This window comes from Pseudomonas sp. TE3911 (assembly GCF_054062775.1).
Window position 1 is genome coordinate 5607061 of the sequence record NZ_JBSSFP010000001.1, and the last position, 226460, is coordinate 5833520.

Annotated in this window: 209 protein-coding genes, 1 tRNA gene, 1 other RNA gene and 9 pseudogenes (1 of these 220 running past the window's edge); 118 read left to right on the plus strand and 102 right to left on the minus strand. The window is 59.0% G+C overall.

What is annotated here, in order from left to right:
* Positions 1-78 precede the first annotated feature (78 nt).
* From ACVWXD_RS25400 to ACVWXD_RS25410, 3 genes are all read left to right on the plus strand, one after another.
* Positions 79-246 (plus strand): rubredoxin, encoded by a 168-nt coding sequence (locus tag ACVWXD_RS25400; RefSeq protein WP_032884447.1) that lies wholly within the window; start codon positions 79-81, stop codon positions 244-246.
* A 36-nt stretch (positions 247-282) separates the two neighbouring features.
* Complete coding sequence (locus tag ACVWXD_RS25405; protein ID WP_032884446.1) at positions 283-1431, plus strand: NAD(P)/FAD-dependent oxidoreductase; 1149 nt, start codon at positions 283-285, stop codon at positions 1429-1431.
* Positions 1432-1622: 191 nt separating this feature from the next.
* The gene (locus ACVWXD_RS25410; RefSeq protein WP_003176958.1) at positions 1623-1898 is read left to right on the plus strand and encodes an HU family DNA-binding protein; all 276 of its coding nucleotides are present in this window, start codon (positions 1623-1625) and stop codon (positions 1896-1898) included.
* A 156-nt stretch (positions 1899-2054) separates the two neighbouring features.
* On the opposite strand, the gene ACVWXD_RS25415 is transcribed toward ACVWXD_RS25410, so the two are convergent.
* Both ACVWXD_RS25415 and ACVWXD_RS25420 read right to left on the minus strand, forming a co-directional pair.
* On the minus strand, positions 2055-2465 hold the full coding sequence (locus ACVWXD_RS25415) for an SMI1/KNR4 family protein (protein ID WP_032884445.1): 411 nt from the start codon (positions 2463-2465) through the stop codon (positions 2055-2057).
* Positions 2456-4252, minus strand: a pseudogene (locus ACVWXD_RS25420) (RHS repeat-associated core domain-containing protein); the annotation flags it as partial. The gene ACVWXD_RS25415 and the pseudogene ACVWXD_RS25420, both read right to left, overlap by 10 nt.
* Before the next feature lie 15 nt (positions 4253-4267).
* Between ACVWXD_RS25420 and ACVWXD_RS25425 the strand changes: the two are divergent.
* Positions 4268-4513 (plus strand): HU family DNA-binding protein, encoded by a 246-nt coding sequence (locus ACVWXD_RS25425; RefSeq protein ID WP_401380696.1) that lies wholly within the window; start codon positions 4268-4270, stop codon positions 4511-4513.
* A gap of 106 nt (positions 4514-4619) precedes the next feature.
* On the opposite strand, the gene ACVWXD_RS25430 is transcribed toward ACVWXD_RS25425, so the two are convergent.
* The 14 genes from ACVWXD_RS25430 to tssA all read right to left on the minus strand — a co-directional run bounded on the left by ACVWXD_RS25430 (position 4620) and on the right by tssA (position 27723).
* The gene (locus tag ACVWXD_RS25430) at positions 4620-5207 is read right to left on the minus strand and encodes a hypothetical protein (protein ID WP_401380698.1); all 588 of its coding nucleotides are present in this window, start codon (positions 5205-5207) and stop codon (positions 4620-4622) included.
* 35 nt (positions 5208-5242) lie between these two features.
* A complete protein-coding gene (locus ACVWXD_RS25435; protein ID WP_457371459.1) occupies positions 5243-9706 on the minus strand; it encodes an RHS repeat-associated core domain-containing protein in 4464 nt (1487 codons plus the stop codon).
* A gap of 152 nt (positions 9707-9858) precedes the next feature.
* Positions 9859-10869 carry a hypothetical protein gene (locus ACVWXD_RS25440; protein ID WP_339482861.1) on the minus strand — a complete coding sequence of 337 codons (1011 nt, stop codon included), beginning with the start codon at positions 10867-10869 and terminating at the stop codon, positions 9859-9861.
* A gap of 6 nt (positions 10870-10875) precedes the next feature.
* Positions 10876-15285, minus strand: a complete 4410-nt coding sequence (locus ACVWXD_RS25445) for an RHS repeat-associated core domain-containing protein (protein WP_401380704.1) — start codon at positions 15283-15285, stop codon at positions 10876-10878.
* A gap of 12 nt (positions 15286-15297) precedes the next feature.
* Positions 15298-15729 carry a DcrB-related protein gene (locus tag ACVWXD_RS25450; RefSeq protein ID WP_032884442.1) on the minus strand — a complete coding sequence of 144 codons (432 nt, stop codon included), beginning with the start codon at positions 15727-15729 and terminating at the stop codon, positions 15298-15300.
* A 15-nt stretch (positions 15730-15744) separates the two neighbouring features.
* Positions 15745-17685, minus strand: coding sequence for a type VI secretion system Vgr family protein (locus tag ACVWXD_RS25455; protein WP_122681902.1), 1941 nt, complete (start codon positions 17683-17685; stop codon positions 15745-15747).
* A gap of 159 nt (positions 17686-17844) precedes the next feature.
* Positions 17845-20520 carry a type VI secretion system ATPase TssH gene (gene tssH, locus ACVWXD_RS25460; RefSeq protein WP_032884440.1) on the minus strand — a complete coding sequence of 892 codons (2676 nt, stop codon included), beginning with the start codon at positions 20518-20520 and terminating at the stop codon, positions 17845-17847.
* Positions 20513-21556 (minus strand): type VI secretion system baseplate subunit TssG, encoded by a 1044-nt coding sequence (gene tssG / locus ACVWXD_RS25465; protein ID WP_032884439.1) that lies wholly within the window; start codon positions 21554-21556, stop codon positions 20513-20515. The genes tssH and tssG overlap by 8 nt, the downstream gene beginning before the upstream one ends.
* On the minus strand, positions 21520-23379 hold the full coding sequence (gene tssF, locus ACVWXD_RS25470; protein WP_095185221.1) for a type VI secretion system baseplate subunit TssF: 1860 nt from the start codon (positions 23377-23379) through the stop codon (positions 21520-21522). Before tssF ends, tssG begins: the two co-directional genes overlap by 37 nt.
* Positions 23376-23891: a type VI secretion system baseplate subunit TssE gene (tssE, locus tag ACVWXD_RS25475; RefSeq protein ID WP_005792513.1), complete on the minus strand. Its 516-nt coding sequence runs from the start codon at positions 23889-23891 to the stop codon at positions 23376-23378. The genes tssF and tssE overlap by 4 nt, the downstream gene beginning before the upstream one ends.
* Positions 23892-23983: 92 nt before the next feature.
* Positions 23984-24472 carry an Hcp family type VI secretion system effector gene (locus tag ACVWXD_RS25480; protein ID WP_017735732.1) on the minus strand — a complete coding sequence of 163 codons (489 nt, stop codon included), beginning with the start codon at positions 24470-24472 and terminating at the stop codon, positions 23984-23986.
* 171 nt (positions 24473-24643) lie between these two features.
* A complete protein-coding gene (tssC, locus tag ACVWXD_RS25485) occupies positions 24644-26140 on the minus strand; it encodes a type VI secretion system contractile sheath large subunit (protein ID WP_032884437.1) in 1497 nt (498 codons plus the stop codon).
* 2 nt (positions 26141-26142) lie between these two features.
* Positions 26143-26649, minus strand: coding sequence for a type VI secretion system contractile sheath small subunit (gene tssB, locus ACVWXD_RS25490; RefSeq protein WP_010207547.1), 507 nt, complete (start codon positions 26647-26649; stop codon positions 26143-26145).
* A gap of 54 nt (positions 26650-26703) precedes the next feature.
* The gene (tssA, locus tag ACVWXD_RS25495; protein ID WP_099601763.1) at positions 26704-27723 is read right to left on the minus strand and encodes a type VI secretion system protein TssA; all 1020 of its coding nucleotides are present in this window, start codon (positions 27721-27723) and stop codon (positions 26704-26706) included.
* 394 nt (positions 27724-28117) lie between these two features.
* Between tssA and tagH the strand changes: the two genes are divergently transcribed.
* The 12 genes from tagH to tagQ all read left to right on the plus strand — a co-directional run bounded on the left by tagH (position 28118) and on the right by tagQ (position 45105).
* Positions 28118-29449, plus strand: a complete 1332-nt coding sequence (gene tagH / locus ACVWXD_RS25500; protein WP_179179744.1) for a type VI secretion system-associated FHA domain protein TagH — start codon at positions 28118-28120, stop codon at positions 29447-29449.
* Between the two features lie 57 nt (positions 29450-29506).
* A complete protein-coding gene (tssJ, locus tag ACVWXD_RS25505; RefSeq protein WP_122681905.1) occupies positions 29507-30016 on the plus strand; it encodes a type VI secretion system lipoprotein TssJ in 510 nt (169 codons plus the stop codon).
* Positions 30017-30034: 18 nt separating this feature from the next.
* Positions 30035-31369: a type VI secretion system baseplate subunit TssK gene (gene tssK / locus ACVWXD_RS25510; RefSeq protein ID WP_095185217.1), complete on the plus strand. Its 1335-nt coding sequence runs from the start codon at positions 30035-30037 to the stop codon at positions 31367-31369.
* 6 nt (positions 31370-31375) lie between these two features.
* Complete coding sequence (locus ACVWXD_RS25515; protein ID WP_032884432.1) at positions 31376-32665, plus strand: DotU family type VI secretion system protein; 1290 nt, start codon at positions 31376-31378, stop codon at positions 32663-32665.
* Positions 32662-36162, plus strand: a complete 3501-nt coding sequence (gene tssM / locus ACVWXD_RS25520; protein WP_260367014.1) for a type VI secretion system membrane subunit TssM — start codon at positions 32662-32664, stop codon at positions 36160-36162. The genes ACVWXD_RS25515 and tssM overlap by 4 nt, the downstream gene beginning before the upstream one ends.
* The gene (tagF, locus tag ACVWXD_RS25525) at positions 36159-36812 is read left to right on the plus strand and encodes a type VI secretion system-associated protein TagF (protein WP_095185215.1); all 654 of its coding nucleotides are present in this window, start codon (positions 36159-36161) and stop codon (positions 36810-36812) included. The genes tssM and tagF overlap by 4 nt, the downstream gene beginning before the upstream one ends.
* A complete protein-coding gene (locus ACVWXD_RS25530; RefSeq protein ID WP_032884427.1) occupies positions 36813-37532 on the plus strand; it encodes a PP2C family protein-serine/threonine phosphatase in 720 nt (239 codons plus the stop codon).
* A complete protein-coding gene (locus ACVWXD_RS25535; RefSeq protein ID WP_457371460.1) occupies positions 37529-40501 on the plus strand; it encodes a serine/threonine-protein kinase in 2973 nt (990 codons plus the stop codon). The genes ACVWXD_RS25530 and ACVWXD_RS25535 overlap by 4 nt, the downstream gene beginning before the upstream one ends.
* A complete protein-coding gene (locus ACVWXD_RS25540; protein WP_032884425.1) occupies positions 40501-41205 on the plus strand; it encodes an ABC transporter ATP-binding protein in 705 nt (234 codons plus the stop codon). The genes ACVWXD_RS25535 and ACVWXD_RS25540 overlap by 1 nt, the downstream gene beginning before the upstream one ends.
* Positions 41205-42389: an ABC transporter permease gene (locus ACVWXD_RS25545; RefSeq protein ID WP_457371461.1), complete on the plus strand. Its 1185-nt coding sequence runs from the start codon at positions 41205-41207 to the stop codon at positions 42387-42389. The genes ACVWXD_RS25540 and ACVWXD_RS25545 overlap by 1 nt, the downstream gene beginning before the upstream one ends.
* Entirely contained in the window at positions 42382-44094 is a 1713-nt protein-coding gene (locus ACVWXD_RS25550) for a formylglycine-generating enzyme family protein (RefSeq protein ID WP_032884423.1), read from the plus strand. The genes ACVWXD_RS25545 and ACVWXD_RS25550 overlap by 8 nt, the downstream gene beginning before the upstream one ends.
* Before the next feature lie 84 nt (positions 44095-44178).
* Positions 44179-45105 (plus strand): type VI secretion system-associated lipoprotein TagQ, encoded by a 927-nt coding sequence (gene tagQ, locus ACVWXD_RS25555; RefSeq protein WP_457371462.1) that lies wholly within the window; start codon positions 44179-44181, stop codon positions 45103-45105.
* A gap of 98 nt (positions 45106-45203) precedes the next feature.
* Here the strand turns inward: tagQ and ACVWXD_RS25560 are convergent, their stop codons facing one another.
* Complete coding sequence (locus ACVWXD_RS25560) at positions 45204-46055, minus strand: hypothetical protein (protein WP_181643015.1); 852 nt, start codon at positions 46053-46055, stop codon at positions 45204-45206.
* Between the two features lie 274 nt (positions 46056-46329).
* On the opposite strand from ACVWXD_RS25560, the gene ACVWXD_RS25565 reads away from it, so the two are divergent.
* Entirely contained in the window at positions 46330-46704 is a 375-nt protein-coding gene (locus ACVWXD_RS25565; protein ID WP_069077358.1) for a helicase, read from the plus strand.
* A 76-nt stretch (positions 46705-46780) separates the two neighbouring features.
* Here ACVWXD_RS25565 and ACVWXD_RS25570 read toward each other — a convergent pair whose 3' ends face one another.
* The 6 genes from ACVWXD_RS25570 to exbB form a co-directional block, all read right to left on the minus strand.
* Positions 46781-48181 (minus strand): aminoacyl-tRNA deacylase and HDOD domain-containing protein, encoded by a 1401-nt coding sequence (locus tag ACVWXD_RS25570; protein ID WP_181643014.1) that lies wholly within the window; start codon positions 48179-48181, stop codon positions 46781-46783.
* Between the two features lie 77 nt (positions 48182-48258).
* On the minus strand, positions 48259-50334 hold the full coding sequence (gene recG / locus ACVWXD_RS25575; RefSeq protein WP_032884418.1) for an ATP-dependent DNA helicase RecG: 2076 nt from the start codon (positions 50332-50334) through the stop codon (positions 48259-48261).
* 8 nt (positions 50335-50342) lie between these two features.
* A complete protein-coding gene (locus ACVWXD_RS25580) occupies positions 50343-51263 on the minus strand; it encodes a hydrogen peroxide-inducible genes activator (RefSeq protein ID WP_003213305.1) in 921 nt (306 codons plus the stop codon).
* Positions 51264-51402: 139 nt separating this feature from the next.
* Positions 51403-52152, minus strand: a complete 750-nt coding sequence (locus ACVWXD_RS25585; protein ID WP_032884417.1) for a TonB family protein — start codon at positions 52150-52152, stop codon at positions 51403-51405.
* A complete protein-coding gene (exbD, locus tag ACVWXD_RS25590; protein ID WP_032884416.1) occupies positions 52149-52574 on the minus strand; it encodes a TonB system transport protein ExbD in 426 nt (141 codons plus the stop codon). The genes ACVWXD_RS25585 and exbD overlap by 4 nt, the downstream gene beginning before the upstream one ends.
* A gap of 6 nt (positions 52575-52580) precedes the next feature.
* A complete protein-coding gene (exbB, locus tag ACVWXD_RS25595) occupies positions 52581-53549 on the minus strand; it encodes a tonB-system energizer ExbB (protein ID WP_032884415.1) in 969 nt (322 codons plus the stop codon).
* A gap of 189 nt (positions 53550-53738) precedes the next feature.
* Between exbB and ACVWXD_RS25600 the strand changes: the two genes are divergently transcribed.
* The gene (locus ACVWXD_RS25600) at positions 53739-54590 is read left to right on the plus strand and encodes an SDR family oxidoreductase (RefSeq protein WP_122822538.1); all 852 of its coding nucleotides are present in this window, start codon (positions 53739-53741) and stop codon (positions 54588-54590) included.
* Positions 54591-54616: 26 nt separating this feature from the next.
* On the opposite strand, the gene ACVWXD_RS25605 is transcribed toward ACVWXD_RS25600, so the two are convergent.
* The 7 genes from ACVWXD_RS25605 to ACVWXD_RS25635 all read right to left on the minus strand — a co-directional run bounded on the left by ACVWXD_RS25605 (position 54617) and on the right by ACVWXD_RS25635 (position 60726).
* Positions 54617-55339, minus strand: a complete 723-nt coding sequence (locus ACVWXD_RS25605) for a hypothetical protein (protein ID WP_181643012.1) — start codon at positions 55337-55339, stop codon at positions 54617-54619.
* Positions 55340-55416: 77 nt separating this feature from the next.
* Entirely contained in the window at positions 55417-56157 is a 741-nt protein-coding gene (locus ACVWXD_RS25610) for a hypothetical protein (protein WP_099601755.1), read from the minus strand.
* Between the two features lie 56 nt (positions 56158-56213).
* A complete protein-coding gene (locus ACVWXD_RS25615) occupies positions 56214-56594 on the minus strand; it encodes a RidA family protein (protein ID WP_003176922.1) in 381 nt (126 codons plus the stop codon).
* Between the two features lie 40 nt (positions 56595-56634).
* The gene (spoT, locus tag ACVWXD_RS25620; RefSeq protein WP_457371463.1) at positions 56635-58740 is read right to left on the minus strand and encodes a bifunctional GTP diphosphokinase/guanosine-3',5'-bis pyrophosphate 3'-pyrophosphohydrolase; all 2106 of its coding nucleotides are present in this window, start codon (positions 58738-58740) and stop codon (positions 56635-56637) included.
* A 60-nt stretch (positions 58741-58800) separates the two neighbouring features.
* Positions 58801-59064 carry a DNA-directed RNA polymerase subunit omega gene (gene rpoZ, locus ACVWXD_RS25625; RefSeq protein WP_017735757.1) on the minus strand — a complete coding sequence of 88 codons (264 nt, stop codon included), beginning with the start codon at positions 59062-59064 and terminating at the stop codon, positions 58801-58803.
* Between the two features lie 167 nt (positions 59065-59231).
* On the minus strand, positions 59232-59852 hold the full coding sequence (gene gmk / locus ACVWXD_RS25630; protein ID WP_032884410.1) for a guanylate kinase: 621 nt from the start codon (positions 59850-59852) through the stop codon (positions 59232-59234).
* 10 nt (positions 59853-59862) lie between these two features.
* Positions 59863-60726 (minus strand): YicC/YloC family endoribonuclease, encoded by an 864-nt coding sequence (locus tag ACVWXD_RS25635; protein ID WP_095185208.1) that lies wholly within the window; start codon positions 60724-60726, stop codon positions 59863-59865.
* Between the two features lie 216 nt (positions 60727-60942).
* Here ACVWXD_RS25635 and rph point away from each other — a divergent pair, with 216 nt between their 5' ends.
* Both rph and ACVWXD_RS25645 read left to right on the plus strand, forming a co-directional pair.
* Positions 60943-61665 carry a ribonuclease PH gene (gene rph / locus ACVWXD_RS25640; protein ID WP_017735760.1) on the plus strand — a complete coding sequence of 241 codons (723 nt, stop codon included), beginning with the start codon at positions 60943-60945 and terminating at the stop codon, positions 61663-61665.
* Positions 61666-61687: 22 nt separating this feature from the next.
* Complete coding sequence (locus tag ACVWXD_RS25645; RefSeq protein ID WP_032884406.1) at positions 61688-62056, plus strand: DUF4870 domain-containing protein; 369 nt, start codon at positions 61688-61690, stop codon at positions 62054-62056.
* A gap of 58 nt (positions 62057-62114) precedes the next feature.
* Here ACVWXD_RS25645 and ACVWXD_RS25650 read toward each other — a convergent pair whose 3' ends face one another.
* The gene (locus ACVWXD_RS25650; protein WP_003195493.1) at positions 62115-62894 is read right to left on the minus strand and encodes an exodeoxyribonuclease III; all 780 of its coding nucleotides are present in this window, start codon (positions 62892-62894) and stop codon (positions 62115-62117) included.
* Positions 62895-62976: 82 nt separating this feature from the next.
* Between ACVWXD_RS25650 and pyrE the strand changes: the two genes are divergently transcribed.
* A complete protein-coding gene (gene pyrE, locus ACVWXD_RS25655; RefSeq protein ID WP_027608288.1) occupies positions 62977-63624 on the plus strand; it encodes an orotate phosphoribosyltransferase in 648 nt (215 codons plus the stop codon).
* Positions 63625-63686: 62 nt separating this feature from the next.
* Here pyrE and argB read toward each other — a convergent pair whose 3' ends face one another.
* From argB to coaBC, 4 genes and pseudogenes are all read right to left on the minus strand, one after another.
* Entirely contained in the window at positions 63687-64592 is a 906-nt protein-coding gene (argB, locus tag ACVWXD_RS25660) for an acetylglutamate kinase (RefSeq protein WP_017735763.1), read from the minus strand.
* A 19-nt stretch (positions 64593-64611) separates the two neighbouring features.
* Positions 64612-66033, minus strand: a pseudogene (locus tag ACVWXD_RS25665) (phosphomannomutase/phosphoglucomutase); the annotation flags it as partial.
* Between the two features lie 240 nt (positions 66034-66273).
* Positions 66274-66729, minus strand: coding sequence for a dUTP diphosphatase (gene dut / locus ACVWXD_RS25670; RefSeq protein WP_032884403.1), 456 nt, complete (start codon positions 66727-66729; stop codon positions 66274-66276).
* Between the two features lie 5 nt (positions 66730-66734).
* The gene (gene coaBC / locus ACVWXD_RS25675) at positions 66735-67943 is read right to left on the minus strand and encodes a bifunctional phosphopantothenoylcysteine decarboxylase/phosphopantothenate--cysteine ligase CoaBC (protein WP_016970585.1); all 1209 of its coding nucleotides are present in this window, start codon (positions 67941-67943) and stop codon (positions 66735-66737) included.
* A gap of 143 nt (positions 67944-68086) precedes the next feature.
* On the opposite strand from coaBC, the gene radC reads away from it, so the two are divergent.
* Positions 68087-68761, plus strand: coding sequence for a RadC family protein (gene radC, locus ACVWXD_RS25680; RefSeq protein WP_457371464.1), 675 nt, complete (start codon positions 68087-68089; stop codon positions 68759-68761).
* 27 nt (positions 68762-68788) lie between these two features.
* Here the strand turns inward: radC and ACVWXD_RS25685 are convergent, their stop codons facing one another.
* Positions 68789-70381 carry an ABC transporter substrate-binding protein gene (locus ACVWXD_RS25685; RefSeq protein ID WP_032884399.1) on the minus strand — a complete coding sequence of 531 codons (1593 nt, stop codon included), beginning with the start codon at positions 70379-70381 and terminating at the stop codon, positions 68789-68791.
* A 458-nt stretch (positions 70382-70839) separates the two neighbouring features.
* Between ACVWXD_RS25685 and rpmB the strand changes: the two genes are divergently transcribed.
* Both rpmB and rpmG read left to right on the plus strand, forming a co-directional pair.
* On the plus strand, positions 70840-71073 hold the full coding sequence (rpmB, locus tag ACVWXD_RS25690; RefSeq protein WP_003176907.1) for a 50S ribosomal protein L28: 234 nt from the start codon (positions 70840-70842) through the stop codon (positions 71071-71073).
* 11 nt (positions 71074-71084) lie between these two features.
* Positions 71085-71240 carry a 50S ribosomal protein L33 gene (gene rpmG, locus ACVWXD_RS25695; protein ID WP_003176906.1) on the plus strand — a complete coding sequence of 52 codons (156 nt, stop codon included), beginning with the start codon at positions 71085-71087 and terminating at the stop codon, positions 71238-71240.
* A gap of 72 nt (positions 71241-71312) precedes the next feature.
* Here rpmG and ACVWXD_RS25700 read toward each other — a convergent pair whose 3' ends face one another.
* Positions 71313-71675: a cupin domain-containing protein gene (locus ACVWXD_RS25700; protein WP_032884397.1), complete on the minus strand. Its 363-nt coding sequence runs from the start codon at positions 71673-71675 to the stop codon at positions 71313-71315.
* Between the two features lie 230 nt (positions 71676-71905).
* On the opposite strand from ACVWXD_RS25700, the gene ACVWXD_RS25705 reads away from it, so the two are divergent.
* On the plus strand, positions 71906-73399 hold the full coding sequence (locus ACVWXD_RS25705) for an aldehyde dehydrogenase (RefSeq protein WP_032884395.1): 1494 nt from the start codon (positions 71906-71908) through the stop codon (positions 73397-73399).
* A 150-nt stretch (positions 73400-73549) separates the two neighbouring features.
* Positions 73550-74692 (plus strand): MFS transporter, encoded by a 1143-nt coding sequence (locus tag ACVWXD_RS25710; RefSeq protein WP_095185205.1) that lies wholly within the window; start codon positions 73550-73552, stop codon positions 74690-74692.
* A gap of 63 nt (positions 74693-74755) precedes the next feature.
* On the opposite strand, the gene ACVWXD_RS25715 is transcribed toward ACVWXD_RS25710, so the two are convergent.
* On the minus strand, positions 74756-76321 hold the full coding sequence (locus ACVWXD_RS25715) for a phospholipase D family protein (protein ID WP_095185204.1): 1566 nt from the start codon (positions 76319-76321) through the stop codon (positions 74756-74758).
* A 62-nt stretch (positions 76322-76383) separates the two neighbouring features.
* Positions 76384-77808, minus strand: coding sequence for an aminotransferase-like domain-containing protein (locus tag ACVWXD_RS25720; protein WP_032884391.1), 1425 nt, complete (start codon positions 77806-77808; stop codon positions 76384-76386).
* 166 nt (positions 77809-77974) lie between these two features.
* Between ACVWXD_RS25720 and ACVWXD_RS25725 the strand changes: the two genes are divergently transcribed.
* On the plus strand, positions 77975-78199 hold the full coding sequence (locus tag ACVWXD_RS25725) for a DUF1127 domain-containing protein (RefSeq protein WP_457371465.1): 225 nt from the start codon (positions 77975-77977) through the stop codon (positions 78197-78199).
* Here the strand turns inward: ACVWXD_RS25725 and ACVWXD_RS25730 are convergent, their stop codons facing one another.
* A complete protein-coding gene (locus tag ACVWXD_RS25730) occupies positions 78200-79492 on the minus strand; it encodes an NAD(P)/FAD-dependent oxidoreductase (protein ID WP_457371466.1) in 1293 nt (430 codons plus the stop codon).
* A gap of 115 nt (positions 79493-79607) precedes the next feature.
* Here ACVWXD_RS25730 and ACVWXD_RS25735 point away from each other — a divergent pair, with 115 nt between their 5' ends.
* The gene (locus ACVWXD_RS25735; protein ID WP_032884386.1) at positions 79608-79961 is read left to right on the plus strand and encodes a YkgJ family cysteine cluster protein; all 354 of its coding nucleotides are present in this window, start codon (positions 79608-79610) and stop codon (positions 79959-79961) included.
* A 40-nt stretch (positions 79962-80001) separates the two neighbouring features.
* On the opposite strand, the gene ACVWXD_RS25740 is transcribed toward ACVWXD_RS25735, so the two are convergent.
* A complete protein-coding gene (locus ACVWXD_RS25740) occupies positions 80002-80490 on the minus strand; it encodes an Lrp/AsnC ligand binding domain-containing protein (protein WP_003176896.1) in 489 nt (162 codons plus the stop codon).
* Between the two features lie 156 nt (positions 80491-80646).
* Here ACVWXD_RS25740 and dadA point away from each other — a divergent pair, with 156 nt between their 5' ends.
* The 6 genes from dadA (at position 80647) to ACVWXD_RS25770 (ending at position 86747) form a co-directional block, all read left to right on the plus strand.
* Positions 80647-81948, plus strand: a complete 1302-nt coding sequence (dadA, locus tag ACVWXD_RS25745) for a D-amino acid dehydrogenase (protein ID WP_032884384.1) — start codon at positions 80647-80649, stop codon at positions 81946-81948.
* Positions 81920-82273, plus strand: coding sequence for a RidA family protein (locus ACVWXD_RS25750; protein WP_017135862.1), 354 nt, complete (start codon positions 81920-81922; stop codon positions 82271-82273). Before dadA ends, ACVWXD_RS25750 begins: the two co-directional genes overlap by 29 nt.
* An 80-nt stretch (positions 82274-82353) precedes the next feature.
* Positions 82354-83427 (plus strand): alanine racemase, encoded by a 1074-nt coding sequence (gene alr / locus ACVWXD_RS25755; RefSeq protein WP_457371467.1) that lies wholly within the window; start codon positions 82354-82356, stop codon positions 83425-83427.
* Positions 83428-83543: 116 nt separating this feature from the next.
* Positions 83544-84092: a cupin domain-containing protein gene (locus tag ACVWXD_RS25760; protein WP_003176893.1), complete on the plus strand. Its 549-nt coding sequence runs from the start codon at positions 83544-83546 to the stop codon at positions 84090-84092.
* A 181-nt stretch (positions 84093-84273) separates the two neighbouring features.
* Positions 84274-84687: a c-type cytochrome gene (locus tag ACVWXD_RS25765; protein WP_032884380.1), complete on the plus strand. Its 414-nt coding sequence runs from the start codon at positions 84274-84276 to the stop codon at positions 84685-84687.
* Positions 84688-84824: 137 nt separating this feature from the next.
* Positions 84825-86747, plus strand: coding sequence for an acetyl-CoA hydrolase/transferase C-terminal domain-containing protein (locus ACVWXD_RS25770; RefSeq protein WP_457371468.1), 1923 nt, complete (start codon positions 84825-84827; stop codon positions 86745-86747).
* 126 nt (positions 86748-86873) lie between these two features.
* Here the strand turns inward: ACVWXD_RS25770 and ACVWXD_RS25775 are convergent, their stop codons facing one another.
* Entirely contained in the window at positions 86874-87443 is a 570-nt protein-coding gene (locus ACVWXD_RS25775; RefSeq protein WP_003176890.1) for a xanthine phosphoribosyltransferase, read from the minus strand.
* Positions 87444-87501: 58 nt separating this feature from the next.
* On the minus strand, positions 87502-89511 hold the full coding sequence (gene rep / locus ACVWXD_RS25780; protein WP_095185200.1) for a DNA helicase Rep: 2010 nt from the start codon (positions 89509-89511) through the stop codon (positions 87502-87504).
* A gap of 267 nt (positions 89512-89778) precedes the next feature.
* Here rep and ACVWXD_RS25785 point away from each other — a divergent pair, with 267 nt between their 5' ends.
* A complete protein-coding gene (locus tag ACVWXD_RS25785) occupies positions 89779-91452 on the plus strand; it encodes a putative bifunctional diguanylate cyclase/phosphodiesterase (protein WP_032884377.1) in 1674 nt (557 codons plus the stop codon).
* Here the strand turns inward: ACVWXD_RS25785 and ACVWXD_RS25790 are convergent.
* Positions 91449-92861: a NorM family multidrug efflux MATE transporter gene (locus ACVWXD_RS25790; protein WP_032884376.1), complete on the minus strand. Its 1413-nt coding sequence runs from the start codon at positions 92859-92861 to the stop codon at positions 91449-91451. The genes ACVWXD_RS25785 and ACVWXD_RS25790 overlap by 4 nt on opposite strands.
* A 152-nt stretch (positions 92862-93013) precedes the next feature.
* Here ACVWXD_RS25790 and ACVWXD_RS25795 point away from each other — a divergent pair, with 152 nt between their 5' ends.
* The 3 genes and pseudogenes from ACVWXD_RS25795 to ACVWXD_RS25805 all read left to right on the plus strand — a co-directional run bounded on the left by ACVWXD_RS25795 (position 93014) and on the right by ACVWXD_RS25805 (position 96043).
* Complete coding sequence (locus tag ACVWXD_RS25795; RefSeq protein WP_032884375.1) at positions 93014-93934, plus strand: LysR substrate-binding domain-containing protein; 921 nt, start codon at positions 93014-93016, stop codon at positions 93932-93934.
* 177 nt (positions 93935-94111) lie between these two features.
* Positions 94112-95185: pseudogene (locus ACVWXD_RS25800) on the plus strand (Cache 3/Cache 2 fusion domain-containing protein); the annotation flags it as partial.
* 180 nt (positions 95186-95365) lie between these two features.
* Entirely contained in the window at positions 95366-96043 is a 678-nt protein-coding gene (locus ACVWXD_RS25805; protein ID WP_457371602.1) for a methyl-accepting chemotaxis protein, read from the plus strand.
* A gap of 50 nt (positions 96044-96093) precedes the next feature.
* Here the strand turns inward: ACVWXD_RS25805 and ACVWXD_RS25810 are convergent.
* A pseudogene (locus ACVWXD_RS25810) lies at positions 96094-96747 on the minus strand (ATP-binding protein); the annotation flags it as partial.
* 259 nt (positions 96748-97006) lie between these two features.
* Between ACVWXD_RS25810 and ACVWXD_RS25815 the strand changes: the two are divergent.
* The 7 genes and pseudogenes from ACVWXD_RS25815 to ACVWXD_RS25845 all read left to right on the plus strand — a co-directional run.
* A pseudogene (locus ACVWXD_RS25815) lies at positions 97007-97252 on the plus strand (Tn7 transposase TnsA N-terminal domain-containing protein); the annotation flags it as partial.
* A gap of 33 nt (positions 97253-97285) precedes the next feature.
* The gene (locus ACVWXD_RS25820) at positions 97286-97531 is read left to right on the plus strand and encodes a hypothetical protein (RefSeq protein ID WP_457371607.1); all 246 of its coding nucleotides are present in this window, start codon (positions 97286-97288) and stop codon (positions 97529-97531) included.
* Positions 97528-99441 carry a Mu transposase C-terminal domain-containing protein gene (locus ACVWXD_RS25825; protein ID WP_457371469.1) on the plus strand — a complete coding sequence of 638 codons (1914 nt, stop codon included), beginning with the start codon at positions 97528-97530 and terminating at the stop codon, positions 99439-99441. The genes ACVWXD_RS25820 and ACVWXD_RS25825 overlap by 4 nt, the downstream gene beginning before the upstream one ends.
* Positions 99438-100331: a TniB family NTP-binding protein gene (locus ACVWXD_RS25830; RefSeq protein ID WP_457371470.1), complete on the plus strand. Its 894-nt coding sequence runs from the start codon at positions 99438-99440 to the stop codon at positions 100329-100331. The genes ACVWXD_RS25825 and ACVWXD_RS25830 overlap by 4 nt, the downstream gene beginning before the upstream one ends.
* On the plus strand, positions 100283-101401 hold the full coding sequence (locus ACVWXD_RS25835) for a TniQ family protein (protein ID WP_457371471.1): 1119 nt from the start codon (positions 100283-100285) through the stop codon (positions 101399-101401). The genes ACVWXD_RS25830 and ACVWXD_RS25835 overlap by 49 nt, the downstream gene beginning before the upstream one ends.
* A 596-nt stretch (positions 101402-101997) precedes the next feature.
* A complete protein-coding gene (locus ACVWXD_RS25840; RefSeq protein ID WP_457371472.1) occupies positions 101998-102864 on the plus strand; it encodes a hypothetical protein in 867 nt (288 codons plus the stop codon).
* A 432-nt stretch (positions 102865-103296) separates the two neighbouring features.
* A complete protein-coding gene (locus ACVWXD_RS25845; protein WP_457371473.1) occupies positions 103297-104043 on the plus strand; it encodes a hypothetical protein in 747 nt (248 codons plus the stop codon).
* Positions 104044-104078: 35 nt separating this feature from the next.
* Here ACVWXD_RS25845 and ACVWXD_RS25850 read toward each other — a convergent pair whose 3' ends face one another.
* From ACVWXD_RS25850 to ACVWXD_RS25860, 3 genes are all read right to left on the minus strand, one after another.
* A complete protein-coding gene (locus ACVWXD_RS25850; RefSeq protein ID WP_457371474.1) occupies positions 104079-105839 on the minus strand; it encodes a hypothetical protein in 1761 nt (586 codons plus the stop codon).
* 187 nt (positions 105840-106026) lie between these two features.
* Positions 106027-106647 carry a DUF6037 family protein gene (locus tag ACVWXD_RS25855; protein WP_457371475.1) on the minus strand — a complete coding sequence of 207 codons (621 nt, stop codon included), beginning with the start codon at positions 106645-106647 and terminating at the stop codon, positions 106027-106029.
* Positions 106648-106728: 81 nt separating this feature from the next.
* Positions 106729-107076: a hypothetical protein gene (locus ACVWXD_RS25860; protein ID WP_457371476.1), complete on the minus strand. Its 348-nt coding sequence runs from the start codon at positions 107074-107076 to the stop codon at positions 106729-106731.
* 245 nt (positions 107077-107321) lie between these two features.
* Here ACVWXD_RS25860 and ACVWXD_RS25865 point away from each other — a divergent pair, with 245 nt between their 5' ends.
* The 5 genes from ACVWXD_RS25865 to ACVWXD_RS25885 are packed head-to-tail and all read left to right on the plus strand — an operon-like array spanning position 107322 to position 110392.
* Positions 107322-107594 (plus strand): hypothetical protein, encoded by a 273-nt coding sequence (locus ACVWXD_RS25865; protein ID WP_330724226.1) that lies wholly within the window; start codon positions 107322-107324, stop codon positions 107592-107594.
* Positions 107591-107947, plus strand: coding sequence for a helix-turn-helix transcriptional regulator (locus ACVWXD_RS25870; RefSeq protein WP_330724227.1), 357 nt, complete (start codon positions 107591-107593; stop codon positions 107945-107947). The genes ACVWXD_RS25865 and ACVWXD_RS25870 overlap by 4 nt, the downstream gene beginning before the upstream one ends.
* A gap of 3 nt (positions 107948-107950) precedes the next feature.
* Positions 107951-108970: an ImmA/IrrE family metallo-endopeptidase gene (locus ACVWXD_RS25875; RefSeq protein WP_457371477.1), complete on the plus strand. Its 1020-nt coding sequence runs from the start codon at positions 107951-107953 to the stop codon at positions 108968-108970.
* Positions 108967-109617, plus strand: a complete 651-nt coding sequence (locus tag ACVWXD_RS25880; RefSeq protein ID WP_457371478.1) for a C1 family peptidase — start codon at positions 108967-108969, stop codon at positions 109615-109617. Before ACVWXD_RS25875 ends, ACVWXD_RS25880 begins: the two co-directional genes overlap by 4 nt.
* Entirely contained in the window at positions 109595-110392 is a 798-nt protein-coding gene (locus ACVWXD_RS25885; RefSeq protein ID WP_457371479.1) for a hypothetical protein, read from the plus strand. Before ACVWXD_RS25880 ends, ACVWXD_RS25885 begins: the two co-directional genes overlap by 23 nt.
* On the opposite strand, the gene ACVWXD_RS25890 is transcribed toward ACVWXD_RS25885, so the two are convergent.
* Both ACVWXD_RS25890 and ACVWXD_RS25895 read right to left on the minus strand, forming a co-directional pair.
* A complete protein-coding gene (locus tag ACVWXD_RS25890) occupies positions 110389-111060 on the minus strand; it encodes a uracil-DNA glycosylase (protein ID WP_330724231.1) in 672 nt (223 codons plus the stop codon). The two genes, ACVWXD_RS25885 and ACVWXD_RS25890, sit on opposite strands and share 4 nt — an antisense overlap.
* Entirely contained in the window at positions 111057-112271 is a 1215-nt protein-coding gene (locus ACVWXD_RS25895; protein ID WP_457371480.1) for a nucleoside triphosphate pyrophosphohydrolase family protein, read from the minus strand. The genes ACVWXD_RS25890 and ACVWXD_RS25895 overlap by 4 nt, the downstream gene beginning before the upstream one ends.
* Here ACVWXD_RS25895 and ACVWXD_RS25900 point away from each other — a divergent pair.
* The 4 genes from ACVWXD_RS25900 to ACVWXD_RS25915 all read left to right on the plus strand — a co-directional run bounded on the left by ACVWXD_RS25900 (position 112270) and on the right by ACVWXD_RS25915 (position 115529).
* Positions 112270-112974, plus strand: coding sequence for a helix-turn-helix domain-containing protein (locus tag ACVWXD_RS25900; RefSeq protein ID WP_457371481.1), 705 nt, complete (start codon positions 112270-112272; stop codon positions 112972-112974). The two genes, ACVWXD_RS25895 and ACVWXD_RS25900, sit on opposite strands and share 2 nt — an antisense overlap.
* A gap of 293 nt (positions 112975-113267) precedes the next feature.
* Positions 113268-114197: a hypothetical protein gene (locus tag ACVWXD_RS25905; RefSeq protein ID WP_457371482.1), complete on the plus strand. Its 930-nt coding sequence runs from the start codon at positions 113268-113270 to the stop codon at positions 114195-114197.
* Positions 114194-114949, plus strand: coding sequence for a hypothetical protein (locus ACVWXD_RS25910; protein ID WP_457371483.1), 756 nt, complete (start codon positions 114194-114196; stop codon positions 114947-114949). Before ACVWXD_RS25905 ends, ACVWXD_RS25910 begins: the two co-directional genes overlap by 4 nt.
* 16 nt (positions 114950-114965) lie before the next feature.
* Entirely contained in the window at positions 114966-115529 is a 564-nt protein-coding gene (locus ACVWXD_RS25915; RefSeq protein ID WP_330724237.1) for a hypothetical protein, read from the plus strand.
* Positions 115530-115610: 81 nt separating this feature from the next.
* Here ACVWXD_RS25915 and ACVWXD_RS25920 read toward each other — a convergent pair whose 3' ends face one another.
* From ACVWXD_RS25920 to ACVWXD_RS25935, 4 genes are all read right to left on the minus strand, one after another.
* Positions 115611-116222, minus strand: a complete 612-nt coding sequence (locus tag ACVWXD_RS25920) for an Nmad2 family putative nucleotide modification protein (RefSeq protein ID WP_457371484.1) — start codon at positions 116220-116222, stop codon at positions 115611-115613.
* The gene (locus ACVWXD_RS25925) at positions 116219-116668 is read right to left on the minus strand and encodes a hypothetical protein (RefSeq protein ID WP_457371485.1); all 450 of its coding nucleotides are present in this window, start codon (positions 116666-116668) and stop codon (positions 116219-116221) included. The genes ACVWXD_RS25920 and ACVWXD_RS25925 overlap by 4 nt, the downstream gene beginning before the upstream one ends.
* Before the next feature lie 87 nt (positions 116669-116755).
* Positions 116756-118012, minus strand: a complete 1257-nt coding sequence (locus ACVWXD_RS25930; protein ID WP_457371486.1) for a nucleoside triphosphate pyrophosphohydrolase family protein — start codon at positions 118010-118012, stop codon at positions 116756-116758.
* Between the two features lie 243 nt (positions 118013-118255).
* Positions 118256-118834, minus strand: a complete 579-nt coding sequence (locus ACVWXD_RS25935; protein ID WP_457371487.1) for a hypothetical protein — start codon at positions 118832-118834, stop codon at positions 118256-118258.
* Between the two features lie 298 nt (positions 118835-119132).
* On the opposite strand from ACVWXD_RS25935, the gene ACVWXD_RS25940 reads away from it, so the two are divergent.
* Both ACVWXD_RS25940 and ACVWXD_RS25945 read left to right on the plus strand, forming a co-directional pair.
* Positions 119133-120848: a hypothetical protein gene (locus ACVWXD_RS25940; RefSeq protein WP_457371488.1), complete on the plus strand. Its 1716-nt coding sequence runs from the start codon at positions 119133-119135 to the stop codon at positions 120846-120848.
* Positions 120849-121169: 321 nt separating this feature from the next.
* Complete coding sequence (locus tag ACVWXD_RS25945) at positions 121170-122147, plus strand: hypothetical protein (RefSeq protein ID WP_457371489.1); 978 nt, start codon at positions 121170-121172, stop codon at positions 122145-122147.
* 44 nt (positions 122148-122191) lie between these two features.
* Here ACVWXD_RS25945 and ACVWXD_RS25950 read toward each other — a convergent pair whose 3' ends face one another.
* The 4 genes from ACVWXD_RS25950 to ACVWXD_RS25965 form a co-directional block, all read right to left on the minus strand.
* The gene (locus ACVWXD_RS25950) at positions 122192-122953 is read right to left on the minus strand and encodes an SIR2 family NAD-dependent protein deacylase (RefSeq protein WP_457371490.1); all 762 of its coding nucleotides are present in this window, start codon (positions 122951-122953) and stop codon (positions 122192-122194) included.
* Positions 122937-123269 (minus strand): BPSL0761 family protein, encoded by a 333-nt coding sequence (locus ACVWXD_RS25955; protein ID WP_457371491.1) that lies wholly within the window; start codon positions 123267-123269, stop codon positions 122937-122939. The genes ACVWXD_RS25950 and ACVWXD_RS25955 overlap by 17 nt, the downstream gene beginning before the upstream one ends.
* 467 nt (positions 123270-123736) lie before the next feature.
* Positions 123737-123838 (minus strand) — tRNA-OTHER (locus ACVWXD_RS25960).
* A complete protein-coding gene (locus ACVWXD_RS25965) occupies positions 123829-124623 on the minus strand; it encodes a hypothetical protein (RefSeq protein ID WP_457371492.1) in 795 nt (264 codons plus the stop codon). Before ACVWXD_RS25965 ends, ACVWXD_RS25960 begins: the two co-directional genes overlap by 10 nt.
* A 407-nt stretch (positions 124624-125030) precedes the next feature.
* On the opposite strand from ACVWXD_RS25965, the gene ACVWXD_RS25970 reads away from it, so the two are divergent.
* Entirely contained in the window at positions 125031-125399 is a 369-nt protein-coding gene (locus ACVWXD_RS25970; RefSeq protein ID WP_457371493.1) for a hypothetical protein, read from the plus strand.
* A gap of 398 nt (positions 125400-125797) precedes the next feature.
* The gene (locus tag ACVWXD_RS25975; protein WP_457371494.1) at positions 125798-126916 is read left to right on the plus strand and encodes a hypothetical protein; all 1119 of its coding nucleotides are present in this window, start codon (positions 125798-125800) and stop codon (positions 126914-126916) included.
* Between the two features lie 274 nt (positions 126917-127190).
* Here the strand turns inward: ACVWXD_RS25975 and ACVWXD_RS25980 are convergent.
* Both ACVWXD_RS25980 and ACVWXD_RS25985 read right to left on the minus strand, forming a co-directional pair.
* Positions 127191-128036, minus strand: a pseudogene (locus ACVWXD_RS25980) (YifB family Mg chelatase-like AAA ATPase); the annotation flags it as partial.
* A gap of 225 nt (positions 128037-128261) precedes the next feature.
* Positions 128262-128522, minus strand: coding sequence for an accessory factor UbiK family protein (locus tag ACVWXD_RS25985; protein WP_095185195.1), 261 nt, complete (start codon positions 128520-128522; stop codon positions 128262-128264).
* Positions 128523-128943: 421 nt separating this feature from the next.
* On the opposite strand from ACVWXD_RS25985, the gene glnK reads away from it, so the two are divergent.
* From glnK to sutA, 4 genes are all read left to right on the plus strand, one after another.
* The gene (glnK, locus tag ACVWXD_RS25990; RefSeq protein WP_002555808.1) at positions 128944-129282 is read left to right on the plus strand and encodes a P-II family nitrogen regulator; all 339 of its coding nucleotides are present in this window, start codon (positions 128944-128946) and stop codon (positions 129280-129282) included.
* Between the two features lie 34 nt (positions 129283-129316).
* On the plus strand, positions 129317-130654 hold the full coding sequence (locus ACVWXD_RS25995; RefSeq protein WP_032884369.1) for an ammonium transporter: 1338 nt from the start codon (positions 129317-129319) through the stop codon (positions 130652-130654).
* A 211-nt stretch (positions 130655-130865) separates the two neighbouring features.
* Entirely contained in the window at positions 130866-131291 is a 426-nt protein-coding gene (locus ACVWXD_RS26000) for a secondary thiamine-phosphate synthase enzyme YjbQ (protein ID WP_032884368.1), read from the plus strand.
* 102 nt (positions 131292-131393) lie between these two features.
* Entirely contained in the window at positions 131394-131720 is a 327-nt protein-coding gene (sutA, locus tag ACVWXD_RS26005) for a transcriptional regulator SutA (protein ID WP_032884367.1), read from the plus strand.
* Between the two features lie 106 nt (positions 131721-131826).
* Here the strand turns inward: sutA and ACVWXD_RS26010 are convergent, their stop codons facing one another.
* Genes ACVWXD_RS26010 through lptM form a run of 6 tightly spaced genes read right to left on the minus strand, consistent with a single transcriptional unit; the run spans position 131827 to position 136412 of the window.
* A complete protein-coding gene (locus ACVWXD_RS26010; RefSeq protein WP_032884366.1) occupies positions 131827-132522 on the minus strand; it encodes an HAD family hydrolase in 696 nt (231 codons plus the stop codon).
* Positions 132519-133418 carry a tyrosine recombinase XerC gene (xerC, locus tag ACVWXD_RS26015; RefSeq protein ID WP_032884365.1) on the minus strand — a complete coding sequence of 300 codons (900 nt, stop codon included), beginning with the start codon at positions 133416-133418 and terminating at the stop codon, positions 132519-132521. Before xerC ends, ACVWXD_RS26010 begins: the two co-directional genes overlap by 4 nt.
* 2 nt (positions 133419-133420) lie before the next feature.
* Entirely contained in the window at positions 133421-134137 is a 717-nt protein-coding gene (locus ACVWXD_RS26020; RefSeq protein WP_457371495.1) for a DUF484 family protein, read from the minus strand.
* Positions 134138-134150: 13 nt separating this feature from the next.
* Complete coding sequence (dapF, locus tag ACVWXD_RS26025; RefSeq protein ID WP_032884362.1) at positions 134151-134981, minus strand: diaminopimelate epimerase; 831 nt, start codon at positions 134979-134981, stop codon at positions 134151-134153.
* 3 nt (positions 134982-134984) lie between these two features.
* On the minus strand, positions 134985-136232 hold the full coding sequence (gene lysA, locus ACVWXD_RS26030; RefSeq protein WP_032884361.1) for a diaminopimelate decarboxylase: 1248 nt from the start codon (positions 136230-136232) through the stop codon (positions 134985-134987).
* Positions 136233-136241: 9 nt separating this feature from the next.
* Positions 136242-136412, minus strand: coding sequence for an LPS translocon maturation chaperone LptM (gene lptM, locus ACVWXD_RS26035; RefSeq protein ID WP_010207449.1), 171 nt, complete (start codon positions 136410-136412; stop codon positions 136242-136244).
* Positions 136413-136650: 238 nt separating this feature from the next.
* Here lptM and cyaY point away from each other — a divergent pair, with 238 nt between their 5' ends.
* The 3 genes from cyaY to rnk all read left to right on the plus strand — a co-directional run bounded on the left by cyaY (position 136651) and on the right by rnk (position 137749).
* A complete protein-coding gene (gene cyaY, locus ACVWXD_RS26040; RefSeq protein ID WP_032884360.1) occupies positions 136651-136983 on the plus strand; it encodes an iron donor protein CyaY in 333 nt (110 codons plus the stop codon).
* A gap of 2 nt (positions 136984-136985) precedes the next feature.
* Entirely contained in the window at positions 136986-137204 is a 219-nt protein-coding gene (locus ACVWXD_RS26045; RefSeq protein WP_081797581.1) for a DUF1289 domain-containing protein, read from the plus strand.
* Positions 137205-137335: 131 nt separating this feature from the next.
* Complete coding sequence (gene rnk, locus ACVWXD_RS26050) at positions 137336-137749, plus strand: nucleoside diphosphate kinase regulator (RefSeq protein WP_032884359.1); 414 nt, start codon at positions 137336-137338, stop codon at positions 137747-137749.
* On the opposite strand, the gene ACVWXD_RS26055 is transcribed toward rnk, so the two are convergent.
* From ACVWXD_RS26055 to ACVWXD_RS26065, 3 genes are all read right to left on the minus strand, one after another.
* Positions 137746-140586 carry a class I adenylate cyclase gene (locus tag ACVWXD_RS26055; protein WP_457371496.1) on the minus strand — a complete coding sequence of 947 codons (2841 nt, stop codon included), beginning with the start codon at positions 140584-140586 and terminating at the stop codon, positions 137746-137748. The two genes, rnk and ACVWXD_RS26055, sit on opposite strands and share 4 nt — an antisense overlap.
* Before the next feature lie 168 nt (positions 140587-140754).
* A complete protein-coding gene (locus tag ACVWXD_RS26060; RefSeq protein ID WP_003195403.1) occupies positions 140755-141009 on the minus strand; it encodes a TIGR02647 family protein in 255 nt (84 codons plus the stop codon).
* A 95-nt stretch (positions 141010-141104) separates the two neighbouring features.
* The gene (locus ACVWXD_RS26065) at positions 141105-141389 is read right to left on the minus strand and encodes a hypothetical protein (protein ID WP_032884356.1); all 285 of its coding nucleotides are present in this window, start codon (positions 141387-141389) and stop codon (positions 141105-141107) included.
* A 125-nt stretch (positions 141390-141514) separates the two neighbouring features.
* Here ACVWXD_RS26065 and ACVWXD_RS26070 point away from each other — a divergent pair, with 125 nt between their 5' ends.
* Complete coding sequence (locus tag ACVWXD_RS26070; RefSeq protein WP_095185191.1) at positions 141515-142174, plus strand: glutathione S-transferase family protein; 660 nt, start codon at positions 141515-141517, stop codon at positions 142172-142174.
* Between the two features lie 36 nt (positions 142175-142210).
* On the opposite strand, the gene argH is transcribed toward ACVWXD_RS26070, so the two are convergent.
* Positions 142211-143605: an argininosuccinate lyase gene (gene argH / locus ACVWXD_RS26075; RefSeq protein ID WP_032884354.1), complete on the minus strand. Its 1395-nt coding sequence runs from the start codon at positions 143603-143605 to the stop codon at positions 142211-142213.
* Between the two features lie 390 nt (positions 143606-143995).
* On the opposite strand from argH, the pseudogene ACVWXD_RS26080 reads away from it, so the two are divergent.
* The 8 genes and pseudogenes from ACVWXD_RS26080 to ACVWXD_RS26115 all read left to right on the plus strand — a co-directional run.
* Positions 143996-144112, plus strand: a pseudogene (locus tag ACVWXD_RS26080) (sensor histidine kinase); the annotation flags it as partial.
* The gene (locus ACVWXD_RS26085; RefSeq protein WP_095185190.1) at positions 144109-144855 is read left to right on the plus strand and encodes a LytR/AlgR family response regulator transcription factor; all 747 of its coding nucleotides are present in this window, start codon (positions 144109-144111) and stop codon (positions 144853-144855) included. The pseudogene ACVWXD_RS26080 and the gene ACVWXD_RS26085, both read left to right, overlap by 4 nt.
* Before the next feature lie 138 nt (positions 144856-144993).
* Entirely contained in the window at positions 144994-145935 is a 942-nt protein-coding gene (hemC, locus tag ACVWXD_RS26090; RefSeq protein ID WP_032884352.1) for a hydroxymethylbilane synthase, read from the plus strand.
* Positions 145932-146693 carry a uroporphyrinogen-III synthase gene (locus ACVWXD_RS26095; RefSeq protein ID WP_122754200.1) on the plus strand — a complete coding sequence of 254 codons (762 nt, stop codon included), beginning with the start codon at positions 145932-145934 and terminating at the stop codon, positions 146691-146693. Before hemC ends, ACVWXD_RS26095 begins: the two co-directional genes overlap by 4 nt.
* A gap of 18 nt (positions 146694-146711) precedes the next feature.
* Positions 146712-147827 (plus strand): uroporphyrinogen-III C-methyltransferase, encoded by a 1116-nt coding sequence (locus ACVWXD_RS26100; protein WP_457371497.1) that lies wholly within the window; start codon positions 146712-146714, stop codon positions 147825-147827.
* Between the two features lie 5 nt (positions 147828-147832).
* Complete coding sequence (locus ACVWXD_RS26105; protein WP_122754201.1) at positions 147833-149074, plus strand: heme biosynthesis protein HemY; 1242 nt, start codon at positions 147833-147835, stop codon at positions 149072-149074.
* Between the two features lie 237 nt (positions 149075-149311).
* Positions 149312-149833 carry a disulfide bond formation protein B gene (locus ACVWXD_RS26110; protein ID WP_095185188.1) on the plus strand — a complete coding sequence of 174 codons (522 nt, stop codon included), beginning with the start codon at positions 149312-149314 and terminating at the stop codon, positions 149831-149833.
* A 213-nt stretch (positions 149834-150046) separates the two neighbouring features.
* The gene (locus tag ACVWXD_RS26115) at positions 150047-150505 is read left to right on the plus strand and encodes an Rsd/AlgQ family anti-sigma factor (protein ID WP_032884346.1); all 459 of its coding nucleotides are present in this window, start codon (positions 150047-150049) and stop codon (positions 150503-150505) included.
* A gap of 54 nt (positions 150506-150559) precedes the next feature.
* Here the strand turns inward: ACVWXD_RS26115 and ACVWXD_RS26120 are convergent, their stop codons facing one another.
* Positions 150560-151237 (minus strand): FKBP-type peptidyl-prolyl cis-trans isomerase, encoded by a 678-nt coding sequence (locus tag ACVWXD_RS26120; protein WP_457371498.1) that lies wholly within the window; start codon positions 151235-151237, stop codon positions 150560-150562.
* 192 nt (positions 151238-151429) lie between these two features.
* On the opposite strand from ACVWXD_RS26120, the pseudogene ACVWXD_RS26125 reads away from it, so the two are divergent.
* A pseudogene (locus ACVWXD_RS26125) lies at positions 151430-152456 on the plus strand (AlgP family protein).
* Here ACVWXD_RS26125 and ACVWXD_RS26130 read toward each other — a convergent pair.
* On the minus strand, positions 152453-152920 hold the full coding sequence (locus tag ACVWXD_RS26130; RefSeq protein WP_095185185.1) for a TIGR02444 family protein: 468 nt from the start codon (positions 152918-152920) through the stop codon (positions 152453-152455). The pseudogene ACVWXD_RS26125 and the gene ACVWXD_RS26130 overlap by 4 nt on opposite strands.
* Positions 152921-152970: 50 nt before the next feature.
* On the opposite strand from ACVWXD_RS26130, the gene ACVWXD_RS26135 reads away from it, so the two are divergent.
* From ACVWXD_RS26135 to ACVWXD_RS26145, 3 genes are all read left to right on the plus strand, one after another.
* The gene (locus ACVWXD_RS26135; RefSeq protein WP_457371499.1) at positions 152971-154881 is read left to right on the plus strand and encodes an ATP-binding cassette domain-containing protein; all 1911 of its coding nucleotides are present in this window, start codon (positions 152971-152973) and stop codon (positions 154879-154881) included.
* A complete protein-coding gene (locus ACVWXD_RS26140; protein WP_032884339.1) occupies positions 154881-155453 on the plus strand; it encodes a mechanosensitive ion channel family protein in 573 nt (190 codons plus the stop codon). The genes ACVWXD_RS26135 and ACVWXD_RS26140 overlap by 1 nt, the downstream gene beginning before the upstream one ends.
* 91 nt (positions 155454-155544) lie before the next feature.
* Positions 155545-156177: a LysE family transporter gene (locus tag ACVWXD_RS26145; protein ID WP_032884337.1), complete on the plus strand. Its 633-nt coding sequence runs from the start codon at positions 155545-155547 to the stop codon at positions 156175-156177.
* Positions 156178-156320: 143 nt separating this feature from the next.
* On the opposite strand, the pseudogene ACVWXD_RS26150 reads toward ACVWXD_RS26145, so the two are convergent.
* A pseudogene (locus tag ACVWXD_RS26150) lies at positions 156321-156618 on the minus strand (penicillin-binding protein activator LpoB); the annotation flags it as partial.
* Between the two features lie 218 nt (positions 156619-156836).
* Here ACVWXD_RS26150 and ACVWXD_RS26155 point away from each other — a divergent pair.
* Positions 156837-158732, plus strand: a complete 1896-nt coding sequence (locus tag ACVWXD_RS26155) for an FTR1 family protein (RefSeq protein WP_457371500.1) — start codon at positions 156837-156839, stop codon at positions 158730-158732.
* Positions 158733-158734: 2 nt separating this feature from the next.
* The gene (locus ACVWXD_RS26160; protein ID WP_032884331.1) at positions 158735-159190 is read left to right on the plus strand and encodes a YaiI/YqxD family protein; all 456 of its coding nucleotides are present in this window, start codon (positions 158735-158737) and stop codon (positions 159188-159190) included.
* 58 nt (positions 159191-159248) lie between these two features.
* Here the strand turns inward: ACVWXD_RS26160 and elbB are convergent, their stop codons facing one another.
* Positions 159249-159914, minus strand: a complete 666-nt coding sequence (gene elbB, locus ACVWXD_RS26165; protein ID WP_122681933.1) for an isoprenoid biosynthesis glyoxalase ElbB — start codon at positions 159912-159914, stop codon at positions 159249-159251.
* A gap of 116 nt (positions 159915-160030) precedes the next feature.
* Here elbB and ACVWXD_RS26170 point away from each other — a divergent pair, with 116 nt between their 5' ends.
* Positions 160031-161266 carry a sterol desaturase family protein gene (locus ACVWXD_RS26170; RefSeq protein ID WP_032884328.1) on the plus strand — a complete coding sequence of 412 codons (1236 nt, stop codon included), beginning with the start codon at positions 160031-160033 and terminating at the stop codon, positions 161264-161266.
* On the opposite strand, the gene ACVWXD_RS26175 is transcribed toward ACVWXD_RS26170, so the two are convergent.
* Positions 161247-161882: a DedA family protein gene (locus ACVWXD_RS26175; RefSeq protein ID WP_032884326.1), complete on the minus strand. Its 636-nt coding sequence runs from the start codon at positions 161880-161882 to the stop codon at positions 161247-161249. The two genes, ACVWXD_RS26170 and ACVWXD_RS26175, sit on opposite strands and share 20 nt — an antisense overlap.
* 207 nt (positions 161883-162089) lie before the next feature.
* On the opposite strand from ACVWXD_RS26175, the gene hemB reads away from it, so the two are divergent.
* Both hemB and ppk1 read left to right on the plus strand, forming a co-directional pair.
* Positions 162090-163103, plus strand: a complete 1014-nt coding sequence (gene hemB / locus ACVWXD_RS26180; protein ID WP_457371501.1) for a porphobilinogen synthase — start codon at positions 162090-162092, stop codon at positions 163101-163103.
* Positions 163104-163121: 18 nt separating this feature from the next.
* Positions 163122-165344 (plus strand): polyphosphate kinase 1, encoded by a 2223-nt coding sequence (ppk1, locus tag ACVWXD_RS26185; protein WP_032884322.1) that lies wholly within the window; start codon positions 163122-163124, stop codon positions 165342-165344.
* A 127-nt stretch (positions 165345-165471) separates the two neighbouring features.
* Here the strand turns inward: ppk1 and ppx are convergent, their stop codons facing one another.
* Positions 165472-166974, minus strand: coding sequence for an exopolyphosphatase (gene ppx / locus ACVWXD_RS26190; RefSeq protein WP_032884523.1), 1503 nt, complete (start codon positions 166972-166974; stop codon positions 165472-165474).
* A gap of 504 nt (positions 166975-167478) precedes the next feature.
* Between ppx and ACVWXD_RS26195 the strand changes: the two genes are divergently transcribed.
* The 5 genes from ACVWXD_RS26195 to ACVWXD_RS26215 all read left to right on the plus strand — a co-directional run bounded on the left by ACVWXD_RS26195 (position 167479) and on the right by ACVWXD_RS26215 (position 172764).
* Positions 167479-168123 (plus strand): DUF1120 domain-containing protein, encoded by a 645-nt coding sequence (locus ACVWXD_RS26195; RefSeq protein ID WP_122681935.1) that lies wholly within the window; start codon positions 167479-167481, stop codon positions 168121-168123.
* A 63-nt stretch (positions 168124-168186) separates the two neighbouring features.
* Complete coding sequence (locus ACVWXD_RS26200) at positions 168187-168909, plus strand: DUF1120 domain-containing protein (RefSeq protein ID WP_155989931.1); 723 nt, start codon at positions 168187-168189, stop codon at positions 168907-168909.
* Between the two features lie 98 nt (positions 168910-169007).
* Positions 169008-169724, plus strand: coding sequence for a fimbria/pilus chaperone family protein (locus ACVWXD_RS26205; protein WP_081797568.1), 717 nt, complete (start codon positions 169008-169010; stop codon positions 169722-169724).
* Positions 169725-169841: 117 nt separating this feature from the next.
* Positions 169842-172235 carry a fimbria/pilus outer membrane usher protein gene (locus ACVWXD_RS26210; RefSeq protein ID WP_457371502.1) on the plus strand — a complete coding sequence of 798 codons (2394 nt, stop codon included), beginning with the start codon at positions 169842-169844 and terminating at the stop codon, positions 172233-172235.
* Complete coding sequence (locus tag ACVWXD_RS26215) at positions 172192-172764, plus strand: hypothetical protein (protein ID WP_457371503.1); 573 nt, start codon at positions 172192-172194, stop codon at positions 172762-172764. The genes ACVWXD_RS26210 and ACVWXD_RS26215 overlap by 44 nt, the downstream gene beginning before the upstream one ends.
* Positions 172765-172768: 4 nt before the next feature.
* Here the strand turns inward: ACVWXD_RS26215 and ACVWXD_RS26220 are convergent, their stop codons facing one another.
* The 4 genes from ACVWXD_RS26220 to ACVWXD_RS26235 are packed head-to-tail and all read right to left on the minus strand — an operon-like array spanning position 172769 to position 175611.
* Positions 172769-173506 (minus strand): amino acid ABC transporter ATP-binding protein, encoded by a 738-nt coding sequence (locus ACVWXD_RS26220; RefSeq protein WP_032884313.1) that lies wholly within the window; start codon positions 173504-173506, stop codon positions 172769-172771.
* Positions 173493-174143 carry an amino acid ABC transporter permease gene (locus ACVWXD_RS26225; protein WP_095185177.1) on the minus strand — a complete coding sequence of 217 codons (651 nt, stop codon included), beginning with the start codon at positions 174141-174143 and terminating at the stop codon, positions 173493-173495. The genes ACVWXD_RS26220 and ACVWXD_RS26225 overlap by 14 nt, the downstream gene beginning before the upstream one ends.
* A complete protein-coding gene (locus ACVWXD_RS26230; RefSeq protein WP_017736949.1) occupies positions 174140-174808 on the minus strand; it encodes an amino acid ABC transporter permease in 669 nt (222 codons plus the stop codon). The genes ACVWXD_RS26225 and ACVWXD_RS26230 overlap by 4 nt, the downstream gene beginning before the upstream one ends.
* A 17-nt stretch (positions 174809-174825) precedes the next feature.
* Positions 174826-175611: a transporter substrate-binding domain-containing protein gene (locus ACVWXD_RS26235; protein WP_017530859.1), complete on the minus strand. Its 786-nt coding sequence runs from the start codon at positions 175609-175611 to the stop codon at positions 174826-174828.
* 265 nt (positions 175612-175876) lie between these two features.
* On the opposite strand from ACVWXD_RS26235, the gene ACVWXD_RS26240 reads away from it, so the two are divergent.
* The 5 genes from ACVWXD_RS26240 to ACVWXD_RS26260 all read left to right on the plus strand — a co-directional run bounded on the left by ACVWXD_RS26240 (position 175877) and on the right by ACVWXD_RS26260 (position 181106).
* Positions 175877-176572 carry a FadR/GntR family transcriptional regulator gene (locus tag ACVWXD_RS26240; protein ID WP_032884308.1) on the plus strand — a complete coding sequence of 232 codons (696 nt, stop codon included), beginning with the start codon at positions 175877-175879 and terminating at the stop codon, positions 176570-176572.
* A 121-nt stretch (positions 176573-176693) separates the two neighbouring features.
* On the plus strand, positions 176694-177023 hold the full coding sequence (gene trxA, locus ACVWXD_RS26245; RefSeq protein ID WP_015886460.1) for a thioredoxin TrxA: 330 nt from the start codon (positions 176694-176696) through the stop codon (positions 177021-177023).
* 235 nt (positions 177024-177258) lie between these two features.
* Positions 177259-178518 (plus strand): transcription termination factor Rho, encoded by a 1260-nt coding sequence (rho, locus tag ACVWXD_RS26250; protein ID WP_003176825.1) that lies wholly within the window; start codon positions 177259-177261, stop codon positions 178516-178518.
* 156 nt (positions 178519-178674) lie between these two features.
* Entirely contained in the window at positions 178675-180141 is a 1467-nt protein-coding gene (gene ubiD / locus ACVWXD_RS26255) for a 4-hydroxy-3-polyprenylbenzoate decarboxylase (protein WP_032884305.1), read from the plus strand.
* Positions 180141-181106: a CDP-6-deoxy-delta-3,4-glucoseen reductase gene (locus tag ACVWXD_RS26260; RefSeq protein WP_032884304.1), complete on the plus strand. Its 966-nt coding sequence runs from the start codon at positions 180141-180143 to the stop codon at positions 181104-181106. The genes ubiD and ACVWXD_RS26260 overlap by 1 nt, the downstream gene beginning before the upstream one ends.
* A 76-nt stretch (positions 181107-181182) precedes the next feature.
* Here ACVWXD_RS26260 and ACVWXD_RS26265 read toward each other — a convergent pair whose 3' ends face one another.
* On the minus strand, positions 181183-181665 hold the full coding sequence (locus tag ACVWXD_RS26265; protein ID WP_032884303.1) for a hypothetical protein: 483 nt from the start codon (positions 181663-181665) through the stop codon (positions 181183-181185).
* Positions 181666-182008: 343 nt separating this feature from the next.
* Between ACVWXD_RS26265 and ACVWXD_RS26270 the strand changes: the two genes are divergently transcribed.
* Together ACVWXD_RS26270 and ACVWXD_RS26275 are read left to right on the plus strand one after the other, a co-directional pair.
* Positions 182009-184396, plus strand: a complete 2388-nt coding sequence (locus tag ACVWXD_RS26270) for a TonB-dependent receptor plug domain-containing protein (RefSeq protein WP_457371504.1) — start codon at positions 182009-182011, stop codon at positions 184394-184396.
* Positions 184397-184423: 27 nt separating this feature from the next.
* A complete protein-coding gene (locus ACVWXD_RS26275) occupies positions 184424-185077 on the plus strand; it encodes a gamma-glutamylcyclotransferase (protein ID WP_032884300.1) in 654 nt (217 codons plus the stop codon).
* Here ACVWXD_RS26275 and glpT read toward each other — a convergent pair.
* Together glpT and ACVWXD_RS26285 are read right to left on the minus strand one after the other, a co-directional pair.
* Positions 185074-186411, minus strand: coding sequence for a glycerol-3-phosphate transporter (gene glpT, locus ACVWXD_RS26280; protein ID WP_032884299.1), 1338 nt, complete (start codon positions 186409-186411; stop codon positions 185074-185076). The two genes, ACVWXD_RS26275 and glpT, sit on opposite strands and share 4 nt — an antisense overlap.
* A 290-nt stretch (positions 186412-186701) precedes the next feature.
* Complete coding sequence (locus ACVWXD_RS26285; protein ID WP_122681940.1) at positions 186702-187679, minus strand: NADPH:quinone oxidoreductase family protein; 978 nt, start codon at positions 187677-187679, stop codon at positions 186702-186704.
* Positions 187680-187829: 150 nt separating this feature from the next.
* On the opposite strand from ACVWXD_RS26285, the gene ACVWXD_RS26290 reads away from it, so the two are divergent.
* Positions 187830-188237, plus strand: coding sequence for a flagellar basal body-associated protein FliL (locus ACVWXD_RS26290; RefSeq protein ID WP_093120488.1), 408 nt, complete (start codon positions 187830-187832; stop codon positions 188235-188237).
* A gap of 17 nt (positions 188238-188254) precedes the next feature.
* Here ACVWXD_RS26290 and ACVWXD_RS26295 read toward each other — a convergent pair whose 3' ends face one another.
* From ACVWXD_RS26295 to ACVWXD_RS26310, 4 genes are all read right to left on the minus strand, one after another.
* Complete coding sequence (locus tag ACVWXD_RS26295) at positions 188255-189373, minus strand: ABC transporter permease (RefSeq protein ID WP_457371505.1); 1119 nt, start codon at positions 189371-189373, stop codon at positions 188255-188257.
* A complete protein-coding gene (rbbA, locus tag ACVWXD_RS26300; protein WP_122756255.1) occupies positions 189373-192090 on the minus strand; it encodes a ribosome-associated ATPase/putative transporter RbbA in 2718 nt (905 codons plus the stop codon). The genes ACVWXD_RS26295 and rbbA overlap by 1 nt, the downstream gene beginning before the upstream one ends.
* Positions 192087-193052: an HlyD family secretion protein gene (locus tag ACVWXD_RS26305; RefSeq protein ID WP_095185174.1), complete on the minus strand. Its 966-nt coding sequence runs from the start codon at positions 193050-193052 to the stop codon at positions 192087-192089. The genes rbbA and ACVWXD_RS26305 overlap by 4 nt, the downstream gene beginning before the upstream one ends.
* Before the next feature lie 136 nt (positions 193053-193188).
* Positions 193189-193638 carry an EVE domain-containing protein gene (locus tag ACVWXD_RS26310; protein WP_095185173.1) on the minus strand — a complete coding sequence of 150 codons (450 nt, stop codon included), beginning with the start codon at positions 193636-193638 and terminating at the stop codon, positions 193189-193191.
* Between the two features lie 194 nt (positions 193639-193832).
* On the opposite strand from ACVWXD_RS26310, the gene ACVWXD_RS26315 reads away from it, so the two are divergent.
* Positions 193833-193982 carry a hypothetical protein gene (locus tag ACVWXD_RS26315; RefSeq protein ID WP_010207387.1) on the plus strand — a complete coding sequence of 50 codons (150 nt, stop codon included), beginning with the start codon at positions 193833-193835 and terminating at the stop codon, positions 193980-193982.
* 7 nt (positions 193983-193989) lie between these two features.
* On the opposite strand, the gene ACVWXD_RS26320 is transcribed toward ACVWXD_RS26315, so the two are convergent.
* The 4 genes from ACVWXD_RS26320 to ACVWXD_RS26335 all read right to left on the minus strand — a co-directional run bounded on the left by ACVWXD_RS26320 (position 193990) and on the right by ACVWXD_RS26335 (position 195410).
* On the minus strand, positions 193990-194619 hold the full coding sequence (locus ACVWXD_RS26320) for a 5-formyltetrahydrofolate cyclo-ligase (protein WP_457371603.1): 630 nt from the start codon (positions 194617-194619) through the stop codon (positions 193990-193992).
* Positions 194620-194677: 58 nt separating this feature from the next.
* A non-coding RNA gene (gene ssrS / locus ACVWXD_RS26325) (6S RNA) lies at positions 194678-194856 on the minus strand.
* A 30-nt stretch (positions 194857-194886) separates the two neighbouring features.
* The gene (locus ACVWXD_RS26330; RefSeq protein WP_027608375.1) at positions 194887-195204 is read right to left on the minus strand and encodes a cell division protein ZapA; all 318 of its coding nucleotides are present in this window, start codon (positions 195202-195204) and stop codon (positions 194887-194889) included.
* On the minus strand, positions 195201-195410 hold the full coding sequence (locus ACVWXD_RS26335; protein ID WP_007982902.1) for a TIGR02449 family protein: 210 nt from the start codon (positions 195408-195410) through the stop codon (positions 195201-195203). The genes ACVWXD_RS26330 and ACVWXD_RS26335 overlap by 4 nt, the downstream gene beginning before the upstream one ends.
* Positions 195411-195549: 139 nt before the next feature.
* Here ACVWXD_RS26335 and ACVWXD_RS26340 point away from each other — a divergent pair, with 139 nt between their 5' ends.
* From ACVWXD_RS26340 to gcvH, 9 genes are all read left to right on the plus strand, one after another.
* Positions 195550-196107, plus strand: coding sequence for a YecA/YgfB family protein (locus ACVWXD_RS26340; RefSeq protein WP_032884286.1), 558 nt, complete (start codon positions 195550-195552; stop codon positions 196105-196107).
* A gap of 20 nt (positions 196108-196127) precedes the next feature.
* Entirely contained in the window at positions 196128-197450 is a 1323-nt protein-coding gene (pepP, locus tag ACVWXD_RS26345; protein WP_032884285.1) for a Xaa-Pro aminopeptidase, read from the plus strand.
* Positions 197447-198634, plus strand: a complete 1188-nt coding sequence (ubiH, locus tag ACVWXD_RS26350; protein WP_099601730.1) for a 2-octaprenyl-6-methoxyphenyl hydroxylase — start codon at positions 197447-197449, stop codon at positions 198632-198634. Before pepP ends, ubiH begins: the two co-directional genes overlap by 4 nt.
* Positions 198627-199112 carry a DUF4442 domain-containing protein gene (locus ACVWXD_RS26355; protein ID WP_032884283.1) on the plus strand — a complete coding sequence of 162 codons (486 nt, stop codon included), beginning with the start codon at positions 198627-198629 and terminating at the stop codon, positions 199110-199112. The genes ubiH and ACVWXD_RS26355 overlap by 8 nt, the downstream gene beginning before the upstream one ends.
* A gap of 9 nt (positions 199113-199121) precedes the next feature.
* Positions 199122-200339, plus strand: a complete 1218-nt coding sequence (locus ACVWXD_RS26360) for a 2-octaprenyl-3-methyl-6-methoxy-1,4-benzoquinol hydroxylase (RefSeq protein WP_163033280.1) — start codon at positions 199122-199124, stop codon at positions 200337-200339.
* A gap of 95 nt (positions 200340-200434) precedes the next feature.
* A complete protein-coding gene (locus ACVWXD_RS26365) occupies positions 200435-201439 on the plus strand; it encodes an extracellular solute-binding protein (RefSeq protein WP_032884279.1) in 1005 nt (334 codons plus the stop codon).
* Positions 201440-201603: 164 nt separating this feature from the next.
* Positions 201604-203220, plus strand: a complete 1617-nt coding sequence (locus tag ACVWXD_RS26370; protein ID WP_122754214.1) for an ABC transporter permease — start codon at positions 201604-201606, stop codon at positions 203218-203220.
* A gap of 156 nt (positions 203221-203376) precedes the next feature.
* Complete coding sequence (gcvT, locus tag ACVWXD_RS26375; protein ID WP_032884277.1) at positions 203377-204459, plus strand: glycine cleavage system aminomethyltransferase GcvT; 1083 nt, start codon at positions 203377-203379, stop codon at positions 204457-204459.
* A gap of 51 nt (positions 204460-204510) precedes the next feature.
* Positions 204511-204894, plus strand: coding sequence for a glycine cleavage system protein GcvH (gene gcvH / locus ACVWXD_RS26380; RefSeq protein WP_032884276.1), 384 nt, complete (start codon positions 204511-204513; stop codon positions 204892-204894).
* Positions 204895-204940: 46 nt separating this feature from the next.
* Here gcvH and ACVWXD_RS26385 read toward each other — a convergent pair whose 3' ends face one another.
* From ACVWXD_RS26385 to ACVWXD_RS26410, 6 genes are all read right to left on the minus strand, one after another.
* A complete protein-coding gene (locus ACVWXD_RS26385; RefSeq protein WP_032884274.1) occupies positions 204941-206080 on the minus strand; it encodes a DegT/DnrJ/EryC1/StrS family aminotransferase in 1140 nt (379 codons plus the stop codon).
* Between the two features lie 164 nt (positions 206081-206244).
* On the minus strand, positions 206245-206559 hold the full coding sequence (locus ACVWXD_RS26390) for a DUF2388 domain-containing protein (RefSeq protein WP_003176799.1): 315 nt from the start codon (positions 206557-206559) through the stop codon (positions 206245-206247).
* A gap of 69 nt (positions 206560-206628) precedes the next feature.
* Positions 206629-207075 carry an NfeD family protein gene (locus ACVWXD_RS26395; RefSeq protein ID WP_095185168.1) on the minus strand — a complete coding sequence of 149 codons (447 nt, stop codon included), beginning with the start codon at positions 207073-207075 and terminating at the stop codon, positions 206629-206631.
* A 10-nt stretch (positions 207076-207085) separates the two neighbouring features.
* On the minus strand, positions 207086-208006 hold the full coding sequence (locus ACVWXD_RS26400) for an SPFH domain-containing protein (protein WP_032884271.1): 921 nt from the start codon (positions 208004-208006) through the stop codon (positions 207086-207088).
* Between the two features lie 77 nt (positions 208007-208083).
* A complete protein-coding gene (locus ACVWXD_RS26405; RefSeq protein ID WP_260367062.1) occupies positions 208084-209763 on the minus strand; it encodes a GspE/PulE family protein in 1680 nt (559 codons plus the stop codon).
* An 83-nt stretch (positions 209764-209846) separates the two neighbouring features.
* Positions 209847-210185, minus strand: coding sequence for a hypothetical protein (locus ACVWXD_RS26410; protein WP_032884268.1), 339 nt, complete (start codon positions 210183-210185; stop codon positions 209847-209849).
* 127 nt (positions 210186-210312) lie between these two features.
* Between ACVWXD_RS26410 and ACVWXD_RS26415 the strand changes: the two genes are divergently transcribed.
* Positions 210313-210777: an Lrp/AsnC family transcriptional regulator gene (locus tag ACVWXD_RS26415; RefSeq protein WP_032884266.1), complete on the plus strand. Its 465-nt coding sequence runs from the start codon at positions 210313-210315 to the stop codon at positions 210775-210777.
* Positions 210778-210867: 90 nt separating this feature from the next.
* Here the strand turns inward: ACVWXD_RS26415 and ACVWXD_RS26420 are convergent, their stop codons facing one another.
* Positions 210868-212235, minus strand: a complete 1368-nt coding sequence (locus ACVWXD_RS26420; RefSeq protein WP_032884264.1) for a CYTH domain-containing protein — start codon at positions 212233-212235, stop codon at positions 210868-210870.
* 158 nt (positions 212236-212393) lie between these two features.
* Between ACVWXD_RS26420 and argE the strand changes: the two genes are divergently transcribed.
* Both argE and argA read left to right on the plus strand, forming a co-directional pair.
* Positions 212394-213542, plus strand: coding sequence for an acetylornithine deacetylase (gene argE / locus ACVWXD_RS26425; protein ID WP_032884262.1), 1149 nt, complete (start codon positions 212394-212396; stop codon positions 213540-213542).
* Positions 213543-213677: 135 nt separating this feature from the next.
* A complete protein-coding gene (gene argA, locus ACVWXD_RS26430) occupies positions 213678-214979 on the plus strand; it encodes an amino-acid N-acetyltransferase (RefSeq protein WP_032884260.1) in 1302 nt (433 codons plus the stop codon).
* Between the two features lie 132 nt (positions 214980-215111).
* Here argA and tauA read toward each other — a convergent pair whose 3' ends face one another.
* Complete coding sequence (gene tauA, locus ACVWXD_RS26435) at positions 215112-216098, minus strand: taurine ABC transporter substrate-binding protein (RefSeq protein WP_181642985.1); 987 nt, start codon at positions 216096-216098, stop codon at positions 215112-215114.
* 370 nt (positions 216099-216468) lie between these two features.
* Here tauA and ACVWXD_RS26440 point away from each other — a divergent pair, with 370 nt between their 5' ends.
* Both ACVWXD_RS26440 and ACVWXD_RS26445 read left to right on the plus strand, forming a co-directional pair.
* Complete coding sequence (locus ACVWXD_RS26440) at positions 216469-217869, plus strand: OprD family porin (RefSeq protein WP_260367066.1); 1401 nt, start codon at positions 216469-216471, stop codon at positions 217867-217869.
* Positions 217870-218162: 293 nt separating this feature from the next.
* Positions 218163-218801 (plus strand): peroxiredoxin, encoded by a 639-nt coding sequence (locus ACVWXD_RS26445; RefSeq protein WP_032884255.1) that lies wholly within the window; start codon positions 218163-218165, stop codon positions 218799-218801.
* A 124-nt stretch (positions 218802-218925) separates the two neighbouring features.
* Here the strand turns inward: ACVWXD_RS26445 and ACVWXD_RS26450 are convergent, their stop codons facing one another.
* Positions 218926-219123, minus strand: coding sequence for a hypothetical protein (locus tag ACVWXD_RS26450; protein ID WP_143499368.1), 198 nt, complete (start codon positions 219121-219123; stop codon positions 218926-218928).
* Here ACVWXD_RS26450 and ssuE point away from each other — a divergent pair.
* From ssuE to ACVWXD_RS26480, 6 genes are all read left to right on the plus strand, one after another.
* The gene (gene ssuE, locus ACVWXD_RS26455; protein WP_032884253.1) at positions 219122-219715 is read left to right on the plus strand and encodes an NADPH-dependent FMN reductase; all 594 of its coding nucleotides are present in this window, start codon (positions 219122-219124) and stop codon (positions 219713-219715) included. The genes ACVWXD_RS26450 and ssuE overlap by 2 nt on opposite strands.
* A gap of 92 nt (positions 219716-219807) precedes the next feature.
* The gene (locus ACVWXD_RS26460) at positions 219808-220776 is read left to right on the plus strand and encodes a sulfonate ABC transporter substrate-binding protein (protein ID WP_032884251.1); all 969 of its coding nucleotides are present in this window, start codon (positions 219808-219810) and stop codon (positions 220774-220776) included.
* A 25-nt stretch (positions 220777-220801) separates the two neighbouring features.
* Positions 220802-221950, plus strand: coding sequence for an FMNH2-dependent alkanesulfonate monooxygenase (gene ssuD, locus ACVWXD_RS26465; protein ID WP_003176786.1), 1149 nt, complete (start codon positions 220802-220804; stop codon positions 221948-221950).
* A 9-nt stretch (positions 221951-221959) separates the two neighbouring features.
* Positions 221960-222748, plus strand: a complete 789-nt coding sequence (ssuC, locus tag ACVWXD_RS26470; protein WP_032884249.1) for an aliphatic sulfonate ABC transporter permease SsuC — start codon at positions 221960-221962, stop codon at positions 222746-222748.
* The gene (ssuB, locus tag ACVWXD_RS26475; protein WP_032884247.1) at positions 222745-223551 is read left to right on the plus strand and encodes an aliphatic sulfonates ABC transporter ATP-binding protein; all 807 of its coding nucleotides are present in this window, start codon (positions 222745-222747) and stop codon (positions 223549-223551) included. The genes ssuC and ssuB overlap by 4 nt, the downstream gene beginning before the upstream one ends.
* A 28-nt stretch (positions 223552-223579) precedes the next feature.
* Entirely contained in the window at positions 223580-223795 is a 216-nt protein-coding gene (locus ACVWXD_RS26480; RefSeq protein ID WP_003176783.1) for a TOBE domain-containing protein, read from the plus strand.
* 128 nt (positions 223796-223923) lie between these two features.
* On the opposite strand, the gene ACVWXD_RS26485 is transcribed toward ACVWXD_RS26480, so the two are convergent.
* Together ACVWXD_RS26485 and ACVWXD_RS26490 are read right to left on the minus strand one after the other, a co-directional pair.
* Entirely contained in the window at positions 223924-224553 is a 630-nt protein-coding gene (locus ACVWXD_RS26485) for a TetR/AcrR family transcriptional regulator (RefSeq protein ID WP_032884245.1), read from the minus strand.
* 220 nt (positions 224554-224773) lie between these two features.
* Positions 224774-226150, minus strand: a complete 1377-nt coding sequence (locus ACVWXD_RS26490) for a glutamine synthetase family protein (protein ID WP_003213894.1) — start codon at positions 226148-226150, stop codon at positions 224774-224776.
* Between the two features lie 278 nt (positions 226151-226428).
* On the opposite strand from ACVWXD_RS26490, the gene ACVWXD_RS26495 reads away from it, so the two are divergent.
* Positions 226429-226460: the 5' portion of a hypothetical protein gene (locus tag ACVWXD_RS26495; RefSeq protein WP_032884242.1), read on the plus strand. It continues 208 nt past the right edge of the window; 32 of the gene's 240 nt are visible here — the first part of the coding sequence; the start codon lies at positions 226429-226431; the stop codon falls past the right edge of the window.

Consider the following 226460-nt stretch of genomic DNA (forward strand, 5'->3'; position numbering starts at 1 on the left):
ACAAAACGCCCTGAGCCGCGCGGCAACGCTGGATCCAACGACCGCCGGCCAAGACGCCTGAACCTGAGGAAGCAAGTAATGAAGAAGTGGCAATGTATCGTCTGTGGCCTTATCTACAACGAAGCCGACGGCTGGCCGGATGACGGCATTGCGCCCGGCACTCGTTGGGAAGATGTCCCTGCAGACTGGCTGTGCCCGGATTGCGGCGTGGGCAAAATGGATTTCGAAATGATCGAAATCGCTTAATCCCGAATTTAAGAAACGTACTACAAGGAGAATGGAATGAACGCACCTGTCGTGATCATCGGCACAGGATTGGCCGGTTATAACGTGGCCCGGGAGTTTCGCAAGCTCGACAGCGAAACCCCCTTGCTGCTGATCACCGCAGATGACGGGCGCTCCTACTCCAAGCCCATGCTCTCCACCGGCTTTGGCAAAAACAAGGAGGCCGACGGCCTTAGCATGGCTGAGCCGGGCGCCATGGCCGAGCAACTCAAGGCCGAAGTGCGAACTCACACCCGTGTCAGCGGCATCGACCCGGGCCACAAACGCCTGTGGATCGGCGAGGAAGCGGTGGTTTACCGTGACCTCATCCTGGCCTGGGGTGCAGAAACCGTACGCGTCCCGGTTGAAGGCGACGCGGCGGAACTGATTTTCCCGATCAACGACCTTGAAGACTACGCACGCTTTCGCGCTGCCGCTGCTGGCAAACGCCGCGTGCTGCTGCTCGGCGCCGGCCTGATCGGCTGTGAATTCGCCAATGACCTGATCCTTGGCGGGTATGAAATCGACCTGGTCGCTCCGTGCGAGCAAGTGATGCCAACCCTGCTGCACCCGGCAGCCGCTGCCGCTGTACAAGCTGGCTTGGAAGGCCTGGGGGCGCGTTTCCACCTGGGGCCGGTGCTCAACCGCCTGCAGCGCACGGCGGACGGGCTGGAAGCGCACCTTTCTGACGGTGAAGTGATCCCCTGCGATCTGGTCGTTTCGGCCATCGGCCTGCGCCCACGTATCGACCTGGCTGCCGCCGCGGGCCTGCAAATCAACCGTGGGATCATGGTGGACCGTCACCTCAAGACCTCCCACGCCAACATCTACGCCCTGGGCGACTGCGCTGAGGTCGACGGCCTGAACCTGCTGTACGTCATGCCTCTGATGACCTGCGCCCGCGCTCTGGCCCAAACCCTGGCCGGCAATGCCACCGCCGTCAGCTACGGCCCGATGCCCGTCACCGTGAAAACCCCGGTCTGCCCGCTGGTGGTTTCGCCGCCGCCAAGGGGCACCGAAGGCGTCTGGAGCGTCGAAGGCCAGGGCGCCGACATCAAGGCCCTGTGCCGCGACGCCAGCGGTCGCCTGCTGGGTTATGCGCTGACGGGCACGGCGGTGATGGAAAAACTGGCCCTCAACAAAGAACTTCCGCCTTTACTGGCGTAAATGCCGGTCGTTCTGTCGGAATTAGCACATTCCTACCCTCAGAAAGGTCGCCGCGAGACTGGCGGAGCGTGCGAGGGCATGCCATCCTCACTCCCGTCTGCCGCAGAGTAGAGCCTGCGGCGCTTTGGGCGCTGCTCCAGAAGAGAGCAGCACGGACATAACAACAAAAAACCGTCAAAGAGGCTTCACACATGCGTAAACCAGAACTCGCAGCCGCCATCGCTGAAAAAGCAGATCTCACCAAAGAACAGGCCAACCGCGTCCTCAACGCCGTTCTCGAAGAAATCACCGGCGCCCTGCACCGCAAGGACAGCGTCACCCTGGTTGGCTTCGGCACCTTCCTGCAACGCCATCGTGGCGCCCGCACCGGCAAAAACCCGCAAACCGGTGAGCCTGTGAAAATCAAGGCGAGCAATACCGTTGCATTCAAGCCGGGTAAATCGCTTAAAGACACCGTTAACGCGTAATTGCAGTACCGTCTCGACAGGGGGCGGGGTGGTATAAAAAATGGGCACGCCGACTGGGTTGGGTGCCCATTTTTTGTGGGGACGTACCATCCGGCTATGTTGAACAGCGCCAGCATACGGGGCGCGGACCTATCTACCCGAACAAGTGCAACGCTTCTATCCGTTTGTGAGCTCACTCATAAACTCTTCAAATGATTCGCAAACAAATGCAAGCTCCTCTTCGTCCATCAAGTAAATATAAATGTATCCAAAGTCATTCTCCTTTACTGACAGGAGAAATGAGTTTCCGACCCTGTCATAAGCAAAGGGGATCATTTGTTTTAGCGATGGAATATCGTCAGTTAAATCTCTATAGATCGTTTCGACAGGTGCGTCACCATATTTGATAGGTGTAAAACCGCCCAAAAAAAAATCATTGTCGTCATTGCTGTCGGATAGATCACCGCCATTATGCTTTAGATAAAACTGTCTAAAGGCCGTCGGTAATTGCACGTGGAATATTTCTTGGAACTCGTTCAGTTCCTGTACAGAAAGAGCCTGTTTGGAGTCTTCAAGTTTCAGCCGCATTTGGGCGCTCCCTTTGTTCTACTCTTAAAGCGACCTGGGTGGGTGTAAGCCTTGCCTGTCGCTGCTTTGTATTGGGCGGCACCACCTTTATGGGTTATGCCGTTATGAGCATCTTTTTTAATTAGTTGCATAGTGCCTTTGTTGGTCTCCGGGTCGTAATCATCCAGGTGGTGCCAGACATGCCCGGCCGGTGCGCGCTTTTGATTCAATTTTGCCGCTTTGTTGGCGAGCTCTTCGTCTTTTTGATAGTCACCAGTGTATTCAATTCTGACAATTGGATTAACACCGGGTTTTTTATTGTAAAGCGCATTGCTGTTTGAATAGTCGAGCCCTCCGCCGGGGGTCTTCGTAACGCCTGTGTAGCCGCGATCTTTCAGTTTTACCAGCGGGTCAACTGCGAGTCCCAGAGGGTCAGCATAGCCGACAGGGTTAGGTGCATAAGTGTAGAAATTGAGGCCTCCAGCCAAACCTATCGGGTCGGGAGTGGTAAAGCGGCCTATGTCGGGATCGTAGAAGCGTCGGGTGTTGTAGTGCAATCCGATCTCACGATCCAGATACTGCCCCTGAAACCTTAGGTTCTGCTCTTCAATAAAGTAAGGCTCCCGCACCTCCTCCACGGTATTGCCCCACACCCGATAAGTCGCCTGCCACAGGGTGTGCCCATCAGCCTCTGTCAGTTGCTCCGGCAGGCCGTTGAGATCGTTGTGGTAGTAGCGAATTTTTTGCAGCTCCCCGATGCCATCGACGCGGGCCAGGGGTTGGTAGCCTTCGTCTTCATAGACGTAAAGGCTGGTCTGGCTGTGCTTTTGCTCCTGTAACAGACGCAAGCCGTCCCACAGGAACTGGGTTTCGCTCAGTGGATAACCATTGCTGCCGTGTTCGGTCTTGCCGATGCGCCGGCCCAGTGGGTCGTAGGCCATGCGCACTACGCTGCCGCCTTCATTACGCACTTCAATCAGCCGGCTTTCGGCGTCGTACGCAAAGTGTTGTACGCCTCGGGCGCCGCTGCGTTTTTCGATCATCCGCCCAAACGCGTCATAGCGATAACGTTTGTCCTGATAGGTCAGCAGCTTGTTATGCGCCACCAACCCGGCAGCGGCCTGCGGGCCGTCGAGCAGGTTGGCGGCGGCGTCGTAGGCGAAGGTTTCGCGTTGGCCGTGCAGGCTGTCCTGGCTGGCGATGATGCGGCCGGTGGCGTCGTAATGCAGCAGTTGGCGATGCTGCGTGGTGGGTTGCTGGTCGAGTTTGCCAATCAGGTTGTCGGCGGGGTCGTATTCGAAGTGCTTCTGTATCGCCGCCGGTACCAACGCCGGCTGGCTGGTGTGGCGGCGTTGGCGTGAGCGCAGGCGGCCGCTGCGGTCGTACTCGCTGCGGGTGCTGATCTGGCCTTGGGTGCGCAGTACTTCACGGTGCAGGCGGTCGCGCTCAAAGTCACTGATGACGTGGCCGTCGAGGTTGATCTGATGCAGATGACCACTGTCGTAATGTAGGCGATTGATCCAGCGCCCATCGGGCAGTTTGCTTTGGATCAGGTTCCCCAGTTCGTCGTAGTGATTTTGCAACGAGCCCGCTTGGCTCCGTTCTTCCAGCATTTACCCGAGAGCGTCGTACGAGACCCCCAGTGTCTGTGAATGACCGCTCGTGTCCATGAAGTGGACGCCAGTCAGTTGGTCCAACACATCGTAGGTGTATTGGGTGTGACCATCATCTGTCACCTTGGCGCTCAAGCGCCCCATTGCATCACGCTTGAGTCGATGAATAATGGGTTTTACAGCTATTTCCGGTACCAGCCCAATGGTGCTATGGCCGGCAGGATCCGTGTCAAAGAACAGGCCAACCGCGTCCTCAACGCCGTTCTCGAAGAAATCACCGGCGCCCTGCACCGCAAGGACAGCGTCACCCTGGTTGGCTTTGGCACCTTCCTGCGACGCCGTCGTGGCGCCCGCACCGGCAAAAACCCGCAAACCGGTGAGCCTGTGAAAATCAAGGCGAGCAATACCGTTGCATTCAAACCGGGTAAATCGCTGAAAGACACTGTTAACGCGTAATTGCAGTACCGTCTCGACAGGGGGCGGGGGTGGTAGAAAAAATGGGCACGCCGACTGGGTTGGGTGCCCATTTTTTAATGCTTCAAACCACCTAAACACTGCTTGTCTATCTCAACGGCAAAGGCAGTCGTCGGGTTAAAGGCCTGAGGCTTTCACGATCGTTCCAGAGCCCCGGAAAGACTTCATATTTCAAATCATCCCGGTTAACACCGGTATCGAAGTAGCGACACAGTCTGTCGCTGAGGTCCTCATCTCCCCACATATTGGTCAACTCATACTTTTCGATAATGTCGCGACTGTCCGAAAGTTGCAGATCTTCCTTTAGTGCAGGTACCAGGCTGTAGTCAGCATCGCAGTCGATGCCGAGGTCAACAAGATCAGCATCTCGAAACGGAAAGCCACCCTCAAAGCTGACGTGGGGCCTGAGCCAATAACGCTCATGATCCGAAAGGCTAAATGGCGTGACGGAAATTAGTTTTTCCGTTGCCAATCTCTGGGTCACCACCTTGCCGACAAAACCACTGAACAGGATCATACTGTTGTCCAGCGCAAGATCGGTCCAGACGCCGTCCACGCTTCTCACATCGTAGAAGCGCATGACGGAGTTCTTGATCATCTGGCCTACGGTGTATAAGTCATCTCGCAATTTGAGGCTGACTAGATCGCCTTCCTTCCAGAGGATGCGCTTGGCCATGGGCCCACTCCATTTTCAATAGTCATTGATGATATTCACGAGCAGCGGCCTGCTCGCGCACCTCTGCTTTTGCCGGCGACTTTGACAGGGGCTTTGCCCTTGGTTTTATTCGCGGCTTTTATGCGTTTATCCAGTGCTTTGCCTGAGTCTGTCTGAGACAAATGTTTATCCGCCGCAGCCAGGTATTCTTTCCTTCGGCCATTTCCTTTGCCGACCGGGTTTTGTGCGTTGGCGGTTCCATCTTTTCCTCCCAAGCCTTCATACACTCGTTGTTCCAGCCCTCGTGTAGTGTCCTTGCCATCCTGGCCGTAGGCGGTATGCAGGACTTGAGGTGCTTGGCCGCCAAAGCGATCGAAATTTGACCCGTAGCGATAGTTCAATACGTCTGAACCTACCTGTTTGCCTTGCATGCTGGCATAACCGACATAAGGTTTGCCGGTCGCTTTGTCGACGCCCAGGTAGGTGATATGAGTCGCTGTGGTTGGACTGCCTGCCAGCCCCCACGCATCACACCAGCCCATCGGATTAGGCCCGTACTGATAGAGGTTCAAGCCACCGGCGAGTCCTATGGGGTCCGGCGTGATAAACCGACCTATATCGGGGTCGTAAAACCTGAACGTGTTGTAGTGCAAACCGGTTTCCCGGTCCAAGTATTGCCCCTGAAACCTCAAGTTCTGTTCTTCGATGTAAGAAGACTCTCTGGTTTCCTCAGCAGTATTACCCCAAGCGTAATAACTGGCCTGCCATACGCGGTGCCCATCGTGGTCCGTCAATTCGTGCGGCAGTCCGTTAGGATCGTTGTGGTAGTACCTGATTCTTTGCAGTGGGCCGAGGCCATCAACACGTGCCAGTGCTTCATAGCTCCCATCTTCATAAAGATAAAGGCTGGTCTGGTTATTACGGTGCTCTTGTATCAGTTGCAACCCGTCCCAGACAAAACGAGTGGTACCAAGCGTATTACCGTTGCTGTTTTGTTCGGTTTTTGTAATCCGACGACCTAAAGGGTCGTAGGTCATTGTGATGACAGTTTCATTGGCGGCGTGCTGATTTCGTATTTCGATCACTCTGCTTTCAGCGTCGTACTTGAATAGTTGAACGGCGCGACGAGCACTACGTTTTTCAACCAGCCGACCGAAACTGTCATACCGGTAACGCTTGTCTTGGTAGGTTATTAATTTGTTATGTACCACCAGGCCTACACCCGGCCGGGGACCATCCAGAAGGTTGGCCGCTGCGTCATAAGCAAAGCTTTCCTGCGTCCCATGTATTGGATTCTGGCTGGCAATGATGCGATCAGTGGCGTCGTAGTGAAACGACTTTTGGTGTGCAATTCCTGTTTTTTGTTCGTGGCGGGCGATCAGGTTGTCGCTGGGATCAAAGTCGAAGTATGTCGAGCTCATTCCCGTCAGTGGTCGCGGCAGGGTACTTGGATACCGTACACGAGCGCGCAACCGCCCGCCCCGATCATATTCAGTGCGGGTGCTGATCTGACCTTGTGTGCGAAGTACTTCACGATGCAGGCGGTCCCGCTCGAAGTCACTGATGACTTGGCCATCGAGGTTGATCTGGTGCAAATGACCACTGCCGTAGTACAGACGGTTGATCCAGCGACCATCGGGTAATTGGGTCTGGGTCAGATTGCCCAATTCGTCATAGCGATGTTTCAAACTGCCGGCCGAGCTTTGCTCTTCGAGTGGCTGGCCGAGGGCGTCATAGCGATAACTCAATTTTTGTTCGTTGCCCTGGGCGTCCTTGAACGTGATTGCGATCAATTGATCCAGGAGATCGTATAAATAATCCGTGCGGCCATCGTCGGTGATTTTGACAACCAGGCGCCCGGCAGCGTCACGCTCCAAACAGTGAACAATAGGCTGTTCAGGGAGACCTGGCGCATTGCTGTCGTGAGTTGGTAAAGCAGTGACGCTGGTGATGCTGTTCAATGCATCGTAGTCATAGCGATGGGCGCTGCCATCTAGGTCGCGCTGCTCGACCAGGCGATCATTGGCATTCCACGTGAAACGATAACATTCGCCATTCTCGTTGGTCAGTGCTTGCAGCCGTGCGTAGCTGTCATAGCTGAATTGCACTTTGCGGCCGTGCGCATCCGTGCGCTGGCGAATGCGCCCGCGAGGGTTGTACTGATAATGAGTCGAGTGGCCTGACGGGTCGGTATGGACCGTCAATTGTCCACAGGCGTTGCGTTGAAAATACTCGATACGACCATCTGGCAACTGCTGGCTGAGCATCCTGCCCATCGTGTCGTATGTGAAGGTTGTTCGTTCCCCTAGCGGGTCGGTAATGACCTGCAAATAACCGCGCTCGTCATAACTGAAACGCGTCGGGTAACCCGAACAATCAATATGCTCAACCAACTGCCCGAACGGGTTCCAGCGCATCTTCTTGCTTTTGCCGGTGGCGTCGATGATCTCCACGACCTGGCCGTGATCGTCATAGCGGTAGCGGGTGACGTAGCCCAGCGGATCGGTTTCGGCGATGCAGTTGCCGCGCTGATCGTAGCGATACGCCCAGCTATTATCGGCGGCGTCGGTCTCCACCAGCGGCAGTGCCCAGTGCTCAAGCCACAAGGTCGAGTCGCTGCGGCCCAGCGGGTCGGTCTCGCCGATCAGGTTGCCGGCGTCGTCGTAGCTGTATGCAAAGCGCCCGCCCAGCGGGTCGGTGGCGCTGAGCAATTGGCGCTCGTCGTTCCACTCGAACCGCCAGGTTTGCCCGAGGTTATCGCAGTAGCGAACAATCTGGTGCTGGGTGTTCCAGTGGCGGCTACTGACGCGTTGCAAGCCGTCGGTAATCCGCGTGATACCGGCCTGCAAGTCATAGTCGAACTGGTAGGCGTCGCCTTCGTCGGTCCAGTGCCGGACCACGCGCCATTCCACGTCTTCAACCAAGGCCCATTCGTAGAAACAGCGCAGACCGGTCGGCAACTGGTGCTCGACCATGCGCCGGCCGGCATCGTAGCTGAAGCGCCGCTGCACCTGGCCGGTGGCGTCGCGTACTTCAGCCAGATTACCGGCGGCATCATAGCCATAGCTGACCAGTACTTCGCGGCGTTGATCGGGGTAAAGACGTTCGAGCCGCATCACGTGGCCTTGATCGCGGATCAACTCCACTTGCACCAAGTCGAACGTATCGCGCAGCCGGATCAGCCGCCCGGCTTCGTCGTAATCAACATGGATGCGGTTGTTGTTGCGGTTGCCGAGCTGCCTGAGGCGCAGCAAAGCCGGGTTGGCGGAAAGCTCAAATAAGCGATACAGACCGTCATCGCTTTCGATCAGCAACTGCCCGTTGAGGTGTCGCCGCACGGCCAGCCCTTCACCGGCGCTGAACACCGCGCCGCCCAGCGGAATACTGCCCATGTCGATAGGCCGGCCCTGTTCATCGGTGTAGACCAGCGTTTCGCCGCCCTCGGGATGGGGACGAATTTCGACGCACACCTCATACGGCACGCTCCAACCCGCACCGAACAAACCGCCCGTGCGTTCGTCACGGCTGTTGTAGAAACGCTGCCAATCAATCGGCAGGATGCCAGGCAGTACGAAATCCAGCTCATCATCGCCGCCCAACACCTTGGCGCCGGTGGCCGCATGCACCGGGTTCGACGAGCCCATCGCCGCGTTGGCCATGGCCCCCATCGCACTGCTCACGGCCATCGAGGTCGCGCCGCCGATCAACATGCACGGCAGCTTGCTGAAGAACTTGCCCTTGCCACCCTTGAGCATCAACAACGCCGTCACCGCCAGCCCCACACCCGGGGTCTTGCCGCTGCGAATCTCGCGCACCACCACCGAGCCGCCGCCGATGGTCACGTTCGATGAAATCAACCCGGACGACACCACGGTCGCATCGCACGTACTGCGATCACCACTGCGCACCGCCGGCTGGCCGTTGATCGTGACCTTGTTCGAGCCCTCGGCAAGGAACTGCGGTGGCATAGGTGGGTGCTTCATGCACACCACCAGGTCCAGCGGCTTGGGCACGGCGCCGGGAGCGGGGGTTGCCACTGTAGGACGCCACGTCTGCGAGAAGAAACTCTCGGCCATGTCCAGGTAGCTGGCTTCTGGCTCAGGCTCGGGTTCTTCCAGCTCGGTGCCGGCCGGCGCGACGTGGGAGCTGATCGCCCCGGCGGCACGGGCGGCGGGGATGTTGTTGGTGAGGGTGTCGGTGGAGCCCGTGAGAATGTTCGCCTGCACCGTGGGCGGGAACAGCGCATTGCTGAAGCTATCGCATAAATTCGTCAGACCTTTATCTGCCCCCGTCTTGCTCATGGCCAGGCCGACAATCGTGCCCACCACCGCGCCCAGCAGGAAGCAACCCAGCCCGCCAGTGGCGACGGTAATGCCGGTGGCCGCAACCACGGCCGCGGTCGCCACGGCGGTGATCGCGATATTGGCCGCCACCTCCAGCACACCGCCAAGGATGTCGGCCATCATCGAAGTGTGGGAAAGCGCATCCCCCATCCGGGCCGCCCATAGGGCATCAGACATAGGCTGCTCTGCTGGGCCAATCGGTGTTTAGCACGTTACCTTCCATAGTCACAGGATCCTTGTGTTTTAAGGCATACAGGTCAATGCGGTCTTCAGGCGCTTGATCAGGATAGGGTTGCCCAGACAATCCAATGGCCTTGACGGCGTAGCGGCTATAGCGAATATAAAATGTTGTAGAACACGGTTGGGCTATCGTTTATCGAGGAAAGATCGTGATCTGTCAGAATATTCCTGAAGCATTCTTTTTTGACAGACATCCGGCGAGAGACGATTGCTTGCACCACTTTTTCGAACACGGCTTTATCACGGGTATGCTTTTTAAGTCTCAATATTTCTTGAGGTTTATTTTTAATAATATAAAAGGCGTAGTTCATTAGGATGATGTTGGAAACAAAAAGATTGTGTGTGGATTGAAGTGGGTTGACCGTATCAACGATAGCGTCAAATAACGTTTGCCTGTCGTTAGCGTAAGCATGCAGAAATACATCTGGATACATGAATTCGCTGTGGCAATCATTAAATCGGAAACGATAATTCGTGTCGTTGGGTTTTGTCAGTAGTGTAATAATACTTTTTTGGTAGTCTTTTAAGACGCTAAAGATTACATTTTCTTTTCGGTCGTCGGCCTTGATTGCCTGATAAATCAGGTCAATAACGTCCAGTAGTGGGGTTGGCCCTAGAATATCTGCGTTTAGTATCAGTTTATTATTTTTGATGCTGAAACGCTTATAAATTTCGTCTTCAATGCTCAGTTCGAAAAGTAGGGATTTGAGTATGTGGTTTTTGAACTGTTCATTCGCATCGATCTGATTGTTTTTCAAAGTGATCAATTGAATTATATAGAAGAAGATAAAGTAGTCTTTATTGGTCCGTTGACGGTTGTCTATTTCAAGTAAATAACCGAAGCGTGACAGGACTGACAGGAGGGCATAACAGTCCGGTTCTGTGAAGCCGAGCTTCGACATGGCTTTTTCGAAGGTACTGATGGAAAACAGGTCATGCCAGCGGCTCACATAAAGCGTAGTCCCATTGAGCTTTCTGGCGGCGACAGAGAGTAGAGAAGGCTCATCTTCTTGGTAAAAAACATCACCGAACTCTGTCGGACATGGCCGGATGTTCAGGAAATTTTCAAGCTTGTATGAAAGGAGGTTGAACAGGTCCATTTTCCGCTATCCGCATGTCTTCCACTTTCCGTTCGGGCCTTTTTTCTCGACTCGAAAGGAGGTAATGGTTTTGTTAAATTTGTCGAGTAATCGGTTACCGATTCCTTTTGCCTTGGGTTCATTCGTTTTTGACAGCACGCCATCTTTCAACCCTGTCTCTTTATAGTCAACGTCAGAAATATCCTTATGATTGTTGAGCATGCTGACCCCTTCATTGTTGACTGTGGCCACTACCCGATACTGTTCCTTTCCAGGGTTGAAGCCGGGGTTGCTGTCATGATTGACCCAGATGGCTTTCTCACCCCTAATATTCGGAACCAAGCCCCCCTTACCGCCGTTGGCAGCCTTAGAGGCGACAGTTTCGCTTTTGCCCATGTAGCGAATGATTTCGTCCTCTTTTAGTCCGAGCGGATCGATCCAGGTGAATGGATTCGGTGCATAGCGATAAAGATTGAGGCTTCCTGTCAGACCCAACGGGTCGGGGCTGGTGAAGCGTCCTATGTCTGGGTCATAGAAACGAAAGGTGTTGTAGTGCAAGCCTGTTTCCCGGTCTAGGTACTGCCCCTGGAAACGCAGGTTCTGTTCCTCAATAAAGTAGGGCTCGCGGGTCTCATCGACTGTGTTGCCCCAAACCTGAAACTCTGCATGCCATAGCGGGTGACCGTCACTTTCCGTCAACGCGTGGGGCAGTCCATTGGGATCGTTGTGGTAGTAACGAATTCGTTGACCTTCACCAATACCATCGACCCTAGCCAGGGGCTCGTGACCATTATTGAGGTAGAGGTACAGGCTGATTTGACTATTTTTATGCTCTTTCAGTAATTGCAGGCCGTCCCAGTCGAAGCGGGTGTGGCCTATGAGCTGCCCTTTGCTGTTATGTTCGGTTTTCTCAATCCGTCGTCCCAGCGGGTCATAGCGCATTCTGACTACGCTTTCTCCCTCTGGTTTTTGCGTTCGGACTTCGATCAGCCGGTGATCAGTGTCATAGCTAAAATGCTGTAAACCGTGTCGTCTGCTGGATTTTTCAATCACTCTCCCGAACCCGTCGTAGCAGTACCGCTTATCCTGATAAGTGATCAGTTGGTTATGCGCTACCTGCTCTGTAGAACCGGATGAGCTGTCGAGAAGATTGGCAGCGGCATCGAAGCAAAATGATTCGTTCTGAGTTTGGCGGCCTCCCTGGGTTGCACGGATCCGCCCTGTCATATCGTAGTGCAGCAGTTGGCGTTGTTGTCCTTGTGGGCCCCGTTCGAGACGACCCACAAGATGGTCGCTGGGATCGAACTCAAAATGTATTTGTTCGGGCGCTGGCATCAAGGCCGCTAGGCTGGCATGCCGATGTTGGCGAGTGCGTAAGCGGCCGCTGCGGTCATATTCGCTTCGCGTACTGATGTGGCCTTGTGTCCGGATGACCTCTCGATACAGTCGATCATGCTCGAAGTCGCTTATTACATGGCCGTCGAGATTTAGCTGATGCAAATGGCCACTGCCATAGTGCAAGCGGTTAATCCGGCGGCCATCAGGCAATTGCGTCTGGATTAGATTGCCGAGTTCATCATAGTGATGCTTCAGGTTCCCGGCGGTGCTCTTTTCTTCGGTGAGATAACCCCGCGCGTCATAAGTGAAGCCCACTCGTTGTTGGTTGCCGTCGTTATCGATAGCGATTGCTTCGACTAACTGGTTCAACGGACTGTAGCGGAAGCAGGAGTGTCCATCTGGTGTGATTCGGGTTGTCAGTCGGCCCATCGCATCCCGTTGCAGATGCTGGACGATAGTTTTTTCATTGGTCTGCTGACCTGTTCGCATCGCCGCGATGGTCTCGACTCTGTTTACGTTATCGAGGGCATCGTATGTATAACGTTTCGCGCTGCCATCAAGGTTACGCTGCTCCGTCAACCGATCCCCATCATCCCAGGCAAACCGGTAACGTTCCCCGTTCTCGTTGACCAGCGCTTGCAGCCGACCAAAGTTGTCATACCCGAACTGCACTTGCCGGCCATGGGCATCGGTGCGTTGGCGCACCTGGCCCCGGCGGTTGTGTTGATAGCGCGTGGTGTGGCCGGCCGGGTCGGTATAAGCGGTCAGTTGGCCGCTGATATCTCGTTGGTACTGCTCGCTACGGCCGTCGGGTAATTGGCTGCTGAGCAAGCGGCCTTGGGCGTCGTAGTGGAATTGGGTACGTTCGCCGAGGGCGTCGGTGATGACTTGCAAAAAGCCCTGCTCGTTGTAGCTGAACCGGGTCGGGTACCCCGAGCAATCGATGTGCTCGATCAGTTGCCCGAACGGGTTCCAACGCAGCTTTTTGCTTTTACCCGTGGCGTCGATGATCTCGACGACCTGGCCATGGTCGTCATAGCGATAGCGGGTGACATGGCCCAGCGGGTCAATGGCGGCGGTGCAGTTGCCGCGCTGATCATAGCGGTAGCGCCAACTGTTGCCGGCGGCGTCGGTTTGCGCCAACGGCAGGGCCCAGTGCTCCAGCCATAACGTCGAGTCGCTGCGCCCCAGGGGGTCGGTTTCGCCGATGAGGTTGCCTGCCTCGTCGTAGCTGTATTCATAGCGGCCGCCCTGTGGGTCGGTGGCGTTGAGCAGTTGGCGCTCGTCGTTCCATTCGAACAGCCAGGTCTGGCCGAGGTTGTCGCTGTAGAGGGTGATCTGGTGTTGGCTGTTCCAGTGCCGGGTGCTGACACGCTGCAAGCTGTCGGTAATGCGTGTGGTGCCGGCCTGCAAGTCATAGTCGAACCGGTAGGCATCACCTTCATTGGTCCAATGTTTGACCACGCGCCATTCCAGACCATCTATCAGGGCCCACTCATAAAAGCAGTGCAAGCCGCTGGGCAGCTGGTGCTCCACCATGCGTTGCCCGGTGTCATAGGCAAAGCGCCTTTGCACTTGGCCGCTGGCATCGCGTACCTCGGCCAGGTTGCCGATGGCGTCGTAATCGTAGCTTGCGAGTACTTCTCGGCGTTGATCGGGGTAGACGCGCTCGATGCGGGTCACGTGGAGTGGGTCGCGAATCAGTTCGACCTGAGTCAGGTCGAAGGTGTCGCGCAGCCGCACCAGGCCGTCGGCCTCGTCATAATCGAGATAGATGCGGTTGTCGTTACGGTCACCCAATTGGCTCAGGCGCAGCAGCGACGGGTTTGTCGGGGTGGGCTCGAACAAGCGGTACGCACCGTCGTCGCTTTCGATCAACAACTGCCCATTGCGGTTGCGCCGTACAGCAAGCCCCTCACCGGCGCTGAACACCGCGCCGCCCAAAGGAATGGTGCCCATATCGATGGGGCGCCCCTGTTCGTCGGTGTAGACCAGGGTGTCGCCGCCTTCGGGATGGGGCCGGATTTCGACGCACACTTCGTAGGCAACGCTCCAGCCCTTGCCGAACAGCGTGTTACGGCGTTCATCGCGGCTGTTGTAGAAGCGCTGCCAGTCAATCGGCAACAGGCCGGGTAGGACGAAATCCAGTTCGTCATCGCCGCCGAGCACCTTGGCCCCAGTGGCCGCATGGACCGGGTTCGACGAGCCCATGGCGGCGTTGGCCGCCGCGCCCATCGCACTGCTCACAGCCATCGACGCCGCCGCGCCAGCCAACATGCACGGCAATTTGCTGAAGAACTTGCCCTTGCCGCCCTTGAGCATCAGCAGCACAGTCACTGCCAACCCGACCCCCGGGGTTTTGCCGCTGCGAATCTCACGCACCACCACCGAGCCGCCGCCGATGGTGACGTCGGGGGAGATCAGGCCGGAGGACACCACTTTCGCATCGCAGGTGCTGCGATCGCCGCTGCGCACCGCGGGCTGGCCGTTGATGGTCACCTTGTCCGAGCCTTCGGCCATGAACTGCGGCGGCATCGGTGGGTGCTTCATGCAAAGCACCAGGTCTTCGGGCTTAGTTTCTGTACCTGGCGCAGGCGAAGCCACGGTGGGGCGCCACATCTGTGAGAAGAACTCGCCGGCCATGTCCAGGTAACTGGCTTCGGCTTCAGGCTCTTCTTCCGGAGCCTGCATTTCCAACTCCGTGCCGGCCGGTGCTACATGGGAAACAACCGCCCCGGCAGCACGGGCAGAGGGGATGTTATTGGTAAAGGTATCGAGGGATCCTGTGAGGATATTGGCCTGTACCGTCGGTGGGAACAGCGCGTTGCCGATGCCCTCGCATAAATTGCTCAGGCCCTTGTCGGCTCCGGTCTTGCTCATCGCGAGGCCCACCACCACGCCGACTACTGCGCCCAGCAGGAAGCACCCCAACCCGCCCGTGACAACGGTGATCCCGGTGGCGGCCACCACCGCCGCCGTGGCCAGTGCGGTAATCGCGATGTTCGCCGCCACCTCCAGCACGCCGCCGAGAATGTCGGCCATCATCGAGGTATGGTCGAGCGCATCGCCCATCCGGGCCGCCCAAAGTGCGTCAGACATGCAGGCCGCTCATCAAAGCGCGTCGAACGACAGCGAGTTCTTGATCAACGCCCAATGCGCCGCCTCGGCATCACCCAGCTTATCCGCCTTCACATAACTCAACGCGAGCATCTTGCGTGTGCCCGGTATCACCAGGGCCAACTGATACTGGAACACCTTGTCATTGCCCTTGTTGAACTGGCTGCGCAGCTCGATGCCTTCGACCTCTTGCGCGGCGCCCAGGCGCACATCGACACCCGGTTGGTAGCGCAAGTCCTGCACCTGTTTTTCCAGGCGCTGGAGTTGGTCGTTGAAGTTGCTGTGCAGGGTTTCGCCTTCGGCCAGCAGGCTGCGGCTGACGATCAGGGACGTGCCCAGTTCGGGGAACTTGAGGATGTTGATCGTCGCGTCCTGCAACTCACTGGCGGGCAGTTGAAACTGGAATTCGTTGATTCGGTACGTCATGGCAAACAGGTCTCGTCAGGAGCTTTTAGGTGCGGGGAACGCTGCCTTGATATTGGCGTCAATGGCGCCTTTCTGGCCTTGGCCATCGGGCGTGGCGCCGGGGCCGCCGCCGTTGTTCAGGTGCAGCACGCCGCCGGTGTTGAACTCGGCATCGCCGCTGGCGTGGAAGCTGATATTGACGCCGCTCAGGTTGATCTGCCCGCTGGCGTTCAACTCCAGAATGCTTTTACCGCAGACCAGACGTAGGTTTTCGCCCACTTCAATCACGTAGCTCTGGCTGATACTGTCGGTTTTCCTCTTGCCCACAGAAAGGATGTCTTCCTGCTTGACGATGCGCACACGGTTATTCCCAATCGTCACCGTCTCGTTGTGCCCAATGCTCTTATTGCGGTCATGCCCTACTGAGTGACTTTCGTCCACTTCGACGACGATGTCCTGGTTACGCTCGGCATGGATGTACAACTGCTCCAATCCCTTCTTGTCCTCCATGCGGATTTCATTGAAGTTGGCCGGCGTGCCGCCCTTGCTCGAACGGCTTTTCATGCCGCTCTGGGTCGCGTTTTCCGGCAGATCGTAGGGTACGGTCTGCTCAGCGTTATACACGCGCCCCGTAATGATCGGCCGGTCGGGGTCGCCTTCGAGGAAGCTGACAATCACTTCCTGGCCAATCCGTGGAATCTGCATCGAGCCCCAGTTCTTGCCAGCCCAGGACTGCGATACGCGAATCCAGCACGAGCTGTTTTCGTTGGATTGGTCGTGGCGGTCCCAGTAGAAGTGCACCTTTACGCGGCCGTACTGGTCGGTCCAGATCTCCTCGCCTTTGGGGCCCACAACCAAGGCGGTCTGCGGGCCTTTGACGATGGGGCGGTGGGTGTTGGCCAGCGGGCGGAAGCTTTGTTGGGCGTCGATGCAGGTCAGGCTGCTTTCGAACTGCGCCGAGCCCGAGCCGCCGCCGCTTTCCAGGCTTTCCTGGACGATGTAATAGCGACAGCCGACGATCAGGTATTCGCGGTTCTGGTCCTGGCGGCTGAAGCCGGTGAGGCTGAACAGGTGGCCAGAACCTAGCCCGCGCGCGTTGCCGGCGAACTCGATTTGCTCATGCAGGGTTTGCAGGGCTTCGATGCGGGTGCGCGCGTAGTGTTCGCCGTCGGCGCTTTGCACGTAGGTGCCGGGGTAGTCGTACAGCGGGTAGTCGCCGGCAGTATGCGGGCGCGGCATGGCCGAGCGCACGTCGATGCTGGCGCTGGGGCGCTGGAAGTCGTAGTCGTTGAGCTCCAGGGAGCCCGGTTGCACTTCCTGCGCCAGGTGCCAGTTGTGCATGTGGTCGCGTTCGCGCTGCTGCTCGTCCTTGGGGTAATACGGGATAGACGCGTAGCCTGGCACCGTGGTGTGGGCGCCATAGGCGTCGGCCAGCACCAGCACGTGACGGTCCTGTTCATGGCGGAAGAAGTAGTAGATGCCTTCCTGCTCCATCAAGCGGCTGACGAAATCGAAGCTGGTCTCGCGGTACTGCACGCAGTACTCCCACTCGCGGTACGGCCGGCTCAGGGCGTCTTCGAAGTCGGAAAAACCCAGGTCGCGGAACACCTGCTTGATGATCTGCGGGATGCTCAGGTTCTGGAAGATCCGGCAATCGGAGGTGCGGCTGAGCAGCCAGAACCACGGGCGCAGCGTCACCTGATAACTGGCGAACTGACCCTGATCGATGTTCTGGCTGCAACGCGCGACGATTCCGTGGAAGTGCCGCTCACCACCGTCCGCCAGTTGCACGCCGACGCTCATCGGCTTGCCCAGCAACTGGTTGAGGTCGATGTTGGCGTCCAGGGACGTCAGTTGCAGCTCATAGTTGAACAGTCGGCCCAGCTCTTCGCCGCCGCCCATTTCATTGAGCAGCAGCACATCCGGCCCGAGGGGGCTGGTGATCTTGGCCAGGCGTGAGGCTTGGTTGAATAGCATCGGGCGTCTCGAAAATGACTAAATAACTGAAGAAACTGAGTTCAAATGTGGGAGGGGCTTGCCCCCCGATAGCAGTGTGTCAGTTGAGGTATCAGGCGACTGATTCACCGCCATCGGGGGCAAGCCCCCTCCCACACTTAAACCGCATTCCAACAGTCGTTATTCGGCGTCGCTGAAGTCGTAGTGCAATTCATTATCCCGGCTGCTGATGCGCACACCCGCCAGCGCCTTGCCCTCAAGCATGCGCGTGAGGAACTCACGGCTCATGTCCGGCAGCAGGCTGTTGGTGAGGATGGTGTCGATCATGCGTCCGCCGCTTTCGGTTTCGGTGCAGCGCGAGACGATCAGGTCGACCACCGCGTCGTCGTAGTCGAAGGCGACCTTGTGGGTATTCTCCACGCGCTTCTTGATGCGGTTGAGTTGCAGGCGGGTGATCGCCTTGAGCATCTCGTCGCTCAGCGGGTAGTAGGGGATCGTCACCAGGCGGCCGAGCAAGGCAGGAGGGAAGATCTCCAGCAATGGCTGACGCAGGGCCTTGGCGATTTCTTCCGGCTCGGGGATGTTCGCCGGGTCTTTGCAGACGCGGGAAATCAGCTCTGTACCGGCGTTGGTGGTCAGCAGGATCAGGGTGTTCTTGAAGTCGATCACCCGGCCTTCGCCGTCTTCCATCACGCCTTTGTCGAACACCTGGAAGAAAATTTCATGCACGTCCGGGTGGGCTTTCTCCACCTCGTCCAGCAGCACCACGCTGTAGGGTTTACGCCGCACTGCTTCGGTCAGCACGCCGCCTTCGCCGTAGCCGATATAGCCCGGTGGCGCGCCCTTGAGGGTCGACACCGTGTGAGCTTCCTGGAACTCGCTCATGTTGATGGTGATCACGTTCTGCTCACCGCCATACATGGCCTCGGCCAAGGCCAGGGCGGTTTCGGTCTTGCCCACGCCGGAGGTGCCGGCGAGCATGAACACGCCAATCGGCTTGCTCGGGTTATCGAGGCCGGCTCGGGAGGTCTGGATGCGCTTGGCGATCATCTGCAGGGCGTGGTCCTGGCCGATGATGCGTTTCTTCAGGTGCTGGTCGAGGTTAAGCACCGTCTCCAGTTCATTGCGAGCCATGCGGCCCACCGGGATACCGGTCCAATCAGCGACCACCGAGGCCACGGCTTGGTAATCCACGGTCGGTAGGATCAGCGGAGTTTCGCCTTGCAGCGCGGTCAGTCGCTGTTGCAGATCGACCAGTTTCGCACGCAACTCATCGCTCTCGTTGTTACCCGCATCGCTGTCCACAACCCCGGCCTTTTCACGCAGGGTGGCACGGGTGGCGAGCAATTCATCCACCAGGGTTTTCTCTTCGGCCCAGCGGCTTTCCAGGGTCGCCAGGCGCTCACGCTCGGCGCTTAACAGGGTTTCGCTGTTGCTCTGGCGCGCACCAATGTCGATGCCGATGGCATGCTCGCGGGCGATGATTTGCAGCTCGGTTTCCAGGGCTTCGATGCGGCGGCGGCTGTCGTCCACTTCGGCCGGTACGGCGTGCAGGCTGATGGCGACGCGGGCGCAGGCGGTGTCCAGCAGGCTTACGGATTTATCGGGCAACTGGCGCGCCGGGATATAGCGGTGAGACAGCTTTACCGAGGCTTCAAGGGCTTCGTCGAGGATCTGCACCTGGTGGTGTTTCTCCATGGTCGATGCCACGCCGCGCATCATCAGCAGAGCTTTGTCTTCCGACGGTTCAGCAACTTGCACGACCTGGAAGCGGCGGGTCAGCGCTGGGTCTTTCTCGATGTGCTTCTTGTACTCGGCCCAGGTGGTGGCTGCCACGGTACGCAAGGTGCCACGGGCGAGGGCAGGCTTGAGCAGGTTGGCTGCATCACCCGTCCCGGCGGCGCCACCGGCACCTACCAGGGTATGGGCTTCGTCGATAAACAGGATGATCGGCTTGGGCGAGGCCTGGACGTCTTCGATGACCTGGCGCAGGCGCTGTTCAAACTCGCCTTTCATGCTGGCGCCGGCTTGCAGTAGGCCTACATCGAGGCTGCGCAGTTCTACGTCTTTCAGTGCAGGCGGCACGTCACCGGCGACGATGCGAAGGGCGAAACCTTCGACCACGGCCGTCTTGCCGACGCCGGCTTCACCGGTGAGGATCGGGTTGTTCTGGCGGCGGCGCATGAGGATGTCCACCAGTTGGCGGATCTCTTCGTCACGGCCGACGATAGGGTCGAGCTTGCCGCTGCGAGCCTGTTCGGTCAGGTCGACGGTGAAACGCTTGAGGGCTTCCTGTTTGCCCATCGCACTCGGTGCCATGGCGCCGCTGGCCTCGCCTGGAACACCGGCGTTAAAGCCGTCGCTGGCGCTCAAGGCGTTTTCCGGCGAGTCGCCGACGTATTCGTCAAAGCGTTCGCTCAGGGCTTCGGCCTTGATCTTGTCGAACTCAGACGACAGGCCGAGCAACGCATGGCGCAGGCTTGGGGTCTTGAGGATGCCCAGCACCAGGTAACCGGTGCGCACCTGGCTTTCGCCGAACATCAGGCTGCCGTATACCCAGCCGCGCTCCACGGCTTCTTCCACATGGGACGACAGGTCGGTGATCGACGTCGAGCCACGCGGCAGGCGGTCCAGGGCTTCGGTGAGGTCACGGGCCAGGCGCGCCGGCTCGACGTTGAACTGGCGGATGATGCGGTGCAGGTCCGAGTCCTGCAGTTGCAGCAACTGGTGAAACCAGTGGGCCAGCTCCACATACGGATTGCCCCGCAACTTGCAGAACACGGTGGCGGCTTCGATGGCCTTGTAGGCCACGCTGTTGAGTTTGCCGAACAGTGCGGCGCGACTGATTTCACCCATGCTCTGGATTCCTTGAGGTAGTGGCTTGATCGGCGTAATGCCGGGCCAGGATTAGGTCGTTGGCGTCATGCTCGGGATTGCCGAGCCAGGTGTTAAAGCCCAGGCGGAACTGGCCATTGAGTTGCAGCGCCGGTACTTCGGGTTGTTGCAAAACCAGGTTCAAGTCCCAGTCCAATTCATGGCCCAGGTACTCGGCCACCCACGCCACCAGCTCGTTGAACGGCTGACTGCCGGGCAGCATGCCCATGTAGTCGTCCAGCTTGAGCGGGCCCAGGCGGATACGGAATTTGTGCTGGCGGTCCCACACATGGCTGCCCAGGCAAAAGTCCACACCCAGCCGGTTGGCGCTGACACTCACACGGCTGCGCTCTGGCAGTTCCAGCCATTGGCCGACGTATTCTTCAATCTCCACCGGCAGGCCGAAATACTCGCCGAGGATTGCCTTCAAACCGTCTGGGTAACGGGTTTGCGCTGATAAGTGACCGCTGTAATGCAGCTTCGCCGTGTCGGGAATCAGCCCTTGGTTGAGCAGACTCGGCATGCCTCGACCACTTAAGGCGGCGAGGCGTGCAGACCAGTAGTCATCATCCGGTCGGTCATGGCTGACCGTCGGCCGCGCCTCGGCCCAAGCCCGATAAAACAGGCTTAGCAGGCGGTGGTGGAAGACGTCCAGGAACTGCTTGCTGGTGCTGTCAGCATTGTTGCGCTGGCGCTCGCGTACGTACTCGGTGATGTGCAGCGGCAACGGACCGTTCGGGCCGCCGAGGCCAAAGAAGAATTGCTCCAGGCGTGCGGGTTTGCCATCGCCGCCGGGGTCGACCGACGCCAGGGTGGCCGGGGCGAACGTGCAATCGGCCTGTTGCCCCAAGCGTAGCGGGTCGTCTGCCAGGCGCAGGGAATGGCCCAGGCGCGGCAGGTCCGGCGATTCGCACTCGATACGCCGCAGCGCCTGGAAGAAATCGTATTCCCAGGGCTCCTGATGCATCGCATCCAAAGTACTCACAGGGTCGGACGACGCCCGGGCTTGGCTTTCCATCGCATGATCTCGCCGCGTTCGGTGGTACGGATCACCGTCTCGGTAAAACTGTTGATCGACACATAGCGTGCCAGGAAGCGTTCCAGCACCGCACCGAGCAGGAACACGCCGGTACCGCGAAACGCGTTTTCATCGAACTCCAATGTGATCTCAAGACCGCGGCCAAATACGATCGGTCCGGGCATCGGCAGGCGCCGGGTGACGGCCTTGCTGCTGACGTCGCGCAGACCTTCGATCTGCAATTGCAGGGCGGCGTCATTGCTGTCGCCATACAGGCGCAGTAATTCGCGCAAGGCACCCGCGCCCTGGCCTTGTTCGCTCAGGGACAAATAGTTGAGCGACAACTGGCTGATCAGGCGCCAGGCCTTGGCGTCATGGGCATGGCTGGCGCGCGGGCGACTTGGGCCGGCGACGCAACGCACGGATAAAACCGGCGCGCTGTCGGAGAGGGTGAAGTCGGTCTTGCCATTGCCCACGCTCATGAACAACGGCAAATCGCGATTCGTGCACAGCGCCGTCACGCCCAGTTGGCGCAGGTCGTGGCCGTAGGGCGCCTGGCGGCTGTCCACCAGGCTGACGAAGGTTTCGCTGCCCACGTAGGTAGAGCGTGGGCCATTGCGGCGTTGGTCGCTGGATAGCACGCGCGGCTCGCGACGCACTGTGTAGTACGCCTGGTCGCGGCCATAACGGGATGGATCGCGTACTGCATAGAACGGCAAAAATGGCTGCTCTGGCCCAGTACCGTGGCCGGTGATGCCGCTCAGCGAGTGAATCTCGAAATCCATTGGCCGTGTGCGGTCGGCGATCACGTGGTGCTCGTTGACCCGGTCGGACAAGTGGATGCGGTCCACGCGCTTCGGGAACAGGTTGATCGCCGGGGTGCAGAACGGCAGGAATTGCGCCGCGCCGACGCTGCCTTCCAGGCTCGGTTCGTGACGGTCGAACAGCACGATCAGCTCCAGCTCCTGGCCGTCGCAACGTTTGACCGCGCGGCTCAGTTCGGCGAATTCGACGAACAGGAAACGGTGGGGCAGGGCGAAGTATTCCTGCAACAACCGATAGCCCTGGAATGCGCGCGCAACGACCGGCATAGCCGCGTCGGCATCGTCGAAACCCCGGGAGCGCAGTGCGTCCTGGGGCAACCGCTCAACCCAATCGCCACCGGGCTTGCGCGCAAACACCGCGCAGGCGTTGCCCAGCAGTTGTTCGTAAAGGCGGAACGGCTGCTCGTCGGCGCCGCTGAGGTACAGCGGCAGGTTGTCCAGGTCGAGGCTGTTGAACGGCAATTCGGCGCCGGTGCGTAGGGTCAGGCGCAGGCCGGCCTTGGCTTTCGGCTCACTGGCGGCCAGCCGACCGAGTACGGCGGCGGGGTTGCCGAAGTACTCGGCATTGCTGACCTGCAACGGCCACAACGTCACCGGGTGTGCGGTGCGGTACTCGCAGCAGGTCTGGGTTTCGCGGCCCAGGGCGGCACGCAACACGGTATCGCGCGGCAGCGGGAAGCCGCTGGCCAGGGAGCCTTCGTCGGGGTCGGTCTGCAATTGCACCACGGTCATCGACGGCGTCGGCGCCAGGTAGTGCGGGTAAGCGATTTCCAGCAGGTTGTGGGTGAAGGTCGGGTACTCGGCGTCGAGTTTGAGCTGTACGCGGGCGGTGAGGTAAGCGAAGCCCTCAAGCAAACGTTCGACATACGGGTCGGCGCAGTCCATGCCAGACAACGTCAGCCGACTGGCGATCTTCGGGTATTCCTTGGCGAACTCGGCGGCGCTCTCGCGCACGTGATGCAGTTCTTGGTTGTACAGCTCCAGCAGGCGCGGATTCATGGGCGTCTCCGCTGGTCGGCATTGACCACGCGCACGTGGCCGGATTCAAGGTCGAGGTCGGTTTGCAGCAACAGGCGCAACGGCACTGGCTGCGCCCACAGGTCGCCTTCGATCTCGAAACTCAGGGCGTTGTGATTCATCTCGCCATGGCCGACGCGGGCCTTCACCCGCAGGGTATGGCGAAGGATGCGCGGTTCAAAGGTGGCAATCGCCTGGTAGATCAGGGCTTCCAGAGCCTTGATGTCGACACTGGAAACGCTGTTGCCCGCCAATGCAGGTAGGCCGTAATTGACCACCGAGGTACCGGCCGGGGTGTGCAGCGTGGCGTCGGCATCGAGCAACGACGTGGTATTGAGCAGCCACGCCAGGTCGCGCAGCACCGAGGCTTTCAATTGGGTCAGGGACAGCACGCGTTTGTCGGCGCTTTCCTTGGGATTGGTTGGGTCGTCGTCAGTCAGCCGGTCCAGCAAGGACGGTTGCAGACGGTCGCGGGAAGCGATTTCAGTTACCACCAAAGCAGCTCCACGGACGGGTTGTGAGAGGGACGATTGTTCTGAGGGGCAGGGCTAGTGGCCGTGGCATGAGACCACGGCCACCAGGGCTATCAGCGCTTGGTGTTGGAACGGATGTTCCAGCCAAACTTGATTGCACCGCCGTCTTTGGTGCCGTCAGCTTTCTGCGGCTGGTAGTCAACCATCACTTGGGCGAAGTTCAGGGTAACGTTCTCGGTCAGGCGGTCATCGGAGCCCGAACCGCCGGTGCTCAGGGACGTGACCAGCACTTCTTCCAGGTTGATCACCATGTACTCGACCTGGCTTTCACCACCGGCCTTGCGCACAGTCAGCTTGACCTTGTCGATGTGCTTGCCGCTGGCGCAGTGCATCATCAGGTTCGGCGAAGCTTTGTCGACGTACTTGGTCAGCGACAGGTCCTGGATATTCACCTTGCCTGCACCACCACCACCGCCCACGTGCATGTTGCCGGACTGGGCCATGCCCCAGCTCCAGTTCAGTACGTCGATTTCGTCCTTGTGGGCCTTGTCCATGGACTCGCCCTTGATGTCGCCGATCTTGATGAAAATATCAACAGCCATGTTTTCTCCCTGTGTGGCGCTTGCCACTGAATTTGAGTAACTCCAAATGGGCAGTGCCTTTGTGTGGGAGGGGGCTTGCCCCCGATGCAGGCACCTTGGTGTGTCAGTCACACCCCAGTGATGCTATCGGGGGCAAGCCCCCTCCCACAGAAGAGCCAGCTCATCCGTGGGTTAGGCGCTTTTCGCCGAAGGCAGTTTCGATACCAGGCGCAGCGACACGGTCAGCCCTTCGAGCTGGTAGTGCGGGCGCAGGTAGAACTTGGAGTTGTAGTACCCCGGATTGCCTTCGACGTCTTCCACGATCACTTCGGCGGCAGCCAATGGGTGCTGGGCCTTGGTGGTTTCGGTGGAGTGCGCCGGGTCACCGTCGACGTAGTTGAGGATCCAGTCCTGCAACCAGCGCTGCATCTCGTCCTTCTCTTTGAAGGAACCGATTTTGTCGCGCACGATGCACTTCAAGTAATGCGCGAAACGGCAGGTGGCGAACAGGTACGGCAGGCGCGCGGCCAGGTTGGCGTTGGCGGTGGCGTCCGGGTCGTCGTATTCGGCCGGTTTCTGCAACGACTGAGCGCCGATGAACGCGGCGAAGTCGGTGTTTTTCTTGTGCAGCAGCGGCATGAAACCGTTCTTCGCCAGCTCCGCTTCACGGCGGTCGCTGATGGCGATTTCGGTCGGGCACTTCATGTCCACACCACCGTCGTCGGTAGGGAACGTGTGGGCCGGCAGGTTTTCCACTTCACCACCGGACTCCACGCCACGGATGCGTGAGCACCAGCCGTAGTGCTTGAACGAACGGTTGATGTTCACCGCCATCGCGTATGCGGCGTTGGCCCAGGTGTACTTGGAGCTGTCGGCGCCGTCGGTATTTTCTTCGAAGGCGAAAGCTTCGACCGGGTCGGTCTTGGCGCCATACGGCAGACGCGCCAGGAAGCGCGGCATGGTCAGGCCGATGTAGCGCGAATCTTCCGATTCACGCAGCGAGCGCCAGCCGGCGTATTCCGGGGTGGTGAAGATCTTGGTCAGGTCGCGCGGGTTCGACAGTTCCTGCCACGAGCCCATGCCCATCACGGTCGGCGAGGCCGCAGCGATGAACGGGGAGTGCATGGCCGCGCAGACTTTCGACAGCTCGCCCAGCAACTCGACGTCCGGAGGCGACTGATCGAAGTAGTAGTCGCCGACCAGGCAACCATACGGTTCGCCGCCGAACTGGCCGTATTCTTCTTCGTACATTTTCTTGAAGATCGGGCTCTGGTCCCACGCGGTGCCCTTGAATTTCTTCAGGGTCTTGTGCAGGTCCGGCTTGGAGATGTTGAGCACGCGGATCTTGAGCTGCTCATCGCTCTCGGTGTTGTTGACCAGGTAGTGCAAGCCACGCCAGGCGCTTTCCAGCTGCTGGAAGTCCTGATGGTGGATGATCTGATTGACCTGGGCGGTGAGCTTGGCGTCGATGGCGGCGATGATCGATTCGATCGACTTGATCGCGTCGTTGGACACCAGGTCTGTTTGCGCCAGAGCCTGTTCGGCCAAGGTGCGCACAGCGGTTTCCACGGCTTCGCGGGCACGCTCGGTCTTGGGTTTGAACTCTTGCAGCAGCAGGTTGGCGAACTCGCTGGCTTCTTCGGTGGCACCCAGGATCTGGCTGCCTTCGCGGGCGGTATTGTCAGTCATGATTATTGGTCCCCTGCAGGCTTAGGCGCGCTGGCAAGTGCCTGAAGCAGTGCCGGGTCCTTGATTGCCTTCATGATGATTTCTTCAGCGCCGGTCTTGCCGTCCATGTAGGTCAGCAGGTTGGCCAGCTGGGTGCGGGCTTCGAGCAACTGGTTCAGCGAGTCGACTTTGCGCGCCACGGCGGCCGGGCTGAAGTCGTCCATGCTTTCGAACGTGATATCCAGGCTCAGGTTGCCTTCGCCGGTCAATTCGTTCGGTACGTGGAACGCTACGCGCGGCTGCATGGCCTTGAGGCGCGAGTCGAAGTTGTCGACGTCCACTTCAAGGAACTTGCGATCAGCCACTGGCGCCAGAGGCTCGGCAGGTTTGCCGGCGAGGTCGGCCATCACACCCATCACGAAGGGCAGCTGGACCTTTTTCTCGGCGCCGTAGAGCTCGACGTCGTACTCGATCTGCACCCGAGGCGCGCGGTTGCGCGCGATGAATTTCTGAGAACTTTGCTTCGCCACGTTGCTGCTCCTGGTCGCTTGAGCGACGGTGTTGTTACTGCGCAGTCGGGCGGCTTACTCGCCGTCCGGCCCACGCAGGTTTTCAAATTGGGACATGCCATCGGGAATCAGATTGCGCACGATCGCGGCAAAGTCGGCATGCACCAGATTCTTCGCTCGGTTCAACAGCACCGGCAGCGGGCTCGAAGGCTCGTGACGGGTGTAGTACGCAAGGATCTTGTCCAGGCTGCGCAGTACATCATCGCGGCTGGCGATATCGCCGGCCGGGCGCGATGCCGCAGGGGCAGCGGCGTACTCGACCGAGGGGGCATTGTCGTCACTGACGGCCTCGGGTTCGCTGCTGCCTTGGGTGTCTGGAACCGCTTGATTAAGCACTTGCAGCGCCTGCTTGAGCGGTTGTTTCAAGAGGGTCAGGTCCACGCCTTGGGCTGAACCGACCTGGTCGCTGACCTGCTGCTCGATGGCTTCGCAAGCCGCACGCGCGGCGCTCAAGGCGTCGCGGGTGGCTTGCAGGTGTTCGGGGTCGCTGTCGAGGAACGCGGCGTTCAGTTGCTGGGCGCCGAGCTGTTCGTCGGGGAAATTCATCAGGCCGCTGGCATTCAGCGCGGCGCGCAGGCTCACGGGGCCGAAGGTGCGCGAGCGCGTGAGGATGCTTTCGCGCAGCAGGCGAATGGTCGCGTCACTGGTCAGGCCAGACAGGGCGTTGATGCGCACGGTCGGGTCGTTGTCGTCGTCGGCATCCAGGCGCGGGTGCAGGTCGGACCAGTATTCGCGCAACAGGGCGTCGATCAGTTTCAGAACGTCGGCCAGCCCGGCCACACCCTGGAGGGCGAGGGAACTTTGCAGGAGGAAATGGGTGATGCGCAGGTCTTTGCTGCGCTGCAGCAGGTCGAGGCTCTGCTGCTGGATGCTGCGCCAGTCCGGCGGCTCGGCGGGCAGGATGGAATCACCCATGCTGCGCTCAGGCTGGCCCTTGGCATCACGCTCCAGTTGGAGAAATTGCGCGTCATATTCCATGTCTTCGCCACAAGGCGAAGTCGCGGAAACGGCGGTGAGCAGCAACGGCACATCCACTGAAATTGATCTCCCTATCAGCCCGTTATATGGCGGGCAATTCATGCATTAGTTGCGCGAGGAACTTTGCATGTTTTCTTGGTCATATAAGCACGGTGCTACTAATGTGCCATCATTGGTGTTCAAGAAGTTGTGCATTTTTGGTGTAGTAGTTAGGGCTTGTCAAGGTAAGCTATTCGCCCTCTGTGACAGATGTGCGGTGCTTAACAACCTGCGCGACTGGCGGGTCGAACGGCGCACCGGGACAGGATTTTTGTCATAGAGCCCAGTTAAGATCAGCGATCATGCTGGCATCGGCCGGTTGTAGACGGTCGGAGGCACGATCTGATGGGGAACTCGCGGGATTCTCTGTCCCGTGAATCGCTCGCGCGCGAAGTATCAGCAAGGAGGCAAGATGTCGCTGTGTTTGACTATCACTAGTTATCACAAGATTACCCCAGGGCAGTGCGCCGAAAAGTCCATGAACCAGGGCTCGATGGCGATCGGCCGCAGTTCGGATAATGACTGGGTATTGCCTGATCCTGAGCGGCTGGTGTCTTCACAACATTGCGTAATTCAATACAAAGATGGCCGTTATTATTTAACCGATAACAGCACAAACGGTGTGGAGTTGGTTAACGCCGGTGTTCGCATGCGCCGGGGTAATAGCGAGCTGCTGCAAAATGGCGAGCTGATCCGCATCGGCGATTACGAGATTCAAGCGCGTATCGACTTCAACGTTCAGGTCGCCGATAGCCAGCCGTTTGCCGGTGAATCGCCGAATAGCTTTGAAGCACTGATGGGGGCCGTGGTGAACGCTCCGCTGGCGACCCCAGTAATTGCGCCGCAGTTTCAGGGCGCCTCGTCGATGGACACCTTGCCGGACTTGTTCGACTTCCTCAGCCCCACCGCCGTGCCGCCGCCGACCGTGCCGGACCACGTGCCCTGCGAACAACACGACTTCCGTCCGCCGACACCTGTGGCTGTACCGGTGGTCGAAGCGCCCCCAGTGTCGGGCTCGGTGATTCCTGAAGACTGGGACTTGTTCGGCGACGCGCCAGCGCCGTTGGTCAGCGCGCCGCCACCCCCACCTCCAAGCGCGCCGATCATCCCGCCGCCACCCGTGGTCGAGCCTATGCTCCCCGTGGCCGACAGCCAACAACCCGACCTCTTGCAAGCCTTCCTGCGCGGCGCTGGCCTCGACCAGTTGCGTCTGGACAAAGCCCAAGCAGAAGCCCAGATGGAAAGCATCGGCCGCAGCTACCGGCTGATGGTCGAAGGCTTGATCGATGTGTTGCGCGCACGCGCCAGCCTCAAGGGCGAATTCCGCATGCAGCAGACGATGATCCAGCCTGCTGAAAACAATCCGTTGAAATTTGCCCCGAATGCCGAGGAAGCGTTACTGCTTTTGCTTCGTCATGGAAACCAAGCGTTTATGGCGCCGGACCTTGCCGTGCGGGACAGTTTCGACGACTTGCGTGCCCATCAGTTGGCCGTGATGGCCGGGGTGGAAGCCGCAATCAAACACCTGCTCACGCGCTTCGAACCGGCCCAGCTGGAGGAACGCATGGGCAAGCCCGGCGGGCTATCGAGCATTTTCAACGGCTCGCGCCAGGCCCAGTACTGGCAGCAGTTCACCGAGCTCTACAGCAATATTTCCCGCGAGGCCCAGGAAGACTTCCAGGACCTGTTCGGCCGCGAATTCAGCCGAGCCTACGAAGAACACAGCGCACGACAGCGTCGCTAATCGCGGCGCCGCAACAATGGATCAACGGATAGCTAAGTACGTCATTGAGGACGCAGGATGATTCCCAGGTTTTTACTCGCAGTCGCCACCGCGCTGCTGCTGACGGCGTGTGCCAATGACGCCGTCAAACCCGAAGCGGCGGCCGAGGAGCAAGCGGATACTGCTGCGGTCGAGTTGCACTTCCATGCGATTTCCGGGCTTAACCCCGGCCCCAACGGCCAGGCCGCGCCGGTTCGGGTGCGCATTTTCGAGCTGAAAAACGCCGCCACCTTCGGCCGCTCCGACTACTTCGCCCTGGCGGACCGCGCCCAATCTACCCTCGGCCTGGACCTGCTGGACCAAGACGAAGTGATGGTCCAGCCCGGCCAGCAACTGAGTATCCAGCGCGATCTCGACCCGTCCACGCGCCAGATCGGCTTGCTGGTGGGTTACCGCGAGTTGGACCGCGCGCAATGGCGCACGGTGATCAACGTGCCGGCGCGCCAGTACACCGAATACCAGATCAGCCTCGATGTGCGTGCCGTGCGCGCCGACGTCGTGGTTTCCCCATCCAGCCCTGCCCAATAACAAGCAATCGGAGCCCCCATGTCCTGGAACAATCGCGTGGTCTGGTCGGAAGGCATGTTCATCGGAACGCAGCACTTTCAGCAGCATGACCGTTACCTGGAAAACCTGATCGACGCCCGCAGCCGCCCGTTGGCCGCTGGTGCCTGGGGCTTTTCCGAGTTGCTGATCGACCAGGGCCTGCTGGCCCAGGGCAAGCTGGCCATCGTCTCGGCGCGTGGCCTTTTGCCCGACGGCACGCCGTTCAATATCCCCCAGGACGACCTGGCACCAAGCCCGCTGAACATCGACGACAACCTGCGCGATGGCCTGGTCTACCTGGCCTTGCCGCTCAAACGCGCGGGTGCGCGGGACACGGTTGACGAAGGTGAAGCGCTGGAAGCCGCACGTTACGTGAGCCAGGTGCGCGAAGTGCGCGACGACAACGCCCCGTTCGAAAACCGTGCGCCCGTGGCCGTGGGGTCCCGTGCCCTGCGCCTGCTCACTGCCCAGGATGGCATCAGCGATTACGCCGCCATCGGCCTGGTGCGTATCAAGGAAAAACGTGCAGACCGTGCCCTGGTGCTCGACGATACCTACATCCCTCCGGTACTGGACGTGGCCGCGAGCAAGCCGCTGACCGCGTTTCGCAGCGAACTGCTGGGCCTGTTGCACCAGCGCGGCGAAGCCCTGGCCGGCCGCGTGGTCGCCTCGGGCGCCGGTGGTGCGTCGGAGATTGCTGACTTCATGCTGCTGCAATTGGTCAACCGCGCCCAACCGCTTATCCAGCATTTCAGCCAGTTGAGCCCACTGCATCCGGAGCGCTTCTTCAGCGAACTGGTGAGCCTGGCCGGTGAGTTCTCGACCTTTTCCACCTCGGGTCGTCGTCCCCAGGAATACCCGCAGTACCAGCACGATGACTTGGCCCTGAGCTACGCCCCGGTGATGGCGGCTCTGCGTGAAGCGCTGTCGATGTTGATCGATAGCAAGGCCACGCCGATCCCGATTGTCGAGAAAGCCTACGGCATCCACGTGGCGATGCTCGCCGACAAAACCCTGCTCGACAACGCCAGTTTCATCCTGGTGGTGCGTGCCGATGTGCCTGGCGAAACCCTGCGCGGCCGCTTCGGCCAGCAGAGCAAGGTCGGTGCGGTGGAGCACATCCGCGACATGGTCAACCTGCAACTGCCGGGCATTGGCCTGGTGCCGTTGCCGGTGGCGCCGCGCCAACTGCCGTACCACGCGGGCAGCACTTATTACGAGCTGGACCGGGGCAGTGAGCATTGGCAGCAACTAAGCAACTCCGGCGGCTTTGCCTTCCATATCGCCGGGCAGTTCCCGGGCTTGAACTTGGCCTTCTGGGCGATCCGAGGATAATCCGCGATGCATCCCAATGATGACGACCGCACCCAGTTCATGCCCCGCCCAGGTGGCCGCGCGCCTGAACCTGTGCGCGCAGAGCCGGCTCCGCTGTCGATGCCGGCAGCACCGATGCTCACCGGCAAAAGCCAGGGCCTCAACCCGCTGGAAAGCGCCGCCGGCCCGCTGCTGGCTTTGCTGACGCGCCTGCGCAACACCATCGCCCACCCCGCGCCAGCCAGCCTGCGTGCGCAGTTGCTGGCCTACCTGCGTCAGTTCGAAGAGCGCGCCGAAGCCGCCGGCGTGGCGCGCAACGAAGTGCTGCTGGCCCGTTATGCGCTGTGTACCGCCCTGGATGAAGCCGTATTGAGCACGCCGTGGGGCAGCACCAGCGATTGGGGTAAGCAAAGCCTGCTGATCACTGTGCACAACGAAGCCTGGGGCGGCGAAAAAGTCTTCCAGTTGCTCGACCACTGCCTGCAAAGCCCACGGGAACGTCTGTACCTGCTGGAGCTGTTGTACCTGTGCATGTGCCTGGGTTTCGAAGGCCGCTACCGCGTGATGAACGACGGTCGCAGCCAGTTGGAAGCCCTGCGCGAGCGCACCGCTGCGGCGATTCGCAGTGCTCGTGGCGAGCATGAGCGCGAGCTGTCGCCGCACTGGCGTGGTGTGACCGTGGCCCGTGATCGCCTGGCGCAGTTCATGCCGCCGTGGATCGCCGTAGCCATTGGCGTGGCGCTGTTGTTGGCGTTGCTGTTCACCTTGCGCATGCTCCTGGCGTCGCAGGCGGAGCCGGTGTTCAAGAATATCCATGCCCTGGGCGAGATCCCGGTGCAGGCCATCGACCGTCCGGTGGCGCAGCCTAAAGTCATCGAGCGGCCGCGTTTGGCGGGGTTCCTGGCTGAAGACATCAAGGCCGGTCGCGTTGCCGTTGAAGATAAAGTCGACCGTTCCGTGGTCACCATTCGTGGCGATGAACTGTTCGCATCGGCCAGCTCCAGCATTGTCGATGACTACCAGCCGCTGATGCTGCGCATCGCCGATGCCATTCGCAAAGTGAAGGGCCAGGTGCGCGTGACCGGCCACAGCGACAATCGTCCGATTGCCACGCTGCGCTTCCCGTCCAACTGGGCGCTGTCCGAAGCACGGGCCAAGTCGGTGCTGGAAATCCTCGCGGCCAAGACTGGCCAAGCGGATCGCTTCAGTGCCGAGGGCAGAAGCGACACCGAGCCGTTGGCCACCAACAGCACAGCCGAAGGCCGCGCCCGCAATCGTCGGGTTGAAATCACCGTATTGGCGGAGGGCGTCGAGTGAAGGCGTTTTTCAGTTTTATGATTCGCTGGGTGATCCCGCTGCTGGGCCTGATCGCCTTGAGCCTGATCATCTGGTTTGTCGGGCCGTTGCTCGACGTGCTGGTGCCGGAAGGGCGCCGTTGGGCGCTGATCATCCTGGTGTTCGCGGTGTGGATCGCCTACCGCGTGTTCCGCATCATCCAGGCGCGGCGCCAAGCGGCCGAAGTGATGCGCAGCCTGGCTGCCGAAACCCCGGCCGACCCCAACAGCGTGGCCACTGCCGAAGAGCTCACCACCCTGCGCCAGCGCATGGACGAAGCCCTGGCGCTGCTGAAAAAAGCCAAGCTCGGCGGTGACGAGCGCCGCAATCTCTATGAGCTGCCGTGGTACGTGATCATCGGCCCGCCGGGTTCGGGCAAGACCACCGCGCTGGTCAATTCCGGTTTGCACTTCCCGTTGGCTGCGCAGTTGGGCGCCGGTGCGGTGCGTGGCGTCGGCGGTACGCGCAACTGCGATTGGTGGTTCACCGATCAAGCAGTATTGCTCGACACCGCTGGCCGCTACACCACTCAGGACAGCAACTCCACGGTGGATAAAGCCGCGTGGCTGGGCTTCCTTGACCTGCTGAAAAAGCAGCGTTCACGCCGCCCTATCGACGGCGCATTTATCGCCATCAGCCTCTCGGATTTGCTGCTCGGCACTGATGCCGAGCGCGCTGCCCATGCTGCCGCGATTCGCCTGCGCATCCAGGAGCTGTACACCCAATTGGGCGTGCGTTTCCCGATCTACCTGATGCTGACCAAGCTCGACCTGGTGCCGGGTTTCATGGAGTACTTCGACAACCTGAGCAAGGAAGAGCGCGCCCAGGTGTGGGGCATGACCTTTGCCCTGGACGACGGTAAAAACAGCGACAGCCCTCTGGCCCATCTGCAAAGCGAATTCGCGGGTCTGGAGCAGCGCCTCAATGAGCGTTTGGTTGAGCGTCTGCAACAGGAGCGCGACCCGGCGCGGCGCGACCTGATCTACGGCTTCCCGCAGCAGTTCGGCGCGTTGAAGGATTGCCTGCAAAGCTTCCTCGAAGGCGTGTTCAAACCCAACGCCTTTGAAGAGCGCGTGTTGCTGCGCGGTGTGTATTTCACCAGCGGTACCCAAGAAGGCAGCCCGATTGACCGCCTGATCGGCGCCATGGCCCAGAGCATGAACCTGGACCGCCAGCACCTGGCACGGCAGAGCGGCACCGGGCGCAGTTACTTCATCGAAAAACTCTTCACCGCGGTGGCGTTTGCCGAGCGTGGCTTGGTGGGGGTGAACCCGAAGGTCGAGCGGCGGCGCAAGTGGATTGCGCGCGGCGTGCTGGCGGCCACCGTGGCGTTGGTGGTGGTGGTCAGCGGCCTGTGGTGGGTGAGTTATCGCGCCAACCAGGCGTATATCGCTCAGGTCGACCAAAAGGTCGCGCCGTTGGGCCAGACGGTGCAGAACCTAAGCCCGGCGCAGCGTGAAGTCCTCGCCGTGCTGCCGTTGCTCAACGCGGTGAAGAACCTCGCGGGCGACTCGCCGAGCTGGTCCGAAGGTCTTGGCTTGTATCAGGGCGACATGCTCGAAGCCGAATCCGCCAGCGTGTACCGCAAGTTGTTGATCGCGGTCTTCGCGCCACGCTTGGTGACGCGCATCGAGGAGCAGCTGCACGGCGGTGGCAATTCCGATTTCCTCTACGAAGGCCTCAAGGCCTACCTGATGCTCGCCGACAGCGAGCATTACGACCCGGACTTCATCAAGGCCTGGATCGCCCTCGATTGGGACCGCAACCTGCCGCGCGACCTGCCGGCCGATCAGCGCCAGGCGCTGACCGGGCACTTGCAGGCGCTGTTTGATCGTCACCCTCCGAGCGCACGCCTCGATCCGCGCTTGATTGATGACCTGCGTCGCCAGTTGCAACAGCTGCCGGTGGCCCAGCGCGTCTACGACCGGGTCAAACGCCAGAAACTGCCTGAAGGCATCCCGGACTTCCGTATCAACGAAGCCGCTGGCCGAGATGCCGCGCTGGTGTTCAGCCGTAAAAGCGGCAAGCCGTTGGGCGAGCCGTTGAGTGGTTTTTTCACCGCCAAGGGCTATCGCCAGGCATTCCTGCTGAGCAGCCTGAACCAGACCGGCACCTTGGCTGAAGAGCAGTGGGTGTTGGGCCGCGAGCAGGCCGATCAGCAGAACGTGGTCAGCCTCGCCGCCGATGTGCGTCGCCTGTACTTCCAGGACTACCAGCGCCAGTGGGATGCCTTGCTCGCCGACATCGACTTTGTGCCGATCACCAGCGTGGCCCAGGCGGCCGATGTCCTGCGGGTAATTTCCGGGCCGACTTCACCGCTGAAAAAGCTGCTGGTGGCGGTGGCCAAGGAAACCGATCTGCAAACTGAAGAGCGCCAATTGGCCGCCAAAGGCGTGCCGGTGGAAGGCAGCGTCGACAAGCTCAAGGAGCGCCTCGGCAGCCTGCTCGGCCAGGAGCAACCGACGGCCAATGCGCCGGCGGCAGCGGATGATCCGGTCACCGCGCACTTTGCTGAACTCAACAGCATCGTCAGTAAAAATGAAGGCGAGCCAGCCGCTATTGATGGCTTGTTGTCGGACATGAACGCGCTGTATGTGCAGGTCAGCGCCATGGTCGGTGCCAGTGGCGACGCGTTGCTCGGTGAGGCGAAGAACCAGGCGGCCGCTGCTGCCACGCGGGTCAGCCTGAACGCCGAACGCCAGCCGCCGCTGGTGCAGGGCATGGTCAAGTCGGTGGTCAACTCCACCACCAACAGCATGATGGGCGGGGTGCGTAACCAACTGAACGCGGCATGGGTCAGCGAAGTGGTCAACGTGTATCGCCAGTCCCTGGCAGGGCGTTATCCGATGTCGCCGGGCAGTGCGCGGGACGCCACGCTGGATGACTTCGGGCAGTTCTTTGGTGTGGGCGGGGTGATGGATAACTACTTCCGCAAATACCTGCAGCCGTATGTGGACACGTCCGCGCAGACTTGGCGCTGGCAGCCGGGCGCGGCGCAGAAGCTGGGGATCGCACCGGGTGTGCTGCAAACCTTCCAGCGCGCCGCGACGATTCGCGATGCGTTTTTCCGCTCCGGGGGCACGCAGCCCATCGTCCGCTTCGAACTCAAACCGGTGTCGATGGACCCGACCATCACCCAGTTCCTGCTCGACCTCGACGGCCAGCAGCTGAGCTACGACCACGGTCCAAGCCGCCCGGTGGCGATGCAATGGCCGAACCCCGGCAGCATTGGCGTGGTGCGCATTTCCATCATGCCGCCATCGGCCAGCGGCCGTTCGGGCGTGACACTTGACGGCCCTTGGGCGTGGTTCCGCCTGTTGGAGCAATCTGACCTCACCGCTGGCAACTCGCCGGACCGCTTCAACCTGCGGCTGCGGGTCGACGGCGCGAGCATCGCCTACGAGTTGCGCGCCAACAGTGCTTTCAACCCGTTCAAGAGCCGCGTGCTCAGTGGCTTCAGCCTGCCGGAGCGGCTATGACGACACTGGGTTTCTACGGCAAGTTGGCCAGTCGCGGGGATTTTGTCAGCCGCGCCTTGCCCCAGAGTTTTGTCGGTCCGTGGGACAGTTGGCTGGCCGCGGGTTTGCTGGCCAGCCAGAACAGCCTGGGCGGTGATTGGCTCAACGTTTACCTGGTCAGTCCGCTTTGGCGTTTTGTACTGGCGCCGGGCGTGTGCGGGCCGGATGCGGCGGCGGGTGTGGTGATGCCGAGTATCGATCGGGTCGGGCGCTATTTTCCGTTGGCGGTGGTGGCCTTGCTTGATCACGACACCAATCCCGCCTCATTGGTAGGCGGGCCGGACACGTGGTTCGAGCATGCCGAAGAGCTCTTGCTCAGCACGCTGGACACCGGCGCGACCTTTGAAAGCTTCAACGATGGCCTCGATACCCTCGGCTTTCCAGCCAGTGAGCCGCGCGCGGTCGATAGCCGTTTCGCGGGCCTGCAAAGGGTGTCCGCCACCGTGCCCCATGGGCGCATGACCGCGCTCGCCGAACAGGCCTGCGAAGGCGCAAGTCTGTGGTGGGGCCGAGGCTCGGAACGTATTTCCCCTGGTTTATTACGGTGTCAGGGCTTACCTGCCGCCGGTGATTTTGCGCAGTTTTTGCTCGGACAAGAAGGTGTGGTGTAGATGGGGGCGACGTACAAATCCGCGAGCAAAAGCCATGTGGGCATGGTGCGCCAAGTTAACGAAGACGCGTGCCTGGACCTGCCGGAAAACCGCCTGTGGGTGGTGGCCGATGGCATGGGCGGGCATGCGGCAGGGGACTATGTCAGCAGCCTTATCGTCGACAGCCTGCGCAGTGTGCCGTTGGGCCGCTCCCTGGACGAATACTCGGCGGCCCTGCGCAATGACCTGATCCGCATCAACGCCGCCGTGCGCGAAGAAACCGCCAATCGTGGCGTGACCATGATGGGCAGCACCGTGGTCGTACTCGCCACGCGTGGCTTGCGCGGTGTATGCCTGTGGGCTGGTGACAGTCGCCTGTACCGCCTGCGCGATGGCGTGCTCGAAGGTATTTCCCGCGACCACAGCTACGTGCAAGACCTGCAAGACAGCGGCCTGCTCAGCGAAGCCGACGCTCGCGTGCATCCGCGCGCCAATATCGTCACTCGCGCCATTGGCGTGGAAGCCCAGCTTGAAGTGGCGGTGGTCGACCTGTTGATCGCCCCCGGCGACAGCTACCTGCTGTGCAGCGATGGCCTGAACAAGACCGTCGAAGACCATGAAATTCGCGAAGTGCTCAGCCACGACGCGCCGGATGAAATCGTGCGCAGCCTGGTGCACCTGGGGCTCAATCGCGGCGCGCCGGACAACATCACCGCCATCGTTGTGAAGGTATCGGCATGAACATTGTGATTCCTGGCTACGACATCGAGGGCGAGATCGGCGAAGGCGCCATGGCCAGCGTGTACCTGGCGACCCAGCGCTCGCTGGAGCGCAAGGTGGCATTGAAGGTGATGGCGGCGGCATTGGCAGCCGACCCGAGCTTCTGCGAGCGCTTTCTGCGCGAGGGCAAGACCCTGGCGCGCCTGTCGCACCCGCATACGGTGACCATCCATGACATCGGCAATGTCGGTGAGCTGTATTACATGGCCATGGAGTTCCTGCCCAACGGTACGCTCAAGGAGCGTATCGCCGCGGGTATGACGCCGGAACAGGGCGTGACATTGATCCGCCAGATCGCTTCGGCGCTGGGGTATGCCCACGCTCAAGGATTGGTACACCGGGACGTCAAGCCGGCGAACATCCTGTTCCGCGCTGACGGTACGGCGGTGCTCTCGGACTTTGGCATCGCCAAGTCCCTGGACGATCGCACCCAGTTCACTCAGGCCGGTTTCGCCGTTGGTACGCCGAGCTACATGAGCCCGGAACAGGCGCGGGGCCAGGAGATTGACGGGCGCGCCGACCTGTATGCGTTGGGCGTGGTGCTCTATGAAATTCTCGTCGGCAAGCTGCCGTATAGCGGCACCGACGCGCTCTCCACCGCGCTGGCGCACCTGACCGAGCCGTTGCCGGAATTGCCGGTGCACCACGGTCGTTATCAGGGCGTGTTGCGTAAGTTGTTGGCCAAGGATCCGGCCGAGCGGTTCCCGGATGCAGCGGCGTTGCTGCTGGCCCTGGACCAACTGCCGGCGGATTCGCCGGAAGCCACGCTGGTGCGACCACTCCCGATCCCGGTGAGTTTTGACCTGGCGGGTATCACGCCGGAGTCCATCGAAATCCCGACAGCCAAACCCGAGCCAGTGCGCCAACCGGTGGTGCCGCCGACGCAGCACAGCGAGCAGCGTCGGGGGCCTGTGTTGGCGCTGGCAGCGGTGGCTGTGGCGGTTGCCCTGGCGATTGGCAGCGCTTCCTATTGGTGGCTGAGTGGCGATGATGAACCGGCCAAACCACCGGCCGCCGTAGTCCCCGCAGCAACACCCCCAGCAACACCTGCAGCGGCAGTGGTTGAGGCGGATGGCGGTCAACGTCCGCTGTTGATGGCGGGCAAGAAAACCCTGTTCCAGCGCGTCCTCAGCAAGCCGGGCGCGAAGCTTTCGGATGAGGCAGGCAGCGCGGCTGGCAAGGCGCTGCCGGCGTTCTCGGTGCTTTACGTGTACCAACGCAAAGACATTGAGGGTCAACCGTGGGTACGCGTCGGCACCGCCACCGATGGGCGCAGCGACGGTTGGTTGCCGGCCTCGCAAGTCAGCGACTGGAAACAAAGCCTGGTGCTCAAGTTCACCGAGCGCTCGGGCCGTGCGCCGGTGATGTTCCTGCGGCAATCGGGGGAAGTGGAAAAGCTGCTCGCCGACCCGGCCGCCGCCAAGAGCGCGCTGGCCAAAGCGCAGAAAAACAGCGAAGACAACGGGCAAATTCTTGCCCTGGAACCGACGGCCAGCGCCGTGCCGCAGAACCAGTTTTACCTGTTGCCGATCTTTGACTCCAAAGAGAGCTTCGACGAAAACGGTCAGCCGGTGCAGTTGCTCAATGTCGCTTCCATCGACCCCGGCAGCAGCGCCGTGGCCAAGCCCGCCACGCCGGTGATCAACGCCAATGCCGATGCCTTCCGCACTGCGGTGGTGCTGGTAGTGGATACCACCGTGTCGATGCAGCCGTATATCGACCAGATCCGTGACGTGGTTCATGAGCTGCAAACCCGCATCGCCGAACGCGGCGAACTCGATAGCGTCAGCTTCGGTATGGTCGGTTTTCGCAGCAGCATCAAGAAAACCCCTGGCCTGGAATACGTGGCCAAAACCCTGATCAGCCTCGACCAGGGGCGTGATCCACAACGCTTCCTCGACATGGCGCGGCAAGTCAAAGCGTCCAGCGTTTCCAGCCATTCGTTCAACGAAGACGCGTTTGCCGGGGTGATGCAGGCTGTGGACGGCATGGACTGGTCCGGTTATGGCGGGCGCATCATTCTGCTGGTCACCGATGCTGGCGCGCTGCGCAAGAACGACCCGTTCGCCGCCACCCAGATGAACGAAGCCGAAGTGCGCCAAGCCGCGCTGGGCAAGCAGATCAAGATTTACGCTCTGCACCTGCGCACCGACGCCGGCAAGAAAACCCACGCTGGCGCCGAGAGCCAGTACCGCATCCTCACCGCCGACGCCAACCCGCAGATCGGCGACTTGTATACACCGGTGCCCGGTGGTGATGTGCGCAAGTTGGGTGAGCGCGTCGATGAGATCGGCAGCGTATTCGCCAACCTGGTGCATCAAGTGCGCAGCAACACGCCGCAACCGGTCCCGCTGCTCAGTTCGGCACCGACCTTGGCGGATAAATCTGCCGCCGTTGGTTACGCCATGCACATGGACTTCCTCGGCCGCAAAACCGCGAGCCAGGCGCCGCAGCTGGTTAGCGCCTGGACTGCCGATCGCGACCTGACCAACCCGGCGCTGCCGGCGTTCCAGGTGTGCGTGATGCTGACCAAGTTGCAGCTCAACGATTTGCAGCAGTCGCTGAAACTGATCGTCGACGCGGCGCGCAAGACCCAGACGTCACCCAAGGATTTCTTCCAGGAAATTGCCAGCGCCTCTGCCTACATGAGCCGCGACCCGCAAGCCCTGCGCAAGGGCGGCAACTTGGCCGATGGCGGCATTCTCGGCGAATACCTGGAAGGCCTGCCGTACCGCAGCAAGTCGCTGAACATGACCCAGGACTTGTGGTTGTCGTTGAGCGTGGCCGAGCAGGAAGACTTTATCGACGAGCTGGATTCGAAAATCCGCCTCTACGAAACCTTCCATAACGACGTGGCCAACTGGGTCCGTTTCGGCGATGCCGAGCCGGGCGATGCGTTGTACCGCGTGCCGTTGTCGACGCTGCCGTAATGCTGACCCTGAGCGCGGTGCACAAGAGCCGGGGCGTCGGTAGCCAGCGCTATAGCCTGGTGATCCCGGCGCTGGCGCTGCGCGCGGGTGAGCAAGTGGCGATTGTTGGGCCCAGCGGTTGCGGCAAGAGCACCTTGCTGGATTTGCTGGCGTTGGTCCTGGCGCCGGATCAGGTGGGGCACTTCGAATTTAATGCGATCGACATTGGCAGTCTGTGGCGTGCGGATCAGCAATCGCGGCTGGCGCAGTTGCGCAGCCAGCACTTGGGCTACGTGCTGCAAACCGGTGGCCTGCTTGGCTTTCTCGATGTGCGCGGCAACATCGCCCTGTCCCGGCAACTGCTGGGCTTGAAAGACGATGGCAGTGTGGCGCGCCTGGCCGAGCAGTTGGAAATCAGTGACCAGTTGGCGAAGAAACCCTCGGCGCTGTCGGTGGGCCAGCGCCAGCGCGTGAGCTGCGCCCGAGCCCTGGCCCATGCACCGCAACTGGTGCTGGCGGATGAGCCGACCGCGTCCCTTGACCCGCTGAATGCCGAGCGCGTGATGCACGCCCTGTTGGCCCAGGCCCATGAGCACCGCGCCGCCTGTGTGATCGCCACCCATGACGAACCTCTGGCCCGTGCCAGTGGCTTGCAGATTCGGCGTATCAGTTGCCGCCGCGATGCTGACGGTGGCGTCACCGCCACCCTTGGGGAGGCGTGCTGATGCGCATCCCCTTGATCGCTTCCCTGGCCTGGCAGGATTACCGCAACGACACGTGGCTGTCGGCCTGTTCGGTGCTGGCATTGGTGGCGGTGATCGCGCCGTTGCTGGTGTTATTCGGCCTGAAATTTGGACTGGTTAGCAGTTTGACCGAACGTTTACAGACCGACCCGGCCACCCGTGAAATTATTCCGTTGGGCGGTGGTCGATTCAGCAGCGCATTGATTGAGCAGCTTGCCCAGCGCCCCGATGTGGCGTTTGCCATACCGCGTACGCGGCAGATTGCGGCGACGGCGCAGGTGGGCGCGCTGACGTTGGAGATGCTGCCCACAGCGCCGGGTGATCCGTTGTTGGGTGCGCTGGTGCTGCCGCATGGCCTGAACCAGATCGTGCTGAGCCACACCGCTGCCGAGAAGCTTGCAGCGCGGCCTGGGGATCTATTGGAAACCCGCTTTGCCCGCCAGGTAGCAGGACGTGTCGAGGAGCAGCGCACAAAGGTACAGGTGGTTGCGGTACTGCCGCTGGAAGCCTTCGCGCGGGACGCTTTGTTCGCCGATCTGGCCCTGCTGGAAGCGGCGGAAGATTACCGCGATGGTCGCGCCGTCACGGCGTTGGGATGGACGGGCGAAGAGGTGGCGGTGGGTGAGCAGCGGGTGTACCCGGCGTTTCGCCTGTACGCGCGCAATCTCACTGATGTAGAAACCTTGCGGGTGTATTTCGCTGGGCAGAACGTGTTGGTATCGACCCAGGCGAACACCATCGCCCAGGTGCAGTCGTTGAGCCGCAACCTGTCGATCGTATTCTGGGTTATCGCCGGGCTGGCGTTGGCGGGGGCGTTTGCGGCGATCTTCGCTGGGGCCTTGGCTGCCGTGGCGCGCAAGCGACGGGAATTGTCAGTGCTGCGCCTGTTGGGGTTTTCCACCGGCGGGCTGTTGTTGTTTGTAGTGGTGCAGGCGCTGTATAGCGCAGGGTTTGCGGCCTTGCTCAGCGCCGGGCTGTATGGCTTGGCCGAAGCAGCGTTGAACAAATTATTTGCGCAGGTGCCGGGCGAGTACGCCAGTCATCTGCTGGCGCGTCATTACGGCCTGGCCCTGGTTGCAGTCCTCGGCGTCAGCGCCGTGGCGGCGGCGTGTGGTGGCTGGCGAGTGGCGCGTATCCAGGCTTCTGAAGGAATCAGAGATGTATAAGTTACTGGGCGCCGTCGTGGCGCTGAGCCTGGCCTCGATGGCCTGGGCCGATGAAGCAAGCGATAAACTGGACAACCCCAAACCGTTGCCGGATGACGTGAGCCTGCCGCTGCCATGCGAGGGCAACATGGTGTTCCGCTACGCCTACGTGCTGGCCCAAGGCACGCTGGATGACCGCGAAATCAGCCTCGGCTACCCCTTCGCCGAAGGCGAGGCCGGTTACCAGCAGTCGTTTATTTCCGGCTATCGCCGCGACTTTATCAACGGCCAGTTCACCCTCAAGGATTTGCCGAAAGACTGGAACAAAGTCATCGCGCCGTTGATGCCGAAGACAGACGCCAAGACCCCACTCAAGCCGATGCTGTACTTCATCGGCAAGTATGAAGTGACCGCTCGCCAATACGCCCAAGTGATGGCCCAGGCGCAGTCCCTGGCCAGTGGCGAGCCGGCGCCGGCCTGCGATGCGCCGACCGGTATGGCCGGGCGTTTGCCCAAGGTGAAACTGTCGCGGTTTGAGGCCGAGCGTTTCTCTGCGGTGTACAGCGCCTGGCTGATGAAGTACCACCGCGACTTGCTACCGGTGAGCGGGCGCGGTTCGTCGGCGGAAGACGGCGGCCTTGGCTTTGTGCGCTTGCCCACTGAAGTGGAGTGGGAGTTTGCCGCACGCGGTGGCCAGGCGGTGAGCCGTCAGGATCTGGAAGGGCGCCTGTTTCCTCGTCGCACTGAAGGCAGCGAAAGCGATGGCCCTCTGGGTGATTACGCCGTGTTCAACCAAGTTGCTGGCGGTACTGGCCAGGCGGCGCGCCTGATGCCCATTGGCACCAAATTACCCAACCCAATTGGCATGTTCGACGTGATCGGCAACGCGGCGGAAATGGTCCAGGAGTCTTTCCAATTGGTCCATGCCGGTCGACGCCAGGGCACTTACGGCGGCTTTGTGGTCAAGGGCGGCAACTACCTGGAAGGCGAGGGCACGCTGTTCACCGGCATGCGCCGCGAATACCCGCTTTTCGCCGCCGACGGCACCGAGCAAAGCAATGAAACCACCGGTTTCCGCGTGGCGATTGGTGCGTTGTCGGCCCCGCGTTCACGTTACAAGGAGTTGTTTGCGCAGTGGCAAAAGGAAGGGCGCCTGGCCGCGCTGACCGACGCCATCGATGACGCCCAAGACCCGACCAAACGCTTGGACAGCATCATCGCCGCCAGCGTCGACCCCAAGCTGCAAGCCGAATTGGGGCTGGTCAACGAAGAGCTCAAGCGCAACGTCTCGCTGATCGCCCAGCAACGCGAAGAAGCGGCGGGCAACCTGATTCAGTCGGCTGCATTGGTGGCTGAGACCATCAGCAACTACAACATCCGCCTGGCCAACCTGCAGAAGAGCCGCCAACAGTCTCTGGACAATAAGGATGAGGCCAGCGCGAAGCTGTTTGATATGGCCATTGCCAACGGCCGTAGCGCCCTCGACGGCGCGGTCGCGATTTACATCGACAACTTGGCGACGGGCACGCGCTACACCGATGCGGTGATCCAGGCGCAGTTTCAAAGGATCAAGGAAGAGTTGGATCGCAAGCCAGTGCTCGGCAAGAGCCTGGTGACGCGCGCGACACTGTTCGTCCGCCATGTCGGCAACTACCGCAAACAACAGCGGGCTGACCCGGCGACGATCTTGAAGGAATTGCTCGCAGCGAGCGGTCAGCGGTCTTGATCGTTGGCTGTATAGCGAGCTTGGAAGGGACTCAGGCGGCAGTTGCCGCGCTGGGCAAGTCAAACTTAGAAGAGAACACAACCTATGCTTTTTTCCCGTAAGGCGGTTTCCAAGCGTCACCTGTTGCTGATTGCCGCTGGCTTCACCACCGTGCTGACAGGCTGCGCCACATCGCCGGCCTCCAAGGTGGCGTCCAGCACCAAGGTCGAGTACTACCCCAACTGCTACGAGCCGGTGCAGCACTTGCGCGCCACCGATTCGAACATGACCAAGTCGGTTGTCACCGGCGCGGCCATCGGCGCGGCCGGCGGTGCACTGCTGGGCGCCCTGACCGGCGACTCCGAAAAGCGCGGCCGTAATGCTGCCATTGGCGCAGCGGGCGGCGCCCTCGCCGGCGGCGCGGCGGGTTACTACACCGAGCGTCAGAAGCAGATCGCCGACGACAACCAGCGCATTGCTTCGTATGCGGCTGACGTAAACAAAAGCGCCTCCGACATCGACCGCAGCACCGCGTATGCCAAAGCGTCGCAACAGTGCTATCAGAGCGCGTTCACCAAGCTGGTGGCTGACCGTAAGGCCAAGACCGTCAACGACACCGAAGGCCGCAAGCGCCTGGCGGAAATCGTCTCGGGCTTGAAGGAATCCAATGACCTGATCGTTGCAGTCAACGGCAAGGCCAGCGAAGACCTGAACAACTACACCCAGGCTTACGAGAAAGACCTGCAGCAGGTTGGCGTACAGCGTGCCGACGTGGTCACCGTGGCCCAGGCCGATTCAAAACCCGTTGTGACACCGGGCAAGAAGAAAGGTACAGGTACTAAACCGCCGAAGAAGCCGCCTCTTCCAACCGTCCCAACAGAAGCAGTGAGCACCGAAAAAACCTTCCAGACTGCCCAGACCAAGCAAGATGAGAGCAAGAAGGTCGCCAGCGCCGGTAAAGCGCAGATCGAAGGCACTTGCCGCGATCCAAACCTGGCCGACTGGGCGCCGGTGCCTTGCCCTAACGTTTAAGTCACAGCCTTAGGTTACGCTGAGCATTGAAAACGGCCGCCTCACTTAACAGTGGTGGCGGCCGGTATTCAGGCTGACTTATTGATGTTGCATTCTGTTTAAACGTCTAAGCCAGTGACTTTGAAAGCCTTACTGGAAAACGTTATCTTTGTTGGGATTGCGTTAGTTCCCGTGGCTTGGAAAATAATATCACCGGTGAGCGTTTGGGTGCGCTCGTTGTAGTTGAATGTGATTTCACCTGACTCTGCATGATATACATCACCATAAAGTAGGGTTGATAGCGCGGACTTCCCACTTTCGTCCTTATTGATGGGTAGCGTTTGCGTGGTGCCGTCGCCAAGTTTTGCTTTAGGGATATAAACTAACAGGAGCTGGTTACCTACCGCTGCATCAAGCGTAAGGAAGCCAGGGTGGTCGGGTACCTCGACGAACTTCATGGAAAAAGTCTTTGGCGTAAAACTGGAGTTGCCAGGTTCAATAGTTCCCGTCAGCTCGCCGGTTGTTGTAACTTCAAGCGGCTGATGGAACGCTATTTTACCTAGACTTAGGTACGCTTCTTCCGTGATCAGGGGATTTACGTTTTTCGCCACACAGTTGAACGTAGCGTCAATGCGTTCAATAGTAGCAGTTGTGTTCAGATAAAATGAGCCGCTCTCTGAGTGGAACGAGTTCAATATGTTAGTCTTTGGTGCTATGTAAACTAGATCTACGAGATTGTTTGATCCATTATCCAAACTGTAGTTTCCTGGGCTCAAGCCATCGGTAATTCTTGCTTCAAAAGTATGCAGTCCACCTGCTGGGCCGCCACCCAATACCAATCTGGAGCCATTAATTAATAGTTTTCCATTTTTCAAGGTTATGCTTGGGGAAATGACAATTGTGTGATCTATTTCGCCGAGCTTTATATGAAATTCTATCTCTTTGACGCGTGCATTTTGTTCGGGCTTCATGGCGCGGGTCCTGTTTCAATATAGACAGATGTAGGGGTGATAATCTTGGCTTTCAGCAGGTCTTTTAAATACTGTTAGGATTCACAGTCTTTTATATTGATTTCGAATACTTATTATTCCGTTAGTGAGCACGTCAGGTGTGTAGCGTTTAAAGTGACTCATTAGTCAGCACTTAAGAGGCGTGTTGAGTTGTCCACTCTGCTATGACGAAGTGGCGTTCTCCCGGCGAATCGCTAAACTGCGCCAGTCCTTATTATTCCGAGGCTGTGCATTTATGAAATTTCGTCTTCTCCTCTGGGTGCTGGGCCTGATGATGGGCAAAGCCAGCCGAACCAATCCCGCCTTCCAGCAACAGTTGGGTGATAAAGACCTGGCGTTCCAGTTGCAGACCCTCGACGGCAAGGTTGCCCGTCACTTCATCGTCAAAGACCAACGTATTACCAGCCGCTCAGGGGTTCATCCTGCGCCGGCGTTCGCCATTGCGTTTAAAGATGCCGCGTACGGCTTCGCCACGCTGCAGGCAAAGAACAAGCAACTGGCGTTCATGACGGGGATTCAGGACAAGTCGATCCAGATCAAGGGCAACCCGGCGCTGGTGATCTGGTTCCAGGGGTTGACCAAGTATTTGAAGCCGAAGAAAAAGAAGTAGGCGTTCAGGGAAACCAAGTTGGATTCATCGGGGGCAAGTCGCACCGCCCCCGATAGCTATCTGAGAGGCGACAGATTCAGTTTTGAGTGAACTGGGACGCCAACTCACGCAACAGCACTTCTGCATCCAGCACCTTGCCCACCACTTCTTCAGCCTTGTCACGGCTCAACCCCAGGCGCTCCAGCAACGCATCCGGGATCGCCTCATCCGGCCCAGAACCAATCCCTCGGCTGCGCAATAGGCGCACGGCCAGGCAAACCAGATTCGGGTATTCGGCATATTGGCCGTCGTAGGTTGGGTCGTGCTGAAAGCGCAGGGCGGTGGACAGTTCGTCCGGCATGTCCCAGTAGCGCATTAACCAGGCACCGATCTGCTCGCGACTGATGCCCAGCAAATGTTGCTCCACGTAGCTGTGGCACAGGTGCGGGTTGACCTCCAGGTGGCGGCAGATCAGCGAGAAGTGCGGCGGGAACACGTGGGCCAACAGCAGGTAACCGAAGTTATGCAGCAGGCCGGCCAGGTAGGTCAGGCCTGCTTCCGGGCGCTGTGCGCGGGGCATGGCACGGGTCAGGCCTTCGATCACGGCGGCGGTGTAGATCGACTGGTGCCAGTACGGCGTGGCCTGGTGAGGGTGGTCTTTGGGCAGGCTCAAGGTCTTGCCGAGGGCCAAGCCCAGTGCCAGGTTGATCACCAGATCGAAACCCAGTACGCGCACGATGGCGTCTTCTACTGAACGGATCTTGCCGGGCGACGCGTAGTACGGCGACGCGGCCCAACTGACTACTTGGGCCGCCAAGGCCGGGTCGGTCTCGACCACGCCGGTGATGTCGTCGATGGTGGCGTTAGGGTCGACGCGCAGCTTGATGATCTTCTGCGCGGTGTCAGCCAGTGGTGGAATCTCGATAGTCGCTTCCAGGCGCTGCTGGATACGGCGAGCGGTGAACGCCTGCATCGCCTGGGTGATTTCCTCTCGGTCATCATTGGGGCGGTCGAGGTTCGGTCGGATATTACTCAGCGGCTCGCCGAAGTTTGCAGCGCTGGCTTTGGTGAGCATGGTCTTGAACGCATCGCTGGCGATCTCCAGCAGCAGCCCTGGCTCGCCCGAATGCACCAGCAGGCTCGGCTCGTCGAGCAGGCTGCCTTCGTACAGGCACGGCGAGCTGGTGAGTGCCGGCAGGCCTGGCAGCAGGCTCAGCTCATGCTTGTCCAGCATACGCTTGACGCGATCCGGCGACACCGCGATGAGGCGGCGACCGGTGAGTTCTGCGAGGCGGTTGAGGTCGAGCAACTGGTTTTGGGGGAACAGCACCATCAGTGCACCCACCGCATCTTCCAGCAGCACAGCCTGCACCTTTTGCGCAGGATTCAGGCCAGGGTGTTCAGCAACTTCCGTGTAGGGGATGGCGAGCTTTGCGAGCAGAGCCCGGATGACCGGTGGGGCGGTCAGCGGGGCTGTGGCGAGGGCAACTTCTGACATGGCCTGATCCAATTTCTTACAGTCATCGGAGTATAACCAGCTTGATACATTTGTAGGTCGCTTAAGTGAGTCAGGCGTCACACTTGGCCGTATTGCTGCCCATGGCGTAGCCAGCGATCCAACAGCGGGCTGACGTGATCCGGCCAGCGCTCCATCAGGGCCTGTGCCGCATCGCGCACGGCGGGCAGCAGGTCGGCGTCGCGCATGAGGTCGGCGACTTTGAATTGCAGCAGGCCGGTCTGGCGGGTGCCGAGCATTTCGCCGGGACCGCGCAGTTCGAGGTCTTTTTCGGCAATGACGAACCCGTCGTTGGTCTCGCGCATGATGCCCAGACGCTGGCGACCGATCTGCGACAGCGGCGGGTGATACAGCAGCACGCAGTGGCTGGCCGCGCTGCCCCGGCCGACGCGGCCGCGCAGTTGGTGCAGTTGCGCCAGGCCCAGGCGCTCGGGGTTTTCGATGATCATCAGGCTGGCGTTGGGCACGTCCACACCGACTTCGATCACCGTGGTGGCCACCAGCAGTTGAAGGTTGCCGGCCTTGAAATCGGCCATCACGGCGGCTTTTTCGGCGGGCTTCATGCGCCCGTGGATCAGCCCGACCTTGAGTTCGCCGAGGGCGCTGGTGAGGTCTTCATAGGTGGTCTCGGCGGCCTGGCAGGTCAGTTCTTCAGACTCTTCGATCAGCGTGCACACCCAGTAAGCCTGGCGCCCTTCGGCACAAGCGCCGCGTACCCGTTCGATCACTTCGACACGCCGGGTATCGGTGACCAGCACGGTGTTGACCGGGGTGCGGCCGGGCGGCAGTTCGTCGAGGATCGAGGTGTCGAGGTCAGCGTAGGCACTCATGGCCAGCGTGCGCGGGATCGGCGTGGCGGTCATGATCAACTGGTGCGGGTTCATGCGACCGCCCACGCCTTTCTGGCGCAGGGCCAGGCGCTGCTGCACGCCGAAGCGGTGTTGTTCGTCGATGATCACCAGGGCCAGGTTCTTGAACTTCACCTCCTCCTGGAACAGCGCATGGGTGCCCACCACCATCGGGGCGCCGCCGGCGATCTGCTCCAGTGCCGCTGCGCGGTTCTTGCCCTTGAGCTTGCCCGCCAGCCACGCGACTTCCAGGCCCAAGGGTTCGAGCCAGCGCTTGAAGGTGATGAAGTGCTGCTCGGCGAGAATCTCGGTGGGTGCCATCAGCGCCACTTGGTAACCGGCTTCCAGCGCCTGCAAGGCGGCGAGGGCGGCGACCACTGTTTTGCCTGCACCCACGTCACCCTGAATCAACCGGAGCATGGGCTCTTTTTGGCTGAGGTCGTAGGCGATTTCATTGCCTACACGTTGCTGGGCACCGGTCGGCGCGAAGCCAAGATTGGCCAGGTATTGCGCAGGCAGGCGCGTGGCCTTGGGCATCGCTGGGGCGCGCAGGGAACGCATGCTTTCGCGCAGGCGCTGCTGGGACAGTTGATGAGTGAGCAGTTCTTCGAAGGCCAGGCGGTGCTGGGCCCAGTGGTGACCCAGGGCCAACTCGTCGACGTCGGCGTCGGCCGGCGGGTGATGCAGGTAGCGAATTGCGTCGTCCAGCGGCGCCAGTTGGTAGTCGCGAGCCAGCTCCAGTGGGAGCCAGTCGGGCAGGCTTTTCGGGCCGAGCATGGTCAGGGTCTGCGTGCACAGTTGGCGCAGGCGTTGCTGGGTCAGGCCTTCGGTGAGTGGGTAGATCGGCGTGAGGGTGGTGTCCACCGGAGGCGGTTCGTCGCCGGTGATCGCGCGGTATTCCGGATGGTAAATCTCCAGGCCCGAGGCACCGGGTCGCGCCTCGCCATAGCAGCGCACGCGTGTGCCGCGTTTGAGGCCTTCCTTCTGCGCGTTGCTGAAATGGTAGAAGCGCAGGCTCAGACCGCCGGTGCCGTCCTGCAGGCGCACGACCAGGCTGCGGCGCTTGCCCATAACCACGTCGGCCCCGCTGACGGTGCCTTCCACGACGGCGTCTTGCCCTGGGCGCAACTGGCCGATGGGCACCACGCGGGTGCGGTCCTGATACCGCAAGGGCAGGTGGAACAATACGTCCTGGAGATTTTCCAGCCCGACCTTGGCCAGCTTCTCGGCCATGGCTTCACCGACACCCTTGAGTGCCGTCACCGACACCTGCGACAGCTCAGTCATACGGCTACTTAGCTCGCAGCAGGCGGCTTGGCCACCGAACACAGGCGGATCGAGTCGGCGAGGATCTCAATGGCTTTAGGCCGTGGGAAGCTGGCACGCCAGGCGATTGCCACGGTGCGGAAGGGCACCGGAGGTGTGAGCGGGCGTACTGCAATAACGCCGGGGGCGTAGTGATGGCTATCCACCGCTGACAGCGGCAGGATCGAAATGCCCAGGCCGGAAGCGACCATATGGCGAATGGTTTCCAGGGAGCTGGATTCCACGGTGGTGTGCTTGGCGCCGTCGTTGCCTTTGGTCAGCGTCGGGCAGGCTTCCAGCACTTGGTCGCGGAAGCAGTGGCCCTCGCCAAGCAGCAGCAGGCTCTTGTCATTGAGCAGGCCGGCGTCGATGGTGTCTTTCTGCGTCCACGGGTGGGAGGCGGGCATCAGCACGTAGAACGGCTCGTCGTAGAGCGGCAGCGTGAGCACGTCGGCCTCGTTGAACGGCAGGGCGATGATGATCGCGTCCAGCTCGCCGTTGCGCAGTTTGTCGCGCAGCACGTGGGTGAAGTTTTCTTCGATATACAGCGGCATCTGCGGTGCGACGCGGTGCAGTTGCGGGATCAGGTGCGGGAACAGGTACGGGCCGACGGTGTAGATGGCGCCGACTTTCAGCGGAGCGGTCAGCTGGTTCTTACCGGCCTGTGCCAGCTCGCGAATGCTTTGCGCTTGTTCCAGGACTTTCTGGGCCTGGGCAACAATGCCTTCACCCACCGGGGTAAGGCGCACGGCGCTTTTGCTGCGCTCGAAAATCAGCACACCGAGTTCGTCTTCAAGCTTTTTCACGCCCACCGACAACGTCGGCTGGCTGACGTGGCAACGCTCGGCCGCATGGCCGAAGTGCTGCTCTTGGGCGAGGGTAACGATGTAGCGTAATTCTGTAAGAGTCATAGCAGGCGTCCATGAAGTTGCGGGCCAAGCATACCGGCTGCAATCGATAGACGCACGTTATCAGAAGTTTGTTGGGGATTGAGCGGGGGATTTTGCTGTTTGCTGAGAATGGCAAGGGTTGCCCCTTGCCACAGTCATATCAGCGGCGACGCTTTTCGATGTTGTACACGAATGGTGCAACGATCTCGACACTGCCGCTTTTCACCATGTCGGCCGGTGGCTTGGGCAGCGGTTGGGCACGACGGATCATGTCCAGGGTTGCACGGTCCAGGTCAGCGTTGCCGGAACGGCCCACCAACTCGTAGGACAGCACGTTGCCTTCGGCATCGACCACGAAGCGCAAGCGGTTCAGGCCTTCCTTGCCACGGGCCTGGGCGCCTGGCGGGTACTTTTTGTACTTCTGCAAATGCGCCAGCAGGGTGCCTTCCCAAGAGGCCTTGGCTGCAAGCTGCTGCGGCGACGGGCCTGGAGCCGGCTGCGCCGATTTTTCGGCCGGCGCTTTGGTCGGCGGAGCATCGCTCGGCGGATCCTCGGAAGGTTTCTCCTTGGGTGGCTCGATCTTTTTCTCTACCGGCTTGGGCGGCTGAGGTTTGGGCTTGGGCTTGACCGGCTTGGGCACCTGGATCGTTGGCTTGGGTGCCTCGGCCAGTTTCGGCAAAGGCAACTCTTCCACCGGTGCGGGCGGTTGCGGTGGCGTGACCACTTTCGGTGGAGCCGGTGGCGGCGGTGCTGGCATCGGCGCCAGGTCAATGACCATGGCGGCCGGCGGCAGCTGCACAGTGCGCGGCGCCGACCAATGGAGCGCGATAGCAATCGCGACGGCGTGCACGCCCAGCACGACGGCAAGGCTGGTGCCATAACGCGTCAGTTTGTGGCGCGTCGTGATCATTTCTTGGCTGCCGTCTCAAGTCCGACCAAGCCTACCTTGAGGTAGCCGGCTGCCCGCAGGGCATCCATCACGCTCATCAGGTCGCCGTAGTCCACGCCCTTGTCGGCCTGGAAGAAGATCGTCGTGTCTTTCTTGCCTTGGGTCTTGGCGTCGAGGACCTGGCCCAAGGTTTCAGCTTTGACTTCTTCTTCGCCCAGGAACAGGCGTTGGTCCGCCTTGACGCTGAGAAACACCGGTTTCTCGGGCCGCGGCGCAGGCTTGGCGCTGGACGCGGGCAGGTCGACCTTGATATCCACGGTTGCCAAGGGAGCGGCCACCATGAAGATGATCAGCAGTACCAGCATTACGTCGATAAACGGCGTGACGTTGATTTCGTGGTTCTCGACGAGTTCATCATCGCCTTGATTCAAATGCAGGCCCATGGCCGATTACCCCACTTTCACCATGTGCGGTTGCGAGCTGCGCTCGGTAGGCAGGTGATCGAGGTCGCGGCTGACCAGCAGCAGGACTTCTGCCGACGCGTCGGATACCTGGGCTTTATAGCCGGCAATCGAACGGGCGAAGACGTTGTAGATCACCACCGCAGGAATTGCAGCAACCAGGCCCAGGGCGGTTGCCAGCAGGGCTTCGGCGATGCCCGGGGCAACGACGGCGAGGTTGGTGGTCTGGGTTTTGGCGATGCCGATAAAGCTGTTCATGATGCCCCACACGGTACCGAACAGACCGACGAACGGCGCGGTGGAACCGATGGTGGCGAGTACGCCGGTGCCGCTGCTCATGTTACGGCCGCAGGCTGCTACCAGTCGCTCCAGGCGGAACGCCACGCGCTCTTTGATGCCTTCCTTTTCACGGGTGTTGGCCGACAGGCGCATTTCTTCCAGTGCGTCATGCACTAAGGTATTGGCCAGGGTGCCCTTTTTGGTCGCGCTCTCGCTGGCTTCCTTGAGGGTAGTGGCCTTTTTCAGGTGGACGATTTCAGTACGCAGACGGCGCTTGGCACCCAGCAACTCGAAGCCTTTGGCGATCCAGATGGTCCACGTGATGATCGAAGCGATGGCCAGACCGATCATCACGGCCTTCACCACGACGTCTGCGTTCTGGTACATGCCCCACGGCGACAGGTCATGGGCCATGCCCAGGGTGTTGTCTTCTTCCAGCACGACGCCAGTTTCGTCAGTGGCGGCTGGGGCAGCAGCCTGGGCTGGATCGGTGGCGGCTGGAGCGGCCGGGGCAGCAGCGTTTTGCTCGACGGCCGCCGGCGTGGCTGGGGCGTTGGCATCAGCGAATGCGGCGGTCGGCGCCAGCAGCACGCTGAACAGCATCGCAGCAATCGCGCGCCAGGCGCGGGACGGGCTGTGAAGCTTGGTTGGCGAAGCGGGGGTGGTATTACGTGTCATGCTGGCCGGACCTGAGAAGAAAAAATGAGTGATCGTCCTACCAGACCCTAGGCGGCCGAGGACAAATGGGCGGTCATTATTGCAAGTAATTCTTGTTAACAAAAGTAATACAGTAACTTTATTTGTGCTTTTTCTGGCCGCTGGTCAGCCGAGAAGGCTAACCTAGACCTTTGAGAATGGAGTTTTGTGATGTCTGCACCTTCTGTTGTGATTGCCGGATGCGGCGATGTGGGTGGTCGCCTGGCTAGCCAATTGCTGGCCTCGGAATGGGAGGTTTATGGCCTGCGACGCGACATTTCGCGTTTGCCCAACGGCGTGATCGGCATTGCCGGCGACCTCTTCAACAAGGATTGCCCCGACACCTGGCCTATTGGCGGGGTGGATTACCTGGTGTATTGCGCTGCCGCGACGGATCACGATGAGGCCGGTTATCGCGCGGCCTACGTGCAAGGATTGCAGCATGTGTTGGAGTGGCTAAAAGATTACGGTCAGGAACCCAAGCATTTGTTGTTTGTATCCAGCAGTAGCGTATATGGGCAACTGAATGGCGAGTGGGTCGACGAAACCTCTGAAACCAAGGCGAAGGGCTATTCCGGGCAGGTCATGCTGGAGGCCGAACAGGTCGCACTCAATAGCGGCATTCCTGCGAGCATTGTGCGTCTGACCGGCATTTACGGTCCGGGCCGCGAGTGGCTTCTGACCCAGGTACGCCAGGGTTATCGCGTGGCGATCGATCCACCTTTATATGGCAACCGCATTCACGCGGACGACGCGGCGGGTTTGCTGGCCTTCTTGTTGCGCCATGTGGAGCAGGGTGGTTCGCTGGATAAAATCTATATCGGCGTCGACGATGCGCCGGCTCCCTTGGCCGAGGTGGTGGCCTGGTTGCGTGACTACCTGGGCGTAACGGAGTGGTCCGATGACGCCAGCGTGCGGCGTGCTGGTAGCAAGCAATGCAGCAATGCTCGCATCAAAGCGCTGGGTTGGGTGCCGACGTATCCGAGCTATCGAGAAGGGTATGCGGCCATTCTAAAAGGCTGAAGCCCCTCCCCACCGTTGGATCTGTGTTATTGCTGTTCTAGCAGCCATTGGCGCGGGCCGGGCGTGAACGTGGGTATTTCGTCGTTTTGCGCGCCGTTGATTGCCTGGAGGATTTCCATCTGCTTGCCCTTGCGCACGAAGATCCAGGTATTACCGACGTCTCCATTGGTCAGGAAAAGGGTGTTATTGCCTGCGCCTTGGGAGGCGCAGTCACCGTCCAGGCATAGTTCGTATCTGTCCGTTTTTGCAAGCCCTGAGACCTGGCCATCCGCGGTGAACGTTACAGTTTCACCTGTTCCTGGCCCCTCGATGATGCGCCATTTTCCACCCATGTAAGCTGCGTTCAGGGCCCTCCTGAAAGTGCTGCCCCACCTTTCTTCGGTTTTAGCGGTGTCGATAGGGCGGCTGAACACCTGTTCCTTCATATGCTCTTTGCCCAGTTGGATGAGCTGTTTGCCGTCGAGGCGCAGTGCGTCACTGCTATAGCCGCCATAGTCGACGGTCCAGGCGTCAGGGGATGTTTGCAACAGGTTGCCTTCGGCCATTTCGAAGCCGCTGCTCACCTGCGCCTTGCCGGCGTGGATATCGATATTCCATTCCAGATTTGAGCCCTGAGTGTTCAGCGATTGGCTCAACGCAGCGGCATCAAGGATTGTCTGGTTGATCCAGATGCCGCTGATATCCGTTTTCGGCGACGTATGGGTGCATCCGCCAAGCAGTAGCAGGCCGAAGGTAAGCAATGCGCGCATGGAGCCATCTCTGAGGGTAAGAAACCGTGGCGCAGGCTAAAGAAAAAGGAGCCTTTGGGCTCCTTTGTTCTGTATCACTATTTTTCCAGCAACCACTGACGTGGCCCAGGCGTAAACGAAGGCACCTCATCGGTCTGTGCAGTGTTGATCGCCTGGAAAATTTCCAGCTGTTTGCCTTTGCGGGCAAAAATCCATGGGTTACCCACGCCGTTGAGTTGCAGCCACATGCTGTCGTAGCCGCCGCTCATGGATGCGCAATCACCTGCCAGGCACAGTGAGTACCGATCGACGCCAGGTAAGCCGGCGACTTTGCCGTCAGACTGGAATTGCACCGTGGCCCCGCTGCCGAAGCCGTCGGTGATCTTCCAGTCGCCGCCCATATAGGCCGCATACAGCGCGCGTTCGAAGTTCGCGCCCAGTGGCGCGCCTTCCGGGGCTGGATCTTTGGCGCGAGCAAACAGCTGTTCGGGCTCATTGTCGTTCGCCACTTGCAGCAGTTGTTTGCCTTTGCGCTTGAGCTCAGTGGCGGAGCTGCCGTAGAAATCCACGCTCCAGGCGCCGGATTGCTCGCCGAGCAGCTTGCCTTCGGCAACCTCAAAACCGTTGTAGTAGCGCGCCTGCGCCGCCTTGGAGTTGACCTCCCACTCGAGGTTCGGGCCAAAGCTCTGCAGTGCTTCGCGCAAAGGGCCGCCTTTGGCTGCCGCATCGATGGCGACCTGGTTGATCCAGGTGCCGCTCACATCCAGGTCGGCCGGGTTGCTGGCGCAGCCGCCGAGCATCAGGGCGAGCAACGAAGTGGCTACAAGCGCTTTGCGCATCATGAAATCCTTTTAAAACGAAGTCGGCGCGGCCTGTGAGGGCTGCGCCGGGTGTTTTACTCGATGACCAGAATCGCGTCCATCTCAACCTGCGCGCCCTTTGGCAGAGCAGCAACGCCGATGGCGGCGCGGGCTGGGTAAGGCTGTTCGAAGTACTTGCCCATGATCTCGTTGACCTTGGCGAAATGGCTCAGGTCGGTAAGAAAGATGTTCAGCTTGACGATGTCCTTGAACGAACCGCCGGCAGCTTCGGCGACGGACTTGAGGTTCTCGAAAACTTGCACGGTCTGTGCTTCGAAGCCTTCCACCAGTTCCATGGTCTTCGGGTCCAGGGGGATCTGGCCGGACATGTAGACAGTGTTGCCCGCCTTGATTGCCTGGGAGTAAGTACCGATGGCGGCCGGGGCCTTGTCGCTGGTGATAACAGTCTTGGTCATGAATGACTCCTTGTAATGGGGCGATGACTTATCTGAACAGCTATGCGCGCATGCGGGTGATGCGGATCACGCCGGTCAAGGCACGCAGCTTCTTGATCACACGGGCCAGGTGCACGCGGTCGTGCACGCTGACCACCAGTTGGACAACGCTGATGCGACCATCGCGTTCGTCCATGCTGATTTTCTCGATATTGCCGTCGGCCGCGTTGACGCTGCTGGCCAGCAAGGCGATCAGGCCGCGCTGGTGTTCCAGCTCCACCCGCAGCTCAACGTTGAATTCGCCGGTGACATCCTTGGCCCACGAGAGCTGGATGCATTTTTCCGGGTTGTGGCGGATTTCGGTGATGTTGCGGCAGTTGTCCAGGTGCACGACCATGCCTTTGCCTGCGGACAGGTGGCCGACAATAGGGTCGCCCGGGATCGGCGTGCAGCACTTGGCGTAGCTGAGTACCAGGCCCTCGGTGCCGCGAATTGCCAGTGGGCCTTCGGGGCTTGGCAATTGCTCGCCTTCGCCAAGCAGGCGGCGGGCGACCACATAAGCCATGCGGTTGCCCAGGCCGATATCTTCCAGTAAGTCTTCGACGGTTTCCTGGCGATACTCGTGGAGCATCGCTTGCACACGCTCCTGCGGGATCTTATCCAGAGCGCTGTCGAAACCGTTGAGCACCTTGTTCAGTAGGCGTTCGCCGAGGCTGATGGACTCGGAGCGGCGCTGCAGTTTGAGGGCGTGACGGATGTGCGTACGCGCCTTGCCGGTGACCACGAAGTTGAGCCACGCCGGGTTCGGGCGTGCGCCAGGCGCGCTGACAATCTCCACGGTTGAGCCGCTTTGCAGCGGCTCGGACAGTGGAGCCAGGCGACGGTTGATCCGGCAGGCGATGCAGCTGTTGCCCACGTCGGTATGCACCGCGTAAGCGAAGTCGACCGCCGTGGAGCCTTTGGGCAGCTCCATGATCCGGCCTTTGGGTGTGAACACGTAGACCTCGTCCGGGAACAGGTCAATCTTCACGCTTTCAATGAATTCCAGGGAGTTGCCAGCACGTTGCTGCATTTCCAGCACGCCTTTGACCCATTGGCGGGCGCGGGCATGGGTTCCTTTTGGCTGCTCGTCGCCACTGGACTTGTACAGCCAGTGGGCGGCGATGCCGTTGTTGGCCATCTCTTCCATTTCGCGGGTGCGGATCTGGATTTCTATCGGCACGCCATGCATACCGAACAGCGTGGTATGCAGTGACTGATAGCCGTTGGCCTTGGGAATCGCGATGTAGTCTTTGAAGCGGCCCGGCAGGGGTTTGTACAAATTATGTACAGCGCCCAGCACGCGGTAACAGGTATCAACCTTGTCGACGATGATCCGGAACGCGTACACGTCCATTATCTCGTTGAAGGCCCGACGCTTGCCGCGCATCTTCTTGTAGATGCCGTAGATGTGCTTCTGCCGCCCGCTGACTTCGCCCTCGATTTCGTCGATCGCCAGGCAATGGCTTAGCGAGTCTTCGATCTTGTTGACGATTTCCTTGCGGTTGCCACGGGCACGCTTGACCGCTTGGTAGATGCGCGCCGAACGCATCGGGTGCATGGCCTTGAAGCCGAGGTCTTCGAACTCGATACGAATGGCGTGCATGCCCAGCCGGTTGGCGATGGGCGCATAGATTTCCAGGGTTTCCTTGGCGATGCGCCGACGTTTTTCGCCGGACAGCACTTCCAGCGTGCGCATGTTGTGCAGCCGGTCGGCCAGCTTGACCAAGATCACTCGGATGTCCCGGGCCATGGCCATGGCCATCTTCTGGAAGTTTTCCGCCTGGGCTTCAGCCTTGGTTTCGAAGTTCATCTGGGTCAGTTTGCTGACCCCGTCGACCAGTTCGGCCACGGTTTCGCCAAATTGCGCGCTGAGCGCTTCCTTGGCAATACCGGTGTCTTCGATCACGTCATGCAGCATCGCGGCCATCAGGCTCTGATGGTCCATGTGCATGTCGGCCAGGATATTCGCCACCGCAAGAGGATGGGTGACGTACGCCTCACCGCTTCGGCGGCGTTGGCCGTCGTGGGCTTGTTCGGCGTAGAAATACGCTCGGCGGACCAGGTTAACCTGGTCGGGGCCGAGGTAGGTCGATAAGCGATCGGCGAGGGCGTCTATGCTCGGCAAAGTGTGAACTCCTGCCGAAGGCTGTGACTCCGCGCCGTGCTACGTCGACCAGGCATAGGCTTAGACGGCCTCGTTGGACTCGTCCTCGAACGCTGCAAACAGCGGTTCGTCTTCAACGATCTCAGCGTTGGCGATGAACTCGTAGCTCATCAGGCCTTCAGCGATTTCACGCAGGGCTACAACGGTAGGTTTGTCGTTTTCCCACTGGACCAGGGGCTCTTTGCCGCCAGTGGCCAGTTGACGGGCACGCTTGGTAGAGAGCATGACCAGCTCAAAGCGGTTTGCCACGTGGTCTAGGCAGTCTTCAACGGTTACGCGGGCCATGATATTCCTCGGAGCGAATGCAAGATGCGCGCTGCCCGGTTGGGCGAGCGGACTGAGCAGTTTAAAAAATCACCAGCGTTTAGGGAAGCGCTGATTTTTCGCAGGCCCTCGCAAAACCGCTACAAGGGCCAATGTAAAGCCCTTACAGCCGTTTTGGGAAGACCCAATCAGCCAAGCAGTTCGGCCAGTAATTTGCCGAAACGCTGCTGTTGACGCTTTTGCTGGAGCTGATTCGTGCGAAAAATCGCCTTCAGGTCGTCCAGTGCGTGGGAAAAATCGTCGTTAATGATCAGGTAGTCGTAGTCGACGTAGTGACTCATTTCACTGACGGCTTCACGCATGCGGCCTTCGATGATCTCGTCACTGTCCTGACCACGATTGGTCAGGCGCTGATGCAAGGCTTCGAGCGACGGCGGCAGGATGAAGATCGAGCGTGCCTTGGGCATCAGCTGGCGAACTTGCTCGGCGCCCTGCCAGTCGATTTCCAGGATCAGGTCGTGGCCTTCGTCCAAGGTCTGCTGCAGATGGCTCTGCGAAGTGCCATAGAGGTTGCCGAACACTTCGGCACGCTCCAGGAAGTCGCCGTGCTCAATCATTTTGACGAACTCGGTACGCTCGACGAAGTGGTAGTGCACGCCGTTCACCTCGCCCGGGCGCATGGCACGGGTGGTGTGGGAGACCGAGATGCGAATCTGCTCGTCAGCGTCGGTCAGGGCCTTGACCAGGCTGCTCTTGCCCGCGCCCGAAGGGGCGGAAATGATGTAAAGGGTGCCGGTGCTGTGGGTCATGTAGGTTGCCTTACTCAATATTCTGTACTTGTTCGCGCATTTGCTCGATCAACACTTTGAGGTTGACGGCAGCCGTGGTGCTGCGCGGGTCAAATGCCTTGGAGCCGAGTGTATTGGCTTCGCGGTTGAGTTCCTGCATCAGGAAGTCCAGGCGCCGACCGGCGGCGCCGCCGGATTTGAGCACGCGACGCACTTCGAGGATGTGGGTGCTCAAGCGGTCCAGCTCTTCGGCGACGTCGCTCTTTTGGGCCAGCAGGACCATTTCCTGCTCCAGGCGCGTCGGGTCGAGGTCGGCCTTCATGTCGGTGAAGCGGTCGAGAACCTTCTGACGTTGGGTGGCGAGCATCTGCGGCACCAGCTCGCGCAAGATGACCACGTCTGCTTCGATCGAAGTCAGGCGCTCGTTGATCAGGCGTGCCAGTTCGGCACCTTCGCGTTCGCGGCCGGCCTTGAGCTCCTTCAAGCCCTGATTAAACAGGGCGAGGGCTTCGGCATTGAGGGCTTGCGGATCGGAGGCGTCGGCCACCAGCACGCCGGGCCAAGCCAGCACTTCCAGAGGGTTCAGCGCTGCGGGCTGCTTGATCAGGCCGGCGATGGTTTCGGCGGCAGCGACCAGTTGCGCGGCGCGCTCGCGGTCTACCTGCAGCGGCTTGCCGGTGGTTTCTTCGGTAAAGCGCAGGGTGCATTCCAGCTTGCCGCGGGAGATGCCCTGGCGCAGTGCCTCACGCACGGCGCCTTCGAGGTCGCGGAAGGATTCCGGCAGGCGCAGGTGCGGCTCCAGGTAGCGGCTGTTGACCGAGCGCAGTTCCCAGCTCAGGGTGCCTTGGGCGCCTGCTTTTTCGACGCGGGCGAAGGCGGTCATGCTGTGCACCATGGAGGTACCTCGCGATGCAGTCCCGCAAACACGGGCTGATGGGTAAATTGAAGCCGACAGGCTGCGAAGGCGCAGGATTGTAGCGCAGTGGGGCGAGTGCGCCCAAACAATGGGCGATAGGCTGACCATTCGTAACCAGATTTTTAGAAGTGCCCCGAATCGGCTCGCGGCTCTATAATGCTCGGCAGTTTTTCGTCCTCAGTACAGGTATCCCCTATGAAACGTCCAAGTGGTCGCGTTGCCGATCAGCTCCGCTCGATCCGCATCACCCGCAACTACACCAAACACGCCGAGGGATCTGTACTGGTCGAGTTTGGCGATACCAAGGTTATCTGCACCGTCAGCGTTGAAAATGGCGTGCCGCGTTTCCTTAAAGGCCAGGGCCAGGGTTGGTTGACCGCCGAATACGGCATGCTGCCGCGCGCCACCGGCGAACGTAACCAGCGTGAAGCCAGCCGTGGCAAGCAAGGCGGCCGCACCCTGGAAATCCAGCGCCTGATCGGTCGCTCCCTGCGTGCAGCCCTGGACATGTCCAAGCTGGGCGACGTGACCCTTTACGTCGACTGCGACGTGATCCAGGCCGATGGCGGCACCCGCACTGCATCCATCACTGGCGCGATGGTGGCCTTGGTCGACGCACTGAAAGTGATCAAGAAACGTGGCGGCCTGAAAGGCGGCGACCCGCTCAAGCAAATGATTGCCGCTGTATCGGTGGGTATGTACCAGGGCGAGCCTGTGCTGGACCTGGACTATCTGGAAGATTCGGCTGCCGAGACTGACCTGAACGTCGTGATGACCAGCACCGGTGGTTTCATCGAAGTGCAGGGCACCGCTGAAGGCGCGCCATTCCAGCCGGCCGAGCTGAACGCCATGCTGGCCCTAGCCCAGAAAGGCATGACCGAGATCTTCGAACTGCAGAACGCCGCACTGGCTGACTAAGCTGACTTCAAGGAGAAGCGCCATGAGTGACAGTCAATTGCCGGTTCCGGCACCGACCAAGGAAGTTCGCCAATGGGCGATGTTGTGTCACTTCGCGGCGTTTCTGGGGTTGGTATTCCCCTTTGGTAGCCTGTTGGGGCCGTTGATCGTGTGGCAGATCAAGAAGGATATGGACCCGCTTATCGATGATCAGGGCAAGGAAGCCCTGAATTTCCAGATCACAGTGGCCATCGCCTGGCTGGTCTGCATGGTGCTGGGGTTTGTGGTGATCGGCTTTGTGTTGATGCTGGTGCTCGTGGTTGCGGCGCTGGTGCTGACGATCATTGGCGGCGTTAAAGCCAACAACGGCACAGCCTACCGATACCCATGGACCTGGCGTTTGGTCAAATAGTGATCGCCCACAAAAAAACCGACAGCGATGTCGGTTTTTTTGTGCCTGGAGAAAGACCTTAGATGGTCAGTGTCCAGTCGTAGTCCACGATCAGCGGCGCGTGCTGCGAGAAACGCGGCTGGCGCGGCAAACGTGCACTGCGTACGAACCGGCGCAGACCTGGGGTCAGCAACTGGTAGTCGAAGCGCCAGCCCAGGTTGAGCATTTCAGCCTGTTCATTGTCTGGCCACCAGCTGTACTGGTCGCCTTCGCGGCTGACTTCACGAAGGGCATCCACATAGCCCATGTTGCCGACAATCTCGTCCATCCAGGCCCGTTCCGGCGCCAGGAAACCTGGGGATTGCTGGCTGTCGCGCCAGTTCTTGATATCCAGCTTTTGTTGCGCCACGTACAGCGAGCCACAGTAAATGTACTCGCGACGTTTACGCCGCTGTTTATCCAGATAACGGGCGAAATCGTCCATTAGCTTGAACTTCTGGTTCAAGTCTTCATCGCCGTTCTGCCCCGAAGGAAGCAGCAAGGTCGCGATGCTGACCTTGTCGAAATCGGCTTGCAGGTAGCGCCCGTAGCGGTCGGCTGTCTCGAAGCCGAGGCCGCTGATGACCGCCTTGGGTTGCAACCGCGAGTACAAAGCCACGCCACCTTGGGTGGGCACTTCGGCATCGCAGGCATAAAGGAAGTAGCCATCCAGTTGGAAGGCTGGGTCGTCCAGTTCAAAGGCGGAGGCGCGGGTGTCCTGCAGGCAGATGACGTCGGCATTCTGAGCTTGCAGCCAACTGAGCAAACCACGCTCGACTGCAGCCTGAATACCATTAACGTTCACACTGATGATCCGCATAAATGGCCCCAAAAATCGCGTGCGTGTATGATACACGCCGTCTACCTAATTAGCTAAATCCGTGGTATCTGAGGCTTTTTTCATGCAGGCGTATCAACGCGATTTCATTCGTTTTGCCATCGATCGCGGGGTTTTGCGCTTCGGTGAGTTCACCCTCAAGTCCGGGCGCACCAGTCCGTACTTCTTCAATGCGGGCTTGTTCAACTCGGGTTCGGCCCTGGCTCAGTTGGGGCGTTTCTACGCGGCAGCCATTGTTGAAAGCGGTATTTCCTTCGACGTGCTGTTTGGCCCGGCCTACAAGGGTATCCCCCTGGCAGCTGCAACAGCCGTGGCCCTGGCGGAACACCATGGGCGCGATCTGCCATGGTGCTTCAACCGCAAGGAAGCCAAGGCTCATGGCGAAGGCGGCAGCCTGGTGGGCGCGCCGCTGACCGGCGACGTGCTGATCATTGACGACGTAATCACCGCCGGCACCGCCATCCGTGAAGTGATGCAGATTATCGCTTCCCAAGACGGCGCCAAGGCTGCTGGCGTGCTGATCGCGCTGAACCGCCAGGAGCGCGGCAACGGTGAGTTGTCGGCGATCCAGGAAGTGGAGCGTGATTTCGGTATTCCGGTGGTAAGCATCGTTTCGTTGAACCAGGTGTTGCAGTTCCTGGAAGATGATCCGCAGCTCAAGCAGCACTTGCCGGCAGTTAAGGCGTATCGCGAGCAGTTCGGCGTTCAGTAATCGCCGAACCATAAAAAAGCCCCGCTCAACCAAGTTGAGCGGGGCTTTTTGTTTTTAGCGTTTTAAGGGCGCTTGCGGTTGCTGATCAGCGTACCCACACCTGTATCGGTAAAGATTTCCAGCAGGATTGCATTCGGTACACGGCCATCAAGGATCAGCGAGCTGCCAACGCCGCCTTGCACTGCTTCCAGCGCGCAACGGATCTTCGGCAGCATGCCGCCGTAGATGGTGCCGTCGGCGATCAGTTCGTCCACCTGTTGGGTGGTCAAGCCGGTCAGCACCTTGCCTTCCTTGTCCATCAGGCCGGCGATGTTGGTCAGCAGCATCAGCTTTTCAGCCTTCAGCGCCTCGGCGACCTTGCCGGCGACCAGGTCAGCGTTGATGTTGTAGGACTCACCGTTCGCACCCACGCCGATCGGCGCGATCACCGGGATGAAGTCACCCTTGACCAGCAGGTTCAGCAGGTCGGTGTTGATGCCGATCACTTCGCCTACCTGGCCGATATCGATGATTTCCGGCTGGGTCATTTCCGGCGTCTGACGGGTAACGGTCAGTTTTTTCGCGCGGATCAGCTCGGCGTCCTTGCCGGTCAGGCCGATGGCGCTGCCGCCGTGGCGGTTGATCAGGTTGACGATGTCTTTGTTCACCTGGCCGCCGAGGACCATCTCCACCACGTCCATGGTCTGCGCGTCAGTGACACGCATGCCATCGATGAAGTGACTCTCGATCGACAAGCGCTTGAGCAGGTCGCCGATCTGCGGGCCGCCACCGTGCACCACCACAGGGTTGATCCCCACGGCTTTCATCAACACGATGTCGCGGGCAAAGCCGGTTTTCAGCTCTTCGCTTTCCATGGCATTGCCGCCGTACTTGATCACCAGCGTCTTGCCGACGTAGCGTCGAATGTAAGGCAACGCTTCGGACAGGACCTTGGCGGTGTTGGCAGCGGCTTCGCGTTCGAGGGTCATTCAGGGCTCCGGTAAAAAATCAGAACGGTAATTGGAGATCAGGGGCAACACGTTTCAACTGGGCGTGGAACACGTCCTTGATGCGCTGCAACTCAGCCTCGGTATCCGCCTCGAAACGCAGCACCAGCACCGGCGTGGTGTTGGACGCGCGAACCAGGCCCCAGCCTTTGGCGTAATCGACTCGCACACCATCAATGGTGGTCAGGTTGGCGCCTTCGCCCCATTGCGCGTCGTGCAGTGCGTCAATGATGCTGAATTTGCTCTCCTCGGTCACATGGATATTGATCTCTGGCGTAGAAATATCATTCGGGAAGGTCTGAAACAGCTCTTCGGCAGTGGATTTTTCCTTGCTGAGGATCTCCAGCAGACGAGCGGCGCTGTAGATACCGTCGTCAAAACCGAACCAGCGCTCTTTGAAGAACACGTGACCGCTCATTTCACCGGCCAACAGCGCGCCGGTTTCCTTCATTTTCTTTTTGATCAACGAGTGACCGGTCTTCCACATTAGCGGGCGGCCGCCGTATTCCTTGATCAGCGGCGTGAGGCGGCGGGTGCACTTCACGTCGAAGATGATTTCTGCGTTGGGATTGCGCGCCACTACGTCACGTGCGAACAGCATCAGCAGGCGGTCGGGGAATACGATCTCGCCGGTCTCGGTCACCACACCTACGCGGTCACCGTCACCGTCGAAGGCCAGGCCGACATCGGCGCCGGTTTCCTTGACCTTGGCGATCAGGTCCACCAGATTTTCTGGCTTGCCTGGATCCGGGTGGTGGTTGGGGAAGTTGCCGTCAACCTCGCAGAACAACGGGATTACTTCGCAGTTCAAGGCTTCGAGCAGTTGCGGCGCGATCACACCGGCCGCGCCGTTGCCGCAGTCCACTACCACTTTGAGGCGGCGGGCGAGCTTGACGTCGCGGGTGATTTCGTCGGAGTAGCGCTGCAGGATGTCGACTTTGGTGATGCTGCCTTTGCCTCTGGTCAGGTCGTTGGTTTTCAGGCGGGTATGCAAGGCCTGGATCTGTTCGTTAGCCAGGGTGTCGCCAGCGATGACGATCTTGAAACCGTTGTAATCCGATGGGTTATGGCTGCCAGTGAGCATCACCCCGGACTTGCCGGCCAGGACGTTGGCGGCGTAGTACAGAGCTGGCGTTGGTACCAGGCCGACGTCGCTGACATGGCAGCCGGCGTCGGCCAGGCCTTGGATCAGTTGCTCCACCAGCTCCGGGCCGGACAAACGACCGTCACGGCCTACCGATACGTTGGGCTCACCCTGAGCCAGGCTCTGGGCGCCGATGGCGCGGCCGATCCAGTAGGCCGTTTCGGCAGTCAGGGTCTTGGGCACCACGCCACGGATGTCATAGGCGCGAAAGATGCTGTCGGGGAATGTCGGGGCTACTCGGGCTGCGGTACTCATCGCGGGGGGAAACTCCATCTGAAGGGGGCAAGGCTGGCCTTAAAGTGGCTGACCGGCAGGCTCAAACTGAAGGGTATGACGGTGTTTTCGGCAGAGAGTTCGTGGTGCAAAAATGCCATCGGCGTTTGGAAGTCAGGCTTATTTCTGCGTAATACGTTGATTTAGCTAGGGAAATCTCGCTGATAAATTCCGCGCATTCTTCATCCTGAAAAGCCATGCGGTGGCGTCTGGCCGGGCAAAAGCACCCGGCCACGTTCAGCTTAGTCAGAGACTGCCTGAATGCCCAAAGCCGCCTGCACCACGTTGGGTTTCGTCGAATTCCTGCACCAGTTCGAAGTGCGCCTGTACCACCGGCACAAGAACAAGCTGGGCAATGCGCTCGCCGACCACGATGTTGAATGCGGTTTGGCCGCGGTTCCAGCACGACACCATCAACTCGCCTTGGTAGTCCGAGTCGATCAGGCCTACCAGGTTGCCCAGCACGATGCCGTGTTTGTGGCCCAGGCCGGAGCGCGGCAGGATCAGCGCAGCCAGACCAGGGTCGCCCACGTAGATCGACAGGCCGGTAGGGATCAGGACGGTCTGTCCCGGCTCAAGCAGGGTGTCTTGCTTGAGCATGGCACGCAGGTCCAGGCCGGCAGAGCCTGGGGTGGCGTAGGCCGGCAGTGGGAATTCGGTGCCGATGCGTGGGTCGAGGATCTTGGCTTGCAAAGCGTGCATGGAAATTAAACCTGGTTCAGCCGTTGGGCGATAAAAGAGATCAGTTGGCGGGCAATCTTGCCCTTGCTGGTCTGGGCGAAAAGTGTCGCGTGCAGGTCGCGGTCAATCACGCTGCAGGCGTTTTCCTCGCTGTTGAAGCCGATGCTCGGGTTGGCGACATCATTGGCAACGATCAGGTCGAGGTTTTTGTCTTTCAATTTGCGTGCGGCGTAGTCCAGCAGATGCTCGGTCTCGGCGGCGAAGCCGACGCTGAACGGGCGGTCAGGACGTGTGGCGATGGTGGCCAGGATGTCCGGGTTGCGCACCATTTGCAGGAGCAGGCCGTCGCCGCTTGTAGGGTCTTTCTTGAGCTTTTGCGGGGCGACGACTTCCGGGCGGTAGTCCGCAACCGCTGCCGAGGCGATAAAAAGGTCGCAGGGAATAGCCGCTTCGCAGGCCGCGAGCATGTCTCGGGCGCTGACTACATCGATTCGCGTGACGCGATCAGGGGTCGGTAGATGTACCGGTCCGGTGATCAGCGTGACGCGGGCGCCTGCCTCGACCGCGGCTTCTGCCAGCGCAAAGCCCATTTTTCCTGAGCTATGGTTGGTGATGTAACGCACCGGGTCGATGTTTTCCTGGGTCGGGCCGGCGGTGATCAACACGTGCTTGCCGGTCAGGGCCAAGTGCTGGAAGCACTCGGCGGCACACAGGGCCAGGTCGGTGGCTTCGAGCATGCGGCCCATGCCCACGTCGCCACATGCCTGGCTGCCCGATGCCGGGCCGAACACCTTGAGGCCACGGCTTTGCAGGAGTTGGGTATTGGCCTGAGTGGCCGGATCGCGCCACATGGCCTGGTTCATCGCGGGGGCAATGGCAACGGTGGCGTCGGTGGCCAGTACCAAGGTAGTCAGCAGGTCATCGGCGATACCTTGGGCCAGGCGGGCGATCAGGTCGGCAGTGGCCGGGGCGATCAGCACCAGGTCGGCCCATTTGGCCAGTTCGATGTGGCCCATGGCGGCTTCGGCCGCCGGGTCCAGCAGGTCCAGATGAACCGGGTGGCCGGACAGGGCCTGCATGGTCAGGGGTGTGATGAACTCGCTCCCGCCACGGGTCATGACCACGCGCACTTCGGCCCCTTGGTCCAGGAGCCTGCGAACCAACTCTGCGCTCTTGTAGGCGGCAATGCCGCCGCCGACGCCGAGAACGATGCGTTTCCGATACAGACGCTGCATTGGTTTGCCTTTCCAGTTCAGTGAAGCCAGTTCAGTGGTGCGTGCGATCTCCCCTCCCCAGGTGAAATCGCACGCAAAAAAGAGGGCCTACGATAACACAGCGTCTGCCCCGCAACAGCGGCGCACATGTACAGGGAGGTGGGATGAGTATTCGTGATTGGCCGGCGGCAGAGCGGCCCAGGGAGAAGCTTTTGGCGTGGGGCGCGGCGAGTCTGTCGGATGCTGAACTGCTGGCAATCTTCCTGCGCACCGGTGTCGCAGGTCGGAGCGCGGTGGACCTGGCGCGCCATCTGCTGGCGCAATTTGGCGGCTTACGCCCGCTGCTGGAAGCAAGCCAGGCGCTGTTCAATCAGCAACTGGGCTTGGGGCCGGCGAAGTTTGCCCAGTTGCAGGCGGTACTAGAGATGTCCCGGCGGCATATGGCCGAACAGTTGCGCAATGAATCGGCACTGGAAAGTCCGGAAGTCGTGCGGGGATACCTCAAGGCGCTGTTGCGTCATGAGCCCCACGAGATCTTTGGCTGCCTGTTTCTCGATTCAAAGCATCGGGTGTTGGGCTTCGAGGCGTTATCCCAGGGCACCATCGACGCTGCTGTGGTGTACCCCCGGCAAGTGGTCAAGCGCGCGTTGGCTTACAACGCGGCGGCGTTGATCCTTTGTCATAACCATCCTTCGGGAAGCGTGGAGCCGAGTGCAGCTGATCGAAAATTGACCAAAGTCCTGCAAAAAGCGCTGGAGATGGTGGATGTGCGGGTGCTGGATCACATCATCGTGGGAGATGGTGATCCGTTATCGATGGCGGAATACGGATGGATGTAACCCCACCCTTTCAGGTGGGGTTACGGTTCAGGGCTTGACGCTGACCTTCGAGAAATCCTGGCGCCCGAACGGACTTACTTGATAGCCGTCGACACTCTTGCGCGCGAGGGCGAACGCCGTCGGATGCGCCAGTGGCAGCCACAGCGCCTGCTGCTGGATTTGCGCCTGGGCCTGTTGATACAGCTTGCTGCGCACCCCTTGCTCGCTGGTGGTTTTGCCTGCACTGATCAGTTTGTCCAGCGCCGGGTCGCAGTAGCGAGCGAAGTTGGTGCCTGACTTCACTGCTGCGCAGGAAAACTGCGGGGTCAGGAAGTTATCCGGGTCACCGTTGTCGCCGGCCCAGCCCATGAACAGCAGGTCATGCTCGCCGGCTTTGGCGCGGCGAATCAGTTCGCCCCATTCGATCACTCGGATCTCGGCCTGGATGCCGACTTTGGCCAGGTCGGCTTGCAGCAATTGCGCGCCGAGGTTTGGGTTAGGGTTCAGCAGGCTGCCAGTGGGACGTGTCCAGATGGTGGTCTTGAAGCCGTCCTTGAGCCCGGCGCGATTCAGCAGGGCCTTGGCCTTGGCGAGGTCCTGTGGATAACCCGGCAAGTCCTTGGCGTAGCTCCAGGTGTTGGGCGGATAAGGGCCGTTGGCGGCTTCGGCGGTGCCTTCAAATACGGCTTTGAGGTAGCTGGCCTTATCGAAGGCCAGATTGATCGCTTGACGTACTTCGGGTTTATCCAGGGGAGGGTGCTGGCTGTTGATCGCCACGAATGCAGTCATGAATGCAGCGGTCTTTTCCACCTTGAGGGCTGGGTCTTTCTCTGCCTCGCCTACATCCAGGGGCTTGGGCGACAGGGCGATCTGGCACTCATCGCGGTGCAGCTTCTGCAGGCGCACGTTGGCATCCGGCGTGATGGCGAAGATCAAGTTATCCACAGCCGGTTTGCCGCCGAAGTAGTCCGGGTTGGCTTTGTAACGAACCACAGCGTCTTTCTGGAAACGGCTGAAAATGAACGGGCCGGTACCAATCGGTTGGCTGTTGAGTTTCTCCGGCGTGCCAGCCTTGAGCAATTTGTCGGCGTATTCGGCCGGGTAAATCGAGGCGAAGCCCATGCTCAGGGCTGCGAGGAAGGTGGAGTCGGCATGATCCAGAGTGAAGCGCACCGTCAGCGGGTCGAGGGCATCGATCTTCTTGACCAGTGTTGGCAGTTGCAGAGACTGGGCGTGAGGGAAGCCGCTTTGGGCGATCTTGTGCCACGGGTTGGCCGGGTCGAGCATGCGTTCAAAGCTGAAGCGCACGTCTTCGGCGGTCAGGCTGCGGCTTGGGGTGAAATACTCGGTGCGGTGGAACTTCACATCCGGGTGCAGCTTGAAGGTGTAGGTCAGGCCGTCCGGCGACACTTCCCAGCTGTCCGCCAGACTTGGCACCAGCTTGCCGCTGGCGGCATCGAAGTCCACCAGGCGGTTCATCAGTACGTCGGCGGAGGCGTTGGTGGTGGTCAGCGAGTTGTATTGCACCACATCAAACCCTTCAGGGCTGGCCTCGGTGCACACGCTCAGGTTGGTGGCGGCAGAGGCCAGCGGCGCGATAAAGAGAGGGGCAAGCAACAGCGGTAGGGCAGCGAGGCGCATATTCGGTTTCCTTTGCAGATCGAAGGCCCATCTGCGAGTGCAGTCTGGAAAAGTCCTACCGTAGTGCTCTGATTGATAAATGACTAGCCCATTTTTGCCTGTGCTTTTGGCTCAAATGCTGTTTTGATGGCGCCTCAGATTGTTTCGCCGTGCACTTTACGGTGCGTGCGGGCGCTGAAAATCATTCTGTGCGACGAGCGGTCGGCTGTTGTATCGGCCCCTCCTGGCAACGGTTCAGGCGTCAATGGTCGAGATTTACTCCGGTAAAAACACACTCGCTGTTGTTGCACCAAGGTCTTTCTGGTATAAAGCAGCGCTCTTTTCTAGGGGCCCGGTTCCTTCGCTTGTAGGTGTAGCCGGTAAGACCCTAAAGAAACGCGGCGCCTGGCGCCAAATGACTGAGAGATTAAGCGGCCAACCCATGCCGGGTTGGGCATGTGGTTTTAGAGGGCTGAGGCATGTCGAGAGTCTGTCAAGTTACCGGTAAGGGTCCGGTGACTGGGAATAACATTTCCCACGCAAATAACAAAACCCGTCGTCGTTTCCTGCCGAACCTGCAGCATCACCGCTTCTGGGTTGAAGAAGAGAAACGTTTTGTTCGCCTGCGTGTATCTGCTAAAGGCATGCGTATCATCGACAAGCGTGGCATCACTGTCGTGCTGGCCGAAATCCGTGCCGCTGGCAAGATCTAAGGAGCTCTATCATGCGTGAATTGATTCGAATGATCTCTAGCGCCGGTACTGGTCACTTCTACACTACCGACAAGAACAAGCGTACTACCCCGGACAAGCTCGAAAAGAAAATGTTCGACCCGCGCGTTCGCAAGCACGTGATCTACAAAGAAGGCAAAATCAAGTAATTGATTTTCTTCCTTGTGAAAAAAAGCCCGTCTCTCACGAGTCGGGCTTTTTTTTGCGTGGAATTTGGTTGATCAGGTCTTCTGTTCAAACACCACGTAGATCTTGCGGCATGGTTCCAGTACTTCCCAGGTGCCGCTGAAGCCAGCAGGAATCACAAAGCGGTCGCCGGCGCGCAAGGTCTTGGCATTTCCCTCGGCGTCGCGCAGCACGGACACACCCTGCACGATTTCGCAGTACTCATGCTCGGTGTAGCTGACCGTCCACTGCCCGACATCACCTTCCCAGACCCCGGCGCTCATCTGGCCGCATGGGCTGTTGTAGTGGTTGTAGACCGTTTGTTCGGGATCGCCCTTGAGGATTTTTTCGGCGGCAGGGCGATAGCGGTCGGGGGCGGTGGTGGCTTGGCTGAAGTCGACGATGTCCTGGATGCTCATGTGCGTGTCCCGTCTGGCCTGGGGTTGAAGTGCCCAAAGTCTATGTTTATTAAAATGAACATCGCAAGGGCGTTTACCCGCGTTATGTCAAATATATTGAAACATCCCCAGCCGCTGGTTTAGGGTGGCAGCTGCCTTTGAGCCGAACAGCTGGTTGGCGGGCAAGCATTCTTTGAGGCTGCCGGGGGACATCGCCTGGCCCTTGTATTCAATAAGAGGAGGACACTCGCATGACCACCCTGACCCGTGCCGATTGGGAACAACGCGCCAAGGATCTGAAGATCGAAGGCCGCGCCTACATCAATGGCGAGTACACCGACGCTGCTTCCGGCGACACCTTCGAATGCATCAGCCCGGTCGATGGCCGTCTGTTGGCCACTGTCGCCAGCTGTGACGCCGCCGACGCCCAGAGCGCAGTGGAAAATGCCCGCGCCACCTTCAATTCCGGTGTCTGGTCGCGCCTTGCGCCGGCCAAACGCAAAGCCACCATGATCCGTTTCGCTGCGCTGCTCAAGGCCAATGCCGAAGAGCTGGCACTGCTTGAAACCCTGGACATGGGAAAGCCAATCAGCGATTCCCTGAACATTGACGTACCCGGCGCGGCGAATGCCCTGAGCTGGAGCGGCGAGGCCATCGACAAGATCTATGACGAAGTCGCCGCCACGCCGCACGATCAACTGGGCCTGGTGACCCGCGAGCCGGTCGGCGTGGTTGGCGCCATTGTGCCGTGGAACTTTCCGCTGATGATGGCGTGCTGGAAACTCGGCCCGGCGCTGTCCACCGGTAACTCGGTGATCCTCAAGCCTTCCGAAAAATCTCCCCTGACGGCCATCCGCATCGCGGCCCTGGCTGTTGAGGCCGGTATTCCGAAAGGCGTTTTCAACGTGCTGCCGGGCTACGGCCACACCGTCGGAAATGCCCTGGCGCTGCACATGGACGTCGACACGCTGGTATTCACCGGTTCGACCAAGATCGCCAAGCAACTGTTGATCCGCTCCGGCGAGTCGAACATGAAGCGCGTATGGCTGGAAGCTGGCGGCAAGAGCCCTAATATCGTGTTCGCCGATGCGCCGGACCTGCAAGCTGCCGCCAACTCCGCAGCCAGCGCCATTGCCTTCAACCAGGGCGAAGTCTGTACCGCGGGTTCGCGCTTGCTGGTGGAGCGCTCGATCAAAGATACATTTCTGCCGCTGGTTATCGAGGCCCTCAAGGCCTGGAAACCTGGCAACCCGCTGGACCCGGCGACTACCGTCGGCGCGGTGGTGGATACCCAGCAGATGAACACCGTGCTGTCTTACATCGAAGCGGGTCACACCGATGGCGCCAAACTGGTGGCCGGTGGTAAGCGCATCTTGGAGGAAACCGGCGGTACTTACGTGGAACCAACGATTTTCGATGGTGTGACCAACGCCATGAAGATCGCCCAGGAAGAGATCTTCGGCCCAGTCCTGTCGGTAATTACGTTCGACAGCGCCGAAGAGGCTATCAAGATCGCCAACGACACGGTGTATGGTCTGGCCGCAGCCGTGTGGACTGCTGATATTTCCAAAGCGCACCTGACCGCCAAGGCCCTGCGCGCAGGCAGCGTGTGGGTCAACCAATACGACGGCGGTGATATGACCGCGCCGTTCGGTGGCTTCAAGCAGTCGGGTAATGGTCGCGACAAGTCGCTGCACGCGTTCGACAAATACACCGAGCTGAAGTCGACCTGGATCAAGCTCTAAGCAACACCGCAGGCCAAATGTGGGAGGGGGCTTGCCCCCGATAGCCGTGTGTCAGGCACTAAAAGTGCCCAATGATTCACCGCGATCGGGGGCAATCCCCCTCCCACACTGCTTTGTGTGTCCTCAAGAATTATCCACAGGAGTGTGGCAATGCGTTGGGCGACCTATTTCGCCGTGTTGGCCTCGGTACTCAGTGTCGGTCTGGCCCTGGGGGTGAGCATGCCGCTGGTGTCCCTGCGCCTGGAAGGCTGGGGTTACGGCAGTTTCGCCATTGGCGTGATGGCCGCCATGCCGGCCTTCGGCGTATTGCTCGGTGCCAAGGTCTCCAGTCGGCTGGCCTCCTGGCTCGGCACTGCCAACCTGATGCGCCTGTGCCTGTGGGCGGGGGCTGTGTCCATCGGTTTGCTGGCGATTCTGCCCAGTTACCCCGTATGGCTGGTGCTGCGGCTGATGATCGGGGTGATTCTGACCATTGTGTTTATCCTCGGCGAAAGCTGGATCAACCAACTGGTGGTGGAGCAGTGGCGCGGCCGCCTGGTGGCGTTATATGGCTGCAGTTATGCCCTGAGCCAGCTCTCGGGCCCATTGCTGCTAGGCCTGATTGGCACCGACCATGACTACGGCTTCTGGGTCGGCGTTGGCCTGTTGCTGGTGGCGCCGCTGTTGCTGCTGGGACGCTCAGGTGCGCCCACCGCTGACTCGTTCAGCGTGACCTTCGCTGACCTGTGGCGCTTCTGTAAGAGCCTGCCGGCGATCGCCTGGGCGGTGGCGCTGTTCGCCGCGTTTGAGGCAATGATCCTGACGCTGCTGCCGGTGTATTGCCTGCAACAGGGTTTTACTGCCGAGATCGCCTTGGCGATGGTCAGCACGGTGGTGGTCGGCGATGCGCTGCTGCAATTGCCCATCGGTGCGCTGGCCGACTACCTGCCTCGACGTACGCTGTTTCTGAGTTGCGCGGTGCTGTTACTGGCGTCCAGCCTGGCGATCCCATTGACGTTGCACACGCTGTTGATCTGGCCGATATGGGTAGTGTTCGGCGCCAGTGCTGGCGGGTTGTTTACCCTCTCGTTGATCCTGATTGGCGAGCGCTATCGTGACGATGCGCTGGTGCGCGCCAATGCCCATATCGCTCAGTTGTGGGGCATCGGGTGCCTGGTTGGCCCGCTGGTGGCCGGTGCGGGCAGCCAGTGGATCAACGGGCATGCGCTGCCGCTGTTAATGGCAGCCGGGGCGTTGGGGTTGGTGGTGCTGTTGCTGCGCCAGGGCGCATTCGGTACCGCACAGCCAGCCTGATTTGAAAGGCGATCGAATGTGGGAGGGGGGCAAGCCCTCTCCCGCATTGGATCTTCATTGTGCTTAGAGCATGCGTTCCAGGCCGACCGAAGTGGCAAACCAGGCATTGAAGCGCCGCCACCAACTGCCAGGTTCGCGGGTCAGGGTGTGCAGTTGACCGTTATCTTCGGTCACCCACACCACGTTGCCGTCCTGCAGTTTCGCCTCATAACTCAAGGCGGGCGCCATGCCTTGCAGCGCCAGTTTGCGCACGTGTTCCGCCAGTTCGGGGCTGTCCACCAGGACACCGACTTCGGTGTTCCACAGCACAGAGCGTGGGTCGAAGTTGAACGAGCCGATAAACGATTTCGTCCGATCAAAGATCATTGCCTTGCTGTGCAGGCTGGAATCCGAACCTCGGAAGGTGCCCCGGCGAAACAAGTGCGGGCCGCTGCCACCCCCGTCGCCCGGTTGGCGGCGCAGTTCATAGAGTTTGACTCCGTGCTCCAGCAGCGCCTTGCGATACGGCGCATAGCCACCGTGCACCGCCGGCACGTCGGTGGCTTCAAGGGAGTTGGTCAGCAGGCTCACGGACACACCCGCGTCGGCGCGCCCCGTTAGGTACACCAGTCCTGGCTGCCCCGGTACGAAGTACGCCGAGATCATTATCAGCTCTTGGTTGACACCCTCCAGCTCCGGCGCCAGCTGGGTGGTCAGCAGCAGGCGTGGGTCTGGGTCGGCCTTGGACAGCACCTTGCTCGGCGCGTCCCACAACGCCTGATTCCAGGCCCAGATCAACTCGCGACGCCAGATGTCCATGCGCGGTTGGGTCTGGTAGGCGCGCAGGCGGTTGTACAGCGCGTGATTCTGCTGGCGCGACTCGGCCAACGACGCCTCCAGGCGCACGCGCGCGACGGCCAGGTCGCCTTTGGAGGGGCTGTTTGAGACGAAGTCGTCGATGGGTTTGCTCAGGGCGCTGTTCCAGTACTGATCGAAACTGTGCCCGAGCTGCTCGGCCACCGGCCCGACGCTGAGCATGTCGATATCGGTGAAGTTCAGATTGGGCTCGGCGTCGAAATACTCATCCCCCAAATTTCGCCCGCCGACGATGGCCACGCTGTTGTCCGCCAGCCACAACTTGTTGTGCATGCGCCGGTGTTGCAGCGACAGGTCGAACAGGCGACCCATGGCCCGCGTCACACCCGTGCTGCGCCCCAGGTGCAGGGGGTTGAACAGGCGAATTTCGATCTTGGGGTGGGCGGCGAGGGTGGCGATGATTTGGTCGAGGCCGTCGCTGGTGGTGTCGTCCAGCAGGATGCGCACGCGCACGCCACGGTCGGCGGCTTTGAGCAGTTCATCTACCAGCATGCGCGTACTGATGCCGTCGTGGACGATGTAGTACTGCAGATCGAGGCTGGTCTGGGCGTTACGGATCAGCTCGGCGCGGGCCATGAAGGCTTCGCTGCTGTTGGGCAGCAGGCGGAAACCGGAGCGCCCCTGGTAAGGCGCGGCCTGTGCCTGGATCGAGCGGCCGAACGACGACTGTGCAGCCGGCAGTGCGTCGCTGGGGATGCGCTCAGTGCTCACCGTGGCGCAGCCACCCAGGCTCAGTGCTCCCAGCAGGAAAAGCGGTAAAAGCCGTCGAATCATCAAGGGAGGCGCTTCCAGATCAGAGCAGTTGTTGGCATATGACGGCAATTTCCCGCGAAAGGTCAGTCGGTCGACTCGGCCAACATCTTTATCGCGGCGGCACCGACCTTGCGTACCGCTTCTTCAATCTGCGGGGTTGGCTTGGCACCGTAGTTCATGCGCAGGCAGTTGCGGTACTTGCCCGACGCAGAAAAGATACTCCCTACCGCAATCTGCACACCCTGTTCCACCAGCACCCGGTTGAGCTTGAGGGTATCGAAGCCTTCCGGCAATTCCACCCAGAGCATGAAGCTGCCTTGGGGGCGGCTGGCGCGGGTGCCCGCCGGGAAATAGCGGCTGACCCAATCGAGCATCAAGTCGCGATTACGCTGGTATTGAGTGCGCATTCGCCGCAAATGCGGTTCGAAATGCCCGCCTTTGAGAAATTCGGCAATCGCGATCTGCGGTTGGGTCGCGGTGGAGCCGGTGCTGATGTATTTCATGTGCAGTACCCGCTCAAGGTAGCGCCCCGGTGCTACCCAGCCAATACGCAGGCCCGGCGCGAGGGTTTTCGAGAAGGAGCTGCAGAGCAGCACTCGGCCGTCTTCGTCGAAGGATTTGATAGTGCGCGGGCGCGGGTAGCTGTAGGCCAATTCGCCATAGACGTCGTCTTCGATGATTGCCACGTCAAAGCGTTGGGCCAGGGTCAGCAGTGCGCGTTTGCGTGCCTCCGGCATGATGTAGCCCAAGGGGTTATTGCAGTTGGGGGTCAACTGGATGACCTTGATCGGCCACTGCTCCAAGGCTAGTTCCAGTGCTTCAAGGCTGATGCCGGTGATGGGGTCGGTGGGAATCTCCAAGGCTTTCATGCCCAGCCCCTTGAGGGTCTGCATGGCGCCGTGAAAGCTCGGCGAGTCCACCGCGACGATATCGCCAGGATCACAGATAGCGTGGATGCTGGCGGACAGCGCCTCATGGCAGCCAGTGGTGATTACGATGTCTTCGGCGGTCAGTTGGCAGCCGGAATCCAATGACAGCCGTGCGATTTGCTCACGTAATTCCATACAGCCGAGGATGTTGTCGTAGTACAGCCCGGGCAGATCCTGACGCCGGCTTACGCGGGCGAGGCTGCGCAACAAGGGCTTCAGGGTGGGCGACAATACATCCGGCATGCCCCGGCCCATCTGTATGACGTCTTTGCGTGGCACGGCGCGAATCAGTTCCAGCACTTGGTCCCACTGAGAGATTTCCACCGGCCGCTGTGCTGGCCGGCCCACCTCCGGCAATGCCGGCAGCTCGCGGCCGACGGGTACAAAGTAGCCGGACTTGGGCTTGGGCATCGCCAGACCGTTGTCTTCCAGCACGCGATAGGCCTGTTGCACGGTGCTCAGGCTGACCCCGTGTTCCACGCTCAAGGCCCGTACAGATGGCAATCGATCACCGGGGCGATAGAAGCCCTGTTCGATACGAGTGCCCAGCAATTCGGCGAGGTTGACATAGAGGGTCATGACGGTCGCTCCCAATGGACCAGTACAGATAGGGGGAAAATACAGGATTCAGCCGCTCGGAGGCAGTGTCTGTATGGATTTAATAAAGGTGGGTTGAATCTGTAATGGTTTTTGCCGATCGCCCATTCTTGTCACTCAAGGCAACACGCCACTGAGGGGCAACAAAATGAACGGCATGAGCGATGTGAGGCTGGCGTTACACAGTCAGGAACTGGAAGCAGGGCAGCAGCGGGTACTGTCTGCGCTCACGGGTAACCGCTGGAGCCTGTTCTGGCATCGTCGCCATACCCGCAAGGCCCTGCTGACGCTGACCTGCGAGCAATTGCAGGATATCGGGCTGACTGTCGAACAGGCACGCCAGGAAGGCTTGAAGCCTTTCTGGCGCGGTTGATCACACCAGCTCTTTGAGGCGGTGCCAGAGCATCCCCAGCGCCAGCAGCGGCGAGCGCAGGTGCTTGCCGCCGGGGAAGGTGATGTGCGGCACCTTTGCGAACAGATCGAAACGCCCGTGCTGCTGGCCGCTGATGGCTTCGGCCAGCAGCTTGCCTGCCAGGTGCGTGGCGTTTAGGCCATGGCCCGCGTAGGCCTGGGCGTAATACACGTTGGGTTGATCCGCCAACCGGCCGATCTGCGGCAAGCGATTGGCGCCGATGCCGATCATGCCGCCCCACTGATAGTCGATTTTTGCGTCGGCCAACTGTGGGAACACCTGTAGCATTTTCGGCCGCATGTAGGCGCTGATGTCCTGGGGATCACGACCGGAGTAGTGGCACGCCCCCCCGAACAGCAGGCGACGGTCGGCGGACAGGCGGAAGTAGTCCACCGTCACTCGTTGGTCGCACACCGCCATGTTTTGCGGTAACAGGCTGGCGGCCTGAGCTTCGCTCAAAGGTTCGGTGGCGATGATGTAGCTTCCGGCGGGCAGCACTTTGCCGCTGAGGTGCGGGTTGAGGCCGTTGAGGTAGGCGTTGCAGGCCAGCACCAGAGTCTTGGCACGCACATGGCCATTGGCGGTATACACCTTGACCTCGGGGCCGTAGTCGATGCGCGTCACTTCGGACTGCTCAAACAACTGTACGCCCAACCCCTGTGCGGCGGCCGCTTCGCCGAGCGCCAGGTTCAGCGGGTGCAGGTGGCCTGAACCCATGTCGATCATGCCGCCCACATAGCGGTCGGAACCGATCACACTGCCCATCTCGGCGGCTTGCAGCAGGCGCACCTCATGGCGATAGCCCAGGCTGCGCAGTTCTTCGGCGTCTTCGGCCAGGCCGTGCAGGTCACGAGGCCTGTTGGCAAGGTCGCAGTAGCCCCACGTCAGGTCGCAGGGGATCTGGTAGCGCTCGACACGCTCGCGCACGATCTCCACAGCCTCCAAGCCCATCAACTTCATCTCGCGCACGCCATCGGCGCCGATCACGTTGGTGAACTGGTCCAGGCCGTGGCCGACGCCGCGAATCAGTTGCCCGCCATTACGCCCGCTGGCGCCCCAGGCGATCTTGCGCGCTTCCAGCAACACCACGCGCAAGCCGCGCTCGGCCAGTTCCAGGGCGGTGTTAAGCCCGGAAAACCCCCCGCCGATCACACACACGTCGGCAGTCACTTCGCCTGTCAACGCCGGGTAATCGGGTTGCGGCACGCTGCTGGCGGCGTAGTAGGAAGCGGTGTGCCGGGCGCTGGCGATCATGGGCGGAATCCCTGTTTGGAAAATTTGACGCAGGATACAACGGTCGGGCGAAGCTGTCTGCGCAGGGCGTTTTGCGTCAGAATCCACGCCTATTTGCCGTTCGGTACGTGTTTCGATGAGTTGCAACAGTCAGAAAGTCAGCGCATTGCGCCGTCAGATTCCTTCGTTCGAGTGCGTCCCCGGTTGTCACGACTGCTGTGGGCCGGTGACCACATCGCCCGAGGAAATGTCGCGCCTGCCGCGTAAGACCGCCGCCGAGCAGGACGCGGCCATGGACGAACTGAACTGCGTGCACCTAGGGCCCAACGGCTGCACGGTGTATGACGAACGGCCGCTGATCTGCCGGTTGTTCGGTACCACTTCGACCTTGCCGTGCCCCAATGGGCGGCGGCCGGTGGAGCTGATTCATCCTCGGGTGGAGAAGCAAATCCATGAGTACATGGCGAGCACCCGGCAAGTACTCGTCTAGCGGGTGTACTCGATCAAAATGCGGGAGGGCGTTGCGTCGGTTAGTCAGGAATCGGCAGGTTCAGGCTCTCTTTCACCTCTTCCATCACGATATAGCTCTTGGACTCCCGCACATGGGGCAGCTTGAGCAGAATGTCCCCCAGCAATTTGCGGTACGACGCCATCTCGGAAATCCGCGCTTTCACCAGGTAATCGAAGTCGCCGGACACCAGGTGGCATTCCAGCACATGGGGCAGTTTCAGTACGGCGCGGCGGAACTCTTCAAAGGTGTCGCCGGATTTGTAATCGAGGCTGATCTCGACAAATACCAGCAAACTGCCCTTCAAATGCTGGGGATTGAGCCGCGCGTTATAGCCCATGATGATCCCTTCACGCTCCAGCCGGCGGACCCGTTCGGTGCATGGCGTGGTCGACAACCCGACCTTTTCCCCCAGCTCTGTGAACGAGATACGCCCGTCGGTCTGCAGGATGCGCAGAATGTTGCGGTCGATCTTGTCCAGTTCCCGTTTGGTCTGGGTGTTGGTACGCATAGGGGATACGCCTCTGTGAAAAGGGTTTTTGCCGAGAATTGTCGCCAAATATAGGCATTTATATAGTGAAATGCACTGGTGATTGCTTTTTATACTGCGCCCATCATTGCTCGAATAACACACGTCAGCGGCTAAGCCCGCGATGAGGATATAAAAATGCGCGTTCTGGTTTTGGGTAGCGGCGTCATTGGTGTGACCAGTGCCTACTATTTGGCTCGGGCTGGCTTTGAAGTCGTTGTGGTCGACCGTCAGCCCGCTGCTGCCATGGAAACCAGTTTCGCCAACGCCGGCCAAGTGTCCCCAGGCTACGCTTCGCCATGGGCCGCGCCAGGTGTGCCGCTCAAGGCCATCAAATGGCTGCTGCAACGCCACGCACCGCTGGCGATCAAGGCCACGGCCGATATCGATCAATACCTGTGGATGGCGCAGATGTTGCGCAACTGCACCGCCAGCCGTTATGCGGTGAACAAGGAGCGGATGGTGCGCTTGTCCGAGTACAGCCGTGACTGCCTCGACGAGTTGCGCGCCGAGACCGGCATTGCCTACGAAGGTCGCAGCCTGGGGACTACTCAACTGTTCCGCACTCAGGCCCAGTTGGATGGCGCCGCCAAAGACATCGCGGTATTGAAAGAATCCGGCGTGCCCTTCGAACTGCTCGACCGCGCCGGCATTGCCCGCGTTGAGCCGGCCCTGGCCAATGTCACCGATATCCTTGCAGGTGCCTTGCGCCTGCCGAACGACCAGACTGGCGACTGCCAGATGTTCACCACCCGCCTGGCCGAGATGTGCAAGCAGTTGGGCGTGGAGTTTCGCTTTGAACAGGACATCCAGCGCCTCGACCGCGCCGGTGACCGCATCAACGGCGTGTGGATCGACGGCAAGCTGGAAACCGCCGACCGCTACGTGCTCGCCCTCGGCAGCTACTCGCCGAAGCTGCTCAAACCGCTGGGAATCAAGGCGCCGGTTTACCCGCTCAAGGGCTACTCGCTGACAGTGCCGATCACTAACCCTGCGATGGCGCCAACTTCGACCATTCTCGACGAGACCTACAAGGTCGCGATCACCCGTTTCGACAACCGCATTCGCGTCGGAGGCATGGCTGAAATAGCCGGTTTTGACCTGTCGCTTAACCCGCGTCGGCGTGAAACCCTGGAGATGATCGTCAACGACCTTTATCCTCAGGGCGGCGATCTGGCAACCGCCGAGTTCTGGACCGGCCTGCGCCCGACTACACCCGATGGCACACCAATTGTCGGTGCCACCCCGTTCAAGAATCTGTTCCTGAACACCGGCCACGGCACCCTCGGTTGGACCATGGCCTGCGGTTCCGGTCGTTTGCTGGCTGATCTGATGGCCAAGAAAACCCCGCAGATCAGCGCCGCAGGCCTCGATATTTCCCGTTACGGCAACCACCAGGAGTCCGCACAACATGTCAATCCAGCGCCAGCTCACCAATGAGCGCATGAGCCAGATCGTAGTCCACAGCGGTACCGTGTATCTGGCCGGGCAAGTCGGCGACGACATGAACGCCGGGATTGAACAGCAGACCCGTGAAACCCTCGCCAATATCGAGCGTTTGCTGGACCTGGCCGGCACCGACAAGACCAAGCTGCTGTCGGTGACGATCTACCTGAAAGACATCGACGCCGATTTCGCCGGCATGAACGCGGTGTGGGACAAGTGGCTGCCAAAAGGCGTCGCTCCGGCCCGCGCCACTGTCGAGGCCAAATTGTGCGAACCAGAAATCCTGGTAGAGCTGTCCGTCGTGGCCGCGCTGCCTTAAACAACGATCCCTCTCCCGGTGCCGAAGCTGTTGGTCGGTACCGGTTTTTTCTTCACTTAGCCGCCTAGAAGCCTGCCGCCATGCGTCCTGCCCGTGCCCTGATCGACCTCCAAGCCCTGCGCCACAACTACCAACTGGCCCGTGAAATTACGGGGGCCAAGGCCCTTGCCGTGGTCAAGGCCGACGCCTACGGCCATGGTGCCGTGCGTGTGGCCCAGGCGCTGGAAGCCGAGGCAGATGGGTTTGCCGTGGCATGCATCGAGGAAGCCCTGGAGCTACGTGCCGCCGGTATTCGGGCGCCGGTGCTGCTGCTGGAAGGTTTCTTCGAAGCCGACGAGTTGCCGCTGATCATCGAGCATGATTTGTGGTGCGTAGTGCATTCTTTGTGGCAACTGGAGGCGATCGAACAGGCCAAACTGAGCAAACCCCTGACCATCTGGCTCAAGCTGGATTCGGGCATGCATCGCGTCGGCCTGCATCCAAAGGATTATCACGAGGCCTACCAGCGCCTGCTGGCCAGCGGCAAAGTCGCGAAAATCGTGTTGATGAGCCACTTTGCTCGCGCCGATGAACTCGATTGCGTCAGCAGCAACGAGCAAGTCGCGGTGTTTGAGGCGGCGCGACAAGGCCTGGCGGCCGAGGTCAGCCTGCGCAATTCGCCGTCGGTGCTGGGCTGGCCGAGCATGACCAGCGACTGGGTGCGCCCCGGCATCATGCTTTATGGCGCGACGCCGTTTGGCGAAGACCATTCCATTGCCGCACGTCTGCAGCCGGTGATGACCCTGGAATCGAAAGTGATCTGCGTACGCGAACTGCCGGCCGGCGAGCCAGTGGGCTACGGCGCCCGGTTTATCACGCCTAAACCGATGCGTATCGGCGTGGTTGCCATGGGTTATGCCGACGGCTACCCGCGCCACGCGCCTACCGGCACGCCTGTGTTGGTGGCGGGGCAGCGCAGCCAATTGCTGGGACGCGTGTCCATGGACATGCTGTGCATCGATCTGACCGACGTCCCTGAGGCAGGTCTTGGCTCTACGGTGGAGCTGTGGGGCAAGAACATCCTCGCCAGTGACGTCGCGGTTGCCGCTGAGACCATTCCCTACCAGATCTTCTGCAACCTGCGCCGGGTGCCAAGGCTCTATTCCGGCGCTTGACGGTCAGGCACGAACACAGCTTCCTGGGATTTAGGCCCAAGTGTTGTAAATACTGAACGCTGTCGCCATGATAACGCTCAATTACAACAAAGCCTGAATCCTAGGAGGCTCCCGCATTGGACGTCGGCGAACGACTGCAATCCATCCGCAAGCTGAAGGGTCTTTCCCAGCGTGAACTCGCCAAGCGCGCGGGCGTCACCAACAGCACCATTTCGATGATCGAAAAAAATAGTGTCAGCCCCTCGATCAGCTCCTTGCGCAAGGTGCTGGGCGGCATCCCCATGTCCATGGTCGAGTTCTTTTCCGAAGAGATCCTCCAGGAAATACCGACACAGATCGTCTATAAAGCCAATGAGCTGATCGACATCTCTGACGGCGCCGTCACCATGAAACTGGTGGGTCGAGCGCACCCGAGCCGGGCCATCGCGTTTCTCAACGAGATCTACCCACCGGGCGCCGACACTGGCGAAGAAATGCTCACCCACGAAGGCGAAGAAACCGGGATTCTGGTGGAAGGTCGCCTTGAATTGGTGGTCGGTCTTGAAACTTTTGTGCTCGAAGCTGGCGATAGCTACTACTTTGAAAGTACCAAGCCCCATCGTTTTCGAAATCCGTTCGACGTACCGGCGCGACTAATCAGCGCAGCCACACCCGCGAACTTTTAAGAATAGAGGCGTCCTGCCAGCGTTGCAGAGACACCCGAGCTGTATTCCGCGAGGCTGAATCTCCCTTTATTTAATAGGGTTGTTTCGGCCCGGCGGGCTAACCGTTATACTTTCGCCGCCTGCGAAACCGTGGCCGCAGGCGTGAATAGCCACCATTGAGGGTGAACGCGTGAACCTAATTATGAAAATGCTGGCTGCACCAGCAACCGTATTGGCCCTATGGGCTGTGAGCGCACAAGCTGCGACCAATGATGATATTGCCAAGCGTCTGGAGCCGGTGGGCCAGGTCTGCGTCCAGGGCGAGGAATGCAAAGGCATGGAAGTCGCCGTGGCAGCGGGCGGCGGCGGCGGCGCGAAAACGCCGGATGACATCATCGCCAAACACTGCAACGCGTGCCACGGTACCGGCCTGCTGAACGCGCCGAAAATCGGCGACACCGCCGCCTGGAAAGAACGCGCCGACCACCAGGGCGGTCTCGACGGCATCCTGGCCAAGGCGATCACCGGCATCAACGCCATGCCACCTAAAGGCACCTGTGCTGATTGCTCGGATGAAGAGCTTAAAGGCGCGATCAAGAAGATGTCCGGCCTGTAACCTGCCGATCTTCGCCAAAAAAGCCGCTTACGAGCGGCTTTTTTGTGCCTGTGATTTACCCGTCGAGGCTGTTCTTTGCAGCAAAGACCCGGCAAGCTCGGTCCAACCCCTAATCATGGAATGTTCAGGAGGGTCGGATGGTGCAGTTGTGTTCAATCGAGCAAGCAGTTGACGACGTATTGGCGCGTTTGCCAGCGCATATTCACATGGGCATGCCGCTGGGCCTGGGCAAGCCCAATCTGTTCGTTAATGCGCTGTACCGGCGTATCGCCAAGCTGCCGGAGCGGGCGCTGACGATCTATACCGCGTTGAGCCTGGGCCGTCCGACAATGGGTGATGGCTTGCAGAAGCGCTTTCTTGAACCCTTTATCGAGCGGGTGTTTGGGGATTACCCGGAGTTGGAGTTTCTCGCCGCGCTGCATTCAGACAGCTTGCCGAAGAATATCCACGTGCAGCAGTTCTTCATGCAGCCCGGTAGTCTGCTGCACAGCACGTCGGCCCAGCAGGATTACGTCAGCAGCAACTACAGCCACGCCGCCCGCGATATCAACGCCGCTGGCCTGAACCTGGTGGCACAACTGGTCGCGAGCAGCGCGGAACACCCGGACCGCCTGAGCCTGAGCTGCAACCCCGACATCACCCTCGACCTGCTGCCCATGATCGCCAAGCGCCGTGAAGCGGGCGAAACCGTTTTGATCGTTGGGCAGGTTCACACCGATTTGCCCTACATGCCCGGCGATTCCGAGTTGGGCATGGACGCGTTCGACTACCTGATCGATGCAAAGGACAGCACCACACTGTTCTCCACGCCGAACATGCCGGTGGGGTTTCAGGACCATTTCATCGGCCTGCATGCCAGCACTTTGGTGCGCGATGGCGGCACCTTGCAGATCGGTATTGGCTCCATGGGCGATGCGTTGACCGCCGCCTTGCTGGCGCGTCAAGCCGATAACGAAGCTTACCGCCTGCTGCTGACGGATCTGGATGTGTATCAGTGGGCACCGCTGATCAGCCATGAAGGCGGTGTCGATCCCTTTGCCCGTGGCCTTTACGGTTGCAGCGAAATGTTCGTCAACGGCTTGCTGGTGCTGGCGGATGCGGGGATTATCCGGCGCAAGGTCTACCCGGATGTGGCCACTCAGGAACAAGCCAACGCCGGTTTGCTGGACGATGCGGCGCAGCCCGATGGGGTATCAATCCACGGTGGCTTCTTCCTCGGGCCACGCAGTTTTTACCAGCGTTTGCAGGAGATGACCCACGCCAAACGCCTTGAATTCAACATGACCCGCATCAGCTATATCAACGAGCTGTACGGCCAGGAAGAACTCAAGCGTTTGCAGCGCCAGGATGCACGGTTTATCAACAGCGCGATCACGGTGACGTTGCTGGGCGCAGGCGTGGCCGACCAGTTGGAGGACGGCCGCGTGCTCAGCGGTGTGGGCGGACAATACAACTTTGTGGCTCAGGGGCATGCGCTGGAAGGCGCGCGCTCCATCCTGATCCTGCGCAGTTGGCGTGAGTCGGCGGGGGAGGTCAGTTCCAATATCGTCTGGGAGTACGGACACTGCACCATTCCCCGGCACCTGCGGGATATCGTCATCACCGAGTACGGCATTGCCGACCTGCGCGGGCAGACGGATGCCAAGGTCATTGAGGCGTTGCTCAACATCACCGACTCGCGCTTCCAGGCCGACTTGATTGAGCAGGCGCAAAAGGCTGGCAAGTTGCCCAAGGATTTCCAGATGGATCCGCGCTTCACCGACAACACGCCGGAGCGGCTCCAGGGTATCCAGGCGCGGCATCGGCGTTTGTTCCCGGAGTATCCGCTGGGCAGCGATTTCACGGACGAAGAGCGGGATCTGTTGCGCGCATTGAACTGGCTCAAGAGCAAATTCAAGCTGACGGAAATTCTGGAGTTGGGCAAGGCGGCGCTGGATGCACCGGAGCCGGAGGCGTTTGCGGAGCACCTGAAACGGATGTGCCTGGATAAGCCGGAGGGGTTGAAGGAGGATCTGTATCAGCGCTTGTTACTCGCCGGCCTGCAGGCCACCGCGCACTAACAGACAAAAGAGGGCAAATGTGGGAGGGGACTTGCCCCCGATTGCGGTGTATCAGTCACCGAAAATATTGGCTGACCCACTGCTATCGGGAGCAAGCTCCCTCCCACATGTTGAGCGGTGTTGGCTTCAGATGAAGGTAACCACGCCACCGGCCAGCGATTTCACCCGCGCCAGCGACTCAACCCGATAACCCTGCGCATCCAGCTCTGCACGGCCACCCTGGAACGACTTCTCAATCACAATCCCCAAACCGGCAACGGTCGCACCGGCCTGCTTGATGATCGAAATCAGCGCCTGGGACGCCTTGCCGTTGGCCAGGAAGTCATCGATCACCAGTACACGGTCGCTGCTGGTCAGGTGACGCGGCGAGATGGCCACGGTGCTCTCGGTTTTCTTGGTGAAGGAATACACCGTTGCCGACAGCAGGTTTTCGGTCAGGGTCAGGGACTGCTGCTTGCGGGCGAAGATCACCGGCACGCCCAGGTTCAGGCCGGTCATGATCGCCGGCGCAATGCCCGAGGCCTCGATAGTGACGATCTTGGTGATGCCCGAGTCCTTGAACAGTGCGGCGAATTCATCACCAATCAGCTTCATCAGCGCCGGGTCGATCTGGTGGTTCAAAAAGGCGTCGACTTTGAGTACCTGATCGGAAAGCACGATGCCTTCTTCGCGAATTTTCTTGTGCAGTGCTTCCACGGAAAGCTTCCTCTAATGGCGCGGTCTGCGCCGAAAGTAGATTAAAAAGTAGTCGATTCTAGCGCTTTAACATCGCGCGTATGTCCGCCAGGGCGGTGTTGCCGCGTACGGCTTTCACCTCGGTCGGGGTGTCGTCATTGCCTTCCCAGGCCAGGTCATCCGGCGGCAGTTCATCCAGGAACCGGCTGGGGGCACAATCGATGATCTCGCCGTATTGCTTGCGCTTAGCGGCAAAGGTGAAGGCCAGGGTCTGACGCGCGCGGGTAATGCCCACGTAGGCCAGGCGGCGTTCTTCCTCGATAGTGTCGGCTTCAATGCTGGAGCGGTGCGGGAGGATTTCTTCTTCCATCCCCATGATGAACACGTAGGGGAATTCCAAGCCCTTTGAGGCATGCAAGGTCATCATCTGCACACCTTCGGCGCCGTCTTCCTCTTCCTGCTGACGTTCGAGCATGTCGCGCAGTACCAGCTTGCCGATGGCGTCTTCGACGGTCATCTCGCCGTCTTCGTCTTTTTCCAGGGTGTTCTTCAGGGCTTCGATCAGGAACCAGACGTTGCCCATGCGGTAATCCGCAGCTTTGTCGCTGGAGCTGTTGGTGCGCAGCCAGTTTTCGTAGTCGATGTCCATGACCATGCTGCGCAGGGCGCTGATCGGGTCTTCGCCAGCGCACTGCTCCCGAACCTTGTCCATGAAGCGCTTGAAGCGCGCCAGGCGATCGGTGAAGCGCGTGTCCAAGTGCTCGCCCAGGCCGATCTCGTCGGTGGCGGCGTACATCGAAATCTTGCGTTCGGTCGCGTAGTTGCCGAGTTTTTCCAGGGTCGTCGAGCCGATTTCCCGGCGCGGCACGTTGATCACGCGCAGGAAGGCGTTGTCGTCGTCCGGGTTAACGATCAACCGGAAGTAGGCCATCAGGTCTTTCACTTCCTGGCGTCCGAAAAAGCTGTTGCCCCCCGACAGACGATATGGAATCTGGTGGTGCTGCAACTTCAGCTCGATCAGCTTGGCCTGGTAGTTACCGCGATACAGGATCGCAAAGTCGCTGTAGGGCCGATCGGTACGCAGGTGCAATGTGAGCAGCTCGACGGCCACGCGCTCGGCTTCGGCATCTTCGTTGCGGCAGCGGATTACGCGGATCTCATCGCCGTGGCCCATCTCACTCCACAGCTGTTTTTCAAACTCGTGGGGGTTGTTCGAGATCAGCACGTTGGCGCAGCGCAGGATGCGGCTGGTGGAGCGGTAGTTCTGCTCCAACATCACCACTTTCAAGGACGGGTAGTCGACCTTGAGCAGCATCAGGTTTTCCGGGCGGGCGCCGCGCCAGGCGTAGATCGACTGGTCATCGTCGCCCACCACGGTGAACTGGTTGCGCTTACCGATCAGCAACTTCACCAGCAAGTACTGGCTGGCGTTGGTGTCCTGGTATTCGTCCACCAGCAGGTAGCGCACCTTGTTCTGCCACTTTTCGAGGATGTCGGCGTGTTCCTGGAACAGCTTGACCGGCTGCAGGATCAGGTCGTCGAAGTCCACCGCGTTGAACGCCTTGAGCGTGCGCTGGTAGTGGGTGTAGACGATGGCCGCGGTCTGTTCCTTGGGGTTGCGCGCGTTTTCCAGGGCCTCGGGGGGGAGGATCAGGTCGTTTTTCCAGGCGCCGATCATGTTTTTGATCTCGTCGACGCCGTCGTCGCCTGCGTATTCCTTCTGCATGATGTCGGTCATCAGGGCCTTGACGTCGGTCTCGTCAAAGATCGAGAAGCCCGGCTTGTAGCCCAGCCGCGCATGCTCCTTGCGGATGATGTTCAGCCCCAGGTTGTGGAAGGTACACACCGTGAGGCCACGGCCTTCGCCACCCTTGAGCAGGCTGCCGACGCGTTCTTTCATCTCGCGCGCGGCCTTGTTGGTAAAGGTCATGGCGACGATGTACTGGGCGCGGATGCCACAGCTCTGGATCAGGTGCGCGATCTTGCGGGTGATCACGCTGGTCTTGCCGGAGCCAGCACCGGCGAGCACCAATAGAGGGCCGCCGACGTAGTTCACGGCTTCTTGCTGCCGGGGATTGAGTCGGGACATACAGAATTCAGGGAGTCGTTGTTCAAAAGGGCGGGCATTTTAACAGGCTGGCAAGATTCTGCTGCTCTGGATCGACGGTGTGACGTACCACTCGATCTAAATTTGCCGGTTTTGCTACTTTGCCGCAGGATGTCGAGGCTTTTTGCGGTTAAAACAGCGACAAATGCTTACACCTGCGTATTTGATAACCCCTATCATTGGTCATTATCAGGCCGCACGTCATAATGCCCGCCGCCAACGAAACTTTGCAGAGTCTAGGGAGCTAGCTTGTCTACGCCTGTCGAACCCTTGCGTTTGCTGCTACTGGCCGATACGCCTGAGTGGGCAGCGTTGTTGCGCGAGTGCCTGGCGCCGATGGGCGATGGGGCTGTGCTGATCAGCGCGCCAAACTGGGACTCGGTGAGTCGTCTGTTCGAAGATGACACCAGCGCCGTGCTGTTGACCACGCCCAGCCTGCAACCTGGCCCTGGCCGTTGCAGCTTGTCGTGCGTGGTGTTGTTGGAGCAGGAACCGTTGGTTTCTCCGCTTGGCGTGAGTGATTGGCTGATCCGTGATGCATTGGACGCCGACACACTGCGCCGCTGCCTGCGCCATGTTCGTGAGCGCGGCTTGCTGGAAAACACCCTGCAACGCCTGGCCGAACAAGATCCGCTTACCGGTATCGCCAACCGCCAGGGCTTCCAGACCCTGCTGGCGGCGCGGCTGGCCGAGAACGAGGGCCGTGGCCTGGCCCTCGGTCACCTGGACCTCGACAACTTCCGCCACGCCAACGATGCCCTCGGCCACCAGGCTGGCGACCGTTTGATCCTGCAAGTGGTCTCGCGGCTCAAGAGCCAGCTCGAAATCGGCGACCAATTGGCACGCCTGGGCAGCGACGAGTTCGCTTTGCTGATTGACACCCGCCGCGCACCCCAGCGTGCAGAGTGGATGGCCGAGCGCATCACCGAAGCCATGGCCGAACCGTATTGGGTGGATGGCGAAAGCCTGCTGATCGGTTGCAGCCTGGGCGTGGCCCATGCCCGCGCCCGCGCTGGGGCCGACCCATTGATGTGGCACGCCCATATCGCCATGCAGCAAGCCAAGAGCACTCAAGGCTGCACTTTCCATATCTTCAACGAGCGCATCAACCGCAACGCGCGCAGCCTGGCCGACCTGGAAAGTGAACTGCGCCGCGCCTTGCGCCGGGATGAGTTGGAGCTGCACTACCAGCCGCGCCTGGACCTGGATGACGGCCACATTGTCGGCCTCGAAGCCCTGGTGCGCTGGCGCCACGGCGAGCGCGGCCTATTGCCGCCCAGCGAATTCGTCCCCCTGGCCGAACAGAGCGGCCTGATCGTGCCGTTGGGCTACTGGGTGATCTCCCGCGCCCTACGCGATATGCAGGACCTACGCGAGCGCGGCCTGCCGCCGTTGCACATGGCGGTCAACCTGTCGTTCCGCCAGTTTCAGGACAGTCAGTTGCTCTCTACCCTCAGCCGGCTGATTGCCGAGCGCGGTGTGGAAGCGCAATGGCTGGAGTTCGAGCTGACCGAAACTGCCGTGATGCGCCGCAGCGATCTGGTCAAACAGACCATGGATGCCCTCGGGCGGCTGGGTGTGCGGTTTTCTTTGGATGACTTCGGCACCGGTTTCTCGTCGTTCGTGCACCTCAACAGCCTGCCGATTGCCTTGTTGAAAATCGATAAGAGCTTTGTCGGTGGCATGGAAGAGCGCGAAGAGAATCGCAAGCTGGTGCACGCGATGATCAACCTGGCGCACAACCTGAATCTGGAAGTGGTGGCTGAGGGCGTGGAGACTCCGGAGCAGTTGGCGCTGCTGAGGCTGTTTGGCTGCGATCAGGCTCAGGGTTACTTAATCAGCAAGCCGCTGCCGTTGCCGGAGTTGGTGGAATACCTGACATTCGGCAAGGGCCAGCAGACGCTCGCTGGCGAAGTGTTCTAATCCGGCTGAGTGGCCCGGAACCCTTGGCGGGTTTCGGGTACTGCACCTTCCAGACCAATCATGCGCTTCATCTTCGCTTCAAACGCCCAAGTCAGGCTGACTGCCGCACACGCCAGCCCCAGCGCCAATCCCCACCACACCCCGGTCGGCCCCCAGCCTAGGGTGAAAGCCATCAACCACGCCGAAGGCGCGCCGATTAACCAGTAGCAACCCAGGCCCACCAGAAAGGTGGTCTTGGCATCCTTGAGCCCACGGATGCAGCCCATGGCGATGGTCTGGACGCCATCAAACAGCTCGAACCAGGCCGCGACGGCCAGCAGGCTGACGGCAAGCACGATCACCTCGTGGAATGCCGGGTCGTCATGGTCGAGGAACAGGCCGATCAGCGGGTCGGAAAACAGCCACAACACCACGGCAAATCCCAACATCACCGCCGCGCCAAAACTGATGCCGACACGACCGGCCATGCGCGCTTGCAGCAACTGCCCGGCGCCATAGTGCTGGCCGATGCGCATGGTCACCGCATAGGACATGCCCGCTGGCACCATGAACGCCACCGAGACGATTTGCAGGGCAATCTGATGCGCCGCCAATTGCGTACTCCCCATGGTGCCCATGCACAGCGCGGCGAAGGCAAACAGCCCGACTTCTACTGCATAGGTGCCGCCAATCGGCAGGCCCAGACGCCACAACTCGCGCAAGTACTGGGTGTTGAGGCGCAGCAGGCCGGCGCTCAGCGGGTAAGCGGCGTAAGCGCGGTTGCTGCGGATGTACCACATCAGCGTCAGGGCCATGCCATTGGCGACGATGGCAGTGACCAAGCCAATGCCCATCAATCCGAGCTTCGGCAGGCCGAACATACCTTCGATCAAGGCGTGGTTGAGCAGGTAGTTCAGCACCGTGCCGCCGAGGCTGATCACCATCACCGGAGTGGCCTTGCCAATGGCGCTGGTGAAGCCGCGCAAGGCCATGAAACTCAGGTAGCCGGGCAGGGCGAACGGCAGCATGGTCAGGAATTGCCCCGCCGACTGCACATTGGTATCGGTCTGGCCGAACATCAGCAGCACCGGCTTCAAGTTCCATAACAGCAGTGCCGCCGCCAAGGCCATCAGCCAGGCGAGCCAGAGCCCGGCCTGGGTCAGGCGAGTGGCACCTTCGATGTCGCCAGCGCCGTGACGGATTGCCACCAAGGTGCCCACGGCGGCAATCACTCCGATGCAGAAGATCGACACGAACGAATAGCTCGCTGCGCCCAGGCCACCACCGGCCAGCGCTTCAGGGCTCAGGCGAGCCATCATCAAAGTGTCGGTCAGCACCATCAGCATGTGCGCCAACTGTGAGGCAATCAACGGCCCAGACAGCCGCAGAATGGCCCAGAGTTCGTTACGCGCTGGATGCTGCATGATCATCACACTCAGAAAGTCAGAGGGTTGGAGAGGGTTGGATTCTCGGCCCTCTCAGCTCATTGCACAAAGGGATAAAAGCGATCATCTACATGATTAAAACTCATGCCTGACTGATTCTGGTACGGTTTCGGCATCCTGCTGTCGGAGCTTTCCTCATGTCTCGTCGTCTTCCTCCTCTTTATGCCTTGCGTGCATTTGAAGCGGCCTCCCGGCATAACTCCTTTACCCGCGCCGCCGAGGAACTGTCGATTACCCAAAGTGCGGTGAGCCGACATATCCGCACCCTGGAAGAGCATTTCGCCTGTCGCCTCTTCCAGCGCAGCGGCCGTAACCTACAGCTCACGGAAGCGGCGCGCCTGCTGTTGCCCGGTGTGCGCGAGGGGTTCGCGGCGCTGGAGCGGGCCTGCCATACCCTGAACGCCGAAGATGACATCCTGCGCATGAAAGCGCCGTCGACCCTGACTATGCGGTGGTTGTTGGCGCGCCTCAGTCGCTTCCGCGCATTACAGCCAGGCAATGAAGTGCAATTGACCAGCGCCTGGATGAATGTGGATGAAGTGGATTTCAACCAGGAGCCTTTCGACTGTGCGGTGCTGTTGAGCTACGGGCACTTTCCGGCGGATTGGGAGGCCAGCTATTTGTTTCCTGAGCTGTTGATACCGGTGGGCGCGCCGAATCTGTTGGACGATGGCCCATGGGATGTAAATCGACTCGCCGGTGCCGAGTTGCTGCACCCCACGCCCGACCGCAGGGACTGGCGCAATTGGCTGGAGCGCATGGGGCTTTCGAATCAGGTTTCGCTCAAGGGTGGGCAGGTGTTCGATACCCTGGAGCTGGGCATGATCGCCGCCGCTCGCGGTTATGGCGTCTCCATGGGCGATCTGCTGATGGTGGCCGAGGATGTGGCGCAGGGACGTTTGAGCTTGCCGTTGCCGACGGCGGTAGCGAGCAGGGAAAATTACTATTTGGTGTGGCCGAAAACCCGCCCGGGCGGCGAGCGCTTGCGACGCTTGGCGGATTTCCTCCAGAGCGAAGTGCAGGCCATGGTTTTGCCCGATGTCGAACGGCTTGATTGAATAATTCTGGCTCTATCACGCAACCGTTTGCGTGATACCCCTGCGATTCGCTCAAGTATTGCAAAGCGCCGCCGAAGTAGGGGTGTTGGAACCATCGTGCACCAACGTTTCCCACCAGATAATTTGCCGAGCAGCGCTATGAGATCAGGATGATCCTGGCCTCGGCCAGGAGCTTTCATGTCTCAACCTCGCGCCCGGATCGCCTCGCAGTTAGGTCTTGCATTAGCCGTGATTTTGGCTGTCGTCATCAGCGGCAGTACTGTTTTCGCCTTGCGTTCCCTTGACTCCGCCAACCTCGATACCCGCGAGGAACACTTGGCCAGCGAGGCACGACTGCTGGCCGACCAACTCAATACCTTCCACAGCACGCTGCGCGAGAGTACCCAGCGTCTGACCGGATTGTTTGAAAAGCGCTTCAGCGCCGGGTTGCGTGTGCAGGCTGATCAAATGGTCGCGGTGGCTGGGGTCCAGACGCCGAGCCTGTTGCTGGGCAGCGAAGTGCTCAATAACAACTTCACTGAAGTCGATGAGTTCAAGCAGATGTCCGGCGGTGTGGCCACGGTGTTCGTGCGCAGCGGCGACGACTTTGTGCGCGTCAGCACTTCCCTGACCAAGCAGGACGGCAGCCGCGCCATCGGCACCGTGCTTGACCGCCAGGGTCCGGCTTACCAGCGCGTGCTCGGTGGTCAGGCGTATATCGGCCGCGCGGTGTTGTTCGATCGGTCCTACATGACCCAATACAGCCCCGTACGAGACAGCAGCGGCAAAGTGATCGCTGTGTTGTTCATCGGCTTTGACTACACCGACGCCCAGGCCGCGCAGTTTGAGAACCTCAAGCGCTTCCGCATCGGTCAGACCGGCTCCCTGGCGTTGCTCGACGAACAAAAGCGTTGGCTGGTACCGCCCGCGGGTGTGCAGGCGTTGGACCAGTCGGTTGCGGTGATGCTGGACCTGGCCAAGACCCCAGGCAAAGGCCGCTTCTGGAGCGATAAGAACGAAGACTTCTACAGTGTTTCGGTACCGTTCGACGGCGGTCCTTGGGCCGTCGTCGCGAGCATGCCGAAAGCTGAAATCCGTGCAGTGACCTGGGCGGTCGGTATTCGCCTGGTGATCGGCAGCATACTGGCGATGTTGATGGCGGTAGGCGCCACGGTCTGGTTGCTGCGCAGCAAACTGCAGCCGCTGAGTGATCTGGTGCGCCAGGCCGAAGCCTTGGGCGCGGGGGACTTGAGTGCGCGCCTCAACGTGTCCAGCCATGATGAAATCGGCCAACTGGCCCGTAGCTTCAACCAGATGGGTGAAGCGCTTTCGACCATGGTTTCCCATATCCGCAAGGCGGCCGAAGAGGTCAACAGCCGTGCACAGGCACTGTCCGGGTTATCCGGCGGGGCCTATGACGGGATGGAGCAGCAGTCTGGCGAAATCACCAGCATGGCTGGTGCGGTGGAAGAGTTCAGCGCCACTTCGCTGAATATCGCCGACAACATGGGCAACACCGAGCGTCTGGCTCAAGAGAATGCCCAGCAAACCCGCATCGGCCGCACCTCGATGCAGGAGGCGTCGTCGTCGCTGGAACATATCGCGACCGCGCTGAATAGCACGGCCACGGTGATCAATACCCTGGGCCAGCGCTCCCAGGAAATCGGCGGCATCGTCGGTGTGATCACCTCCATCGCCGAACAGACCAACCTGCTGGCGCTGAACGCCGCCATCGAGGCTGCTCGCGCAGGTGAGCAGGGCCGTGGGTTTGCCGTGGTCGCTGACGAAGTGCGTAACCTGGCCTCGCGTACCCGCGAAGCCACCGATGAAATTTCCGGGATGATCCAGAGCATTCAGCGGGAAACCGGCAACGCCATCAGCACCATGGAGCACGGCAACACGCTGATGCAGGAAGGCCTGTCGCGCAACGCCGACGTGGCGTCGGCCCTGGCACGTATCGACGAGCAGAGCCGTTCGGCCGGTCAGCAGTTCGCGGCGATTACCACGGCGACTCAGGAGCAGAGAGCAGCACCGCGACATTGCTCAGCAGCAACTTGCAGAGCATCGCACTGGCCAACAGCGAGCAGCGGGAAGTGGTGTCGAACCTGGCGATTACGGCCAAGGAGCTAGAGACGTTGGCGGCGGGCTTGCGTCATGAGGTGGATCGCTTTCGCTGAGGCTCAATTGAGGGAGGCCGGGCGGTACTGCAAGGCCTCCTTCAAGTGGTCCCGCGTGATGGCATCCACCTGATCCAGGTCCGCCAACGTGCGTGACACTTTGAGCAGCCGATGAGCCGCACGCAGCGACAACGTCAGTCGCTCACAGGCGCTTTCCAGCCAGCCTTCGTCGGCTTTCAAAAGTTGGCAGTGCTCACGCAGCCTCGGCAGATCAAGAAAGGCGTTGGCACAGCCTTGGCGCTGTTGCTGGCGCTCCCGAGCCTCGGCCACCAGGGCTGAAGCCGTTGCCGTCGTATCTCCAACCTGCAGGGTTGGATTCAGCGCAGTTGTTTCCCGCGCCACGGTGAGGTGCAAGTCAATCCGATCCAGCAACGGTCCAGACAGCTTATTGCGATACCGCTGGACCTGCTCCGGCGTACAGCGACAACGCCCAGTGGGTTCGCCCATATACCCGCAAGGGCAGGGGTTCATCGCTGCCACCAGTTGAAAACGCGCCGGGAAACTCACGCGGTCGCGGGCACGGGAAATCACGATATGCCCTGACTCCAATGGCTCACGCAAAACCTCCAGCACCTTGCGATCAAACTCCGGTAACTCATCCAGGAAAAGCACGCCATGATGCGCCATGGTGATTTCCCCAGGCTGCGGTTTCGATCCACTGTGACATCTGGAAATTAATGCAACATGATTGGGCTACAGCCCGCATTCCACCGTATGATTGACCCTAAATAGATGCAACCTAACCACATCAATACGTGCAACTAGGTCTGTTATGGATAGCAATAGCTGCAACCAGCACCCATTTTCCGTCGCAAGGCGCGTGAAACCTACGACACGCAGCCTCTCTGGAGTGTTCGCTTTTCGCGGAGAGGGCGTTGCCTTCGAGTCTGGCCTCGAGCGTGATTTCCTCACCAGGATGGATTTCAGGACCGATGTACTGTCCGTTGTCTCGCAACCTATCCGACTCGATTTCGTCGCTAACAACGGTCGTTCCTACACCTATACCCCTGATTTTCTTGTTAGGTTCCATTCCCACACTCGCCAGAAACCAATGCTTGTTGAGGTTAAGCCTCAGGAAAACTGGCGGAAGTCATGGCGAGATTCGCTCCCGAAATGGAAATCAGCACTACGTCATGCCAAAGAGCAAGGGTGGGGGTTTCATATTTACGATGAGTCTCGAATCCGAGGACAGTCCTTGAAAAACATCCAGTACTTGGAGCGTTTCAGGAGTGCTGGTTACGAGGAGGTAGACCTGGACGCGATCATCCAAACGGTTTCGCTGATGGGCATTGCCACCGTGCAGTATCTGGCGACGCTTCACTTCAATGGTGCTGAGGCGTTGGGGAAGTCGCATATCTTTCATTTGATCGCCAATCGTCGACTGGACTGCGACATCTCTGAGTGCTTGGACGACTCGCTTGAAGTCATGGTGCCGCAATGAACCAACTTTCTAGCGCAGAACCTAGTGGTACCAAGCTTGACCGCTCACTGGTAAACGTCATGCCAGGTGGGCTGGTTTGCCACCAGATGGAGACGTTTCGCATCACTCAGGTGCTCGACTTTCAGTCAGTACTGGGGATCAACGTGGAAAGTGGCCGCGCCGCAGTCATGCCAATCGCCGAACTTAAGCCGTTCCTAGGCAGCAAAGTTCGGGGAGCCTACGCTGACTACGACCTCGAAGAGTTGGGGGCCGAAGAGTGGGCTACTGCTCAGAAACGTTACTCTTTCATTTCTCCTTTGCTCGGCATCGAAGGCCAATCTCGCAAAGCCGTCGAGAAACAGGCTCAAGCTGCTGGCGTAGACGTGGTAACCGTTTATCGCTGGTTGAAGCGCTATAAGGAACAAGGCGAAATCATCGCCCTCGTTCCTTTGAAGCGTGGGTGGAGCATGGGCCGATCACGGATTTCCGAACAGGTTGAACAAGTCATTTCCAAGACGCTCGAGGAGTACTATCTAACCGAGCAAAAGCCAAACGTGAAAGCGACAAGTGAGGAAGTTCGCCGCCGCTGCAGAGCACTGAAGCTACAGCCCCCCAACATCACCACCATCCAAGCCCGCATCCACAAAATTCCTGATCGTATTCGGCTGCGTAAGCGCGGCGACATTGAGCTGGCGGGCAACAAATATGATCCTCGGCCAGGTGGTCTGCATACTGATTTCCCGTTGCAGATTGTTCAGATAGATCACACACCGATGGATGTCATACTCGTCGACGACGTACATCGACGTCCGATTGGTCGCCCATGGCTGACGCTCGCCATATGCGTTTACACGCGAATGGTCACCGGATACTACTTCTCGATGGACGCACCTTCCGCAGTGTCGGTTGCAATGTGTGTCGTTCATTCCATATTGCCCAAAGAGCGATGGCTCGCGCACCACAACGTAGACGCATCATGGCCGGTGTGGGGCAAAATGAGCACCTTGCATAGCGATAACGGCGCAGACTTCCATACTCACAGCCTCATTCAGTCGTGTGTCCTTCATGGCATCAAGCGGGAATTTAGACCCAAGAAAAATCCACACTGGGGGGCCAAGATTGAGCGTTTGATGGGCACGTTCGCGGGTATGGCCAAGAGAGATAGGGGCGCAACATTCAGTAATCCTGGCGAGCGGAGTGAATACGATTCGGAGGACAAGTCGACCTATACCTTTGCGGAGTATGAGGAGCGCTTAGTCAGAAACATTATTGTGTACAACAACAAATACCACGAAGGAATTGAATGTTCTCCGATCACCAAATGGAACACCGCATTTTTCGGTGACAAGGACAGCAATCCTCTCCTGCCGCTTCCTCCTCGCGTGGTTGACCCTTGGTCTTTTCAGCTTGATTTTCTGCCAGCAGTCCGCCGGACGATCCGTCCAGATGGCGTTGAAATGGATGCGATGTATTACGCAGAAGCGCTTAGGCCCTATGTCGGAGCGCTTGATCACGCGACGAAAAAGCCTCGCAAGTTTCTGTTCCGGCGAGATCCGCGAGACATCAACCGCATCTGGTTCTACGACCCTGGTCTTCGAGAGTATTTCGAGATCCCGATACTGCGTGGCCGTTACCCCGGCGCTTCGGTGAGTGAATACGTTGCCGCCAAGAAAAAAGCAAAGCAGATGGGTCGCGATGCTCTGGATCATGAGCTTATCCAGCGATTGCTTGAAGAAAACCGTCAGCAGGAGGCTGAGGCGGCTGCGCGGACTAAAGCTGCACGCAAGAGCACTCAAAAACGCACCAACAACGCGAAGCAAACCACGCCCGCTCGTCCTAAGCCGGATGTTCCAGTATTGCCGCCGAAAACCGCGGACCTTTCGGAAATGCTATCCATTGATGACGTAGATACATTTGGAGATGTTTGGTGACCGACTATCCGCACATTGCTTCACAATTCAGAGAGGTTTTGCTCAAGACAGATCTTGAACGCCTCGATTTTTTGGAGGAGCCACGCTGGATTGACTATCAAGCGGCTAACAAGCTTAGGGCCATTCTGGACGGCCTGCTTCGGATACCGGAACGAACTCGTATGCCCAATCTTTTACTGGTGGGGGATTCCAACTCCGGTAAGACCTCGGTCGTCACACGTTTCAAGGATACAACTGGCAAGCCCTACATCAGTGATGACGCCGTCAGCGTTCGCCCAGTCATGTGTGTAGAAATTCACAAACCCGACGAGCGAGAGCTCTACAACGCGATCCTGAGGGAATTCTGGGCTCCACATAATCCGGCAGCCCCATTGCCTAAGCTTCGAGATCAAGCCTTCCATCTGTTACGAGGAGCTCGCACACGGATGCTCATCATCGATGAGATCCATACGGCTAATAATGGGTCACCGCGCAAGGCGTCGGACGTGATGAACGAGATCAAAATGCTCTCGAACACCTTGCATATTCCGCTGGTGCTCGTCGGTACCCGAAACGCCTCACAGTTGTTGATGCTCGATGCTCAATACGCCAGCCGTTTTGAGGTCGTAGCATTGCCCGTATGGACACCTAATGCGGATCTTCAACGATTCTTGAAATCATTTGAATCGGTGCTTCCGCTTAAAATGCCGTCCAAGCTTTACAGCCCTGACCTCACCAAGCTGATTTATACGATCTCGGCAGGAATCACAGGCAACATTGAATATCTGTTACGCGAGTGCGCCAAGGAAGCCATCAAAACCGGTGCTGAAGTGATCGACCGCTCGCTCCTCGAGAGAAACTCATGGATGCGTCCAACCAATGCAGATGGCACGCGTGTACGTATTCTGTAGATGCGGTATGGCCATTCGTACCGCCGCTACTTGAGGACGAGATCATCTCTTCGTGGCTGGTGAGGTGCGCCCTCAGGCATGGTTGCGACCCTACGACCCTTACCAATGATGCCTGGCCTGGGTACCGGATCTGGTGCAGTGACCCCGATCGAAGATTGAGCGCAGATCGTCTTGATACATTGGGCAGGTTATCCGGCATGCCGACGGATGTACTGCACGCTTCAACGTTACTGCCGGTGTACCGATCTGTTGCAGACAGAACGTCTTTTCCTGATGGTGCTGCTCTCTGGTTTCTCTGCCTGGGTGCTCGAAATCGTCGAAGGTGTGGTGGCTTGCAGTACTGCCCTCTGTGTTTTGCAGAACGTGAACCCTTCTTCCCTATCCAGAGCAGGCTTGCCTGGCATACATGCTGCCCCATTCATGAAGTGACCCTCTTGGATCGCTGCGGCTGCTGCCACGCCCCGTTATGCCCGCATCTGGTTACTCAGCCTCGGAAAGAGATAGGTCACTGTCATCGATGTGGGTACAGGTTGAGTTCGGCGCCGGTTGATCAGGCGTTGCCACATGCAGCAAGGTTTCAAGAGGTCACTGACGGGCTTTTTGCGGAGCGAACACAGAGTTATGGGGATACACAACTAGATCTTCGCGCATGGTTAGAGCTTGCCCATTGGATGCTTGGTATATTGCGCAGCGGAGCTCGTTCGAGCAGCCCATGTACTTCAGCTTTTTTCTACCGGCTGAACGTCAATCTTGACATGCTGCGTCAGCCGGCTACCGGGCTGCGATTTGAGCTGCTTAACCCCTCAGAGCGTTCCAGTTTACTTTCCGATGTCTGGAATATGGTGCAGGTAGGTCCGGACATACTGATGGATGCTGCCGCTCAGGAAGAGGTCAGGTCTTCGCTACTGATGCCGCGTGCGTCTCATCTGCCCGCAGCCTTAAAAGGTCTTGCAGCTGTGCTCAAAGTGTCGCACAAGGGCGTCGGGGGCCATCTCCACCCCGATGCGCCTCGTTCTCCCTCAAGCGTATTGATGAGATGGAATCGCCTGCTCAGGAAGTTTCAAAGATGACCAGTGCTGCGCCCTCAGCCCGACAGCCTCGTGACGAATGCCTGTGCGTTGGGAAAAAAGTCCATCGGATTCACAAAGGGCAGAGCTACTGCAGCACCTGCTATGCGCGGCTATTTAAGCGCAGGCTCTGCCGAGACTGCGGTAACTATGCCAGGCTCCCGATACCCCGACTTGATCCAAACGCAGTGTGCCGGCGTTGCGAAGCCTCGGCTCCATGCGTTCGGTGTCAAAAGGTCGGTAAGCCAGTGGGGTTGATGACTGCCTATGGTCCAGCATGTAACAGCTGTGCTCATTACTACCATGATCCTGAGCCTTGTGAAAAATGTGGTGATCTGTCCACACGACTCACGCGGGTGTTGAGCATCGATCCTGATCTTCGTTTTTGTCCCAAGTGTGTTCGGGAAGGCGCTGCTACGTGCCCTGAGTGCCGACATCATAGGTTCCTGATCGAAGGGGAAGATGGGCGCAAGCGCTGCAAGCTCTGCACCGAGGTAGGCCAAAGTCTTTGCCAGACCTGCGAAAATCCCATGCCTGCCGGACGAGGAAAACAATGCGATGATTGTGCTCGGGAGGCCAGTTTTAACCGACGGGCTGACATGCTTGTCGAAAGTTTCGAGCAAGCCTCAACACGTCAACAATTCGCCGACTTTTGCCAGTGGCTGAAAGATAAGATGGGAGCCCGTGCGGCTAGCCGTAAGCTCAAAAGCTATCTAGCATTTTTCAATTATCTGGACACGATTTCAGCAGGCATACCCTCCTACGTTTCGTTGCTTGAGCATTTCACGGCTGACGGTCTGCGCCGAATGCAGACGCCTATGTCGTGGTTGAAGCTCCGGTACGGCGTCGAGCCTGACGCAGCGATGAGGGAGGAGCATTCCGACAAGCGTCTTATCGATGAGATGATCGAGTCGGTTCCTGCAGGAGAGGCGGGTGATGCAATTACTGGCTACCGATCTTATCTTCAGAAGAAGCTGGCGGAGGGGCGTACAACGATACGATCTGTTCGCATGTCGCTGAGGGCTGCTTTCAATCTGCTGGCAGCAACGTCCCCTCTCTTTGACGCATTGCCCACTCAGAAGTCGGTGACGGCCCTTCTTACCCACACACCTGGGCAGGCTGCTTCCGCACAAGGATTTATCGGCTATTTGAACGGGACTCACGGCTTCAGCCTGTCTATCAAGGTGAATGCGCTGGCCAAAACGCGGGCGCGTACACATAAGTTAGAAGCCGAGATGCTTGCATTGTATGAAAGCGCAGCTGAAGGAGAGTCATTCGAGCGTGCCTGGATCAAGACGGCATTGATGCTTCTGCACGGGGTAGCAAGGGTGAACAAGAAAACGATGGTCTATGTCCCTGAAGCTTATGAAAACCAGTCGGGATTCAGTGTGAGCTTGAACGCCAAGCAGTACTGGGTACCCGGCCCGGCAGATCGGCCGTCATTCAATGCTGCCCCTACTCAATGAGGCCTGTCGGATGAAGACCATCCGATGCATGCGAGATGATAGTCGAGCAGCTGTAAGCATGGTATATCGGCACACCTGCCAGCCATACTTCAGGCAGGTGCCGCTGAAGTGAATGCAGATGGCCGTGAGATGCTCAGAACTGACGACGGCAGCGAGGGTACAATCATCGACTTCTTCGGATATGCTTGTTGCGGCGAATAGTAGGCTTGGCGATTCACTGAAGATCGAGTCGGTTAACCGTCGCATAGCGCTCGCACTTGTTCGGAATTCGAGCGCTGAGCATTGGATCTAAAACCCGTTGAAACAGCCATAGGGAGGTGAGAAAAGTCTGCCATGTCGATGTATAGATTCTCTAACGCGCAACGGTACGCAATTTTCCTTGCTCACGACATGAAGTGCTACCTGTGCCAAGTCCCGGTGGACCTCACCTCAATGGTTGTCGACCATGTTTTGCCCGAGTACCTTCTAGGCAAGCCTTCACTCCTGGACGCGGCGAAGACGAGTCTTGGCCTTGCCGATTCCTTCGAAGTGAATTCGTTCGAGAATTGGATGCCGGCTTGCAGTGCATGCAATGGAACCAAATCTTCTATTCAATTTGAGCCGTCCCTGATTGTTCAGGTGCTGCTGCAAAAGCTCGCAAAAAAGGCCGGTAAAGCTCGCAAGCTCTGCGAAGAACTCATTAGCGACCGAAAAGTGGCGAACGCCCTTAACGTGCTGGAGCGAGCGCAGGAAAGCGGTTGGAAATTCGAGGGTACGGCCAGAGACAAACTATTAGTCCTTCTAAAATTTGCCTCATTACGCGCCTTGGTGCGCAATGGACAGCCACTTCGTCTGACACCGTTGTTTCAGCTAGTGACCACTACAGTAGCGGACGCAACTCAATGGGGGGCCACCCATTGGTCACTACCCCCACGTGAGCCGGGAGAACCATCACTGGTGGTTCTGTTTCGGGCAGAGCAGGGCGAATGCGATGCCTGTGGATTGAGCCACCAAGTGTATCAACCCATCAATCAAGAAGGTGGTGGGGATAGTATCTGCGGGGTATGCCTATCTGAACTCGACTGGATGGATCCTGTGATCCTGGGAGACTTGCCAACTCACGTTGCAAACCCAGCTGCTTCAGAGAACTCCGTCCTGGGGGTTAAGGCCGAGAGTACCGGAGCTCCAGATCAACGCTGATACTCAGAACGCCTGATGCTTTCTCTCAGATGCAGCTACATTTCAGGTGGCAGATAAAGATTAAAGTCCTCAAGCGCTCGGCGGATCGTGACGTTTGCAGCGAAGGTGCCATTGTGACTGAAGTGCCGAAAGATACTGACTGGCGAACCTAGCCCTTCCAACTTTGAAAACTTGCCCATCACGTTCCGGATCTTATCGCAGACTATCGAAATGACTTGGTGTGCTTGCTGAGGATCGTCGATGTTCATGGATAAACCGGATATTTGCTCGTCTCGAAAGACACCACCTTTGCGTTTCTTTTTGCGCTGCAATTCAAAGATGTAAAACGTGCGCCCATCAATTACTGCCCGAATGATCAGCAGGCCTCGCAAGCCAATTGCGTTATCGGGGTACCTTAGCCACCTTCGTGCGCCGTTATCAGCGCGTTCGTCTACGTCAAAGGGTTTGAGCGTGTACAGTCTGAATTCAGGAATCTCTATAAATCCCTGCGCCTCCGAATACCAGGCCAAGCTAGTAAATCCGGCGTATGACTCTTTTAGGTGTAGGAGTTCTGACCATAGCGCGCCAAGGATTCCACCATCGCCAATAACGCGCCTTGCACGATGAACAATGTGACTGACCCCATTACGCCCGCCTTGGGGATCCCCCACGGAAAACTCGGACGGGGGGGTAACCTCTACAGCCTTTATCTCCTTGTTTGCATAACGTCGTTCAATCGGCGTGCGCGTGTAAGGGCAAGCAGGCCCCAGCCTAGCGAAAGTAGGGTCCGGTTTACTCCAGGAGCCGGCGTTACCACCGGGCTCCAGTTGATCGGTCACCGTGAATGGATCCTGAGGCTTGTCGACATCGACTGTGGTTTTTACCAACGGAATGGCTGTATCCGTTTCCTCAGGATCCTCTTTTGAACGGCTTTCACGTCGAATATCGTAGGAGTGATGCAGTGGCTCGCTCATCCCCAGAACTTCAAGGCAGAGGAACGTCGTACCATTATTGATCCAGCGACCGCGCATTTTTAGCCGTGCGGAACCTTCAAACCAAGGTTGCACCTGCAGACTCGTTTCGTTCTTCCCTCGGGCTCGGGCGTTGTCGAGTTGCGCGTACAGGTTCTTGGCGGCGAGCTCAGTTTTTAGGTTGTACTGAACCATGGCCAAGAACAGCGCATCCTCGTCAGGGATCCCTCGCGCAGGACTGACAGCCCAGGTTTCAGGATCTTTATATTCAAATGTCGCATAGAGGGTCTCGAGAACCTTTCGCCATGGGTAGGTCACTAAGACTCTTGCCATGTCTGATGTGGACCCATAGCAACGGTAAAGAAATTCGACGCAGGGAATGAGCAGGTTTTTTTCTTTGGGGAGTGGAAAGTTGAGCAGATCACTCACCACGTCATCCGTATTAACGCGACGTACTTCGTGGTCTTGTTTGAGGTACTGAAAATTGTGTTTTCCCGGAATACTCAGGTACGACCATAGGTCGTCAGTGAAGTCGACTACAAACTCGACAACTGGGCCGAAATCGACCTCAGCGATGCACTTACCGTTCTGCCAGATCGTGCCGATGCGGAAACTTCCCAGCCGACCGACGCCGATCGGGATCACGGTAACGCCAGCTAAACGATCATCCTTGTCTAGATAGCGGAAGACGACATCCACCATGGGGATCGACGCGGCATTTGGATTCCCTCGGATACGCTCGTACCACCACACAACCACCGTGCCGTGAACCATTCCGATCGCATCACCATCGTTGGTAGTACATAAATTGTCGCGAGGCGGAATTCGTTTCAAGCGAAGGGACAAAACTCTCTCCAAGTCTTCAGGTGCCAGAACGACGTCTGGATAAGCAGATGGTCAGGCCTGCTTTTAGCGTCGAAATCACCGCAAGTGGTAGGAAAGATCCACCAGCTTGGGCTAGGTCGCGATGGTGTCGTGGTCGTTTGCGAACAATGAGCTGATTGGAGGAATCAGCCTCCCACATCAGTCGGATTCAATCATGTTCGCGCCAATTCGCTTGGGTCGGGATCGGGCTCCAGCAGGAAGATTTTCCAATCTGGTCGCTGTAGGCAAGGGCGGCTGAGCTGATCATGGCAGTCTTGCGACGATTTTCTAGGGACACCTGTCCAGGAGTTCCATTGTCTCTTCTGTTGGGCCGCCGCCAATGGCTGAAGTAGCGCTTGTCCTGATCTTCTGTGATGTCCGGCCGGGCTTCTAGCCGGACGTCCAAGCGCGGTGTCGCTGCATGGGTAGCGATCGTTGGAGTGTTGTTGTTCAGCTGTGCAAGGAACTCGTTAGGGTTCAGGCGATTGAATGCTTCGCCGTTACGTGTCCTCAGCAAATTTGCGAGTCGCTTGTAATCCTCCGTGGGGAAATAGCTCGAGATCTCATAAGTTTCACTGACGTCAAATAGGAAAAATTCGGATTGAGGATGCGCCACTGTTCCACGACTGACCATCGAGAGCTTGTATGGTCGTTCGCCAGTGGAAAAGATGCACTCGAACTCCACAGCGCCGTGTTGGCTGCGAAAGCTTTGGTGCTCAATCGGCTCTCCATACTGATTCAACTGACCGAGCATGCTTCTGTGCAAGATTTCAAGGTTGGTGATTCTCAACGGTGTACCCTCATAACGGTAATCTCAAAACAACGGGCCCAGAAACGCCGGCAATCCAGCGTTTCACGCTCGCAGATCTGCTCATCGCGTATCTTCATAATCACCAAGCCGATCAAGCGCTCGCACAGATTCGGTAGCTGGATGACGCTGAAGTAGTCGATTGAGGTCTTCAGGAAGCTTTCTGTCGCGCAGAATCGCGTTTATACCAGTGCGGAGGTGGCTATTGAGGGCATATTTCGATTTGCCCTGGCTGGGCTTCTTGATCAGCAGATCGTGCTGCAGCAGAAGGTTGAGCACGTGAGGAGTACGATGTGCGTACTTTTCGTCAACACCGCGGCCCTTCGGAATATCAGTTGCCCACATGTAGCCTTTTTCCTTGCCGCCCCAGATATTGTTTTGAGCGAGCTTGTCCAGGATGAGTAGCGCCACAATGATGTCCAGGGCAGTCCGCGGCTCACCCGCAGTAAAGTGCTCGATTATACGACAGCGTCTAGGTCGTTACCCTTTCTATTCTGGGGGGGGCAAGACGTCAGCTGATAATGGCAATTTGATTTTTCCTTGGGATCCAATGTTACTATCGGACACCAAGATGCAGCTGCATGTCTTGACAGCTCGACGCATTGAAGTATTGTTTTCGTACTATCCTGGTTCGATTTTCTTACAAGCGGTGCGTGATGGACATCAAGACGCAAATTGAGACTTTGCTGAGTGCTTTCTGGGACAAGCGGGCGCAGGACATCATTGATGACCCTTTATCTACTGATGAACTGGGGGCTCCTTTAGATTCCATTTCCGCTGTCGATGCGTTCGTCGGTATCGACAAGCTGGTGCAGCGCAAGCTGCCGGTAGAGCTGATCATCCGTCATGGCGGGTATAACTCGAAGGACCAGTTTGTGAGCGACATCACCGACAAAGTTCTTCGGCATCTCAAAGAGGTACCGAAATGACCGACGTGACGCATTCGGACCGCAATGATCTCGGTGATCGCCTGCGTCAGGCCCGCGAGTATGTAGGGCTCTCACAAGAGGAAGTGGCGACAGCCTTGGGGCTGTCCCGTCCGTCGATCACCAACATCGAGCTGGGCGCAAGAAAAGTCGAGGCGACCGAACTGGGGAAGCTGGCGAAACTGTACCGCCGAACGTGGGAATACCTCTTGACGGGTATCGAGCCTGCTCCTAGCGGGCCTGAACAGCTCGCATTCCTGGCGCGGGCAGTGAAGGGTTTGTCCGATAAGGATCTAGAGGAAGTCGCACGCTTTGCTGAATTTTTGAAGCAGTCTGTGCGTATTCGCAAGGAGTAGACGATGGCCGCACGCGACATTGCGATGGCGACAGCCAAAGTGGCTGCCGAGGTCTTCGCGTCCTCTCGCGCCATGGAGCGCATCGAGCAAGACGGCTATACTCGCATTGACCCTTTTCGTATTGCGGCAGACGAGGGAGTGTCGGTTCTGTTGCGTCCTATGGAAAAGCTTCTCGGTGCTTTCATGCGAGAAGAAAGTCCAGGGATCCTTGTGAATTCAGCCCGTCCCGCCGGCCTTATACACATGACCTGTGCTCATGAGTTGGGGCATTACTTCCTGGGGCACCAGAGCGCCTTGGACGAGACCATCGAATACGGTGGCAAGGCCGAAGTAATGGAGCAGGAGGCTGAAACCTTCGGCTATCACCTACTGGTCCCACGACCTCTGCTGGGCATCATTTGCAAGCGTAAGGGGTGGAATAAGGCTTCGCTGACCAACCCTCATGTGCTTTATCAGATGTCTCTTCGTCTAGGGGTCAGTTACTCGGCCGCGGCTTGGTCGTTGGTCCGCCACAATATCCTTACATTTGATGTCGTCCAGGGGCTGTTGAAAGTACAGCCTGCTGCAATCAAGCAGTCACTGCTTCAAGGTCAGTTGCCGGACGTCACGAAGGACGTCTGGCTGTTCGACGAAAAAGACCAATCCTCTGTTCTGGAGCCGCGCCCGGAAGATCACCTGGTGGTGCGTCTTAAGAGCCGCGCGTCCGCTGGTTATCTGTGGCAGGCGGATTCGGTGGAACAGGTCGCCGATCAAGGTTTCACACTGGCTCCTTTCGTCACTGCGCAGGCTGTGGATCCGCAGGCCGTTGTGTTCGGCGCAGACCCAACGTTGGACTATGTGCTCACGGCTAAACAGCGGGCAGTCGAAGAGCCCCATCCCCTTATGCTTTCCGAAGTTCGCCCATGGATGGGTAAGCAGGGCGGCGACGCCTCTTTCCAGTCCAGAACTCACTTTGAGCCGATCTCCGAAGGGCTCACCCGCGAATCCAAACGGGCGTTGATTCGAGAGGTTGCCGGGTCGTGATAGCAGTCGAGTGTCTGGTCGACAGTGTCCCCGTCAAAGCGAGAAACCAGGGAAACCGGCCCACCTGCGTAGCCTTCGCCGTTACTGATTTGAATCGACGATTTGCTGATGATGATCTTGGGCCCGAGTATTTCTATCGCGCCACGATCCAGAGAATTCCTGGCTGGCAACCTGGAGACGGCGTTCAGGCGGCTGCAGCCGCAGAAGCCTCGCAGGCTGGACATGCTTTGGAAGCCGATTTTCCCTATCAGGCCGATGAGCCCGTCGTTCCTCTTGAGGCTCTCCCGGGAACGGTGACTTTGTTTGGTCACCCCATCCGTTTCTTCACCGCCGATGTCGATGAACTAGCCGACAGCCTGCGTGCGGGTGTGTCGATTGGGTTGGCCCTAAGGCTTACCTACGAGTTCTATGCACCAGTCGAGGGAGTCATCGCGTTTAGCCGCTCAATCGTCGCTGGAGCGATGCTGCACGCGGTGGTCGTAGTTGGGCTGGGCGTCGATGCTTTCGGCGGCGTTTGGTTTTTAATCCGCAACAGTTGGGGGGAAGAGTGGGGCCAGCAGGGTCACGCTTGGATCTCGGCTGAATATATCGCTGTGCATGCGACGTGCGCATTTGGAGTGGAACATGGCAGTCCTGATTCACCATGACCGAGTAGTGTCCGCCTGGCTGGCAGCGGCCCGTTATCTGGTGACGTGCCCAGATTATGTGGCTCGAAACCTAGTGTTAGAAATCACATCGCCTGGGGCCCTGGAGGCGCAAGACAGAGATGTCATCGGTGCAGTCGATACTGCAATCCGTCAGCGTTGGCCGGGCCTCAGCGTGCAGACGGTCGCGGGTACCATTTTTCCGAACGAGATGTACCGCCGAGAAGGGCGCCCGGCGTTCTATGAGTCTTATCTGAACGCAATGGATCGAGGGATGAAAAGCGGGACATGGGGCACCTATGCTTACCGAATGATGCGCAGAGTCAGTCGCGACGGCAAGACTGTCTTCAATCCGCTGGAGGTTATCGTTCGTAAGCTTCAGGCCTCCAAGACTGGACGCAGATTTCAGGCGGTCTACGAGCTGGGTGTGGTGGATGTCGAATACGACATCCATGACGACGGATTCGGGTTTGAGTTGCCGCTGTATGACCCTGCTGCCGATCGAAACAAGCCGATGAATATGCCGTGCCTAAGCCATATCAGTTTCAAGGTGACCGGCGACAAGCTGGATCTGACAGCGGTGTATCGGTCTCATTGGTATGGTCAGAGAGCTTTGGGCAACCTGATCGGGCTGAGCAACCTGCATAAGTTTGTCAGTGATCAGTCCGAATTCGACAGAGGAGTTCTGACCTGCATCGCAACGCATGCCTATCTGGATGTGGAATCGCTGGGCGGTGCGAAGGCCGCTAAGCAGATGCTCGCAGCGTTCCCTGACTAGAACAGCGAACCCTGTCGCTTCGAGCTAAACGTTTCCACTGGGATGTTGTACAGGGCACTCATCCCATTGCGGAAGTCCTTGATACCGCCGTAGCTGGGGTGGCGGATGGCAACGACTTCGACGTCAAAACGGCTTGCGTAGTTATAGGCATCCCCGCCAATGGCCACAACCCGACGCACACCGAGCCACTTGATCAGCGTCTCATTGAGCAGGTCTACCTTCTGCAGTTCGCGCGCGGTGAACTTGCGGTTGGTGAATGGATTGCCTGGCTCGTGCGGATGAAACGGGAAAACGTTCCACAGGAGCGGTGGAAGCGCGAGTGCTCTGAGCACTGACCAGATTTCGGAGGCGGTGCGCTCGACCACCGCAGGGCCGACCGTTGCCTGCTTGAAGCTCGAGCCAGGGTAGCGCTGCATCATCTCCGGCAGGTGAAATTCATCGGTGAGCGCAAGCCCAGTCCGTCGCCCGCCGCGATAGCCCAGATCTCTTCCCATCCAGATGGTGTCGACACCGATATCGGTCGCGGCCTTCAGATAGCCTCGCAGATTGCGCCGGCGTGCAGCGACGGCATCGCTTCGGTCATGGACGGGACACTTGTCAGCGTAGGGATTGAACACGTTGTCCAATTGCAGTTCAGACAGGGCATTCACAAAGGCGGTAGGGTTCATGGCTGCTCTTTCTTTTCTAAAGGTTCAAAGTGCATGGTGTGCTCTTGCACGTTGATATGTACAGTTCCGCCTCTGTGCTTCTGCAATTCGCGGAAAATCTGAAATCCGGTCAGGATCGCTTTTTCCCACTGCCAAAGCTTGCACGCCTCGACCTCGTAGCCTTCGACCATGCTTTCAATCTGTTTTAGCACGCTGTAATCCAGCGCGCCTGGGTTGGCCTCGATATAAAACTTGCGACTCTTGGCATGGTTGAAGATCCAGGTTGCGATGCCTTCCTCGATGATCATCGCGCGGGCACCGTCTTCGTTCTCGTCTTTCTTGGGGTCAGACTTGCGCTTGCGTTTAAGCAGTGCGCGCAATACTGGCGACCAGCCTAAGAACGCAACGTAGGCAAGATGGAATACATCGTGGAAGCGGTAGTCGTCCGGCTCGTTACTGTTGTCTGTGAGTCGATCCCCAATGAAAACACCCTTCAGGCTCTGAACCACATAGCCGTTCTCGCGGGTGCCTCGCTCATTGAACTCCATGGCCAATTCGTCGGGGAATTGTTCATGATCAGGGCACTTGAGATCAAACGCTGGGGGATAAACGGCTTCGTCATCCGGCCATCGGCTGAGTATTTTGTCGATGTTGCTCCGGGCCACATCCTCGAATCTCAGATCGAAACTGGCACAGGCTATGGCCAGCTCTGCCAAATGAATGCCGAGATTCAGGCTACGGGCTGCGGGAGCCAAGGCGCGCATAGAGTTAAACGAAACCTCGGCTAGCACACCTGCTCGGTTCGCCAACCTGGCAAGCTGAGTGGAGCGGTCGACATTGTCCGGGCTTCTGCGCATTTCCATGAGGCTGTCAATGTGCCGGAAAGTCACGGGCAGGATAGGGGGCTTCTCGCTTTCCCCAAACTCCGAACGCAGATATGCGATGCAGCTTGCACCTATTTCATCCGGGCCGACATCGACAGATGCCGCGATGTTGATCAGATACCACAGCGCGTCTCCCAGCTCCTCTGCAGCCAAGTCGTTGACGGAAGCTGCCAGACGGTCACGACCAACCTTTTTGACAGCGGAGAGTAGCCCTCCCACTTCACCGAAGTAGCCGAACTTCAGCTTCTGGTAACCGCCTTCATCTGTTTGGAACTGGTTGGTGCCGCCAGCTTTCAGTCGGTATTGAGGGATCGACAGCGAGGGTAGTTGCGGAATTGGTACCGGCATGGAAGCTCCCTTTCCATTGTCAGATGCCAGATTGGGCATCTCGATGAGCTTGGATCATCTCGGATCGCATCTGCCTTGCGCAACTGACAATTTTCTCTCTATCAGCGCCGTGCGCTCCCAGTGCCAGTGCCCGCGTCCTGACAGACTTGGTTACATCATAGTGTGGGTAGAGCGTCTTGGACTGGAACCAGGTACGTTTCAGACCGAGCTTATCGGCGAAGGCATGCAATTCTCCCAAAGAGTCGGCGACCAGATGGCTCCACTCACGACCGCGCCATTTGATCCCTTCTGCATCAACATAAACCGTCATGGCGCTCGCCTTGGAGAGAAAAATGTGCAAATATTTTGCACACACTTAGCAAAATATTCAATCAAAATGAATGCTTCTGAGCTCGGAAAATGTGTAAAAGCGGTGCGCAAGCGGAAGGGGTTGACCCTAAAGCACCTCCAAGAGAGGACCGGAGTTCACTACACCCAGATATCCAAGATGGAGCGGGGTGATTGCAAACTGCTGAGTAAGAATTTGCAAAAAATCTGCGATTTCTTGCACATCTCCAGTGCGGCTGGGATCACTCCCGTTGGATCCGAGAGCGTGGTGGACCAGGTTCAGGCGTTGATCCGCTCGTGGCCGCAGAGCGAAGGGGTGATTCGGCATTTCTTGGAGGGGGTTGAAATGGCGCTTGCAGGCGGGCATGTAAGGTAGGACTCGCGCTGTGCACTGCTTGCCAGCCAGGGGCGCTTAATGATATCGATACGCTATCAAGTGCTGATCCTGTTAGTGTTCGAGAAAATCGGATCCCTTATCTGGACAGTCTTGATGGCAAATCGTAAGCTACCGGCAATTTGATTGTGGAGATGGCTATTTGCCATCACTAAGAGCTGCCTAGGCTTATCAATAAAGCATCAAATGCATCGTGGTTGCGTCTACACTGCCTGGCAGGAGACGAACAAATTACGTCATTAGGCGTCCTAGAGTCAGGCCCACCGGCAAAGCTGGTGAATGAAGCTCTCCTGCATGATGCAGGGTTATGTGAACGGACTCGCTCGACCATGGATCAAACACCGTCAATGTTGCGAAAATTTCCCCAAGCCTCAGTCACTCCGCTCTCCAACGGGCTGTTTCATGCCGTTGAGCGTTTGAGTATGGGATTTGACTGGGCTTCGCCGCTGGATGCCCAGACCATGAGCAAGCTGGCGTCATTGGGCGACGGCATTGCGAACTCGTTGCCGCGAAGATTTGCGGTCAGCACTTCGGAAATTAAAGCGAGTGTTGGCCCAACTTCCGCAGCCCTATCCTCGCCAGCAGATGACGGTGGGCTGTTTGCAATATTGTTTGATGACAACGAAGATCAGGATGGGCCCTTCGATGTTAAACATGCCGAAGTCATTATCAACAACGAAGGCTTTACGTTTTCGGTACATGCTAAGTACGACGGCTGGGAAAAGACAAAAGCGCAGGCGCTGGAGTATTTTGCCGTTTTCTTCGATGAAATTATCAAACATGTAACCTTGAGTTCAATTGAATTCAGGGTTTCCAACATTTTTAGCCTTGAAGCGTTTACCGGCCGTCTTGATGATGTGTTGGACCTCGAATGTGATTCGCTGCCTCGACGCATCTTCAAGGCGCACGGGCTTTGGCATGTGGATGAGGGGTACTTTGATGATCACCATGAATCTGAAATTGAAAAATTATTGGTGAACTTGAACGTTTCCAAGGTTCAGGATGAGGGAGGGAGGATGTTGCATGTCCGCACTATGCATCAGTACAACTTCCACCCTGAGTCGAACGTTTCTTTGTCGCTGTCAGAATTGTTCGAAAGGTACGAGCATCTGCATGATATAAATAAAGCGCTTTTGGCAACCGTTCTGAACAAAGACACCGCAGAAGCCATCGGACTGGTGGATGATGCCAGGAGGACGATATGAATACCGTTCTTTCTACTGTTATGAAGCCAGAGCCGACGTTTTGGCGTGAGTCCCACAAGTCGTCGCATACCTTGAAGTCTACTTATTACGACGGCGGCTATCTGGGGGAGGTTGCTGCGTCTGGCTATGCGCTAATGTCTCATCATAGAACAGTAAATTGTAAAGCTGCAGATGCCGGCTGGCCTCGCGACATGCTGCTGACTATGTTCATGAAGTTGTTTGAGAGCTCATTACGTTCTGCCGCTTTATACGAACAATATATTCTCCATCTGAATATCAGTCGTACAGTCGCTGCTCTCAAGGAGGAGCACCAACTTCGCGCCTTCATTTATGGCGGTCACACGCAACTTACATTGCAAATCCCCAATCATGACTCGCTACCTGATTATAGTTACGCGTTCAATCGTCTTCAGGTATTTGTAGAAGAGCAGGAAGGTTGGGACGGGTATGGTGGTTTGCCGGCCTCTGCGCTAGTCGCGCAGCAGGTTGAAGCGTTCTTGGAACGTGTGCAATGTCAAAGAATACAGGTCCCCGGCTTGGCAATGGGTGGCGACGGTTCCGTTGCGGTAGTATGGAATAGTGATGCCCGCTACATCTCGGCAGATTTCGACGGTGGTGCCGAGTATTCATTCTTCATTACCGAAGGTGAAGAGTACATCAAAGGCGGCACAAGCCCGTCCGATGAATTAGACAGTGACTTGACCCAATACCTGATTAAGTATTTCACGGATGACATATACTCCCATTTGTAGCAATTGCCTTGCGGCAATGAAGCCTGGTGGCCATGTCGATAAGTTTGCAGAGCGCGTCAGTGTTCTGCTGACGTGTCCGCACGGCTGTTCACTCCCTGACCGAACGGTTAGTAAAGATTCCCCCCGCCCTGTTGATGACGGGGAGGATATAGCCGCGTGTGTCAGTCATCCGCACCACGCGGCGCCGGATGGGACCATCACCCACAAAGTGTTTGATCGCGCGTTTACTCAAGGGCTATCAGTTACCCGGCTAGGGATTCAAAAGCTGGAGGAGGTGTTGGCCTTCTGCTCGAAGATCGACACGGACAAGAGAGCCCGAAATCCCGAAAGGCACCCAGAATTGCGTTCCCTGGGCACTGTGACCCTGAAGGTTCACCAAGTGAGGGATGTGAAATTTCCAGATTGTCAGAGTCTGGCATTTCGCGTCTATGACACAGCGCGGCCAAAGGATAAAGCTCACGCCGACATCGTAGGGACCAAGCATTTTGGCGAGTACGAGAAGCTCGACAAAAAGGTCGAGCCTCTGCGCAAATATGTACAGTTCGTGCTGGCCAAAAGGATGACCCCGGCGGCTTCCTGATACTAGTGGCCAACGTCTTCCCCTAAAGAGTTTAAGGCGCAACCCTGGCGTTGTAGCGAGGTTTACGACCGGGTGAGCATTTTACCGCCAGGACGCTGGCCGGCCGAGATAGCCTCGATCCGGGATGGCCTTGAACCAGGCATCCACTTTAGTCCTGAAGTCTTCAGAGAATGTGTTCCGGTAGTTTCGAGAATTGGGGTAGAGATCGTCCCCTTCGAAGCGCCGTAGATGCTCGGGAATCTCCACCGCGTTCGCTCCCCAATACACGAATTCCTCAGCGATCAAAACGTTGTCAGCGTGTGTGTCTCGTTCAAGATTAGCCGGGTTCACCAGTCCTCCCGCTAAGCTATGATGGGAGTCCGCCTGAACCCAGTCTTCGCCATCCCGATGGTAGATATTGTCCCCGTAGGCCAGGCTTTTACTTGCGCGCAAGTTGGGCCGTTTGATCCGAAAGGCTTCATGATCCCAATAGTCTTGGAAGGGAAGTTTTTGGGAAACCCGCATTGCAAAGATAACCCGACCCTCCAAGTTCAGAGCGACGCTGCCGCAGCCGACGATAATGTCCCCCACCTCGGCAGATCTTCTGATCTGTGGTTTGCAAGTACCCAGAGTGCAGATACCGTGAAACGGATTCGGCGCAAAGCCATAATCCCTTACCAGCTTGTACGAAAAGACCTTTGGCACGCGACTCATTGGCACTTAACTCGATTGATTTCACGTTCTGGGGCCGGACTTCCGTCTGCGCGCTCCCAAACCTGCTCACCCTGGATGACATCACTCAGTCGAGGGCTGTCGATCGTTAGTACTGAGGTGGCATGGTCGTCGAATACCTGCGGTAGTTCTTCGACGTTTTCGGCGATGACCACGATGTTTTTACCACGTGCTGCGGCATGCTCGGCGGCACCTACCAAGCACCCGTAATCTTCCTCCGGAATCAGAAAAATGCTGATCGTTGCATTGTCGATACAGCTTTGGATTTCTGCGGGAACAGCATGCCCCGCTTGCGCGGCTTCGACTTGCTCTTGCTCGGCCTCGGCCATACAGACCTCATAACCTTGTTCGTTTAATTGTTGAGAGACCGCCTGGGCTTTCGGCTCGAGACCGTCCGTGAAAACGATGCATGCTTTTCCGCTACTCATGAATGGAACTCCTCGACTGCATGGTGGGTTGGTTAGGTGAACCACAGGAAGCGCACGGTGTTCGGCGCTACATTGCATCGGCGATGGCTATTCATCGTCGTCATTGCCCTCGCGAAAGCTGATCGTGTGATTCTCGAAATCAGCCATCACATAGCCTTTTCGCTTATCTACGAGCTCCCGAAAGATACTGAAACCGTCCATGATCGCCTTTTCCCATTGCCACAGTGCGCACCAAGCAACTTCATAGCCACGGACGAAATCTTGAATGGACTTCAGCAGGTCGTAGTCGACGTGATCCACTTTTTCGAACAGATCACATTCGAGGCCGCGGCCAAAGATGAACGTGGCGACACCTTCTTCAATGAGGATCGCCCGAGCGCCGTCCTGATTTTCATCAAGCTCAGGGTCGCATTTCCGTTTTAGGTGAAGGAGCGCCCTGAGTACCGGTGACCATCCCAGATGAACAGCGAACGCCAGGTGGAAGACATCGTGAAAGCGATAGTCATCACGCTCCATCTTGTTGTCTGTCAGGCGATCGCCAATGATGATCTTGTTGCACTTCTGAATGACGTATTGCTTCTCGCCTGCCGTCTCTTCCGCAATGTAGAACTCCAGCCGAGGAGGTAGTCGTTCATTTTTGGGCATATTGGTATCGAAGCGTGGCGGGTAGGTTGTCTGCGCAGGCCATCGACTAAAAGTCTTTTTGAGGTTCTCAAGCGCAGCCGCACCCATGTCGACATCGGCTGAGTCCGCTGCAGCAACCAAGGCCCGAAATATCTCCACCATATGCGCGGAGAGCTTGTCGCGGTTGTGATCGAATATTCCGGTCTTGAAATCATTGAGAAGGTCGCCAACACAGCCGGCGAGATCGAGTACCTGAGCACTGAATGACTCCTCAGGAACGGCATGTCCTTGGCGGCTCTGTACGTCTGCAAATCCCAGGTACGGGTCTGCCGGCTTCACGCTGCTCCAATCGGCCAGCTTGCGGAACGCCAGTTGAGCGATCGTAGATAGGTCGATGTGAGCGCGGGAGGCAAGTGTCGAGAAATACCAGAGCGTGTCCCCAAGCTCCTCTAGGATGGTTGCGTTATAGCGTTTGAAAGCCGCCCGATCGCGTTGCCGTTTCTTGAAGGCGCTAAGAAGGCTGCCGACCTCGCCGAACAGCCCTAAAACGGTCAGTTCCAATCCTTGGTCAGGAAGCTTGTCCGTTGTTTTCGCAATCTGCTGATAGGTGCTGATGCTCATCCAGCCGTCGCGAATCTCGGATGGCAAAATGACAAATTGTTCGGGTGTTTTGGATGGATCGATCCGGTCAGGCGGGGAAGGTGAAGTATGTGCGTCCATGCATGCTCCTGCTGATCTGAAATCCCAAGATCGACGGTGAAGAGAGCGAAGTCGATCTGCCATCAGCATGATGGATCCAATGTTCAGTACACAAGCCTTGGGTAAGCAGAATCAGACGGAGTGGTGCGCTGCCGCAACAAACAGTGACAATAATTTGTGAATTCCTATGCATCACAGGCGGATGGCTGTTGCAGCCATCCGGTCTTGTTGGAGGAGGCCCCTCCAGGCGACATGGAAGGGTAGTTATGACTGGCGATGCATCTCGATCTGAAAGGGTTTGCCGAATGGGTCTGTTGCTTGTAGCACCACAGTTTCATGGGAGACGGATTTCAGCCCATATTCATCAGACATGCCGCTCGGATAGGCGTCGCTCAGTGCCGGAGCAGGTTTACCCGACAGCTTTTCGACCAGATCTGGACTGATGTCCATCCCAGCGACCTCGATGGATTTTGTGGACGAATGAATGTTTTGCAACGTGATGGACATCCGTTTGCTGTCGGCGGACCAGTTGCCTGCACCCACCACGTTGTAGCTGAACTTGAAGGCCTGCTCGTCAATCTTGCCTTCAATTGTGATCACACCAGAAACATTGTATTTGCCTTCGTGAAAGAGGTTGGTATGCCCTTTAAAATTGAGTATCCCTCCGGTTACTGGGTATGAATAATCACTTTCCCATCGACCAATTACGTCAGGATTAAAATTGGTGAGCGGATTAACGGTGAGGTAGATGGCAGCGATGCCGGCTACACTTCCGAAAAATGAAACAATGGCGGCCAGGACTTTCATGGCTGGAGAGAGTTTTTTGAAGCGAGCGACGAGCATCGATGGTGTCCTTAGGGATATCGGAATTGATCCTAGAAGATGTAAAGCTCAACGAGCGAGCTTCATTGATTGTTGTCGGCAACGTCGGGAATTGCTGTAGGTCGAAGTGCATTGACTCGCAGAGAAAATAAACGTCGGGTCATGAAGCTGACTCAACGTCAAAAAAATCAATGAGAGTGGCTGTTGGCCAGTAGCGATTAATCTGATAGAAACGGTGATCGAGATTATCCCTGCTTCGCGTGAAGAGTCAGTCGGCTCATCGGCAAGGCATAAGCCAACCCATATGGAAATGAGACCGATGGATAAAGCGCTTCTTGAAAAGGTAGAAAAACTTATAGATGAACGATTTCTTTCGCTTGATTTACCACACTTGGACTGGACACTAGTCGCGTGGTACCTGTTGGTTGCATTTGAAGATCACCAGATGTGGATGTTCCGTAGCGCTGCAAAGGATGACTCGCTGCATCAGCGGCTTGAAGACCTGGTGGATCGGCTTAAATATTCAATAAAGCATGCACTGTTACGAGCTAAATCTGAAGTCAAGAGTGACTCAAATCACGAGGTCCCTCGAAAAATAGTAGGAGATCTGTACCGTCGCGCGATGACTGTCATTTGGGAAGGAAATAAATACAGTGCTGCGTTGCAGATAGTTTCTTCAGTGTACGACAAGAAAGTCGATCTAAAGCTGGAGGATAACGTCATCAAGCTCGAAGTGCTTGATGACGTGTATCATGATTCGTGCTATTCCGTGCTCGAAGTCATTGGGCACATCGAGCCAGGGACTATAACTTACTCGATGGATCTGCTCTCTTGGCTGAAAGCCGAGGACGATCTCCCTCTCATCATCAAACTCATTGCAGAGACTGTCACCTTAAAGAATCGACTTTTGCGTTATGAATACATACCTCATTTTGCGCACCAACTTGGGCTCGAGATGTGCCAGCAACCATTTCTCATACCAAAGGATTGGACGTTTGAATGGGGCGGTCGCGATGAGACGACGCTGTTACTTAACGCCTTGGCGATACGGTGTATGTATCACCTTGCCGTTGTTGAATTCGGTGCACGCAAGTTTATGTTGAAAGGTGGTGGCCATGAATCATTGGTGTTGGTCCTGGATAGGGAGCAACTGATCAGCGACCTCGGTGAATTGTCCTCGATTGACGACGCTGTCATTGGTATTTTTGTCGATCGTCTCACGTTTGGAAATCATGTCGATGTACCTGATCCTGCGCTGCAACCGCTGATCAAAATTGCACGCCGGAGGCTCGCCATTCCCTGCGTACATGTCATTACCTCTCACATGGAGCGGAATTTACTCTCCTTGCAAGCTCGTCAGGAGCCTAAAAAATTCGACGCTCAGAGCGGTCTGTTCGAACACGAAATGGTGGCGGACATTCTCTCCAAGATCAGTAAAAGGTGGCCGGTCCACAAGGCAAACATCAACGTGGCCCTCGGCAGCGATACTGAGGAACTTGACCTAGTATTGGTGGACCGAGAAAGCAAATCTGTATTTATTGGCGAGCTGCGATGGATGCTTCCGCCCGGAGACCCCCGGGAGGTCCAGAACCGGAAGAAGGTTTGTGGCGAAAAGGTTCTTCAGCTGCGCAGGAAGTACAACTTGGTCAAATCACACATGAGCGAGTTGCTGGAAAATGTATTTGGCATTCAGTCGGATGACTCATGGCAGGTGTATGGTGCGGTGATTATCGAAGGGTTCGGCGGTGCCAAGAGCGCAGATATCGATCTTCCTGTATTGATTAAGTACATCGCCGAGGAAGGTTTGGAGCGAGCAGAAAACCTTCAACAATTTGGCGCATGGAGCGCATCCTTGGAATGGCTGCCGCGGGAAGGCGTACATTTTGATAAGGATCACGACCACATTGAGACCAGCGAAGAAGACATTGAATACACAACCCTCGGTATCACCTGTTCACCTTTCGAATACCGTCAATTCCTAGGTGAGACCCTGAATAACTTTTCAACGCGTTTACAGGAACCGAGTTCAGTTTGAGTAACTTGCCCGTCATTACTCTGGGGGGGTGATGGATATTTATGTATCGCGACGGTACAGAGCCCAAGGCGGCCGTTTTGGTCGGTATGGGTATCGATTGCATGGCCTGACGGTTTTCGCCATTTACCTGTCGCACCATCACTTGGGAGGCAAAGTTCAAGACGTGGGTGGAAAATCTGAAATCCTCGCTCTCAGATGTTGTGGGTGGCGTGGAATTACTTGCCGAGAACGGCACCAATTACGTGGGCATCGAAGCCTGAATTTTATTCAATGGGAAGTGAGGCTGTTATGGAAAGATGGTTTGAGTCGCTAGGACACTGCATGAAAGACGGTGTGGTGGAACTGAAGACCAATCTAGAGATCTTTACCAATTTCAGTTTCATTCGAGCCAAGGCTTTTCAGGCGTTAAACGAAGGGGCTGCCAACTTTGCTTACGATGAAAGCGTGGAAACACGGTTCAAATTCGACCTTTCAGACGCTGGGATTGGCTCGGGCATCAAGGTTCACAGTGTCGAACTTGACGAGGATATCCGCTCCGAAGCGTTCTATACGGTTGAGATATTGTACAGCTACGAAGTATCAGAGGAGCTCCTTGAGTCGGAACACACCACAGCCATCGTGAAGCTGGTGAAGCTGAATCACCAACTCGTCGATTTTCTCAAGGTCAGCCTAACCCTGGCCGGCAAAGAATTTACGGTTGTGCCGTCAACCTTGAATCTGAGAATCCGTACACCCCATGGATGGTTCCGGGTTAGCCAGCATTCGGGCGAGCAGCCCAAAATTGAGCCTTTGTCGGTGGAGGTGTTCGATGGTTTCTTGAAGTCGTTGCAGGACGCCACAGCAATGTTCGCCAGATACTCGCTTGAGAAGAAGATCCAGAGCCTGGTGGAATTGATGTCCTCGGGACTCAGGCTGGAGACCCGAAATTTTGAATCGGACGCGTTGCTCAACTTCTATAAAGTCATCGAGGTCGTGGTCAAAGACCCTGCCTTCATCAAGCATTCCGTGGAGGTATTGGAGCGACCGCTGGCTTATGGCAAATCCATCGTGAACAGTGGCCAGCGAGCTCAAATCGCCTACGTTTGGGAATATCTGAAAAGGGTCGAACCTCAGACTGGTGATGACCTCCTAGAACTGCTCTTGGCCATTGCTGATGCACGTAACAATATTGCCCATGTCGGCACAGCTGAGCTGAAACCGAACATGGTGCCGGTTTGCAAAGCAGTGGCCGGGTTGCTCTTGCGTAAGTTCTTAGACCTGAAAACTGCTGCCGATAAGCCAAGAAAGCCTGCAAATTAAGCGCTACTAAAGCGGTCGCGTTTCATCCCAAGACATTGTCAGTGCTATGGCGAGGGTATTGCCTCCAACAGCGTAGGCAACACTTGCGCGGCCGAGCCAATGAGCATCAGCTCGTTTGGAGCCCCTAGGCAAACGTCTGCAATGTTGACGTGGATGACCGTCGCGCCAGATGTCGACGCGATTTCAGGAATATCCGCCGCAGGCCTGACGACTCCTGAAGTCCCGACGGAGATCAGAACGTCGCAATTTTTGACCTCAGCCAATGCTGCTTTCCAAGCTCCGGAAGGCAGATCCTCTCCAAACCACACAACTCCAGGTCGGAGTTTCCCATTGCACCGGGTACACCGCGGCGGCTCTACCCATTGTCCCTCTGCAGAAACCTGAAATTGATCAGTCGTGAGTACCGCCGTACGCTTGCAGGCAAAGCAGATCGGATTGATCAAACTGCCATGCAAATGCACGACGTTCTGAGATCCCGCGCGCTCGTGCAGGTCATCAATATTCTGAGTGATAACTGAAACCTGTATGCCGGTGCTCGCCAAGTGGCTAATCGAAAGATGAGCGGCGTTTGGTTGGGCTTGGCCAGCTTGGGAGCGCCGCCACAGGTACCAACCCCAAACCAGTTGAGGGTTCTCTCGAAAAGCCCGTGCCGTTTCCAGCTTTTCAGGGTCGAGTTTCTCCCAAAAGCCTGTGAGCTTGTCGCGAAATGTCGGAATCCCACTTGCAGCAGAGACGCCGGCTCCGGTGAAAAACACGACCTTTCGAGCGGAGTTCAAGGCTCCGATAGCTCTATCCCAGTCGTTCATTTGGGGAGGTCGCGTCTGCAGCGCAAACGAGCGGGGAGTGATAGCTGCTTTCGGTGGAGGAGCTGAAAACCGGACCCATCGGGGATACTTCAGGATCTGACGCCTCTTCGATCCGGCCCGCCAACAGAATCTGAAACGGATTTGGATAGTGACGCAGAAGAAATTTGGCGTCACGGCGTATCCGTTCGGGCAAAGATGAATCTTGGGATAGCTCAAGCAGAAATTCCCCCGTCTGGATGACTGCCCTTGTGCGTTCATTCGGCATGCTCATATTGAGGACCTCAAAGCAATTGCGCAGGAGTAGTTGAGTACTCATTCTCGGCAATCTTCAGTTTAGCTCTGTTGAGCTGACATGCCGATCTGCACTTTTTTGCCGCTTTAGGTGCTCCTGCACTTCTTCGGCCACGGCTACGGTGGCCGACCGCGACAACGAGCGAGCCCAGCTCTACACCCAAATCCAGACCCGGATAAATGAGCAGGCTGTGGTCAGGGAGCAGCAAAAGGCCAAGATGGCTGCTGTTCGATTGCAGAATTGAGAGTGATCGACATTCGCTGTGATTCCTCTCCAGTAGGTATCCCTAAGCCTTCGGGTAATGCGATCGTCGACGCATTCGTACGGCGAGTTCCCCGGATCTCTGGATGTCATCTATGATGCGTAAGGCGAATGGCCGCTTCTGCAGCTTTCCTTGACCCACGGCAGACTTACCTGAGGTATGGACTGGCGTTGGGATTGACTGCCATTATTCAAATAGCAACACGCAAACCAAGCTGAAAAATTTAAGCTGGTGACTCATTCCAGAATCGAACTGGACCCTTCCCCTTCACAAACGAACTGGGTGCAATTCGCTTGTGAAGGGGGACGCTCAACCACTAAGCTAATGAGTCTTAATGAGGGACAGGATAGTTTCTGCGCGCTCAGAACTGATACCGTACGTGACAGAAAGCCAACCCTTGCGCGCATTATGAATTCGTTCTTTAGTTTTAGGCAACTTCAAAATTTTTGCCGGCACCAGTTTGGCGAGCCTTTCGTTCCCAGGATCGAAATCCAAGTCTATGGCTGCAGCAAGATCGAGAGATAGTCGCGCGAGATACTTAATATCATGAAAGCTGAGGGAGTCAACTTGACTGGGGACTGATTTCATGCGGTAGCTCTCAGCGGTGCTGGCAAGTAGCTCTTTATTTTCAGCATAAAATTTCTTCGCGAATGCCTCGGCCTCCTCGCTTGGGTGAGCGATAGAGTTACGGACGAACCTATAATAATCAATAGACGCGATACGCCCCAAGCCGAGCCTGCTTTCGTGTATTTGCTTAGTCGACGGTGTGTTGCGTGCGACGCCCGCCAATGCGCTATCGCCATCAAATTGTTTCCACTCCTTATCGTGAAGGAGATAGAACTGACCTCGAGTGTCTGCAAAAAACAGATCAAGCCCGCTGTAAAGACTGACCAGGTTCAGTCGGATCGTGCTACTGAGCACTCGCTCCGATTTAAGCCCGGTTAGCTTTATTTTGTGCTTCGCAGCTACGAATTCCCAAGGGTCAGCTAATCCGAGCCCGTCTACAGATGGTAAGACTTCCTGTATTCCTACGTAGATGCCTGCGGCTACAGCTGTTAACTCGCCAACAAACGTTTTGAATGAGCGATAAGCAGCGGTCGAAAATTCTTTCTTCACGGCGATATTCTTAGTCAGGTCACCAAATTAATTGCCTTTGTAACATCACACAGGCGTCCATATCTAGCGGGCGGAGAGGGCTGAGTGACTTCTCATTCTAAGCTTGTACCCTCTGGCAGAGCCTGCACAACGGCACATCGGTGAGGGGCGATGCTTGATCTGAAGTGCCAAAGGTGGGCCGAACCTGCCCGCGCGCAGGTTGGCCTCAGTCAACACGACTCACACCGCGACAACGACAGCTGCTCGTGCGACGCCGGCAATAGGCCCTGGCAGTAGCATCGATCTGATCCTCATCGTGCGTTCTTTTCTCCTTCAATATCTCTCCAACGCTCGCTGATATGCTTTTCCGGGACGTGAAGCTCATCTATCTCCTAAGCTTGAAAACACAATCAAAAAGAGGGAAACCTATGGAAGACGATCCACGGCGCGCGTTGAGTTACAACGCCGCTGTTGAGGCTGGGCTGGAGCCTCGTTCGTACGAGTACAAGAATGTTCCCGAGGGTGTCTGGGCAGCGCGGCTCGACTTTAAAGTTTGGTCAGATCGAACAGCCGCTGGCCACCTCCGGTGCTACTTCACATCGCTTGCTGACAATTGCCGTTATCTACTCTCGGCGTTCCGACCAAAGCAGCCGGGCAGCCGACGCTACTCACCTGTTGATGACGGGATTGATTTCTCACAGCAGGGATTAAACGGGCAGATATTTCTATTGGAGGTGGGTAGAAATGCCAAAGGCAATGTTTCATGGATCGGTGCGGAGTTCGATGAAGATGAGTAATGCACTACAGCTGGCATCTGCTCGGACGCCTTTTGGAAGGTCGGTCGAACTGTGAAGAAACATGTCCCCTTTCTTTCGCCAGCTGCAATAACCAAAGCCCGCCACTCTGTGGAAGGCTTTTTTAGTTCTCGGCAGAGTATCTGCTCGACTGGGCGGTCCGCGCGGTCGGCACCAGGAGCGTTGCGCCATCAAGCACTCTGATTATCCTGGATCTGTCGGGATTGGTGGCGCAGGGACAGGAGAGGGCGAGCCGCTTTCGAAAATGTGATGCTGCTTCAGAATTGAAATCATGACCTGCCATTCTTCGGGCCGGGATTTACACCAGTCTCCTTCGTCTGGAGCTGATGGCAAAAGTCATGTTCCACACTGGCAACCTCACTTAATGATAGGAATAACGCATGACCAACCTAGGCGACATCATCCGGCAGTTTTCCATGGAAGGAGCTACTCATCTCTACTCCAGCTTCCCTGCCATGCTTACGCCAGCGGACCTCTATCGCGTCAAAGACAACCCGGCGCATAAAGAAGCACTCTCAGGATGCAACATCTATCTTATTGCTCGCCGTCCGCGGATTTATTTGAAGCCCGAAGGATTTACCTTGAACGGGCGGACAATCTCCGGTGAGTTTTTGGTACTGCGCGAACACGGTATGACCTCAGTCCCTTTCGTTTACGAGATCTGCGGTTCGTCGATCCCTGCAGATATACCGATCGAAGATGTCGCGGTGGCTCTCAACGGTACGTCACTGATCATTATGACGCCTGCGGGAAAACAGTTCATTGCCGTGAACGCGATTATTGCCGCCGCAAAAAGCTTGCTGACGCCGCACGACACCGATCTAGAGGTGCTGTATGTGGGACAGGCAATTGGCCGAACCTCGTCTCGCAATGCTTTGGATCGCCTGCTGTCGCACAACAAGTTGCAGCAGATCCTTGCCGAAACCTCAACGCATTTCCCCGAGCGCGAAGTTCTGCTGTTGCTGTACCGATTCGAGCACGGCAAAACGATCATCAGCAATGGCGGCGACTTCAATGTGGCGGCCCAGGCTTCTAATGAGCAGGATTCGGCCCACATGGATCGTTTGCGGAACGTTCGGTTGGATAGAAAGGAGGTCGTGTCCTTGGCTGAGGCAGGGTTGATCAACTACTTCAAGCCGCACTATAACACTCTGATCAAGACGAACAATTTCTCGTCGAAGGACAAGCTCAAGGTCCTGAAGCAGTTATTAAATAAAGGGATTGCCGGCCTGGTGCTGGAGCTTTGCTCGGTCAACTTACGGTCGCGGATCGGTACAGTTCACGCGGTGCCTATCGACCTAACCGAGATGATGCCAGATGAGGTTCTGGACGGGCGCAATCTTGAGGACGATGGCACGAAGGAGCAGTTGAAAGAGCAGTTGAAGCAAATGGCGCACACGCACTACGCCAGGTTTCCTCTCACCACCACTGAAGAAAGGAACACGTTCCTGCATGGCACTACCTTCGTCGGCCAGACCGAGGAGCCGTTGAACTGGTAGGTCTATGGCATGCCGAGGCTAGTTCATTCGCTAGCGCCACCGAAAACGCCTCACGATCGTTCGTACATCGGGCGTTTGCCGTACACAATTCCAAACTGCCTGGTCTTTGTCCGTGAAGAGCAGGTATGTGCCCGCTAGAACGCGATTTTCTGGGTTGTCTGACCGGATATTGAAATGCCTATTTAGTCAAAGTTATGAGAAATCAGTCGTTATGACTTTCGTCCCGTAAGTTGCATCTATTTCCGATTAGTTGCATCTATTTCCAAATGTCACATCCACCGCCCACCAGTGCGGGCCCTGACGCAGAGTGGTGCGGCTGGCGAAACGGCCGGTGCGGCCAATGGCTCAGCGGTGCGAGGCTGACCACCGACTGAATTGCCGCCACTTCCAGGGCCTCCTGCTCGCTCAGCGGAGGCAGCAAACCGGGCAAGCGGCTGGCAAGCAAGGTCTTGCCGGTGCCCGGTGGCCCGCTGAACAGAAGGTTATGTGCGCCCGCTGCTGCAATCAACAACGCCCGCTTGGCGGAGAGTTGGCCTTGCACTTCGCTCAAATCCGGGTAGGGCTTGTTCAGGTACAACAAACCATCGGATTTATAGGGCTCAATCGGCACTTGTCCGTTGAGGTGCGCCACCACCTGCAGCAAGTGATCCACGGCAATCACCTTCAGCCCCGACGCCAGGCAAGCTTCCTCTGCATTCGCCCGCGGCACTATCACGGTGCGCCCAGCTTTGCGCGCCGCCAAAGCGGCTGGCAACACACCTTTGACCGCACGCACTTCGCCGGACAACGCCAACTCACCCAGGCATTCAATGTCATCGAGCATCAACGCTGGCACCTGCACACTGGCGGCGAGGATCCCCAGTGCAATCGCCAAATCAAAACGCCCGCCGTCCTTGGGCAGGTCGGCGGGCGCGAGGTTGAGCGTGATGCGGCGCGAGGGGTATTGCAGGGCGGAGTTGAGGATGGCGCTGCGTACTCGGTCCTTGCTTTCCTTGACGGCGGTTTCGGGAAGGCCCACCAGCGTGAGGGACGGGAGACCGTTGGCCATGTGCACTTCGACGGTGACGGCTGGGGCTTCTACGCCGATCTGGGCGCGGCTGTGGACGATGGCGAGGGACATGCTCGTTCCTTGAAAGAGAGGCCGCTTCCTGCGGGTTTTTCAAGGGTAGACGAGGGGTGGGGCTAGCGAGGGAGGGAGGTTTTACAGAACGTATCCAGAGAACGACGCAGAACAAATGTGGGAGGGGGCTTGCCCCCGATAGCAGTGGGTCAGTTGATAAATATGTCACTGACCCATCGCCATCGGGAGCAAGCCCCCTCCCACATTTTGGCCTCGTTGCGTCAGTTACTCGGCCGTTGGGGTTAGCCGCGCTTCCAGTTCAGCCACCTTCGCCTCCAGGCTCTCCAGCCGCGCACGCGTGCGGGCCAGCACCACCATTTGGCTATCAAATTCTTCCCGGCTCACCAGGTCGAGCTTGCTGAAACCGCTTTGCAGCAAGGCCTTGAACTGGCTTTCGATTTCATTGCGGGGCAGAGGGGTTTCGCCGCTGAACAGGCGAGAGGCGTGGCCGCTCAGGGCGTCGAGTAGGTCTTTGGGCGCGAGCATGGGAAATATTCCGGAAACTGTTGGCGGGCAGTGTATCACGCAGCGTCTATAGTCTTTTTCGCGGCCTGCAGCGCACGCTTTTCGCGCATCGGGCTGTGCGACGGCGCACTGTTTTCGTGCGCATTGCAGCTGCCAAATAGTCCTGTGGGTGAGGTTAAGTGGGCAAAGGACTGATTTCAGTGATTTTTACGGAGCTGGCAAGGTTTCTGCTTAGACGATCATGACCCATGCACTGATGCAGTCGCTGTGACGAATGCAGTGCGCCGACGGATCAGGGGTACAGGTTTCGTCACCAGTGGTTCGCTGGCGTCGCAAAGGCAACTGCCCTTGCGACGATGCGTTACAAAGCCAGGCACTGCGCTTAGACTTGAGACGGGTTTGTTTTCCTGGGGCAAGTCCACCAATTCGGGAGAGAGTTTTCATGAAGCTAGTCACTGCCATCATCAAGCCGTTCAAGTTGGACGATGTACGCGAGTCGCTGTCCGAGATCGGCGTGCAGGGCATTACCGTTACTGAGGTCAAGGGCTTCGGTCGGCAGAAGGGTCACACCGAGCTGTATCGCGGCGCGGAATACGTAGTCGATTTCCTGCCGAAGGTGAAGATTGATGTCGCCATTGACGACAAGGATCTTGACCGGGTTATCGAAGCGATAACCAAGGCCGCCAACACCGGCAAGATCGGTGACGGCAAGATCTTCGTGGTCAATCTGGAACAGGCTATTCGCATCCGTACCGGCGAAACCGATACCGACGCAATCTAAGCCGCCAAACCCCAACGCCCCAGGAGAAAACAATATGACTCTGCGTAAATTCGCAGGGCTCGGAGCCCTGTTGTCCATCGTAATGCCAAGCCTGGCCATGGCGGCAGACGAAGTGGCTGCTCCAGTCCTCAACTCTGGCGACACCGCCTGGATGCTGACCGCCACCGCACTGGTGCTGTTCATGACCATTCCCGGCCTGGCGCTGTTCTACGGCGGCATGGTCCGCTCCAAAAATATTCTGTCGGTGATGATGCAGTGCTTCGCCATCACTGGCCTGATCAGCATCCTGTGGGTCGTCTACGGCTACAGCATTGCGTTCGATACCACCGGTATGGAACAGGGTGTGGTCAACTTCAATTCCTTCTTCGGCGGCATGGGCAAGGCGTTCCTGGCGGGTGTGACCCCAGCCAGCATCACCGGGCCTGCGGCGTTGTTCCCGGAAGCGGTGTTCATCACCTTCCAGATGACCTTCGCCATCATCACCCCGGCGCTGATCGTCGGTGCCTTCGCTGAGCGTATGAAGTTCTCTGCGATGCTGATCTTCATGGGCATCTGGTTCACCCTGGTTTATGCGCCAATCGCGCACATGGTCTGGAGCGGCAACGGCGGCCTGATGTGGGACTGGGGCGTGCTGGACTTTGCCGGCGGCACCGTGGTGCACATCAACGCCGGTGTGGCTGGGCTGGTGGCGTGCATCGTGCTCGGCAAGCGTAAAGGCTTCCCTACCACCCCGATGGCACCGCACAACTTGGGTTACACCCTGGTGGGCGCGGCAATGCTGTGGATCGGTTGGTTCGGCTTCAACGCCGGCTCCGCTGCTGCGGCCAACGGCACTGCTGGCATGGCGATGCTGGTCACTCAGATCGCTACCGCTGCTGCGGCGTTGGGCTGGATGTTCGCCGAGTGGATCACTCACGGCAAGCCAAGTGCACTGGGCATCGCCTCGGGCGTAGTCGCTGGTCTGGTAGCTGTAACACCAGCCGCCGGCACCGTTGGCCCGATGGGCGCTCTGGTAATCGGCCTGGTGGCCGGTGTGGTCTGCTTCTTCTGCGCGACCAGCCTCAAGCGTAAGCTGGGCTACGACGACTCCCTGGACGCATTCGGCGTGCACGGTATCGGCGGCATCGTCGGTGCGATCCTCACAGGTGTATTCGCAGCCCCTGCTTTGGGCGGCTTCGGCACCGTCACTGACATCGCGGCTCAAGTCTGGATCCAGTGCAAGGGTGTTGGCTTCACCGTGATCTACACGGCGATCGTCACCTACGTCATCCTCAAGGTGCTCGATATGGTCATTGGCCTGCGTGTTACCGAAGAGGAAGAGGCTGTCGGCCTCGACCTGGCGCAACACAACGAACGCGGCTACAACTTGTAAGTGCGCGTAAAAAAAATGCCCGGCTTGCCGGGCATTTTTTTGCCTGGCGTTTGTCAGTCGTAAGACGCTGTGCCGGTTTTTGCGCAAAGTTTGTGATCGGCCGCACACGGCACTTTTCAGTGTGCGAATGTCTTACAGGCACGTAGGCGTATTCGGCACTTTGTTTTTTCCCAGAGCGCGCTAGAATGCGCGCCGATGGGCGGAGAACTCTATGTGGCAACAGACCCTGATTACCCTGCGGGCCAAGCCCCGGGGCTTTCACTTGGTGACCGATGAGTTGCTTGCCGGCTTGCCTGAATTGAAGGCGTGTCGTGTGGGCCTGTTACACCTGTGGTTGCAGCACACCTCGGCTTCTCTGACCGTCAACGAGAATGCCGATCCGGCGGTTCGCCGTGACTTCGAACGTTTTTTCAACTTGCTGGTGCCGCAAGGCCGTGCCGGGTTCGAACACAATGACGAGGGTCCGGATGATCTGCCGGCGCACTTCAAGGCCAGTCTCCTGGGCTGCCAGCTGAGTTTGCCGGTCAAGGCCGGCCGCTTGGCGATGGGTACCTGGCAAGGTGTTTATCTGGGCGAGCACCGTGATCATGGCGGTGCTCGTAAAGTCCTCGCCACCTTGCACGGTGACGGGGCGTAAGCCACTGGTTATCCAGTGGATGTTGATTTTTCCCTGGCGACCTCGACAGAGGGCGAAGCTGGGCTATAACTAATCTGCTTTTCGCAAGTCATGAGGTAGAACATGAGCGACGATGATCTGGAAAACGACGAACTCGAAGTAGGTGACGAAGACGACACCGAAGAAGGTCTTGAAGCTGCAGCGGAAGACGTTGCGGACGACGATGGTGGCGATGATGCGCCTGCCCCTGCGGCCAAAGGCAAAGCCAAGGCAGCTGTTTCGGTAGATGAATTGCCGAGCGTTGAGGCCAAGAACAAAGAGCGCGATGCTCTGGCCCGTGCGATGGAAGAATTCCTCGCTAAAGGCGGCAGAGTGCAGGAAGTCGAGGCTAACGTGGTGGCAGACCCACCCAAGAAGCCGGATAACAAGTACGGCAGCCGACCTATCTGAGGTCAGTCACCTGCTTGTAAGAAAAAGCCCGCCGTCGCTGCGGGCTTTTTCATGCTTGCTGATTTATTTGAGCTTCGTGGTGATCCCTATATTGGGATCTCTAGTACTACTGCCACTTGCGGAGTAATTCCGGCAGCTCCGTAAGGCTACGAATCTCCGCGTCGGGGCGTTTATCCCCTTCCCACACCTTGGCGCTGGGGTTAAACCACACGGCCCGCAGCCCCGCCTGCTGCGCCCCCGCAATGTCGTCCCCGGGATGGTCGCCAACATGCACCGCTGCGCTGGCATCCACTCCGCCGCGTTGCAGCGCTTCCTGGAACAGCCGCGCATCTGGCTTGGCAATACCAATATCTTCAGCGCGCAGCGCAAAGTGAAAGTAGTCAGCCAGGCCCACACGCTGCACATCGGCATTGCCATTGGTGATCACACCCAGCAGAAAGTGCTGGCGCAGCGCTTGCAACATCGGCTCGGCTTCAGGGAAGGGCGTGAGCTGATGACGGGCGTGAATGAACGCCTCGAAGCACACGTCTGCCATTTCCGTGGCTTGCGGCTGTGGATATCCGGCCTCCTCGAAGGCGTGCATCAGCACCCGGTGGCGCAACACGCTGATGCGGTGTTTGAGCTCCGGATGACGCTGCAGCACCTGTTGGCGCAGGCTGGCGAAATGCTCCAGTGGCAGGTCGCCGACGTTGGGGGCATGCACGACCAGCCATTCGCGCATCGACGCCTCGGCGCTGATGATGACGGGTACGTTGTCCCAGAGTGTGTCGTCCAGGTCGAAGGTGATCAGCTTGATACTCATGAGTCGCCGCCCTTGATGCGTTTGGCCCGTGGATGGGCGCTGTCGTACACCGTTGCCAGGTGTTGGAAGTCCAGATGGGTGTAGATCTGCGTGGTCTTGATATCGGAGTGGCCCAGCAACTCCTGCACGGCGCGCAGATCCTGGGACGATTCCAGCATATGGCTGGCAAAGGAGTGCCGCAGCATATGCGGGTGCAGGTTTTGGCCCAGTTCGCGCTCCCCGGCGGCTTTGACCCGCACCTGAATAGCCCGCGGCCCCAGTCGCCGGCCTTGCTGGCTGATAAACACGGCGTCGTCCGCCGGGTTGGCCAACGCCCGCAGTGGAAGCCAGAGTTGCAGGGCTTCGCGGGCCTTCCTACCCACCGGCAGGACGCGGGTTTTGCTGCCCTTGCCGAGTACTTGCACCAGGCCGTCTGCCAGGTCCAATTGGTCTAGGTTCAGGCCGGTGAGTTCCGACAGGCGCAGGCCCGAGGAATAGAAAAGCTCCAGGATCGCCTGGTCGCGGTGGGCGAGGAAGTCATCCTCTACGGCGCCATCAAGCAATTGCAAAGCGCGGTCGGTATCCAGGGTCTTGGGCAGGCGCCGTTCGCCCTTGGGCGGAGACAGGCCGTTGGCCGGGTCGTGGTCGCACAGGCCTTCGCGGTTGAGGTAGTGATAGAGCCCGCGCACAGCCGACAGCAGGCGAGCCAGGCTGCGCGAGGATTGGCCCGTCTGGTGCAAGCGCGCGATCAGGCTGCGCAGGCTTTGGATATCCAAGGCCTTCCAACTGGTGACCTGCTGTTTTTCGCAGTAGGCCAGGACCTTGTTCAAGTCCCGCCGGTAGGCTTCCAGTGTGTGGGGCGACACCTGGCGCTCGTTGCGCAGGTGAGCGCAGTAAGCGTCCAGTTGCCGTTCCATGGCTAGCGCACCGCGCGCAGGGCGGTGGTGAAGCGCGGCAGGACGCGGCCCAAAACTTCGGCGATATAGGTCAGGAACAGCGTGCCCACCGAGCTTTTGTAGTGCGCAGGATCACGGCTGGCGATAGCCAGCACGCCATGCAAGCCTTGATGGCTGAGGGCGACGACAGCTGTGGAGCCGATCTCCTTGAGCTGTTCGGGACCAAACAGGAAGTCCAGCTCATGCTCGCGCAAGGTGCCGCTGATGGTCTTGCCTTCGGACAACAGGCCGCCAATCGCGGTCTGTGCGTCGCAGCCGCTGACCCAGCGGCCTACAGGCATCGGGTTGTCGCTGAATAGGATCAGGCTGACAAATGGCACTTGGAAGTCCTGGCGCAGGCTGTCTTCCACGGCGATCACGGTTTCTTCCAGGCTGGTGGCGTCCATCAGCGCAAGGATCAGGCGACGGGTTTTGTCGAAAAGGCGGTCGTTGTCGCGGGCGACGTCCATCAAGTGCGAGAGCTTATGACGCATCTCGATATTGCGCTCGCGCAGGATCTTCATCTGTCGCTCCACCAGCGACACGGTGTCGCCGCGCTGGTGGGGGATGCGCAGTGCCGGCAGCAGTTCTTCGTGCTCGACGAAGAAATCCGGATTCGCCTCAAGGTACGCCGCGACAGCAGCGGCCTCCAGACTTTCGCTCGGGGTTGCGGGTGCGGGTACTTGAGGCTTATCGGTCATTAGCTTGGCTCACTCATAGACGGACCTGTCCTTCGTATACACGCGAGGCCGGCCCGGTCATCAGCACCGGGTGGCCAGGGCCTGCCCATTCGATGGACAGGCGTCCACCGGGCAGGTCGATCAGCAGCGGCGAATCCATCCACCCCTGGCTGATCGCGGCCACAGCAGCGGCGCAAGCACCGGTGCCGCAGGCCTGGGTTTCGCCGGCGCCGCGTTCCCACACACGCAATTGCGCGCGGGAACGGTCGATCACCTGCAGGAAACCCACGTTGACCCGTGCCGGAAAGCGCGGGTGGTGTTCGATCTTCGGCCCCAGTTCATGTACGGGGGCATTATTGATGTCGTTGACCCGCAACACGGCATGGGGGTTGCCCATGGAGACGGCCGCCAAGTCGACGATCTTGCCGTCGACATCGACTGCGTAGCTGGTGGCCTGCTCGCTGGCCTGGAACGGAATATCCGCTGGCACCAAGCGCGGCGCGCCCATGTTGACGCTGATTTGGCCGTCGCTGCGAATATCCAGCTCGATCACGCCGCTCTTGGTCTCGACGCGGATCTGGCGTTTGGCGGTCAGGCGCTTATCCAGCACGAAACGCGCGAAACAGCGCGCACCGTTGCCGCACTGTTCCACTTCGGAACCGTCGGAGTTGAAGATCCGATAACGGAAATCCACCTCCGGGTTGCTTGGCGCCTCGACGATCAGCAATTGGTCGAAGCCAATCCCTGTATGCCGGTCGCCCCACTGTTTAGCGTGCTTGGGCAGGATGTGCGCGTGCTGGCTGACCAGGTCGAGGACCATGAAATCATTGCCGAGCCCGTGCATCTTGGTAAAACGCAGCAGCATGGCTTACTCCGGCAGCAGGCTTTCGCCAGCATACAACTCGGCTACCGTCTCGCGGCGACGCACTTCAAACGCTTGATCACCGTCCACCAGTACCTCGGCGGTACGGCCGCGGGTGTTGTAGTTGGAACTCATGACAAACCCGTAGGCACCGGCCGAATGCACGGCCAGCAGATCGCCTTCCTCCAGCGCAAGCTGACGATCCTTGGCGAGGAAGTCGCCGGTTTCGCAGATCGGGCCGACGATGTCATAGGCGCGAGCTTCGCTGTCGCGAGGCGTCACAGCGGTGACATTCATCCAGGCCTGGTACAGCGCCGGGCGGATCAGGTCGTTCATCGCCGCGTCGACGATGGCGAAATCCTTGTGCTCGGTGTGCTTGAGGTACTCGACCTGGGTCAGCAGCACGCCGGCGTTGGCGACGATGTAGCGGCCCGGCTCGAACATCAGCGTCAGGTCGCGACCTTCGATGCGCTCGCGCACGGCCTGGATATAGTCGGCAATCAGCGGCGGCTCTTCATCGCGATACCGCACGCCCACGCCGCCACCGAGGTCGATGTGGTGCAGGTAGATGCCGCATTCGCCCAGGCGATCAATCAGCGCCAGCAGGCGGTCGAGGGCATCTAGGAACGGCGGCAGAGTGGTCAGTTGCGAACCGATGTGGCAGTCGACGCCCAGCACTTCCAGGTTCGGCAACTGCGCGGCGCGGATATACACGTCCTCGGCGTCAGCAATGGCGATGCCGAACTTGTTCTCTTTGAGACCGGTGGAAATGTACGGGTGGGTGCCAGCATCGACGTCCGGGTTGACGCGCAGGGAGATCGGCGCGCGTACGCCCATTTCGGCGGCTACGACCTGCAGGCGCTCCAGCTCGTCGGTGGATTCGATGTTGAAGCAATGCACACCGACTTCCAGGGCACGGCGCATGTCTTCGCGGCTCTTGCCGACGCCGGAGAACACGATCTTGTCAGCCTGGCCACCAGCTGCCAGTACCCGCTCCAGCTCGCCACGGGAGACGATGTCAAAACCAGCGCCCATACGCGCCAGGACATTCAGTACACCCAGATTGGAGTTTGCCTTGACCGCGTAGCACACCAAGTGCGGTACGCCGTCCAGTGCGTCGGTGAAGGAGCGGTATTGAGCTTCGATGTGAGCGCGTGAGTACACGTACGTCGGGGTACCAAAGCGCTGGGCAATCGCGGACAGCGCCACGCCTTCCGCGAACAGCTCGCCGTCCCGGTAGTTAAAAGCGTCCATGGAGCTCCCTTATTCGTAGGTGTCGTGCTTATGCGCTTTGGATGGCTTTTGCGACGATTGCGCCTGTTCATTCGGGTCTTTGCTGTCATCGGGCAGGTACAGCGGGCCTTTTTGACCACAGGCACTAACGAGGCAAGCGACCGCGACGAGCGCAGCAAGGGAAGAGATCAGGCGCTTCATGGCGAAATCCTTGAATATGCATTAATTGCGCCCGAGTATACCGACCACCCGCCAGCTTGCCTATGCGCCGAAATACCCGTCCGGCGGGGGTTTGCCGACATGAAGGTGAAGCGGGCTACGCTGGCAGAGGATATTTCATACCGTCATCGGTAATGAAATCGGTATCCTTTGCAATCGGCGAGGCTCGCCCGTATCGTGCGGCGCTTGAGCAAAACCAGACACTTTTGAGGTTGCCACAATGAGTTTGACCGAAGCCCGTTTTCACGACCTGGTGGATGCGACCCAGCAGGCGCTGGAAGATATTTTTGACGACAGCGGCCTGGATGTGGACCTGGAAAACTCGGCCGGCGTGCTGACCGTCAAGTTCGAGAGTGGCCAGCAACTGATCTTCAGTCGCCAGGAACCCCTGCGTCAGCTGTGGCTGGCGGCGCGCTCCGGTGGCGTTCACTTCGACTACGACGAAGAAAGCGGCAAATGGCAGTGCGATAAGAGTGAAGAGTTGTTGGGCGAGATGCTCACGCGCCTGGTCCACGAATATACCGGCGCCGAGCTGGATTTCGACGAGATTTGACCGTGACTGAGCCTGCGCCCGTACGTCCGCCAAAGCCGCTGTTCAGTAATGTCAGCCCGGCGGTGCCGTCACCTTGTATCAGTTTGTGTCGTCTGGATGAGCAAAAAGTCTGCCTCGGCTGCTTTCGTCACGTTGAAGACATCCGCGAATGGCGCTCCGCCGACGATGCCCGGCGCAGGGTGATCTGCGCCGAGGCCGAGCAGCGCAGGGCGCACGCCTGAGGCTGTCTTGTTTATTTGTGACGCTGTGGTAGTGTCCGGGTACGCCTCAACTCATCGAGGCCCGCGAGAACCCCGCCTTTTTTTGGCGGGGTTTTGCTTTTTTGTGCAGAAAAAAGGAGTCTGCCTGAATCATGACCACCGCACCGTCCATCATCCTCACCCGTCTTGACGTGCAGCGTCTGGAGCAACTGATCGACCGCTTGGGCGACGAAACTCCCGGCGTCGAAGCGTTGCAAGCCGAACTCGATCGCGCCGAAGAAGTGGTTGGCCACGATGAAGTGCCTGCGGGTGTCGTGACCATGAACTCCAGCGTACATTGCCGTGAGCAAGGCAGCGGCAAGGACTACCACCTGACGCTGGTCTATCCGAAAGATGCCAATGCAGACGCCGGCAAGATCTCGATCCTGGCACCCGTGGGCAGCGCGTTGTTAGGCCTGAAAGTGGGCCAGCACATCGACTGGCCGGCACCTGGCGGCAAGACCCTCAAGCTTGAATTGCTCAGTGTTGAAGGCCAGCCAAAAGACGGCGGCGCCTTCACTCTCTAAAACTGGCTCAGCGCCTCGTTGAGCGACAGCTCCAGCTCGGCCTTGTAACGCAGGTAAAGGTTGCTCGGGCTCTGCACATCACCGAGCAGGCCCGATAGATCCAGGTCGGTGATGTAGCAACGGTAGCGCTCGGTTTCCCGGCGCTGTCCAACGATCTCCTGAGCGACCACGGCAAATAGCTGGTCGCCGAATTCCAATTCGGAAAACTCCCGCTGATTGCAGTACAGGGTAATGCCCACCTTGCCGTGTGCTGCTTTGCCGATAATCGCCTGCACGTCGTAAAACGGTTTGTTCGTTGGATTGTGCGGCGCCGGCCGAGGTTCGATCCCGCGGGCGCGTCCGCTTCCTGTCGGCAATAGTTGGTAATACAAGGTCTGCACCGCGCCCAGGGGTTGTTGCGTGTCCAGCGGCGACAACGCATCCCGCCGATAGATGATGGATTGCAGAAAGCGCTGCAAAGGCGCCAGCAGGCTCTGCTCATCATGAAACGGCAGGCGCTGCTGCCAGAGCGCGTTGAACTCATCCAGCACATACAGCTCGGCGAAATCCTCATTGACCCGGTAGAACACTTGCACGCAATCAGCCATGCCCATGGGCAGCAGCAGCGCCAGGTCGTGGTCTTCCAGGGCCATCGTGTCCAGATGCAGCGGGCTGTAGCTGGCCAGCTCTTCGCTGAGGTAGGCGATCAGCGCGTCCTGGGTTGCCAGTGACACATGGGTGGCTTGGCCCGGCATCAACTCCATTACGTGGTAGTGCTGCTGAACTTGCAGCAAGTAGCGGTGGTTGGACTGACCCAGCAGCAGGTTCTGCGCGGTGTCGAAGATTTCCTCCACGCGTTGGGCAATGAACTGCGCACGGTTATGACAGAAGCAGCGCACCCGCAGACGCGGCAGGCGGTCCGGTGGCAGTTGGTTGAGGTAGTCGCGCAGGCAATCGAGCAAAGCGTGCGGGCCGTCGTAACGGCTGACCATCACTTCGTTCCAGCTGTTGAGCGTGACTTGGTCCAGGGTCAGCACCAGGTTATCGCGAACACCGGCATAACTCAGGGAGTCGGTGCGCTCGGTGGTCATCAGTATGTTCAGGTCGCGGTGATGCTTGAGCGGGTCGACGCCGACGTTGATCAGCAGCAACACTTCCTCGGGCACCGCCGATCGCAGCAGGCTTATTTCATCGACGCTGGTCAGGGGCAGGGCGACCGTTTGTTGCAGGCTGCCCAGCAGGTTGAACAACTCGAATTCGGTCATGTCGCTGGTGCCGGGGTGCAGCGCCAGGCGCGTGCTGCTGTCGATTACACCGTTGCGATGGCACCACGTCAGCATTTCCAGCAGGTCGCGGCTGCGCTTGATCGGCGCAAAGTGTTCCCACTCCAGGGCCGTGAGGTTGCCGTTGTACAACCCCCAGTGATGCTGGCCCGGTTCCTTGCGGTTGGGCGACTGCACCAGGGTCAAGGTGTCTTCAGCCAGGTCCGGTGCGATGCCGGGGTTGATGAATTCGACCTTGCCGGCCTTGCGCTCAAAAGCGGCATACAGGCGCCGGCCCAGAACGTTAAGGTCGCGCTTGTTGATCAGGCTGACGGTTTGTTCGGTCCGGGCAAACTGGGTCAGGAAGCGATAGCTGTAGTTCAGCTCGCTGACCAGGGCGCGGCGTTCGGAGGCCACCTGACGCACTTTCCACTGGCTGCGGCTGTCCAGCAGGGCGAGTTGACGCTGGTCCCAGCTCCATTCGCGTGCCAGGCGCTCCAGCAACAGTCGCTGCCAACTGCTGGTGCGTTGGCCGGCGGTGAGCTTGCGATTGACCTTCAGGTACAGCGCGCGGCGTACCAATTCCAGGCGTTCGGGCTCGTTGCGTGCCTTGAGGTATTCCTCGATGCGGCGGTACACCACGATGTACGGGTCCAGCTCATCCAGGTCCATCTGGTTCGCGAACACCGCGCGCTTGAAGCGCAGGCTCAGGCAATGCACGTTGGGGTGTTCGCTGGCGTAGACCTCAGTCAGCAGCAGTTTGAGCACCGATTTGTAAGGTGACTCGATGCCTTTGAACAACTGCCATAGACCGGCTCCGATGAATTCGCCGGGTGGAATATGTGCCAGGTGGCCGAGGTCAAGGGTTTCATCGGCGCGGATAAACCGCTTGGAGAGCAGTGTGTGGGTGAATTCGGCGTAACGGGTCTCTTCGTATACCGGCACCAGCCACCAAATCGGCGTGCGCCCGGCCAACCAGATGGCTGTGCGGTAGAACTCGTCCAGCAGCAGGTAATGCTGGGTGGTACCGCAGTCGTCGGAGCTCAGTTGGGTGTCGCGCTCGCCGAGTACGAAGCGCGTTGGCTCGATCAGGAAGAAGTGTGCCTCGGCACCCATGGTGAGGGCCCAGGCTTCTAGCAATTGGCATTTCTTGCGCAGTTCGCCCAGCTCGTTTTCGCCCAGGTCGGGGGCGTGGCACACCCATACGTCCATATCGCTCTGATCCGCTTGGGCGAGGGTGCCAAGGCTGCCCATCAGGAATAGGCCATGGATAGGCTTGGGCTGATTGACCGGGCGCGGCTTGTAAGAGAACGAGCGGGTCAGGCGTTGGGCTTCGGTCAAGGCCTGAGCGTCGGGCTCGAAATTCGAAAGCCCGGCTGGCGTGCTGCCCGAAACATAACCGGGCAACAGCGGATGATTAACGTGAAAAAACAGTGGCAGGAGGGTCAGCACGCTTTGCTGGCGCGGCGTCAGCCCCTCGACGGCACGCGCCATGCGCCCCTCATTGAGGGCCATGAAGCGCGCGCGCAATTGGGCCAGCACCTTGCGGTCGATGCCTTCGTCCAAGTCAGGGCGGATTTCATGGGTGCGGGTCATGTCGAACTCGGTGGCTCGCAGGGCCCGACGTGGGCGGCCGTGTAGGAGTTTACAGCCAGTGGCGTAGCAGGTTTAGGGGGAAATGGTCTTTGACGCCAGAATTTTAACTGGCCCACAGCAACGCCCTTGGAATCCGCAGTGAGCGGACTCCATGGGCGGTATCGGGTATCAGGCTGCTTCTTTGGTGCTGGCAGTGGTCAGAATAGTCAGCAGGGTTTGGGCCTGCTCTGCGGCGTCCCGACCGAGGCTGGTCAGATAGCCCCCGTCTGGCTGGTCGATAAGTCCTTTGGCATGGAGGCGCTTGGCAGCGGCGATGGCAGTAGGAGCGGCGGTCTGATGGACCTTCAGACCTTCCTTGGTGCTGTCCAAGGGGAAGAGTACAAGGATTTCCAGTTCGGCAACCAATTCAGGGGTATACGACATAAGGACTCCAGACTTTCTAAAATTTATTAGAGGCTAGCAGGCCATAAGGTGAACGCACTTTGCCGAACTGTCCAGCGTGTTGCTGCGTGCCGGGATTATTCCTTTTCAGGCGGCAACTCAGGCAGCGCCCGCAGCGCGGTTTCATACCATTCGGTATTGAAGGCGCGGTCCTCGTCCAGCATCGCGTCGATCTCGAACGCCAGCACGTGGGCCATAAGATTCAGGATGTCTTCGCGTTCATAACCCACCAGGGTCAGTTTGTTGAAGGTCGCCTTGGCGGCGGGGGGATTGTCGCTTTCGATCTGGTTCTCGATCGCTTCGATTAGGGTGTTTTCGGTGAATTCTTCTTCGTCACTGTCGATATCGGTCGGCTCGCTCATGGCAGGCTCCTCAAGGAAAGGGCGCCAGTCTACCTCCATTCAGGCAGGTGATGCTGCTGGTCAGGCTGGGCGTCAAGATCTATAACTCTTGCAGCCAACCCCGCACACGGCCTGGAGGCTTTGCGATGCTCAAGCTCTACGGATTCTCGGTCAGCAACTACTACAACATGGTGAAACTGGCGCTGTTGGAGAAAGGGCTCCTGTTTGAAGAGGTACCTTTCTATGCCGGTCAAACCCCGGAAGCCCTGGCAATCAGTCCGCGCGGCAAGGTACCGGCGCTGGGCGTAAAGCAGGGGTTTATCAACGAAACCAGCGTGATACTCGAATACATCGAGCAAACCCAGGAAGGCCCTTCGCTGTTGCCGGCAGACCCATTCCAGCGTGCCCAAGTGCTGGCGCTGTGCCGGGAAATCGAGCTGTACATCGAATTGCCCGCCCGCGCGTGTTTTGCCGAGGCGTTTTTCGGTATGCCGGTGCCGGAGGCGATCAAGGAAAAATCCAAGGCTGAGTTGCTGCTGGGGATCGGTTCTTTAGGTCGGCACGGCAAGTTCGCGCCTTACGTGGCGGGGGAGAGTTTTACGATTGCGGATCTGTATTTCATGTACAGCGTGAACCTCGCCTGTGGCGTGGGCGAGAAGCTGTTTGGATTGGATTTGCTGGCTGAGTTGCCAAAGGCGAAAGCGTTGTTGGAGCGATTGCATGCCATGCCCAACGCCCAAAAGGTGGCAGCGGACCGGGAGGCGGCGATGCCTGCGTTTATGGCGATGATTGCGGCCAAAAAGTGATCAAGTGTGGGAGGGGGCAAGCCCCTCCCACATTTTTTAGCGGCTGGCGAGCAACGCCTGGCCGCGTACGACCGCTGCCTTCACCTGCGCGGGCGCAGTGCCGCCGATGTGATTACGCGCATTCACCGAACCTTCCAGGGTCAGTACGGCGAACACATCCTGCTCGATCTGGTCGCTGAACTGGCGCAGTTCTTCCAGGCTCATTTCTGCCAGGTCTTTGCCGGTTTCCACGCCGTATTTCACTGCGTGGCCGACGATTTCGTGGCAGTCACGGAACGGCAGGCCACGGCGTACCAGGTAGTCCGCCAGGTCCGTTGCCGTGGAGAAACCGCGCAAGGCCGCTTCACGCATGATCGCGTGTTTTGGCTTGATCGCCGGGATCATGTCGGCAAAGGCACGCAGCGAGTCGCGCAGGGTGTCGGCAGCGTCGAACAGCGGTTCCTTGTCTTCCTGATTGTCCTTGTTGTAGGCCAACGGCTGGCCTTTCATCAGGGTCAGCAGGCCCATCAGTGCGCCGAATACGCGGCCGCTCTTGCCGCGGACCAGCTCTGGCACGTCGGGGTTTTTCTTTTGCGGCATGATCGAGCTGCCGGTGCAGAATCGATCCGGGAGGTCGATGAACTGGAATTGCGCGCTGGTCCACAGCACCAACTCTTCGGAGAAGCGTGACAGGTGCATCATCGCAATGCTGGCGGCGGCGCAGAATTCGATGGCGAAGTCACGGTCCGAGACGCCGTCCAGGGAGTTGCCGCCCACAGCGTCGAAGCCCAGCAGTTGCGCGGTGTACTCGCGGTCGATCGGGTAAGTGGTGCCAGCCAGCGCGGCGCTGCCCAATGGCATGCGGTTGGCGCGCTTGCGGCAATCGACCAGGCGCTCGTAGTCGCGGCTGAGCATTTCGAACCAGGCCAGTAGGTGGTGACCGAACGTCACAGGCTGGGCGGTTTGCAGGTGAGTGAAGCCGGGCATGATGGTGTCCGATTCGCGTTCGGCCTGCTCCAGCAGGCCTTTTTGCAGGCGCGTTATTTCGGACAGGATCAGGTCGATTTCATCGCGCAGCCACAGGCGGATATCGGTGGCCACCTGGTCGTTACGGCTACGACCGGTGTGCAGTTTCTTGCCGGTCACACCGATACGGTCGGTGAGGCGGGCCTCGATATTCATGTGCACGTCTTCCAGGTCGACGCGCCAGTCGAACGTACCGGCTTCGATCTCACCGCGGATGGTGGTCAGGCCGTCGATAATGCTGTCGCGCTCGGCGTCGGTCAGCACGCCGACTTTGGCCAGCATCGTCGCGTGGGCGATGGAGCCCATGATGTCGTGGCGGTAAAGGCGCTGGTCGAAGGTGACGGAGGCGGTGAAGCGGGCGACGAAGGCGTCGACGGGTTCACTGAAGCGGCCGCCCCAGGACTGGTTGGTCTTGTCGGTGCTCATGGATTCGCTCGTGGTCTGCTTAATAAAGAGGCGTGGAAGTCTGCCGGCGATAATAACAGGGTTGCCCGTGGAGGCGGTGCTGCGGGTCGTCGGCATTTTTATTTGTGCAAAGGATGGCTAAGTGCCTTGCCGCCGAACGCGTCCGGGAAGAGACTGGAGGTAGATGTTTATCGAAACGATATTTGACGATTGCGCAATATCGTTCCGGTGAGCGTCTACAGTTGGACTGATAGTGTGTGAATGCACCAAAGTCGGGTATTGCGGTCAGAGCCTGACTATCCATTTAAAAGGGGGGTATTCGGATTGTGTATCAGCAAACCCTACGACGATGCCCGATGGCAGCAGGTCTTGGGCGCTATTGAACAGGTCCGGGTAAATATGGGTGCCGCTGTCAGGGCACTTTTTGCCGCTCGCGCTAGTCTTAGCGTGGATCGCTGTGACGCAAGTCACCGCACCTGTCTACGCTATCCTTGTGCGAGACTCACGCAGGAATCCAGCGCTATATGAATGTCCTGATCGTTGATGACGAACCCCAAGCCCGCGAGCGACTGACCCGCTTGGTCAGTGAACTTGAGGGTTATACAGTCCTTGAGCCGAGTGCCACCAACGGGGAGGAGGCGTTGACGCTGATCGACAGCCTCAAGCCCGACCTGGTGTTGCTCGATATCCGCATGCCGGGCCTTGATGGCCTGCAAGTCGCCGCCCGGCTGAGCGAGCGAGAATCGCCACCCGCCGTGGTGTTATGCGCCGCGCAAGAAGAGTTTGCTGAGCAGACGCTGGAAGCCAGTGGCGTCAGCTTTGTGATTAAACCAGTGACTGCCGAAGCCTTGCTCAAGGCCATGAAGAAAGCCGAGCGCCCCAACCGCGCCCAACTGGCAGCCTTGACCCAGCCTGCCGCCCAAAGTGGTAACGGGCCGCGCAGCCACATCAGCGCACGTACGCGCAAAGGGATTGAGCTGATTCCACTGAGCCAGGTTGTTTATTTTATTGCCGATCACAAGTACGTGACCCTGCGACATGAGGCTGGCGAAGTGTTGCTCGATGAGCCGCTCAAGGCCCTTGAGGATGAGTTCGGCGAACGCTTCGTGCGTATCCACCGCAATGCGTTGGTGGCCCGCGAGCGGATCGAACGTCTTCAACGCACACCTCTGGGACACTTCCAGTTGTTCCTTAAAGGGCTTAACGGCGATGCTTTGATCGTCAGTCGACGCCATGTCGCGGGCGTGCGCAAAATGATGCAGCAGCTTTAGTTCGAGGGCTGTAGCGAGGCCTGCATTCCTTATCCCGGTGCGACGTGGCCAGGGAGGCCCCGCACTTGCTGATTCAAATCAAAGCGCATTTGCCTGAGCTGTTATTATCTGCCGTATCTATTCAGTACGGATTGATCCATGTCCTCTCGCGAAATCCGCATCGCCACCCGTAAAAGTGCTCTGGCCTTATGGCAGGCCGAATACGTCAAAGCACGCCTTGAGCAGGCCCATCCCGGCCTCACGGTGTCCCTGGTGCCCATGGTCAGTCGCGGCGACAAGCTGCTTGACTCGCCACTGTCGAAAATCGGGGGCAAGGGCCTGTTCGTCAAGGAACTGGAAACTGCGCTGCTGGAAAACGAAGCCGACATCGCCGTGCACTCGATGAAAGACGTGCCCATGGACTTTCCCGAAGGCCTGGGCCTTTTTTGCATCTGCGAGCGCGAAGACCCGCGTGATGCCTTCGTTTCCAACACCTATGCATCCCTGGATGAGCTGCCGCTGGGCAGCATCGTCGGCACCTCCAGCTTACGTCGTCAGGCCCAGCTGCTGACCCGCCGTCCAGACCTGCAGATCCGCTTTCTACGTGGCAACGTTAACACTCGCCTGGCTAAGCTGGATGCTGGCGAATATGACGCGATCATCCTGGCTGCCGCTGGTTTGATCCGGCTGGGTTTCGAAGATCGCATCACCTCCGCCATCAGCGTCGAAGACAGCTTGCCAGCGGGTGGACAGGGCGCCGTGGGCATCGAATGTCGCACCGCCGACAGCCAAATCCACGAACTTCTCAAGCCGCTCGATCACCACGATACCGAAGTGCGTGTCACAGCCGAGCGAGCTCTGAACAAGCACCTCAATGGCGGTTGCCAAGTGCCGATTGCTTGCTACGCCGTGCTCGAAGGTGAAGACCTGTGGCTGCGTGGCTTGGTCGGCGACCCTGACGGCGGCACCTTGTTGACGGCAGAAGTGCGCGGGCCGCAGCGTGATGCCACGGCGTTGGGTATCCAGGTCGCTGAAGAGCTACTGGATAAAGGCGCTGGTGCCATTCTGCAAAAAGTCTACGGTGAGGCCGGTCCGCAGTGAGTGGGTGGCGAGTGCTGCTGACGCGGCCTGCAGAGGAATCGACCGCCCTGGCGGCGTCGTTATCTGAAGCCGGCATTTTCAGCAGCAGTTTGCCCCTGCTGGACACTGAGCCTTTACCCATCACGCCCGAGCAACAGGCTGTCTTCCGTGACCTGCATCGCTATTGCGCGGTGATCGTGGTGAGCAAGCCCGCTGCGCGCCTTGCCCTGCAGCAGTTGGCTCATCATCCCAAACCACAAATGCCTTGGTTCAGCGTCGGCGCCGGAACTGCGCAGGTACTGTCCGATCAGGGCCTGAACGTTCACTATCCCCAAAGCGGCGACGACAGCGAGGCCTTGCTTCAATTACCGGCGTTGCGCGAGGCTATCGCGTGCCGCGATTCACGGGTGTTGATTCTGCGTGGCGAGGGCGGTCGAGAGTTGCTGGCGGAGCGTTTGCGCGAGCAAGGTGCTAGTGTCGACTATCTGGAGTTGTACCGCCGTTTCCTGCCGACCTATGACGCCGGTGTGCTGGTGCAACGCATCCAGTTGGAACGCTTGAACGGCCTGGTGGTCAGCAGTGGGCAGGGTTTTTTGCACCTGCAAGCCTTGGCCGGCTCCGATTGGCCACAGGTGGCACAGCTGCCGTTGTTCGTGCCCAGCCCACGAGTCGCCGAGATGGCACGGGCTGCTGGCGCAGAAAAAGTTGTGGATTGTCGCGGCGCGAGTGCCGCGGCTTTGTTAGTGGCGTTACGGAGTCATCCCGTTCCCACTCTCTGATACGCAAAGGACGGATACGTGAGCGAAACAGCCTTGCCTAAAGATGAAACCCAACCCGCACTCGATGCGCCGGTTGAGTCACCGGTCACCACGCCGCGCCGTGGCAATGGCCTGGCAGTTGTCGCCTTGCTGCTTGGCGCCGTGGGTGTTGCTGCCGGAGGTTGGGGGATCTGGCAGGTCCGCGCCCTGCAAGCCAGCAGCCAGCAGCAGCTGGGTCAGGTGCAGACCTTGGATGACCAATCCCAGTCCCTCAAGCAAAGTCAGCAGCAACTGGCTGCGCGCTTGGCCCAGTTGCCGGGCGCTGACGAGTTGGAAGAGCGCCGCCGTCTGGTCGCCCAGTTGCAAGGTGATCAGCAGCGCCTTAACCAGCGTCTGGAAACCGTGCTGGGGGCCAGCCGTAAAGACTGGCGCCTGGCCGAGGCCGAGCACCTGATCCGTCTGGCGAGTTTGCGGCTGTCCGCCCTGCAAGATATCAACAGTGCCCAGGCGCTGGTGCAGGGTGCCGACGAGATTCTTCGCGAGCAGAGCGATCCAGGTTCCTACGCTGCGCGAGAACAATTGGCCAAGAGCCTGGCCGCGTTGCGCAGTACCGAGCAGCCGGACCGTACCGGGCTCTACCTGCAATTGGCAGCCTTGCGTGACCAGGTTGTGCAGTTGGCAGCCATTGCCCCTGAATATCAACTCACCGAGCCCTCTGGGCAGGGGCGTCCAAGCAGCGATACGGATAGCCGCTGGAGACAGTGGTGGGAGCAGATTTCCCGTTACTTCCGCATCGACTTCAATCCCGACGATAACATTCGATCACTGCTCGCCGGTCAGGGGCTGAACCAAGTTCGCCTGGCCCTGAGCCTGGCGCTGGAGCAGGCGCAATGGGCGGCGCTCAATGGAGAGTCGGCGGTGTACAGCCGTTCGCTGGGCGAGGCGCGCAGCGTGTTGCAGGACAACTTCAACCAGGACAATCCGCAGAGCAAGGCGATGCTGGCGCGTATCGCCGAGCTTGAGCCAAAAGCCGTGTCGGTAGTGACACCGGACCTGGCGGCGAGTCTGGCTGCGGTGCAGGCGTACCTAGAACGTCGTCATGTGTCTGCTGACGAAGCTAAGGCGGCGGCTGGCAAGCCGGCGATCCAGGAGTAGAGCCGATGAAGCGTTTCTATGTGATCCTGGTGCTGGTGGTTGCGATCGCCCTGGCACTCGCTGTGGGCATTTCGAAACACACCGGCTATGTGCTGATTACCTATCCTCATGTGCTGCATTACGAGTCGAGCCTATGGGCGACCGTGGTAGCAGTGTTTGCCATCGGCCTCGCCATTTACCTGATTCGCGTGTTGCTGAGCCTGGTGACCACCTCCGGTGGCGTGGTCAACCCGTGGTCTCGGCGTAACCGCAGTCGCCGTGTGCAGATCGCCATCGAACAGGGCCAGATGGACCTCGCTGAAGGCCGCTGGGCCAGCGCTGAGCGTCATCTGCATCGTGCAGCTGAAGCTGAGCGCCAGCCTTTGTTGTACTACCTGGGCGCGGCCCGTGCGGCGAATGAGCAGGGTCGGTATGAGGAGTCCGACGGTTTGCTGGCGCGTGCGCTGGAGCGTCAGCCCCAAGCGGAGTTGGCGGTCGCGTTGAGCCATGCGCAATTGCAGTTGGACCGTGGCGATACTGACGGCGCGTTGACGACCTTGCAGGTCATGCACGAGCGTCATCCCCACAACGCCCAGGTATTGCGCCAATTGCAGCGTTTGCACCAGCAGCGAGGCGACTGGTCTTCGGTCATCCGACTGCTGCCGGAGCTGCGCAAGGACAAAGTGCTGCCTGCCAGCGAACTGGCCGAGTTGGAGCGCCGTGCCTGGGGCGAGAACCTGAGCCTGGCTGCTCAGCGCGAAGAGCAGGGCGAAGCGGGTTTGCAGTCCCTTGAGCGGGCCTGGCAGCAACTCACTTCGGCTCAGCGTCAGGAGCCGCAGTTGGTGCTGGCTTACGCTGAGCAACTGCGCCAGCTGGGCGCCGATGCCAAGGCGGAGGAGGCGTTGCGCGGTGCTATCAAGCGCGGCTATGACAGCCACCTGATTCGTCTGTACGGCCTGCTGCGCGGCGGTGACCAGGCCCGGCAATTGAAGTTTGCCGAGGGGTGGCTCAAGGATCATCCGGGTGATGCCAGCCTGCTGCTGACGTTGGGTCGTCTGTGCTTGCAAAACAGCCTATGGGGCAAGGCACGGGATTATCTGGAAAGTAGCCTTCAAGTGCAGCGTAATCCTGAGGCGTGTGCCGAGCTGGCGCGGTTATTGGCCCAGTTGGGTGATACCGAGCGCAGCAACCAACTGTTCCAAGAAGGTTTGGGTCTGCTGGATAACCGCTTACTGGCCTCTCCGCTGCCAGTTCCTACCCGGTCTTGATGTAGGAAAGGAATGGAGGGTTTGCTCAGATACGTCTGAGAGTTAGCCCTTCAATGCCCAGCAGATGCTGGGTTTTAAGCGTTCTACTGCAAACTCCTACACTGGGATGCTCGAAGTCTTTCATGCTTATGCGGGATATCCCTGCGATCTCACAGAACTGTCTGCTCTGTCGCGTATTGAAAGGGGTCGGGCCTTTCCTCTACCGTAACGACCTATCTCTCGCTGTGCGGATAAAGCATGTCTTTGGCCCCTTCACGCTCCTTGTTTTTTCTTGCGTTCATGGCGGGTGCGCTGACGTTGGGCGCGTCCTTCTATCTTGAGTTCGGTGCATCGTTACGCCCGTGCTTCCTGTGCCAGATACAACGGGCCTTTCTGGCCGCATTCACGCTCATCAATCTGGTTGCCGCTATCCATTCATCCAGTCGATCCACTTACTACCTGTACGGGCTGACGAGCATGGGATGTGCATTGTTGGGTGCCGTTACCGCTGTGCGTCAGGTGCTGCTGCAAAATGCCGCACCGGATCAGGCCGCCGATTGCTGGCCCAGCCTGAGCCACATGATCGATAACCTCTCGGTGTGGCAGGCCTTACGATTGGTGGTCGAGGGTACCGTCGATTGTGTGGAAATAAGCTGGACGCTGTTCGACTTGAGCCTTCCCGAATGGAGCCTGTTGTTCTTCCTGGGCATGCTAGTCCTCGGTGTCATACAGTTTTCACGGCTGTATTTGAGCCGTCCCCTGCGTCCGGTAGGGCGCTGAACGAAGGTCGCGGTTTGTAGGATGGGATTAAACACTTGTATGAACTTTCTCTCCTGCGTACCTTGAAGCCATAGTCGTGCGGGCATAATCTGGCCCGCACGCGTTATTAAAACCGTTTGCTTGTCAGATGCGGCCTTGTCCCGCTGCGGCTTACTCCTTGAAGTGTTGCGCGGGCATCAGGCGGCAGCGCCCCTATAGGGAAGAGAGATCATCATGCTGGAAAGTTGTCAGAATGCTCAGGAACGCTGGGGTGGGGTGCACAAGCTGATCGACAGCTGGTTGAAGGCACGTCACGAACTGGTTCGGGCCTTTGATGCTCTCGGCGCCAAGCCTGAGGCACTGGGTGAGAATCGCGAGCCGTTGCAGGATTTCTGTGGTGTCTTGGTGGACTACGTGTCGGCCGGCCACTTCGGCGTCTACGAGCAGCTGACCAAGGAGGCCGAAGCCTTCGACGATCAACGTGGTCTCGACTTGGCCGAAACCATTTACCCACGCATTGATGTCATCACCGAGAAGCTGCTGGCGTTCACCGACCTGTGTGATGCCGGAAACTGCGTTGCCGAAAAATTCAAGGAGTTGGGCGCGCTGTTGCATGAGCGCTTCGAACTGGAAGATTGCTTGATCGAAGTGCTGCACAATGCCCACAAGGAAGAGCCAGCCACTCAGGCTTGATCCTCAACGGTGATTTAAAAAAACGGTGCGCATGACGCACCGTTTTTTATTGGATCATTGGCGAGTGCCGAGTAACTCGATCTCGAATACCAATGGCGTGTAAGGCGGGATCAACTCGCCCGCGCCGTCGGCACCGTAGGCTTGGGCTGATGGGATCACCAGGCGCCATTTCGCTCCCACCGGCATCTGTTGTAACGCACTGCTCCAGCCGCTGATCACACTGTCCAGGCGAAACCACTGGGGCTGTGTGCTCTGATCGAAGACTGTGCCATCGGGTAACCGTCCAACGTATTTCACTTGAACCTGATCATTAGCTCCAGGTTTGCTGCCGCTGCCGGGTGTCAGTTCCGTGAGCAGGATTCCGTCAGCTAATTCGCGCACCCCTTTTGCCGTTTTTTCCTTGGCTAGAAACTGCTGTTCAGCTGCGAGCGACTTTTCACTTTTGGGTGCTTGGGCGTCGGCTTCGGCCTGCGCTTCATGCTGGGCAAGAATCTGTTCGATGCGCTTGTTATCCAACGCCAGCGGCTTGCCTTGATAGGCTTGATTGAGGCCCTCGATCAACGCCTGGATCTGCAGGTCCGGCACCTCCTGGCGCAGGCGTTCACCGAGGCTGGCGCCCAGGCTGTAGGCAAGGTCGTGCTGCTCTTGGTCTGCCGTTTTGGAGGGTGATTTCTCGCCCGCATTGGCTACGGAAATTGCCAAGCCCAGAACAAGAAAAAGGTAACGCGACATGGGCATTCTCCCGCCGAAAGTGCGACGGATTATGCCAGTGTGAAAGGGTAAAAAGTGTCGCGTGTTTTCGATATATCGATAAGAATTTTCGTACCGTGCAACGCAAGGCAAACGATACTGTCAACATGCCCTAGCGGCGGTAAGAGCAGAGGGCTAGTATGAGCCGCACCCACGTCAGCCAGGAGGTAAACCATGTCGGCCAAACAGAAGCCTGTTAATACCCCGTTGCACTTACTCCAACAACTGTCGAGCAGCCTGCTCGAACATCTGGAAAGCGCGTGTTCCCAAGCGTTGGCCGATGCAGAAAAACTGCTCGCCAAGTTGGAAAAACAACGCGGTAAGGCGCAAGAAAAGCTGCATAAATCCCGTACCAAACTGCAAGACGCCGCCACCGCCGGCAAGGCCAAGGCACAAGCCAAAGCCAAAGACGCTGTCAAAGAACTTGAGGACCTGCTGGACGCCCTCAAGGATCGCCAAGCTGAAACGCGCGCGTACATTTCCCAACTCAAGAAAGATGCTCAGGAAAGCCTGAAATTGGCCCAGGGCGTTGGTCGTGTTAAAGAAGCCGTGGCGAAAGTGCTGGGCGCTCGTACACCTGCAAAAGCAGTTGCAGCGAAGGCACCCGCCAAAGCCGCCGCCAAGCCAGCTGCTAAGGCTGCTGCTGCAAAACCAGCCGCTAAGCCAGCTGCTAAAGACTGCTGCTGCAAAACCAGCCGCCAAGCCAGCTGCTAAGACCGCTGCTGCAAAACCAGCCGCCAAGCCAGCTGCTAAGACTGCTGCTGCAAAACCAGCCGCCAAGCCAGTTGCTAAGACTGCTGCTGCAAAACCAGCCGCCAAGCCAGCTGCTAAGACTGCTGCTGCAAAACCAGCCGCCAAGCCAGTTGCTAAGACTGCTGCTGCAAAACCAGCCGCCAAGCCAGCTGCTAAGACTGCTGCTGCAAAGCCAGCCGCCAAGCCAGTTGCTAAGACTGCTGCTGCAAAACCAGCCGCCAAGCCAGTTGCTAAGACTGCTGCTGCAAAACCAGCCGCCAAGCCAGCCGCCAAGCCAGCTGCTAAGCCTGCCGCTGCAAAACCAGCTGCAAAACCAGCTGTTAAGCCTGCTGCTGCAAAACCAGCAACAACTGCAACCGCCCCGACAGCCTCCACCGCTCCAACAGCACCGGCCAGCAGCACTCCTGCACCGGCAGCATCGAACACCACCCCAACCAGCGCTTCCTAAGTGCCGGTGGCCACGGCGCGCAAGTGTTGCAGCGCGTCGTGGTCAAGGTTGTTGGCCGCCTCAGCCCCCAGTCCTTCAAGCCATTTCTGACCCCCGCTCACCTCTGCGCTCATCCAGTTCTGTGCCAGCGCCTCCAGGCGTGTCAGTAGCCCGCGCTCCGCCTCCAACTCCAGGGCTTTGACCCGCTCCCGTAACGCCGCCAGCTGTTCGTCCTGCTGCGCCAACGTCCGCCATTGCACGCGCACTTGTCGCAAGGGCTCGATGACTTGCTTCTGCCACGGCCCGGCTATCTGTGTTAACGCTTGAATGCGCTCGCAGGTCAGCGCCACGCCACGATGTTCCAGCCATGCCCCACACAGCAGCAGGCACACATCCGCTCCTTGTTCCTGCAAGCGCAGACAAGCGGCTTCCACGCCCGGACGGGCGTAAGTCGAGAGGGCAAAGCTCCACAGGTCAGCGCACATATTCACACCCAAGCCAGCGGGCAACGAAGCTGGTAGACTCCGCCGCCATTATGATCCGACTTCAAAGCCTAACATTACAGCGTGGCCCGCAACGTCTTCTCGAAGACGCCGAGCTGACCCTGCACGCCGGTCACAAAGCCGGCCTGATCGGTGCCAACGGCGCCGGCAAATCCACGTTGTTTGCCCTGTTGCTGGGTGAGCTGACCCCGGATTCCGGGGACTGCTTGCTGCCCGCCGACTGGCGCATCGCCCATATGCGCCAGGAGATCGACACCCTGGACCGCATCGCGATCGACTACGTGCTCGATGGCGACCTGCGTCTGCGCCAGGTGCAACACGACCTGGCCGAGGCCGAGAAAGCCCAGGATGGCGCCGCACAGGCCCGCCTGCACGCGGAACTCGACAGCGCCGACGGCTACACCGCCGACGCCCGCGCCCGCAAGATGCTTGCCGGCCTTGGCTTCACCAACGAGCAGATGGACCGGCCGGTCGCCGACTTTTCCGGTGGCTGGCGCATGCGCCTTAACTTGGCCCAGGCGCTGATGTGCCCCTCGGACCTGTTGCTGCTCGACGAACCGACCAACCACTTGGACCTCGATGCGATCCTGTGGCTGGAAGACTTCCTCAAGAGCTACCAGGGCACCTTGCTGCTGATTTCCCACGACCGGGATTTCCTCGATGCTGTGGTCGACAACATCGCACACGTCGAACAGAAGAAGATCACCCTCTACCGTGGCGGCTACACCGCGTTCGAACGTGCGCGTGCCGAGCGCCTGGCCCAGCAGCAGCAGGCGTTCGAGAAGCAGCAGGCGCAGCGTGCGCACATGGAAAGCTACATCGCACGGTTCAAGGCCCAGGCCACCAAGGCCCGTCAGGCCCAAAGCCGGATCAAGGCGTTGGAGCGCATGGAAGAACTGTCGGCGGCCCACGTCGATTCGCCATTCGACTTTGTGTTCCGCGAGTCGGTGAAGATCTCCAGTCCCTTGTTGGACCTCTCGGATGCTCGCCTGGGTTATGGCGAAAAAACCATCCTGGAAAAGGTCAAACTGCAGCTCACGCCAGGCGCGCGCATCGGTTTGCTCGGCCCCAACGGCGCGGGCAAGTCGACCCTGATCAAGAACCTCTCGGGCGAACTGCAACCTTTGGCCGGCCGCCTGACTCGTGGTGAGAACCTGGTGGTGGGCTACTTCGCCCAGCATCAGCTGGACTCTCTCGATTCCAAGGCAAGTCCGTTGCTGCACCTGCAACGCCTGGCGCCGACCGAGCGCGAGCAAACCCTGCGTGATTTCCTAGGTGGTTTCGACTTCCGTGGCGCGCGTATCGATGAGCCGGTGCTGAACTTCTCCGGTGGCGAAAAAGCCCGCCTGGCCTTGGCGCTGATCGCCTGGGACCGCCCAAACCTGCTGCTGCTCGATGAACCCACCAACCACCTGGACCTGGAAATGCGCCTGGCGCTGACCATGGCCCTGCAGGAGTTCAGCGGTGCGGTGCTGGTGGTGTCTCACGATCGCCACTTGCTCAAGAGCACCACCGATAACTTCCTGCTGGTCGCAGATGGCAAAGTCGAAGAGTTCGACGGCGACCTCGATGACTACGCACGCTGGCTGACGGATTACCGTCTGCGTAACGCGCCGGTCAGCAACACACCGGTTAACCCGGATAAGACTGACAAGAAGGCTCAACGTCAGGCTGCTGCTGCATTGCGCCAACAGTTGGCGCCGCATAAGTGCGAAGCCGACAAGCTCGAAGCCGAGCTGGGCAAGGTTCACGAGCGCCTGGCCAAGATCGAAGCCAGTTTGGGCGACAGCGCTGTATACGAGGCGGCCCGTAAGGACGAGCTGCGTGACCTGCTGGCCGAGCAGGCCAAGCTCAAGGTCCGTGAAGGGCAGTTGGAGGAAACCTGGATGGAAGCCCTCGAACTGCTTGAAACCCTGCAAGCGGAGCTGGAGGCGCTGTCCTGATGGAGGCGTTGCAGTTGCCGATACCCACGCAATGGGTCGAGCCCGCGTGGATCGGCGTACAAATCCTGCTGATCCTGCTGGGCGCATACCTCGCCCAGCGTTTCGTTGCCAAAGGCCTGACCCGTTTGGGTGAGCGCTACCCGTTTCCGCCGCAACTGTTGATGCCGCTGCGCGGTGGCTTGCGCTGGCTGATCATGGGCAGTGCGCTGATCTTCGTGCTGGGTCGCCTGGGCGTGTCCGCCACGGTGTTGTGGACGGCGCTGTCGGGGTTTGTTGCGGTTGCCGCCGTAGCGTTCTTCGCGATGTGGTCGGTGCTGTCGAACCTGCTGTGCGCGATCTTAATCTTCACCGTTGGGCCGTTCCGCATTGGTGACATCGTCGAGCTGGTGGATACGGTCGACAAGCCGGGGGTGAAAGGCCGTGTGGTGGCAATCAATCTGCTCTACACCACGCTGATCGAAGTGGCGGAAGCCGGCACCGACAGCGCGATGGTGCAGGTCCCAAACAGCCTATTCTTCCAACGCTCTGTACGACGCTGGCCAGGCACCCATGTGTTTCCTGGTGACCGCTAGCATTCACCGCGCGTAAAAATCTATAGCCAGCCTCTGGTCGGCGGAGTTAGCTTTAGGCACAACAATCGCTGACTCTCTCCCGAGGTGTGCAATGGCACTCGATACGTGGCTGGCCTTTTTCCTGGCCAGTTGGATCATCTCCCTTTCCCCTGGCGCCGGTGCCATCGCTTCGATGTCCAGCGGCCTGCAATATGGTTTCGTGCGCGGTTATTGGAACGCCATTGGCCTGCAATTGGGCCTGGCGATGCAGATTGCTGTGGTGGCGGGCGGCTTGGGTGCCATTCTGGCGGCGTCGTCGACCGCGTTCTATGCGATCAAATGGTTTGGTGTGGCGTACCTGGTGTACCTGGCTATCAAGCAATGGCGCGCCTTGCCCATGGACATGACCGATGACGCGGCGCCACGTCCGATCGGCAAGCCGATGGCGATGATGTTCCGTGGCTTTCTGGTCAACGCCAGCAATCCAAAAGCCCTAGTGTTCATGTTGGCGGTACTGCCGCAGTTCGTGAACCCGCAGGCGCCTTTGCTGATCCAGTATCTGATCCTGGGCGCGACGATGATCAGCGTCGATATGATCGTGATGGCGGGATATACGGGATTGGCGTCAAAAGTGCTGCGGCTGTTGCGTACGCCTAAGCAGCAAAAACGTGTTAACCGCACGTTTGCCGGATTGTTCGTTGGGGCTGCGGGTTTCCTGGCCAGCTTGCACCGCGCCACGGCATAACTGAAGAAACGGGGTCAAAAGTGTGGGAGGGGGCTTGCTCCCGATGGCGGTGTCTCAGCTACAGCTAAACTGACTGAGACACTGATATCGGGAGCAAGCCCCCTCTCACATTGGGTTTGTGTCGCCCAGAGGATCACCGCTCTGCGCAAAGTCTCCGGCGCTTCATTCCTAGGCACGTTATTACGCAACACCGGTAGGTTGGGCGCTTGATGCCCACCACCCAATTGCTCCACATCCTCTCCGAGTGCCTTTGCCACTTCTTTCATCCCATTCGGGCGGTTCAGGCTAACGCGCACATTGCGGCTGTTCACCAGTTTGGTGTCCTGGCCTTCACCGTGGTGGTAAATGCTGAGGTGATCTCAAAGGTGCGTGTGTTGACCGGCTGAAATCCTCCACCAGCGTCAGGCCCAGTACGGTTGAGTGGCTGTGGGAGTTCTCCAGAGCATGGCCAGATCCTCGCGAAATCGTCCCTACCGGTTAATAGCTGTTACCTGTTTGAGTGAACCGATTTGGAGCTCATATGGGTAAGCCATGTCGAAGTGCCACTATTCGACTGCAAAAATCCAGGGTCCTTATCCGCACCCCATCACTTACACCTTGAGTCAAACCGGATAAGCCTTAACAATGTGTTACTTCGTATTTCCCTTTGAGATTCGTTCATGACTGCCCCCTTCCGTTTTCTCGCCTGGCTGATGTTGCCGGCGTTGATGTCGTGCAGCTCCAACCTGTTGGCGGCAACTGCCGAAGGCGCGCCACAAGCCCTGCATTTGCTGGACTACATTGGCGCTGACTACCCGCCGACGGTGGAGGCGGGCAAGGTGGTGGATGATTCGGAATTTCGCGAGCAGGTGGAGTTTCTCGGGGTGTTGCAGGGGTTGGTGGCGGACTTGCCGCAAAGACCTGAGCGCGCCGAGCTGGTAAAGGGCGTTGATGAATTACTGTCAGCTGTCAACGCGCATGAGGATGGCGCGACCGTCGCCCGGCAGGCCCGTCAGTTGGGCGCCAAGTTGGCCGTCGCTTATGAAGTCAGTCAGGCCCCGGCCATCACGCCCGACCCGACGCGCGGTGCACCGCTCTATGCCCAGCATTGCTCGGTGTGCCACGGCACTGCCGGCGCGGGTGATGGCCCGGCGGGCGTGGGCCTCACACCGCCGCCTGCCAACCTGCGGGATGCCGCGCGCCTGGATCGTCTGAGCCTCTACGCGATCTATAACACCCTGGGCCTGGGCGTCGAAGGCACCGATATGCCGTCCTTTGCCGATCAGTTGGACGACCGTCAGCGCTGGGACCTGGCGACCTACATCGCTGGCTTCACCGCTGACCCGGCTGCGGCAAAAAGTGAGCAGTCCTTCAACCTCGCCGATCTGGCTCGCCGAACCCCCAACGAAGTGTTGGCCGCAGACGGCCCGGCCGCTGCCGCAACCTTCCGCGCCCAGCGTGCGCAACCACCGCAGGTCAAGCGTGGCCCGGCCCAGTTGCTCGACTACACCGCAACGACCTTGGACAAGAGCCTCGCCGCGTTCCGTAATGGCGACCACGAACAAGCCTACGACCTGTCCGTTGCGGCTTATCTGGAAGGTTTCGAGCTGGTGGAAAGCTCCCTGGATAACGTCGATGCTAACGTGCGCAAAGATACCGAGAAGGCCCTGATGGCCTACCGTCAGTCGTTGCAGGATGGCTTGCCGATTGAGCAGGTGCAGCAGCGCCTGGACGTGGCCAAGGGCAAGCTCACCGAATCCGCCGGTTTGCTGGGCAGCGACGGTTTGAGTTGGTCGTTGAGCTACATCTCAGGCCTGCTGATCCTGCTGCGCGAAGGCCTGGAAGCAATTTTGGTGCTGGCAGCGATCCTTGCCTTCCTGCGTAACACCGGCCAGCAATCGGCGGTGCGCAGCGTTAACGTCGGCTGGGGCCTGGCGTTGCTGGCGGGCTTGGCCACCTGGGCATTGGCGGCGTATGTCATTGATGTCAGTGGGGCCCAGCGCGAATTGCTTGAAGGCTGCACGGCCCTGTTCGCCAGTGTCATGGTGCTGTGGCTGGGCGTCTGGATGCATGATCGCCGCCATGCAGCGGCGTGGCAGGACTACATCAAGAGCAGCTTGGTGGGCGGCGGTGGGCGTTTTGGTTTCGCGGTGCTGGCGTTCTTCTCGGTATACCGCGAGTTGTTCGAAGTAATCCTGTTCTACGAAACCCTGTGGCTTCAAGCCGGCCCGGCCGGGCACAACGCGGTGCTGGCGGGCGGTGCAACGGCGCTGGTGCTGCTGGTGGGCCTGGCTTGGGTAATCCTGCGCGGTTCGGCGAGGTTGCCGCTGGCGCTGTTCTTCGGCATCAACGCGGCGCTACTGTGCGCGCTGTCGGTGGTGTTCGCCGGACATGGCGTCAAGGCGTTGCAGGAAGCCGGCATCTTCGGCACGCGGCCAGTGGCATTCTTTGATTTCGACTGGCTGGGTATCCACGCCGACGCGTATTCGTTGAGCGCCCAGGCCTTAGCGATCCTGGCGATTGTGGTGCTGTATGGTCGCAGTCGTTTGGCCGAAAAACGCCGCGTGACGGCTTGACTATGCGGGTATGGATTGACGCCGATGCCTGCCCTCGGGCGGCCAAGGACCAAGTGGTGAAGTTTGCCCTCAAACGCCAGTTCGAGGTGGTGCTGGTGGCTGGGCAGAGCCAGATCAAGCCGAGCTTTGCCTGCGTGAAGCTGATCGTGGTGCCCAGTGGTCCGGACGCGGCGGATGATTACTTGGTAGAGCACGCCGTGCCCGGCGAACTGGTGATCTGCAGCGATGTGCCGTTGGCCGACCGCCTTGTGAAAAAGGGTGTCACGGCGCTCGACCCGCGGGGCAAGGAGTTCAGCCCCGCGAACATGAGTGAGCGGTTGGCGGTGCGTAACCTGTTTACCGATCTGCGTGAGCAAGGCCAGATGGGCGGTGGGCCGCCGCCCCATAGCGAGAAGGATAAGCAGGCGTTCGCCAACTCGCTCGACCGCATCCTCACCCAGTTGATGCGCCCCGCCTGACTTCCGTACCTCGCCCGGGGCAAGCCCGCTCACCACAATCTAGTGTTGTGTGAGCGGATCAGTCGTTTTCGTGGGTCAGTTCCAACACCCGGTCCACCAGCTTGTTGATGCCTGAAGCCACCTCGCTGATGTTCTTGCCGAGCATATAGGCCGGCGTACTCACGAGCTTGCGCGCCGTGTCTTCGGCGATATCTTCAACCGCGCACTCCTGATGGGAGGCGCCCATTTTGTCCAGGGCTGCGACGGTGTCGGTGTCGTTGCCGATGGTGCAGGTCACGCCTGGGCCGTAGATTTTTGCGGCCAGGGCCGGTGAGATGCAGATCAGCCCGACCGGCTTTCCGGCTTCGGCAAAGGCTTCAGCCAGTGCCAATACTTGTGGATTAACGCTGCACTCTGCGCCTTTCACAGCAAAGTCCGACAGGTTCTTCGCCGCACCAAACCCGCCGGGCACGATCAACGCATCGAACTCTTCGGCATTGGCCTGTTTGATGTCCTTCACCTCGCCTCGGGCAATGCGCGCCGACTCCACCAGCACATTACGTGACTCAGGCATCTCTTCACCGGTGAGATGGTTGACTACGTGCAGCTGTGGAATGTCGGGGGCAAAGCATTGGACCTGAGCGCCGCGCTGGTCCAGGCGCAGCAGGGTGATCACGCTTTCTTGGATCTCTGCGCCGTCATACACGCCGCAGCCGGAAAGGATCACTGCAATCTTTTTGCTCATGGGCATTTCTCCTGGGGTCTTGGCGTTAAATGTCTACTAATTTGTAACCTGTTGCCAATGGGATCTCGCGTCGCTGCACCTAATCTTGATGCCACAACAATAGACCGGACTAGCTCATGGACTTCGTGCCTTACGCGGTACCGTTTTTCATCGCCCTGATCGTGGTGGAATTGCTCGCTGACCGTTGGCGCGGTCAGCGCAACTACCGGGTCGCGGACGCCATCAACAGCCTCAGCACCGGCGTGCTGTCCACCACCACGGGGTTGTTGACCAAGGGCGTCGGGCTGCTGACCTACGCATTCGCCCTCAAGCACTTGGCGCTGATCGAACTGCCTGCCCAGAGTGTCTGGACCTGGGTCTTCGCCTTTGTGCTCTACGACTTCTGCTACTACTGGCTGCACCGGATGGGGCACGAGCGCAATATCCTGTGGGCCGCGCACTCGGTGCATCATCAGAGCGAGGACTACAACCTCAGCACCGCCCTGCGCCAGACCAGCACCGGGTTTCTGCTGAGCTGGATTTTCTACCTGCCCCTGGCCGTGCTCGGCGTGCCGTTGGTGGTATTCATCAGCGTCGCCTCGCTCAACCTGCTCTATCAATTCTGGGTGCACACCCGTCATGTGCCCAAGCTCGGCTGGTTCGAGTGGTTCTTCGTCACGCCATCCAATCATCGGGCCCACCATGCACAGAACGCTCTTTACATGGATCGCAACTACGGCGGGGTGTTCATTCTTTGGGACCGGCTGTTCGGCACCTTCCAGGAAGAAGACGACAACGAACCGGTGGTTTTTGGTGTGACGACCCCCTTGGCGAGTTGGAACCCGCTGTGGGCCAACTTGCAGTTTTATGCGCAGCTTTGGAGCGATGCGCGGCGTACCGAGAGTAAGTGGGACAAGCTGCGCATCTGGTTCATGCGCACCGGCTGGCGCCCTGCTGACGTGAAGGCCAAATACCCCCTGGCCAAGCCTGACTTGAGCCAGTTCCGCAAATTCGACGTGCCGCTGGACGCGCGCCAACAGGTGTACATCGCCCTGCAGTTTGCCGCGTATGTGGGGTTTGGCAGCTATTTGATGAATTTCGGCGAGGGTTTGCCCGCCACCGCGCTGATTGTGGGCTGGGGTGCGATGGCGTTTGGGTTGTTTACGTTGGGCGTGGCTCTGGAGAATCGCCCGTGGACCTTGAAGGCTGAGCTGGTACGGCTGGCATTGAATGTACCGCTGGTGTGGCTGGCACCGCAGGTCGGGCTGTGGCCGGCCAGCCACTTGGGCTGGCTTGGGCTGCTGAGTTATAGCCTGCTCAGCGTGATCGGCCTCTACTGTTGTAGAAGCCGGCTTACTCGACTGGTGTCTTAGGCGCTTCGATCGAGGCAGGCTCGGCCGCGAGCCGGGCCTTGGCATCTGCACAGGCCTGGCGGGCGATTCGAGCGTTCTTGAAGCGGCGCCGCAGCCACAGGCCAAAGCCTAGTAACAACAACGCGCCGAGCACCCACAATTCGTACTTTTTGACGCTGCCGAGCATGCCTTCCAGTACTGCGCCGAAGTGATAAGCCGCCGCACCCAAAGCCGCGGCCCAGATGGCAGCACCAATCCCGTTGAGGATCAGGTAGCGCAGTGGCGGGTAGCCCGACAGACCAATCGCGACCGGCATCACCGTGCGCAATCCGTAGACGAAGCGGAAACTCAGCACCCAGATATCCGGGTGTTTGCGGATATGTTCCAGTGCTTTGTCGCCCATCAGTTGCCAGCGCGGCTTGCGTGCCAGCAGTTTGCGGCCATGCTTGCGCCCCATGTAATACCAAAGCTGGTCGCCGGCGTAGCTGCCAAAGAAGGCAACGACCACCACCAGGTTGATATCCATGTAGCCACGGAACGCCAGGAAGCCTGCGAGCACCAGAATGGTCTCGCCTTCAAAGAACGTCCCGAGGAAGAGGGCAAAGTAGCCGAAGTCATGCAGAAATTGTTGAAGCATGGTCTGGGTGCTGGCGAAATGAACGCGCAGCCTACGCCTTCGTGAACATTCATGAAAGTATCGAGATGTGTCACGAAGTGAACAATTCCTACATAAACGACGAATGCGACTACAGGTCGCATCGATAAGCACAACTGTCATACCTTCGTCATAATGGCCGCTTATAACTGCAACGCTCGCCCGTAAACCCGGGCTCAGGAGTCTGTCGTGAGCTTTACCCCTGCCAATCGCCTGTTCCCAGCCACTCGTCTGCGTCGCAATCGCCGTGATGATTTTTCTCGCCGTCTGGTTCGTGAAAACGTACTGACGACGAATGATCTGATCCTGCCGGTGTTTGTGCTCGATGGCGAAAATCGTCGGGAAGCCGTTGCGTCAATGCCAGGGGTGGAGCGTCTGACCATTGATCTGCTGCTGGAAGAGGCGGCGGGTTGGGTCGAACTGGGGATTCCGGCGTTGGCGCTGTTCCCGGTCACGCCGGCTGAACTCAAGTCCCTCGATGCGGCCGAAGCCTGGAACCCGCACGGGATCGCCCAGCGCGCAACACGTGCTCTGCGCGAGCGTTTCCCTGAGTTGGGGGTGATCACCGACGTGGCGTTGGACCCGTTCACCACCCACGGTCAGGATGGCATCCTGGACGAAGACGGCTATGTTCAGAACGACATCACCGTCGATGCGTTGGTCAGGCAGGCCTTGTCCCACGCCGCGGCAGGCGCCCAGGTGGTCGCACCTTCGGACATGATGGACGGCCGCATCCAGGCGATTCGCGAAGCCCTGGAGCTGGCCGGCCACGTCAATGTGCGAATCATGGCCTATTCAGCGAAGTACGCCAGCGCCTACTACGGCCCGTTCCGGGACGCGGTGGGCTCGGCATTGAACTTGGGCAAGGCCAACAAGGCCTCTTACCAGATGGATCCTGCCAATAGCCATGAAGCCTTGCACGAAGTGGCGGCCGATCTGGCCGAAGGCGCCGACATGGTGATGGTCAAGCCGGGGATGCCGTACCTGGACATCCTTTGGCGGGTCAAAGATGAATTCAAGGTGCCGACCTTTGTCTATCAGGTCAGCGGCGAATACGCCATGCACATGGCTGCAATACAGAATGGATGGTTGAGTGAAGGGGTGATTCTGGAATCCCTGACGGCCTTTAAACGTGCCGGAGCTGATGGCATTCTGACCTACTTTGCCGCCCGCGCCGCCCAATTGCTTAGAGAGCAACAATAGCCCTCACAGGAACACTCGATGAATACCGAAGGACTCTCCGAAGTTGCAGTAAAAGACGCTCACCCGGTGGTTGAACAAGTCGCCGAGACCCCGCCGGAGCTGGAACCGGCTCCGCCTGCCGTGGTGGCCGAAGTACCAGCGCCGGCGCCAGTGCCGATGGTGACCAACCTGGATGACAGCAGCCTTTACATCCACCGCGAGCTGTCGCAACTGCAATTCAACATCCGCGTGCTGGAACAGGCGCTGGATGAGTCCTACCCGTTGCTGGAGCGGCTGAAATTCCTGCTGATTTTCTCCAGCAACCTGGACGAGTTCTTCGAGATCCGTGTTGCCGGCCTCAAAAAGCAGATCACCTTCGCCCGCGAACAAGCCGGCGCCGACGGCCTGCAACCGCACCAGGCGTTGGCGCGCATCAGCGAGCTGGTGCACGGCCATGTGGACCGCCAATACGCGATCCTCAACGACATCCTGCTGCCGGAGCTGGAAAAACATCAGGTCCGCTTCATCCGTCGCCGTCACTGGACCACCAAGATCAAAACGTGGGTGCGTCGCTATTTCCGTGACGAGATCGCGCCAATCATCACGCCGATCGGCCTCGACCCGACGCACCCGTTCCCATTGCTGGTGAACAAGAGCCTCAACTTCATCGTTGAGCTGGAAGGTATCGACGCCTTCGGTCGCGATTCCGGCCTGGCGATCATCCCGGCGCCGCGTTTGCTGCCACGGATCATCAAGGTGCCGGAAGAGGTGGGGGGCGCTGGCGACAACTATGTATTCCTGTCCTCGATGATCCACGCCCACGCCGATGATCTGTTCCAAGGCATGAAGGTCAAGGGCTGCTACCAGTTCCGCCTGACCCGTAACGCCGACCTGGCGCTCGACTCCGAAGACGTCGAAGACTTGGCCCGTGCCCTGCGCGGCGAGCTGTTCTCGCGGCGCTACGGCGATGCGGTGCGCCTGGAAGTGGCCGACACCTGCCCGAAACACCTGTCGGACTACCTGCTCAAGCAGTTCAACCTGGGCGAGACCGAGTTGTATCAGGTCAACGGTCCGGTGAACCTTACGCGTCTGTTCAGCATCACCGGCCTGGACAGCCACCCGGAGCTGCAATACACGCCGTTCACGCCGCAGATCCCGAAACTGCTGCAAAACAGCGAGAACATCTTCAGCGTTGTGAGCAAGCAGGACATCCTGCTGCTGCACCCGTTCGAGTCCTTCACTCCGGTGGTCGACCTGCTGCGCCAGGCCGCCAAGGACCCGCACGTGTTGGCCGTACGCCAGACCCTGTACCGCAGCGGCGCCAACTCGGAAATCGTCGATGCCCTGGTGGACGCTGCGCGCAACGGCAAGGAAGTCACTGCGGTAATCGAGTTGCGTGCGCGGTTCGACGAAGAATCCAACCTGCAACTGGCCAGCCGTCTGCAAGCGGCCGGCGCGGTGGTGATCTACGGCGTGGTGGGCTTCAAGACACACGCCAAGATGATGCTGATCCTGCGCCGCGAAGCGGGTGAGATCGTGCGCTACGCCCACTTGGGTACCGGCAACTACCACGCTGGCAACGCCAAGCTCTATACCGACTACAGCCTGCTGACTTCCGACGACGCCTTGTGTGAAGACGTCGGCAAGTTGTTCAGCCAGTTAATCGGCATGGGCAAGACCTTGCGCATGAAGAAGCTGCTGCACGCGCCGTTCACCCTGAAGAAGGGCATGCTCGACATGATTGCCCGCGAAACCCAGTTCGCCCTCGACGGCAAACCGGCGCACATCATTGCCAAGTTCAACTCGCTGACCGATCCGAAGATCATCCGCGCGCTGTACAAGGCCAGCCAGTCCGGCGTGCGTATCGACTTGGTGGTGCGTGGCATGTGCTGCCTGCGTCCGGGCATTGTTGGCGTGTCGCACAATATCCATGTGCGTTCGATCATTGGCCGCTTCCTGGAGCACACGCGGGTGTTCTACTTCCTCAACGGCGGCGAAGAACAGATGTTCCTGTCCAGTGCCGACTGGATGGAGCGCAACCTGGATAAGCGTGTGGAGACCTGCTTCCCAGTAGAGGGCAAGAAGCTGATCATGCGGGTTAAGAAAGAGCTGGAAAGCTACCTGACCGACAACACCCACAGCTGGAGCCTGCAATCCGACGGCCGTTACGTGCGCAACACGCCGACCGGCAACCAGAACCCACGCAGTGCGCAGGCGACGTTGCTGGAGAAGTTGGGCAGTCCGATTCTGTCGGTGAACTAAGCACCGACGCGGTCTGAAAATGTGGGAGGGGGCTTGCTCCCGATGAGGGAGTGTCAGTCAACAGATTCATTGACTGGTCCACCGCCATCGGGAGCAAGCCCCCTCCCACAGTTGTTTCCGGTGTTCTCTAGCGCAGGTTCAGGCTGAACCCCACTCGTGTCAGCCACTCCGCTTCCTGGGCGAAGTCCGCCTGGGTCAGTTGGTTCTCATCCAGCCAGCCTTTCGGGAACACGACATCCAGGCTCTCGCCATTGGCGCGCAGGCTCACCTGAGGCATTTCCTGGGTGCCGCGAATGTGGTGAAACAGGATCGCGAAGCGCAGCAGTACGCACAGGCGGATCAGCTTGATGCCTTCATCACCGAACTCGGCAAACTTATCCTTGGGAATATTGCGACGATGGCCGCGCACCAGCAGTGCGAGCATCTGCTGGTCTTCCCGGGAGAAACCGGCCAGGTCGGAGTGCTCGATCAGGTAGGCGCCGTGCTTGTGGTAATGGTAGTGGGCGATATCCAGGCCTACCTCATGCACCTTGGCGGCCCAGCCCAGCAGCTCTCGCCATACGCCGTCTTCCAGGTCCCAGTCCTCGGCCACTTGGTCGAACGCGTGCAAGGCTTTGCGTTCCACACGGGCGGCTTGTTCCAGGTCGACGTGATAACGCTCCATCAGCGAGCTGAGCGTGCGCTCACGTACGTCCTCGTGGTGATGGCGGCCCAGCAGGTCGTAGAGCACACCTTCGCGCAGGGCGCCGTCACAGTGGTCCATGCGTTGCAGTTCGAGGGCGTCGAAGATGGCTTCGAGAATCGCCAGGCCGGCCGGGAAAATGGTGCGACGGTCGGGCTTGATGCCGTCGAAGTCGATTTTCTCGGCGTCCCCCAGTTTGAATAGCTTGCGCTTGAGCCACGCCAGGCCTTCGGCGTTGACCTCACCCGTGCCATGGCCGCCGGCCTTGAGTGCCAGGCCGATAGCACGGATGGTGCCAGACGAGCCGATGGCCTCATCCCAGGTCAGGCGGTGCAGGGCGTGTTCGATACTCATGATTTCCAGCCGCGCTGCGGTGTAGGCCTGGGCGTAGCGCGCCGGAGTGATCTTGCCGTCCTTAAAGTAACGTTGGGTATAGCTGACGCAACCCATCTGCAGGCTTTCGCGTAGCAGCGGTTCGAAACGCTGGCCGATGATGAACTCGGTACTGCCGCCGCCGATGTCCGCCACCAGACGCTTGCCGGGGGTGTCGGCCAAGGTGTGGGACACGCCTAGATAGATCAGGCGCGCTTCTTCACGGCCGGAGATGACTTCTACCGGGTGGCCGAGGATTTCCTCGGCGCGGCGGATGAATTCGCCGCGATTGCGCGCTTCGCGCAGGGCATTAGTGCCGACAATCCGCACCGCGCCCAGGGGCATACCGTTAATCAGCTGCGCAAAACGCTTGAGGCAATCGAGCCCGCGCTGCATGGATTCTTCATTGAGCTGGCGGGCGTCGTCGATCCCGGCAGCCAGTTGCACTTTCTCGCCGAGCCGTTCAAGGATGCGGATTTCGCCGTTCTGGGCCTTAGCCACGACCATGTGAAAGCTATTGGAACCCAGGTCTATGGCGGCGATCAGGGACAGATTCTTGGCTTGGGATTGCGGCATGGTTTGGGGGTCTCGGTCGATAACCTGACCATCGTGCCACGATCGACCGCTGGCGCCAACGCGTAGCGCCATAGGATTTCCAATCAGGGCTTCAGCGGAAATTGCCGATGCGGGTTGTAGGAGATTTTCATGACGATTGCATTACAAAGTTAACAGATGCCGTAGTCCTTGATTTCCGGGGCTTTATTTATGGGATTGGTAACTAATTCCTACATGCTTCTGTATTAGTTCTCCAAGTTGTTGTTTTGATTCGCACAACGAATATTCCAGTGTGGAATGGCTGCCGCTGAGTACTCTTACAATCATTGATATTTTTTCCGGTTTAATTGAAGGGGTGGAGTGTTAATACTTCGGTCCGGCGATTTTGCCTAGGTGTTATTTATTTATAGTTGAGCGTTCGGTGTGGGCGGCTTTTAAATGTGGGCTTGTAAGATTGGCTTTTAGATGGTTTGAGTTTTTAGTTGTGCGCAGATAAATGATCTTTGATAATAAGGTGGACTGTATATGAAAAATAAAAGTGCTTTGTTTGGGGGCGTGTTCCTTGCAGTTGCTTGCCTGAGCGTTCAAGCTGCGGACTTACGTGTCAAAGGCTCCATTGCACCTTCCAGTTGCAGTTTTACACTCACAAATTCGACCATTGATTATGGCAAAATCAATCCGAGCTCTTTAAGCGCCACCCAATATAATCCGTTACCAAACAAAAGCACTCCGTTCGTCATAAAGTGTGCTGCACAAGCTCGGGTCGCTATAAGTGCAACGGATAATCGTGCGGCAAGTAAAGTGGGTGGCATAACACTTCAATATGGTTCGCAGTACAATGATAACTATAACTACGGGCTTGGTAATACCGGTAATGGTGAACATATCGGCGGTTATATTTTATACATGAGAAGTTCGGTGGCTGATGGCAAGGCTGTCAATATTATGCAGTCATTCGACAATGGTGGCGTTTGGCGCGGTATCGCCGGTGCCATGGCGCAAACTCCTGTCTTGACCAGCTGGTGGTCGGGTGACCTTACACCGCTGAAGTTTTCCACGCTGTCCGGTACGCTAAACGTTCGGGCCATTCTTAATAAGACATCCGCTCTCAGCCTCAGTAATGAAATCAAGCTGGACGGTCATGCCACGCTGGAACTGAAGTACATCTGAACATAACTACCCTAATGGTCAACTGGGGCTGATTGCTTTTCGGCGGGGCGACGGCGCTCTGCAGTGAATTTTTTCAGTGCCAGGCCTATGGGCGAGTTTTATCTGTGGCTATCCATTTTTTTGTTAAAGGTGATAAGTTTGAAAAATAAAATTATTGTAATGATGGGTGTATGTTTGGCTGCGACGGGGCTCAATGCCCAAGCAGCTGATGTCCGTGTTAAAGGAACCATCGCGCCCGCAAGCTGCAGCTTTACGATAGTCAACTCGGTATTTGATTACGGTATGATTCGACCGAGTTCGCTAAGTGCCACCCATTACACAAAGTTGGATAAAAAAAGCACGCCCTTTACCGTCAAATGCGATGCACCTACTTTGGTAAGCATCAAGACACAGGACAATCGTGCAAGCAGTAAAGTGCCTGGTATGATGCGAAGTGCATTTAATCAGACCTATGTTGACACCTTTAACTATGGGCTAGGCACGTCATCCAAAGGTGAGAAAGTTGGCGGTTACGTTATGTTCATGGCCAATACCGTTGCTGACGGTAAAACGGTCAGGGTTAATGGTTCGAACAATAACGGCGTTACTTGGTCCGTCGGCGACGGGGCCCTGGCACAGCCTCCGCATTTGACAAGCTGGGCGTCTGGGACCACTACGCCGATTAAACTTTCAGTGGTTTCCGGAAACTTGCAAGTGCAAGGGGTTATCAACAAGACCTCTGCTTTTTCCGTCGGTGAGGGTATCAATCTGGATGGCCATGCCACCTTAGAGTTACGTTACTTGTAAGCAATGTTGAGTCGGTCAGCACACGTTGAAACTTTAGGTGTTTGAAGTTTTAACGTGTTCTGACTGTTTTGCTGTGTTCGAAGTAAAGGAAGCGTCGGATGTGTATCGTCTCCAAGTCGAAGTTCTTTTTAGCGTTTAGCGTGTGCGTTAACTTTCTTTTATGCGGTGTGGCGTACGCCGATGGCATGGAGCCTGAAACCACTGTCATTGTGCTAAATGAGTCCGATGGCGAGGCCAGTATTAACGTCAAAAATACTGACGTCGGGCCTGCGCTACTCCATTCGGCTATTGAAGATGTTCCGGAAGACCTGGAACCCTTGGTGGTTGTCACTCCCCCGGTTGCAAGGGTGGATGGTGGCCAACTGCAAATGGTGAGGTTCATGTTGATTGGCAAGGAACCGCTCAAGACTCAGCGTTTGAAGCGTGTCACCTTCGAGGGTATCCCACAAACCCAGCCAGGCTCGGGTGCGACGATCGGTATCAGCCTGCGACAAAACCTGCCGCTGATTCTCCATCCCAAGGGACTGCCACAGCACAATGCGCCTTGGGAGTTACTGACCTGGCGCCTGCAGGGCAAAACGTTGAGCGTGCATAACGACAGTCCCTATGTCGTTCGTTTGGCCGCCGAGGTGCAACTGAACCCGCAAAAAGCCAAAGCCTATCTTTCACGCACCTATATCTTGCCGGGTGAGGTGCTGAGCGCTGAATTTTCAAGCGCTCACCCTGATGCCACGTCAGTCACCATAATGCCTGCCACTGTTTATGGATTTACCGTAGACAACTACGATGCCTTGCTCCTAGCCAACATGCCTTGACCTCGTATGGGAAAAATAAACGAGGTTACCGGCGCTGTTGGTAAAAAACGGTGTGGGGGTAAAAAGGCCGCAGCGCCTTTTAAGTTCAACCGAGTCAGTCTCTCAGCCTGCGTAGCGATGTTTTCTGGCGCCGCAGTACACGTTTACGCCGGGCCCGGGGCGCACCCGCTGGAATTCGATCTCACTATCTTGCAGCATCGCGGACTCGATCCTTCGGTTGCCCGCTATTTTCGAGACGCGCCACGATTCACTGAAGGTGTTCGGGTTGTTGATCTGACGGTCAATGGTGATCGCGTTGGATTGACCGATGCGCGGTTCAACCATGAAGGGGCGTTGTGCTTTACCCGTGGCTTGCTGGACCGAGCAGGGCTGCGTGTACCTGCTTCAGTGATAGATAAACAGGTTTCTGCTGACCAGGCCTGTCATGACTTCCTTACCGAGTTTCCCAGCACGGAATTGAACCTGCGTCCGGGCAACGAGGAGGTAGCGATCGTCGTTCCCACCCAGGCGATCCGTGAGCCGCAACGAGCCACTGGCCATTTCGCTCGAGGTGGAGCGGCGGGCTTGCTCAACTATGACGTGCAAGGCATCAACAGTCATTCGCGCGATGCCAGGGGCCGTTTTCTATCGGCGTCCACGGAGGTGGGGTTTAACGTAGGCGATTGGATTGCGCGCAGCCGTCAGCTCTATATCTCTACCGATGGTCGGTCTGGGGCCGAGCACCTGTACGCCTATGCGCAACGGGATATTGCGCGGTTGGCGTCGACCCTCCAGGTGGGGCAGATATCCGGTAACAGCCCGGTGTTCGGCGGGGTGCAACTGACCGGTTTCCAACTGTCTCCAGACGGTGTCGACGGCGGTGCCGGCGGTAATGGAGTAGTGGTCGAAGGCCAGGCCCTTAGCCAGTCTCGGATAGAGGTACGCCAGTCGGGCGCACTGATCTACACAACAGTCGTGCCAGAAGGGCCGTTTGCATTGAGCAACCTGCCGTTGCTCAACGGCACGAGTGACCTTGATGTACGGGTCATTGAGACCCGTGGCGGACAGCGTAGCTTTGTAGTGCCGGCCGCTTCGTTTCGCGATGCGATGCCGGTGAAGTCTGGGTATACCGCGGCCGTCGGCAAGATACGGGATGTGGAACGTAGCGGTGCCGATGAGCCTATGCTGGCCGTGGCAAGCGGGACCTGGGCGCTCACCCCCGCCACGGCCCTCAGTTCGGGTGTGCAGGTTACCGATCATTACAATTCGGTGGGGCTTGCGCTGGACAGCAGTTTCGCGCAGCGATTCTCTGTTGGCCTGCGTAACAACCTCTCACGGGACAACAAGAACAACGTACGGGGTGTGCGTAATAGCGTTTCGTTGGGCAGCGTGCTGCCGGGTGACGTGCAGATGACCCTGAGCGCTACGACCCAGACACCTGGCTATCGTGATGTGCTCGATAGTGTGCGCGCTGACAGTGGTGAGTTGGCGAACTCGCGGTTCAAAAACCAATACACGGCAGGTCTCAGCTGGGCGGACCCGCAATTGGGTGTGTTCACGATTGGGTACACCCGTGCTGCAAACTTCAACAGTAGCGCCTCTCAGTATGTACATGGCGCCTGGAACAAGCAGTTCAGGTACGCCAATGTCGGGTTGAGCGTGGACTCGCAAGTTGGCACTTCTGGCACTAACAAGAACAACAACGATGGGCTAGGCGTGCGTTTGCAAGTCAGTGTTCCCTTGGGGGGTGATCGTTCGCTCACTTCTACCGCCAGGCACCAGGGGCGTCGATCGAGTATTGGCGCAGCCTTCAACGAACGCGTCGACGACACACTCAATTATGAACTGCGCACTGACAGCGACCTTGGTACGGCCGCCCGGCATGCGCAGGGCGGTTTGCTCAACATGACGTCCCGTTATGCTCAGTTGGGCCTGGGCATCAACCGGGACTCGACCAACACCAGCTATAGCGGTCAGTTGCAGGGCGCAGTCGTGGCTCATGAGCGGGGGCTGACGCTGTCTCCGTACAGGGTCGAGGATACGTTTGGGGTTGCGTCGGTCGGCGATGTGTCGGGCGCGCGTATCACTACACCCCAGGGGCCTGTATGGACCGATCGGTGGGGAATGGCGGTGATACCGGGATTGCCCGCTTATCAAAGCAGCCTTGTCGAGGTGGAAGGCAAATCCCTGCCACGGCAGGTAGATATCAAGAACGGCACCCAATCCCTGGAAGTTGGACGAGGCTCATTCAGCAAGGTCGACTTTGAAGTGGTTAAGGTCAGGAGGGTGCTGTTGCGTGCCGTCGATCAGAGTGGCCAAGCGTTACCCAAAGGTGCTTCGGTGCTTACGGCAGACAATTCATTCCTGACCTCCGTCGTCGGAGACGGCCTGATTTTCCTGAATAACATCGACGCGCCACAAACCTTGACCGTGTCATCGCCGAACGCGACCTCCTGCAAACTGCAACTCGAACTGTCGGAACAAATCGATGAAAGCCAACTTTATGAAAATACAGCGGCGGTCTGCAGCTAAAAGTGCTTTGACGTCAGGGATGCTCGCGGCGGTGGTGAGCCTATTGACGGTTTTTGAGGCGTCGGCTTCTGAGTGCCACCTGTCAGTGAGCCAACCGCAAATTGATTACGGGCTTCTGCGCCCCGTTTCAAAGCCTGATGCTCGCGGGGTTTTCCTGGGTAAGCGCATGGTGCGTGTGAGCGTGGTGTGCACTGATGCTAGGTTTATAGCCCTGCGTTTTATGGGCGTGCCTGCCGACGGTCAAGGTTTCAGGTTTGGTCGGGAGGGGCGGTTTGACCTGACGCTGCAGCAGCCAGTGCTCGATAGCCAGGCGATAGAGTTGGCGCCGATGCACAACAGGGCCGAGCGCGGTGGTCACCTGAGGCCGGACCAAGCGCTGGTGCTGTTGAAGGCAGGGCAGCCTGTCAGCGGGCGGGTGTTTTCAGCGCAGGTGCAGATTGACACCTATCTCTCGAATGCCGCCGCCTCAGTACGCGATAAAACGTTATTGGAGGGCGGCGGGCGCTTCGAGTTGGTACCTGGCGGCTAATCGATCAGGCGTGGGCTTCTGTTGTACCGATGAAGTTTGCCAACTCAGCGGTCTGGGGATTGGCAAACAGCAGTTTTGGATCGCCGACTTCATGCACCTTGCCCTGGTGCATAAATACCAGCTTGTCACCGACTTCCCGGGCGAAGCGCATTTCGTGCGTCACCATGATCAAGGTCATACCGTCCTTGGCCAGCTGGCGCACCACGCTGAGCACTTCGTTGACCAACTCCGGGTCCAGGGCTGAGGTGATTTCATCGCACAGCAGCACTTTGGGTGACATAGCCAGGGCACGGGCAATGGCGACGCGCTGTTGCTGGCCGCCGGACAAGCGATCTGGGAAAGCGTCGAATTTCTCTCCCAGCCCAACGCGTTCCAGCATCTGCTTGGCCAACTGTGCCGCTTTGGCCTTGGGCACTTTCTGCACCACTTGTGGCGCGAGCATGACGTTTTCACCCACCGTCAGGTGCGGGAACAGGTTGAACTGTTGGAACACCATGCCGACTTTCTGCCGCAGGCTGCGCAAGTCAGCGCGGGCGGCATCAAGGTATTCGCCGTCGACCTCGATCACTCCATCGTTAATCGACTCCAGGCCATTGAGGGTACGCAGCAGGGTGGATTTACCCGAGCCGCTGCGCCCGATGATCGCCACCACCTGGCCTTCTTCAACCGTCAGGTCGATGCCCTTGAGGACGTGGTGATCGCCGTAATACTTATGCAGGGCGGAAATTCTAAGCAGAGGCATGCAGTCTCCTTTCCAGGTAGCGAGCACTGAGGGACAAGGGGTAGCAAAGCAGGAAGTAACCGAGGGCCACCAGGCCGTAGACCATGAAGGGCTCGAAGGTCGCGTTGGCGAGCATGCCGCCGGTCTTGGTCAATTCGGTGAAGCCGATGATGGAGGTCACGGCGGTGCCTTTGACCACCTGCACCGAGAACCCCACCGTTGGCGCCACGGCGATCCGCAGGGCCTGGGGCAGGATCACGTAGCGCAGTTGTTCAAGCGGATTCAGCGCCAGGCTGGCCGAGGCTTCCCACTGCCCGTGGGCGATGGAGTCGACACAACCGCGCCAGATCTCAGCGAGGTAGGCGCTGGTAAACAATGTCAGGGCAATCGCCGCTGCCAGCCACGGTGAAATATCCACCCCCAGCAGGGCGATGCCGAAGAACACCAGGAACAGCTGCATCAACAACGGCGTGCCCTGGAACAGCTCGATGTAGGTGCGCGCAAGATTGCGCGCGAACGCCTTGCTGCTGATGCGCATGGTCATCACCAGCAAGCCGATCAGGCCGCCGCCGATGAACGCCACCAGCGACAGCAACAGCGTCCACTGAAGGCCCGTAAGCAGATTGCGTACGATGTCCCAGAAGGAAAAATCACTCATCGGCTATTCCTCATCACAAAGCGGCGGCCGATCCAGTTGAGCAACTGGCGAATCATTAACGCCATGCACAGGTACACCAGGGTGGTCAGGGCATAGGTTTCAAACGCGCGAAAATTACGCGACTGAATAAAGTTGGCGGCGAAGCTCAGCTCTTCGGTGGCGATCTGTGAACACACCGCCGAACCGAGCATCACGATGATGATCTGGCTGCTCAGTGCCGGCCACACTTTGCCCAGCGCCGGCAGCAACACCACATGGCGGAACGCTTCGAAACGCGTCATCGCCAGCGCGGCGGCGGCTTCCAGTTGCCCGCGCGGGATGGCCTGGATGCCGGCGCGAATGATCTCCGTGGAGTAGGCCCCCAGGTTGATCACCATCGCCAATACGGCGGCTTGCCACTCGGTAATCTTTAGCCCCAGGGACGGCAGGCCAAAGAAGATGAAGAACAGTTGCACCAGGAACGGCGTGTTGCGGATCAACTCGACATAGACGCCGAAGAACCAGGCAAACGGCTGGATCTTCCACGCCCGCACCACCGCGCCGACGGTGCCCAGGGCCACCCCCAGGATCGCACCGATGGCCGTCAGCTCAAGGGTGAACAACGCGCCGCGCAACAGCAGATCGGTATTGGCCAGCACCGGCACAAAGTCAAATTGATACGCCATGAGTCAGCTCCGTCGTATCAAAGATCGGCGGGCAGCGGCTCTTTCAGCCATTGCATCGCGTTCTTTTCCAGGCTGCCATCGGCCTTGGCCGCGACCAGGATCTGGTTGACCTTCTCCAGCAGCGCCGGCTCGTTTTTGTTCACGCCGACGTACACCGGCGAATCTTTGAGTTTCACTTTCAGCGCTGGCACGCGTTTCGGGTTGCGCTCGCTGATCGCCACCATCACCACGTTGCCGCTGGCGATCAGGTCGACCTGGCCTGCCAGGTAGGCGGCGATGGTGGAGTTATTGTCTTCGAAGCGCTTGATGGTCGCTTCCTTGGGCGCTACTGCGGTCAGCTCGATGTCTTCGATGGCGCCACGGGTCACGCTGATGGTCTTGCCCTTAAGGTCGTCGGTGCTGCTGATGGCGGCATCAGGTGGGCCGAATACGGCCAGGTAGAACGGCGCGTAAGCCTTGGAGAAGTCGATGACTTTTTCTCGCTCCGGGTTTTTGCCCAGGCTGGAGATCACCAGATCAACCTTGCCGGTGGTGAGGAACGGGATGCGGTTGGTGCTGTTGACCGGGGTCAGCTCCAGCTTGACCTTGAGTTGGTCGGCCAGCAGCTTGGCAGTATCGATGTCCAGGCCGCGCGGCTTCATGTCGGGGCCGACCGAGCCAAACGGCGGGAAGTCCTGGGGCACGGCTACCTTAAGGGTGCCACGGGCGACGATATCGTCCAGCCCATTGGCCTGGGCGGGTGCCTGGCTCAGCATCAGGCTGGCAAACAGGGCAGTGAGCAGGGCGCTGTAGCGCTTAGTCATGGCAACTCTCCGAAAAGGGCGAAAGGATTTTCTGGATTTGGCTTGCTTGCGTGATTGCACAGCCCATGCCAGTAGGCTCGAAATCGTCTGTAAGGCTGGGATTTGTTGAGCTTCATTGGTCTTACTGGTCTGAACAGTGGCATAGCCTTTCGCACCCTTTTCGAGCGCCGGCAAAAACCTGCGAGCCCCTTTGGGGCGTGGCTTGCCGCCGGCCGCGAATAGCTTTACAACTAGCCGCTCTGCTGACTGAAACCTTGAGTTTTTTATGAATTCCATCGCCCAAGCCGTACCGGAAGCGGCCCTGCAGGCCATTCGCAAACTGATCAAGGAGCAGGGCTTCGGGCCAGGCGACGCGTTGCCGTCCCAACGCGACCTGGCGGTGCAGTTGGGCGTGAGCCGAGCGTCGTTGCGTGAGGCGTTATCGTCCCTGAGTGCGTTGGGCGTGGTCAGCGTGCTGCCGGGCAAAGGCGTATTCGTGCAGGCGGCGGAGGACGCGCCGGGCTTTGCCTGGCCTTTCGCGGCCCAGGCCACGCCGTTGGATATCTTCCAATTGCGCTATGCGCTGGAGGGGTTTGCGGCGGGGCTGGCAGCGGTCACGCTGACCATCGATGAGCTGGACAGTCTTGAGGACAACGTTGAGGCGATGCGCAAGGTGCTCAAGGCCGGCGACTTCGACGCCGCGGCGCGGCTGGACTTCGAGTTTCACCAACGCATCCTGTTGGCCAGCGGCAACCAAGCGATGGTGAGTATTCTCAGTGCCAGCGCCGAGGTGTTCCTGGAAAGTCAGAAATTACCGTTCATCCGGCCAGAGCGGGCCATGGAAACCTGGCAGGAACATCGCAAAATTTTGCGTGCCTTGGCCCGGCGTGCGAGTGCGACAGCGCAGAAAACCATGCAGGAACACGTACGTAATGCAGCGTTACGCACGGGCATTACCTTTGTGAGTCCCGTCGCGTCTTGAATTGGGCTATACCCAAACTCATGCATCACCATAGCAAGACTCAATCAGAGGCGGCTTCCTGAACGGGGGAAGGGCGGCTATGATGGGCAACGTTTTTTTTGCTTACAATCCGGAGACATCCATGAGCAACGATCTTATCAAGCACGTCACCGACGCGACCTTTGAGGCCGAAGTACTCAAGGCTGCTGGCCCGGTGCTGGTTGACTACTGGGCTGAATGGTGCGGCCCTTGCAAAATGATCGCTCCGGTCCTGGACGACATTGCAACTACTTACGAAGGCAAGCTGACCATTGCCAAGCTGAACATCGACGACAATCAGGAAACCCCGGCCAAGCACGGTGTGCGCGGTATTCCTACGCTGATGCTGTTCAAAAACGGCAACGTTGAAGCCACCAAAGTAGGTGCGCTGTCGAAGTCCCAGCTGCAAGCTTTCCTCGACGCCAACATCTAAGCGTCGTCAAAAAGGCCCCGCAAATTGCGGGGCTTTTTCGTTAAACAGGGCTAGACGCTCCGAAATTCAGGTGGTACATTCGGCCCCGCACTGGTTTCTCCACTGCCCCCTGCAAGCCGTCGCCGACGCATTCCTTTTCGATTAGTACGCGATCCTGTCGCCTTCTCTGCGGCGCGGCCTCATTAAGCCAAAAGCTTAATTTCCCCCCCTCCATAAATGATTACGTCATTCCTATATGAATCTGACTGAACTCAAGCAAAAGCCGATTACCGACCTGCTCCAATTGGCCGAAGAAATGGGCATAGAAAATATGGCCCGTTCGCGCAAGCAGGACGTGATTTTCTCCCTGCTCAAGAAGCACGCGAAAAGCGGCGAGGAAATCTCCGGTGATGGCGTGCTGGAGATTCTCCAGGACGGCTTCGGCTTCCTCCGCTCTGCAGACGCTTCCTATCTCGCCGGCCCAGACGATATCTACGTCTCGCCGAGCCAGATCCGTCGCTTCAACTTGCGCACCGGTGACACCATCGTTGGCAAGATCCGTCCACCGAAGGAAGGCGAGCGTTACTTCGCCCTGCTCAAGGTCGACACGATCAACTTCGATCGTCCAGAGAACGCGAAAAACAAGATTCTCTTCGAGAACCTGACCCCGCTGTTCCCGACTGTGCGCATGAAGATGGAAGCCGGTAACGGTTCCACCGAAGACTTGACCGGTCGTGTGATCGACCTGTGCGCTCCGATTGGCAAAGGCCAGCGTGGCCTGATCGTCGCACCGCCGAAAGCCGGTAAGACCATCATGCTGCAGAACATTGCAGCGAACATCGCGCGTAACAACCCTGAAGTTCACCTGATCGTATTGCTGATCGATGAACGTCCGGAAGAAGTGACCGAAATGCAGCGCACCGTGCGCGGCGAAGTGGTTGCCTCGACGTTCGATGAGCCGCCAACCCGCCACGTGCAGGTTGCTGAAATGGTGATCGAGAAGGCCAAGCGCCTGGTCGAACACAAGAAGGACGTGGTGATCCTGCTCGACTCCATCACCCGTCTGGCCCGTGCTTACAACACCGTGATCCCGAGCTCCGGCAAGGTATTGACCGGTGGTGTCGATGCCCACGCCCTGGAGAAGCCGAAGCGTTTCTTCGGCGCCGCGCGGAACATCGAAGAAGGCGGCTCGCTGACCATTATCGCCACCGCGCTGGTTGAAACCGGCTCGAAGATGGACGAAGTGATCTACGAAGAGTTCAAGGGTACCGGCAACATGGAACTGCCTTTGGACCGTCGCATCGCGGAAAAACGCGTGTTCCCGGCGATCAACATCAACCGTTCCGGCACCCGCCGCGAAGAGTTGCTGACTGCCGACGACGAACTGCAGCGTATGTGGATCCTTCGCAAGCTGCTGCACCCGATGGACGAAGTTGCAGCCATCGAGTTCCTTATCGACAAGCTGAAAACCACCAAGACCAACGACGAGTTCTTCCTGTCGATGAAGCGTAAGTAATACGACGTTTCAGGTCCGAAAGAATGGCGCCCCCAGGGGCGCCATTTTTTTTTGCGCGTTTTTTAAGCGCATTCGGCAGTCAAATGCACCGCGATAAGCTGCCAGCCAGCCTCAGAGCAGGTAGGATGTACGCCTATTTTACGGGTGGCATGGTTAATGAAATTCAAGGATCTTCGGGATTTCGTGCAGCAACTTGAGCAGCGCGGAGAGTTGAAACGTATCCAGGTGCCGGTTTCCCCAGTGCTGGAAATGACTGAGATTTGCGACCGTACCCTGCGTAGCAAGGGCCCGGCGCTGCTGTTCGAAAACCCGACCGGCTTTGATATTCCGGTGCTCGGCAACCTGTTCGGCACGCCCGATCGCGTGGCGTTCGGCATGGGCGCGGAGTCGGTCAGCGAACTGCGCGAGATCGGCAAACTACTGGCCTTCCTCAAGGAGCCCGAGCCGCCCAAGGGGCTGAAGGACGCCTGGTCGAAGCTGCCGATCTTCCGCAAAATCATTGCCATGGCCCCCAAAGTGGTCAAGGACGCGGTGTGCCAGGAAGTGGTCATCGAAGGCGATGACGTCGACCTGGCCATGCTCCCGGTGCAAACCTGCTGGCCCGGCGACGTCGGCCCGCTGATCACCTGGGGCCTGACCGTCACCAAAGGCCCGAACAAAGACCGTCAGAACCTCGGTATCTACCGTCAGCAAGTGATCGGCCGCAACAAGGTGATCATGCGTTGGCTGAGTCACCGTGGCGGCGCGCTGGACTTCCGTGAGTGGTGCGAAAAACACCCTGGCCAGCCGTTCCCGGTTTCCGTGGCCTTGGGTGCAGACCCCGCCACCATCCTGGGCGCTGTGACCCCTGTGCCGGACAGCCTGTCCGAATACGCCTTCGCGGGCCTGTTGCGTGGCAACCGTACCGAGCTGGTCAAATGCCGTGGCAACGACCTGCAAGTGCCGGCCACTGCTGAAATCATCCTCGAAGGCGTGATCCACCCTGGCGAGATGGCCGACGAAGGTCCTTACGGCGACCACACCGGCTATTACAACGAAGTCGACAGCTTCCCGGTATTCACCGTCGAACGCATCACCCACCGGATCAAGCCGATCTACCACAGCACTTACACCGGCCGTCCGCCGGATGAGCCGGCCATTCTCGGCGTGGCGCTCAACGAAGTGTTCGTGCCTATCCTGCAAAAGCAATTCCCGGAAATCACCGACTTCTACCTGCCGCCGGAAGGCTGTTCGTACCGCATGGCCATCGTGACCATGAAGAAGTCGTACCCTGGCCATGCCAAGCGCGTCATGTTGGGAGTGTGGTCGTTTTTGCGACAGTTCATGTACACCAAGTTCGTTATCGTCACCGACGACGACATCAACGCCCGCGACTGGAACGACGTGATCTGGGCCATCACCACGCGCATGGACCCCAAGCGCGACACGGTGATGATCGACAATACGCCGATCGACTACCTCGACTTCGCGTCGCCGGTATCGGGCCTGGGCTCTAAGATGGGCCTGGATGCTACCCACAAATGGCCGGGTGAAACTACCCGCGAGTGGGGTCGGGTGATCGTCAAGGATGAAGCCGTGACCGCGCGCGTCGATGCGATGTGGAAAGAATTGGGAATAGATTGATGCGTGTAACCCTGCAACCTTCCGGCGCCGTGCTGGAGCTGGTCCCCGGAGAGCGAATCCTCGAAGGGGCGCGCCGCCTGGGCTACGAATGCCCGCAGGCCTGTCGCAATGGCGTCTGCCACGTGTGTGCCGCGCTGCTGGTGGAAGGCCGGGTGCAGCAAGCAGGTGAGGTGCGCGACCACGGTGAGTTCTACACCTGCATCGCCGAACCGTTGGAAGATTGCATTGTGTTGTGGGATGGCGTGTTGGCGCCGGGAGAGTTGCCGTTGCGCAAGTTGTCGTGCCAATTGAGTGAATGCGTAGAGGTCGGTGGTGATGTGTGGCGCGTGCGCCTGCTGGCCCCGGCCGGCAAGGCGGTGCGCTACCACGCCGGGCAATACCTGATGATCGAACGGGAAAATGGCGAAAAATCCGCATTCTCCCTAGCGTCGGCGCCTCACTCCGGGCGCGAGCTGGAACTGCATGTGCTGGCCCGTGAGGACAGCGCGCGCGCCCTGCTGGAACAGCTGCAACGCAATCAGATGGCCCGTGTGGAGTTGCCGTTTGGCGATACCCATCTGGCTGAACTGCCGGACGGTCCGCTGGTGTTGATCGCCGCCGGCACCGGTATGGCACAGATGCATAGCCTGATCGAACATTGCCGCGCCTCCGGCTTCAAGCACCCGGTGCACCTGTACTGGGGCGTGCGACGCCCGGAAGACTTCTACCAGATCGAACACTGGGACCAATGGCTGCAACTGCCAAACCTGTTCCTGCACAAAGTCGTCAGTGATCTGTGCGGTTGGGAAGGACGCTGCGGTTTGCTCCATGAGGCGGTGTGCGAGGACATCGCCGACCTCAAGGCCGTGCACGTCTACGCCAGCGGCTCACCGGCGATGATCTACGGCACGCTGGATGCGCTGGTCGACGCCGGCATGGATGCGCATCAGATGCGCGCCGACGTATTCGCCTACGCGCCGCGCTGATCCATTCCAAGAGCCGCCGGCTTCTTGTGGTGAGCGGGCAAGCCTGCTCATCACAAAAGCCCCGCTCAGTGCTCGCTTAGAAGCGCACGCCGGTCGTCACCATCGCCGCATTGAACCCCAACAACACCAACTCCGCCGCCACCGGCCCGTAATGGGTGCCTACCGACGGAATAATCACCGGCGCCACACCGAAACGGTTCAATGGGATCTTGTCGCGGTACTTGCCGCGATAGCCCTGGATCGCCCCGCCCGTGACCTTCAGGTACACCGGATAGTCGGTCATGTCATAGCGCTTGCCCGCGTAGGCGTAGTACGAGCGCTGGCGGAACGAGTTGCGAAAGGTTGCCCCGCCATACACCAACCCTGAGGCTTCATTGCGCTCCAGGCCAATCAGGTCTTGGTTGTTGTTGTGGTCCTTGTCCGGCGCGAAGTGCCGAGTGTAGACGCTGGTCTGCGCGTACCAGAAGCCCTTGTCGTCTTCGGTGACGGGCGATTCGCCAGCTAGCGCGGTGGTGGCCTGGGCCAGCAATAACAGGCCAGGCAGTCGAAAATTCTTCATGGGTGCGACCTCGGTAGTCGGTTTGATGGGCGGCTAAGTGGGTCGTGATGTGCACCCTATTTTGACGGCTTGGCGCGTGCCCAGGCTGAACCGGGGCTGAAAGTAACGGGATCGCTACGGATAATCCTGACGGAGGGGCCTCTGGGCTTATGCATTCTCTTATTCCTTAAAGGTATTTAATTTGTTACATGAATATCTTTAAGCTATATCTCAACGGACTACCGATTTTCTGCCAATCACCAACAACTGACCGCCACCGCCCGCCAGCCGGATCGATCGTATGAGCTCAGAGCACTGACGTTCTGATGTTTGATTACTGATTCATAAGGGAAAGGGGAGCGGTATGGGGAGCTACAAGAAACACGCGCTGTACTCGGCGATTTTGTCGGCCAATTTGCTGACCGCTGTGAGCTTCAATCCAGTCTTTGCGGCCGAAACGTCCGCCACCGATGCACCCAAACTCGACACCGTGATTGTCACCGGCACCCGCGCTCAGGAGCGTACGGCCAGTGCTTCACTGTCACCCATCGATGTGATTTCCGGTGACAGTCTGCGCAGCACCGGCTCCGATGAGCTGGGCGCAGTGCTGGCGCGCCTTATTCCATCAATCAATTTCCCACGCCCAAGCCTGGTGGACGGCGCCGAATTGGTGCGGCCTGCACAGTTGCGCGGCCTGTCACCTGATCAGGTGCTGGTGCTGGTCAACGGCAAGCGCCGCCACACCAGTGCCTTCGTCAACCTGGGCGGCGCAGTGGGCCGTGGGTCGGCACCGGCGGACCTGAATGCGATCCCGCTGTCGGCGGTGGACCATATCGAAGTGCTGCGAGACGGTGCTTCCGCGCGCTACGGCTCGGATGCGATTGCCGGGGTGATCAACGTGATACTCAAGCACGCTGACCATGGCGGCTCGATCTCCACCAAGTTCGGCGAATACAAGAAGGGCGACGGCATCCAGCGTAATGTCAGCGGCAACACCGGCCTGGCATTGGGCGACAACGGCTTTATCAACCTGTCGGCCGAAGGGGCTGACAACGACTACACCAACCGCGCCGGTGATGACTACCGCACCGGAAGCGTCGGCTCTACCACCTATGGCCAGCGCGTGTTCCGCCAAGGTGAGCCGGCCACCAATGAAGGCAAGTTCCAGTTCAACTCCGAATATTCCTTCAACGACGCGGCCGAGTTCTACACCTTCGGCGGTTACAGCAAGCGGCGTGGCGAGACGGCGGCGTTCTACCGCGCGAGCAATGCGTCCAACAACATCCCGGCGCTCAACCCCAACGGTTACCTGCCGCTGATCAAGGGCAACCTTGAAGACACGTCGTTGGTGGTAGGCCTGCGTGGCTTGCTGGCGTACGACTGGCATTACGACCTGTCGGCCAACTACGGCAAGAACCAGTACGCACTCAGCACTGAAACCATCAACACCTCTCTGGGCCTGGCGACACCGCGCAAGTTCGACAACGGCACCCTGAGCAACGACCAGAAGCAAGTCAGCCTGGACCTTTCCCGCGAGTTCGACGTGGGCTGGCTGCCTTACCCGGTGTCCGTGGCGTTCGGCGGTGAATACCTGCATCAGGGTTATGAAATCGAGGCGGGCGAGCCAGCGTCCTACTTCCAGACCGGCAGCTCCGGGCTGGGCGGCTTCCGGGATGCCGACGCGGGCACCAGCTCTCGTCACAATTGGGCGCAGTATCTGGACCTGGAAACCAACTTCACCGAAAAACTCAGCGCCTCGGCCGCCGTGCGCCATGAGGACTACAGCGATTTCGGCTCCAATGTGAGCGGCTCGCTGTCAGCTCGTTATGACTTCACCCCGCAAGTGGCCTTGCGCGGCAGTGTATCCAACGGGTTCCGCGCGCCGTCCCTGGCCCAGCAGAACTTTGCCTACACCTCATCGCAGCTGATCGGCAGCACCATCCAGGAAGCCGGTACCTTCCCGGCCAACAGCCAGGTTGCGCGCTTGCTCGGTGCTGAAGACCTCAAGGCCGAGAAGTCGCGCAACTACAGCCTTGGTCTGGTACTGGAGCCGGCCGATGACCTGACGGTGACGGTGGATGTGTACCGTATCGACATTCGCGACCGTATCAGCCTGTCCTCCAACCTCGGCATAAACGCGGCGACGCGTGCCTACCTGCAGGCCAACGGCGTGGGCAACATTGATTACACCACCGCCCGCTACTTCACCAACGCCACCGACACCAGCACCGACGGCGTCGATCTGGTAGCCAACTATCGCTACCAATTCGATAGCGGTATCCGCTGGAACAGCACCGTGGGCTACAACTACAACCACACCAAAGTGACCGATGTGAAACCCAACCCGGCCATCCTCGATAGCCTTGGGGCGAACCTGGTGAGGGTGGACCGTCGCGAGCGCATCGGTTTGCTCGGCGATACCACGCCCCAGCACAAGCTGAGCCTGGGTAACGACTTCACCTACGGCAATTGGGCACTGCACAGCAATTTGGTGCGCTATGGTGAGTTCACCAGCTACCAGGCGGACAAGGTCAACGACCAGACTTTCAAGGCCGCCTGGGTACTGGATTTATCGGCTGACTACAAGCTGAAGAACTGGACCTTCACCGTGGGCGGCGACAACGTCACCGATAAATACCCAGAGAAGGTCAACGCCTTCGCCAGCAGTGGTGGCAATTTGGCCTATAGCACTTTTTCGCCGTACGGTTACAGCGGCGCGTTTTATTACGGTAAAGTTGCTTACAACTGGTAACACACAGGAGGCGTACCGCTTTTCGCCATGACCGCCATAGAAACCGATCTTCAGCAGTTGGCTTACCCTCCGCGGCTCGATCTGGGGCCGCAACTCACTCACGAACAGTTAATGAGCTCGATGCAGGCCACCATGGGCCGGCATAAAGGTGGGCCGGTCTGGCTATTTGCGTACGGTTCGCTGATCTGGCGTCCTGAATGCTCGTCTTCCGAGCGGGTGCGGGCGCGGGTCCACGGCTATCACCGCGGCCTGTACCTGTGGTCCCACGAGCATCGGGGCACGCCGGAAACGCCAGGGTTGGTGTTTGGGTTGGATCGCGGTGGCTCTTGCAGCGGGTTCGCTTACCGCTTGCCCGAAGATCAGTTGGAGGCCTCGCTTTACGCCTTGTGGCAGCGCGAGATGCCTTACCCGTCCTACCGGCCGCACTGGCTCAGCTGCCGTCTTGAGGATGGCAGTCAGGTGCAGGCGTTGGGGTTTGTCCTGGAGCGGCACTTGCCCAGCTATGCTGGCAACTTGCCGGATATCGTGCTCAACCATGTGCTGCAAAGCGCTTGCGGGCGTTACGGCACTACTCGCGATTATGTCGAGCAGACCGTAAACGCCCTGCGTAGCCACGCCATGCCAGATAAGAATCTGGAGGCGCGGCTCAAGCGTTGTGCAAAGGGTTGCTCTGGCGATTAACGCGCCGAGCTGACGCTGTTGGTGTGCCACAGCGTTGGGATCAGGAACGCGATAGCCAGCAGGCACGCACCGATCAGCAGTACGAAACCACCGTCCCAGCCGAAGTGGTCCACGGTGTAGCCCATTGCCGCACTGGCTGCCACCGAACCGCCCAGATAACCGAACAGACCGGTGAAGCCCGCGGCCGTACCGGCGGCTTTCTTGGGTGCCAACTCCAGAGCCTGCAGGCCGATCAGCATCACTGGGCCGTAGATCAGGAAACCGATGGAGAACAGCGCAATCATGTCGACCATCGGGTTGCCCGGCGGGTTGAGCCAGTACACCAGGGTTGCCACGGTCACCAGCGCCATGAACACCACGCCCGTCAGGCCACGGTTGCCACGGAAGATCTTGTCCGACATCCAGCCGCACAGCAGCGTGCCTGGAATGCCTGCCCACTCGTAGAAGAAATACGCCCAGGACGTTTTATCCACGTCGAAGTGCTTGGCTTCCTTCAGATAAGTTGGCGCCCAGTCCAGCACGCCGTAGCGCAACAGGTAGACGAACACGTTGGCGAAGGCGATGTACCACAGCATTTTGTTGCGCAGCACGTATTTGACGAAGATTTCCTTGGCGCTGAATTCTTCCTCATGGCTGGCGTCGTAGCCTTCGGGATAGTCGTTCTTGTATTTCTCGATGGGCGGCAGGCCAACCGATTGCGGTGTGTCGCGCATGGTGATGAAGGCAAAGGCCGCTACCGCCAAGGCCACAGTGGCCGGCACATAGAAAGCTGCGTGCCAGTCGTTGAACCACGCCATGCCCAGCAGGAACAGCGGACCGATCAGGCCGCCACCGACGTTGTGCGCCACGTTCCACACCGACACTACACCGCCGCGTTCTTTCTGCGACCACCAGTGCACCATCGTCCGCCCACTTGGCGGCCAGCCCATGCCTTGGGCCCAGCCGTTGATGAACAGCAGAATGAACATCATGGTCACGCTGGACGTTGCCCAAGGTGCGAACCCGAAAATGAACATCACACCCGCCGATATCAGCAGGCCGAAAGGCAGGAAGTAGCGTGGGTTGGAACGGTCGGACACCAGGCCCATGAGGAACTTGGACAGGCCGTAGGCAATGGCGATGGCCGACATCGCCAAGCCCAGTTGACCACGGGTGTAACCCTCGTCGATCAGATAGGGCATGGCCAGGGAGAAGTTTTTACGCAGCAGGTAATAACCGGCGTAACCGAAGAAAATACCGGCGAAGATCTGCCAGCGCAGTCGTCGGTAGGTACTGTCTATTTTTTCTTCAGGCAGGGGCGCCTGATGCGCGGCAGGACGAAAGAAAGCAAACATTCAAGAGCTCCAAATTTCTTGTTTTGACTGCGGATGCGAATGTTACAGTTTCGTTACCGAAAATAGCATCGCTTCTCATGCACAAACACAGGAAATGGGAGCAATTGCATGTTCTTTTATGAACATGTCGTAAATGGATAAGTGTGGGTCGTTATCGATTTTATGATCGCAGGAGATCAAATGTGGGAGGGGGCTTGCCCCGATAGCGGTAGGTCAGCCAGCTTATCTGTAGCTGACCCACTGCCATCGGGGGCAAGCCCCCTCCCACATTTGATTGCATTTCAGGTCGGTTAGCGGGTCTGGACGACCACCTTGCCGACAGCCTTGCGCTGGCCGAGGTCATTGATCGCCTGGGCGGCTTGGTCCAGTGGATACACCTGCGACACCAACGGCTTGAGCTTGCCCTCACCGTACCAAGTGAACAGTTGCTGGAAGTTCGCCGCATTGTCCTGCGGCTGGCGCTGGGCAAACGAGCCCCAGAACACCCCGACCACCGCTGCGCCCTTGAGCAAAGCCAGGTTCACCGGCAGCTCTGGAATACGCCCGCTGGCGAACCCAACCACCAGCAAACGCCCGTTCCAGGCGATGGCGCGGATGGCCTGGTCAAACAGGTCACCGCCCACCGGGTCGTAGATCACATCGGCGCCGTTGCCGTCGGTGAGGCGCTTGATCTCTTCTTTGAGGCTGGTTTCGCTGTAGTTGATCAGTTCATCGGCACCCGCGGCCTTGGCCACGGCGAGCTTGTCGGCGCTGCTGGCTGCGGCGATCACACGGGCGCCCATGGCCTTGCCGATTTCCACCGCGGCCAGGCCTACGCCGCCGGACGCACCGAGCACCAGCAAGGTTTCGCCAGGTTGCAGGTTGGCGCGTTGTTTGAGCGCATGCATCGAGGTGCCGTAGGTCATGCTGAAGGCGGCAGCGGTGTTGAAGTCCATGCTCGGCGGGATCGGTAGCACGTTATAGCCCGGCACCGCGACCTGCTCGGCAAAGCTGCCCCAGCCGGTGAGTGCCATGACCCGGTCGCCGACTTTCAAATGGCTGATCTTCTCACCCACTTCGCTGACCACGCCCGACGCCTCGCCACCCGGCGAAAACGGAAAGGGCGGCTTGAACTGGTACTTTCCCTCGATGATCAGGGTGTCCGGGAAGTTCACCCCCGCCGCGTGTACGTCCAGCAGGATTTCGTTCTTCTTGATCGCCGGGCTGGCGATTTCTTCCAGCACCAGGGTTTCGGCGGGGCCGAAGGCTTTGCACAGCACAGCTTTCATCGGGCTATTCCTTTTGGTGTCGTGGCCGATAAGTGTAGGAGGGTAGGCCCGTGGGTCAACGAGCATGCCCGGCCCTGATAAGCCGCCATAAGCTTGTGCTCTGCCTTGCTAGCGTTATGCTACCCGGCAACCGAATGTGAGGAATGAACTGTGAAAGCGTGGATCCTGTTGATGCTGGCCCTGACCTTGCCCATGGCTGCCCAGGCCGAAGAAGCCAAAGAAGGCGAGGCGCCGAAGGTCAGCTATATCAGCCTGAGCCCGCCGTTCGTGGGTAACTACGGCCTGGACGGCACGGCGAAACTCAAGGTGTTCAAGGCTGACATCGCCCTGCGCGTGACCGGTACCGAAGCCGCTGCTGCTGTCAAAGCCAACGATGCGTTGATTCGTAACCAGTTGGTGGCGCTGTTTACCCAGCAGACCAACGAGGCCATGAGCACCGTCGAAGGCAAGGAAAAACTGCGCCAGGAAGCCCTCAAGCAAACCCAGCAAGTGATGAGCGACGAGACCGGCAAGCCGGTGGTGGAAGACCTGTTGTTCAACAACCTGATCATTCAGTAATCAGCCTGGCTGGCGGTTCAGGAAGCCAAACTCTTCCTGAACCGCACCAACGCCACCGAAAAAAACAACAATCCAATTGCCGCCAGCGCCAGCAAGTCCGGCCATACCACACTGACGCCCGCGTCCCGAAACAGGATCGCTGCACTCAGGCTCACAAAGTGCGTCGACGGCGAGCCCTGCATCACCCACTGCAACCACTCGGGCATGCTGTCCAGTGGCGTACTGCCGCCGGATAGCAACAGCATTGGGATAATCACCGGGATTGCCAGCAAGCCGAACTGCGGCGTCGAGCGGGCAAGGGTGGCGAGGAAGATTCCCAGTGCGGTGCTGGCAAACAGGTACAGCGCGGTCACGAATAGAAACAGGCCCATCGATCCCGCCAGTGGCACGCCGAGCAAGCCTTTGACCACCACCTCCAGCGACACCCAAGTACACACCACCACCACCAACATGTTGCTCCAGATTTTTGCCAGCATGATTTCCAGCGCGGTCAGCGGCAGCACCAGCAGATGGTCGAGGGTGCCGTGCTCTCGCTCACGCAACAGCGCGGTGCCGGTCAATACGATGGCGAGAATGGTGATGTTGTTGACGATCTGGATTACCGCCAGGAACCAGCCACCTTCCAGGTTGGTATTGAACAGCGCTCGTGTGGTCAGCAGCGCCGGGGCTTTGCTGGCGGTATCGGTTTGGCCGCTGTAGCTCAGCAACTCCCGTTGGAAAATCCTGCCGATATAGCCCGCGCCCATGAACGCCTGGCTCATTGCCGTGGCATCGACGTTCACCTGCACGCCGGGCTGGCGACCCGCGAGCAGATCAGCCTGGAAGTTGGCCGGCACGTTGATCACGAAGGTGTATTGGCCGCTGTCCATCACCTTGTCCAATTGGTCGTAGGCCAGCGGCGCAGGCGCCTGGAATTCCGGCGGTTGCAGCGCCTCTGCCATCTGCCTGGAGAGCGCGCTGTGATCCTCGTCCACAAAGGCGACGCTGGCGTTGTGTACGCCAATTACCGATCCGGCGGCAGGAATATAGATGGCGACAGTGAAGGCGTAGAACAGGAACAGCAGCAATACGCTGTCGTGGCGCAGGCTGGTGAGTTCCTTGATGCCCAGGCGCAGGATATGAGTGAGCGTGTGCATCAGGCCTCCTGCTTCTTGAGCATGATCAGGCTTAGCCCGGTGAATCCGATGAAGAACCCGAACAGCGCCAGGCATTGCGGCCACAACTGGCGTAGGTCCAAAGCTTTGGTGAACGTGCCGACTGCGATATCCAGGAAGTGCCCGGCTGGAAACAGCATGCCCATCAGTGCCGCTGCGCCTTCCAGAGAGGAGCGCGGCACGATCAGCCCGGAAAACTGGATGGTCGGCAGGCTGGTGATGATCATGGTGCCGAGGATCGCCGCGATTTGAGTACGGGTGAACGCGGAAATCAGCAGGCCCATGCTGGTGGTGGCCAGCACGTAAAGCAGTCCGCCAAAGGCCAACGTCAGGCCGCTGCCCTTGAACGGTACGCCAAACAGCCAGCGATTCATGGCCACCAGCAGCGCCAGGTTGATCAGGCTCACGGCGATGTAGGGCGCCTGCTTGCCCAGCAGGAACTCCAGGCGCGTCAGTGGTGTGGCATAGAAGTTGGTGATCGAGCCCAGTTCTTTCTCGCGCACGATTCCCAGAGCCGTGAGCATCGCTGGGATAAACGCCAGGATCAGCGCCATCACCCCTGGGCCGATGGCATTCACGCTGACCACGTCCTGGTTATAGCGAAAGCGGGTTTCCAGCTTGGCGGCGGCCTGGGTGGTCTGCGGCAGGCTGCTCAGTTCGGCCAGTTGTTGCAGGTTGCCCTGGTGTACCGCTTCTACATAGTTGCGGCTGGTTTCCGCGCGAAACGGCATGCCGCCGTCGAGCCAGGCGGCGACTGTGGGTTGGCGGCCAGCGTAGAGGTCACGGCCAAACCCTGGCGGTATCTCCAGGGCCAGTTTGATTTCCGAGCGCTGCAGGCGCCGGTGCAACTCACTGGAATCCTGGATGGGCGCCTGTTCGGCGAAGTAGCGCGAGCTGCGGAAGGCTTCCAGATAGGCTCGGCTTTGGGGGCTTTGGTCCTGGTCGTAGACGGCAAAGGCGAGGTTTTCCACGTCCAGGGAAATGCCGTAGCCGAAGATCACCATCATGAACATCGCGCCGAGGAGGGCGAAGGCCATGCGCACTTTGTCGCGCAGTAGTTCTTTGCCTTCACGGCTGGCCACGGCCAACAGGCGAGAAAGGCTGAAGCCGCGTTTGCTCACGGGCGGCGCACTGATTTCGCTGACGGTTTTGGCCGGTGCGGCGGGCTCGGGTTCGCCTTGGGCCTGTTCCAGGCAGGTGACGAACGCAGCTTCCAGGGTGTCGCCGTGGAACTGCTGTTGCAGTGCCTCCGGTGTGTCGCAGGCCAGCACTTTGCCGGCGTGCATCAAGGAAATGCGGTCGCAGCGCTGGGCTTCGTTCATGAAGTGGGTGGACAGGAAGATGGTTACGCCTTGCTCCCGAGACAACTCGACCAGCAGCCGCCAGAAATCATCCCGAGCTGCCGGGTCGACGCCGGAAGTGGGTTCATCGAGGATCAGCACTTCCGGGCGATGCAGCACGGCCACTGCCAAAGACAAGCGCTGGCGCAGACCGAGGGGTAATTCGCCGGAGGGTTGCTCGGCTATCTTGCTCAGGTCAAAGCGTTGGATCAATTCATCGATACGCGGCCCACTGTCTGCTTTGGGCAGGTCGAACAGTTGCGCGTGCAGCACCAGGTTCTGGCGCACGCTGAGCTCGCCGTACAGCGAGAAACTCTGGGACATGAAACCCACGCGCTTGCGGGTGGCCAGGTCCTTGGCGTTCACAGGGTTGCCCAGCAGTGTCGCGCTGCCTTCGGTGGCCGGCATCAGCCCGGTGAGGACTTTCATGGTGGTGGTCTTGCCGCAACCGTTGGAGCCGAGGAAGCCGAAAATCTCGCCTCGACCAATAGCAAAGCTAACCTTGTTCACCGCCGTGAAATCACCGAAACGCAGGGTCAACTCGTGCGCTTCGATGGCGATATCGGCGTTGGCGTTTTCCCTTGGCGGGATCACCAGCGGCTGGTTGTCATGGGCGCCATCGCCCTGGAAGTGAGTGAAGGCCTCATCCAGTTTGCCACTCGGCGTCGCTGCCGCCAGTTCGCGACTGAGGCCGTCGGCGATCAGTTTGCCGCGGTCGAGCATCATGCAATGTTCGAACTGCTCGGCTTCCTCCATGTAGGCCGTGGCTACCAGCAGCGTCAGTTGCGGGCGTTCGCTGCGTACGGTTTCTACCAGCTCCCAGAAGCGTCGACGGGACAGCGGATCGACGCCGGTGGTGGGCTCATCAAGGATAAGCAGGTCCGGGTCGTGGATCAGCGCGCAGCACAGGCCGAGCTTCTGCTTCATGCCGCCGGAAAGTTTGCCGGCTGGGCGCTCGGCGAAGCGAGCCAGGTCGGTGGCCAGCAGCAGGTTGTGCATGCGCTGGTCGCAGTCGGCTTTGGACAGGCCGAACAGGGTGGCGAAGAAGCGGATGTTCTCGCTGATGGACAGCTCGGGGTACAGGTTGCCACCCAAACCCTGAGGCATGAAGGCGATGCGCGGATACAGGCTGTTGCGGTGACGGCGATCCTGAATGGAGCCGCCGAGTACCTCTAATTGGCCGGCCTGGAGTTTCTTAACGCCGGCGATCAACCCCAACAAACTCGATTTGCCCGCACCATCCGGGCCGATCAGCCCGCAGCGTGTACCGGCGGGCAGGCTGAAGGCGATGTCGATCAGCGCCTGTTGTTTGCCGTAATGGTGGTTGATGCCTTTGGCGTGCAGCGCCAGGCCGGTCATTGCAGGTTGGCCGGCCAGTCGATATCAGCTGTGCGCACATAGCCGGAGCCGGGCATACCCGGTTTGGCTTGGGGCACGGCGCTCGGTTGAGTCAGGTGCAATTTGACGCGGAATACCAGTTTCTGGCGTTCGTCGCGGGTCTCCACTTCCTTGGGGGTGAACTGCGACTTGGCGGCGACGAAACTGATCTTGGCCGGCAACGGCTGCTGGGGCAGGGCGTCGAGCAGAATCCGCGCGTCACTGCCGACGGTCAGGCGTCCGGTCACGGAGGCGGGCAGATAGAGGTTCATGTACTGATCATTGGGGTCGATCAGCAGCAACACGCGCCCGCCCGCGCCAAGCACTTCACCCGGTTCGGCCAGGCGCAGTTGGATAATGCCGTCGATAGGCGCGCGCAGGCTGCTGTCGTCGATTTCACTGGTGAGCTGCGCGACCTGGGCTTGTGCGGCACCGATGGTGGCTTTTGCCGAATTGACCTGGGCCTGGGCGGCGGTCACGGCGGCGTTGCCGGTGTTCTGGCGGGCTTGCTGCTGGTCGATCAACTGGCCGCTGGCGAAGCCGCGTTTGTACAGCTCCTGGGTACGCTTGAGTTCCTGGTTGGCCAGCAGTTGTTCGCTCTGGCGCAGTTGCACGTTGGCCTCGGCGGCGGCGAAGTTCTCCTTGGCCCTCAGCACTTCGGCTTCGGCCTGGGCGCGCTGGGCTTCCAGCGTGCGGGTGTCCATGCGCGCCAGCAGTTGGCCCTTGAGGACCTTGTCGCCTTCGTCGACCCGCACTTCGGCCAGGCGCCCTGGGATCTTGGCGGCGATCTGCACTTCGGTGGATTCCAGGCGGCCATTGCCCATGCCCAGACCTTCGGGCAGACGGTCCTGGGTGGAGCGCCAGTAACCGAAGCCGCCGGCACCGAGCAACAACGCGATCAAGAGAACGGCAAACAGGTGGGAAGAGCGGGGTGTGGTCGACATGGGTGCATCCTGCGGCTTTAGCATCCTAGTTTGATCGGTGCTGCCCAAGGGGCGTTGATACCGATCAAATGAAGCGCAAGCCTAACCCGGTTAAAGGGCAGATGCATGCGTCGAGCGCGTGACCGCAGGGTTCTCGTCAGCGCAGCGCCAGCACCGTCGCCCATTGCTCGGCGGTGACCGGCATCACCGACAGGCGGCTGCCTTTTTGCACCAGGGGCAATTCGGCGAGGGCGGTTTGCTGTTTCAAGTAGCCGAGCCCCAGCACCTTGGGGAAGGTTTGGACGTGCGCGACGTTGATCGCAGTCCACGGGTTTTTCTCCGGGGTGGCTTTGGCGTCGAAATAGTGGCTGTCCGGTTCCAGTGCGGTCGGATCCGGGTAGGCCGCTTCGACAATTTTGCCGATACCCGCAATGCCTGGCTCTGGGCAACTGGAGTGATAGAAGAAAAACTCATCGCCCACGGCCATGGCGCGTAGGAAGTTGCGCGCCTGGTAGTTGCGTACGCCGTCCCAGCGCGCTTCGCCAAGCTTTTCCAGGCCGCTGATGGACAGTTCGTCGGGCTCGGATTTCATCAGCCAGTAGGCCATTTTTGGGCTCCTGAAAAAGGCAGTGGGCAAGTTGTCAGGCAATTTGATGACAAACCGACAGTCGGTTGGCGCCAAGGTTTGCGTGTTGGTTCACGTTACCGCAAAATGCCGGCCTTTAAGCTTGACGCAGCTGCAACGGACTACTTTGGAACGTTGTTGTCATCGTGTACGAGATGCCTGAAGGGGGGCAATCGATGCAACGTAAACCGGATTTACTATGGATTTTGGTGATTTTGTTTGGTCTGGGCGTCGTGACCACCGGGTATGCCCAAAGCTTGTGGTCGAACAAGACCGATGCTCCCGTTGAACTGGCTCAACAGCAGCCGCAACCGTTCAAGCGTTAAGCCTTCTTCAAGACGCCGCTGCTTCAAGCGGCGTTTTTGCGACATACCACTGCTTATCAGTGACAGTGCCAGCCAATGGCACATCCCAACTGGCTTGTGCCAATCGATCGACCTTCTGACATTCATGGGCCAGGCCTAGCAGCGTCGGCTTGCGCCAGCTTTGACGGCGTGCCAGATACGCCAGGCTGCGGTCGTAGAAACCGCCGCCCATGCCCAGGCGGCCACCCGCGTCATCGAACCCCACCAACGGCAGCAACACCAGGTCCAGCGCCCACACCTTGCGCTGGCGCTTGGCATTGACCCTTGGCTCCAGAATTCGAAAGCGGTTGGGCAGCAGCTTTTCGCCAGGCTTCACGCGCTGGAACACCATCTTGGTACGCGGCCAAGCGCTGAGCACCGGCAGATAGGTGGCCTTGCCCCGGCGCTGAGCGGCGCGCAGCAGCAGGCGCGGATCGATTTCACCGTCCGTCGGTAGATACAAGGAAATATGTTTGGCCCGGCGAAACAGCGGGTGCTGTGCCAGTTGCCGATACAGGCCGTGGGCGGCTTGGTGCTGCTCGCTCGGCGTAAGGGCGCGGCGGGCGTTGCGTAACATGCGTCGAAGTTGCGGACGGGAAAGCGGCGCAGGTTCGGTCATGGTTTTTCGGCTCATAAAACAATGCCAGTCCTTAAGACTGGCATTGAGTTTGGAATTCAGGCTCCCCGACAGAACCGCTGTCGACTAAGCCCTTGAACCCGAAAGTTCAAGGTGGAAGAAGCAGTAGGCTTTAAGGCTTTCCGTCTAGCGGACATGCACACCAGCCCAACGTGCAACTTCCAGGGTAGTGCGAATCGGCTCCGGGACATCGCCGACTGGCAAGCACGCCAGGGAGTGGGGCGAGTATACCTTAAACAGTCGCGGGGATCAGCCCTTGGGTTGCTCTGTGTCGCTGGAAAGCACCAGATCAACACGTTCGAGCAGATCGCGAACCTGCTCGCGGGTCGAGCCGCTGGCCTGCACGTCAGGGCGTTCCTGCTTATGCAGCAGATCGTGGGTAATGTTCAGCGCGGCCATCACGGCGATACGGTCGGCGCCGATCACTTTGCCGCTGCTGCGGATTTCACGCATTTTTCCATCCAGGTAACGGGCGGCGCTCACCAGGTTGTTGCGCTCTTCCTGGGGACAGATGATCGAATATTCTTTGTCGAGGATCTGCACGGTGACGCTATTGCTTGAACTCATGAGTCTTGCTCCAGGGCCTTCAGGCGCGAAATCATCGATTCGACCTTACGCCGGGCGATTTCGTTTTTTTCAATGAGGTGAGCGCGTTCCTCGCGCCAGGTCTTTTCCTGAGCTAATAGGAGTCCGTTTTGACTCTTAAGTTGCTCGACCCGAGTAATTAGCAATTCGAGTCTGGCCATCAGCGCTTGCAGGTCGGTGTCTTCCATTGGGTTCCACTGGATTTTGTCTGATGAATGGCAACTGCAGGATAAACGATCTGACGCCCTTGATAGTCTTGGTACGTCTGCCGGTGCTAGGATACAGCGCTCCATTCTAGACATTGCGCCGTCTGGCGCCTAGCTCACCATGCCCACTAAGAACTCTCCGTACGACGCTTTTTCCACACTGCTGAGCACCAGCGGTCACCCATGTTCGCCTGCCGAACTGCACGGCGTGCTGTTGGGTCGCAGCTGCACCGGTGTTGGCTTTGATGCCGACAACTGGTTGGCCGATGTCGCCGAGCTGTTGGAAACCGAACCGACCGACAACGTGCGTAACGCGCTGATCGGCCTGCAAGAGATGGTCAAGGGCGAACTGACCGGTGATGACGTCACCGTAGTCCTGTTGCTACCGACCGACGACGCTCCGCTCACCGAACGCGCCGCCGCATTGGGCCAATGGTGCCAGGGTTTCCTCCACGGTTTCGGCGTGAACGCCGGCGGCCTGGAGCTGAGCACCGACGCCAAGGAAGTGCTGCAGGACCTCGCCGCGATCTCCCAAGTGCAAGATGCGCTGGAAGAGTCCGAAGACGGCGAAGGCGACTACATGGAAGTCATGGAATACCTGCGCGTCGCGCCGCTGCTGCTGTTCACCGAGACCAAGAAGTCCGCTGAGCCTGCTGCACCCAAGCCGTCGCTGCACTAAGAAAGGAAGCCCATCTGCCCATGATCCATATCCCCAAAGCGGAATACACCCGCCGCCGCAAGGCGCTCATGGCGCAGATGGAACCCAACAGCATCGCGATTCTGCCGGCCGCCGCCGTGGCCATCCGCAATCGCGATGTCGAGCACGTTTACCGCCAGGACAGCGACTTCCAGTACCTGAGCGGTTTCCCCGAACCCGAAGCAGTGATCGTGCTGATGCCCGGTCGCCAGCATGGCGAGTACGTGCTGTTCTGCCGCGAACGCAATGCCGAGCGTGAACTGTGGGACGGCCTGCGTGCCGGTACCGAAGGCGCAATCCGTGAGTTTGGCGCCGACGATGCCTTCCCCATCACCGATATCGACGACATCCTGCCCGGCCTGATCGAAGGCCGTGACCGGGTGTATTCGGCCATGGGCAGCAACGCTGAATTTGACCGGCACGTGATGGAGTGGATCAACGTGATCCGCTCTAAAGCGCACCTCGGCGCCCAGCCCCCGAACGAATTTGTTGCCTTGGATCATCTGCTCCACGACATGCGCCTGTATAAATCGGCGGCAGAAGTGAGGGTGATGCGCGAGGCCGCGCGGATTTCCTGCGCTGCCCACGTCAAGGCGATGCAGGCCAGCCGCGCTGGGTTGCATGAGTTCAGCCTGGAAGCCGAGCTGGATTACGAATTCCGCAAAGGCGGCGCGAAGATGCCGGCTTACGGCTCCATCGTCGCCGCCGGGCGCAACAGCTGCATCCTGCATTACCAGCAGAATGACGCGCTGCTCAAGGATGGGGACCTGGTGCTGATCGACGCCGGTTGCGAGATCGACTGCTACGCCAGCGACATTACCCGCACCTGGCCGGTCAACGGAAAGTTTTCACCTGAGCAAAAAGCGATCTACGAGATTGTGCTGGCCTCCCAGGAAGCCGCCTTTGCCGAGATCGCGCCGAATAAACATTGGAACCAGGCCCATGAGGCGACCGTGCAGGTCATCACCGCTGGGCTGGTTAAGTTGGGACTGCTGCAAGGTGACGTTGACGAACTTATCGCCAGCGAAGCCTATAAACCTTTCTATATGCACCGCGCCGGCCATTGGCTGGGCATGGATGTGCACGATGTGGGCGAGTACAAGGTGGGCGGTGAATGGCGGGTGCTGGAAGTCGGCATGGCGTTGACCGTGGAGCCGGGGATCTATATTTCGCCGGACAACCAGAACGTGGCGAAGAAATGGCGTGGCATTGGCGTACGCATCGAGGACGACGTGGTAGTGACCAAGCAAGGCTGTGAAATCCTGACCGGCGGCGTTCCCAAGACCGTCGTCGAGATCGAAGCGCTGATGGCGGCCTCCCGATGAGCCGGGTCAATCTCGCGATTATCGGCGGTGGCCTGGTGGGCGCCAGCCTGGCGCTGGCGTTGCAGGCCGGGGCCAAGGCGCGGGGCTGGAAGATCATGCTGATCGAGCCCTTCGCTCCGGGCGACAGCTACCAGCCAAGCTACGATGCACGATCGTCGGCGCTGTCGTTTGGCGCGCGCCAGATTTATCAGCGGCTGGGTATCTGGCAGGAGGTTTCCCGCCGAGCCGAGCCGATCAAGCAGATTCACGTGTCGGACCGTGGGCGTTTCTCCACCGCACGTTTGTCCGCCATGGAGGAGGGTGTGCCAGCACTCGGCTACGTAGTGGAAAACGCCTGGCTCGGCCAATGCCTGTGGCAAGGCCTGGACAAAGACGTGGTCAGCTGGCGCTGCCCGGCGGAAGTCACCCGCATGGAGCCGCTGCCCGACGGCTATCGCCTGACGCTCAACGATGAAACCGTGTTGGAATGCGACCTCGCCGTGCTCGCCGATGGCGGCCGATCCGGCTTGCGCGAGCAATTGGGCATTGGCGTGAAGACCCGTCCGTACAACCAGAGCGCGCTGATTGCCAACATCACTCCCAGCGAAGCCCATAACGGCGAAGCCTTCGAGCGCTTCACCGACGAAGGCCCGATGGCCTTGCTGCCGCTGCCAGACAACCGCTGCGCGCTGGTGTGGACACGCATCGGCATGGACGCCCAGCGCCTGGCCGCCCTCGACGAACGCAGTTTCCTCAGCGAATTACAGAGCGTGTTCGGCTACCGTCTGGGCACCTTGAAGCAAGTCGGCGCGCGCCATTTGTATCCGCTGACCCTGGTGGAAGCCGAAGAGCAGGTACGTTCCCACCTGGTGATCCTCGGCAACGCCGCCCACAGCCTGCACCCAATTGCAGGGCAGGGTTTCAACCTTTCCCTGCGCGATGCGAGTGCCTTGGCCGAGGCCCTGCTCGCCGGGCCAGCGGTGCCCGGTGACCTGGCGACGTTACAGGCGTACCGCGAGCGCCAGCGTATGGACCAGAAGTTGACTGTCGGTTTCTCCGATCAGGTCACGCGCCTGTTTGGCAGTGCACAACCGCTGGTAGCGCTGGGCCGCAATATGGGTCTGCTGGGCCTGGATTTGTTGCCGCCGGCCAAACGCTGGTTCGCCCGTCAGGCCATGGGCTTGGGGACGCGTCCCGATGCGTAAGTGGTTGGTGGCGCGGTTGGGCAAGGCGCGCTTGCTGCGTTGGATCATGACCCTGTACCCGCCATACCTGGGCGCTGGCGTCAGCGTGCAGCATATGAGCGCGGATTTTCGTCACGTCAAAGTGCGCATGGGGCTGGGTTGGTACAACCGTAATTACGTCGGCACGCAGTTCGGCGGTAGCCTGTATTCGATGGTCGACCCGTTCTACATGCTGATGCTGATGGAAAATCTGGGCCGCGACTACATCGTCTGGGACAAGGCCGCGAGCATCGACTTTATCTCGCCGGGAAAAGGCCCGGTGTACGCCGAATTTTTCATCGACGAGGCCTTGCTTGACGAGGTGCGCCGACAGACCGAAGGCGGCGAGAAATACCTGCCTCACCTCACGGTCCAGATTCATGACGGCTCCGGCACCCTGGTGGCGCGGGTCGACAAAACCCTTTACGTGCGGCGCAAGCCGCAAGCGAGACAGGCTTAAACCATGGACATGCGCGCAGATGTGCTGATTGTCGGGGCCGGAATGGTCGGAAGCGCGCTGGCGCTGGCGTTGCAGGGCAGTGGCCTGCAAGTGCTGCTGCTCGATGGCAGCCCGCTGAGCGTCAAACCGTTCGACCGTGACGCGGCCTTCGAACCCCGCGTGAGCGCCTTATCGGCCGCCAGCCAGCGCATCCTGGAGCGCTTGGGCGTGTGGGACGGCATTGTGTCGCGCCGGGCCAGCCCTTACGGCGAGATGCAGGTGTGGGATGGCAGCGGCACTGGGCAGATCCACTTTTCGGCGGCCAGCGTGCACGCCGAGGTGCTCGGGCATATCGTCGAAAACCGTGTGGTGCAGGATGCTTTGCTTGATCGCCTGCACGACTGCGACTTGGGCCTGCTGGCCAACGCGCGGTTGGAGCAGATGCGCCGCTCCGGCGATGACTGGCTGCTGACCCTGGCCGATGGCCGCACCTTGCGCGCGCCGTTGGTGGTCGCCGCCGATGGCGCCAACTCCGCCGTGCGTCGCCTGACCGGCACCGCCACCCGTGAATGGGATTACTTGCATAACGCCATTGTCACCAGCGTGCGTAGCAGTCAGCCGCACCAGCGTACGGCGTGGCAACGCTTTACCGACACCGGCCCGTTGGCGTTTTTGCCGTTGGTACGCGATGGGCAGGAAGATTGGTGTTCGATCGTATGGTCCACCACACCGGCTGAGTCCGAGCGCCTGATGGCCTTGGATGATGAGAGTTTTTGCCGTGAGCTGGAGCGCGCCTTTGAAGGGCGGCTTGGCACTGTGGTCAGTGCTGATCCACGGGTTTGCGTACCGTTGCGCCAGCGTCACGCCAAACGCTACGTGGCCGAGGGCCTGGCGTTGATCGGCGATGCGGCTCATGTGATCCACCCGTTGGCCGGGCAGGGCGTCAACCTGGGTTTCCTCGATGCGGCGGTGCTGGCCGAAGTGTTGTTGTCGGCTACTGAACGCGGCGAGCGTCTGGCGGATGTGAAAGTGCTGAGCCGTTACGAACGTCGTCGGATGCCCCACAACTTGGCGCTGATGGCCGCAATGGAAGGTTTTGAGCGGTTGTTCCAGGCCGATCAACTGCCGTTACGTTGGTTGCGTAACGCCGGGCTGAAGATGGTCGACCAGATGCCCGAAGCCAAAGCGGTATTTGTGCGCCAGGCCTTGGGCTTGACGGGCGATCTGCCAACACTCGCGAAACCCTGAGGCATCTGTGCAACATCTGGTAACGCCTCCACCGAGCGTTACCAAATGTGAGTCCCTATCATTTGCGCTCACTTTGCAAATGAGAGACCGCACCCATGTTGGCACCCAAGCGCCTACTGACTGCCCTGGCACTCACCCTGATCGGCAGCACGACTGTGCAGGCAGCCGACGAAGTGGTGGTCTACTCCTCGCGCATCGACGAACTGATCAAACCCGTGTTCGATGCCTACACCAAAAAGACTGGCGTCCAGGTGAAGTTCATCACCGACAAGGAAGCCCCGCTGATGCAGCGCATCAAGGCCGAGGGCGAAAACGCTACCGCCGACCTGTTGCTCACCGTGGATGCCGGCAACCTCTGGCAGGCCGAGCAAATGGGCATCCTGCAACCCTTCACCTCGCCCGTGATCGACAAGAACATTCCTCTGCAATACCGCTCATCCGCCCACGCTTGGACTGGCTTGAGCCTGCGTGCGCGGACCATCGCCTATTCCACTGACCGGGTAAAACCGGGTGATTTGACCACCTACGAAGCCCTGGCCGACAAACAGTGGGAAGGTCGTCTGTGCCTGCGCACGGCGAAAAAGGTCTACAACCAGTCGCTCACCGCGACCCTGATCGAAACCCACGGCGCGGCCAAGACCGAAGAAATCGTCAAGGGCTGGGTGAATAACCTCTCTACTGACGTGTTCTCTGATGACATCGCCGTGCTGGAGGCGATCAACGCCGGGCAGTGCGACGTGGGTATCGTCAACACCTACTACTACGGCCGCCTGCACAAGCAGAAGCCGGACCTGGCTGTGAAGCTGTTCTGGCCGAACCAGGGCGACCGTGGTGTGCATGTGAACCTGTCGGGTATCGGCTTGACCAAGCACGCGCCACACCCGGAAGCCGCCAAGGCTCTGGTGGAATGGATGACCACACCTGAAGCGCAGAAGATCTTTGCCGATGTGAATCAGGAGTTCCCGGCCAACCCGGCTGTACCGCCGTCGGCCGAAGTGGCGACCTGGGGCAAGTTCGTTGCGGACACCTTGCCGGTGGAAGTGGCGGGTAAGCGCCAGGCTGAAGCCATTCGCTTGATGGATCGCGCCGGCTGGAACTAAGTACAATTTGTAGGACGCCGCAGATCCAAATGTGGGAGGGGGCTTGCCCCCGATGGCGGAGGATCAGTCACCGATGAGTCGACTGACATTCCGACATCGGGGGCAAGCCCCCTTCCACATTGGGTTGTGGTGATTTCAAGATCTTCATTATCGAGAACCCACCTTTGGCCCACCCCGCCCAACGCCGCTGGTACCTGCCGGTTTTCACCGTCGCCGCCCTGGTGCTGCTGCCGCTGAGCGTGCTGTTGCTGTCCTGGCAAAGCATCGATGCGCAAATCTGGTCCCATCTGTGGGAAACCCAGATGCCCCGGCTGCTGGGCAATACCCTGACCCTTGTGGTTGGGGTGGGTTTGGGCGTGACCCTCTTGGGCGTAAGCCTGGCCTGGCTCACTAGCCTCTGCGAATTCCCCGGCCGGCGCTGGCTTGACTGGGCGTTGATGCTCCCCTTCGCCATCCCCGCCTACGTGCTTGCCTTCGTCTTTGTTGGCCTGCTGGATTTCGCAGGCCCAGTGCAGACCCTGCTGCGAGAGTGGTTCGGCACCGGTCTGCGCCTGCCTCGCGTGCGTTCCACCAGTGGCGTGATCATCGTGTTGGTGCTGGTGTTCTACCCCTACGTCTACCTGCTGGCGCGCACTGCATTCCTGGCCCAGGGCAAAGGCCTGATGGAAGCCGCGCGAGTGTTGGGGCAATCGCCGTGGCAAGCGTTCTGGCGCGTGGCGCTACCCATGGCGCGGCCGGCGATTGGCGCCGGGGTCGCCCTGGCGTTGATGGAAACCCTGGCGGATTTCGGTGCGGTCTCGGTGTTCAACTTCGATACCTTTACCACCGCGATCTATAAAACCTGGTACGGCTTTTTCAGTCTTTCCAGCGCAGCCCAACTGGCCAGCCTGTTATTGCTGGTGGTGATGCTGGTGCTGTACGGCGAACGGCGTGCCCGTGGCGCGAGCCGTCCCAGCAATGAGCGGCCTCGGGGCAAGGCGCTCTACCACCTGCGTGGGTTCAAAGCGTTAGCCGCCAGTGCCTGGTGTGGGCTGGTGTTTGCGTGCGCCTTTGTCATTCCGGTGCTGCAGTTGATCGCGTGGTTCTGGCAGCGCGGCCGGTTCGACCTGGATGAGCGGTATTCGGGTCTGATCGTCCATACCCTCTATCTCGGTGGTATCGCGGCATTGATCACGGTCAGCGTGGCGTTGGTACTTGCCTTCGCCAACCGCCTGTCGCCGACCCGGGCGATTCGCTCCGGTATCAGCCTGGCCAATGTTGGCTATGCGTTGCCGGGTTCGGTGCTGGCGGTGTCGATCATGTTGGCGTTCAGTTATCTGGACCGCGAACTGGTGGTGCCGCTGTCCGGCTGGCTCGGTGGTGCGGGCAAACCGCTGTTGCTGGGCAGCCTGTCGGCGCTGGTGCTGGCGTATCTGGTGCGTTTTCTGGCGGTGGCCTACGGGCCGCTGGAAAATAGCCTGGCGCGCATCCGGCCTTCGTTGCCGGAAGCGGCGCGTAGTTTGGGCGTGAGTGGGCCGCGACTGTTTTGCAAAGTGTATCTTCCGCTGTTGCTACCCGGCACCCTGAGTGCTGCGCTGCTGGTGTTCGTGGATGTGCTCAAGGAAATGCCCGCAACCTTGCTGATGCGCCCGTTCGGCTGGGACACCCTGGCGGTGCGGATCTTTGAAATGACCAGCGAAGGCGAGTGGGCACGGGCTTCGCTGCCGGCACTGACACTGGTACTGGTGGGCCTGCTGCCGGTGATCGGGCTGATCCGACGCTCTGCCCGACCAATCGGTTAGGTGTCAGTCCTACGGCTTGAGGCTACAATGCGCGGCATTCGGTGCGCTCCGCCTTTCGGATCGGGTCGTTGTACGTGGCTGCAGCCCTTGTAATTCAAGGTCTTCAGCACGAACAGCAACGCTGCGCACCTTCGCCAAGCCCGGAAGGAGAAACCCATGGGACAGCGTACGCCTCTGTATGACCTGCATCTCGCCCTCGGCGCGAAAATGGTCGATTTTGGCGGTTGGGATATGCCTTTGCATTACGGCTCGCAAGTTGAAGAGCACCATCAGGTGCGACGCGACTGCGGGGTGTTCGATGTATCTCATATGACCGTGATCGATATCAGCGGCCCCCAGGCCAAGGAATGGCTCCAGCACCTGCTGGCCAATGATGTCGAACGTTTGCATGGCTGTGGCCGTGCGTTGTACAGCGCCATGCTCAACGAGCAGGGCGGCGTGGTGGACGACATGATTGTCTATCGCACTGATGCCGGGTACCGGTTGGTGGTCAACGCCGCCACTCGTGACCAGGACATCGCCTGGATGCAGGCGCAACTCGGCAGCTATCAAGTGCAACTGCACGAGCGGCCCGAGTTGGCCATGCTCGCCATTCAAGGCCCCCATGCTCGGCAGAAGATCGCCGAGTTGGTCACCCAGTCTCGCGGCACCCTGATCCACCAGCTCAAGCCATTTGAAGGCGAGGCCGACGGCGATTGGTTTATCGCCCGCACGGGTTACACCGGCGAAGACGGCCTGGAAATTGTGTTGCCTGCCGATCAGGCACCGGGATTTTTCAACGATCTGGTGGGTGCAGGCATCTCACCTATCGGCCTCGGCGCGCGGGACACCCTGCGCCTGGAAGCCGGCATGAACCTGTACGGCCAGGATATCCACCAGAACGTTTCGCCCCTGGCGGCCAACATGGCGTGGAGTATCGCCTGGGAACCAGCCGAGCGCGATTTCATCGGGCGTGCGGCGCTGGAAGCAGAGCTGGCCGCCGGTGTGCAGTTCAAACTGGTCGGGCTGGTACTGGAAGAACGTGGGGTTTTACGCGCTCATCAGGTAGTTCGCATCGCCAATGTTGGCGAAGGTGAGATCACCAGTGGTAGTTTCTCTCCTACGCTGAGCAAATCCATTGCCTTGGCGCGTGTACCGACGGCAACTGCCGACCGGGCCGAAGTGGAAATCCGCGGCAAGTGGTACCCGGTTCGAGTGGTCAAACCGACCTTCGTGCGCCATGGCAAAACCTTGATCTAACTATTTCCGGCAGGCCGATGGCCGCTGACACTACTTCTGAGGACACAGACTATGAGCAATATCCCGGCCGACCTGCGTTTTGCCGAGAGTCATGAATGGGCCCGTCTGGAAGCTGACGGTACCGTGACCGTCGGGATCTCCGACCACGCCCAGGAAGCGTTGGGTGATGTGGTGTTTGTTGAGTTGGCCGAAGTCGGCGCCCAGTTTGGCGCGACTGATCAGGCAGGTGTGGTGGAGTCGGTCAAGGCCGCTTCGGATATCTACGCCCCGGTTGCAGGCGAAGTGATTGCAGTCAACGAGGAACTGAGTGGTAGCCCCGAGTTGCTGAACTCCAACCCGTATGGCGCCTGGATCTTCAAGCTCAAGCCAAGCAACCCGGCTGACCTGGAAAAACTGCTGGATGCTGCTGGTTACAAAGCCGCCATCGGCGAGTAACACCGCACATAACCCTATAGGGGCCGGCAAACCGGCCCCTATAGGGTTAGCGTTTGAGCACCGCTTTCACTGCCGCCACCGACCGCTCCACATCCGCCTCAGTCATCGCCGTGAACATCGGCAATGAAACAATCAAGCGCCCAACCTTTTCCGCCACCGGGAACATGCCTTCCTTGAAACCCTGTGCCCGATAAAGGCTCAGCAGGTGGATCGGTGGGTAGTGATAACCAATGCCCACGCCATGAGCCTGCATCTGTTCCATGAACGTTGCGCGGGCCGGCAGGCCGTCCTGACGCTCCGGCAGCACTAGCTGGAACAGGTGCCAGTTGCTGTTTTCGAAGTCGGCGGGTGGCAGTTGTGCGCCGTACTTCTCTTCAAAGTCACTGCCGAAACACTTGAAGTAGTGCCTCGCCAGGTTCTGGCGGTGGGCGGTGATTTTCTCGATATGGGCAAACTGCCCCAGGCCAATGGCCGCAGCGATATCGGTCATATTGAACTTGCCACCCAGCACATCAACATCCAGGCCGTCGAAGCCGGTACGGGTGACGCCCTGCAGGCGGTATTTTTCTGCCAGGCGTGCCTCTTCGGCGCTATTCAAAACCAGGCAACCACCCTCGGACGAGGTGATGTTCTTGTTGGCCTGGAAGCTGAACGAAACGAAGTCCCCGGTGGCGCCAATGCGTTCGCCATCCCAACTGGAGCCAAGGGCCTGGGCCGCGTCTTCGACGATACGCAGTTTGTACTTGTTGGCCAGCGCGTAAAGCATTGGCATATCCAACGGCAGCCCCGCCAGGTAAACGGGGATGATGGCCTTGGTGCGCGGTGTGATCGCGGCTTCCACCTGGGACAGGTCGATATTGCGGGTGATTGGGTCGATATCGGCGAACACAGGTGTGGCACCGACTTCCAGAATCACGTTGGCCGTTGCCACCCAGGAAATCGGTGTGGTGATGACTTCATCCCCAGGCCCGATACCGGCGATGCGCAAGGCAATCTCCATGGTGCAGGTGCCCGAGTTGAAGGTGCGAACGTGGCGCCCGCCAAAGTATTCCGACAGCTGCGCCTCGAACGCCTGCACCTTCGGCCCGCTGGTGATCCAGCCCGAACGCAATACATCGCCCACCGCCGAGATGGTTGCTTCATCGATGGTGGGTTTGGAGAACGGCAGAAAGGGCAGTTGGCTCATAACGACGAATGCATCCGTTTCAGGTTGGCGATGAGTACGGGAGGTATCAGTGCCGGCATGGTTGCACGGCTTGACTGAATATAGCCTGTCACCTGTGAATGAATCGTCATGTTACGGGCAAAAAAAATGCCGCTTCAAAAGCGGCATTCTTCAGAGTGCGGAAATCACTCGGTGACGGCGTTTTTCGCGAGGATAGCGTTAGCCAGCTCCATATCCGTGGCCTGCAGGCCAGGATTGTCGGCGCGGACTTTCTGCATGGCGGCTTCCAGGTATGGGCCACGGATGCCGCCGTCGCTGGCAACAAAGCTGCCTGCGTCGTCTTGTGCGGCAACGACCAGCTTGTGGTCCTTGAAGGTCAGGTACGTCGAGCCGGTGGTGGCGCCCGACGAGATGACATTGCGCCAGAAACTGTCGGCCATGGCTGAACCGACAGGAAGGGAAAGCACAGCAAGGGTAGCGACAGCATATTTGAGACGCATGGTGGGTGACTCCGGGTGGGTGATCTGTACCGTTTGATTGTAGTTAGCCCAACCGAGTTCCATCACTGACTAAACAGTTTCTACCTTCAAAATCACGCCATCCAGACCAACCACCCGTACTTGAGCGCCTGCAGGGCTGTCAGGACCGGTCACCATCCATACGCCATCACCGACTTTTACCTTACCCCGACCGCCCGCGATCGCCTGGTGCACTACAAATGTGCGGCCGATCAGCTCCGAGCCGCGCTCGTTGAGCCCCGGTTGGTCACTGGCCTTTGCGCTGCTTCGCTGGCGTTTCCACCAGTAGACCGCTGTCAATATCGACAACACGGCGAACAGCAGCAGTTGCCATTCCGGTCCCAGGGGCGGCACCAGGAACTTGATAACGCCTACGGCTGCTGCTGCGATACCCATCCATAGCAGGTAACCACCGGCGCCGAACACTTCAAGAATCAACAGCACTGTACCCAGCGCCAGCCAATCCCAGAATGAAAGATGCTGCAGGAAATCCCACATGGCGACGGCCTCAACCTTTCTTGTTATCGAACGTCGCCTTGACGATCTCGCCGATGCCGCCCACCGCACCGATCACCTGGCTGGCTTCAAGCGGCATCAGGATGACCTTGCTGTTGTTGGCCGAGGCAAGTTTGCCCAAGGCGTCGATGTATTTTTGCGCAACGAAGTAGTTGATGGCCTGCACGTTACCGGTGGCGATGGCCTCGGAGACCACCTGGGTTGCACGGGCTTCAGCCTCTGCTTGACGCTCACGGGCTTCAGACTCCAGGAATGCGGCTTGGCGTCCACCTTCAGCTTCAAGAATCTGTGCCTGCTTCTTGCCTTCGGCAGTCAGGATTGCCGATGCTCGCAGGCCTTCGGCCTCAAGGATTTGCGCACGCTTGATCCGCTCGGCTTTCATCTGGCCGGACATGGCGGCCATCAGGTCGGCGGGCGGGCTGATGTCTTTGATCTCGATACGGGTGATCTTGATGCCCCACGGAGCAGTGGCTTCATCCACGGTGCGCAGCAGTTTTTCGTTGATGCCGTCACGCTGGCTGAGCATGGCATCCAGCTCCATGGAGCCGAGCACGGTGCGGATATTGGTTTGCAGCAAATTGCGGATGGCGTGTTCGAGGTTGTTGACCTCGTAGGCGGCCTGGGCGGTATTGACAACCTGGAAGAAACACACGGCGTCGATCTGTACGGTGGCGTTGTCGGCGGTGATGACTTCCTGGGGTGGAATATCCAGCACGCTCTCCATCACGTTGATCTTGCGACCGATGCGATCCATGACCGGGATGATGATGTTCAGGCCAGGCTTGAGGGTGTTGGTATAACGGCCGAAACGCTCGACGGTCCACTGGTAGCCTTGAGGCACCACCTTGAAGCCCATGAATAATATGGCGGCGGCCAAGCCCACGAAAAGAAGCAGTACGGTTCCGATCTGCATAGCGATTCCCTATCTGATGGTGTCAGTTAAACGACGGTTGGCCGAGTGTAACGGTGTTGTCACAGATAAGAACGATTTCAGCGCGCCGTAACTAAAGGATTTGTTACCGAATCCCCAGGCGTTACTCGCAACACTTCGGCCATCGTGGTCAGCCCAGCTTGCGCCTTCCTCAATCCGGCCATGCGCAGGCTGCACATGCCTTGCGCAATAGCCGCCTGGCGTAAGGTCTGCACGTCGGCGCCCGGAGTGATCAGTGCTTTGATCGACTCATTCAACACCATGATTTCGTAGACCCCTGCGCGTCCCCGGTACCCGCTGTTCCGACATTCCGCACATCCGACGGCCTCGTGGACATCGCCCGTCGAGCGCTTGCAATGGGGGCACAGCACTCGTACCAAGCGCTGCGCCATAACACCCAACAAGGTGGCCTTGATCAAATAATGAGCGATGCCCAGTTCCTGCAAGCGGCTAATGGCGCTGGGCGCATCGTTGGTGTGCAGCGTCGAGAGGACCAAGTGCCCGGTCAGTGCGGCCTGGATAGCCATTTCTGCGGTTTCCTGATCGCGAATCTCGCCGATCATGATGATGTCCGGGTCTTGGCGCAGCAGAGCGCGGATGCCGCTGGCGAAGGTCAGGTCGATGTTGTGCTGCACCTGCATCTGGTTAAAGGCCGGCTCGACCATCTCGATCGGATCTTCCACCGTGCACAGGTTGACCTCCCGGGTCGCCAGTTGCTTGAGCGTGGTGTAAAGAGTGCTGGTCTTGCCTGAGCCGGTAGGACCGGTGACGAGGATGATGCCGTTGGTCTGGCGCGTCATCGCGTGCCAGCGGTGCTGGTCCTCGGTGGATAAACCCAACTGGTCAAAATCCTTGAGCAGCACCTGAGGGTCGAAAATCCGCATCACCAGTTTCTCGCCGAAGGCTGTGGGCAAGGTCGACAGACGCAACTCAACTTCTGCGCCCGTCGGGCTTTTGGTCTTGACCCGGCCATCCTGGGGCTTGCGCTTTTCTGCCACGTTCATCCGCCCCAGGCTTTTCAGGCGGCTGACCACCGCCATCGTCACCTGGGGTGGAAATTGATAGACGTCGTGCAGCAGCCCATCAATGCGAAAACGTACCCGGCCCTGCTCACTGCCAGGCTCGATATGAATATCGCTGGCCCGCTGTGCGAAGGCGTACTGCAACAGCCAGTCGACGATATTAACGATATGTGCGTCATTGGCGTCCGGCTCTTGGTCGCTGGCGCCAAGGTTCAGCAACTCGAAGTTACCCGGCACCGCGACCTTTTGATCGGCCCCGCTGACGGACTTCGCCAGCCGGTAAAACTCGCTGATACACCGCTGGATGTCCTGAGGGTTTGCAACCACTCGCTTGATCGAACGCTTGAGTACTTGCGCCAGTCCGGATTCCCAACTGCTGACGTGGGGCTGGGCGCTGGCGACGGTAACGGTATGCGCATCCACGGCCACGGCAAGAATGGCGTGGCGCTGGGCGAACGCGTGGGACATCAGTGGCACCACTGTTGCGACATCTATCTTCAACGGGTCGATACGCAGATAAGGTTGCTGGACACGCTGGGCAAGCCATTGGGTCAGGGTTTCCAGGGAAGGCCCATGGGAGGCGATGCGCTCCAACGGGTGTTGAGCGTTGTCGGGCGCCGCCGCCGATAACCGCTGCGCGGCGTCGGGAGTGATCAAACCTTCCTCCACCAAGGCCGGCAGCAACGCATGCAGTTCCAATCGCTGATCAACAGACATGAAGGTGTTCCTGGGTAGCCTTGGACGAAATTTCAGGCTAGCCAGCTCCCGAGTTTCATCCTCCCAGTGTGTGTTGCAGGTCTTTACTGAGCGGCTGCAACCACCGCTATAGGCCCCACGGAATCAGCTGACCACATGTCCAGCGCGCACACGCTGATCAGGTTTCGAATCTTTTCACCGATGACTTGGGCTCGATGCCAGCTCAGGCCATCGATCACGATATCGATGTTCAGCAGGTCGTCTTCCCGATTCACGGCGACGTGCCGAGGCGTCAGAAACTGCAACGCAAAATAGTTGAGTACTCGGCACAACACATCGGGCTCCGCCTCGGCGACGATCTGGTAGTGCGCCTGGCAATGGGCGCTGGTGACAGCCCACGCATCGGCGCGCGCAGCAGGTTGGATGGTTTCGACGGCGTGCATGCTGACTCTCCAGATTCGATGGAAGGAATTTTTACATTCGCCAGCGGAGATTTCTTATCTAAGATGGGCATGTTTTGCTAAAAATCGAATAGATCAATTCAAGTTCGATTCAATAATAGGTATTTCTATGCATAGCGAGTTAGACGCTTACGACCGTCGCATCCTGGCCCTGTTGCAGGAGGACGCTTCGCTTTCCAGTGCACAGATTGCCGAACAGGTGGGTTTGTCCCAGTCGCCATGCTGGCGACGAATCCAGCGGCTGAAGGAGGAAGGTGTGATCCGCGGGCAGGTGACGTTGTTGGATCGCAAGAAGATCGGCCTCAACACGCAGATTTTTGCCGAGGTCAAACTCAACGCCCACGGCCGATCCAACTTCACTGAGTTCACCGATGCGATTCGCGGCTTTCCGGAAGTGTTGGAGTGCTATGTGCTAATGGGGGCGGTGGATTTTCTGCTGCGCATCGTGACGTCGGACATCGAGGCGTACGAGCGGTTTTTCTTTGAGAAATTGTCGATGGTGCCGGGGATTCAGGAGGTGAATTCGATTGTGGCGTTGTCGGAAATCAAGTCCACCACTTCCCTGCCAGTCTAGCGCTGACAGCGGGGGCTTCATCGGGGGCAAGCCCCTCCCACAGTTGAAACGCGTCCAAATGTGGGAGGGGCTTGCCCCCCGATGGTGGTATTACAGACGCAGAAGAGTCTTCCAGGCACGGTTCTGATACACCGCAATCGCCTGATGCATACGCGCATCCAGCGATTCATCAGTGATCGGCTGGTTGGCCAATTGCGCCAACTTGTTCAGTTCGCCGTACAAACGGTCCAGCTCAGGAATATCCACCACGTTACGCGCATGGTGCAGCCAGGCCTGGATGCGTTCGATACGCGGCAGTTGCTCGGCCAGGTCTTCCGGTTGTTGCTGGTAGCGCGGCAGTTGCAGGGCGACGGCATCTTCGGCCAACAGGCGTGGCAGCCAGTTGGTGATTTGCGCAGCGCCCTGACGGTTGCCACGCACGTTGCGGTCGGCGGTCCAGGTGCGGGCGAGCAGCCATCGCGACAGGTTCAGTGAGAACAGGCCCCAACGCACGTCTTCCAACTCTTCGACGAATTGCTCCGGTGCGGCTTTGCGGATGTCTTCATCGTCGTCACCGGCTTGTACCAGTGGGCGCCAATCTTCCAGCAAGGCATCGAGTACGCTGCGCAGTTCGCTGGTGGATTGACGCGGTGCGGCCTGGCCGAGGCTGCCGATCAGGGCGCGCAATTCGCCGAGGTTGTCGACCCAGTCTTGCAGCAGGCGCCAGTGGCCATTGAAGCGATATTGTTCGGCCAGGCGTTGGCTGCTGCCCAACAGGTGCCACATGATCGCGGCAAAGGCGTCGTCCAACGGCATTTCGGCGTGGATCTGCGGCGCCGGCAGGCTCAGGGAGTAGCTGCTGGCGTCGTACAGGCGATAGCCGCGCTCGGCCTTGCTGATATCGCACGGCATCAGGGCAAGCGTCGCGGCCAGTTCAGCGGCCAGCTCCAGCAGGGCCGCTGGTTCGCCTTCACGCAGTTCCAACTCCAGCTCGCAGATTTCTTCTTTCTGTTTGCCGACCACCACGTGGCCCAAGTCCAGGGCGGCTTCGATCACGACTTTGGCCTTACCGCGGCCCCAGGCGATTTCAGCGCGTTCACGCACGAAGTCGGTGGTGAAGATCGGCTTGAGGGTCTTCTTGTCCAGCTCGGCCAATTGCTCGGGCCAGCATTCGCCGTCGAGTTTCTTCACGTCGAGCTTGGCTTTGGGCAGGTCCCAGTTGTACTCATTGCGTTCCGACAAACCGGCGACGCTTTGGCCACGGGTCTTGAGGGTCTGGATAATGTCGTCACCGTCTTTGCGCAGGCGCAGGGCGACTTTTGCCTGGGCCAGGTCGCGCTCGGGGGTGTCAAAGTACTGGTTCATCAACTCACGGCGTTCCCAGCCACTTTTGTTGCGTTTTTTCAGTAACGGGTGCTCACGCAGCGCGGCGAGTGTTTCGCGGCTGACGCGTAGCTTGATTTCGGTTTCTTTCTGCATGGCCGGAAAATCCAGGATCGGGAGCGCAGCCGGGGAAAAGTGTGGCTGCCAAGGTCGTGCAGTGTACAGGACTGAGCCCGGCAACGTGCCGCAACGGTTTATTGTGTCGTGCAGATGGCTCTATAGTGGGGCTCATCCGGGAAGTTGAGAGACCGCGCATGCCGTTACCGTCCATGAAAGAGCAGTTTGCCGCCTTGATTGCCGCGCCGTCGGTCAGTTGCACCCAAGCGTCTCTCGACCAGACCAACCGGCCCGTGATCGATTTGCTCGCCAGTTGGCTGGGTGATCTGGGTTTTGCCATCGACATCCAGCAAGTCAGCCCCGGCAAGTTCAACCTCTTGGCCAGCTTCGGCAGCGGCCCCGGTGGACTGGTGCTGGCCGGTCATAGCGACACCGTCCCTTATGACGCCGCCCTGTGGAAAACCGACCCGCTCAAGCTGACGGAAGTCGACGGCCGCTGGGTAGGATTGGGCAGTTGCGACATGAAGGGCTTTTTTGCCCTGGCCATCGAAGCGGTGTTGCCGCTGCTGGACCAACCGTTCAAGCAACCGCTATTGATCCTCGCCACCTGCGACGAAGAAAGTTCCATGTCCGGCGCCCGCGCGCTGGCCGAAGCCGGGCGCCCTCTGGGCCGTGCGGCGGTGATCGGCGAGCCCACCGGGCTCAAGCCGATCCGCCTGCACAAGGGCGTGATGATGGAGCGCATCGACATCCTTGGGCGCAGCGGCCACTCGTCGGATCCAAGCCTGGGCCACAGCGCCCTCGAAGCCATGCACGATGCCATCGGCGAGTTGCGTGGCCTGCGCCTGGCCTGGCAGCGCGAGTACCGCAACCCGCAATTCAGCGTACCGCAGCCGACCATGAACTTCGGCTGTATCCACGGCGGCGACAACCCGAACCGCATCTGCGGTCAGTGCTCCCTGGAGTTCGACCTGCGGCCCTTGCCGGGCATGGACCCACAGGTGTTGCGTGCAGCCATCCGGCAGAAGCTCGAACCCTTGGCCGAGCGGCATCAGGTCAAGATCGACTATGCGCCGCTGTTCCCCGAGGTGCCGCCGTTCGAACAATCGGAAGACGCCGAACTGGTGCGGGTTGCGGAACGATTGACCGGTCATCGTGCCGAAGCAGTAGCGTTCGGCACCGAAGCGCCTTATCTTCAGCGCCTTGGTTGTGAAACCCTTGTGCTTGGCCCTGGCGACATCGCCTGCGCCCACCAACCGGGTGAGTACCTCGAAATGTCACGCTTGACGCCTACAGTGCGTCTATTGCGGGAACTGATCGACCATTACTGCCTGAAACCTGCATAAATTAACCCCAGCCTATTCGTACATAGAAGGAGAGCGAGCGTGTCGCCAAGCCTGTTCCGACGATAACCATCAGCCCGCTGTGCGTTTTCACGATTCATCCTTTTTTGGCTGCTTTTTATTACAGGCCCAGGTGTTATGCCCGAATACGTCAATTGGCTTCGTCACGCTTCGCCCTACATCAACGCCCACCGCGACTGCACTTTTGTAGTCATGCTGCCTGGCGACGGTGTGGACCATCCCAACTTCGGCAATATCGTCCACGACCTGGTGCTGCTGCACAGCCTGGGCGTGCGGCTGGTGCTGGTTCATGGCTCGCGCCCACAGATCGAAGCGCGCCTTGAAGCGCGCGGCCTGATCCCGGCTTATCACGAAGGTATGCGTATCACCGACGCGCCGACGCTGGAATGCGTTATCGACGCCGTCGGCCACCTGCGTATCGCTATTGAAGCGCGCTTGTCGATGGACATGGCCTCGTCGCCGATGCAAGGCTCGCGCCTGCGCGTGGCCAGCGGCAATCTCGTGACCGCGCGCCCGATCGGCGTGTTGGAAGGCGTGGACTATCACCACACCGGCGAAGTGCGTCGGGTCGACCGCAAAGGTATTAATCGCCTGCTGGACGAGCGCTCCATCGTGCTGCTGTCGCCATTGGGTTACTCGCCTACCGGTGAAATCTTCAACCTGGCCTGCGAAGACGTCGCCACCCGCGCCGCCATCGACCTGGGAGCCGACAAACTGTTGCTGTTCGGCGCCGACCTCGGCCTGATCGATGAAAATGGCCGGTTGGTGCGCGAACTGCGTCCGCAACAAGTACCGGCTCACCTGCAACGCCTGGGCAGTAGCAACTACCAGGCCGAACTGCTCGATGCCGCGGCCGAGGCTTGCCGGGGCGGGGTAGGGCGCAGCCATATCGTCAGCTACGCCGAAGATGGCGCGCTGCTCACCGAACTGTTTACACGCGATGGCGGCGGCACGCTGGTGGCCCAGGAGCAATTCGAACTGGTGCGCGAAGCGGCGATCGAAGACGTCGGTGGTTTGCTTGATCTGATCAGCCCGCTGGAAGAGCAGGGCATCCTGGTACGCCGTTCGCGGGAAGTGCTGGAGCGTGAAATCGAGCAGTTCAGCGTGGTCGAGCGCGAAGGCATGATCATCGCCTGTGCGGCGCTTTATCAGATTGCCGATTCGGATGCGGGTGAGCTGGCGTGCCTGGCGGTGAACCCGGAGTATCGCCATGGCGGTCGTGGTGATGAGTTACTCGAGCGCATCGAAACACGCGCCCGTGCCCAAGGCTTGAAGACCTTGTTCGTCCTCACCACTCGCACCGCGCACTGGTTCCGTGAGCGTGGTTTTGTACCGAGTACTGTGGACCGACTGCCGTCGGCGCGGGCGTCGCTGTACAACTATCAGCGTAATTCGAAGATTTTCGAAAAGGCGCTGTAAACCCGATCTTCAAAGCGCTGGAGATCCAAATGTGGGAGGGCGCTTGTTCCCGATAGCGGTGTATCAGTCAGAGAGATGTCGACTGATACACCACCATCGGGAGCAAGCCCCCTCCCACGTTTTTTACCGAGTTTAGTCTTTGATGAATTTGTCGGTCACAAAGGCCGAATAGTCCGGTAGCACCGTCTCAACCTTCCCCTGCTCCTTCAAGAATTTCGCTGTCTCCCCAATCGCCTTCGCCGTGCCGCCTTTGAGCAGCGCATCGGTTTGCTGCGCTTGGGCATCCGGGAATGTGGTGCCTGCCAGCAGCTCGGGAATGTCCGCGGCATTAGAGCCTGTCAATTTGGCGATTTTCTGCACCGGCTCCGAGTCCACCGTCCAGCTGTCTTTATGGGCGGCATAATCGGCGAACGAGTCCAGGGTCACCTTGGCAAACTTGGCAACTGCCTCAGGATGTTTCTCCGCAAAATCCTTGCGCGCCACCCAGACTTCAAACGTCGGAGCACCCCACTGGCCCACCTGGGCCGCGTCAGTCAGGGTTTTGCCGGTCTTGCGGATTTCTCCCAGCGCAGGCGACCACACGAAGGCTCCATCGATATCCCCACGTTTCCACGCAGCGGCAATTTCAGCCGGTTGCAGGTTGACCACTTTGACTTGCTTGGTGTCCAGACCCCAGTGCTTCAAGGCGCCGAGCAGGCTGTAATGAGACGTCGAGACAAAGGGCGTCGCGATCGTCTTGCCGATCAAGTCTTCGGGTTTATCGATGCCGCTGCCGTTGCGAACTACCAGGGCTTCAGAACTATTGATCTGCGCCGATACGATGAACGCGACGATGGGTAGATTGCGCGAGGCAGCAGCTGCCAGGGGGCTGGACCCGAGGTTGCCGATTTGCACATCGCCGGAGGCGATGGCTGTTACGACTTCCGGACCACTGTTGAAGCGGCGCCAGGCAATCTTCTCGCCAATGGCCTTTTCATAGGCGCCATCGGCCTGTGGGACCTTGCTGGGATCGATGCCGGTTTGGTAGCCGATGGTCAAATCGGCGGCTTGGACAGCAAAAGAAACTATTAGTGACACAAAAACTGTAACAAATTGACGGGAGGATATGCGTTTGGCCATGATGGCGTCGCCTTTTTGATCGTGGGTGACGTATGCAGCAGAGTCGTCACACTAATCGATCTAAAAAAGCGCTAATAAATACCCTTTAGGAATTAGCTTATGGAGCGGGTGGTCTATTCTGACCGGTCCTTTTCATGCAAAGGCTTATTCCCAGATCGTATGAAAAAGAATGAAATAATTCTTTTTGGGTGTATGAAAAACTCATTACCCTGCAGGGACCAAATCAACTGCGATTAGACGAAGGTAGTAGACACACAAGGTTACGATTGACTTGTCAGTCACTATCCGGTGGTAATCGCGCATCTGTGGATCGAGGGCGTCAGACCCGAGACCAAAGAAATACAAAAATTAGAAATGAGAGGAGCGGTACATGAAGAAGTCCACCTTGGCTTTGGCTGTAGCTTTGGGCGCAATCGCCCAGCACGCAGGCGCTGCCGGTTTCATCGAAGACAGCAAGGCCACACTGGGTCTGCGTAACTTCTACATCAACACTGATAACCGTGACGACGCTACCAAAGCAGCCGGCGCGCAGAACAAGTCGGAAGAGTGGGGCCAGGCTTTCGACCTGCGCTTCATCTCCGGTTACACCCAAGGCACCGTAGGCTTTGGTCTTGACGCTATCGGCCTGCTGGGCGTGCGTCTGGATTCGGGCGGCGGCACCAACGGCGCCACTAAACCTTCGAACGGCAACGCTGGTTCTTACGGCGGCACGGTTTTCCCGAGCAAGTCCAACGGCGAAGCCGTTGATAACTACTCCAGCCTGGGCCTGACTGCCAAAGCCAAGATCTCCCAGACCGAATTGAAGCTGGGCACGCTGCAGCCAAAGCTGCCGGTTCTGGTGACCAACGATGGTCGTCTGCTGCCGCAAACCTTCCAGGGTGGCCAGATTACTACCAACGATATCAAGGACTTCACGCTGGTAGCGGGTCAGATCGAAAAGGCCAAGGGTCGTAACTCCAGCAACGTTGAAAACCTGTCCATCGCAGGTGCCAACGGTCGTACTGCTGCGGGTCGCGACAGCAACAAGTTCATCTATGCCGGTGGCGACTACAAGATCACCAAAGACCTGACTGCCCAGTACTACTACGGCAATCTGGACCAGTTCTACAAGCAACACTTCCTGGGCCTGCTGCACAACTGGGCTATCGGTCCTGGCGTGTTGAAAACCGACTTGCGCTACTTCAATAGCCGCTCTGACGGTAACAACAGCAACGACGCCAACTACTTCACCAGCGGTGACTACGGTACTAACGCCGCCGGCGCTAATATCGTCAAAGGTAAAGTCGACAACAACCTGTACAGCGGCTTGTTTCTGTACACCGTTGAAGGTCACACCTTCGGTGGCGGTTACCAGGCCAGCAACGGCAACAGTGACTTCCCGTTCCTGAACCAGGGCGATGGTGCGTCGGCTTATCTGACCACTGACTCGCAGATTGCCAAGTTTGCCCGTGCTGGCGAACGTACCTGGCAAGCTCGCTACGCGTATGACTTCGCCAAGATTGGCGTACCTGGCTTGACCGCTGGTGTGGTTTACCTGCGTGGCGACAATATCGATACCCGTGGCCGAGTGGGTGTTGCTCAGGTCCAGACAAACTCCAACGGCGCGAGCGAGTGGGAACGTGACATCACTGTTGCCTACGTCGTGCCACAAGGTCCGCTGAAGAACGTTGGCGTAGCCTGGAAAAACGCCATGTGGCGCAACGATATTGCCGGCCAGCGCGATCAGGACGAAAACCGCCTGATCGTCAGCTACTCGCTGCCACTGTTCTAGTAGCTTGAAGCTGTTGTAAGACTGTAAAAACCTTGCCCGGCGCAACGCCGGGCAAGGTGTCTTGCTTTTCAAGTCGGGCTCAACCCCCGCAAGCCCTTCCTGAACCCCTCTTTGTACAGCGTCTCAAGGCCTTCTCGAACCTTGGAAACGATGGTGCCCTTCACCGTTTCCGGCGTCCAATGAACACATTTTTAATATTCCTTTATCGTCTAGATAAATCGATATTTATTCTTTTTAAATAATCTCTAATCCATGCACAGTGGGCTCCATAAGCACTCACCAGGAGCCACACCATGAGCCTAAGACTGGGCGATATCGCCCCCGACTTCGAACAGGATTCCAGCGCCGGCAAGATTCGTTTCCACGAATGGTTGGGCGATAGCTGGGGTGTGTTGTTTTCCCATCCGGCGGACTTCACCCCGGTGTGCACCACCGAGCTTGGTTTTACCGCCAAGCTCAAGGACGAATTCGCCCAGCGCGGCGTCAAAGCCATCGCCCTGTCGGTCGACCCGGTGGATTCGCACCACAAGTGGATCGAAGACATCAACGAAACCCAGAACACTATCGTCAACTTCCCGATCCTCGCCGACGCCGACCGCAAGGTTTCGGACCTTTACGACCTGATCCATCCAAACGCCAATGACACCCTCACGGTGCGCTCTCTGTTCGTGATCGACCCGAACAAAAAGATTCGCCTGACCATCACTTATCCGGCCAGTACGGGTCGCAACTTCCACGAAATCCTGCGGGTCATCGACTCGCTGCAACTGACCGACAACTACAAAGTCGCCACTCCCGCCAACTGGCAGGACGGTGATGAAGTGGTGATCGTGCCGTCGCTCAAGGATGAGGAAGAGATCAAGAAGCGCTTTCCGAAGGGTTATCGGGCGGTGAAGCCGTATCTGCGGCTTACTCCACAGCCCAATCGTTAGCACATAACTGTGTGGGAGGGGCTTGCCCTCGATTTCGGTGGATCAGCCAATTCGTTGGTCACTGACACACCGTAATCGGGAGCAAGCCACCACATTTTGACTGCATTTCAAGTTGCAAACCGAATCACATAGCAGGGGTTTTCAGGCCGTTTTTACGGCCTTTTTTTTCGCCTGGCGGTTTACGAACTGCATATGCATTTAAAGAATAAACAAATGAAAAAATAAGATTTATAGATATATAAATCTGCTGATAAGGTCTGTCACATATTGGCGCCATCGCCGCACAGCGAACCGCCGGCACTTGCTCAAGGAATTCCTGCATGTTGGTCGTAACACTTGGAGGCAGTCCCAGCCAGCGTTCCCGCTCCGGGGTCTTGCTGGAAAAAACCCGTCAATGGTTGCAAGACAAAGGCGTTGAAGTGGTGAGTTATCAGGTACGGGACTTCCCGGCCGAAGACTTGCTGCACGCGCGCTTCGATAGCCCCAAGGTCATCGACTTGCTGCAACAGGTGGCTAATGCAGATGGCCTGGTGATCGCCACGCCGGTGTACAAGGCTTCGTTCTCGGGTGCGCTGAAAACCGTGCTCGACCTGCTGCCCGAACGCGCCCTGGCCCACAAGATCGTATTGCCGATGGCAACCGGCGGCAGCATCGCCCATATGTTGGCGGTGGACTACGCGCTCAAGCCAGTGTTGTCGGCGTTGAAAGCCCAGGAATTGCTCCACGGCATTTTTGCCGAAGATAGCCAGATTGCTTACGCCGAAGGCAGCGCCCAGGCGCAACTGGTGCCGGTGCTTGAACACCGTTTGCATGAGGCTTTGGAAACGCTCTACAGCGCCATGGCCCGCCGCCCTAAACCGCTGGACCCCCATGTGTTGAATGACCGTTTGTTGACTGCTCGCTGGAGCATCTGAGCCTCACCCTTTAAGAAACACTCACCTTACTCAGCCGCTAACGGCCAAGCAGGTGCAGCCAAAACCCTAATCGCATATTTGGAGAGAGCGCCATGCGCACTGTCATCTTGCGTCGTGGTCTGGTCGCACTGTTTGCTGCGGCTGTGTCCTTCGGCGCCATCGTTCAAGCTCAAGCCGCCGAGACACTGCGGATCGGCTATCAGAAATACGGCACGTTGGTGCTGCTCAAAGCCAAGGGCACCCTGGAAAAGCGTCTGGCCGCCCAGGGCGTGCAGGTGCAATGGACCGAGTTTCCCGGTGGTCCGCAACTGCTTGAAGGCCTGAACGTGGGCTCCATCGACTTCGGCGTTACCGGCGAAACCCCGCCGGTGTTCGCCCAGGCCGCCGGTGCCGATCTTCTCTACGTGGCCTACGAGCCGCCAGCGCCCACCAGTGAAGCGATCCTGGTACCGAAAGACTCGACGATCAAATCGGTGGCCGAGCTCAAGGGCAAGAAAATCGTGCTCAACAAAGGCTCCAACGTGCACTACCTGCTGGTACGTGCCCTGGAAGACGCTGGCCTCAAATACACCGACGTACAAACCGTGTTCCTGCCGCCCGCCGATGCCCGCGCCGCGTTCGAGCGTGGCAGCGTAGACGCCTGGGTGATCTGGGACCCGTACCAAGCTGCCGCCGAGAAACAATTGCAAGCCCGCACCCTGCGTGACGGCACCGGCATCGCCGACAACCATCAGTTCTACCTGGCGACCAAGCCCTACGCCGAGCAGCACCCTGAAGTGGTCAAGGCACTGATTGAAGAAGTGCGCGCCGTGGGCGAGTGGTCCAAGGCCAACCCCCAGGAAGTGACTGAACAAGTCGCGCCACTGCTCGGCCTGCCGGCGGATATCACCCTGACTTCGGTGAAACGCCAAGGCTACGGCGCGCTGTTCCTGACCCCTGAAGTGGTCGCCGCCCAGCAAAAGATCGCCGACAGCTTCTACCAACTCAAATTGATCCCCAAACCCTTGAGCATCAAGGACGTGATCTGGACGCCACCCGCCGCTGTGGCCAAAGCGCCGTAATTCGACTTCTTCAGGAGACAACTCCATGAGCCTCAATATTTTCTGGTTCCTGCCTACCCACGGTGACGGCCATTACCTTGGCACCGCCGAAGGCGCTCGCGCCGTTGATCACGGTTACCTGCAGCAAGTGGCCCAGGCCGCTGACCGCTTGGGATTCGGCGGGGTGCTGATCCCCACTGGTCGCTCCTGCGAAGACTCGTGGCTGGTGGCCGCCTCGCTGATCCCGGTGACCCAGCGTTTGAAATTCCTTGTCGCGTTGCGCCCCGGGATCATTTCCCCGACGGTGGCGGCGCGTCAGGCCGCGACCTTGGATCGACTGTCCGGCGGCCGTGCGTTATTCAACCTGGTGACCGGTGGTGACCCGGAAGAGCTGGCCGGTGATGGCTTGTTCCTCAGTCACGAAGAGCGCTACCAGGCTTCGGTGGAATTCACCCGCATCTGGCGCCGCGTGCTGGAAGGCGAAACCGTGGATTACGACGGCGAGCACATCAGCGTCAAAGGCGCCAAGTTGCTCTACCCGCCGATCCAGCAACCGCGTCCGCCGCTGTACTTTGGCGGTTCCTCCGAAGCGGCCCAGGACCTGGCAGCCGAACAGGTGGAGATGGTGCTGACCTGGGGCGAGCCACCGGCCGCAGTCGCCGAGAAAATCGAACAGGTACGGGCCAAGGCCGCGAAACTCGGGCGCACCGTGCGCTTCGGCATTCGCCTGCATGTGATCGTGCGCGAAACCAACGATGAGGCCTGGAAAGCCGCCGACAAACTGATCTCCCACTTGGACGACGACACCATCGCCCGTGCCCAGGCTTCCTTGGCGCGCTTCGATTCCGTCGGCCAGCAGCGCATGGCTGCCTTGCATGGCGGCAACCGCGACAACCTCGAAGTCAGCCCCAACCTGTGGGCCGGTGTCGGCCTGGTGCGTGGCGGTGCGGGCACCGCGCTGGTGGGCGATGGCCCAACCGTTGCGGCGCGGGTCAAGGAGTACGCTGCGCTTGGCATCGACACCTTTATCTTCTCCGGTTATCCGCACCTGGAAGAGTCGTATCGGGTGGCTGAACTGCTGTTTCCGCACTTGGACATCGAACGTCCCGAACTGCCGAAAAGCGCCGGTTACGTCAGCCCGTTCGGTGAAATGGTCGCCAACGACATCCTTCCCAAAGCTGCGTCACAGAGCTGAGGCGGCGTTATGAACTTTGAAAAATTGAGCCATCGCGTAGCGCCTTGGGTGCTGCCGATTCTATTACTGGCGGTGTGGCAGTTGTCGGTGTCGGCGGGCTGGTTGTCGACGCGCATTCTGCCGGCGCCCAGTGCGGTGATTGAAGCCGGTGTTCACTTGGTGGCCAGCGGCGAAATCTGGACGCACTTGGCCATCAGTGGCTGGCGCGCCGGCCTGGGCTTTGTGATCGGTGGCAGCATCGGCCTGGCGCTGGGCTTTATCACCGGTTTGTCGAAATGGGGCGAGCGCCTGCTGGACAGCTCGGTGCAGATGATCCGCAACGTGCCGCACCTGGCGCTGATTCCGCTGGTGATCCTGTGGTTCGGGATTGACGAGACCGCGAAGATTTTCCTGGTCGCCCTCGGCACGTTGTTCCCGATCTACCTGAACACCTATCACGGCATCCGCAACGTCGACCCGGCGCTGGTGGAAATGTCGCGCAGCTACGGTTTGTCCGGTTTCAGCCTGTTCTGGCAAGTGATCCTGCCGGGTGCGCTGCCCTCGATTTTGGTGGGCGTGCGCTTTGCTCTGGGCTTTATGTGGTTGACGCTGATCGTTGCGGAAACCATCTCCGCCAGCTCGGGCATCGGCTATCTGGCAATGAACGCCCGTGAATTCCTGCAAACCGACGTGGTGGTACTGGCCATCGTGATGTACGCGATCCTCGGCAAACTCGCCGATCTGGCCGCGCGCGGTCTGGAGCGGGTTTGGTTGCGCTGGCACCCGGCGTATCAAGTGAATAAAGGCGGTGCGGCATGACAGCTCAACAACCTCCGCGCCTGCTGAAGGGAATTCCTCTGGCGGTGCGCAAATTGCGCAAATCTTTCGGCGCACGGGAAGTGCTCAAAGAGATTGATCTGCACATTCCGGCGGGTCAGTTCGTGGCCGTGGTCGGCCGCAGCGGTTGCGGCAAAAGTACCTTGCTGCGCCTGCTGGCCGGCCTGGACAAAGCCAGCGGCGGCGAGTTGCTGGCCGGTTCTGCGCCGCTGAGCGAAGCGATTGAAGACACGCGGTTGATGTTCCAGGAAGCACGTTTGCTGCCGTGGAAAAAGATCATCGACAACGTGGGTCTGGGGCTCACCGGCAACTGGCGCCCTAAAGCGCTGGAGGCGTTGGAAGCGGTCGGCCTGGCCGAGCGTGCCAATGAATGGCCGGCGGCTCTGTCGGGAGGCCAGAAGCAACGTGTCGCCCTGGCGCGTGCGCTGATCCACCAACCGCGCCTGCTGCTGCTTGATGAACCGTTGGGGGCTCTGGATGCCCTGACTCGCATCGAGATGCAGCAACTGATCGAAAACCTTTGGCAGAAGCACGGCTTCACTGTGTTGCTGGTGACCCATGACGTCAGCGAAGCGGTGGCGATTGCCGACCGGGTGATCCTGATCGAAGACGGCGAGATCGGCCTCGATCTGATCGTTGATCTTCCACGTCCGCGTGCCCGTGGCTCACACCGCCTGGCCGCACTGGAAGCTGAAGTGCTCAACCGTGTGCTGTCGCTGCCCGGTACACCGCCGGAACCCGAACCTGTTTCACCGCTGCCTACGCAATTGCGTTGGGCTCAATAACTCACTTGTCCCGCGAAGGAAGAACACCATGACTATTAAAGCTATCAACGTGCGTAACCAGTTCAAAGGCACCATCAAGGAAATCGTAGTCGGCGACGTGCTGTCGGAAATCGACGTGCAGACCGCGTCCGGTATCGTCACTTCCGTGATCACTACTCGCTCGGTCAAAGAGCTGGAGCTGGTGATCGGCAGCGAAGTGATTGCCTTCGTGAAGTCGACTGAGGTGTCGATCGCCAAGTTGTGATCACTTGGACCGCTATCGGGAGCAAGCCCCCCTCCCACATTTTGAATGTGTTCACAGATCAATATGTGGGAGGGGCGGTGCGACGATTCGACTTGCCCCCGATGAGGCCCGCCCAGCCAACCCAGGGTTCAGCGCTTAGGCAGATACGCCGGTAAATACAGCCCCACATACGCATCAAACACACGCATCCCTTCCTCGGCCATCCGCGGCGTAATCAGCCCATGCTGATGCACCGAGCGCGCGTAGACGCGATCACTCAGTTCCAACGCCAGCGCAAACACATCCACATCAGTCGGCAAGGTCGGCACTTCGAAGTGACGGCTGAACACCGCCAGCATCAAATCCCCTAATTCCAGATCATGCTGACGATCCGCCTGGGTTACTTCGGTCAGCCCGTGCTGGGCCAGGATCAATTGGCGCGCGGCGGCGTCGTTGCTGTAGATGGTGAGCATGCGCTGCTCGACCACGTAGGACAGGTCCCGCCAGTGCTTGAGTGAGTCATGGTCGATGGGGGCCTGGATGGCCGCGCGGAATGCTGCGTGGACGTCAGCGGTTAATGCTTCCAGCAACGCGGGCACACTGGCGAAAAAGTGATACACCGACGACGGCGGAATCTGCGCGCGCTCGGCCACGCTGTAGATCGACAGGCCGGCCACGCCTTCGGCGGCCAGCAAGGTGCGGGCGGCGTCGAGAATCGCGTCGATCCGCGCCTGGCTGCGTGCGCGGGGTTTGCGAGGGGCGGCGGGGCGGGTGGTCATGGAAGTCTCCTACAAGGCAGCGGGCATTGTATGAGTAGGAGTCTGTGTTGTCTTCCAGGCCGCCATCGGGAGCAAGCCGCCTCCCACACTTTGATCTGTGAACATTCAAATGTGGGAGGGGGCTTGCCCCCGATGAGGCTGGCTCGGTCTTCTGGAAGAAACCCAAAAAAAAAGCCGCAGACCATAAGGTCTGCGGCGCTCTTTTTTCTGCAGCCGTCGTTTAGACGGTATGCAGGTACCAGTTGTACTCAAGGTCGGAGATGGAGTGTTCGAACTCTTCCAGCTCACTTTCCTTACAGGCGACGAAGATATCGATGTATTTAGGGTCGATGTACTTGGCCATCACCTCGCTGTCGTCCAACTCGCGCAGGGCATCGCGCAGGTTGTTCGGCAGGCTCTGCTCGTTCTGCTCGTAGCTGTTGCCTTCCACGGGTGCGCCCGGTTCGATCTTGTTGGTCAGACCGTGGTGCACGCCTGCCAGGACCGAAGCCATCAACAGGTAAGGGTTGGCGTCGGCGCCGGCTACACGGTGCTCGATACGTACGGCGTCGGACGAGCCGGTCGGTACGCGAATCGCCACGGTGCGGTTATCCAGGCCCCAGCACGGCGAGTTCGGCACGTAGAACTGTGCGCCGAAACGACGGTAGGAGTTAACGTTAGGGCACAGGAACGCCATTTGGGCGGGTAGGGTCTCCAGCACACCGCCGATCGCGTGACGCAATGCGGCGTTCTGCTCGGGATCCTCGCTGGCAAAGATGTTCTTGCCGTCTTTGTCCAGAATCGAAATGTGTACGTGCAGCCCGTTGCCTGCCTGGCCTGGGTAAGGCTTGGCCATGAAGGTGGTGTCCATCTCATGGTCGTAGGCGATGTTCTTGATCAAGCGCTTGAGCAGTACAGCGTAATCGCACGCTTTGATCGGGTCGGCGACGTGGTGCAGGTTCACTTCGAACTGCGCCGGGGCACTTTCCTTGACGATGGCGTCAGCCGGGATACCTTGCTCTTTGGCACCTTCCAGGATGTCCTGGAGGCAGTCGACGTATTCGTCGAGGTCGTCGATCAGGTAGACCTGTGTCGAGTGCGGGCGTTTGCCGGAGATCGGCGAGCGGGGCGGTTGCGGGCGGCCGTTCACGTTCTCCTGGTCGATCAGGTAGAACTCAAGCTCGAAGGCAGCGCAGATGGTCAGACCGAGGTCGTCAAATTTGCTTACAACTTGGCGGAGCACTTCGCGTGGATCGGCGAAGAAAGGTTCACCTTCAAGTTCGTGCATGGTCATCAGCAATTGCGCGGTAGGGCGCTTTTGCCAAGGTTCATTGCACAGGGTGTCGGGGATTGGATAACAGATTCGGTCAGCATCACCGATGTCCAGACCCAGGCCGGTGCTTTCCACCGTCGAGCCGTTGATATCCAGGGCAAATAAAGAGGCAGGCAGGTTAATGCCCTTCTCGTAAACCTTGTGGAGGCTGGTGCGTTCGATGCGCTTACCGCGCACCACACCATTCATATCCGCAATTAGAAGGTCTACGTACAGAACCTCAGGATGATCCTTAAGGAACGCGTTCGCTTCGTTAAGCTGAACGGCACGCGGGGGTACCGACATGATGCAACACCTTTGTTGTTAAAAATATCAATCATTGATCTTTTCTGGTTTCAGTCAACCCGAACGGCATGCCGAAGTCAAGCGAGGCCTTTTTTGCCCTAAAAAAGCGCCGTGAAGGCATTTTTGGGGCTTTTTGGGGCGGTTTTTTGCATTTGATTCGCTTGGGACTCGCAGGCTTGAGCGGGCCGTGTTGTATTTTTTACGGGGGTGTTGTGTAAAAAAATGAACAAGGCTAAGCTCGATTCAAACCCATAACAGCAATAATACCGGGGTGCTTCATGTTTCACCTGCCGCCGCTCGGCGTCTCTGC

Excerpts from the sequence above, each read along its gene's own strand:
- ACVWXD_RS25400 (WP_032884447.1), top strand. The coding sequence starts at position 79 with ATGAAGAAGTGGCAATGTATCGTCTGTGGCCTTATCTACAACGAAGCC.
- ACVWXD_RS25405 (WP_032884446.1), top strand. The coding sequence starts at position 283 with ATGAACGCACCTGTCGTGATCATCGGCACAGGATTGGCCGGTTATAAC.
- ACVWXD_RS25410 (WP_003176958.1), top strand. The coding sequence starts at position 1,623 with ATGCGTAAACCAGAACTCGCAGCCGCCATCGCTGAAAAAGCAGATCTC.
- ACVWXD_RS25415 (WP_032884445.1), bottom strand. The coding sequence starts at position 2,465 with ATGCGGCTGAAACTTGAAGACTCCAAACAGGCTCTTTCTGTACAGGAA.
- ACVWXD_RS25425 (WP_401380696.1), top strand. The coding sequence starts at position 4,268 with ATGGCCGGCAGGATCCGTGTCAAAGAACAGGCCAACCGCGTCCTCAAC.
- ACVWXD_RS25430 (WP_401380698.1), bottom strand. The coding sequence starts at position 5,207 with ATGGCCAAGCGCATCCTCTGGAAGGAAGGCGATCTAGTCAGCCTCAAA.
- ACVWXD_RS25435 (WP_457371459.1), bottom strand. The coding sequence starts at position 9,706 with ATGTCTGATGCCCTATGGGCGGCCCGGATGGGGGATGCGCTTTCCCAC.
- ACVWXD_RS25440 (WP_339482861.1), bottom strand. The coding sequence starts at position 10,869 with ATGGACCTGTTCAACCTCCTTTCATACAAGCTTGAAAATTTCCTGAAC.
- ACVWXD_RS25445 (WP_401380704.1), bottom strand. The coding sequence starts at position 15,285 with ATGTCTGACGCACTTTGGGCGGCCCGGATGGGCGATGCGCTCGACCAT.
- ACVWXD_RS25450 (WP_032884442.1), bottom strand. The coding sequence starts at position 15,729 with ATGACGTACCGAATCAACGAATTCCAGTTTCAACTGCCCGCCAGTGAG.
- ACVWXD_RS25455 (WP_122681902.1), bottom strand. The coding sequence starts at position 17,685 with ATGCTATTCAACCAAGCCTCACGCCTGGCCAAGATCACCAGCCCCCTC.
- tssH (WP_032884440.1), bottom strand. The coding sequence starts at position 20,520 with ATGGGTGAAATCAGTCGCGCCGCACTGTTCGGCAAACTCAACAGCGTG.
- tssG (WP_032884439.1), bottom strand. The coding sequence starts at position 21,556 with ATGGAAAGCCAAGCCCGGGCGTCGTCCGACCCTGTGAGTACTTTGGAT.
- tssF (WP_095185221.1), bottom strand. The coding sequence starts at position 23,379 with ATGAATCCGCGCCTGCTGGAGCTGTACAACCAAGAACTGCATCACGTG.
- ACVWXD_RS25480 (WP_017735732.1), bottom strand. The coding sequence starts at position 24,472 with ATGGCTGTTGATATTTTCATCAAGATCGGCGACATCAAGGGCGAGTCC.
- tssC (WP_032884437.1), bottom strand. The coding sequence starts at position 26,140 with ATGACTGACAATACCGCCCGCGAAGGCAGCCAGATCCTGGGTGCCACC.
- tagH (WP_179179744.1), top strand. The coding sequence starts at position 28,118 with ATGTCGCTGTGTTTGACTATCACTAGTTATCACAAGATTACCCCAGGG.
- tssJ (WP_122681905.1), top strand. The coding sequence starts at position 29,507 with ATGATTCCCAGGTTTTTACTCGCAGTCGCCACCGCGCTGCTGCTGACG.
- tssK (WP_095185217.1), top strand. The coding sequence starts at position 30,035 with ATGTCCTGGAACAATCGCGTGGTCTGGTCGGAAGGCATGTTCATCGGA.
- ACVWXD_RS25515 (WP_032884432.1), top strand. The coding sequence starts at position 31,376 with ATGCATCCCAATGATGACGACCGCACCCAGTTCATGCCCCGCCCAGGT.
- tagF (WP_095185215.1), top strand. The coding sequence starts at position 36,159 with ATGACGACACTGGGTTTCTACGGCAAGTTGGCCAGTCGCGGGGATTTT.
- ACVWXD_RS25530 (WP_032884427.1), top strand. The coding sequence starts at position 36,813 with ATGGGGGCGACGTACAAATCCGCGAGCAAAAGCCATGTGGGCATGGTG.
- ACVWXD_RS25535 (WP_457371460.1), top strand. The coding sequence starts at position 37,529 with ATGAACATTGTGATTCCTGGCTACGACATCGAGGGCGAGATCGGCGAA.
- ACVWXD_RS25540 (WP_032884425.1), top strand. The coding sequence starts at position 40,501 with ATGCTGACCCTGAGCGCGGTGCACAAGAGCCGGGGCGTCGGTAGCCAG.
- ACVWXD_RS25545 (WP_457371461.1), top strand. The coding sequence starts at position 41,205 with ATGCGCATCCCCTTGATCGCTTCCCTGGCCTGGCAGGATTACCGCAAC.
- ACVWXD_RS25550 (WP_032884423.1), top strand. The coding sequence starts at position 42,382 with ATGTATAAGTTACTGGGCGCCGTCGTGGCGCTGAGCCTGGCCTCGATG.
- tagQ (WP_457371462.1), top strand. The coding sequence starts at position 44,179 with ATGCTTTTTTCCCGTAAGGCGGTTTCCAAGCGTCACCTGTTGCTGATT.
- ACVWXD_RS25560 (WP_181643015.1), bottom strand. The coding sequence starts at position 46,055 with ATGAAGCCCGAACAAAATGCACGCGTCAAAGAGATAGAATTTCATATA.
- ACVWXD_RS25565 (WP_069077358.1), top strand. The coding sequence starts at position 46,330 with ATGAAATTTCGTCTTCTCCTCTGGGTGCTGGGCCTGATGATGGGCAAA.
- ACVWXD_RS25570 (WP_181643014.1), bottom strand. The coding sequence starts at position 48,181 with ATGTCAGAAGTTGCCCTCGCCACAGCCCCGCTGACCGCCCCACCGGTC.
- recG (WP_032884418.1), bottom strand. The coding sequence starts at position 50,334 with ATGACTGAGCTGTCGCAGGTGTCGGTGACGGCACTCAAGGGTGTCGGT.
- ACVWXD_RS25580 (WP_003213305.1), bottom strand. The coding sequence starts at position 51,263 with ATGACTCTTACAGAATTACGCTACATCGTTACCCTCGCCCAAGAGCAG.
- ACVWXD_RS25585 (WP_032884417.1), bottom strand. The coding sequence starts at position 52,152 with ATGATCACGACGCGCCACAAACTGACGCGTTATGGCACCAGCCTTGCC.
- exbD (WP_032884416.1), bottom strand. The coding sequence starts at position 52,574 with ATGGGCCTGCATTTGAATCAAGGCGATGATGAACTCGTCGAGAACCAC.
- exbB (WP_032884415.1), bottom strand. The coding sequence starts at position 53,549 with ATGACACGTAATACCACCCCCGCTTCGCCAACCAAGCTTCACAGCCCG.
- ACVWXD_RS25600 (WP_122822538.1), top strand. The coding sequence starts at position 53,739 with ATGTCTGCACCTTCTGTTGTGATTGCCGGATGCGGCGATGTGGGTGGT.
- ACVWXD_RS25605 (WP_181643012.1), bottom strand. The coding sequence starts at position 55,339 with ATGCGCGCATTGCTTACCTTCGGCCTGCTACTGCTTGGCGGATGCACC.
- ACVWXD_RS25610 (WP_099601755.1), bottom strand. The coding sequence starts at position 56,157 with ATGCGCAAAGCGCTTGTAGCCACTTCGTTGCTCGCCCTGATGCTCGGC.
- ACVWXD_RS25615 (WP_003176922.1), bottom strand. The coding sequence starts at position 56,594 with ATGACCAAGACTGTTATCACCAGCGACAAGGCCCCGGCCGCCATCGGT.
- rpoZ (WP_017735757.1), bottom strand. The coding sequence starts at position 59,064 with ATGGCCCGCGTAACCGTTGAAGACTGCCTAGACCACGTGGCAAACCGC.
- gmk (WP_032884410.1), bottom strand. The coding sequence starts at position 59,852 with ATGACCCACAGCACCGGCACCCTTTACATCATTTCCGCCCCTTCGGGC.
- ACVWXD_RS25635 (WP_095185208.1), bottom strand. The coding sequence starts at position 60,726 with ATGGTGCACAGCATGACCGCCTTCGCCCGCGTCGAAAAAGCAGGCGCC.
- rph (WP_017735760.1), top strand. The coding sequence starts at position 60,943 with ATGAAACGTCCAAGTGGTCGCGTTGCCGATCAGCTCCGCTCGATCCGC.
- ACVWXD_RS25645 (WP_032884406.1), top strand. The coding sequence starts at position 61,688 with ATGAGTGACAGTCAATTGCCGGTTCCGGCACCGACCAAGGAAGTTCGC.
- ACVWXD_RS25650 (WP_003195493.1), bottom strand. The coding sequence starts at position 62,894 with ATGCGGATCATCAGTGTGAACGTTAATGGTATTCAGGCTGCAGTCGAG.
- pyrE (WP_027608288.1), top strand. The coding sequence starts at position 62,977 with ATGCAGGCGTATCAACGCGATTTCATTCGTTTTGCCATCGATCGCGGG.
- argB (WP_017735763.1), bottom strand. The coding sequence starts at position 64,592 with ATGACCCTCGAACGCGAAGCCGCTGCCAACACCGCCAAGGTCCTGTCC.
- dut (WP_032884403.1), bottom strand. The coding sequence starts at position 66,729 with ATGCACGCTTTGCAAGCCAAGATCCTCGACCCACGCATCGGCACCGAA.
- coaBC (WP_016970585.1), bottom strand. The coding sequence starts at position 67,943 with ATGCAGCGTCTGTATCGGAAACGCATCGTTCTCGGCGTCGGCGGCGGC.
- radC (WP_457371464.1), top strand. The coding sequence starts at position 68,087 with ATGAGTATTCGTGATTGGCCGGCGGCAGAGCGGCCCAGGGAGAAGCTT.
- ACVWXD_RS25685 (WP_032884399.1), bottom strand. The coding sequence starts at position 70,381 with ATGCGCCTCGCTGCCCTACCGCTGTTGCTTGCCCCTCTCTTTATCGCG.
- rpmB (WP_003176907.1), top strand. The coding sequence starts at position 70,840 with ATGTCGAGAGTCTGTCAAGTTACCGGTAAGGGTCCGGTGACTGGGAAT.
- rpmG (WP_003176906.1), top strand. The coding sequence starts at position 71,085 with ATGCGTGAATTGATTCGAATGATCTCTAGCGCCGGTACTGGTCACTTC.
- ACVWXD_RS25700 (WP_032884397.1), bottom strand. The coding sequence starts at position 71,675 with ATGAGCATCCAGGACATCGTCGACTTCAGCCAAGCCACCACCGCCCCC.
- ACVWXD_RS25705 (WP_032884395.1), top strand. The coding sequence starts at position 71,906 with ATGACCACCCTGACCCGTGCCGATTGGGAACAACGCGCCAAGGATCTG.
- ACVWXD_RS25710 (WP_095185205.1), top strand. The coding sequence starts at position 73,550 with ATGCGTTGGGCGACCTATTTCGCCGTGTTGGCCTCGGTACTCAGTGTC.
- ACVWXD_RS25715 (WP_095185204.1), bottom strand. The coding sequence starts at position 76,321 with ATGATTCGACGGCTTTTACCGCTTTTCCTGCTGGGAGCACTGAGCCTG.
- ACVWXD_RS25720 (WP_032884391.1), bottom strand. The coding sequence starts at position 77,808 with ATGACCCTCTATGTCAACCTCGCCGAATTGCTGGGCACTCGTATCGAA.
- ACVWXD_RS25725 (WP_457371465.1), top strand. The coding sequence starts at position 77,975 with ATGAACGGCATGAGCGATGTGAGGCTGGCGTTACACAGTCAGGAACTG.
- ACVWXD_RS25730 (WP_457371466.1), bottom strand. The coding sequence starts at position 79,492 with ATGATCGCCAGCGCCCGGCACACCGCTTCCTACTACGCCGCCAGCAGC.
- ACVWXD_RS25735 (WP_032884386.1), top strand. The coding sequence starts at position 79,608 with ATGAGTTGCAACAGTCAGAAAGTCAGCGCATTGCGCCGTCAGATTCCT.
- ACVWXD_RS25740 (WP_003176896.1), bottom strand. The coding sequence starts at position 80,490 with ATGCGTACCAACACCCAGACCAAACGGGAACTGGACAAGATCGACCGC.
- dadA (WP_032884384.1), top strand. The coding sequence starts at position 80,647 with ATGCGCGTTCTGGTTTTGGGTAGCGGCGTCATTGGTGTGACCAGTGCC.
- ACVWXD_RS25750 (WP_017135862.1), top strand. The coding sequence starts at position 81,920 with ATGTCAATCCAGCGCCAGCTCACCAATGAGCGCATGAGCCAGATCGTA.
- alr (WP_457371467.1), top strand. The coding sequence starts at position 82,354 with ATGCGTCCTGCCCGTGCCCTGATCGACCTCCAAGCCCTGCGCCACAAC.
- ACVWXD_RS25765 (WP_032884380.1), top strand. The coding sequence starts at position 84,274 with ATGAAAATGCTGGCTGCACCAGCAACCGTATTGGCCCTATGGGCTGTG.
- ACVWXD_RS25770 (WP_457371468.1), top strand. The coding sequence starts at position 84,825 with ATGGTGCAGTTGTGTTCAATCGAGCAAGCAGTTGACGACGTATTGGCG.
- rep (WP_095185200.1), bottom strand. The coding sequence starts at position 89,511 with ATGTCCCGACTCAATCCCCGGCAGCAAGAAGCCGTGAACTACGTCGGC.
- ACVWXD_RS25790 (WP_032884376.1), bottom strand. The coding sequence starts at position 92,861 with ATGATCATGCAGCATCCAGCGCGTAACGAACTCTGGGCCATTCTGCGG.
- ACVWXD_RS25795 (WP_032884375.1), top strand. The coding sequence starts at position 93,014 with ATGTCTCGTCGTCTTCCTCCTCTTTATGCCTTGCGTGCATTTGAAGCG.
- ACVWXD_RS25805 (WP_457371602.1), top strand. The coding sequence starts at position 95,366 with ATGGCTGGTGCGGTGGAAGAGTTCAGCGCCACTTCGCTGAATATCGCC.
- ACVWXD_RS25825 (WP_457371469.1), top strand. The coding sequence starts at position 97,528 with ATGAACCAACTTTCTAGCGCAGAACCTAGTGGTACCAAGCTTGACCGC.
- ACVWXD_RS25835 (WP_457371471.1), top strand. The coding sequence starts at position 100,283 with ATGGATGCGTCCAACCAATGCAGATGGCACGCGTGTACGTATTCTGTA.
- ACVWXD_RS25840 (WP_457371472.1), top strand. The coding sequence starts at position 101,998 with ATGCTTGTCGAAAGTTTCGAGCAAGCCTCAACACGTCAACAATTCGCC.
- ACVWXD_RS25845 (WP_457371473.1), top strand. The coding sequence starts at position 103,297 with ATGGTTGTCGACCATGTTTTGCCCGAGTACCTTCTAGGCAAGCCTTCA.
- ACVWXD_RS25865 (WP_330724226.1), top strand. The coding sequence starts at position 107,322 with ATGGACATCAAGACGCAAATTGAGACTTTGCTGAGTGCTTTCTGGGAC.
- ACVWXD_RS25870 (WP_330724227.1), top strand. The coding sequence starts at position 107,591 with ATGACCGACGTGACGCATTCGGACCGCAATGATCTCGGTGATCGCCTG.
- ACVWXD_RS25875 (WP_457371477.1), top strand. The coding sequence starts at position 107,951 with ATGGCCGCACGCGACATTGCGATGGCGACAGCCAAAGTGGCTGCCGAG.
- ACVWXD_RS25885 (WP_457371479.1), top strand. The coding sequence starts at position 109,595 with ATGGCAGTCCTGATTCACCATGACCGAGTAGTGTCCGCCTGGCTGGCA.
- ACVWXD_RS25890 (WP_330724231.1), bottom strand. The coding sequence starts at position 111,060 with ATGAACCCTACCGCCTTTGTGAATGCCCTGTCTGAACTGCAATTGGAC.
- ACVWXD_RS25900 (WP_457371481.1), top strand. The coding sequence starts at position 112,270 with ATGGAAGCTCCCTTTCCATTGTCAGATGCCAGATTGGGCATCTCGATG.
- ACVWXD_RS25895 (WP_457371480.1), bottom strand. The coding sequence starts at position 112,271 with ATGCCGGTACCAATTCCGCAACTACCCTCGCTGTCGATCCCTCAATAC.
- ACVWXD_RS25910 (WP_457371483.1), top strand. The coding sequence starts at position 114,194 with ATGAATACCGTTCTTTCTACTGTTATGAAGCCAGAGCCGACGTTTTGG.
- ACVWXD_RS25915 (WP_330724237.1), top strand. The coding sequence starts at position 114,966 with ATGAAGCCTGGTGGCCATGTCGATAAGTTTGCAGAGCGCGTCAGTGTT.
- ACVWXD_RS25920 (WP_457371484.1), bottom strand. The coding sequence starts at position 116,222 with ATGAGTCGCGTGCCAAAGGTCTTTTCGTACAAGCTGGTAAGGGATTAT.
- ACVWXD_RS25925 (WP_457371485.1), bottom strand. The coding sequence starts at position 116,668 with ATGAGTAGCGGAAAAGCATGCATCGTTTTCACGGACGGTCTCGAGCCG.
- ACVWXD_RS25930 (WP_457371486.1), bottom strand. The coding sequence starts at position 118,012 with ATGGACGCACATACTTCACCTTCCCCGCCTGACCGGATCGATCCATCC.
- ACVWXD_RS25935 (WP_457371487.1), bottom strand. The coding sequence starts at position 118,834 with ATGCTCGTCGCTCGCTTCAAAAAACTCTCTCCAGCCATGAAAGTCCTG.
- ACVWXD_RS25940 (WP_457371488.1), top strand. The coding sequence starts at position 119,133 with ATGGATAAAGCGCTTCTTGAAAAGGTAGAAAAACTTATAGATGAACGA.
- ACVWXD_RS25945 (WP_457371489.1), top strand. The coding sequence starts at position 121,170 with ATGAAAGACGGTGTGGTGGAACTGAAGACCAATCTAGAGATCTTTACC.
- ACVWXD_RS25950 (WP_457371490.1), bottom strand. The coding sequence starts at position 122,953 with ATGAACGACTGGGATAGAGCTATCGGAGCCTTGAACTCCGCTCGAAAG.
- ACVWXD_RS25955 (WP_457371491.1), bottom strand. The coding sequence starts at position 123,269 with ATGAGTACTCAACTACTCCTGCGCAATTGCTTTGAGGTCCTCAATATG.
- ACVWXD_RS25970 (WP_457371493.1), top strand. The coding sequence starts at position 125,031 with ATGGAAGACGATCCACGGCGCGCGTTGAGTTACAACGCCGCTGTTGAG.
- ACVWXD_RS25975 (WP_457371494.1), top strand. The coding sequence starts at position 125,798 with ATGACCAACCTAGGCGACATCATCCGGCAGTTTTCCATGGAAGGAGCT.
- ACVWXD_RS25985 (WP_095185195.1), bottom strand. The coding sequence starts at position 128,522 with ATGCTCGCGCCCAAAGACCTACTCGACGCCCTGAGCGGCCACGCCTCT.
- glnK (WP_002555808.1), top strand. The coding sequence starts at position 128,944 with ATGAAGCTAGTCACTGCCATCATCAAGCCGTTCAAGTTGGACGATGTA.
- ACVWXD_RS25995 (WP_032884369.1), top strand. The coding sequence starts at position 129,317 with ATGACTCTGCGTAAATTCGCAGGGCTCGGAGCCCTGTTGTCCATCGTA.
- ACVWXD_RS26000 (WP_032884368.1), top strand. The coding sequence starts at position 130,866 with ATGTGGCAACAGACCCTGATTACCCTGCGGGCCAAGCCCCGGGGCTTT.
- sutA (WP_032884367.1), top strand. The coding sequence starts at position 131,394 with ATGAGCGACGATGATCTGGAAAACGACGAACTCGAAGTAGGTGACGAA.
- ACVWXD_RS26010 (WP_032884366.1), bottom strand. The coding sequence starts at position 132,522 with ATGAGTATCAAGCTGATCACCTTCGACCTGGACGACACACTCTGGGAC.
- xerC (WP_032884365.1), bottom strand. The coding sequence starts at position 133,418 with ATGGAACGGCAACTGGACGCTTACTGCGCTCACCTGCGCAACGAGCGC.
- ACVWXD_RS26020 (WP_457371495.1), bottom strand. The coding sequence starts at position 134,137 with ATGACCGATAAGCCTCAAGTACCCGCACCCGCAACCCCGAGCGAAAGT.
- dapF (WP_032884362.1), bottom strand. The coding sequence starts at position 134,981 with ATGCTGCTGCGTTTTACCAAGATGCACGGGCTCGGCAATGATTTCATG.
- lysA (WP_032884361.1), bottom strand. The coding sequence starts at position 136,232 with ATGGACGCTTTTAACTACCGGGACGGCGAGCTGTTCGCGGAAGGCGTG.
- lptM (WP_010207449.1), bottom strand. The coding sequence starts at position 136,412 with ATGAAGCGCCTGATCTCTTCCCTTGCTGCGCTCGTCGCGGTCGCTTGC.
- cyaY (WP_032884360.1), top strand. The coding sequence starts at position 136,651 with ATGAGTTTGACCGAAGCCCGTTTTCACGACCTGGTGGATGCGACCCAG.
- rnk (WP_032884359.1), top strand. The coding sequence starts at position 137,336 with ATGACCACCGCACCGTCCATCATCCTCACCCGTCTTGACGTGCAGCGT.
- ACVWXD_RS26055 (WP_457371496.1), bottom strand. The coding sequence starts at position 140,586 with ATGACCCGCACCCATGAAATCCGCCCTGACTTGGACGAAGGCATCGAC.
- ACVWXD_RS26060 (WP_003195403.1), bottom strand. The coding sequence starts at position 141,009 with ATGTCGTATACCCCTGAATTGGTTGCCGAACTGGAAATCCTTGTACTC.
- ACVWXD_RS26065 (WP_032884356.1), bottom strand. The coding sequence starts at position 141,389 with ATGAGCGAGCCGACCGATATCGACAGTGACGAAGAAGAATTCACCGAA.
- ACVWXD_RS26070 (WP_095185191.1), top strand. The coding sequence starts at position 141,515 with ATGCTCAAGCTCTACGGATTCTCGGTCAGCAACTACTACAACATGGTG.
- argH (WP_032884354.1), bottom strand. The coding sequence starts at position 143,605 with ATGAGCACCGACAAGACCAACCAGTCCTGGGGCGGCCGCTTCAGTGAA.
- ACVWXD_RS26085 (WP_095185190.1), top strand. The coding sequence starts at position 144,109 with ATGAATGTCCTGATCGTTGATGACGAACCCCAAGCCCGCGAGCGACTG.
- hemC (WP_032884352.1), top strand. The coding sequence starts at position 144,994 with ATGTCCTCTCGCGAAATCCGCATCGCCACCCGTAAAAGTGCTCTGGCC.
- ACVWXD_RS26105 (WP_122754201.1), top strand. The coding sequence starts at position 147,833 with ATGAAGCGTTTCTATGTGATCCTGGTGCTGGTGGTTGCGATCGCCCTG.
- ACVWXD_RS26110 (WP_095185188.1), top strand. The coding sequence starts at position 149,312 with ATGTCTTTGGCCCCTTCACGCTCCTTGTTTTTTCTTGCGTTCATGGCG.
- ACVWXD_RS26115 (WP_032884346.1), top strand. The coding sequence starts at position 150,047 with ATGCTGGAAAGTTGTCAGAATGCTCAGGAACGCTGGGGTGGGGTGCAC.
- ACVWXD_RS26120 (WP_457371498.1), bottom strand. The coding sequence starts at position 151,237 with ATGTCGCGTTACCTTTTTCTTGTTCTGGGCTTGGCAATTTCCGTAGCC.
- ACVWXD_RS26130 (WP_095185185.1), bottom strand. The coding sequence starts at position 152,920 with ATGTGCGCTGACCTGTGGAGCTTTGCCCTCTCGACTTACGCCCGTCCG.
- ACVWXD_RS26135 (WP_457371499.1), top strand. The coding sequence starts at position 152,971 with ATGATCCGACTTCAAAGCCTAACATTACAGCGTGGCCCGCAACGTCTT.
- ACVWXD_RS26140 (WP_032884339.1), top strand. The coding sequence starts at position 154,881 with ATGGAGGCGTTGCAGTTGCCGATACCCACGCAATGGGTCGAGCCCGCG.
- ACVWXD_RS26145 (WP_032884337.1), top strand. The coding sequence starts at position 155,545 with ATGGCACTCGATACGTGGCTGGCCTTTTTCCTGGCCAGTTGGATCATC.
- ACVWXD_RS26155 (WP_457371500.1), top strand. The coding sequence starts at position 156,837 with ATGACTGCCCCCTTCCGTTTTCTCGCCTGGCTGATGTTGCCGGCGTTG.
- ACVWXD_RS26160 (WP_032884331.1), top strand. The coding sequence starts at position 158,735 with ATGCGGGTATGGATTGACGCCGATGCCTGCCCTCGGGCGGCCAAGGAC.
- elbB (WP_122681933.1), bottom strand. The coding sequence starts at position 159,914 with ATGAGCAAAAAGATTGCAGTGATCCTTTCCGGCTGCGGCGTGTATGAC.
- ACVWXD_RS26170 (WP_032884328.1), top strand. The coding sequence starts at position 160,031 with ATGGACTTCGTGCCTTACGCGGTACCGTTTTTCATCGCCCTGATCGTG.
- ACVWXD_RS26175 (WP_032884326.1), bottom strand. The coding sequence starts at position 161,882 with ATGCTTCAACAATTTCTGCATGACTTCGGCTACTTTGCCCTCTTCCTC.
- ppk1 (WP_032884322.1), top strand. The coding sequence starts at position 163,122 with ATGAATACCGAAGGACTCTCCGAAGTTGCAGTAAAAGACGCTCACCCG.
- ppx (WP_032884523.1), bottom strand. The coding sequence starts at position 166,974 with ATGCCGCAATCCCAAGCCAAGAATCTGTCCCTGATCGCCGCCATAGAC.
- ACVWXD_RS26195 (WP_122681935.1), top strand. The coding sequence starts at position 167,479 with ATGAAAAATAAAAGTGCTTTGTTTGGGGGCGTGTTCCTTGCAGTTGCT.
- ACVWXD_RS26205 (WP_081797568.1), top strand. The coding sequence starts at position 169,008 with ATGTGTATCGTCTCCAAGTCGAAGTTCTTTTTAGCGTTTAGCGTGTGC.
- ACVWXD_RS26210 (WP_457371502.1), top strand. The coding sequence starts at position 169,842 with ATGTTTTCTGGCGCCGCAGTACACGTTTACGCCGGGCCCGGGGCGCAC.
- ACVWXD_RS26215 (WP_457371503.1), top strand. The coding sequence starts at position 172,192 with ATGAAAGCCAACTTTATGAAAATACAGCGGCGGTCTGCAGCTAAAAGT.
- ACVWXD_RS26220 (WP_032884313.1), bottom strand. The coding sequence starts at position 173,506 with ATGCCTCTGCTTAGAATTTCCGCCCTGCATAAGTATTACGGCGATCAC.
- ACVWXD_RS26225 (WP_095185177.1), bottom strand. The coding sequence starts at position 174,143 with ATGAGTGATTTTTCCTTCTGGGACATCGTACGCAATCTGCTTACGGGC.
- ACVWXD_RS26230 (WP_017736949.1), bottom strand. The coding sequence starts at position 174,808 with ATGGCGTATCAATTTGACTTTGTGCCGGTGCTGGCCAATACCGATCTG.
- ACVWXD_RS26235 (WP_017530859.1), bottom strand. The coding sequence starts at position 175,611 with ATGACTAAGCGCTACAGCGCCCTGCTCACTGCCCTGTTTGCCAGCCTG.
- ACVWXD_RS26240 (WP_032884308.1), top strand. The coding sequence starts at position 175,877 with ATGAATTCCATCGCCCAAGCCGTACCGGAAGCGGCCCTGCAGGCCATT.
- trxA (WP_015886460.1), top strand. The coding sequence starts at position 176,694 with ATGAGCAACGATCTTATCAAGCACGTCACCGACGCGACCTTTGAGGCC.
- rho (WP_003176825.1), top strand. The coding sequence starts at position 177,259 with ATGAATCTGACTGAACTCAAGCAAAAGCCGATTACCGACCTGCTCCAA.
- ubiD (WP_032884305.1), top strand. The coding sequence starts at position 178,675 with ATGAAATTCAAGGATCTTCGGGATTTCGTGCAGCAACTTGAGCAGCGC.
- ACVWXD_RS26260 (WP_032884304.1), top strand. The coding sequence starts at position 180,141 with ATGCGTGTAACCCTGCAACCTTCCGGCGCCGTGCTGGAGCTGGTCCCC.
- ACVWXD_RS26265 (WP_032884303.1), bottom strand. The coding sequence starts at position 181,665 with ATGAAGAATTTTCGACTGCCTGGCCTGTTATTGCTGGCCCAGGCCACC.
- ACVWXD_RS26270 (WP_457371504.1), top strand. The coding sequence starts at position 182,009 with ATGGGGAGCTACAAGAAACACGCGCTGTACTCGGCGATTTTGTCGGCC.
- ACVWXD_RS26275 (WP_032884300.1), top strand. The coding sequence starts at position 184,424 with ATGACCGCCATAGAAACCGATCTTCAGCAGTTGGCTTACCCTCCGCGG.
- glpT (WP_032884299.1), bottom strand. The coding sequence starts at position 186,411 with ATGTTTGCTTTCTTTCGTCCTGCCGCGCATCAGGCGCCCCTGCCTGAA.
- ACVWXD_RS26285 (WP_122681940.1), bottom strand. The coding sequence starts at position 187,679 with ATGAAAGCTGTGCTGTGCAAAGCCTTCGGCCCCGCCGAAACCCTGGTG.
- ACVWXD_RS26295 (WP_457371505.1), bottom strand. The coding sequence starts at position 189,373 with ATGCACACGCTCACTCATATCCTGCGCCTGGGCATCAAGGAACTCACC.
- rbbA (WP_122756255.1), bottom strand. The coding sequence starts at position 192,090 with ATGACCGGCCTGGCGCTGCACGCCAAAGGCATCAACCACCATTACGGC.
- ACVWXD_RS26305 (WP_095185174.1), bottom strand. The coding sequence starts at position 193,052 with ATGTCGACCACACCCCGCTCTTCCCACCTGTTTGCCGTTCTCTTGATC.
- ACVWXD_RS26310 (WP_095185173.1), bottom strand. The coding sequence starts at position 193,638 with ATGGCCTACTGGCTGATGAAATCCGAGCCCGACGAACTGTCCATCAGC.
- ACVWXD_RS26315 (WP_010207387.1), top strand. The coding sequence starts at position 193,833 with ATGCAACGTAAACCGGATTTACTATGGATTTTGGTGATTTTGTTTGGT.
- ACVWXD_RS26320 (WP_457371603.1), bottom strand. The coding sequence starts at position 194,619 with ATGACCGAACCTGCGCCGCTTTCCCGTCCGCAACTTCGACGCATGTTA.
- ACVWXD_RS26330 (WP_027608375.1), bottom strand. The coding sequence starts at position 195,204 with ATGAGTTCAAGCAATAGCGTCACCGTGCAGATCCTCGACAAAGAATAT.
- ACVWXD_RS26335 (WP_007982902.1), bottom strand. The coding sequence starts at position 195,410 with ATGGAAGACACCGACCTGCAAGCGCTGATGGCCAGACTCGAATTGCTA.
- ACVWXD_RS26340 (WP_032884286.1), top strand. The coding sequence starts at position 195,550 with ATGCCCACTAAGAACTCTCCGTACGACGCTTTTTCCACACTGCTGAGC.
- pepP (WP_032884285.1), top strand. The coding sequence starts at position 196,128 with ATGATCCATATCCCCAAAGCGGAATACACCCGCCGCCGCAAGGCGCTC.
- ubiH (WP_099601730.1), top strand. The coding sequence starts at position 197,447 with ATGAGCCGGGTCAATCTCGCGATTATCGGCGGTGGCCTGGTGGGCGCC.
- ACVWXD_RS26355 (WP_032884283.1), top strand. The coding sequence starts at position 198,627 with ATGCGTAAGTGGTTGGTGGCGCGGTTGGGCAAGGCGCGCTTGCTGCGT.
- ACVWXD_RS26360 (WP_163033280.1), top strand. The coding sequence starts at position 199,122 with ATGCGCGCAGATGTGCTGATTGTCGGGGCCGGAATGGTCGGAAGCGCG.
- ACVWXD_RS26365 (WP_032884279.1), top strand. The coding sequence starts at position 200,435 with ATGTTGGCACCCAAGCGCCTACTGACTGCCCTGGCACTCACCCTGATC.
- gcvT (WP_032884277.1), top strand. The coding sequence starts at position 203,377 with ATGGGACAGCGTACGCCTCTGTATGACCTGCATCTCGCCCTCGGCGCG.
- gcvH (WP_032884276.1), top strand. The coding sequence starts at position 204,511 with ATGAGCAATATCCCGGCCGACCTGCGTTTTGCCGAGAGTCATGAATGG.
- ACVWXD_RS26385 (WP_032884274.1), bottom strand. The coding sequence starts at position 206,080 with ATGAGCCAACTGCCCTTTCTGCCGTTCTCCAAACCCACCATCGATGAA.
- ACVWXD_RS26390 (WP_003176799.1), bottom strand. The coding sequence starts at position 206,559 with ATGCGTCTCAAATATGCTGTCGCTACCCTTGCTGTGCTTTCCCTTCCT.
- ACVWXD_RS26395 (WP_095185168.1), bottom strand. The coding sequence starts at position 207,075 with ATGTGGGATTTCCTGCAGCATCTTTCATTCTGGGATTGGCTGGCGCTG.
- ACVWXD_RS26400 (WP_032884271.1), bottom strand. The coding sequence starts at position 208,006 with ATGCAGATCGGAACCGTACTGCTTCTTTTCGTGGGCTTGGCCGCCGCC.
- ACVWXD_RS26405 (WP_260367062.1), bottom strand. The coding sequence starts at position 209,763 with ATGTCTGTTGATCAGCGATTGGAACTGCATGCGTTGCTGCCGGCCTTG.
- ACVWXD_RS26410 (WP_032884268.1), bottom strand. The coding sequence starts at position 210,185 with ATGCACGCCGTCGAAACCATCCAACCTGCTGCGCGCGCCGATGCGTGG.
- ACVWXD_RS26415 (WP_032884266.1), top strand. The coding sequence starts at position 210,313 with ATGCATAGCGAGTTAGACGCTTACGACCGTCGCATCCTGGCCCTGTTG.
- ACVWXD_RS26420 (WP_032884264.1), bottom strand. The coding sequence starts at position 212,235 with ATGCAGAAAGAAACCGAAATCAAGCTACGCGTCAGCCGCGAAACACTC.
- argE (WP_032884262.1), top strand. The coding sequence starts at position 212,394 with ATGCCGTTACCGTCCATGAAAGAGCAGTTTGCCGCCTTGATTGCCGCG.
- argA (WP_032884260.1), top strand. The coding sequence starts at position 213,678 with ATGCCCGAATACGTCAATTGGCTTCGTCACGCTTCGCCCTACATCAAC.
- tauA (WP_181642985.1), bottom strand. The coding sequence starts at position 216,098 with ATGGCCAAACGCATATCCTCCCGTCAATTTGTTACAGTTTTTGTGTCA.
- ACVWXD_RS26440 (WP_260367066.1), top strand. The coding sequence starts at position 216,469 with ATGAAGAAGTCCACCTTGGCTTTGGCTGTAGCTTTGGGCGCAATCGCC.
- ACVWXD_RS26445 (WP_032884255.1), top strand. The coding sequence starts at position 218,163 with ATGAGCCTAAGACTGGGCGATATCGCCCCCGACTTCGAACAGGATTCC.
- ssuE (WP_032884253.1), top strand. The coding sequence starts at position 219,122 with ATGTTGGTCGTAACACTTGGAGGCAGTCCCAGCCAGCGTTCCCGCTCC.
- ACVWXD_RS26450 (WP_143499368.1), bottom strand. The coding sequence starts at position 219,123 with ATGCAGGAATTCCTTGAGCAAGTGCCGGCGGTTCGCTGTGCGGCGATG.
- ACVWXD_RS26460 (WP_032884251.1), top strand. The coding sequence starts at position 219,808 with ATGCGCACTGTCATCTTGCGTCGTGGTCTGGTCGCACTGTTTGCTGCG.
- ssuD (WP_003176786.1), top strand. The coding sequence starts at position 220,802 with ATGAGCCTCAATATTTTCTGGTTCCTGCCTACCCACGGTGACGGCCAT.
- ssuC (WP_032884249.1), top strand. The coding sequence starts at position 221,960 with ATGAACTTTGAAAAATTGAGCCATCGCGTAGCGCCTTGGGTGCTGCCG.
- ssuB (WP_032884247.1), top strand. The coding sequence starts at position 222,745 with ATGACAGCTCAACAACCTCCGCGCCTGCTGAAGGGAATTCCTCTGGCG.
- ACVWXD_RS26480 (WP_003176783.1), top strand. The coding sequence starts at position 223,580 with ATGACTATTAAAGCTATCAACGTGCGTAACCAGTTCAAAGGCACCATC.
- ACVWXD_RS26485 (WP_032884245.1), bottom strand. The coding sequence starts at position 224,553 with ATGACCACCCGCCCCGCCGCCCCTCGCAAACCCCGCGCACGCAGCCAG.
- ACVWXD_RS26490 (WP_003213894.1), bottom strand. The coding sequence starts at position 226,150 with ATGTCGGTACCCCCGCGTGCCGTTCAGCTTAACGAAGCGAACGCGTTC.